The sequence below is a fragment of the Streptomyces wuyuanensis genome, assembly GCF_900103455.1.
Classification (GTDB): domain Bacteria; phylum Actinomycetota; class Actinomycetes; order Streptomycetales; family Streptomycetaceae; genus Streptomyces; species Streptomyces wuyuanensis.
In genome coordinates, this window is sequence record NZ_FNHI01000020.1 from 1 (window position 1) to 163,478 (window position 163,478).

Genomic DNA, 163,478 nt, shown 5'->3' on the forward strand with positions numbered 1-163,478 from the left:
TCCCATGGCCGCCGCGGCGTTGATGCCGTGGCCGACCACATCCCCGACGACCAGGGCCACCCGGGCACCGGACAACGGGATCACATCGAACCAGTCGCCCCCGACGCCGTTGTCGATGTCCGCGGGCAGATAGCGCGAAGCCGTCTCGACCGCCGCACCACCCCTCAACCGCCGCGGAAGCAGACTGCGTTGCAGAGCCAGCGCCGTGGTCTGCTCACGCGCGAACCGGCGCGCATTGTCCAACGACTGCGCAGCACGACCCACAAGCTCCTCAGCCAACAACAAATCGATCTCCTGGAACGGGACCGGATTCTCACCACGGGTGAACACCACCACGCCCAGCAGGGCACGCCGCCCGGGCACCAGAACGCGCCGCGCGAGGATGGGGACGACGATGAGCGAGTGCACGCCGTGCATGCGGAGGCTCTGTGCCAGGGCGGGGTTCTTGTCGAGCCAGGTGGCGGCGGTGTCGAGGACCGGCTCCAGTCGCGACTTCCCTGTGCCCAGTACCTCGGCGGTGGGTCCGTCGACCGGCTGGGGGACCGGTTCGCCGCGCCCCCACGGGGATTCCGCCCCGTGGCGGATCGAGGCCAGGCCCGCTCGCCGGAGCACAGGGAGGCGCCGGCCCGCCACGTCGCTCTGGATCGAGGACCCCTCGCCGAACAGTACGGACTGCTCCAGATCCACGGCGGCGAAGTCGGCGAACAGGGGCACGGCGAGGTCGGCCAGTTCCTGTCCGGTCTGCGTCACGTCAAGGGTCCTGCCGAGGCGGGTGCCGGCCTGGCCGAGGAGGCCGAGGCGCTCGCGTTCCTGCCGGCGGTCGGCCACGTTGACACTGATCATGCACGTCCCCAGCGGCAGGCCGTCGGCGCCCTGGAGACAGTGGAACGACACCTCGAACGTCTGCTCCCGGAGCAGACCCGCGGCCAGCCGCATGCGGTATTCGTGGACCTTGGCGGTGCCGCTCTGCAGCACCTGCCGCATCACGGCCTCGACCGCCTCGGCCTCGGCGCCGGGCAGCACATCGGAGATCCGGCGTCCCAGTCGCGCGTCGTGGTGAATGCCGTCATGCGTCTCCAACGCGTCGTTCACCGCGACGGACCGCAGCTGCAGGTCGCGCACGGAGATTCCGACCGGCGCGCTGGTGAGGAGTGCACCCCGCACGGCACCGTTCACCGCGCCCCCGGGAGGCGCCCCCATGTCGCTGACGGACGCGAGCCACTGCACCGTTCCACCCCGCCCGCGAAGCATCGAGATCCGCATGCTCACGTCGACCATATGGCCGTCCCGGTGCCGCACCGCCGTCACACCCGACCAGCCGTTCCGCGCCCGGCACTCCTCGACGAACGCCGACATCGCCCCGGCCTCGGCGAACGGAGGCAGCACGAGAGCCGCGGACCGTCCCACCACCTCCCCGGCGGAATACCCCACGAGCCGCTCGGCAGCCTGCGTCCACGCCACCGTCGCCCCCCGCTCGTCGAACAGAGCGAACGCCGCGTCCGACAACTCGGATGTGCTCGTGCGGCTACCGAATGTGATGCTGCTGCTGACTGTCGTCATCGATGTGCTGTCCTCGGATGACTGGGGGCGGACGGTAAGTAGCGAAGGGTGTTTTTACTCCTTCTTGGTGAAAGACCGGACCGGGCTCTGTTCTGTGACAGCGCTGCCGCGCCCTCACGCTCGCCGCCGGCGCGGTGACCAGGTGATGTCGCGTCGCTACTCTCCGGCGGGCCGCGGTCGGAGGCGGCCGGCGTCCTCGGCCCACGCCGCGGCTCACCGGCACCCCTCGGGCGCGAGCGGCATCGCGCAACGGTGGAACCGGGCGTCGCCGGTCCTGTGCCCGACGGCGAAGCTATCCGGCCGTTTGCCGACCGTGCCCATTCGGCCCCGGCGGGCGGTGCCGTCGGACGGGGCGTCGCTTCGCCTGGGCACTTTCCCAATTCCTCCGCGGGGTACCGGCCAGTGGTTGAAGAGGGGAAGTTTCCGAAACGGACGGGGTGGTTGTGCCGTTGATGCGGGGGACAGGCAAACTCGAAATCGCCAATCCGGTGCTGCAGCACTCATCCGCTTCACTCAGGAAAGGAAGAGAACCATGCGACGGAAGACCGCTCGATGGACAGCAGGCGGCGCCACCCTCGCCTTTGCGTTGCTCGGGTCGACGGCCGGCATCGCGCACGGCGAGCCCGCCTCGCTGTACGCCCCCTCAGCCCTGGTCCTGACCACGGCACATGGGGAGAGCTCGGCAACGAGTCCGGAGCGCGCGGTCACCCTCACCTGCGCACCCGGCACCACGGGCACCCATCCGTCCTCGGACGGCGCCTGCGCCGCCCTTTCCCAGGTGAAGGGCGAGTTCGGCGGCCTATCCGAGATCAGCCGCGGTCAGCCGCGCTTCTGCACCCGTGAGTACAACCCCGTCACCGTCACCGCGCAGGGCGTGTGGCAGGGCAAGAGGGTGAATTATGAGCACACCTTCGCCAACGAATGCATCAAGAACGCCGAGGGTGCAGCCGTGTTCGAATTCTGAGGGGATTCCCGGAGAAGGGTCACGGAATACCCGCATCGGGGGTGGCAGCCGCCGCCCCCGATGCCCGCCCCTGGAATTCTCCCCACTGTCGGAAATACTCTCCGCCACGACATGTCCTGGCAACTTCCGGCGGGAAAGCCGGGGTTCGGCTCCGGCCGGACCCGCCGGCGCCGCCCGGAACGCTCACGCGGGCCGGGTCTTCGACCGGCTGCACCGGCTGCCGCTCGCCGCACGCAACGCGGCCGGCGGTGGCCAGCGATGGGGCAGGCGGCCTCCGGCCCACTCGTGGCGGATGCCCGCGGAGGATCCACCAGGTACGGCAGCCGACAGATCCCGGTTCAGATACGCGGAGGGCCGGTCCTTCCCGTACCAGTCCGGCAACTCCAGGCGTCCGGTGGCACCGTCGAGGGCGACCACGAGGTCGTGCGGCCACCATCCGACGGCAAGAAGGTCGTGCTGGTGGCCCCGGCCCGTGAGCGTGCCGGAGCCGGTGCTCGCGAAGGTGTCGGGGTGGGCCTGCCCCATGGTGCGCAGCGGCTCGTGACCGACGCCGAACAGCGTGCCACCGAGGGGCAGTCCGGCCTCGGTGAGCAGCCGCCGGGTCGGCTCGTGGGTGAGCTGCTCCGTCAACTCCTCCGGCTGGTAGCGGCGCACCCGGCCGTCGCCGTCGAGCCGCGAGAGGTCCCGTACGAGGTCCGGGCCGAAGACGTAGGCCGCACCGTCCGCCGAGGCGGTACGCGAGGGCCGGGGTGCGCCGGGGGAGCGCACGGTGTGCCGTGGGCGATCAGGGTGTCGGCCGACACCCCCATGAGGCGACGGCCCGTCTGACGTCTGACGCCTGACGGCGAAAGGGCGTTGGGGTACGGGAGCGAGCAGCGTCGCGGAGTCGGGCACTGTCCCGGGGCCGGCCTATCCGCCCGCGCCGCTCCGCTCGGAACTGGGACCGGGCCAAGGGGAGTCGTGGCCGTCCTCGTCGTCCCGGTCGATGCCATCCTCCCGGTCGTCCTCGTCCTCCGCGCCCACCCCGTCGTCCTCGTGGTCCTCCGGGAGTCCGTCCCATGCCTCGCGGTGTTCGTGGCTCACACCCACCCGGCGCTCGCTCTCGGGGTCCAGCGCGGCGAGCGCCGGATGCGGAGCCTCCGTGGCACAGCACCGGCGCACGGCCCCCACCGGCCGGGCCGCGTTCTCGCCCATTCCTGCTCACGCTCGCGGAGCGCCGAGACCCGGCACATCCACCCCAACTGGGCGATGAGAGCGAGGAAGACCGCCGTCGCGGCCACGACCTGTCCGGCGCCGGTCGGGGCCGTCGTCGTCAGTGCGATGCCGCAGAACGCCCACTGTGCCACCATCACCGCGACACCGGTGCAGCCGAGCACGGCAGCTCCCGCACCGTCGCCCCAGTGCTTCGGCGCCTCCGGCGGGTGCGGCAACCGGGCGTGGCAGTCGCCCCAGAGCGCCTGCCTGGCCTCTTCGTAGACCATGTCCTGTCTCAGGATCCAGCCGAGCGTCACGGGAGCGCCTTCCCTGCGCACGGCGTCCAGCAGGGCATCGGGTGCGGGGTGTCCCGCCCGGCGGTGCGGATCGAGTCCCGCGTCGTTCAGCCGGACGAAGCCGCGCCGGTCGATGCGTACCAGTCCGTCGAGCAGGAGCCGGGCAGCTGCCGCCCCGGTCTCGTCCGCCCGGAACACGGCGGCGTCGTACGGGTCGAGGACCAGCGCGTCGCAGTGCGCCCGGTCCGCCCGGTGGCGCTCGGTGTCCGCCTGCCGGCGCCGACGTGATCGCCATGCGAGCAGCGCGAGATGCCCGCACAAGAGCACGGTGACGGGCAGCGCCACGGCGGCGAGGGCGATCGGGTTCACGCCGCGAGCGTACGACCGGGGCGTTCGCCGCGGCACCGGCTTCTCGCCGCCCGGCCCGCCGGAGTGCGGTGACCGCCATCCGCCCACGGCATGTGCGTGCGGTGGTGTGTCAGCGGCGCTGGCTACGGTGGGGCACATGATCGAGGCCGAGGACATCCGCCGTATCGCTCTGTCGCTTCCCGGGACGGTGGAGAAGGAAGCATGGAGCATGCCCACGTTCCGTGTGGCCGGGAAGATGTACATCACGATGCCCGACGATCAGACGTCGTTCGCCGTGCGCTGCCCGAAGCACGAGCGGGCCGAACTGATCGCCGCCGAGCCGGAGAAGTTCTGGGTGCCACCGCACGAGGCGAGTTCGGCCTGGGTCCGGGTACGGCTCGGTGCGCTGGAGGACCTGGTCGAACTGCGCGACATCCTCGTCGACTCCTGGAGACAGGCGGCGCCGGACCGGCTGGCGGAGGAGCACCCCGAATTGCGGCCGGGCGTGGGCACCACCGAGTGACGTGAGCGACCGAGCGGGGCGGGACACGGCCGCGGCGCCCGACCCCGACTTCGTCGGCGAGGGCATCGCCCGGGACCACCTGGACATCGCCGGTCCCGCCTCGGACCGGACGAGCAGAACCGTAGGGCTCGGGACCGGACGACCCGAACCGGAGCGCTCAGGACCGGAGCGCTCCGGTCCTGAGCGGCTCCGGCCGGAACCGCCCCGGAACCGCCCCCGGAAGCCGCCTCCGGCCGGGGCGCGCTCCCGGATCCGGAAGCCGCCGTGGAGGCCGAGGACCCCGGCCCCGGAAGAGCGCCTCCGGGTCAGGACGAGTCGCGCACGACCAGTTCGGTGGGCAGCATCACGTGCTGCCGCGCCGCGCCCGGATCGGCGATCTCTCCGAGCAGGAGCCGGGCGATGGTGGAGCCGATCTCCTCCACCGGCTGGCGCACACTCGTCATCGAGGGATGGGCGTAGCGGGCGATGTACGAGTCGTCGAAACCGACGACCGCGACGTCCTCCGGCACGCGCCTGCCCTGCCGCCGCAGCTCCAGCATGGCTCCGGCCGCCATGACGTCCGATGCCGCGAACACGGCGTCGAGGTCGGGGGCGCGTTCGAGAAGCGAACGCATTGCGAGCATCCCGCCCTCCTCCGTGAAGTCGGCCGTCGCGATCAGACGCCCGTCCGGCGCGATGTCCGCCTCGCCGAGGGCGTCCCGCCATCCCTGCAGCCGGCTGCGGGACACGTCCATGTCGAGCGGCCCCGTGATGGTGGCGATCCGCCTCCGGCCGCGGGAGATGAGATGGCGCCCCGCTTCCTTCCCGCCCCCCAGATTGTCCGAGCACGCATGGCTCAGTGACTCCGAGGGGGAGCGGCGGCCCGCCAGGACCGTCGGCAGGCCCAGGTTCTCCAGGATGCCGGGCAGGGGGTCGTCCTCGTGGACCGAGACCAGGAGCACGCCGTCCACCCTGCGCTCCGCGACGGAGTCGGTGAGCTGGTCGCGCTCGCCCCTGTCGCGGACGAGCACCAGCTGGAGCTGCGTCCTCGTCGCCGTGAGCACGGTGCTCACGCCCCGGATCACGGCCGAGAAGTACGGCTCCGAGCCGAGCCGGCTCTCGGACTCCGGGATCACCAGCGCGACGGAATTGGTACGCCGCGTGACCAGCCCCCGGGCGACGGAGTTCGGCACGTAGTTCAGCTCGGCTATGGCCGCGAGCACGGCGGCCCTCGCCTCGTCGCTGACGAGCGTCGAACCGTTGATGACCCTTGAAACCGTCGTCCGGCCCACGCCGGCCCGTGCGGCCACGGTCTTGATGGTCGGCCGCTGCTGTGCCCCCATGTCCCTCTCCTCGTCCGACCGGCGGCTGCGCGCCGTTCGCCAGCGCATTGTGCCAGACCCCCGGACCCGTGGACCGGTGTGCGCGAGTGGCCCCGCGACATCTTCCGGCAACGAATTGGATTCAAGTTCTTGACACAAGCCTCGTTCAACGGTCAATCTTCCGGCATCTGGTGGGAACGTTCCCACCTCGCTTGGGAACGTTCCCATTCTCTGCTCGGGTCAGTCGGCAGGACGGCTGGCCCGTACTCGGTGCGTCGGCGCCGCCGCCTGGGAGGACACAACACATGAAGAGCACCCGGAAGCTGTTCCGTACGAGAGGCACCGCCGTCATATCGGCAGTGGCGGCTCTCGGTCTCCTCTCCGCATGCGGCGGCGGTGACACCGGCGGGACGGGCGGAGGTGTCAAGGACGGCAAGACCACGATCACCATGGGGCTGTTCGGTGTCATGGGATTCAAGGAGACGGGTCTCCTTGATGAGTACATGAAGCAGAACCCGAACGTGCGGATCGAAGCCGAGATCGCGGGCGACGAGCAGACCTACTACACGGCCCTGCAGAATCACCTGGCGGCCGGAAGCGGCCTGAAGGACATCCAGGGCATCGAGATCGGACGCGCCAAGGAACTCGTCGACAAGCAGGCCGACAAGTTCGTCGACCTGTCCAAGGTGTCCGGCACCGACCACTTCCTGCCGTGGAAGCTGAGCCAGGTCACCGGCAAGGACGGCAAGGTCATCGGCCTCGGCACGGACATCGGCCCCATGGCCGTCTGCTACCGCAAGGACCTCTTCGAGCAGGCCGGTCTGCCGACCGACCGCGAGCAGGTCGCCAAGCTGTGGGACGGCGACTGGGCGAAGTTCGTCGCCGCCGGCAAGGACTTCAAGGCCGGGTCCAAGGACGGCAAGGTCGCCTTCATGGACAGCGCCAGCGGTCTGTTCAACGCCATGATCTACGGGAACTCCGAGCAGTTCTACGACAAGGGCGGGAAGCTGATCTACAAGGACAGCCCCGTCGTCAAGGAGGCCTGGAACCTGGCCTCCCAGGCCGCCACCACGGGCCTGACCGCGAAGCTGCGGCAGTTCCAGCCCGGCTGGGACCCGGGCCTCGCGAACAGCACCTTCGCCACCACGGTGTGCCCGGCGTGGATGCTCGCGCACATCAGTGAGAAGGCGGGCCCGCAGAACAAGGGCAAGTGGGACGTCGCCAAGGCCCCCAAGGGCGCCAACTGGGGCGGTTCGTTCCTCGGCGTCATGGAGAAGAGCCCCGTCAAGGAAGAGGCCAAGAAGCTCGTCGCCTGGCTGACGGCCCCCGAGCAGCAGGCCCGCCTCTTCGAGAAGCTCGGCAACTTCCCGTCCTCGCAGAAGGCGCTCGAGGCGCCCCAGGTGGCGAACGCGAAGTCCGACTACTTCAGCGGTGCCCCCATCGGCCAGATCTTCGGCGCCGCCGCGCAGGAGATCCCCGACGAGCAGGTGCTGGGCCGCAAGGACGGAACGATCAAGGACATCTTCTCGCAGGGTCTGAGCCTCATCGAGTCCCAGAACCAGAGCCCCGAGAAGGCCTGGAAGACCACCGACGAGCGCATCGAGAAGGCCGTCGGCTGACGTCCCCCGACGCCCCGGCGGCCACACCGCGCACGACCGCGTGCGCCACGGCCGCCGGGGCACGCCCAGCCCGCCCACGTTCCACGTAAGGATCCCTGGTGGCCACTCAGACCTCGACTGCGGCGGCCGGTGGACAGCCCGCCGAAGAGCCGGCCGGCCCTGTCCGACCCGCCCGCGGGCGCCGGCAGCGACGACCGGACGGCCGGCGGAGCACACTGCTCCACCGCCTGGACGTGCGCGGGGCGCCCTACGCCTTCATCGTCCCCTTCTTCGCCGTCTTCGCCGCCTTCAGCTTCTACCCGCTCATCTACACGGCCTGGATCTCGCTGCACCGCGTCGAGCTTTCCTCCTTGGACCTCATGGAGTGGGTGGCCTTCGACAACTACGCCGCCCTGTTGCAGGACGAGCGCTTCTGGAACGCCCTGTCCAACACCATCACGATCGGTGTGCTCTCCACCGTGCCGCAGCTGCTCATGGCGCTCGGACTGGCGCACCTCCTGAACTACCGGCTTCGCGGATCGACGTTCTTCCGGGTGGCCGCACTGACGCCGTACGCGACGTCGGTAGGTGCCGCGGCGCTGGTCTTCACGATGCTCTTCGAGCGCGACTTCGGCATGATCAACTGGACGCTGAGCCTGGTCGGCGTCGACAACGTCGACTGGGAGGGCAACAAGTGGGCGGCCCAGATCGCGATCTCCACGATCGTCATCTGGCGCTGGACCGGCTACAACGCCCTGCTGTACCTCGCCGCGATGCAGGCGATCCCGCGCGACCGCTACGAAGCGGCCGCGATCGACGGGGCCTCGCGCTGGCAGCAGTTCCTGAAGGTCACCATCCCGGGCATCCGGCCCACGATCATCTTCACGATCGTGCTCTCGACGATCGGCTCCACGCAGCTCTTCGGCGAGCCCCTGATCTTCGGCCAGGGACCGAACGGCATCACCGGCGGAGCGGACAACCAGTACCAGACCCTCGGACTGCTGCTGTACGAGGAGGGCTGGAAGAACTACCAGATGGGCCGGGCGGCCACGGTGGCCTGGGCGATGTTCCTGCTGCTCATCCTCGTCTTCGCCCTCCAGCGTCTGCTCAAGCGGCGCTCGTCGCGCTCGTCCTGACCAGGAGATGGACACCATGACCACCGACACTCTCCAGGCCCGCCCGGACGTGCCGCAGGACTCGCCCAAGGGACGCCGCCGTCTCCGGCTGCCCGCGGCGGTCCGCGCCGGCCGCCAGCACCACGCAGGCCCCGCCACGTACGTGCTGCTCACCGTCGCGGCGGTGCTCTCGCTCTTCCCGCTGTACTGGACGATGGTGGCGGCCTCGACCGACAACACGCGCGTCACCCAGACCCCGCCGCCGTTCCTGCCCGGTCCGCATCTCTTCGAGAACCTCGGAAAGGCCTGGCAGGACGCGGCGCTGGGCAAGGCCATGGTGAACAGCCTGATCGTGGCCGGCACCATCGCCGTGTCCACCGTCCTGTTCGCCACGCTCGCCGGCTTCGCCTTCGCCAAGCTGCGCTTCAAGGGCCGCAACATCCTGCTCACGCTGGTCATCGGGACGATGATGGTGCCGCCGCAGCTCGCGGTCGTGCCCCTGTTCATGATGATGACCGAACTGGGCTGGGGCCAGAAGCTCCCCGCCGTCATCTTCCCGACACTGGTGAGCGCGGTCGGCGTCTTCTTCATGCGCCAGTACCTGGCCGACGCGCTGCCCGACGAACTCGTCGAGGCCGGCCGTGTGGACGGCGCGCACTCGCTCCGCATCTTCTGGAGCATCGTCCTGCCGGTCGCCCGGCCCGCGATGGCGGTCCTGTTCATGATCACGTTCGTGCACGCCTGGAACGACTTCTTCTGGCCGTTCATCGTGCTCGACATGAGCAACCCGACGGTCCCCGTCGCCCTCACCCAACTCAGCGCAGGCTATGTCCGCGACCAGTCGCTGATCATGGCCGGCGCCCTGCTCGGCACCCTCCCCCTGCTGGCGATGTTCGTCGTCTTCGGCCGTCAGATCGTCGGCGGCATCATGCAGGGAGCGGTCAAGGGATAGCGCACCGCAGCACCCTGTGCCACTCCTCTCCCCAACTACGCGTCACCCGTCGACCGCACTTCCGGAAGGACCCTCGTGGTAATCGCAGCAGGGCACGTCGTGCCCCAAGCCGAGGCCCCCGCCGCACTCACGTTCCCCTCGTCGTTCACCTGGGGCACCGCCACCGCCGCCTACCAGATCGAGGGCGCCGCCACCCTGGACGGGCGCACCCCCTCCATCTGGGACACCTACTCCCGCACTCCGGGCAGGGTCCGCAACGGCGACACCGGCGACGTCGCGACCGACCACTACCACCGCTGGCGCGAGGACGTCGCGATCATGGCGGACCTCGGCGTGGGCGCGTACCGCTTCTCCCTCGCCTGGCCCCGCATCCAGCCGACCGGCCGCGGCCCGAGCGTGCAGAAGGGACTGGACTTCTACCGCAGGCTCACGGACGAACTGCTGGAGAAGAACATCCAGCCCGTGGCGACCCTCTACCACTGGGACCTGCCGCAGGAGCTCGAGGACGCGGGCGGCTGGCCCGAGCGCGCGACCGCGGAGCGCTTCGCCGAGTACGCGGGTCTGGCGGCCGAGGCGCTCGGCGACCGGGTGCGGACCTGGATCACGCTCAACGAGCCCTGGTGCAGCGCCTTCCTGGGCTACGCCTCCGGGGTGCACGCGCCCGGGCGCACCGACCCCGTGGCCGCTCTGCGCGCGGCGCACCACCTCAACCTCGGCCACGGCAAGGCGGTCCAGGCGCTCCGCGCGAACCTCCCGGCCGACGCGCAGGTCTCCGTCACCCTCAACATCCACCATGTGAGGCCGCGTTCCGGTGCGGAGGAGGACGTCGACGCCGCGCGCCGGATCGACGCCCTCGCCAATCGCGTCTTCACCGGACCGATGCTCCAGGGCGCGTACCCGGAGGACCTGCTGCGGGACACCGCGTCCCTGACGGACTGGTCCTTCGTCAAGGACGGCGACCTCGAGGAGATCGCGCAGCCGCTCGACTTCCTGGGCGTCAACTACTACACCCCGACCCTCGTTTCGGGGGGTGCCGCCGAGACGAGCCACGGGTCGGACGGCCACGGCAACAGCGCACACAGCCCCTGGCCGGGCGCGGACGGCGTGTCCTTCCACCTGCCTCCGGGCTCGACCACGGCGATGGGCTGGGCCGTCGACCCCACCGGCCTGTACGACCTGCTCGTGCGGCTCAAGGACGACTTCCCCAGGCTGCCCCTCATGATCACCGAGAACGGCGCCGCCTTCGACGACTACGTGAACCCGGAGGGCGAGGTGAACGATCCCGACCGGATCGCCTACCTCCAGGGCCACCTCGCGGCCGTGCACCGTGCGATCGAGGCGGGCGCCGACGTCCGCGGCTACTTCCTGTGGTCCCTGCTCGACAACTTCGAATGGGGCTACGGGTACAGCAAGCGCTTCGGCGCGGTCTACGTCGACTACCCCACCGGCAAGCGCATCCCCAAGGCCAGCGCCCGCTGGTACGGCGGCGTCGCACGCACGGGCCTGCTGCCCGCGCCGGACTCCGACCAGGGCTGAACGACGGCCGATGGGCCGGCGAGCGGTGTGGCACCGCGCTCGCCGGCCCATCGGCCGTTCCCTCCGTGCCGGCCGCACCGTCCCCGGGTCCGGGGACGCCAGAGCACGGCCGGCCCAACGCCGGCCGTGCTCCCGTGCGTTCACTCGCCGGGGTAGCGGACTCCGACGAGTGCGCGGACCTTGTCGAGCGTGCTCATGATGTCCAGGCTGCCCCGGAGCGGAACCAGCGCGGACTCGGTCCGCTTCTCCCGCAGGCACCTCATGACTTCCAGGGCCTGGTGGGCGTAGCCGTTGCCCTGCTGCGGCTCCGCCTCGACGACCTGCGGCTCGCGCCCGTCGCGGTGGAGCACGAACCTCCGGGGGTTGTAGAAGTCCGCCGGGAACTCGACGCGGCCCGCGGTGCCGTACACGACGGCCCCGGTCGCGCTGCCGAACGCGAGAGAGCAGGACAGTACGGCGACGGCCCCGCTGTCGTACCCCAGCACCATCGCGGTGGTCTCGTCCACACCGCTGTCGTTCAGGTGCGCCCAGGCCGAGACGTGGTCCGGAGCGCCGAGGAAGTGATGGGCGAACGAGACCGGATACGTGCCGAGGTCGAGCAGTGCGCCGCCGCCGGCGGCGGGGTCGCGCAGCCTGCTTCCGGGGACTTCCGGGACCCGCGCGGAGAAGTCGGCGTGCACGGAGGTGACGTCGCCGATCAGTCCGTCGCCGATCAGCTCCCGGGCGCGCCGGACCAGCGGGTTGACGAAGGTCCACATGCCCTCCATCAGGAAGAGCGAGCGGTCCTCCGCGGTGGCGATCATCGACGCGGTCTGGGAGCGGTTGAGCGCGAACGGCTTCTCGCACAGCACGGCCTTGCCGCCTTCGAGGCAGACGGTGGCGGCGGCGAGATGGTGGGCGTGCGGTGTGGCGACGTAGACGACGTCGACGTCCGGATCGTCCGCGAGGTCCTGCCAGTCGCCGTACGCGCGGGGGATCGAGAACCGGTCGGTGAAGACCTGCGCGGCCTGCCGGGAACGGGAGCCGACGGCGACGACGTCCGCTCCGGGAATCGTGCGGAGGTCCTCGGTGAAGGCCGCGGCCATCGGGCCGGTCGCGAGGATTCCCCAGCGTATGGAGCGGTCGTGCACGTGCGTTCCTCCTGTGGCGGCGGGTGGGAACGTTCCCACCCGCCGGCAAGGCTCACGCGCGGCGCCGCCCGTTGTCAAGGGACCTTCGGCCGGTACGGCTTCGGGGCGGGCGGTGCCGCGGGCCCGGTGACCGCCCGCCGCGGCACGAGGTCGCCCGGACCCGCTACGCGGCTCCTCCGGGCGCGGCCGCCGTGGTGGGGGCCGGGGCGCCGAGCCGGTCACGGGGCGGGGCGGACGCTGCCGCCCCGCCGACCCGACCGGGTGCGATGCCTCGGCCCCACCCGCGATCTCGGCCCGTCAGCTGGCGCGGGAGCGGCGCCGGAGCAGATACGCCGCCGCGGCGACCACGACCAGGGCGGTCGCGCCGAGAGCGGTCCAGCCCCCGGCGGAGAGGCCGCCGCTCTCCACCGCCGCACCCGTCGCGGTCGAGTTCGACGGGGACGGCGCGGGTGCGGGGCGCGCCGGCGCGCTCGGCGTCGGCGAGGCGGTGGGGGTGGGGCTCTTCACGGTGGCGCCGGGCGCGGCCTTCTCGAGCTTCAGCACGGGGGCGGAGTTGCCGTGACCGTGTCCGTCCGAGGCGCCGAGTTCGATCCAGCGGTCGACGCGCCCGTCGCCGTAGCCCTGCAGCGTCTTGAACACGAGTTCCTTGGCGTCGGGCAACTGCCTGACGCGCACGGAGTACTCGGCGTCCTCCCCGACGGCGACGGCGGGCCCCTTGACGGTGTAACCGTCGGCCGTGGCGCCGAAGGTCCAGCCCTTGGGGCCGTCCGCGTACGTCACGTCGGCCGGGACGATTCCCTCGGGGAGGACGACGCGCAGGGAGGTGATCCCGGCCTTGTCGGACTCCGACTCGGCGTTGAAGGTGAGCGTGACGTTCTCGGCGAGTGCCTGTGCCTTGTCGGCTTCGACTTCGACGTGCGCGGCCGCGGGGCCGGCGCTCAGCAGCACGGCTCCGGCCGCGGCGGCGAGGCAGAGGCACGTGCGGCGGATGCTCGCGGGGGTACGGGTCATGGCGTCTCCGGATCGTGGTGGGTGGGCCCGGCCGGCTCGAGGGCCGGCTCTCGGGCGGGGAGCGGGGTCCGCACCCCCGCCGGCGGACCCCGCCGCACCACCACTTCGGTGAGCAGACTTCCGGCCTGAGCCCGTCGTTCCGTCCGCCTCGGCGGGTACGGCGCGGCACGCGGGCGCACGGGCGCGGGAGGGGCCGACAGCAGTGACCACACCGCGTGGATCGGCTTCCGCACCCGGGCGAGCACCGCAGCCATGGCATGCGGAGGCGACCAGCAGGCCGCGTCCGCCCCGTGGAGGAGGACGGCGACGAGCACCGCCGCGAGGGCGTGCGCCACCGTCGTCGCCGAGGGGCCGAGGAGGACTTCCTGCCCTGGGCCGTGGGCGCCGGCGGTTCCGCCCGGATGGCCGTGGAGCGATGGCCCGGTCGTGCCGGAGCCGGTGCGCATGAACCACTCGTGCAGGGCGGCCTGGGCCGCGGCGTTGACCGCTATGGCGTGCGACAGGCGTCGTGGCCGCCGTGCCTGCGCCAGCCCCACGGCGAAGAGCACGGCCGCCGCCGGACCGCTCGCCGCCCAGTCGGCCGGCTCCCGGGCCGCGAGATGGTGGGCGGTGAGCCCGAGCACGCCGCCCACGAGGGCGAACACGGCCGCCCGCACGACGGGCAGTGGTGGACGCGCGTCCCTGTGCGGCGAGTGCATGGCCCGCTCATCATGAACCATCGTGCGGCCGGCCGCACGAACCATCCGGTTGCCGGTTGCCGGTTGCCGGTGGGTGGACCGGTGCCGCGCCCGGTCTCGGGACCGGCGTGAACCGCCTGGTGGTGGCGGCCTGTTCGACGTCCTCTTCCGCAACCGCCGGCCGTCGCCGGGTCACCGCACGCGGGGCCCCGTGACGAAGCGGCCGTTCTCGTCGTGGGGCCAGGCGTTGGCGACACATCCGTGCAGCCCCTTGATCTGCTGCATCATCACGGGGGCCGGTCGGCCGGGGCCCGCGCAGGTCGTGTGCGTGTAGCCCAGGAAGTGCCCCATCTCATGGTTGATGATCAGCGCCCGGTAGTCGTGGATCGGGCCGTCGAAGGTGGGCGAGCCCTCGACCCATCGCCTGAGGTTCACCACCACCCCACCCGGGACCTCGCAGTTGTATTCGCCCTGGGTGTCCTGGCGGATGCCCGCCCAGCAGAGGTCGTCCGCCGTCCCCGGTGTCGCGATCGTCACCGTGAGGTCGTGGGGCTGTCCCGCACCCACCAACCGGAACGAGTAGGCCGGGTTGCGGATCCAGCCCCTCGGGGCGGCCAGTATGTCGGCGATCTCGTCCGCCGCTCGGGCCGGCGAGATGTCGAGGCCGGTCTCGACCCTCACCACGTACCGGAGCGGACGTGGACCGTCGCCGACCTTCGCGCCGCCGGCCTGCGCCGTGACGAATGTGCCGGCGCCCTTCGAGGGGACGTCGATGCCGGTGGGTGTCGGCGTCGGTGTCGGGGTCGGCCTGGGCACGGGGGTGACGGGCGCCGCGCCTCGGGCTTCCGGCTCACCGCTCGACGCGTCGCCCCGCCCGCCGTCCAGGAGGAACGCAACGGAGCCCAGCAGACCCGCCCCGACCAGCATGCCGACGAGATGTCCCCGGCCCCGGCGGCGAGGACGGCGCCGGCGGTGCGAGGACCGGTGACCGCCGCCGCCGCGGCGGGACGTCCGGGGCGGACGGCCACCGCGATGGGAGGCCACGGCTCTGCCGGTGGTCGATGCGTGTTCCCGCTGTCGTGCCGAGTGCATGGCAGCCCAAACTGGTCATCCCAGATGATCGCCATGAGTTCGAACAATCACGAACCGATAACGAGCGGTCCGCTCTTCGCTCGCGGGGGATACCGCCTCCGGCGGCGCGCCGATGTGACCCTTCTGTAACGGCTCCCGGTGGGGCACTTCCGCAGGTCGGCGGCCGAAGGCGATCTGCTTACACTGTCGAAATGCCACGAGTCCTTATTGTCGAAGACGACCCGGATGTCCGTAAGGCCGTCCAGTTGGGGCTGCGACACCAGGGACATGAAGTCCTCGCCGTCGGTACGGGTGAAGAGGGCCTGGAGCAGCTCCACCCCTTCCACCCGGACGTCGTCGTACTCGACCTCATGCTGCCCGGTGTCTCCGGCCTCGACGTGTGCCGGCGGATCCGGGACCGCGACCAGGTGCCGATCATCATGGTCACCGCCAAGGGCGACGACATCGACGTGGTCGTGGGGCTGGAGGCCGGCGCGGACGACTACGTGGTCAAGCCCGTGCGGGCCCGGGTGCTCGACGCGCGAATACGGGCCGTGCTGCGCAGGCAGGACGCGTCGGTCTCCGACGCCGTCCGGCCCAGGGCGGAGTCGCACGGCGACCTGGTCATCGACCGGGCCGGGCTCGCGGTGACGAACCGCGGGGAACCCGTCGCGCTCGCCCCCTCGGAGCTTCGGCTGCTGCTGACCCTCTCCGCCTCGCCCGGCCAGGTCTTCAGCCGCCAGCAACTGCTGGAAGCGGTCTGGGAACACAGCTACTACGGCGACATACGGCTCGTGGACGCCTGCGTGAAGCGTCTGCGCGGCAAGCTGGACGAGCTGGGCGGGTCGCCCCGGCACATCCAGACCGTGCGCGGCTTCGGTTACCGCTTCGGTTCCGCGTGAGGGGCGGGAGATCCGTACGGGCACGCAAGCCCGTGCGTGAACGCGAGGCCGAAGCGGCCGGGCGGGGTTCCCGGCCGGCGGGGTTCCGGCAGGCGGTCCTGGCGAGGATCCCGCTTCCGCTGCGGGGCCTTCGCGCCCGCCTGGTGGTGGCCTTCGTCCTGGTGGCGATGGCCAGTGCCCTGAGCACCGGAGCCGTCGCCTTCCGGGAGGCGCGCACCGGGGTGCTGCAACAGAGCCAGGACTCCGTCATCCGGCAGTTCCGGACCAGCGTCGACGCCGCGGCCGCGTACATTCCCCCGGCGCCGAGCCATGCGTACCTGCAAAAGGCGGCCGTCCAGGTGTTCCAGGCCAACCAGGCGCCGGGACGGCGGGTGATGGCCACGTACGGCGGCGTTCGCGCCGCCGCGCCGAGCGCCGACTTCGACAAGATCAGCCCGGGACTGCGACGGTCGGTGGAGACCAGACGCGCCGCGGTGTTCCAGCGGGTGAACGCGGACGGGCACCCCTACCTCGTCGTCGGGATGCCGATCACGTACAACAGCGGCGAGGGCACCGAGTCCAGGCTTTCGGGCGTCGTGATGTACCTGGTCGTACCGCAGAACACCGAACAGGCCTATGTCGACGCGATGGTCGGCGCAATCGAGCACGCCACGCTGTGGGCGCTGGGCCTCGCCGTCGTCCTGGCGCTGCTCGCCGCGAGCGGCGTGCTCCGTCCCGTACGGGCGTTGCGGCGGGCGACACGCCGGATGGCCGAAGGGCACCTCGACGTCCGGCTGGTCGTCGACGGCTCCGACGAACTGGCCGACCTCTCACGGTCCTTCAACCACACGGCGGCAGCGCTGGAGGCCTCGGTCGCGGAGCTGCGCCGCCTGGAGGCCCAGGCGCGCCGCTTCGTCGCGGACGTCTCCCACGAACTGCGGACGCCGCTGGCGGCGATGGCGGCGGTCACCGACGTGCTCGATGCGAACGCGCCGCACGTGAACCGGGACACCGGCGAGGCGTTGCGGCTGATCAGTGAGGGAACCGGCCGGTTGAGCGGGTTGGTGGACGATCTGATGGAGATCTCCCGCTTCGACGCCGGCGCGGCCGAACTCGGCCTGGACGAGATCGATCTGGCCGAGTTCGTGGAGCACACCCTCGCCGGCCGGGGGTGGCGGGGCCGAGTGGAGACCCGTCTGCCCCGACCGGGCGCGCTCCGGGCGAGGGTGGACCCGCGGCGGCTCGATGTGGTGATCGCCAATCTGGTCGGCAACGCACTGCGGCACGGGGAGCCGCCGGTGCGGCTGGCCGTGGGCGTGCGAGAGGAGCGGGCGGACCTGACGTGGGCCGTCATCGAAGTGACCGACAACGGACCGGGCCTCGCGGAGGAAGCCATGCCGCACATCTTCGAACGCTTCTACAAGGCGAGCACCGCGCGGGCCAGAAGTGAGAGCAGCGGACTGGGCCTGGCCATCACGGCGGAGAACGTGCATCTGCACGGGGGACGCATCAGGGCCGCCAACCTCGCGGGCGGCGGAGCGTCGTTCACGGTCGAACTCCCCCTGCACGGCCCCGCAGCCCCCCACCGCGAATCCGGCGCGGGTGCCGGGTGAAGCGCTCGCGCGTGACGGCGCCGCTGGTCGGGCTCGCGGCCGCGCTCACGCTGACGGCGTGCGGAGTCCCCCCGTCCGGCGTCATCGAGGCCGGCGAACCGGCGAGCGGCATGTTCTCCCCCGACCCGAAGCCCTCGGCACCGGTCGTCGTCTCCCTCTACTTCCTGCGGGACGGTGATCTGACCGCGTACCCGCGCGAGTTGGGCGAGCCAGCGGACCTCGGCGCCGTCGTGGGCCGGCTCTTCGGCGGACCGACGGCGAGCGAGGCCCAGACGGCCACCACGGCGCTGCCCCGTCTGAAGCGCGCCCCGGACGTGACGGCCGGCGGCGACGCGGTCTCCGTCCAGCTCCCTAACGGCGTCGGTCCCCTGAGCCATCCGGCGATGCTGCAGCTGGCGTGCACGGTCGCTCGTGTGAACTCGTCGTTCGCCGCGCTCCCCGCGGACCCGGGCCCGGGCGGTGCCTCCACGGCTCCCCCCGTCGCGGCCCAACGCCCTCCCGCACACACGAGCGTCCATGTGCTCGGGGACGGATGGACGATGACGCAGTCGGCCGACGCATGTCCCGGCCTTCCGCGGCCGTAGGGTCCCGGCTCTCCGCGGCCGCAGGGGGCCGGGCGCGCGACAATCCCGCCGACCCGGGGGGCGACACTCCGCGCGATGAATTCGACAACGACTGTCAATTCATTGAGGAATGCCTGTTTCTGAATGTGAAACCCCAGGTCAAGGGCGTGTTATCGGTAGCGATTACCAACATCGTTGCAGCCTTTGCATGAATTCGTCCGGTGCGTTTCACTGCACGGCGGAAAGCATTCGATTCGTATGCCAGGGGGAAACGATGGGCGCGGGACACGGCCATGGCGGCTCGCACGGCCACGATCACACCCACGGGGTGACGGGGGACTCGGACAAGCGGTGGCTCTCGATCGCCCTCGCCCTGATCGTCGGCTTCATGTCGGTCGAGGTCGTCGTCGGTGTGATGGCCGGGTCCCTGGCCCTGATCTCCGATGCCGCGCACATGCTCACCGACGCGGTCGCCATCGTTCTCGCGCTCGTGGCGATGCGGATGGCCAAGCGGCCGGCCGGGGGCAGCTACACGTACGGCCTCAAGCGGGTGGAGATCCTCTCCGCCCAGGTGAACGGCCTGTCCCTGATCCTGCTGGGCGCCTGGCTGACGGTCGAGGCGATCGAGCGGCTCGTCGAACCTCACGAGGTCGAGGGCGGGTTGATGCTCGCCACCGCCCTCGCCGGAATCGCGGTCAACGTGGCCGCCACCTGGTGCATCTCCCGCGCCAACCGCTCCTCGCTCAATGTCGAGGGCGCCTACCAGCACATCCTCAACGACCTGTTCGCCTTCATCGGCACCGCGGTCGCGGCCTTCGTCGTCCTCACCACCGGCTTCGCGCGGGCCGACGGCATCGCGACGCTCGTCGTCGTCGCCCTGATGTTCAAGGCCGGTTACGGCCTGCTCCGCGATTCGGGGAGGATCTTCCTCGAGGCGGCGCCCGCCCATGTGGATCCGGACCTGCTCGGCGGGCGGCTGGCGGCCGAGCCGGGGGTCCGGGAGATCCACGATCTGCACGTCTGGCAGATCACGTCGGAAGAGGTCGCCCTGTCCGCGCACGTGCTCGTCGGCACCGGTGGCGACTGCCATGCCGTACGCCGTGGCCTGGAGGACCTGGTACGCCGTGACTTCGGCATCACCCACACCACCCTCCAGGTGGACCACCGGCCGGACATCCTGCTCCACGTGGGCGCCCGGGACGTCGTGCCCGGCGCGGCGGCACACTGCGCGGACCCGCACGGCCCCGTACACCACGCCGGCCCGCGCACCCACGAGGACGGCCCGCACGGCCACGGGACGGTACGCACCACCGGACCGTGACGACCTGCGGCCGCCGCGCTGCACCGGTGCGGTGAACGACCCCGGCCCCGCCCGGGTGCGGAGGGCTCCCGGCGGGCGTTCCTCGCTCTTGGGCCGTCAGTGGGAGAGGAGTTGCTGTCCGCCGTCGATGTCGTACGTGGCTCCGGTGAGCGCCTCGTTGCACATGATGTGCACGGCGAGAGCGGCGACGTCCTCCGGACCGACGACCCGCCCGATGGGGAGCGTCGTGCGCAGTTCCTCGCGCCTGGCCTCGAGGCGGTCGCCCAGCAGCGAGGCGGACAGGGGCGTGTCGACGAATCCGGCGGCGATGAGGTTCACCCGGACCGGGGCGAGTTCGAGCGCGAGATTGGCCGTTACGGCGGGGAGGGCGGCGGTGAGGGCGGACGTGACGGTCATGCCGACGGCGGGGCGCCGGCCGCCGGTGCCGCCGATGAACAGCAGCGTGCCTCGGGCGCGGACCTTGTCGCGGCTGTACAGCGCGATGGCGAGGGTCATGGCGAGGCGCCTGCCGAAGTGGTTGCGGGCCTCGGTCAGGTCCATGTCGGCCAGAGGCATGTACGAGGGGCCGCCGGCGGTGGAGATGACGTGGTCGACCGTGCCGGGCAGATCCCGGAAGAACCGCTCGACGCGGTCGGTGTCGGTCGCGTCGAAGGCGGCGGTGCTCAGCGGCCGGAGTTCGGCCGCGGCCTGCCGGAGGCGTTCGGGGTTGCGCCCGACCATGACGACCTGGCCGCCGGCGGCGCGTACGCCGCGTGCCGTCTCCAGTCCGATGCCCGCACTCGCGCCGATCACCACGACCGTCTGGTCGGCGAGTCGGCCGTGATCCGGATTGCTCTGCGTCATCCGCGCCTCCGTTGTCGTGGGCGGCGACACGGCGAAGGCTCCGGCCCGCCGGGCCGTCCCGCTCGTGCCGTCAGACCAAGGGCCGGCCTCCGCTCAGTTGCGGATACAGGGTCTCGGGCCCGTCCGCCAGCGCCGTCCGGACCTGCCTGCTGACGTCGTCGGCCAGCACCTCGTGCAGTCCGGCCTCGACTCCGGCGAGGGCCGCGCGGGCCACCTCGGCGGGATCGGACTTCGGGCCAGGGATGCTCGCGGCCAGCTCCGTGGCGAGATAGCTGACGTGCAGGGCGGTGACCTGGGTGCCCTGGTCCGCGAGGGCCACCCGCAGGGCGTTGGTCACCGACCATTCGGCGGCCTTGGCGGCGGAGTACCCGGCACTGGCCGTGATCGACACCCAGGACAGCACGGAGAGCACGTTGACGATCGCGCCTCCGGCGTTGCGCCCGAGGACGGGGGCGAAGGCCCTGCTCATGGCGAGGGTGCCGACCGCGTGCGTCTCGAACTCCATACGGAACGAGTCCAGGTCGGAGGTGAGGATGTCCGCCCGGGTCGTGGAGCCGGCGTTGTTGACGAGGAGCGTCACGTCCGGCGCCAGGTCGGCAGCGGCCCGCACGGAGTCGTGGTCGGTGATGTCCACCGCGACCGGGACGGTTCCGGGCACCGTGACCTTCGCGGGGTCGCGGGCGCCCGCGTAGACCTTGGCCGCCCCGGCGTCGAGGAGCGCCCGCACGAACTGCTCCCCGAGCCCGCGGTTGGCCCCGGTGACGAAAGCGACGGACCCGTGGAGCTTCATGGGGGAGTCCTTCCCGGCGTGGGCTTGCCGGCGTGGGGTGGAGGGGCCGGGGACCGGCGGTCGACCACCTCGCGACGTCCGTGGCCGCACCTCTCCGAACGTATAGCCGTCGGGTGTACGTCACCACCCGGCGCCATGCCGCGCGCCGGAAGCCGGGTCACGAGCCGGGGCCCGGCACCGAGCGGATCATCGGGAAAGGTGGAAAACATGGGATTTCCACGATTTTGAGGTGAGTAGATACGAAAAGTAAGGGCTGGGTGGGAGCCGGTTCGCCACCGGCTCTGCCGCCCCCCGAGCCCTCACAGGAGGGAGGGCGGGACATCGCCCGGCATTTCCGTGCACCTGCGTCAGTCAGGAGGGGCGCGATGGACCGCTGGGCGATCTGGTTGATCGCCGCTGCGGTGCTGATCGCGGCGGAGACCGTCACCCTGACCGTCGCCCTGGGCATGCTGGGCGGAGCCGCACTGGTCACGGCGGCCGTCGCCGCGGCGGGTGTACCGCTGCCCTTCCAGCTCCTGGTCTTCACCGTCGTCGCCGTGGTCAGTGTGGTGTTCGTGCGCCCCCGGGTGCGGCGCGCGCTCAGGCCGCAGGGGGAGCGGTTCGGCGTGGACGCCCTGGTCGGCCGCACCGCCCACGTCGTCGCGGAGGTGACGGGGACGGGCGGCAGGGTCCGTATCGGCGGTGAGGAGTGGACGGCCCGCGCGTACGACGAGACGCTGGTGATCCCTCCGGGAACGGCGGTGGACGTCATGGAGATCAGCGGCGCCACAGCAGTCGTCTACCCCCGGGAGTGAATCATGGAAGCTACGGCGCTCCTCCTCGTCGGTGTGGTCGTCGCACTCCTGGCGGTCTTCACCGTGGTCCAGGCGGTGCGTGTGGTTCCCCAGGCGCGTGCCCGCAACGTGGAGCGGCTCGGCCGGTACCACCGCACGCTGCAGCCCGGGCTCAATGTGGTCATCCCCTACGTCGACCGGGTCTATCCGGTCATCGACCTCCGCGAGCAGGTCGTCTCCTTCCAGCCGCAGCCCGTCATCACGGAGGACAACCTGGTCGTCGAGATCGACACCGTCGTGTACTTCCAGGTGACCGACCCGCGGGCCGCCTCCTACGAGATCGCGAACTATCTGCAGGCCGTCGAGCAACTCACCGTCACCACCCTGCGCAACGTCGTCGGCTCGATGGATCTGGAGAAGACCCTCACGTCCCGGGACATGATCAACGACCAGCTGCGCGGCGTTCTGGACGAGGCCACCGGAAAGTGGGGGCTGAGGGTCAACCACGTGGAGATCAAGGCCATCGACCCCCCGCAGTCCATCAAGGACGCGATGGAGAAGCAGATGCGGGCCGAGAGGGACAAGCGGGCCGCGATCCTCGGGGCCGAGGGCCAGCGCCAGGCCCAGATCCTCACCGCTGAGGGCGAGAAGCAGTCCGCCGTCCTCCGGGCGGAGGGAAACCGGACCGCCGAGATCCTGAAGGCCGAGGGCCAGTCCCGGGCCATCGACGAGGTGTTCCAGGCAGTGCACCGCAACGACCCGGACCCCAAGCTGCTCGCGTACCAGTACCTCCAGGTGCTGCCCCAGCTGGCGCAGGGGCCGGGCAACACGTTCTGGGTCATCCCCGGCGAGGTCACCTCGGCTCTCCAAGGCGTGTCGCGCGCCTTCAGCGAGGCGCTGCCCCAATCGCCCGCGACCCGGGAGGAATCCTCCGGAGCAAGGGCCGACCGGAAGGCCGCCGACGACGCGGCGAAGGCGGCGGAGGCCGCGGCGGCAGCCGTCGCCGACGCGGTCCAGACCGATGGCGGCACCTCCGGTCCGCGACCGTGAGGGGGCGGACGGCCGAGCCGCGCCGGCGGTGACGGCGGGGCACGCCGAGAACGGCAGAACCGTCGGCGCCGAAGGCGTACGCTTCCAACGTCGACCGATCCGCGCCGTGTTCGCCACCGCCGGCCGGAAGGGAAGGCACGACCGCGTCCACGGAGAAGCGGCCACCGGGGTACACCCACCGCTCACCGGCGCGCCGTTCGGCCGGCCCGCAGGCCCTCTTCACGGCGGCGGGGCGGGCCCTCCCACCACCTCTCGCCCAGAAGGCATCCCGCATGAGCACGGACCACCGCCACCTCCTCGTCATCGGCATCGGTGCCGGTGACCCGGACCATCTGACGCTCGCGGCGGTGAAGGCGATGCGCCGCGCCGACGTCTTCTTCGTCCTGGGCAAGGGGCCGGAGAAGTCCTCGCTCACCGATCTGCGGCGGCGCATGCTCGATGAGCACGCCCGCGCGCCGTACCGCGTCGTCGAAGCGGACGACCCCTGGCGCGACCGGACGACGGAGGGCCGGAGCGAGTACACCGCCGCGGTCCACGACTGGCGCAGCAGACGCGCCGACGTCTACGAGCGCCTGATCCGGGACGAGTTGGCCCCGGGGCTGACCGGGGCCTTCCTGGTCTGGGGCGACCCCGCCCTGTACGACAGCACGCTGGGCATCCTGGCCGAGGTCGCGGCACGGGGCACCGTTGCCTTCGACACCGAGGTCGTGCCGGGTATCAGCAGCGTGTCCGCACTGGCGGCACGGCACCGCATCACGCTCAACCAGGTGGGCCGGCCCGTCCACATCACCCCCGCGCGCAGGCTCCCGGAGGTGGGTCGCGACGACGACGGCGACATCGTCGTGATGCTCGACGCCCAGGAGTCGTTCACCGGGGTGGAGGGCGACGACGTGTGGATCTACTGGGGCGCCTACCTCGGAACACCCGACGAACTCCTCGTCTCCGGCCTGCTGTCGGACGTCGCGGGGCGCATCAGGCAGGTCCGCGCCGAAGCGCGCGCCCGCCACGGCTGGATCATGGACACATACCTCCTGCGCGTCGCCGGCGGACCGGCGGACGACGGTACGCAGGTGCCCTGCCCCGCATCCTCGGCCCGGCCCTCGGCGGGGCAGCGGTCCGCGCCCGAACCGGCCCGGCGGGCGGGGGAGACGGACGAAGCGGCGATCCCCGTCCTGCGGGTGGCCGACGCCGCGACGGCGGTCTCCTGGTACCGGCGGCTCGGGTTCGTGAAGCAGTGGGGGCACCGGTTCGAACCGGGATCGCCCGCCTTCGTCGAGATCGCGAGGGGTCCCGTGAAGCTGTTCCTGTCCGAGCACGCCGGCGATGCCCGCCCCGACACGCTGCTCTATCTGCGGGTGCGTGACGTCGACGCCGTCGCGGGCGAGTTCGGCGTGCCGGTGGCCACCGCTCCATGGGCGCGTGAGGTGGAACTCCGCGACCCCGACGGCAACCGGCTGCGGGTGGGCACGCCGGTGGGCTGACCGTCGCCCCGCCCGGCCGGACGCGTGATGTGCGTCATGTGGCAGGTCCGGGAACCCCACCCGCCACGGGTACGACATCTGGACCGTACGGCCGCCGAACGGAACCGACTCCCGAGCAGGGCGGAACCGGCGGGCGCCGTACGCAGTCCGCCAGGACGTACGCACGTGGAACAGGGAGACCTCGGTCATGGACGATTCCCGACGAGCGGCGCCGGGCCCCCCGGCGCTCCCCGCGCTCCGCGGAGCGCTGCCGCCACCCGCGCTGTGCGGCTTCCTCCTGCTGCTCGCCGTGGTCTTCGCGGGCTCCTACGCCGTCGGGTCCCTCGTCGGGCCCGTGGCGCCGGGCATGCACTCCGCGCCGTCCGACGGTGCGGCGGAGGACGACGGCTCCGGTGGCACGGGCCACGGCCACGGCGGGCGCGACTGATGGGCGCCGGGGCGGAGACGCTCGTCACCACGGACCTGACCGTGGGGGGAATGACCTGCGCGGCGTGCGTGCGGCGCGTCGAGAAGCGGCTCGGCGGACTCGACGGCGTGACGGCCACCGTGAACCTGGCGACGGGGACGGCACGGGTGAGCCACCCGCCGGGGACCGAACCCTCCGCTCTCGTCGCAGCGGTGGAGGCCGCCGGCTACACCGCCGCGCTCCCCGAGCCGCCCGAGCGGCGGGCGCACGGACACGAACCGGCGGACGACCGGCAGGACCGCGACCGGCTCGTGATCACCGCTCTCCTCGCGACACCGGTGCTCGTGCTGTCGATGGTCCCGGCCTGGCAGTTCCGCAACTGGCAGTGGCTCTCCTTCGCTCTCGCCACGCCCGTCGCCCTGTGGGGCGCATGGCCGTTCCACGCACGGGCGGCGCGCGGACTGCGGCACTCGGCCGCCACCATGGACACCCTGGTGTCGCTGGGAGTGGCGGCGTCCTTCTCGTGGTCGGTGTACGCGCTCTTCCTGGGGGGCGCGGGGGAGACCGGCATGACCATGCCGTTCAGTCTGCTCCCCGCGGATTCGGAGGGTGCTGCACACCTGTATCTCGAGGCGGCCGTCGGTGTGCCGCTCTTCGTCATGGCGGGGCGGTTCCTCGAGGCACGTGCCAGGCGCGGAACGGGCGAAGCGCTGCGGTCGCTGGCCCGGCTCGCCGTGAAGGAGGTGTCGGTACGCGAGGAAGGGCACGAACGTCTGGTCCCCGTGGAGCAGTTGAGAGTGGGTCAGGTCTTCGTGGTGCGACCCGGGGAGCGTGTCGCCACCGACGGCGAGGTGGCCGAGGGCAGCTCCGCGGTGGACCTGTCCCTCGTCACGGGGGAGAGCGAGCCGATCGAGGTCGGACCGGGATCGCCCGTGGTCGGCGGCGCGGTCAACGCGGGCGGCCTGCTGCTGGTCCGTGCGACCGCGGTCGGCGCCGACACCCGGCTCGCCAGGATCACCCGTATGGTCACCGACGCCCAGGCCGGCAAGGCCGGGGCGCAGCGACTGGCCGACTCGGTGTCGGGCGTGTTCGTGCCGGTGGTGCTCTCCCTCGCCGTCACAGCCCTCGGCTTCTGGCTCGGCGCGGGCGCCGATCCGCAGGCCGCCGTCACCGCGAGCGTGGCGGTCCTCGTCGTGGCCTGCCCCTGCGCGCTGGGCCTCGCGACCCCGACGGCCATGATGGCGGCGACCGGACGCGGTGCCCGGCTGGGCGTTCTCGTCGGCGGGCCGCGGGCGCTCGAGGGCCTGCGGCACGTCGACACGGTCGTGCTGGACAAGACCGGCACGCTCACCACCGGACACATGACCGTCGCCCGCTTCACGGCCGTCCCGGACGGGCTGGGGCGGGAGGCGGTACTCCGGCTGGCCGGCGCGGTCGAGCAGGGCTCGGAGCATCCGCTGGGCCGGGCGGTCGTCTCGTATGCCCGCAGGACGGCCCCCGACCTGCCGCTGCCGGAGGCGGGCGACTTCACCGCCGCGGCAGGCCGGGGCGTGCGGGGCAGGGCCGACGGCCACCTGGTCGACGTGGTCGCGCCGGACGGCGAACTGCCCGAGCCGCTGGCCGAAGCGCTGCGTACGGCGGAGAACGCCGCGCACACCCCGGTCCTGGTCCGGGTGGACGGAGTGGCAGAGGCCCTGATCGAAGTGGGTGACGCCGTACGGCCCGGAAGCTACCGGACCGTGGAGACGCTGCGGCGTCTCGGGGTGGAGCCGGTACTGGCCACCGGCGACCGGGAGGCAGCCGCGCGCAGCGTCGCGTCGAACCTGGGCATCAGGCACGTGCACGCCCGGTGCACCCCCGAGGGCAAGGCCGCACTCGTACGGCGGCTGAGGGAGGACGGCAGACGGGTCGCGATGGTCGGCGACGGGATCAACGACGCCGCTGCGCTGGCCGGGGCGGACCTGGGGATCGCGATGGGGAGCGGCACGGACGTGGCGATCGGGGCGGCTGACGTGACCCTCGTGCGCGGTGACATCGAGGCCCTGGCGGACGCGGTCCGGCTGGCCCGCCGCACTCTGGGCACGATCCGGGTCAATCTCGTATGGGCGTTCGGGTACAACGTCGTGACCGTGCCGCTCGCCCTGGTGGGGCTGCTCAACCCGATGCTCGCCGCGGCGGCGATGTCGGCGAGCTCGCTCCTCGTGGTCGGCAACAGCCTGCGGCTGCGCGCCTGGCAGCCGTCTCCCGGGCGGAGCCGCCGGCGATGACGAAGGTGAGCCGTCGTCTCGCCGGCACGCTGCCGGCCGTGCTGGTGCCCCTCGCCGCGTGCAGCATCGCCCTGGGCGGCCTGACCACCTGGGTCGGCACGGGCAACGCGGGCTCCCCTGCCCGGATCGACGTCGTCCCCGGCCGGGTGTACCTGCCGCTCGGCGACGACAGGGACACCGCGGCGTACTTCGAGGTCGCCAACTCGGGCGGTTCCGCGGACCGTTTGACGGGCGCCACCTCGCCGTCCGCGCGCGGGGAGATCACACTGACCCGCCACCGCGGCACCGACGCCGGTGCGGCGTACCGCGAGGAGATCCCCTCGGCAGCCGTTCCCGCCGGGGACGCGATGACCATGTCGCCCCATGGCGTGAGCCTCACCCTCAGACCGAGGACACGGTGGCGGGCCGGGGACATCGTGCCGATGACGCTGCACTTCGAGCGCGCAGGGGGGATCAGGACGGTCGCCGTGGTGGTCGGTCCGGGCTCGGCCGCCGGGTGACGGCCCCACGTCTCCGGCCGCGGCTGGGCCGCACGGACCCCGGTCCACACCACGGGCGGTGACGCGACACCTCTCCTACGGCGACCGGGGACGCGTCCCTACGCGTGCCCGGCCGCCCTCACCCCGGCAGCACGCGCCCTCCACCCGTGACGGGGCGTGTCGTTCACCGGGCAGCATGCGCCCTGCGTGCGACGCGTGCGCGTCCATCCGACGACGGGGCGCGCGCGGGGTGTGCGGGGCGCCGAGCCGGTTCGGGGCGGTGCCCGCCTGCTCGTGCCCGGAGGCGGTCGACGGCTGTTGCGGCAGGCGTCCTCGGCGCCCCGCGCTCGGGCCAGGTTCCCCGCCGGGGCGGTCCCCGGAGTCTGGCCCTCGGTGCGAGGCCACGGCCCGGCGCGCGCCGGGGGTTGCGGCGTTCGTCGGGAGTCCGCGGCCGCCGTGGGGCCCATGTGCGATGCCCCTCCGCCGGAACACTCCGCCTGGGAACCGGTCGCTTCGGCGTGCGGCCACGGCATCGTGTGCGCGGGGCGTAGGGACTGCGGGCGTCATGGCGCCGGGTCCGGGTGGGGGCGCCATCGGGGCCGACGCGGGCGGCTGTCCGCCCGGGCGAGAGCCGCGTTCCGCCCATGCGTCGTGCCCGCGGGCCCGCGAGCCCGGCGGTGCGCCGGACGGTGGGCGCGGCGTCGCGGCTCGCACGGCGGTCTGCTCCGGCAGGGACCTCCCGTGGTATTTGTCGCGGTGGACGCTGCGTCAGTTCCCGTCGCGGACCGTGGTCTTGTTCACACGCGCGGTCTTGAGTGAGTGACCGGGCCCGCTCACGTACCCATGCACGACGACGGCCCGTCAGGATGCGAGGATGAGGCGCCATGACTGCCGGGTGGTGTTCTCGTACGGTACGGGCCGCGGTGTTCGCGGCCGTATGCGTGCTACTCGCCGCCCTCGGTCACGTGATGATGTCCGGGCAGCCCGTGCCGTGGTGGACGCTCTCCGGCGGGTTCGGAGCGACCGGTGTGCTGGGCTGGTGCCTCGCGGGGCGTGAGCGAGGACGGCTCGCCGTCCTGAACCTGGTGGTCGCCGCCCAGACGGCACTCCACTCGGCGTTCTCGCTCGCGCAGTCCGCGGCGCCGACCGCCGGCCGCGTCCCGCACACGACGGGGCCCGCCGACCACGTACACCACCACATGACCTCCGCCGCCATGGGGCCCGCACACACGGACGCCGTGGACGGCATGTCGATGGGGCATACGTACGTCGGGCACATGGGCGCAGGCCATGTGGACCCGGCACAGGCCGGTGCCGTTGACCCGGCGTCACTGGGCATGCTCGCCGCCCACCTGGCGGCGGCACTGCTCACCGGCCTCTGGCTCGCCTACGGCGAGCGAGCCGCATTCCGGATTCTCCGGGCGGTCGCGGGGTGGCTGACCGCGCCGATGAGGCTTCTGCTCGCCCTGCCGGCACCGCCCCACCGTCCGCGTCTGCGCGGCCGCCGCCGCCCGTCCCGTGCGTCACGGCTGCTTCCCCTGGTCTACGCGATCGTCTCCCGAGGGCCGCCCGTGGGGTCCGCTGTCGCCTGACGACAGCCGGAATCCCGAGGCGGCCCAAGTGCCCCTCGGGCCACGGCCGTACGCCGGCACGGGTGGAAACGGAACCACCACTGCGGGCGCCGTGCGGCCGGACCCCCACACCGGATGACGGACCGCCCGGCCTCGGGCCCGGTCCCGGTTCCGGACGACCCGAGAAGGACACCACGTGATCTCTTCCGCCCTGCCCGCTTCAGGCGACACGACGGAGACGGCGATGTCGGCCGACGAGTCGATCACCTCCTGGGCGCTCGCCGCCCGGGGTGGTGACGCCGACGCGGTGGAGCGCTTCGTGAGCGCCCTGCACCGCGACGTCCTGCGCTACGTCGCCCATCTGTGCGGCGACCCCCAGTCGGCCGACGACCTGGCCCAGGACACGTTCCTGCGCGCGCTCAGCAGCCTGCACCGCTTCGAAGGACGGTCCTCGGCCCGTGCCTGGCTCCTGTCCATCGCCCGCCGCGCGGTGATCGACAGCTATCGGTACGCGGCCGCGCGGCCCAGGCTGCACGACGTGCCGGACTGGCAGCTGACGGTCGAACTCGCGCAGCCGTGCGACCTGCCGGGCTTCGACGAGGGCGTCGCGCTGCTCGAACTGCTTGCGGCCCTGCCCGAGGAACGCCGGGAGGCGTTCGTCCTCACCCAGATGCTGGGACTGCCCTACGCCGAGGCGGCGAAGCTGAGCGACTGCCCGGTCGGCACGGTGCGCTCCCGGGTCGCCCGCGCCCGCGCGACGCTGATGGACCTGCTCGCCGAAGCGGAGGCGCCGGTGGCGCGGGCGGTGGCCGCCTGACGCGGCAGGTGCCGGCTCGACGCCCAGGGCGCCGAGCCGGCACCCGTCCGCGGCACCCGTCCGCGGCACGACTCCCGCCGGCCCCGCCGGCGCGGGGACCGTCGACCGCACCGGACCACGGGCGCCGGGAACTCAGCCCGCACCCGCCCCGACTAGTGGACCGGGTGACGGAGTTTCACCCCCTGTGCCAAGTGGATTCTGGAGACTTTCATGCGTTCTCGTGTGTGGTGCGGTACGGCGGTCGCGGTGCTCGGCCTCCTCGCGACGGGTTGCGGTGGCGGGAAGGGCACCGGGGACAAGGGGTCGGAGAAGTCCGCGACCCGGGGCGGCCACCCCGTGACCGTCACCGACTGCACGGGCGCCGAGACGACCTTCGCCGCCGCTCCGGAGAAGATAGTCACCAGCAACGCCTCCGGCCTGGAGCTGCTGCTGCGCCTGGGAGCGGGCGACAAGGTGATCGGCACCGGGTTCCCGCCCGGAAGGGGCACGCTCCCCGGCGAACTGGACGCCCAGGCGCAGAAGGTCGAGGTCCTCGCCCGGACGGTCATCCCGAAGGAGAAGCTCCTCGGCTCCGGGGCGGACCTGTACGTCGACACCTTCGGCTCCATGGCCGGCATGGGCGGCGGCATGGGTGACGCTCCCACCGAGGAGGAGTTCAAGGCCGCCGGGATCGATCACGTCCACCTCAAGTCCACCGCGTGTGCGGCGATGGCCGAGAGCCCGGCGACGGACCTGACCGCGGTCGAGAACGACATCACCTCCCTCGGAGCCGTCACGGGCACGAGCGCGAAGGCGAAGGAACTCGTCGCGGGTATGAAGGCGAAGGTGGACGGAGTCCGGAAGGCGATCGGAGGGACCGCCGAGAACGCGCGGCCCACCTACTTCTTCTTCGACTACGACGCGGGCACCAGGCAGCCGGTCGCCGTGTGCAACCGCCAGGTCGCCAACGCGGTGATCACCCTCGCGGGCGCCCGCAACGTGTTCGCGGACTGCGACGGCGACTTCAAGCAGGTGAGCTGGGAGGAGGTGGTGTCCGAGAACCCGGACTGGATCCAGCTCGGGGTGCGCAACCGGGGCAGCGAGGCGGCGAACGACAAGGCGTTCGACGAGGCGCGGAAGTGGCTCGAGGGGAACGCCGCCACCAAGGGCCTGAAGGCCGTGAAGGAGGGCAGGTTCCTGCGCATCGGCTCCGAGCGCACCACGATCGCGGGGGTGGAGAACGCCACCGTGGTCGCGGAGATCGCCAGGACGATCCACCCGGACAAGGTCAAGTGACCGTGCCGGTCACGCCGACCGCGACCCGCCGCGGAGTGAAGGAGTCCGCGGGCGAGACGCGGACCGTGCCCGCCGGGTTGCTCGCGGTGGTCCTCGGCGCGGCCCTGCTCGCCGCCCTGACCGCTGCGGTCTCCTGGGGCTCCACGTCCATCCCGCCCGGCGAGGTGTGGGGTGTCGTGGGCCGACGGCTGGCCGGTGAGGCGCCGCGGCCCGGCACGGACGACCTGATCGTCTGGCAGCTGCGGGTACCCCGGGCCCTGCTCGCCGCGCTCGTCGGCGCCGGACTCGGCCTGGTCGGCACGGCGGTGCAGGCGCTGGTACGCAACCCGCTGGCCGACCCGTACCTGCTGGGGATCTCCAACGGGGCCTCGCTGGGCGCCGTCGCCGCGATCGTGCTCGGCCTCGGAGCGGGCGGTGCGCTGGGACTGGGGCTGTCCGCAGCCGCCTTCGTCGGTGCCCTGGCCACCTTCGCCCTGGTGTGGACGGTCGCCCGGCGCGGCGGCGGGTTCGCCCCGCTGCGGCTGGTCCTGGCCGGTGTGGCCATCGGGCAGTTCCTCTCCGGATTCACCAGCTACCTGGTGCTGCAGACCGGGGACGAACAGCAGACGCACAGCGTGCTGTTCTGGCTCATGGGGAGTCTGAGCGGGGCGAGCTGGCCGATGCTGGCCGTGCCCGCCGCCGCCGTGCCCGCGGCGCTGCTGTGGCTGCATGCGCGCGCCCGCGGGCTCAACGCCCTGCTGATGGGCGACGAGACCGCGGCCGGACTCGGCGTCGACGTCACCCGGCTCCGGCGCGAACTGTTCACGGTGACCAGTGTGCTGACCGGAGTGCTCGTCGCCGTCTCCGGCGCGATCGCGTTCGTGGCCCTGATGGTTCCGCACGCCTGCCGGCTGGTCGTCGGCGGGGACCACCGCCGGCTGCTCCCGGTCTCGGCGCTGTTCGGCGCGCTGCTGATGGTGGTCGTGGACATCGTGTGCCGGACGGCGATGGACACGCAGGAGCTGCCCGTGGGCGTGGTCACCTCGCTGATCGGGGCTCCGGCCCTGCTGTACCTGCTGGACCGACGCCTGGGGAGCGGCAGTTGAGGATCGACATCGAGGATCTGCATGTCGCGTACGCGGGCCGTACGGTCGTGTCGGGGGCCCGTCTGATCGCGGCCGAGGGGGAGATCACCGGACTCGTCGGCCCCAACGGCAGCGGCAAGTCCACCCTCCTGCGCACCGTCTACCGGCATCTGCGCCCCGTCGCGGGCCGTGTCCTGCTGGCCGGCGGCGACATCCGCGAGCTGTCTCCGGCCCGCTCGGCCCGCCACGTGGCGGCGCTGCCGCAGGAGCGGGGCGGCGACTTCGAGCTGACGGTACGGGAGGTGGTGGCCATGGGGCGGACCCCGTACAAGCGGGCGTTCGCCGGGGACAACGCCACCGACCGGGACGTCGTCGCCCGCGCACTGACGGACGTCGGCATGGCGGAGGCGGCCGGAAGGCACTTCACGGCACTGTCCGGCGGCGAACGCCAACGGGTCCTGTTGGCAAGGGCGTTCGCCCAGGAGCCCGACGTGCTCGTGCTGGACGAGCCGACCAACCACCTGGACGTCCGGCACCAGGTGGAACTGCTCGCCCTCCTCCGGGCACAGCGCCGCACCACCCTGGTGTCACTGCACGACCTCAATGCCGCCACTTCCGTGTGCGACCGGCTGCACGTCCTGCACTCCGGGACCGTCGTCGCCTCGGGACCGCCTCGTGAGGTGATCACCCCGGAGCTGATGGCGGACGTGTTCGGAGTCCGGGCGGCCGTGGTCGACCACCCACTCACCGGTGACCCCCTCATCGCCTTCGACCACAGGGCTCCCGCCGGCCGCCCCGCGGCACCCGCGCTGGAGGCAGGCACCGCCGGATGAAGGCGGAGGAGGGGCAGGACGTCCGCCGTCCTGCCCCTCCCGTGCCGCCAGGTCAGGGGGTCACGCCGGCACCGGGTCGCCGACCCCGTAGCCGGCCTCGACGATCGCGGCGCGGAGCCGCTGGTCGTCGAGGTCCGTGCCGCGCACGGTGACGGTGTTCGCCGCGAGGTCGACCACGACCTCGCTCACACCGGCCACTTCCCGGATCTCGTCCGTGATGCTCGCCACGCAGTGCCCGCAGCTCATGCCGGTGACGTTGTAGTGCTTCTGGGTCATGGGGCCACTCCTCGGTGCCGGGGTGAACGCTCTCACCGGCGTACGGATGCACGGGGGAGGACGTTCGGCGCCGCGACGAGAGAGGCCCTCGTGCGGCTCAAGCCCACCACCCGTGTTCAGGGGTCACACCAGTCGTCGGCCCAGGGTGCCCGTGAGTTCCCGCTGCCGGGTGGGACATGGGCCGTTCGGGTGCCTCGGCGCGACACCGCGCGTCCGCGCACGGTTCCCGCGATCGGCCGGGAACTCATCCCGCGGTGGCGCCGACATGTGGGACGAGGCCGCCGTCCGGCGGCCGTTGCACAGCGGAAGGGCGGAAAGGTGACGCACCACGGCGGGGGCTCGGCCGAGCCCGGACACATAGCCGACGGCGGCGACCACTGGCTCCTGGTGGGGGTGGCGGGGCTGCTGTCCTTCGTGGCCATGCTCGACATGAACATCGTCAACGTGGCGCTGGCGGAGATCTCCCGGGAGCTGGACGTGTCGGCCGCCACGGCCCAGTGGGTCGTGCTGGGCTACCAGCTGCCGGTCGTGGCGCTGCTGCTCCCCGCCGGCAGGTGGCTCGACGGCGCGGGGCCGCGCTCCGCGGTGCTGGCCGCGACCACCGGCTTCGCCCTGTGCAGCGCCCTGGCCGCGGCGGCGCCGTGGGCCGGTCTGCTCGTCACGGCCCGGCTGGCCCAGGGCGCCTTCGGGGCGGTGCTGTTCGTGCTGATGCCCGTCCTCGTCCTGGGTGCGGTACGGCCGCAGATGCGCGGCCGGGCGATGAGCGTGCCGGCGACCCTCGGTCCGCTCGGCGCGGTGACCGGCCCCGCGGTCGGCGGACTGCTGCTGGACGGCCCGGGCTGGCGTGCCGTCTTCCTCGTCAAGATCCCCTTCTGCCTCCTGGCGCTGGCCGTCGCACGGCGGGCGATGCCCCGCGACCGCGGACTGCGCCTGCCCCGTGCGAGAGCGCTCCTGGACGCGTCGCTCGTCGCCACGGGCGTATCGGTGCTGCTCGTGGCGCTGACCCTGGCTGCGGGCCACTCCGCGTGGCTGGCCCTCGCCCTCGCCGCCGTACCCCCGCTGTGGCTGTGGCTGCGCGGAGCGGGCGGCCGGCCCGTGACCGGGGTGCTGCGGGTGCCCGGACTGCCGGGTGCGCACGGGGCGGTGCTGGCGCTGGCGACCGGCTTCGCCGCCATGCACTACGTCATCGCCCTCCACCTGCAGAGCGACAACGGGTTCAGCGCCACCGCCACCGGCCTGACCGTGCTCGCCTTTCCCCTCGGCATGGGGCTGGCCGGGCCGCTCGGCGGACGCCTCGCCGACCGGTACGGCGCAAGACCGGTCGCGGTCGCCGGAGCCGTCGTCACCTCCTGCGGCCTGCTCCTCGCGGTCCCGGTCGACGGAGGGTGGTCACCGGGCGACGTGGCCTGGCGACTGGCGCTCGCCGGGCTCGGCATGGGACTGGGCGGCGGCCCCACACAGGCCCTGGTGATGGGGGCGGTGCCACCGGACCGCGCCGCCACCGTCGGCTCGACGGTGCAGCTCGCCCGAAGCCTCGGCTTCACCCTCGGGCCCGCCCTCGCCACCGCCGCCTGGGGCCTCGCCGGATCGGTCCAGGGCGCCCGGGCCGGCCTGGGACTGGCCGCCGCGGCCGCCTGCCTCTCCGTACCACTGCTCCTTCTGCCCGCACGCAGCAGCGCCGACGCGACGGCGACGACGAACGCGGCCACCGCCGCCCCGAACTGACCGAGGAGACCGCCCGTGTGCGGAATCACCGGCTGGGTGTCCTTCCACAGAGACGCCCGCGGCCAAGCACCCGTGATCGAGGCCATGACGGCCACCCTCATCCCGCGCGGGCCCGACGCGGGTGGCGTCTGGCTGGGCGAGCACGCGGCCGTCGGACACCGCCGCCTCGCCGTCGTCGACCCGGCCGGCGGAGTCCAGCCGATGACGGACCGTCCCGACGAGCCGGCCGTCGTCCTCACGTACAGCGGGGAGGTCTACAACCACCACGCGCTGCGCGCCGAACTGAGGAACCTCGGCCACGCCTTCCGCACCCGCAGCGACACCGAGGTGGTGCTGCGGGCCTACCGGCAGTGGGGCGAGGACGTCGCGGAGCACCTGGAGGGGATGTTCGCCTTCGCGGTCTGGGACGAGCGGGCGCAGCGCCTGCTCCTCGTCCGCGACCGCCTCGGTGTGAAGCCGCTGTTCTGGGCCGCCGTCGAGGGCGGGCTGGCCTTCGCCTCGGAGCCCAAGGCCCTGTTCGCCCACCCCGAGATCCACCCCCGCGTCGACGCTGACGGACTGCGGGAGGCGTACGGCCTGCTCTTCAACACCGGGCCCACGGTGTGGTCCGGTGTGCGTGAGGTCGAGCCCGGCGGCGTCCTCGTCCTGGACCGCGGCGGCATCCGCGAACGCCGCTACTGGCAGCTGGAGGCCCGGCCCCACGACGACGACCGGGACACCACCGTCGACCGTGTCCGCGAGCTCGTCGCCACCGCGGCGCACAGTCAGCTGGAGGCGGACGTCCCGGTGTGCAGCCTGCTGTCCGGCGGCCTCGACTCCACCGTGCTGACCGCGCTGCTCGCCGGTGAACTGCGCCTGCGGGAAGGCCCGGACGCCCGCATCCGCTCCTACGCGGTGGACTACAGCGACCAGGCCGAGGAGTTCACCGGCGACGTCCTGCGAACGGGACACGACACCCCGTTCGCCGCCGAGGCCGGGGCGTACATCGGCACGGACCACAGCACCGTCGTCCTCGACCCGCGCTCCCTGCTCGACCCCGGGCACCGCAGGGCCGTCGTCGTGGCACGGGACTCGCCGATCGGCGTCGGCGACATGGACACCTCGCTCCACCTGCTGTTCGGGCGGATCCGGCAGCACTCGACCGTCGCGCTGTCCGGCGAGGCGGCGGACGAGGTGTTCGGCGGCTATCCCTGGTTCCACAACCCCGAAGCCCTGGCCGCCTCGACCTTCCCCTGGCTGCTCGTCACCGGAGACGAGGCCGCGATGCCGCTCAACCCCGAACTCGACCTGCGCATCGGCGAGTTCCGTGACGACACGTACGCCGACGCCCTGGCCGCCGTGCCGCACGCCGACGGCGAGACCGCGACCGAGCACCGGCAGCGCGAGATGCAGCACGTGTCCCTGACCCGCTGGCTGCGCCAGCTCCTCCACCGCAAGGACCGCCTCAGCATGGCGCAGGGCCTCGAGGTCCGCGTCCCCTACTGCGACCACCGCCTCGTCGAGTACGCCTTCAACACGACGTGGGGACTGAAGAGTTTCGACGGCCGGGAGAAGAGCCTGCTGCGCGCCACGGGAGCCGGCCTCGCCCCGGACTCGGTGCTGTACCGGCCCAAGAACCACTACCCGGCCACCCACCACCCCGACTACAACCGCGGGTTGCAGGAGATGGCCCGGGACGCGCTTTCCGTCCCGCAGGTCCGCTCTCTGGCGGACGAATCCGTCATCAAGGCCTCCCTCGGCACCCCGCCCGAACGGCTGGAGTGGGGCCACCGCCTCCGCCTCGAACGCGTCGTCGACCTCGCCCTGTGGCTGGACCACCACCGGCCCGAACTCGCCCTCTGAGGAGCGCATCATGACCCTGCACGACACGCCTCCCGCCGTGGACGACGCCGGAGTCCTCCCCGACCCGGTGCCGCTGACGGGCTGCCCGTACAAGAGCGATCCGTACCCGCTCTACGAGCGGATGCGCGAGGCCGGACCGGTCCACCGGGTGGTCTTCCCCAGCGGGGTGAACGCCTGGCTCGTCACCGGTTACGAGGCCGCCCACGGCGCCCTGAACGACGACCGCCTCGGCAAGGACCACGACCGGGGCAACGACCGCTGGCGGGCCCGCGCTTCGATCATGCCCGAGCCCCAGCACTCCCAGCTCCAGGTGCACCTGCTCCACCAGGACCCGCCCAAGCACACCCGCATGCGCCGCTTCGTGACCGACGCCTTCACCCCGCGCCGCATCGACGGCCTGCTGCCGCGCTTCCGGGAACTCGCCGACGCCCTCGTCGACGCACTGCCCGAAACCGGCCCCGCCGACCTGGTGTCCGGCTTCGCCGCCCGCTTCCCCTTCCAGGTGCTCGCTGAGGTCGTCGGCCTGCCCGCCGAACTCGCCGCCCGCTTCGACCGCGACTGGGGCAAGGTCGTCCAGCCCGTCGGCCCCACCGACCCGGGCCGGCCCGCCTACGAGGCCCGCCTGCACGGCCTCCAGAGCTATATCGCCGAGGTGGTCGCCCACAAGCGCGAGCACTCGGACGACGACCTGCTCAGCCGGCTCGTCGTCGCCCGTGACCGAGGAGAGCTGTCCCGGGAAGAACTGGACTCCATGATCTTCCAGCTCCTCGTCGCCGGCCAGGAGCCCGTGACCAACCAGATCACCACCGCGCTCATCGCCCTCCTCCGCCACCCGGACGAGCTCGAGCGGCTGCGTGACGACCCCGGTCTGCTGCCCCGAGCGGTGGAGGAACTCCTGCGCTACGACAGCGCCTTCGAACTGACCACCTGGCGCTTCTTCGCCGAGGACAGCGATCTGCACGGCACCGAGATCCCGGCCGGGGACTCCGTGATCGTCTCCCTGTGCGCCGCCAACCGCGACCCCCGTCGCTTCGAGAGGCCCGACGAACTCGACCTGGAACGCAGCCCGAACCCGCACCTCGCCTTCGGGCACGGCATCCACTTCTGCCCCGGCGCCGCACTCGCCCGCGCCGAACTGCGCATCGCGCTCGGCACCCTCCTGGCCCGGCTGCCCGGCCTGCACCTCGCCGTCCCCGACCATGACATCCAGTGGATCCCGGCCGTTCTCGGCCGCGGTACCAACCATCTGCCCGCCGGCTACGACCGGCGCGTCTGACTCCCGACGACACCGGCAGGGCCCGGCCGGGCATGCGGGCCGGCCGGCCCGGTTCGCCACGGAACCGATCCGTTCCGGCCGAACGGCCGCGCCGCCCGCCTGCCACGGCTGCCCGCCGAGGTCCGAGGCGCGCACCGAGGCGCCGCCCAGCCCGCCGAGGTGCCGAGGCGCCATGCCGTCATGCCCGCACACACCCCCACGGAGGCCCCCCATGCCGCTGACGACAGCAACCGACGCCCGTACCACCGAAGCCGTCAGCACCGCGGTCCTGAACCTGCTCCTGCCCCACCACCGCACCACCGGCGACCGGTCCGCGCCGGCCGGGGCCTTCCCCCACCAGCTCCGCCAGATCGGGGGGTACGTGCGCCGGAACCAACCCGTCGTCTTCACCCTGCCCGGCTTCCCCTGCAAGTCCCCGAACCCGGCCAAGGTCCTCGGCCATCTCCCCGACCAGGGCGAACGTCTCTCCCTCGCCTTCCTCGACTCGCTGTGCGCCGGCATCGGGGAGATCCACGCCCCTGGAGCCCGTGTCGTCATCTGCTCCGACGGACATGTCTTCGGCGACCTCGTCCGGGTTCCCGACGAGCACGTGGACGCCTACTCGGACGCACTGAGCCGGCTGATCTCCGAACTCCGCCTGGACCACCTGTCCGTCTTCGACCTCAGGGACGTCCTCGGCGACCTGCCGCACCCGGCGAAACGCGCCTGGGTCCAGGACCGTTACGCCCCCGGCCTCGACACACTGCACAGCGAGGTCCGTACCGACGAGCGCACCCTCGCGCTCTACCGCGGCATCACCCGCTTCCTCCTCGACGACACCGCCGACTTCACCGGCACCCGCTCCGCCCTCCAGCGCGAGTGCCGGCGCCGCGCCTACGACGTCATCCAGCGCAGCCGCGCCTGGGGCGCTCTCGTCGCCGAGCACCACCCGCGGTCGGTGCGCCTCTCCATCCACCCCCAGCCCGCCGGCGCGCCGAAGTTCGGCATCCGCCTCCTCGACGCCCCCGACGCGTGGACCACCCCGTGGCATTCGACGGCCCTGCGAAGAGCGGACGGCACCTGGAGACTCCTGCCACGGGCGGAGGCCGCCGGGCTCGGACGGCTGGTCACCCGCGACGGCAGACCGAGCCACTTCGAGCAGGGGCCCGGAGGACCGGTCTGACCGGCCGAACGGGCCTCTCGGTGGTCGGCCGCCGGGTTCGACGCGGCGAGTGCGGCCGGGGACGCCGACGCGAGTGCCGTCCTTTGGGCGGTCACTCGTCGGCGAGCATCCGGGTGCGCAGCTTGGCGAGGGTGCCGGCCAGCAGCCGGGAGACGTGCATCTGGGAGATCCCGAGCTCGGCACCTATCCGGGCCTGTGTCATCTCGCCGCCGAACCGGAGTTCCAGGATGGTCCGTTCGCGGTCGTCGAGCTCGGCCATGTGGGGCACCAGGGCACGGATGTCCTCGACGAGCTGCATCCCGGGGTCGTCGACGCCGATCCGGTCCGGGTGGGAGCGGCCGCCGGCAAGGGCCGCGGGCTCGTCGTCGCCCTCGGTGCCCGGGGTGTCCAGCGAGCCCGCCGTGTACCCGGCCGCTGCCACCATGCCTTCGACGACCTCGTCCTTCGTGCGCCCGAGGTGTTCGGCGAGGTCCTCGACGCTGGGGTCGCGGTCGAGTACCGAGACGAGGTGCTCCCGTGCCCTGGCGAGTTCGACGCGCAGCTCCTGGAGGCGGCGCGGCACGTGCACGGCCCAGGAGGTGTCGCGGAAGTGCCTCATGATCTCGCCCTGGACGTACGGGATGGCGAAGGAGGTGAAGGCGACCTCGCGGCTGAGGTCGAACCGGTCGATGGCCTTGATCAGCCCGACGGTCCCGACCTGGACGATGTCCTCCATCTCCCCGCCGCCGCGGTTGCGGAACCGGTTGGCCACGAACCTGACCAGGGAGAGGTTCATCTCGATGAGGGTGTTGCGGACGTACTGGTGCTCCCGCGTGCCCTCTTCCAGTTCGACCAGCCGGTCGAAGAAGACGGCGGTGAGCTCCCGGGCGTCGCCGGGGGACACCTGCGTGGCGCGGCCAACGGCAGGAAGGCCGGCGATACCGGCGCTCCGGTCAGCGGGAACGCGGCCGGTTCGGACAGGTCCTCGGTGACGGTGGGTGGTGTGCTCGGGCATGAGAAAGTGCTCCTCCCCTGACTGACCGGGCCGATACGCGTCATCGGCCACGCGAACCTCCTGGCCCCGATCATCGTGTCCCGCGGGGCACGGAGGCGTCAGCCTGCACAGCGAACCCTTTGTGGGCCGGTCAAGCCAGGTTGCGAACGAACGTCGCTTTCTCCTGCGGTGCGCGCGTGTCCTCGGCCGTCGGGGGTAGACGAGCGGATTCCGCGCGAACGGCCGCTGCACCGCCGGCTCTTCGGCAGGCGCTGTCTCCCGTGCCCGCCTCCCCGTGACCGGCGTTCGTCGCGGCGGTGCCGATCACAGCAGGGCTCGGTGACGCCTGACGTAGAACCAGGTGGTCGGCGTCCCCGGGGCGGACTCCAGCAGCCGCACCGGGCGGGCCGGCGCCACCGACATGCACACGGGGGGCTCACGCTCCGCCGTCCTCGGTCCCCGTGGCGCCGGCGGGAGTCGCCGTGGGCTCGGGAATGCGCACGGCGAGGAGCGCCACGTCGTCCGTGGGGGTGGGGGCGAGGCCGGTGAGGAGTTCGTCGCAGAAGCTGTCCGGGGTGTGACGTGCCAGGGCCGCGGCGTGCTGCCGCAGGCGGGTGAGGCCGTGGTCGATGGACTCTCTTCGTCGCTCGACGAGTCCATCGGTGTACAGCAGGAGGGTGGAATGCGCGGGAAGGGGTTCGGAGGCACTCGTGCGAGGCTGTTCCGGGTCCACTCCGAGCAGCATGCCCCGTGCGTCCTGGAGATAGCGGGTGTCGCCGTCACGGGTCACGAGCAGGGGCGGGAGATGACCGGCCGAGGAGTGGTTCAGCTGCCACGGGCCGCCTTCGGGCCCCTGGATGAGTGCGTAGAGGCAGGTGGCGGTGAACTCCGGGTACAGGGTGTGCAAGGCGAGGTCGAGTCGCCGCAGGATCGCGCCCGGCGGTTCCTGGCGGTCGCAGGCGATGCCCCGCAGCATGTTGCGCAGTTGACTCATCTCGACCGTGGACTGCAGGTCGTGCCCGGCCACGTCGCCGATGATCACCGCGGTGTCGCCGTCGGGCAGCACGAAGCTGTCGTACCAGTCCCCGCCGACCTGTGCGGTCGCCTGCGAGGGGGCGTAGCGCGCGGCCATCCGCAGGGGCCCCGCGCCGGGGAGCGCCGGCAGGAGGGAACGCTGGAGCCGCTCGGCGATGTGCTCGGTCTGGCGGTGCAGCCGGGCGTTGTCGATGGCGAGTCCCACCCGGTGCGAGAGGTCCTCCACGAGCATCAGGTCGTCGTCGCTCAGCGCGGGCCGGGAACCCCAGCGGGCGATCGTGAGCGCCCCGAGAACCTCTCGGCGGGCCCGCAGCGGAGCGATGACCGCGCTGCGGACGTCCAGCTGCTCGAAGATCCGCGCCTGACCGAGGTCCCAGCCGTGCATCCGCTCGCGGGGACGGATCTCCGCCGCGGCGAGGACGAACGGCCCCGCGCCCTGCAGCACCCTGGCCAGCGGACCGGTGGCGTCCGGTGGCGGCTTGGGAAGCGGAGCCTCCGTCTCCTCGCCCTGCAGGAGGACCGGCCCCCTGTGCGTCGCGCACACCCTGCCGATCTCGTCCCGCTCGGTCAGCACGTCGATCGCGCACCAGTCACCCATGCGCTGCGCCAGCATCCGGCATACGCGCCGCAGCCCCTCCCGGGCGTCGACGGTGGCGGCCAGCGCCGAGTTGACGTCGGCCAGCAGGGTGAGCCGGTCCAGCGCCTGCTGGAGCGCCGCGTCCACGTCGTACTCGTCCATCTGCTGTACCTTCCACCAACGCCGGGTGTTGTCACGGACCCGCTGAAGCACATCCGGCGGGGGCGGGACACGGCTTCGAGGGGGACTCCCGCTGTCCGGCAGGGCGGCGGGGACTCCCGCTGTCCGGCAGGGCGGTCCGGTACGCGTGGCGGCGCAGTCCTCTGGTGGGTGCGGACGTTCGAGTGGGCCCGGGCCGTCCTTCGGTGCGCTCGCGGACCACCTCGGCCCGGCGCGCTCGTCGTCCCGCGGCCCGGGGAACCGGGAAGGCCACGGCCACGGTGTCACGGACCGCCGTCGGTCACCGGGCTCTGGCCGGCGACCTCCCTCCAGAACGCGTCGACCCTGGCGTTGAACTTCTCGGGCGCCTCCTGGAACGGCTGGTGGGCCTCCCCGAACAGCATCTCGAAGTCCGCACCCGGGATGGCGTCGGCCACGGCCCGCCCGAACCGCGGCGGCGCGGCGATGTCGCACTCCCCCGACAGCACGAGCGCCGGCGCGGTGATCCCCGGCAGACGGTCGAGGGTCTCGTGCGCGGCGAAGGCTTCGAGCTGGCGCTGGAACGCCCCGGCGGACTGCGGGTGCGGAAAGGCCAGCGTCTCGTCGATGATCCGGTCAACCGTGCCGTCCGCGTGGGCGCGCGGGGTATAGACCCACAGCAGGAACGCCTCGAGCATGGCGCGTTCTCCGGGCGCATCCTCGGCGAGCCAGTGCCAGAACCGGGTCATCGTCCGGAAATAGGCGTCCGGCCTCGCCCAGGCTGACACGAGGACGAGGCTCCGTACCCGGTCCGGGTGGCGAAGTGCCAGTTCCTGGGCGATGAGGCTGCCGCCCGAGAAGCCCGCGACGTGGGCGCGCTCCACACCGAGGGCCGACATCAGCGCCGCGGCGTCGTCGGCCATGAGCGGAACCGTCAGCGGACCGTCGGGCAGCGGTGTCCGTCCGGCGCCCCGGTTGTCGAAGGCGGTGATCCGGTAGCGGTCGGAGAGTCCGTCGAGCTGTGCCTGCCAGGCCTCGGCGGGATCGCTCAGGCCCGCGACCAGCAGGACGTCGGGGCCCTCGCCCCGGCGCTCCACCCAGAACCGCGTCCCGTTGGCCTCGACGTGTTCGCCCATCAGCGGCACCTCCTCCTCCATGGTCGGGGCGAGGCGTGCCCCGTGCCAGGTCGCCGGACGCTCGCGGGCCGCGTCGAGTACCCGTACGGGTGCGTCCGGATGCGTCCCGACGGGTCCGGATGGACCCTGGGATCATGGGGACGAACCCGCCTGTGATCGTTCATCCGATCGAGCCGAGCGGTGGCAGACCGGTGACGATCCGAGGAGAGCCGGTCGGCACCGCGCATGACCTGTTCGACGTGCTGGAGTTCCTCCGCCGCGCGAACCTCCCGGAAACCGACACGGCGGTCGACGATCCGGAGCTGATCGAGTGGAGGGGCGGGGGTCCGCAGTCGTGGGCCGAGTCGCCTCCGTGAGCGCGCCGGGTCGCCCGGCCGGCGCGCCGCCCGCGTGGCGGGCGATGCCTTGGGAGTGACCTCGATGACGTACAGAACCCGGATGCGGCCGCGTCCGACGTCCGCCCGTTCCGGGCCGGCGGCCGTACCGGGGCCGGGCCTGCCGGGCGCGGCCGTCGTGTCGGTGTCCCTCTCGGCCGCGATCGTGCTGCTGCCGGTCCCGGCCGCTTCGGCGGTGCCCCGCCCGGCCGCGGTGCCCGTCGTGGTGCCGCAGGTCGCCGGCACCGGGGAGGAGTGGACGCCCACCACCGACGCCCCCAGCGGGGTCACCGCCGAACTGCCGGGGAGGGCCGAGGGGGAGAGGACGTCCGTGCCCGTCGGCGGGGAACCCGTCAGCGGGCGGGTGTACGGGGTGGAGACCGGCGAGGCGTTCGTGGGGTTCGCCGTCTTCGACACGCCGGGAACCGCGCGGGACCTCCGGGCCAGTCTCAAGGGCTTCCTCGACGCCTACGAACGGGAGTCCGGCGAGACCCTGCGGAGCACCGACGTCCGCAGCACGACGGTCGACGGCAGACCGGCCCTGGACGCCCGTCTGTCGTCCAGCGACGACATGGCGGGGGGCCACCCGCTTCATCGGCGAGGGCGGACACGTCGTCCAGGCGGTGACGTTCGGGCCGGAGGACAACCGGAAGGACCTCGAAGCGCTGCACCGGCAGCTCCTCGCCGGCATCCGCCTCCCCTGACGGCCCGCCTGCCGGATCCGCTGGGCCGTCCCTGCCGTGACGGCATCCGCCCTATTCGCGCACGGACGCACCGCGCACGATCGGCGGGCGGGCCGGCGACCATCGCGCCGCCCCCGTTTGCGGCATGGGCGCAATGCCCGACGAAAGCTCAAATGTTCCTCTGAAGAGGAGAGATGGGGATTGTCCGCCCGCTCCCCCGGCGACAACTCCCTCAGGAGGTGCCGGAAGGGGGATCGGCGTGTGGAGGTTCAGGGAGGCCGCGCGGGCGGCCACGGGGACGTCCGGGTCACTGGGCCTGTACGAGGCCGCGTTCCTCGCGGGCGGGCCCGGCAGGGTCGCCGACACGGTGGTGATCGCGCTGTGCGAGCGGCGGACGCTGCTGTTGCGCGCCTCCCGCGTGCGCGCCGCCGACGCCGCCCGGCGGCAGGACGTGACAGGGCATCCGCTGGAGCGGACCGTCCTCGGCCTGTGCGATCGCAGCAGGAGCACGGCGTACGTGCGCATCGCCGTGGTGCGTTCGCCGGAGGTCGAGGCGATCGGGCAGCGGCTCGCGGCACTGGGGCTGGTGACGAGCGTCCGGCACCGGCCGACCCGGGCGGGCCGGCGGCGGCTGAGGGCCGCCCGGCAGGACGGGAGCCTGCCGAGGTACGTCTTCGAGGGGCCCGCCGCTCTGCCCGCCGGACCGGTCCGGCGCGGCGTCGTGGACGCGCGCCCCGTACCCACCGGGTTCGCGGACTCCCATCTGCACTGGGGCAGAGGCTACGAGCAGGGCCGCGACGGCGACTCCGGTTCGGGCGGCGGGTTCGGCTGCGGAGGAGGAGGCGGCGACTGACGCACGCCGGCACCCTGCGGCCGGGGCGCCCAGGCCCGCACCGCTATCCGCCGGGCGGGGCGAACACCGGGCGGGCCCACGCGGGAGGGTCCGGTGGCGGTCCCTGGTCCTCCGGGACGCCGGCGAGGCCGGGGACCACCTGCGTCGGCGTGGGGGCGGCCCGGGCCACGGCGGGCGCGGAAGCCGGGGCCGTCGCCGCGTCGCGCAGGGCCGCGACGAACTCGAGGCACGAGTCGTAGCGGTCGTCCGGCACCTTGGCCAGGGCCTTCGCCAGAACCTCGTCCGCGCCCGGGGGGATGTCCGGCCGGCGCTCGGTGAGCGGAGGAGGCTGGTCGTACTGGTGCGCCCAGAGCAGTGCCACGTCCTCGTCCCGCTGGAAGGGCGGACCGCCGGCGAGGGTCTCGTAGACGACGCAGGCGAGGCTGTAGAGATCGCACCTGCCGTCGACCGGCCGCCCGGAGATCTGCTCCGGCGCCACGTAGTCGAGGGTGCCGACGAACTCGCCCACGGTGGTGAACCCGGTGAGCGAGAGGGACTTCTTCGTCAGCCCGAAGTCCGTGAGGTAGACGTGCTCGGGATGGTCGATGTCGGTGCCCTTGGCGACGAGGACGTTGCCCGGCTTGACGTCCCGGTGGACCAGATCGTGCTCGTGGGCCGCGTCGAGCGCCGAGGCCACCTGGGCGGCGATCCGGACGGCGGTCGCGACGGGCAGCGGCCCGTCGCGGTCCAGCAGGGCCCGCAGGTCCAGTCCCGCGACGAAGCGCATGGCGATGTACAGGACGCCGTCGGTCTCGCCGGCCTCGAAGATCGGCACGATATGCGGGTGGTCGATGGCCGCCGCAACCCGTGACTCGTGGGTGAAACGGCGGCGGAAGGTGTCGTTGCGGGCGAGTTCCGGCGCGAGCAGCTTGAGCGCCACCGTGCGGTCCAGCCGCAGGTCCTTGGCGCAGTAGACGACGGCCATACCGCCCCGGCCGATCTCCCGTTCCACCCGGTAGCCCGCGATCTGGGCGCCGATCAGTCCGGACGGCCGGCCCGAGTACAGGCTCATGTCGTCGGAGGGCGGGGTCATGGGGAACCACCGCCGTACGTCCTGCCGCCCCGGGGCTGCCGGTCGGCGGGCCAGAGCACCATGCCCGAATTGTATCGATCGGCCCACCGTCTCGCCGCGGCCCGGCGGGGCGCGGGGGTCGCGGGCCCGGGGCGGAAACCCTCCACTGGTCCCCGGTACGGACTCTTGCGACTGATGATCACCTCCCTGGTTTCGGGGCACTGCCGCCCGGGTGCGCCGCCCGGCCGGCGACCCGCCGACCGGTTCCGGGCGTTCGTGGATCCACCCCGTCGTGAAGGACGGGGCTTCTCGCTATGCCGGGTTGGCGTCGCGACGGACCAGCCCGGCCCGTAGAACGTTGAGAGCGCCTACCGTATGGATCCACCCCCGCCCAGGAGGTTCCATGCCCCCACCCGCTCCCGGTCCTCCCGACGGCTCCTCGTCGTTGCCGTCGCCGCCGTCGTCGGGCTGACGTCCGCAGGCGTGCCCTCGCCCGTCCGTGCCGGTCCGGCCGGCTACGGCGGCGACGACCACCTCGGGGGCGCGGGATATCCGGCGCCACGGGCGAGGCGGCCAAGACCGGCATGTCGCGTCGGTGAGGGTCCCCGTCCCGAGGGAGGTGCTGCCCGGCCAGCGTGAACCGTTCGCGTACCGCCTTCGACCGCAAACCGGCGCCCGACCGCGCGGCCTTCCCCGGCGGGATCGACCCGTCGACAACGGTGCGACCAACAGCTTCACCGGCACGTCGAAGGCCACGGTCACCCGGGACATCGACGCGGGCACCCCGCCGGGGACGTACCGCGTGGTGCACGTCGGTGACGCCAGGAGCCTCCTGGGCCGGGGCACCCCGTTCACCGGGACCTCGCGGTCGTTCACGGTGCGCTGACCGGCGGGGCGGCCGACGGCCCCCGCGCGCGCAGGGCCGGGGGGCGCCGTCCGGGCCGGTCCCCGCTGCGGGACCGGCCCGGGAGTGGTACGAAGGAGACCGCCGGCCCGGGAGAAATGCGCAGCGGACCGCCGGCGCCGCCGGACCGGCCCCGGCGGGCGGAGGTGGGAGGTGCCGTTCCGTGGAACCCGCCGACTGGCTGCTGACCGCCGGTGAACGCGGCAATCCCGCCACCCGGCTGGACCGCCGGCGGCCCGAAGGCAAGGGCTGGTCGGAGGGCAACGAGGTACGCCCCCTGATCCACGGCGCGACGTACTTCGGCGAACTGCTCGACGCCGTTCGCGCCCTGGAAGCGGGAGACCTGCTGCTGTTCACCGACTGGCGCGGCGACCGCGACGAACGGCTCGCCGGCCCCGGGACCGAGGTCGGCACGGTGCTGCGCGAGGCGGCCGAGCGCGGCGTGGTCGTCAAGGGGTTGGTGTGGCACTCCCATCTGGACAGCCTCCAGTTCAGCGAGGAGGAGAACCGCCACCTCGGCCGGGAAGTGCGGGCGGGCGGCGGCGAGTACCTGCTGGACATGCGGGTGCGTCCCGGCGGCTCGCACCACCAGAAGCTGGTGGTGCTGCGCCACCGCGGGCGGCCGGGGCTGGACGTGGCCTTCATCGGTGGCATCGACCTCTCCCACAACCGCAACGACGACATCGGCCACGGCGGCGACGCACGCTCCCAGCCCATCGCAGCCGCGTACGGTCCCCACCCGCCCTGGCACGACGTCCAGCTCGCGATCCGGGGTCCGGCGGTGGGTGACCTGGAGACCGTCTTCCGCGAGCGCTGGCAGGATCCGGCGCCGCTGACCAGGAGTCCGCTGAGCCGCCTGCGGGAGTGGGTGCACAAGGAGGACACGCACGCGGACCCGCTGCCGCGTCAGCTGCCCGACCCGCAGCCCTGCGGCCGGCACACGGTGCAGGTGCTGCGCACGTACCCCAACAGGCTGCTGCGGGGCTACGACTTCGCGCCCGACGGCGAGCGGAGCATCGCGCGTGCCTACCTCAAGGCCCTGCGGCGGGCACGGGCCTTGATCTACCTGGAGGACCAGTACCTGTGGTCCCCACACGTCGTGGAGCACTTCGCCCGGGCGCTGCGCGCCAACCCCGGGCTGCGGCTGATCGCGGTCATCCCCTCGGTCCCAGAGCAGGACGGCCGGCTCACACTGCCGATGAACCTGATCGGGCGCATCACCGCCCTCGAGACCCTGCGGAAGGCGGCGGGCGACCGGGTGGCTGTGTACGGGGTGGAGAACCGTGCCGGGACACCGGTGTACGTGCACGCCAAGGTGTGCGTGATCGACGACGTCTGGGCAGCGGCCGGTTCGGACAACGTCAACCTGCGGTCCTGGACGCACGACTCGGAGCTGAGCTGTGCCGTCCTGGACGCGACGGCGGACCCCAGGGAGCCCCGCGACCCGGGCGGTCTCGGTGACGGCGCCCGCCGCTTCGCCAGGGAACTCCGGCTGGTTCTGGCGCGGGAGCACCTGGACCGGGAGGCTCCGGGCGATCCGCAGGCGCCCGACGAACTGTGCGATCCCGGGGCCGCGTTCGAGGCGTTCGCCTCGGCGGCCGCCGCACTGGATCTGTGGCATGAGGACGGCCGGACGGGCCCCAGACCGCCCGGGCGGCTGCGCGCCTACCGGCCGCCGCGGCTGTCGCGATGGGAGCGGGTGCTCGCGATGCCGCTGTACCGGGTGGTCGTCGACCCGGACGGGCGTCCGATGCGGCTGCGGCGGCGCAACGCGTTCTGACCGCGTGCGCGCTGACCGCGTGCGCGCGAGTCGGACCGCGCCGCCGGGCCGGGTGCGTTCCGAAGATCGGGCGGAAGGGCCGGGACAACGGAAGGGGTCGCGGGCCGGGACAGCGGCACGGGTCCGGTGGAAGGGACAGCGGCACGGGTCCGGTGGAAGGGACGGGACGACACGAGGGCCGGCGGCCCGCCACGAGGCGGACCGCCGGCCCGGTGTGACCCGGAGCGGCTCCGGGACGGGTGGTGCCTGGCGCCGGACCTAGAAGACGCTCACGCCGTACGCGCTCAGCGCCTCGGTGACCGGCTGGAAGAACGTGGTGCCACCGGAGGAGCAGTTGCCGCTGCCGCCGGACGTCAGCCCGAGGGCCGTCGTGCCGGAGAACAGCGGGCCGCCGCTGTCGCCGGGCTCGGCGCAGACGTTGGTCTGGATCAGACCGTAGACGATGTCGCCGCCGCCGTAGTTCACGGTGGCGTTGAGTCCGGTGACGGAGCCGCCGTGCAGGCCGGTGGTGCTGCCGCTGCGCTGGACGGACTGGCCGACCGACGCGTTGCCGGCGCCCGTGATGTCACGGTAGGAGCCGTTGTACAGGTACACACGGCCGTCCGCCGCCGAGGCGTTGGAGTGGCGGATGATGCCGTAGTCGTTGCCCGGGAAGCTCGATCCGGCGCGGGTGCCGAGCAGGGCGGTCTGGGCGGAGTTGGTGTACCAGGTGCTGCCGATGTCGGTGCAGTGGCCTGCCGTCAGGGCGTAGTAGGTGCTGCCGCTGCGGACGTTGAATCCGAGGGAGCAGCGGCCGCCGCCGGCGTAGATGGCCTGTCCGCCCGCGATCAGCTTGTTGAAGGTGCCAGGGGTGCGCTTGATCTCGAGGGCCGAGGCGCGGCTGCCGGCGGCCTCCTTGATCTCGGCCAGTTCGGCGGCGGAGACCGTGGAGTCGGCGGTCACGACGAGCTTGCCGGACTTGGCGTCGGTGTACCAGGCGGTGCCGGGGACGTCGGCGTGCAGCACGGCGTCGCCGACCTGGGCGAGGGTGGCGGCGGTGGCCCGCGGGGCGGGGGTGTCTGCTGCCGCGCTCGGGGTCGCAAGCGCGACTGCCGCCAGCAGGGCGGAGGCAACGGCGGTCAGCCGCGCACCTCTTGCGAAGCGGCCGTGGGGGGTGAAGCGCTTGATGTTCACTACATCCTCCAGTGGGGGTTACCGAGGGCCCGTTGGGTGGACGGGCCCCGGCACTGCGCAGGAGGGACGGACCGGGATCTCCGCCATGCCCCTGTCAATGCCGTGGCTACGGATCCTGGCTTCCGGTTTCACCCTGGACAAGATCGCCTTTCGGCCGCTCTACGCGCGTCCATCGGGCCGGTCACAGACAAAGATGTTTGCCGGACTTGACCTCGACGGGGTTCCGCTCGCGGAAACGGCCGGTTCTCGCGCACCGCCCCGCCCCGAGCGGAATCACCCGTTCATTTGCTCTCCGGCAACAGAGAGCACCACGACGCCGCCGCACGCACGGACCGGCGCGCGCCCGCTCACCGGCAACGGCCGGGACCCCGGGTGCCATTGAGGCAGTTCAGGGTTCAACAGGGCGGCCGGCGGAAGGCGCCGCCGGGCACCGGCGAAGGTTCCGGAATCCACACCGGGGCCGTCACGTCACGCGCCGGACACCGTGGCTTACGCAACGCGGGGCACCGCACCCCTGGGGTCCCTGGACAGCAGACAAGTGGATCATGGCCTGAATTCAGCCATGCACAAAGGGCCTGCACTTCAGCCCGGCACTTGAGCTCACCGTCCCTTTGTGCATGACTCGCCCCCGTTCGCCCGGCGGCAGCCCCTGGCCGGATTCCATCGCACCTGCGGCTCCACGGACAATTTCGGGGCGAGCCTCGACCGCATTGCGGCGGCCCCGGCGGGCCGTACCGGATGATCGGGACACCACGGCTCGCGAACCGCGCCGTTCCCCCGCACAGGAGGAGACGATGCACGCACCCTTCAGGTTGCTCTTCCCCCGGCAACTTCCCGCGCTGACCGCCGGGTTGTCCCATCAGACCTACGTCCACTGGCCCTACCCGCCCGACGCGCTACGGCCCCTGCTGCCGCCCGGACTCCGGCCGGACGAGTTCGGCGGTCGCGCATGGGTGAGCCTCGTCGCCCTCGTGATGAGGTCGGTGCACCCGCTGGGCCTGGTACCGCTGCCCCGCGGGACCTTCGCGCAGACGAACCTGCGGACGTACGTCAGGACAAGGGACGGGCGGAGCGGGGTGTGGTTCCTCTCGCTGGACGCCGGCCACCCCCTCATGCGGGTGGGGCGGGCTTTCGGGGTGCCGTATCACTGGGCGGAGCTGTCCGTCCGGCGGAGCGCCGACGGGCGCACGCTCGCCTACGACGGCCAGCGCCGGGGCGGACACCGGCGGAACCCCGCGTACGGACCCCCCGGCTACCGGCTGACGGTCCGTGAAGGGGCACCGGTCGACGCCCCGTCGGAACTGGACCGCTGGCTCACCTCCCGGTGGTCGTCCTTCTCACGGTGGGCCGGGATGCTGTGGGAGGCGCGCATCGAGCACCCCCCGTGGCGGCTGCGCACGGCGGAGGTCCTCGAGCTGCGGGAGACACTGACCGCGCATGCCGGGCTCCCCGCACCGGGGGCGCCCGCGCTGGTGCACACGGTGGAACCGATGGACGGCCTACGCCTGGGGGCGGCCCGCCCGGCCGGCCGCGCCTGAGTGGGGCGGGGTCTCAGACGGCGGCGGCGGTCAGCAGTACCAGGTGCGCCGCGTCGGCCGCGGCGATGCCCATGGTGGCGAGGAACGGGAGGCGGACGTCGGCGTCGCGGACCGGCCGCAGCAGCGCCAGGGCGCAGAGCAGCACCGTCACCGTGAGAACGGCCCAGCCCTGCCGGGTGACCGGACCGTCGGGCCCGATGAGCAGGACCAGCGACGAGGCGAGGACCAGGAGGGCCGCGACGCACACCGACCGCCGCCGGCCGAGGCGTTGCGGCAGCCCGTGGACGCCGGTTCGCAGGTCGTGGTCGATGTCCGGCAGGACGTTGGCGAAGTGCGCGCCCGTGCCGAGCAGTCCGGCGGCGGCCATGAGCCACAGTGGTGGCCAGGGCCCGCCGGGCAGTGCGAGCGTGACGAACGCCGGGAGCAGCGCGAACGCCAGCCCGTACGGCAGCCAGGAGAGTGCGGTGCGCTTGAGGTGGAGGTTGTACCACCAGGCGGCGGCCACTGCCGCGACATGGACGCAGCCCGCCACGGGCCCGCACGCCGCCGAGAGGACGACGCAGACGGCCAGGGCCACGATCGCCGCGGCCGCCACGGCAGCCGGCAGGGCCTCTCCCGTCACGAGCGGCTTGTCCCGTCGGCCGGCCGCACGGTCCCGACCCATGTCCGCCCGGTCGTTGCACCACCCGATCGACAACTGGCCGGCGGCGACCGCGCCCACCACGAGCGCTCCGCCCGTCAGGCCGCGACCGCCCACCGCCGCGGCGAGTGCCGCCGTGAGCCCGGTGACGACCGCCGCGGGCAGCGGGTGGCACGCCCTCAGCAGGCCGGCGGCCGTGGGGCGGGAGGAGTCGAACGGCGCGGCGTGGGCCCCGTCGGAGGCGGTGGTGGCGCTGAGCTTCACGTGCCCACGCTAAGGGCTGTCCCGTCATCACCGGCGGATCAGCGCGCGGCGTCGCATGCGGTGCACCGCAAGGCGGAGCGTCGTCCGCATACCGTTCGCATTCAGCCGATCCGACAACGCGGCGAGGTGCCACAGCCGTCGTCGTGCGCCCGCAGGGGCCCACGGGAAGCCCTTGGGCCACGACGCGCCCGGTGCGGGCGTTTCATGACGTTGTGTCAGCGGACTTCTATGTTGGGGCGATGACCCGCGTCCTGGCCGTGAGCGCCGTGTTCCCGCCCCATCGACACACGCAGGCGGAGATCGCGGAGGAGCTGGCCCGCAGGCTGCCGCCGGGGACCGATCCCGGACTGCTGCGGCGTGTGCACTCCTCCGTCGGGGTCGAGGCCAGGCATCTCGCGCTGCCGCTGGACCGCTACGGCCGCCTCGGCGGCTTCGGCCAGTGCAACGACACCTATCTGGAGGTGGCCCGCGACCTCGGGGCTCAGGCCGTGCGGGCGGCCCTCGACGAGGCAGGGGTGGCGCCCGAGGAGGTCGACGTGGTCGTGTCGACCTCCGTCACGGGCATCGCGACGCCATCTCTGGACGCCCGCCTGGCCTCGGCGACCGGGCTGCGCCCCGACGTACGGCGCGTACCGCTCTTCGGTCTCGGCTGCGCGGGGGGCGCGGCGGGCACGGCGCGCCTCCACGACCAGCTCGCCGGCCGGCCGGGGGACGTGGGGCTGCTGCTGTCCGTGGAACTGTGCTCGCTCACCCTGCAGTCCGCGGACACCTCCATGGCCAACCTGGTCTCCGGGGCGCTGTTCGGCGACGGGGCCGCGGCGCTGGTGGCGGTCGGCGCCGGGCATCCACGGCACGGCGAGGGCCCCGGCCGGCGGCCGCACGGCGGCGGCGCGGGCCCGGTCGTCGTCGACTGCCGCAGCCGCCTCTACCCGGGCACGGAGCACCTCCTCGGCTGGGACGTCGGCGAGTGGGGTCTGCGGCCGGTCCTCGGCAGTGAACTGCCCGAGGTGGTCAGGCTGCACGTGGGCGAGGAGATCGCCTCGTTCCTCGCCGGGCACGACCTCAAGCCGCAGGACCTGACGGCCTGGGTCTGCCACCCGGGCGGGCCGAAGGTCCTGGACGTCCTCGGGGACGCGCTCGGGCTGCCCGACGAGGCGCTGTCGCAGAGCCGCCGCTCCCTCGCCCGCGCCGGGAACCTGTCCTCCGCGTCCGTCCTGCACGTGCTGCGGGACACCCTCGGCGACGGGCCGCCCGAGCCGGGCTCCCCCGGGCTGATGCTGGCCTTCGGTCCCGGATTCTCCTCCGAACTCGTCCTGCTGCGCTGGTGATGCCCCGATGAACACCCACACCTCCACCGCGTTCCTCGCCCTCGTCCTGCTCGTCGCGGTGGAACGGCTCGCCGAACTCGCGGTGGCCCGTCGCAACACGGCCTGGAGCCGGGCGCACGGCGGCGTGGAGCACGGCCGCGGCCACTACCCCGTCATGGTCGTCCTGCACACCGCGCTGCTGGCCGGCTGCGCCCTCGAGCCCTGGGCCGCGGACCGTCCCTTCGTCCCCGCGCTCGGCTGGACCATGCTGGCGCTGACCGCCGCCGCCCAGGCGCTGCGCTGGTGGTGCATCGTCACCCTCGGCCCGCGCTGGAACACGCGCGTCGTCGTGGTACCCGGCCTGCCGCTGGTAGCCGCCGGCCCGTACCGGTGGCTCCGTCACCCCAACTACGCCGCGGTCGTGGTGGAGGGGTTCGCCCTGCCGCTGGTGCACTCGGCGTGGGTGACGGCGCTGGCCTTCACCGCGCTCAATCTGGCGTTGCTTGGGGTACGCATCCGCTGCGAGGAGGCGGCCCTGACCATCGGGGCGCGGACCGCCGGCCGGCCCGCGAACGCGGTCCGGTGATCGATCTGCTGATCGCCGGCGGCGGCCCGGCGGGGCTGGCCACGGCGATCCACGGTGCACTGGCCGGCTTCGAGGTCGTCGTCGCCGAGCCGCGTCCCGCCCCGGTCGACAAGGCGTGCGGTGAGGGGCTGATGCCGGGTGCCGTACGGGCGCTCGCGGGGCTCGGTGTCGCCGTCGCCGGGGCGCGTTTCACCGGCATCCGGTACACCGACGGGTCCGGCGCCCTGGCGGCGGAAGCCCGCTTCCGGGCCGGGCACGGCCTCGGGGTGCGCCGCACGGAGCTGCAGCCGGCGATGGCGGCGCGCGCCGCCGAACTGGGTGTGCGGTTCGTGGCGCGGCGTCTGGAAGAGGTGCGCCAGGACGAGCGGCAGGTGACCGCGGGCGGGCTGACGGCCCGGTACCTCGTCGCCGCCGACGGGCTGCACTCACCGGTCCGCCGCTCCCTCGGACTGGGCGGGCCGCCGGCTCCGCGCCGCGCGGCGCGCTACGGGCTGCGCCGCCACTACGCCCTCGCCCCGTGGAGCGACCTGGTCGAGGTCCACTGGGCGGAACGCTCCGAGGCCTACGTGACTCCGCTCGCCTCCGGCCTCGTGGGCGTCGCCGTGCTCACCTCGGACCGGGCTCCGTACGACGTCCAGCTGGCGCGCTTCCCGGCACTGAGCGCGCGGCTGCACCGCGCCGCGGCGACCCCGGTGCGCGGTGCCGGGCCGCTGCGCCAGGACGTGCGCACACGGGTCGACGGCCGGGTGCTGCTCGTGGGGGACGCCGCGGGATACGTCGACGCGCTCACCGGCGAGGGGCTGACCCTCGCGCTGACCGCGGCCGGCGAACTGGTCCGCTGCGTACGGGCCGGGCGGCCCGCGGAGTACGAGCGCGCGTGGCGGCGGCTGTCCCGCTCGTACCGGCTGCTCACCGGGTGTCTGCTGCGGGCCCGCGAGAATCCCTTCCTCGGTCCTCGGGTCGTGCCGATCGCGGCAGGGCTGCCGGGCGTGTTCCGGCGGGGCGTCAACCTCCTCGCCTGACACGGGTGCGGTCCGCCGGCCGGGCCGGGGGCCGGGAAGTGCGCGTGGCGCTCAGCCGGGGTGCGTGGTGTGCACGACGGCCACCGGGCAGGCGGCGGTGTGGAGGACTTCGGAACTCACCGAGCCCAGCAGCAGCCTGCGCAGTCCGGAGCGGCCGTGCGAGCCGACGACCAGGAGGACCGCCCCGCGCGAGGCCTCCGCCAGCAGGGTCGCCGCGCGGAGCCGCTCCGCGTGCAGCCTCACCGGTACACCGGGGTAGCGGTCGCGGCGCTTGTCCGCCTCCTCCCGCAGGGCAGCCCGGACCGCCTCGTCGAGCACGTCGAAGTCGGGCGCGGCCATCCCCGGTCCGGTCGGCGTCTCGCCGAGGTGGAAGCTGCCGTGGACGAGTTCGAGGCTCGCCCCGCGCAGCGCGGCCTCGGCGAAGGCGACGTCGAGGGCGTGCGACGAGATGCCGGAGGAGTCGGCGACGTCCACCCCGGCCACGACCCGCTTCTCCGGGTCCGGCGGGGTGTCGCCGGGCCGGACCACGATGACGGGGCCCGCGGCGTGGGTGGCCACCTGCCAGCTCACCGAGCCGAGCGGAAGACGGGAGAAGCCTCCGCTGCCCCGGTGGCCGACGACCGTCCAGGACGCCAGCGCGGACCGCTCCACCAGCACGGCGGAGGCGCGCCCGGAGACCGCCTCCGTCGTCACGGACACACCGGGGAACTCGGTGCGGACGATTCCCTCCAGAGGCGCCACCACCTCGGCGCCCTGGGCCGGGGTGCCGTGATGCTCGGCGACATGGAGCAGGTGGAGCGGCACGTCGTGCAGTGCGGCCTGCTCGGCCGCGCAGCGCACCACGTACTCCTGACCGCCCTGGTCGACGCCGGCCAGCACCGGCCCGGTCGGCGTCGTGGCGTCGTTGACCATCCGTGCTCCCTGCTCCGAACTCCGCGGTCCTCGCTCCAGGGTGCGTCGGCGCGGGCGACGCCGCAGCACGGGTGTGGACCACCCGGCCGAGTCGCCGCCGAGGCCCGGTGGGGCCGCGCTGTCAGGTGTAGACGAGCGGACAGCCGTGCCGCAGGGAGAACCGGGCGGCGCGGAGGTACAGCGCGACGTGGAAGACCGTGTCCGGATCGGCGCCCCAGGACCCCGGCCGGGCTGCCGCGGACGCCGCGGCACCGGCGTCGAGGTACCAGGAGGTCAGTTCGAGGTTGCGGCCCGCGGAGGGCATCCCGTCCGGCATGCCGACGACCGCCTCGAGTCGCTCCAGGGCCGCGAGGACCTGCGGCGCGCCGGCCACCAGGGTCTCGTCCGCGAAGCCGCTCACCACGGGCAGCCGTATCGGCTCGTCGAGGGAGAACGGGACCAGCACGGTCCAGCCGTGGACGGTCTCCTCCTCTTCAGGGGACAGCAGCGCACGGCACAGTGCCGCGTAGCCGTCCATGGAGGCCACGAACTTCTCCTCGAAGGCCGGTGCGCGTCCAGCGGGTTCGCCCGGTGCGGGCGTGAACGGCGGCAGCCGCCGCCGTACGAGCTCCTCGTCCAGCGCCGCGGCGACGCGGCCCGGCCCCGCCGCCTCGTCGTCCTCCGCACCACGGGCGAACCATTCCCGCGCCCCGACGCTCACCAGATACATGCCCATGAAGGGAAGCTAACCGGCACCACCGACAGTGCCCTGCCGCGCGGAGCCGGCGGCCCCGCCCTCACTGGGGCGGGGCCGCCGGCGGTCGTCGCCTACCGCGGCAGGATCCCCGCGGCCACCGCGGCCGGGACGGGCGCATGGCCCGCGGCCCGGGTGGTGAAGGTGCCGCGGCCCTGGGTACGGCTGCGCAACCGCGAGGCGTAGCCGAACAGTTCGGCCAGCGGCACGGTCGCGGTGACCACCGCGCCGCCGGCCCGCGTCGTCGAACCCGTCACCCGGCCACGCCGTGCCGCGAGGTCGCCGAGCACGCCTCCGACGGCCTCGCCGGGCACGGTGACCGTGACCTCGACGACCGGTTCCAGGAGCACCATCTCCGCCGCGCGCAGGGCCTCGCGGAGGGCGAACCTGCCCGCCGCACGGAACGCCATCTCCGACGAGTCCTTCGCGTGGGTGGCACCGTCGGTCAGCGTGACGCGCAGCCCCGTCACCGGATGGCCGCCGAGCGGACCCTCGGCGAGGGCATCCCGGCAGCCGGCCTCCACCGCGCGGATGTACTCCTGCGGCACCCGCCCGCCGGTGACGGTCGAGCCGAACGCGAAGCCGTCGTTGCCGCCGGTGCCGCCCGTGCGGGCGTCGTCGGCGGACTCCAGTGCCTCGACGTCGAGGACGACGTGGGCGAACTGCCCGGCACCGCCGTCCTGTTTGACGTGCCGGTACAGCAGTCCGGTCACCCCTCGCACGACCGTCTCCCGGTACGCCACGCGCGGCCGGCCGACACCGACGTCGATCGCGTGGGCGCGCCGGACCTTCTCCACCGCCACCTCCAGGTGCAGTTCCCCCATGCCGGACAGCACCGTCTGGCCCGTCTCCGGATCGGTTCCGACCGCCAGCGAGGGGTCCTCCTCGACCAGCCTCGCGAGCGCCGATGCCAGCCGGTCGGTGTCCGTGCTCCTGCGTGCCCCGACCGCCACCGAGACGACCGGCGCGGCCACGGTGGGCGGTTCGAGGACGAGCGGAGCAGCGGGTTCGCACAGCGTGGCGCCGGTGCGGGAGGACTTGACGCCGACGAGGGCGACGATGTCCCCGGCGACCGCGCTGTCCACCTCGGCGTGCCGGTCCGCCTGCACGCGCAGGATGCGCGCGACGCGCTCGGTGCGGTGCGCGCCCGCGTCCAGAACCGTGTCCCCCTTCCGGATCGTGCCCGAGTACACGCGTACGAACGTCAGCCGCCCCGTGGGCGTCGAATGCACCTTGAAGACCAGCGCGGCGAGGGGTGCTGCGGGGTCGGCGGGCCGCTCCTGCGGTGTGCCGTCCAGAGTGCCCCGCACGGCGGGCACGTCCGGCGGCGCGGGCAGCAGGTCCACCACGGCCTGGAGCAGTGGCTCGATGCCGCGGTTCCGGTAGGCGGAGCCGCACAGGACCACCAGGCCCTCACCGTTGCGGGTCACCTCGCGCAGTGCGCCGGCCAGGGTCCGGTCGGAGACCCGCGAGTGCTCGCAGAACTCCTCCAGGGCGGCCGGGTGGAGTTCCGCGGCCGATTCCTCGAGCAGTCTGCGCCGCCGCCGTGCCTCGTCGGCCAGGGGTTCGGGCACCGGGCCCTCCTCGAACGCGTCCCGTCCGGTGTGCCAGACCAGCGCGCGCATCCGCACCAGGTCCACCACTCCGGTGAACTCGTCCTCCCGGCCGATCGGCAGGTGTACGACGAGCGGCACCGTGTGCAGTCGCTCGCGGATCGACGCGACCGCGGTGTCGAGATCGGCGCCCGCGCGGTCCATCTTGTTGACGAAGGCGATCCGCGGAACGCCGTGCCGGTCCGCCTGCCGCCACACCGACTCGCTCTGCGGCTCCACTCCCGCGACGGCGTCGAACACCGCGACGGCACCGTCGAGGACCCGCAGCGAGCGCTCCACCTCGTCGGAGAAGTCCACGTGGCCGGGGGTGTCGATCAGGTTGATCCGGTGCCCGTCCCAGTCGCAGCTGACCGCCGCGGCGAAGATGGTGATGCCGCGGTCGCGCTCCTGGGAGTCGAAGTCGGTGACGGTCGTGCCCTCGTGGACCTCGCCGCGCTTGTGGGTGGCGCCGGTGAGGTACAGGATCCGCTCGGTGACGGTCGTCTTGCCGGCGTCGACGTGGGCGAGGATGCCCAGGTTGCGGACGGTGGTCAGAGGGTCGACGGCGGGGCGTCGAAGGTTGTTGCGCACGGCCCGGGGCCTTTCGGTGTTCGAGAGGTGGGTGGATCGGGGCAGCGCGATTCCCGGACGAGGCGGCCTGTCGAAGGCCGAGGAGACATCCCTGACGCAGTCCCCGGCACCATGGCCGACGCATTCGCCGACACGGCGTCAGCGGGCGGGGCGTCTTCGGGGGCTCGACCGCGCCCCGGTTCACCGCGGCGAGCGGGGCTCGGCGGGGCGGGCCGCGGTCGGTGAGGGGTCGTCGCGGGCTCCGGTGGCGGCCGCGCAGCCGTCACCGGCGGGCCGGAGACACCAGGATCACGTCGTACCGCGACCGGGGAACGAGAATGGCGATGCGGCAGCGCACGTCCCGTCCCCCCTCACTCGGTCCAACTCCCGGCGATGCGCGCCGCATCACGTCGGCGGCGCGTGAGCCGAGTGTAGGGAGCGGGCGGCGCGCGGCGCGCGGGATTTTCCCGCGCCGCACTCCGGGGGGATGTCCCGGCGACGGAGACGGTGTGGGGCGTGCCCGGCTCCGGCCGGACTCCGAGGCGCGGACACCGGCCCGCGCGGACTGCTGCGCGGACACCGGCCCGCGCGGACTGCGAGGCGCGGAGACCGGGCCGCGGATGCGGGCACCCGGCCGTGCCCGGCCCGCCCGGACTGCGGGAAGCAGCCGGCGGCCCGGGATGCGGGCGACGGCGGGCCCGGCACCGCCGAGTCGCCCGGGGCCCGCAGGGCGGCTTCCGGACACCACGCGCACCGCGCCCTGCCCACCGCTCGGGCCCGGTCGCCCCCGCGGACCCGGCGCGCCCGGCCCGCCCGCGGCGCCCCCGGTAGCGTGGAGGAGTGGAGCGATCGCACGGCCGCGGAGCCGTCTCCGGCACCGACGACCCGTCGTTCCCGGCCCGTCAGGCGCCTCGCTGCACCCGCCTGGACGAGCTGGACGACATCGTCACGCGGTGCCGGGCGTGCCCCCGGCTCGTCGCCTGGCGCGAGGAGGTGGCCCGGGTCAGACGCGCCGCGTTCCGCGACTGGGACTACTGGGGGCGCCCGGTCCCCGGCTTCGGCGACGCGGACGCGTCCCTCGCCGTCGTCGGTCTCGCCCCGGCGGCGCACGGCGCGAACCGGACCGGCCGGATGTTCACCGGCGACGCGACCGGCGACTTCCTCTTCGCCGCACTGCACGAGATCGGCCTCGCCTCGCAGCCCACGTCCCTGCACGCCGGGGACGGGCTGACGCTGCGCGGCGTCCGGCTGACCGCGCCCGTACGCTGCGCCCCTCCCGAGAACCGGCCGACGGCGAACGAGCGCGACGCCTGCCGTTCCTGGCTGTCGGCGGAGCTGCGACTGCTGGCTCCCCGCCTCCGCGCCGTGGTCGCGCTGGGCGGCTTCGGCTGGCAGGCCCTCCTCCCGGCGATCCGGGACACCGGGCGGCCGCTGCCCCGGCCGCGTCCCGTCTTCGGCCACGGCGTGCACGTCGTCCTGCCGGCCGGCGAGGGCCTTCCGCATCCCCTGCACCTGCTCGGCAGCTACCACCCGAGCCAGCGCAACACCTTCACCGGCCGGCTCACCTTCCCGATGCTCGTCGGCGTGCTGCGCCGGGCCGCCGAACTCGCGGAGCTTCCGACCGGCCGCTGACGCCGGTCGCTCGTCACGCCCGGCCGCGCGTCACGCCCGGCGACGGACTGATGACCGCCGGCGATCACCGCCGGTCGGAGGGCGTACCGCCGTCCGGCGAGGTCCGCCGGGAGGGACGGGCGGGTGCGTGACGTGGGCAGTGCCGCTCCCGCGTCCGCACAATGGGTGCCAGGAGGCACCCGGTACCGTCCACTCTTCGCGGTGGGCCGGTCTCCGGCGGCCCCAGGCGGAAAGGAACGTGCGGTGCCAGCTGGTCGGCCGCGGGCCGACACCGATCCCGGTCCGCTCCGGTCGGAACCCGGAGCGCTGCTGGAGCACGTGTCCGTCGCGGTCTTCGGTGTCGACGCGGACGAGCGGATCTGCTTCTGGGGTCCGGGGGCGGAGGACCTCTTCGGGCACGACCCGGAGGGTGCGCTGTCCGAACCGGCCGGCCTCCTGTTCCCCGAGCCCCCGCCGGGCACGCCCGGCGCCGCCGAGGGCCTCACACGGCGGGCCCGGACGCTCGGGTACTGGCGCGGCAGGCTGTCCGCCCGGCACCGCGACGGCACCGTCTTCGGGTGCGGCTTCCGGGTCTTCCCCGTCACCGGGCCGACTGGCTCCTCGGTCGTCCTGGGGCTGGCCGCCCGAGGCGACGAACTCGACCGGGTGAAGACCAATCTGGCCTTCCTGGACGCCCTCTTCGAGACCTGCCCCATCGGGCTGCTGATGCTCGACGAGGACCTGCGCTACGTCCATCTCAACCAGGCCCTCGCCGACATGGACGGCATGCCCGTCGAGGCCCACCTCGGACGCCCCATGGAGGAGATCATGATCACCTCCGACGGCGGGGAGTACGAGCGGATGGTCCGCGCCGTCGCGGCGGAGGGGCGGCCTGTGGTCGGCACGCTCGTGGGCCTGCGCACACCGGGCCGGCCCGACCGCGACCAGGTGCGGTCGGTGAGTCTGTTCGCGCTCAGCCAGGCCGGCGACACCCGGCCCGGCCTGGGCGGCCTGATGGTGGACGTGACGGAGCGGGAGCAGGCCATCCTCGCGGCGACGGCGGCCCGGCAGCGCCTGGCCCTGCTCGACCGGGCGACGGCCCGGATCGGCACGTCGCTGGACGTCGACGTCACCGCGCAGGAGCTGGTCGACGCGGCGGTACCGGACTTCGCCGACGCCGCCGTGGTGGAACTCGTGGACTGGATGGACGAGCCCGAGGTGTTCGACCCCCAGCTGCCCCTGGTCACCCACCGGATCGCGTCCGGCACCGTGCTGCCGCCGCCGGCACCCGAGCTGGTGGGCGGCCTCGAGACGGTCAGCTATCCCCCGGGGTCCAGGATCCACCAGGTGCTGCGGACGGGCCGGCCGGTCTGCTTTCCCGTCGACGAGCAGTTCGCGACGACGACCGTCCTCGAGCCGGCCCGCGCACGCATCCTCCTCGAGAGCGGCCTGGCCTGCATCGTCATCACCCCGCTCATCGCCCGGGGAACCGTCCAGGGACTGACCGTGTTCGGCCGCTCCCCCGCCCGTCCGGCCTTCGACGATCAGGATCTGAGCCTGGCCTCGGAGCTGTCCTCCCGCGCCGCGCTGTGCCTGGACAACGCCCGCCTCTACAGCCGGGTGCAGGCCATCGCCCTCACACTGCAGCGTGCGCTGCTCCCCACCAGCCTGGCGGCCAGTCCCCATGTACGCGTGGCCCACCGCTACGTGCCGGGCAGCCATGCCGCCGAGGTGGGCGGCGACTGGTACGACGTGATCAATCTGTCCGGCGACCGTGTCGCCCTCGTCGTCGGCGATGTGATGGGGCACGGGGTGCGCGCCGCCGCGGACATGGGACGGCTGCGGATCACCGCGAAGACGCTGGCCCGGCACATCGAGGAGCCGGACGTGCTCCTCGCCGAACTGGACGCCTGCGCCCAGGAGGCGGGCATCGAACTGGCCACCTGTCTGTACCTGCTGTACGACCCGGGGAGCGGCCGGGCCCGTATCGGCAACGCGGGCCATCCGCCGCCGCTGGTGCGCCGGCCGGACGGCACGGTGGAAGCGGTGGACGAGGTGCTGGGCGTGCCGCTCGGCGTCGGTGGCCATCCGTTCGCGACGACCGAGATCGACCTGTCGGCGGGCGCCACCGTGGCCCTGTACACCGACGGTCTCATCGAGGCACGGGGCAGGGACATCGACGAGGGCACGGCGCGGCTGCGCGCCGAACTGGGCCGCGCCTCGGGCCCGCTGGAGGAGGCGGCGGACCGGATACTCGCCCGTCTCCTGCCGGGGCCGCCGCACGACGACACGGTGCTGGTCCTCGCGCGCGTGAGACGGCCGGACCGATCCGGCGGTCCACCGGCGTCCTGACCACGCCGACTTACCCGCGGAAACACCTTTCCCCGCCGGTCCCGCTGATCCACCATGGGCCTTTGTTACGGGCAAGTGAACCGGAGCGCCCCGGGCGGGGCGGGCCGGCCATGCCTCGGGGGACGAGGAGACGCAAGGGTGCCAGAGCTCCACAACGCCGGTCCGCTGCACACGCACGGGCAACCGGACGACTCCGCGCTGTCGGACGCGGAGCTGGGGGAACGGATACGCTCCGGTGCCCCGCGCGCCGATCCGGCGATCCAGGAGCTCAAGCGCCGCCATCTGCCGGCGGTCCTCGCCTACGCCAGGCTCTGCGGCCGCAACCAGACCGCCGGCAACCAACTGGCCGTCCAGGCGCTCCGGCTGGCGTCGGACGAGGCCGGCCGGGGCATCGAGCCCCGCGGGCAGTGGCGCCACCATCTGCTGATACTCGTGCGGCGCGTCGGCACCGAGTGGGCACGCGGCGGCCGCCGGGCCAGGCTCTCCGCCGACTTCGCCGCATGGACCGACGCGACCGCCGACGCCGGGACCGGTACGGTCCCCGACGGGGGTGAGGTGCCGGCCGGCGCGCCCGGCCCGGCGCCGGATGTCTCCGCGGCCGTGCTCGCCGCCTTCCACCGGCTGCCGGCCCTGACCCGGGGTGTCCTCTGGTACGCCGTGGTGGACCAGGAACCCGACTCCACGGTGGCCGGCTATCTGGGCGTCCGCGCCGACCTCGTCCCCGATCTGCGGCTCCGGGCGCCGGAGTCGATGCGCCAGGCCTTCCTCCAGGCGTACCTCGAACGGGGCGACAAGCGGTGCCTGGGCTACCGCAGGATCATCGAGGCGGCGGCGCGGCCCGTGGACAGGCGGCGCAGCGGCGATCTGACGCTGCATCTGGCCGAGTGTCCGCGCTGCACCCGGGTGGTCGCGGAGCTGAGCCGGATGACGGACAACCCCCGGATGGTCTTCGCCGAGCACCTGCTGGGCTGGGGCGGCGCGGAGTACACGGCTCGGCTGCCGGTGTCCCGGATGCCCGCGGCCGTACCCGCCCGGGGCCCGGCCCCCGGGAACGCGCCCGTGGCCGGGCCGGTGAGCGGGCCGGTGGTCTCGGCCGGCGAGATGGCGGCCGAGACGACCGCGGCCCCCGAGCGGCCCGGGCAGCCGACTGCCGGGGCAGCGCTGTGGTGGGGCCTGCGCCTGCCCTCCCGGTCCGTCCTGCTGATCGCCGCCGCCGTGGTGGTCGCGGCCTCCGCCGCGACGGGGACCGCGCTGGTGGCGGCTTCCGGGGACTCCGGCGCGTCGCGCGAGCCCGTGGCGTCGGCGCCCACGCCGGACGGGGCCATCCCCACCTTCGAGGCTCCGCCGCCGGTCCCGACGCTGTCGACGAGCCCCGGCGGCACGCACTCGGCGCGGCCCACGCCCTCGCCGACGCGCACCCCGCCCCCGGCCGCGTCCCGGCCGCCGGAGGCCGCGCCGACGAGGAGCGTCGTGCCGATTCCGGCGCCCATCGTCCCCGGGGCGGGCTACCACCCCGTGGTCAACGCCGGGACGGGATTGTGCCTCGACGTGGAGGACGGGGTGATGGCCAACCGCACCGACGTCATCACGACCGCCTGCAACGGCGCCACCACCCAGCGGTGGCGGCTCGAACCGAACGGTCTGCTGCGCAACAGCGCGGACCCCGAGTTCTGCCTCGACTCGCGCGGGGACACCGACCGCGGCGCGGGGATCTGGTCGTGCTCCTCCGTCGACGGCCGCAACGGCCTCAATCTGCAGTTCTCCGTCGACGGCGCGGGAGTGGTCAGTCCGCGGATCGACCCGGACTTCGCCCTCGAACCGCTGGGCGGTTCCCTGGGGTTCGACCGGCTCGACGGCGACGCCGACCAGCGGTGGAACGCCGGCACCTCGGGGTAGTCCGTTCGGGCCGTGCGGACCTTCAGCGTGTGGGTGGCGCCGTAGCCGCCGCCGAGGTCGCCGAACGTCGCGGTGAAGACGGCACCCGTCTGCGCCGGGATCACCGAGGGCGCCTTGGAGAGCACGGCGGTGACCCGGTGCCGCCAGATGAGGGTGAGGCCGCGGAGACGACCGCCGTGCCGTCGCCGCGCTGCCGGATCTGCACGTTCACCGGTGCGCTCGCGGTGAGCGTGCCCACCGTTCCGGCGCTCCAGAAGTTGACGCCGGTGAAGGCCCGCGAGGGGACGCGGACGCCTTGGCGAGGATCCTCAGCCAGTCGCGGTCCAGGGCCCGGGCGCCGGTGCGCGACGCGCTCGCGCCGGGCATCAGGACGTACGCGTACGAGGCGTCCCGCGGGTCGGTGCCGTGGTCGTGCCAGAGCGTCAGATGGCGGCGGGTGAAGGGCTGCGGCGAGTTGCCGGCATTGATGTCCTTCCAGGCGCCGGTGCGTTCCTCCCGGAGGGCGCTGAGGGTCGCGCCGCCGGGGAGGACGTAGCCCGCGTGGCCGTCGATGTGTGACCAGCGGGTGCGGACCCGGGTGCCCGTCCAGCCGTGGTGGCCGGGGTGGCTGGTGGCGGTCCTTCAGGGCGGCCGCTCGGCCCGACGGGTGACGGCCATTCGGCCCCGCGCGGGTTGCCGGACCGGTGGGGGCGAAGTGGTATCGGGACGAACGCTTCCGACGCAGACGACGCCGGGTGTCGCGGCGGCAAAGGATGAGCATGCACATACCCCGATCCCCAGCCGCCCGCGGGCGCTTCGCCGCGATCGCCGTCGCCGCCACGATCTGCGCCTCCGTCATCAGCGCCCCCGCTCCCGCCCCGGTCCGGGCCCCGGCGCCCGCCCGCTCCCCCGCCTCCGGACCGGCCGACGGCCCGGCCCCGCCGGGCGCCGTTCCGGCCCTCGACTGGAGCTCCTGCGCACAGGCCCCCGGCTTCGAGTGCGCGACCGCGAAGGCCCCGCTGGACCACAGCCGGCCCGCCGGGCGCGCGGTGGACCTCGCCGTCATCAGACACCGGGCCACGGGGCCGGCGCCTCGCCTCGGCACCCTCTTCTTCAACCCCGGCGGACCCGGAGGGGCCGGAACGCAGGCACTGCCCCAGTGGTACGAACTCTTCCCCGAGGAACTCCGGCAGCGGTTCGACATCGCCAGCTGGGACCCGCGCGGGGTCGGCGAGAGCACCGCCGTCCGCTGCTTCGCCACCACCGACGAGGCGTACGAGTGGCTGGAGCGAATACCCTTCGGCTTCCCCGTCGGCGAGAGCGAGGCCGAGGCCTGGGTCGACGCCTATTCCGACCTCGGCCGGCTCTGCGAGCAGCGCGACGCGCAGTTGCTGCGGCACGTCTCCACCACGGACACGGCACGCGACCTGGACCGGCTCCGGCAGGCCGTGGGCGACGAGAAGCTCAGCTTCCTCGGCGTGTCGTACGGGACGTTCCTGGGCGCCACGTACGCCAACCTCTTCCCCGACAAGGTCCGGGCGATGGTCCTGGACAGCAACATCGACCCGCAAGTCTGGGTGGACCGCGGCCCCACCGCGGAACCACGGCTGACGACGTTCCTGCGGGAGGACGTCGACCTGGGGTCGGCCGCGACCCTGCGGCAGTTCCTCGACCACTGCGGGCGCGCTCCCGCGGACCGCTGCGCCTTCTCCGCCGGAAGCCCGGAGGCGACCCGAAAGAAGTTCGAACGGCTGATGCTGCGCCTCCAGGAGCGGGCGCAGGGATCGTGGACGTACGCCAGGACCGTCACCACGGCGCTCAGCAGCCTGTACGCCGTGGATCCGGGCTGGTACGACCTGGCCTGGGCGCTGGAGGATCTGTGGGAGTGGCGGCCTCCGCAGGAAACCCCCGCACCAAAGGGACCGTTGCCATACCCGGCGTTCGAGCAGATCGAGGCGATCCGCTGCTCGGAGAGCCCCAATCCGCGCGATCCCCGGCGCTACCCGGAGCTGGCGGAGTTCAGCTACGGGCGGGCCGGCGACCTCGGGCGGGCCGTCGCCTGGGCCAGCGAGCCCTGCGCCACCTGGCCGGCGACGGCCTCCTCCCCGTACACGGGCCCGTGGAACCGGCCCACGGCGAACCCCGTGCTCGTGGTCAACACCACGTACGACCCGGCGACTCCGTACCAGGGCGCGCTCGCGATGACCCGGCAGCTCGCGAACGCCCGTCTGCTGACCGTCGAGGGATACGGGCACTCGTCCGTCGTCAACCCGAGTCTCTGCGTGGACGACCACGAACGCCGCTATCTGGTCGACGGCGTCCTGCCACCGGAGGGAACCACCTGCCGGCAGGACGTGCGACCGTTCAGCGAGTCGCGGCCCCGGGGCGGCGTCGGCACCGGCGGCGGCGGAACGGCGGGCGGTGCGGAGGCGGATGAGGCCGGGCACGGCGGGAGGTGAGCGCGGGGAATCGAGTCGACGGGAGGTGAGTGGGAGAGCTTCCATCTGCGTGCTCCGGCCCGGTCGTCGGCGCCCGCCCATGTTCCGTCTCAGCCGGGACATGGTCGTACGGCCGCCGTGCACCCCGGGCTCGGCCGAGGACGTGGACAAGGAGCACCGGTGGCTTCCGCAGCTCGCCCCGAGTCTCCCCGCGGCCGTGGCCGCACCCCTCGGCAAGGGCCTGCGGGCCGGCGGATTCCCGTGGCCGTGGTCGGTCTACGGCCGACTGGACGGCGAGAACCCGGTCCCGGGCCGGTTCGCCGAATCCCGGGCGCTCGCCCGGGACCTGGCGCGGTTCGTCGCCGCGCTGCACCGGATCGGCCCCTCGGGCGGCCCCGCCTCCTACCGCGCCGAACCTCTCTCCGCACGGGACGCCGACACCCGCGCCGCGATCGGGGCACTGGGCGGAATCGTCGACGCGGGTGCGGCGGTCGCAGCGTGGGAGGCGGCGCTGCGAACCCCCGGGTGGGACGGGCCGCGCGTCTGGGTCCACGCGGATCTCCAGCCGGGGAATCTGCTGCTCGCGGAGGGACGGCTCGGCGCCGTCGTCGACTTCGGCGTCTGGGCCTGGGAGAGCCCGCGGTCGACCTGATCGTGGCCTGGTCGTCCTGACCGCCGAAGCGCGGCCCCTGTTCCGAGCGGCCCTGGGCGCCGACGAGGCTACCTGGGCGAGGGGGCGGGGGTGGGCGCTGTCGACCGCCCTGATGGAGCTTCAGCACGACCGGGGACGAACCCGAGGATGGCGGCCGTCGCCCGCCACGTCGTCCATGAGGTCCTCGGGGACCACCGGCCCCTCGGCCGGCCGTGGGCGTGCCGTCCGGACGGGGCCGTCTCGGGCGGGAGCGTATCGGGCGGGGGCGGGGGGCCTCCCGGTCCGTCAGTTCGGATCCGGACGGACCGGGAGGGCCGGCCTCGGGACGCGAATGCGGCGGGCCGGGCCCCGGCCCGGCCCGCCGCGGGTGGACTGCGGTGCGGCCGCGTCACCGTGTCGCGGTGCGGCCGCACCGGTGGGCTACCGGCGCGGGAAGCCGCCGCGGCCCCAGGAATCGAAGTCGACGACACGGCCGCGGCTGTCGCGCAGCGTGGCCGAGTCGCGGCTGTCCCAGACGTAGTTCCGGCGTCCCTGGTAGACGTCGTGCCGGGTGTCGAAGCCCCGGCCGGTGTGGACGCGGACGCTGGAGCGGGCGGGCAGGCGCAGGTCGTCGAAGCGGTAGCGGTTGCCGTCGCTGTCCGAGAGGGTCCATCCGTCGAGGTCGACGGCGCGGCGACCGTTGTTCGTCACCTCGACCCACTCCGCGTTCAGGCTGCGGTTGGACCGGAAGTCACGACGCGGGTTCTGGTGCTGGACCTGGCCGATGACGACCGAGGAACGCCGGTCACGGCCGAATCGGTCACCGTCGAATCTGTCGCGGTCGAACCGGTTCCGGTCGTCGTGGTGGCGGCTGTGGCCGGCGTGACGGTCGCGCCCGTCACGGCGGTCGTGCCCGTTGTCCGCGGAAGCCGGCACGGCCATCGCGCCGACGATCGCGCCGGACGCCAGGACCGCCGCCACGAGACGACGGACGTTACGGGAAGCAGACATGAGGATGCCCTTCACTTCAGTGCCCGCCCGGCCTGTGGGGCCGGCGGGCGGACCATGCACTCGGCCCTGTGCCGAGGCCGCACACATTGGCCGGGCAACACCCCCCATAAGCCCTCAAACCACCCCGTGTTACGAAATGCGGATATTTCCGTAACGCTCACCTGTATACAGCACGGACAATAGCGACATGACCTGACAAAACTTCTGCACCGTACAGCGACCCGTACAAGCATCAACAACAAGCGGTTGCGGTGCGCACCCGCCACCCCGTGCGCCACCCCACCCGCCGAACGGCTCGGACGCGGCGGTGTGTAACAGCCGCGCCGGTGGCGCGGCGCTCCGGCCGGCCCCGCTCCGCCGCCGTCTCGTCTCGCTGGTCGAGTCCGGCGGGCAGTGGCACCCTGAGAGGGGGTCGGGCCCGAGGAGATACGGGAGGGCCGATGGGACGAGACGTCCCGGCGCTGGTGTTCACCCGTGACGACCGCCGTCGGTACCGGAACAAGATGCAGGACTGTCTCGACACCTTCGCGCTGATGCTGCGCGAGTCACGGTTCGAGTCGGAGAGGCCGCAGGTCGGCCTGGAGATCGAACTGAACCTCGTCGACAGCGCGGCCGAACCGGCGATGCGGAGCACCGACGTGCTCGAGGCGATCGCCGACCCCGCCTGGTCGAGCGAGCTGGGCCGGTTCAATCTGGAGATCAACATTCCACCTCGCCGGCTGACGGCCGGCGGCCCCGACGCCTGGGAGCAGGAGATCAGGGACGCGCTCAACCACGCCGAGGACCGGGCCGCGCAGGTGGGCGCGCACCTGGCGATGGTGGGGATCCTGCCGACCCTGCAGCAGAAGGACGTGGGCGAGGCGGCGCTGTCGGAGAACCCGCGCTACCGGCTGCTCAACGAGCAGGTGTTCGCCGCCCGCGGCGAGGACCTGCGGATCTCCGTGGACGGCGTGGACCGGCTGCGGACGTACGCGGACACGATCACGCCCGAGGCCGCCTGCACGAGCACCCAGTTCCATCTGCAGGTCTCGCCCGACGAGTTCGCCGGGTACTGGAACGCGGCACAGGCCATCGCGGGCGTGCAGATCGCCTTGGCCGCGAACTCACCTTTCCTCTTCGGCAAGGAGCTGTGGCGGGAGACCCGGATCCCCCTGTTCGAGCAGGCGACCGACACCCGGCCCGAGGAGATCAAGGTGCAGGGCGTGCGGCCGCGGGTGTGGTTCGGCGAGCGGTGGATCAACAGCGTCTTCGACCTCTTCGAGGAGAACCTGCGCTACTTCCCCGCCCTGCTGCCGCTGTGCGACGACCAGGATCCGAAGGAGACGCTGGAGGGCGGCGACATCCCGGAACTGTCCGAACTCACTTTGCACAACGGGACCATCTACCGCTGGAACCGCCCGGTGTACGCGGTGACGAACGACCGGCCCCATCTCCGCGTGGAGAACCGGGTGCTGCCCGCCGGGCCGACGGTCGCCGACGTCCTGGCCAACGGCGCGTTCTACTACGGCCTCACCCGTGCCCTGGTCGAGGAGGAGCGCCCGGTGTGGTCGCGGATGTCGTTCTCGGCCGCCGAGGAGAATCTGCACACGGCCGCGCGGCACGGGATCGACGCCCGTCTGTACTGGCCCGGCATGGGCGAGGTGCCGGTCGCCGAACTGGTGCTGCGGCGTCTGCTGCCGCTGGCGCACCGGGGTCTGGAGCTGTCCGGGATGGACGCGCAGTGGCGGGAGCCGCTGCTGGGGATCATCGAGCAGCGTTGCGTCACGGGCCGTAACGGGGCCGTGTGGCAGGCGGAGATGTTCCACCACATCAACAGCACCGCCCATGTGTCCCACCACGAAGCGCTGCGGCGGATGACCCAGCAGTACATCGACTACATGCACCTCAACGCGCCCGCGCACACCTGGCCCGTCGACTGAGCGGCCCGGCTCGAGCCCGCAGCGGGCCCCGGCACGGCGGGGCGGCCGCGGCCGAGAGGCGCATCACGAGCGGCGGCACAGGAACAAACGATCGGTTACCGTCGTGGGGATGGCCACGGCCCGCAGGACCGTGGCCCGATGCGTCCCCGCAATGGATCGATCCGAGTGCCGCCCATGCACGCTTCTTCCCGCACCGTTCCCACCGCTCTCGCCGCAGCCCTCGTCGTCGTGCTGGCCGCCGGCTGCACCACCGCGTCCGGCGGCGCCCGGGCGTCCGACAAGCCCGCGGCAACCGCCGGCACCTCGTCGGCGGCCGCCCCGGCACCGGAGTCCCGCCCCTCCACCCCGCCGCCGCCGTCGACCGCCCTCGACCCGGCTTCCGTCCCGTCCGCCGGCGCCACCCCGAGGCCGCCCGGCGGCGCACGCACGCAGCCGGCCGAGCTGGGCATCCCGTCGATCGGCGTCGCGGACCTGCGCGTCGTCCCGTACGAGGGGACCACCGACGACTGGCCCGGGACGCGCATCCAGGACCGCGGCGTGGCCGCCAGCCCCTACGGCGAGCGGGGCGGGGTCGGACCGGGCGAGGTCGGCAACTACCTCGTCACCGCGCACCGGCTGTCCGCCGGCGGGCCGCTGCGCGACCTGACGTCGCTGGGCGTCGGCGATCCGGTCCTCCTGACCTCGGGCGGCAAGATCTACGAGTACCGGATCACCGAGCACCGGACGACGTCCTTCCGGTCCGCCCGGTCACTGGCCGAGCAGCGGGCCGCGGTGCCGGGCTTCCCGGGCAGGACCGCCACACAGGCGATGATCACGATCTCCACCTGCGCCACACCGGAGGACAACGCCGCGGGGAACTTCTGGCGCGACGACCGGAACAACCCGGAGCACCGGATCGACCGGGTGGGCGTGCTCACGGACGTGCGCGACGCCGCGGGCTGACCGGCCGGAGCGGGCTCCGTGCCGCGGCCAAGCGGCACGGTCGCGGGGCGTGTTGCGCCGATCTAGAGTTGGTCATATCAGACAAAACCGGCTGGTATTCCCTGCCCGGGCCCCCTGGGAGGGCCGATGAACCGTATCTCGGTGACCGTGGACGGCGTTGCCTACCAGGACGATGTGGAGCCGCGGCTGCTGCTGGTCCACTATCTGCGGGACCGCCTGGGACTGACCGGCACCCCCATCGGCTGCGACACCGGCAGCTGCGGCGCGTGCACCGTCGAACTGGACGGCCGCAGCGTCAAGAGCTGCTCGGTGCTCGCCGTCCAGGCCGACGGCGGCGAGGTCACCACCGTGCAGGGGCTCGGCGCCCCCACCGGTGGGCTCGACTCCCTCCAGAGGGCCTTCCACGAGAAGCACGCACTCCAGTGCGGCTACTGCACACCCGGAATGATCATGGCTGCCCGGGACCTCCTCAGGGAGAATCCGGACCCCACTCCCGACGAGGTGCGCCACGGCCTCGAGGGCAACCTCTGCCGGTGCACGGGCTACCAGAACATCGTCCAGGCGGTGCTGGCGGCAGCCCGCGAGGGGCAGGAGGCCAGGACATGACCGCCGGGCCGGCGGACCGGACGCACGAGCGGGAAGTGGGACGCGCCCGGGCCCGCAAGGAGGACGCGCACCTGGTCACGGGGCAGACCACCTGGACCGACAACATCAGCGTGCCCGGCATGCTGCACATGGCGGTGCTGCGCAGCCCCATGGCGCACGCCCGGATCGACCGGGTCGACGTCCCCCCCGCGCTGGAGCGGCCCGGTGTCGTCGCCGCGTTCAGCGGACGCGACCTCGCCGACGGGCTGGCCTCGATGCCGTGCGTGTGGCCGGTGACCGAGGACATCGTGATGCCCGACCATCCGCCGGTCGCCGTCGACGAGGTGCGCTACGCCGGGGATCCGGTCGCCGTGGTGATCGCCCGTGACCGGTACGCGGCGGCCGACGCCCTGGAGGCGGTCGACGTCGACTACACGCCGCTCGAGCCCGTGCTCGACCTGGAGGCGGCGCTCGCGGAGGGCGCACCGCTCGTGCACGCGGACAAGGGCACGAACCGCTGCTACGTCTGGCCGCTGACGACCGGTGAGGACTGGGACGCCGTGCGGGCCCGGGCCGACGTGGTCGTCTCCCGGCGGTTCCTCCAGCAGCGCCTCATCCCCAACGCGATGGAACCGCGTGCCGTCGTCGTGATGCCCATCGCCGCTTCCGGCGAGTACACGATGTACTCCGCGACCCAGATCCCCCACATCGTGCGGGTGCTGATGGCGATGGTCACCGGCATCCCCGAGCAGAAACTGCGGGTGATCGCCCCGGACGTGGGCGGCGGCTTCGGCTCCAAGCTCCAGGTGTACGGGGAGGAGGCCGTCGCGCTCGCCGTGGCGCGCACGCTCGGCCGGCCGGTGAAGTGGACCGAGTCCCGCTCCGAGGGCTACCTCGCCACCCACCACGGCCGCGGCCAGATCCAGGACGTCCAGGTCGCGGCGACCCGCGACGGAAAGCTGCTCGGACTGAAGGTCGACCTGCTCGCCGACATGGGCGCGTACCTGATGCTGATCACGCCCGGGACCCCGCTGCTCGGCGCGTTCATGTACCCGGCGATCTACAAGATGGACGCCTACGCCTTCACCTGCACCGGGGTCTTCACGACCCGGACGCCCACGGACGCCTACCGGGGCGCCGGCCGTCCGGAGGCGACGTTCGCGATCGAGCGCATGATGGACGAACTCGCCGCCGAGCTGGGCATGGACCCGCTGGAGCTGCGCCGGCGCAACTGGATCCGCCACGACGAGTTCCCGTACACCTCGATCGCCGGACTCACCTACGACAGCGGCGACTACGAGGCCGCGACGGAGAAGGCGCTGGCCCTGTTCGGCTACGAGGGGATGCGGGCCGAGCAGCAGGAGAGGGTGCGGCGCGGCGATCCGGTGCGCCTCGGCATCGGCATCTCGACGTACACGGAGATGTGCGGGGTCGCGCCGAGCCGGGTGCTGAGGGACCTGCGCTACGCGGCCGGCGGCTGGGAGACCGCGAACGTCCGCATGCTGCCGACGGGCAAGGTCGAGGTGGTCACGGGAACGAGTCCGCACGGCCAGGGCCATGTGACGTGCTGGAGCCAGATCGCGGCCGACGTGCTGGGCGTGCCGTTCGAGGACGTCGAGGTCGTGCACGGCGACACCCGGGCGGCGCCGCAGGGGATGGACACCTACGGTTCTCGCTCCCTGGTGGTCGGCGGTACGGCGGTCCACGAGGCGGCGCAGAAGGTCGTGGAGAAGGCCAGGAGGATCGCGGCCCATCTGCTGGAGGCCGGCGAGGACGACCTCGACTTCGCGGAGGGCGTGTTCTCGGTCAAGGGCTCTCCCGACGCGCGGCGGACGATCCAGGAGATCGCGTTCGAGGCGTTCTCCTCGCACGACCTGCCCGACGGCATGGAACCGACGATCCACGCCGACCACGTCGTGGATCCGGACAACTTCTCGTACCCGCACGGAACGCATCTGTGCGCCGTGGACGTCGACACGGAGACGGGCCACACCCGCATCCGCTCCTATGTGTGCGTCGACGACGTGGGCCGGGTGGTCAACCCGGTGATCGTCGAGGGCCAGGTGCACGGCGGGCTCGCCCAGGGCATCGGCCAGGCGCTCTACGAGGAGGCCGTCTACGACGCCGACGGGAATCTGACGTCCGGGACGATGGCCGACTACCTGGTGCCGTCGGCGGTGGACCTGCCGGAGTTCACCACCGAGCGCACCGAGACGCCCGCCACCACCAACCCGCTGGGCGTGAAGGGCGTCGGTGAGGCGGGGACGATCGCCTCGACCCCGGCGGTCGTCAACGCCATCGTGGACGCGCTGCGCCCCCTCGGGGTGACGGACGTACCCATGCCGTGCACCCCGGAACGGGTGTGGCGGGCCATCCGGCAGGCCCGTGGCGAGGAAGACGCAGCCCCGACAGACCGGCGTCCGGAGGGCACGGTGCCGACGACGGGCCAGGCACCCGCCCCGAGCGAGGAGGGACTGGCATGATCCCCGCGGCTTTCGACTACAGGCGCCCGGAGTCGGTGGACGAGGCCGTGGCCGCGCTGGCCGAGGCCGGTGAGGACGCCAAGGTCCTCGCCGGCGGCCAGAGCCTGCTCCCGATGCTGCGGCTCCGGCTCGCCTTCCCCGAACTGCTGGTGGACGTGGGCAGGATCGACGAAATGCGCGGCGTACGCGAGGAGGAGGACGCACTCGTCATCGGCGCCATGACCACGCATCACGACGTGATGGCAGACCCACTGGTGCGGACGCACGCGGGGCTGCTCGCGGCGGCGACGGAGACGGTCGCCGACCCGGCCGTACGCAACCGGGGAACGCTCGGCGGGTCGCTCGCCCACGCGGATCCCGCCGCGGACCTGCCCGCGGTCGTCCTCGCGCTCGACGGCGAACTCGTCGCCACCGGACCGCGGGGCCGCCGGACGATCCCGGCGCGGGACTTCTTCACCGACTACCTGCAGTCCGCGCTGAACCCCGACGAAGTGCTGGTCGAGGTGCGGATCCCGAAGGCCGGGAACTGGGGGTTCCGCTACGAGAAGTTCCACCGCGCCGCACAGGCGTGGGCGGCGGTCGGCGTGGCGGTCCTCGTCCGCACGGACGGCGGGCGGATCGCCGAGGCGAGGATCGGACTCACCAACATGGGGCCGACCCCGGTACGGGCCGCCGCGGCCGAGGCGGCGCTCGCGGGCGCGGAAGGTCCCGAGGACGTGGCGCGCGCCGCCCAGGCAGCGGCCGAGGGCACCCGACCCTCCTCGGACCTGTGGGGCTCGGCGGAGTACCGCGAGCACATGGCCCGGGTGCTCACCCGGCGGGCGGTGCTCGCCGCGGCCGGGCCGGCCTGACGGGTGCCGCGCCGATGAGCGGGACGGCGACCGGGCCCACGGGGGAAGCCGGCGACGGCGCGCGACGGGCCGCCGGCCCTCCGGACAGCCCGGACGAGGTGCGGCGGCGGCTGGAGAACGTCGGCTATCTCGTGGACGAGGGCCTGGCCACGGCCTGCTTCCTGGCGCTCCGGCTGCACCGCCCGGTGTTCTGCGAGGGCGACGCCGGCGTGGGGAAGACCTCGCTCGCGGGCGCGCTCGCCGGGATGCTGGGCGCACCGCTGATCCGGTTGCAGTGCTACGAGGGGATCGACGCCTCGCAGGCCCTGTACGACTGGGACTTCCCCCGGCAGCTGCTGCACCTGCGCGCGGCCGAGGCGGCCGGGGTCACCGACGTGGAGGGGCTGGAGGCGGAGCTGTACGACCGGCGCTTCCTCGTCGAACGGCCGCTGTTGCAGGCGCTGCGGATCCAGCCCTCGGTGCTGCTCGTCGACGAGGTGGACCGGGCGGACGACGAGTTCGAGGCGTTCCTCCTGGAGCTGCTGTCGGAGTACTCGGTCACCGTGCCCGAACTCGGCACCCTGCGGGCCACCACGCCTCCCGTGGTGGTGCTGACGTCGAACCGGACGCGCGAGGTGCACGACGCGCTCAAGCGGCGCTGTCTGTACCACTGGTTCGACCATCCCGGCTTCGCCCGGGAGCTGGCGATCGTCCGCAGCCGGCTGCCCGCGGTGTCGGCCCGGCTCGCCGAGCAGGTCACCGCCCTCGTCCAGGCGCTGCGGTCGGAGGAGCTGGTGAAGCCGCCGGGAGTGGCCGAGACGATCGACTGGGCCGAGGCGCTGGACGCGCTGGGCGCCACGGAGCTGGACGCGGAGCTGGCCGTTTCGACGCTCGGGTCCGTGCTGAAGTACCGGGAGGACACGGAGCGGGCCCGGTCCATGGACCTCTCCGCGGTCCTCGCCCTGCGGGCGGCGGGGGCGTGAGGCCGATGACGGCGGTCGACGGCGGCGCCGCGGTGCTGGTCGGGTTCGCGCGTGCGCTGCGCGCGGCGGGACTGGACGCCGGGCCGGACCGGGTGCAGACGTTCCTGCGGGCGCTCGACGTGCTGGGGCCGCGGCGGCGGACCGACGTGTACTGGGCCGGGCGGCTCACGTTGTGCGGCGGCCAGGACGACCTGGACCGCTACGACCGCGTGTTCGCCGGCTACTTCGGGCCGCGCGCATGGCCCGAGGGACCGCGCGCCCGGCCGCTGCCGCCCGCTCCCCCGCCGCCGCGGCTCGTCGTACGCCCGACGGACCGCGTCCCCGGCGGCGCCCGCGAGGAGGACCGGCGGCCGGGCGCGGCGGCCGCCCTCGCCAGTCCGGCGGAGGTGCTGCGGCATCGTGACGTCGCCGCGCTGACGGCGGCCGAGCGCGACCAGGTGCGGCGACTGCTGGCCGCGTTCTCGCTGCGGGGCGAGCCGCGGCGCTCCGCGCGGCTGCGGCCGGCCCGCCGGGGCGTCGTGGATCCCCGGCGGACGGTCCGGGACTGGCTGCGCCGCGGCGGTGAACCGGCGCGACTGCGGCGGCGGGCGCGTGCCGAACGTCCGCGCCGCGTGGTGCTGCTGGTGGACGTCAGCGGGTCGATGGCCGCGTACGCGGACGCGTTGCTGCGGTTCGCGCACGCGGCGGCGCACCGCGGACCTGCCGGGTCGAGGTCGGCCACGGAGGTGTTCACCGTCGGCACCCGGCTGACGCGGGTGACGGCCGCGCTGGAGCACCGCGACCCGGACGCCGCGCTGGCGGCGGTCGCCGCCGCCGTTCCCGACTGGCGCGGAGGCACCCGGCTCGGCGAGATGCTGCGGGCCTTCCTGGACCGGTGGGGGCAGCGCGGGATGGCACGGGGCGCCGTCGTCGTGGTGCTGTCCGACGGCTGGGAGCGCGGCGACCCGGCCCTCCTCGCGGCCCAGATGCGACGGCTGCACCGGCTGGCCCACCGGGTCGTGTGGGCCAATCCGCGCAAGGCGCGGCCCGGTTATGCGCCGCTGGCGGCCGGAATGGCGGCAGCCTTGCCCAGTGTCGACGCGTTCGTCGAGGGACACAGTCTGGCGGCGCTGGAGCACCTCGCCGCAGTGGTGAGAGGAGCCGAGGATGCGTGAGATTCTGCCTGCCCTGGGCCGCTGGTACGCCGAGGGCGAGCCGTTCGGGCTGGCCACGGTCGTGTCGGTGAGCCGCAGCGCGCCGCGCGGGCCCGGCGCTGCGATGGCCGTCGGCCCGGACGACGAGGTCGTGGGCAGCGTGTCCGGCGGTTGTGTGGAGGGCGCGGTCTTCGAGATGGCGCAGGAGGTCCTGGCCGATGGCGCGGCGCGGCTGCACACCTTCGGGTACAGCGACGAGGACGCGTTCGCGGTCGGTCTGACCTGCGGCGGTGAGATCACGCTGCTGGTCCGGGCCGTCTCGCCCGGCACCGACGCGGTGTTCGGGGCGGTGGCCGAATCGGTCGCCGCGCACCGTCCGGTGACGGTGGCGACCGTGACCGACGGCCCGGCGCCGCGCGGCGCCACGCTGGCGGTGTGGGCGGACGAGGTGGCCGGGACGCTCGGCTCCGAGGGGCTGGACGCGGCCGTCGTGGCCGACGCCCGCGGCGGGCTGGCACAGGGCTCGACCGGCATGCGGCACTACGGGCCGCGGGGGCAGCGGCGCGAGGACGACGTCTCGGTCTTCCTGCACTCGTTCGCGCCGCCGCCGAGGATGCTGGTGTTTGGGGCCATCGACTACGCGGCGGCCGTCGCCCGGATCGGCGACTTCCTCGGCTACCGGGTGACGGTGTGCGACGCGCGCCCGGTGTTCGCCACGCCCAAGCGGTTCCCGGAGGGCGTCGAGGTGGTCGTGGACTGGCCGCACCGCTACCTGGACCGCACCGAGACCGACGCGCGCACGGTCGTCTGCGTACTGACGCACGATCCGAAGTTCGACGTGCCGCTGCTGGAGCAGGCGCTGCGCCGGCCGGCGGCGTACATCGGCGCCATGGGCAGCCGCCGCACCCACGACGATCGGACGAAGCGGCTGCGCGAGGCCGGGCTGGGCGAGGAGCAACTGGCCCGGCTGCGCTCGCCGGTGGGTCTGGACCTGGGGGCCCGTACTCCCGAGGAGGTCGCCGTGTCCGTGGCGGCGGAGATCGTCGCGCTGCGCTGGGGCGGGAGCGGCGCGCCGCTGGCGGAGACGGCGGGGGCGATCCATCCGCCCGGTTCGGCTCCCGGTGACTCCGGGACGCGGGCGGGATCTGCCGGCGTGTGACGAGGAACGGAGCGGAGCATGGAACTGCGGCACGAGTTCACCGTCCCCGTACCGGTCGAGGAGGCCTGGCGGGCGCTCCTCGACATCGAGCGGGTGGCGCCCTGTCTGCCGGGTACGACCGTCCAGGAGTTCGACGGCGAGAAGGTCAACGGCACCGTGAAGGTCAAGGTGGGCCCGGTCACGCTGACGTACCGGGGCACCGCCGTCTTCGAGGAGAGGGATGAGGCGGCGCACCGGATGGTGCTGAGGGCGAGCGGCAAGGAGGTGCGGGGGCAGGGCACGGCGCGGGCGACCGTCACGGCCGGGCTCACGGCCTCCGGCGAGGGGACGGCCGTGTCCGTGCACACCGACTTCGCCGTGACGGGGCGGCCGGCTCAGATCGGGCGGGGCGTGATGGCCGAGGTGGGTGACAAGCTCGTGGGCAGGTTCGCCGACTGTCTGGCCGGGGAACTCGTCCGGACGCCCGGCGCGGAGGCCGGGACGGGTACGGCGGCCGGCGAGGGCAGGGCCGCGGGGGCCACTGCGGCGGCGGAGCCCGGCGGCCCGTCCGCGCCGCCCGGGGGTACCAGTGCCGAGGTGGAGCCCGGCGGCCCCGCGCCTGCGGCGCGGGCGGAGGCCGGACCGGCCGGGGCCGCCGCGCCCATCGATCTCGTACGGACCGCGGGCCTGCCGGTCGCCAGGCGGATCGTCCCGGCGGCACTGGCTGCCGGGGCGGCCGCCGCCGCGGTGGCCGTGATCGTCCGGCGCCGGCGACACTGACCGTCAGTCCGCGCGGGTCGCGAGAAGGGCGAGGAGCAGCGGGATCCGGGGCGAGCCGTCGGGCAGCCGCCACCAGCCGCCCGCGGTACGGACCATCTCCGGCCAGCGGGGCCAGGGGAGTTCGTCGCTCTCGCGCATCACTGTGATCCCGAGGCCCGCCCCGGTGAGCGCGTTGACCACCTCGTCGATCCCGTGCATCCACTCGTAGCTCTCGGTCGTCCCGCGCACGGCCGGGCCGTCGGTGTACGTGTACGTCGAGTCCCGGCGGATCGCGCCGCGTCCGCCCAGGTAGTCGTGGCGCAGCAGCAGTTCGGAGCCCTCGCCGGGCGCGGGCTTGGGCCCGAGGGCGTTGAGCAGCGGGTGGAACTCGACGAGGTAGAGGCGGCCGCCGGGGCGCAGCAGCCCGGCGACCGTGGCGGCCCAGCGGTCGAGGTCCGGCAGGTAGCACAGTGCGCCCTTGCCGGTGTAGACGACGTCGAACCGCCGTTCGGTGCCGAGTGCTTCGGCCGCGTCGTAGACGTTGGCCCGGACGTAGTCGACCGCAAGGCCCGCCCCGGCGGCGAGCCCGCGGGCGGCTTCGATGGACGCCCCGGAGATGTCGAGCCCCGTCGTGCGGGCGCCGCGCCGGGCGAAGGCGAGCGTCTCGGTGCCGAGATGGCACTGCAGGTGGAGCACGTCGCGGCCGGTCAGGTCGCCGAGGTCCTGCCATTCGAAGTCGCCGAACCAGCGGTCGGGGTCGGCCCGGCCGTCCTCGCCGAGCCCGTAGAACGCGCTGGCCAGGTGCACGGGGGTGCGTGCGTCCCAGTTGGCCTCATTGGTCCGCATCATCTGCCGAAGGGAGGGGGCGAGTGGCGCTTCGTGCTCGGCTGCTTCGGTCATGGGGACCATCCAACCGTGCGCGGGCACGTGGGCGGGCCGGGCCGGGCGGCCTTTTCCGGACAGTCTCCACTTGACAAAGCCATTTGCCGTGCCGGCAAATGGATCCATGGCGGAGAACGATTTCGACGGGGTGCTCACGGCCGTGGGGCCGAGGCTGCGGGCCCTTCGGCAGTCGCGCGGCAGCACGCTGGCCCAGATCGCCGAGACGACGGGGATCTCCCTGAGCACGCTGTCCCGGCTGGAGTCCGGCGGGCGCAAGCCCACGCTCGAACTGCTCCTGCCGCTGGCCCGGGCGTACGGAGTGCCGCTGGACGAGCTGGTCGGCGCGCCCGCCGTGGGTGACGCCCGGATCCGGCAGCGCCCCTTCACCCGGAACGGGCAGACGTACGTGCCGCTCACCCGCTACCTCGGGGGCCTGCACGCCTACAAGCACATCGTGCCTCCCCGCACGAAGGACAAGGGCGTGCGTCCCGAGCAGAAGGTGCACGAGGGCTACGAATGGCTCTACGTCCTCACCGGGCGGCTGTGGGTGGCGCTCGGCGAGCACGATCTGGTCCTCGGCGCGGGCGAGGCCGCGGAGTTCGACACCCGCACCCCCCACGGCTTCGCCAACGCCGGGGACCGGCCCGTGGAGTTCCTGTCCCTGTTCGGGCCGCAGGGCGAGCGGATGCACGTACGGGCGCGCCCGGTCTCGGACTGACCGCCCGGGGCCGGGAGCCGCCACGCGGATCGGGCGTCAGGGCAGGATCGAGTCCACGTATCCGCCGTCGACCCTGACCGCCCCTCCGGTCGTCGCCGAGGCGTAATCCGAGCCGAGGTAGACGACCAGGTTGGCGATCTCCGACGGTTCGATCAGCCGGCCCAGCAACGACTGGGGGCGGTGCAGGCGCATGAACTCGCGCTGCGCCTCCTCCCAGGGGAGGTCCCGGCCGACCAGGTCGTACACGAACTCCTCGACGCCCGGGGTGTGGGTGGGGCCGGCGATGACCGAGTTGACGGTCACACCGCTGCCGGCCGCCTCCTTGGCGAAACCGCGGGAGACCGCCAGCAGCGCGGTCTTCGACGTCCCGTAGTGGATCATCTCGGCGGGGATGACGATGGCGGAGTCGCTGGCGATGTTCTGGATCCGGCCCCAGCCCCGGTCCTTCATGCCCGGCAGATAGGCGCGGATGAGCCGCACGGCGCTGAGCACATTGACGTCGAAGTACGTGCGCCACTGCTCGTCGGTGATCTCCAGCGGGTCGGCGGGGCCGAAGATCCCGAGATTGTTGACGAGGACGTCCGCGTCGGGCACCTCGGCCCGCAGCCGTGCGGCGCCCTCCTCGGTGGTGAGGTCGCAGGCCACGGACGTCACCCGCGCGTCCGGTACCCGGTCCAGCAGTTGCTCCCGCGCCTCGCGCAGCCGCTCCTCGCCGCGGCCCGTGAGGACGGTCGCGGCGCCGGCTCCGGCGAGGCCGACGGCGATGGCGAGTCCGATGCCCTGTGAGGAACCCGTGACGATGGCGGTCCTGCCGCTCAGATCCACATGCACCCGCCCCACGCTGCCACGGAACTCCGCGCGAACCGGCGGCGCCACGCAGAACCGGCACCCCGGGCGCGGAACGTCCACGCGGTGACCTGGGGGTGGCTTCCGGTCCGGGGGACGCACCGGAAGCCACCCGGGGCGGATCGTCAGGTCTCCGCCCGTGCTCCCACCGCGGTGAGCAGCGCGAGGGGGGTCGCGGCCGCCCACGCCTGGGGGGAGCAGGAATGGGGGTAGGGGACGGGCCCTTCGCCGGGGACGCGGGAGTAGCCGGCGATGACCTCGGGAAGCCGGTGGTCGTGGTGCGCGGCGGCACCGGCGAGCGCCCGGGCGAGTACGGCTGCCTCGCCGTGCAGCCCGTAGCGGGCGAGGCCCAGGGCGATGACCGCGTTGTCGTGGGGCCAGATGCTGCCCCGGTGGTAGGACAGCGGGTGGTACGGGGCCTGTCCCGCCGCGAGGGTCCGGATGCCCCAGCCGGAGAAGAAGTCGTCCTCCATCAGGCGCCGTCCTGTGGCGCGGCCCCGCTCGGTGTCGAGGATCCCCGACCAGAGCAGATGGCCCGCGTCGGAGGCCAGCGCGTCCACCCGGCGACCCGCCCCGTCCAGGGCGAGGGCCGGGAACGCCCGGTCGGCCATCCAGAAGTCGGCGCCGAAGCGGGCGCGCAGGTCCCCGGCCGCCGACTCCAGTTCGGCCGCCCAGTCGGGGTCGTGCCAGGCGTCGCGGGCCAGGGCGGCGGTGCGCAGCAGTGCGTCGTAGGCGTAGCCCTGGGCCTCGGCGACGGCGATGTCGCCGGTGGCCTGCGTCCCGTCGGTGAAGCAGACGGCGCCTTCGGAGTCCTTCCAGTTCTGGTTGAGGAGTCCGTGGCCGTCGGCGCGGTAGGTGAGGTATCCGCGCTCCTTCAGCCCGCCGTGGTCGAACATCCAGGTGACGGCGGCGCGGGCCTGGCGTTCCAGTCGCCGGGCGAGCGCGAGGTCACCGGTCCGCTCGGCGTGGGCGTGCAGCAGGACCAGGAAGAGGGGCGTGCTGTCGACGGAGCCGTAGTAGCGGCCGTAGGGGACCTGGCGGAAGTGGGCCAGTTCGCCGTGCCGGATCTCGTGGACGATCTTGCCGGGTTCGGCGATGCGGGCCGGGTCGTGCTCCGCGGCCTGGGTGGCCGCGAGCGCCGGCAGCGTCGCCTCGGCCAGGCCGGGGCGGTACGGCAGCGCGAAGTACGAGGTGAGCAGCGAGTCCCTGCCGAACAGGGTGAGGAACCAGGGCACACCGGCCGCCGGGACGTGGACGGTCCCGCCGTCAGGGCCGGCGGCGGGGACGCGCAGTCCGGCGAGGTCGTCCAGCCCCTGCCGGCAGGCGCGGCCCAGTTCCTCGTGCCCCGACGGGACCGCCGGCGCCCCTTCGGTGAACGCCTCGTGCTCCCGCCGCGCCTGCTCCTCGGCCTCCGCGACGGTGGCCGGCGGCGCGGGTGCGGCGGGGGCGCCGTGCGGGACGGCCGTGGCGTGGACGGTGATCTCGGCGCTGCCGTGGGCGGGCAGCTCTACGGTCCACTCCAGGGCGACGCGCTCCCCGGCGGCTTCCGCGCGAGGCGCCGGGGAGGCGGTCACGGTGGTGCTCGCGTGCCAGTCGCCGCGCCTGTAGTGGAATGCGGCTCCGCCGGGGAGCAGATCGAGGGTGCGTATGGCGCCGGCCTTGTCGTACTGCCGGTCGTCGCCGCGGAGTTCGAACTGGTCGGCGAAGTCGGCGGCGGCTTCCAGCCGGACGGTGACGGAGGTGTCCCGGCCGGTGTTAGCGGTGATGCGCAGATGCTCGACGAGCCGGCCGTGGCGCAGGGCCTGCCGGCGGAAGAGCGTCCAGTCGGAGGGCTCGTCACGGCTGCCGACCGCGGTGAGCACGGCGGCGCCGCCGCCCGGTCCGCGGGCCGGCACCAGGACCGTCGGGGTCCGCCCGTCGACGGTGAGGATCCAGGTGCTCAGATGGCGGGTGTCCCTGGTGAACAGCCCGTCGGGGGACGCGCCGCGGGTGCCGGCGATGTCGCCGCCGGGCCCGGTCGCCGCGAAGGCACCGGCGTGCAGGAGGAGTCGGCGCGGGCTCATCGGCCGTCCTCCTCGGCGGTGCCGGCGAGCAGGTCGAGGGCGACCGCCGCGGTCCAGCTGAAGCGGTTCGCGCCGTGGCCCTCGCCGGTGTACGGGTCGACGTACTCGGCGAAGCGGGAGCCGCCGGCGGCGTCCAGGACGGCCCGCCGGAGCGCGTCGGCCTCGGACGCGGCACCGTGCAGGCGCAGTCCGCGCTCCAGAAGCCAGTTGATGTTGAACCAGGCCGGGCCGCGCCAGTAGCGGGCCGGGTCGAATGCGGGGCCCCGCAGGTCGTAGCTCGCGACGAGCCGGGTTCCCGTCCCGAGGCCGAAGTGCTCACCGGTGACCGTGCCCAGCAGGGCGTCCACCACGTGGCCGGGCAGCGACGGCACGACGAGGGGCAGCAGCCCGGTGACGCTCCTGTCCTCGATCACGGAGTCGCCCCGTACGTCCCGGCAGAGGAACATGCCGGCCTTCGGCTGCCACAGGTGGCGTACGAGCGCGTCGGTGAGCGCCTCGGCGCGCTCCCGGTGCGGGCGCGGATCGCGGCCCACCTGCTCGGCGATCCCGGCGAGTGCGTGCTCGGAGGCGATGAGCAGGGCGTTGAAGCCGGGGTCCTCGACGGCGAACGGGTGCGGGGTGCCCGCGTCGCGGTAGCCGTGGTCGCGGTAGTCGGCGGCCAGCCGTACGTACCGTCCGTAGTCCAGGTCGGTGGGCCGGGCGGCCGCGTCGCCGTGGGTCAGGTCCACCCGCCGGAACGACTCGGGCGGCGCCGGGGTGATCCGGCGCAGCGGACCGTCCCAGCACGGGCTGTTGTCCATGCCCGGCTCCCAGGGGTGCACGACGGAGGCGAGCCCGTGGCCGGTGAAGTCGCGGTCGCGAAGCAGGTAGTCGTGCCAGGCCGCCAGGCGCGGGTACAACCGCTCGAGGAAGCCGCGGCGGCGCGAGGTGGCCGGATCGCGTTCGTGCACGAGCGCGGCGGCGAGCGCGTGGACCGGGGGCTGGACGATTCCGGAGGTCTCGGTACCCGCCGGGGCGCCCGCTGCGCGGCCGGCCGTGCTGGACCGCCAGAAGTCGGGGCTGGGGAAGTACGCGTCGAGCGGCACCCGGGGGCTGAACACGATGTGGGGGATGCGCCCGTCGGCCCACTGGGCGCCGACGAGGGATTCCAGCTCGCGCTGCGCGCGCCGGGGCGAGAGGTGCCGGAGCCCGATGGCGATGAACGCCGAGTCCCAGCTCCACTGGTGCGGATAGAGCGTGTGCGAGGGCACGGTCGAGGTGCCCGTCCAGTTGGTGAGCAGGACGCGGGCGGCGTCGCGCCGCAGTCGTTCCCGGGCGCGGGCCGGGCGGTCGGTGAGGGTCGTCGTCATGCGCCGGACCTGCGCAGGAAGCCGGGGATGGAGCGGACGGCACCGACCGGGTCGCCGGTGAGGCGGCACTCGGCGGCGAGGTAGCCGTCGTAGCCGATGGTGTGGAGCGCGGCCAGCCAGGCGGGCCAGTCGAGGTGACCGGCGCCGGGCTGGAACCGGTTGGAGTCGCTGACCTGGGCGTGCCCGATGTAGGGGGCCGCTTCGAGGATGGCGGCCGCGGGGTCGGCCTCCTCGATGTTCATGTGGTAGCTGTCGATGCCGATGCGCACCGAGTCCAGGCCGACCGCGCGGATGAGGTCGACGGCCTGCTCGAGCCGGTTGACCATGTGGTCCTCGTACCGGTTGAGGGGTTCGAGGTAGAGGTGGACGCCTTCCTTGCGGGCGTGCTCGCCGAGTTCGGTGAGCCCTTCGAGGAGGACGGCGCGCTCCTCCTCCTCACCGCGCGGCGGCTCGAAGGGGGGCAGCCGGCGGGAGAACATCCCGTAGGAGGCGGGGGTCTGGGCGCCGCGGCCGCCGATCTCGGCGATCACGGACAGCTGGGACTTCATCTGCTCGACGGCGTCCCGGCGCAGGTCGGCGTCGAACGCGCCGAAGAAGTGGAGCATGTCGACGCAGACGGTCGGCATGACCACGCCGTCCTTGAGGGCGGCGCGCAGTTCGGGGAGCCGTCCCCGGAAGTGGTGGTCTCCCTTGGCGCGCAGTTCGATGGCGTCGAAGCCGGCGTTCTGCGCGAACTCCCACTTCTCCTGGAGGGTGTCCCCGGGCAGCAGTTGCTCCTGGCAGGCGGTCTTGAGCATCAGGGGCCTTTCAGAATTCCAGGACGACCTGGAGGGCGTCGGCGGGGCGTTCGTCCAGCAGCGTGTAGGCGTCGGCGGCGTCCTCGGCGCGCACGACGTGGCTGACGAGGGACTGCACGTCGACGAGCCCTTCGGCGACGAGCGAGAGGAAGGTCTGCTGGAGTCGCTCGACGGTCCAGCGGCCGGAGAGCTGCGGCGGCACCCCGCCGATCTGGGAGCAGATCAGCTGGACGCGGTTGTGGTGGAACTCGTCGCCGAGCCGCAGGCCCGCCCCGTCGCCCTGGTAGAAGCCGGAGGCGACGACGCGGCCGCCGACGGCGACGGAGCGCAGGGCCTCGTGGAGGGCGGGGTAGGCACCGCTGATCTCGATGGCGACGTCGGCGCCGCGGCCGTCGGTGGCTTCGCGGATGCGCTCGGCCACGGCGTCGGTGCGGGCGTTGAGCGTGGTCGTGGCCCCGTACGCCGTTGCGGTGGCCAGCCTGCCGTCGAGGGCGTCGACGGCGGTCACGCGCGCGCCGTTGAGCCGGGCGAGCCGGGTGGCGAGCAGTCCGATGACGCCCTGGCCGAAGACGGCGACGTCCTCCCCGACGTGGATGTCGGAGGCGAGGACGGCGTTGTGGGCGATCGCCCCGACACGGGCGAAGGCGCCGGCGAGGGGTTCGAGCCCGGCCGGCAGGACGTGGCCGATCAGGCGCTCGGCGGGGACGATTCCTTCGCTGCGGTGGCCCCAGATGCCCCAGACCGTGTCGCCGGGGGCGGGGAGGCCGGGCGTGCCGGCGAGCTCGGGCGACACCTCGGTGACCTCGCCGACCTCGGAGTAGCCCCAGCCGGCCACCGGGTACTCGATGCCGGCGGCGCCGTCGCGGAAGAGCCGGGCCTCGGGGTCCCAGGTGCGGGTCAGATACGGGTTGGTGCCGCGGTAGGCGGTGAGTTCCGTGCCGGCCGAGATGCCGGAGTAGCGGGTCCGCACGCGCAGATGACCGGGCGGCAGTGGCGCTCTCTCGTGCTCGGCGACTTCGACCTGCCGGGGGCCGGTGAACTGGACGACGCGTTCCACGTGGGGCTCCGAAGGGTTGTTCCCAGTACTGATCTCACTACTTAGGTCGAAGATATCTCAGGGTTATGTCTTGTCAAGACGCAAAAGTGATGCTGAGATGCCTCAGAACCCAACGTAAGTAGTGTGAGGACAAGCCATGCGCAAGTGGATCCGGCGGTCGAGGGCGACCGCCGCGGGCCTGGTGGCGATGGCGAGCATCGGATTGCTCGCCGGCTGCTCCACCAGTCAGGGCCCTGCCGCACCGGACAACAAGATCACGGTCTGGTCACAGGAGAACCTTCCGCCCCGCATGGCGGCCACGAACAGGATCATCGACCGTTTCGAGAAGGAGACTGGGATCGAGGTCGAGCTCGTCGGCGTCGACGAGGGCCAGCTCCCGCAGCTGATCATGTCCGCGGCCGCCGCGGGCAAGCTCCCCGACGTCATCGGCGCGGTCCCCATGGGCCAGGTCTGGCAGATGTACGGCAACGGCCTGCTCGACACCGACGTGAGCAAGCAGATCGTCCGGAGTCTCGGCAGCTCGACGTTCGACGCCAACGCGCTGCGGCTGACCGCCGACGAGGGCACCCAGCTGGCCGTCCCCTCCGACGCCTGGCTGCAGCTCCTCGTCTACCGCCAGGACCAGCTGCGGCAGGCGGGCCTGCCGGTCCCCGACACCTACGACAAGCTCCTGAAGGCCGCGGCCGCCCTCGACGGCAAGGGCCGCGACGGCATCTCCGTGGCCACCGACCCGGGCGACGTCTTCACCCAGCAGAGCTTCGAGAACCTCGCCCTCGCCAACGGCTGCCGGCTCGTCGACGCCGGGGGCGACGTGCGACTCGACTCACCCGAGTGCCGCCGCGCCTTCACCACCTACGACCGGCTCGGCCGCACCTACGGCGCCCCGGGCACCCAGTCCGTCGACTCGACCCGCGCCACCTACTTCGCCGGCAAGTCGTCGATGATCGTGTGGTCCTCGTTCCTCCTCGACGAGCTGGCCGGGCTGCGCGACGACGCCCTCCCCAGCTGCGACGAGTGCAAGAAGGACAAGGAGTTCCTCTCCCGCAGCAGCGGCATCGTCACGGCACTCTCGGGCCCCGACGGTTCGGAGCCCGCCCAGTTCGGCGAGATCACCTCCTGGGCGGTGACCAGGACGGCGGAGACCGACGCCTCCCGGAAGTTCATCGAGTACATGATGGACAAGGGCTACGAGGACTGGTTCGGCATGGCGCCCGAGGGCAAGATCCCCGTCCGGTCCGGGACCGCCGACGACCCGGAGCGCTACCAGCGCGCCTGGCGGGCCAGCGAGGCCGGCGTGGACACGCGCAAGCCCATGAACCAGGTGTACTCCGACGCGCTGCTCGACCAACTGGCCCACGGCGTCAGCAACATGAAGCGCTGGGGCATCACCGAGGGCCACGGCGCCCTCGTCGGCGCCACCAACGGCGAACTGCCCGTACCGAAGGCCATCGGCGCCATGACCAGCGGCCAGATCTCGCCCGCCCAGGCCGCCCGCGAGGCCGACGAAGAAGTCACCGCCCTCCAGAAGTCGCTCCAGTAGCGCCGCCCCGCGAGGAAGTCTCATGAGCACAGAAACCGGCGGCGCGAGGAAGCGCCGCACACTCACCACCGGACAGCGGGAGAACCGCGCCGGCCTGGCCTTCGTCTCCCCCACCTTCCTGGTGGTGCTGGTCGTCGTCATCGTCCCGATCCTGTGGACCGTCCTGCTCGCGTTCCAGAACGCCCGGCTGGTGGACATCCAGGGCATGGGCCTGTTCGGCAACTGGTCCCTGGACAACTTCGGCAAGGTCTTCGGATCCGCAGGATTCTGGTCCAGCCTCGGCACCACCCTCGTCTACACGGTGGGTTCCACCGCCGGCTCGGTCCTCCTCGGCCTGGTCGCCGCCCTCGCCCTGCGCAGGCCCTTCCGCGGCCGCGGTCTGCTGCGCGGCTCGATGCTGCTGCCGTACGTCGCGCCCGTGGTCGCGGTCGCGTTCGCCTGGGAGGTGGCCCTCAGCCCCCAGTACGGGATCGTCAACGAGTGGGGCGCGAAGCTGCTCGGCTGGGACGACCCGATCGCCTTCCTCTCCACCCGCTCCTACGAAGTGGACCTGCTGGGCCTGCACTTCGACATACCGCTCGCCCTGCTGACCGTCATCGTCTTCGAGATATGGCGGTACTTCCCCTTCGCCTTCCTCTTCCTGCTCGCCCGTCTGCAGGCGGTGCCCGACGGTCTCGAGGAAGCGGCCCGGGTCGACGGCGCCACCCCCACCCAGCGGTTCCGCCACATCCTGCTCCCCCAGCTGATGCCCGTCGTGGCGCTGCTGTGCGTGCTGCGCTTCATCATGACGTTCAACAAGTTCGACGACGTCTATCTGCTCACCGGCGGCGGCTCCGGCACCGACGTCGTGGCGGTGCGGGTCTACGACTTCCTCACCGCCCGCTACGACGTCGGCGCGGCCGCGGCCCAGGCACTGGTGCTGGCCGCCGTGCTGACCCTGCTGCTCGGCATCTACTTCAAGTTCTTCGCCAAGAAGGTTCAGGAGGAGGCGTGATGACCCGCACCCAGTTCGAGGAACGCCTCTTCGGAATCCTGCGGTGGGTGACGATCGCCTTCCTGGCCGTCATCACCATCGCGCCCTTCTACTACATGCTCCTGCTGTCGGTGAAGCCGATCGACGCCCTGCTGCTGGATCCCGGCTCGCTGTGGGTGTCGGCGAAGGACTTCACCCTCGACACCTACCGCAGCGTGCTCCGGCCCACCTCCGAGGGCGGCCAGGGCTTCCTGCGGATGCTCGTCAACTCGGCCCTCGTCGCGCTCGGAACGGTCGTCCTGACGCTGGCCGCCGCGGTGCCGGGCGCGTACGCCGTCAGCCGGCTGAGGTTCTTCGGCGGACGGCACGTCAGCGCCCTCTTCCTCGCGGTCTACCTCTTCCCGGCGACGCTGCTCGCCGTCCCGCTGTTCGTGATGTTCGCCAGGATCGGCCTGTCCGGCAGCCTGGTGGGCCTCGCCGTGGTCTACATCGCCCAGACCGTGCCCGTGTCGATCTACATGATGAAGAACTACTTCGTCACCATCCCGTACAGCATCGAGGAGGCGGCCGCGCTCGACGGCTGCACCCGCCTCCAGGCGATGCGCAGGGTCATCCTGCCGCTCGCACTGCCCTCGCTGATGGCCACGGGCCTGTACGTGTTCATGATCGCGTGGAACGAGTTCCTCTTCGCGCTCCTCTTCCTCGCCGCCGACCCCGACGCATGGACGGTGTCGCTCGGTCTGCAGCAGCTCGCCAACGGGATCGAGGTGCCCAAGACTGTCCTCATGGCAGGCTCGGTGGTCCTGACCATCCCCGTGGTACTCCTGTTCTTCGCCGCGGAACGCCTGTTGACCGAGGGCCTCACCAGCGGCGCCGACAAGAGCTAGGAGCACGAACGACCCATGCCGACGAACCAGGCGAGCGCAGGCCATCTGCTGAAGCTGATCCGCAGCGGGCAGGCCACCACCCGCGGCGAGCTCCAGGCCGCCACCGGGCTGTCGCGCTCCACGGTCGGCCACCGTCTCGACCAGCTGTTCCACGCCGGCTGGCTGCGCAACACGGCCGGTACCTCCACCGGCGGACGGCCGTCCGTACGCCTGGAGTTCGACGCCCGGCACGCGGTGGTGCTGGCGGTCGACCTGGACACCACGCACGGGCGGGCCGCGGTGACCGACCTCGCGGGGACGGTCCTGGCCGAGCACACCCGGCCGCTGCTGATCTCGGACGGCCCCGACAAGGTGCTGGACGCGGTCGGCTCGTGGCTCCCCGCTCTGCTCGGGGCCGCGGAGGTGGAGGCCGGGGCGGTGTGCGGAATCGGGCTGTCCGTTCCGGGACCGGTGGACTGGGAGACCGGCACGGTCGTCCAGCCGCCGGTCATGCCCGGCTGGGACGGCCACCCCGTCCAGTCCGCCATGCAGGCGGCGTTCGCCCGGCACGTCGGCGCGGCCGTCGCTCCGCCCCCGGTCCTGGTCGACAACGACGCCAACCTCATGGCGTACGGCGAGCAGCGCCACCACTACCCGGACTGCTCCGCGTTCGCGCTGATCAAGGTGTCGGCGGGCATCGGCGCCGGCGTGGTCGTGGGCGGCGAGCCGTACCGGGGCATCGACGGCGGCGCGGGCGACATCGGCCACATCCGGCTGCACGACCGGCAGGACGCCCTGTGCATGTGCGGCTCGTACGGCTGCCTCGGCGCGGTCGCCAGCGGCCGTGCGATCGCCGAGCAGCTCACGGCACTGGGGATCCCCGCCCCCTCGGCGACCGAGGTGCGCGAGCATCTGGCGGCCGGGCAGCCGGACGCGGTGCGGCTCGCCCGGGAGGCGGGGCAGCGCGTCGGAGAGGTGCTGGTCACGGTGGTGACGCTGCTCAACCCCGGGGTGCTGGTGATCGCGGGCGACCTGGCGTGCACCCCGTTCCTCACGGGGGTCCGTGAGCTCCTCTACCAGCGGGCCATGCCCCGCACCACGGCCCATCTGACGGTGGCGACCAGCGAACTCGGCGACCGGGCCGCGCTCGCGGGCGCGGCGGCGATGGTCGTGGAGCACCTGTACTCGCCCGAGATCGCCGACGCCAGGCTGGCCGCCGCGGGCGGGACCTGACGGTTCCGGCCGACCCGGTCCTCGCCCCCGCCATCCCCCAGCCCATGACGTCCGAGCACGTCCCCGACACTGCCATGGAGCACCCGTGACACAACCTCAGTCCCCCTCGGCCCTCCCCGGTCCCGCCCTACGGCCGGTCCGCGTCGGGCTCGTGGGCGCGGGCCCCTGGGCACGCGCCATGCACGCCCGTATGCTCGCCGCCGGCCCGGAGACGGAACTGGCCGCCGTCTGGGCACGTCGGCCCGAGGCGGCCGAGGAGGTGGCACAGCAGTACGGCGCCCGGGCGGCGGCGTCCTTCGAGGAACTGCTCGACCTGTGCGACGCCGTCGCCTTCGCCGTGCCGCCCGCGGTGCAGGCGGAGCTGGCCGTGCACGCGGCCAAGGCCGGCAGGCCGATGCTCCTGGAGAAACCGCTCGGCGCGGACCTGGCGTCCGCGCGCCGGGTGGCCGAGGCGGTGGCCGAGCACGGAGTCATGACCCAGCTCGTACTGTCGAAGCGCTACCACCCGGTGACCCGGGAGTTCCTGCGCCGCGCACAGGACGCCACGGTGGTGGGCGCCCGCTCCTGCTATCTCCACGGCGCCTTCCTCGGCGGGGACTTCGCCACGCCCTGGCGCCTCGAGCAGGGTGCCCTCCTCGACCTCGGCCCGCACCTCATCGATCTGCTCGACGCGGCGGTCGGGCCGATCGCGACGATCCGCAGCTCGGGCGACTCCCGCCGCTGGATCGAGCTGACCTGCGAGCACGCCAACGGAGCGATCAGCCAGGCCTCGCTGTCGGGGGCGGTGCACCTGAGCCGTGCCCGCACCCGTGTCGAGCTGTTCGGGCCGGGCGAGGAACTCGTCTACGACACGGCGGAGCTGGACCACGAGGAGTGCTGGCCCGTGCTCCGCCGCGAGTTCGCCCAGGCGGTGCGCACGGGCCGGGGCAACGGCATCGACGCGGGGCGCGGCCTCAGGCTGCAGGAACTGATCGCGATGGCGGCGGGGTAGCGCCCGCGGCGGGGCGGCACCGCTCCAACGGAATCCGCAGCTCACCGTGGACGGCCCGGCGCGGTCGCAGCACGTCCCCCGGCGGCGCGTCGGTGCGTGGGGCGTACCCGGCGCCTCCGACGACCTTGGGCGGGCGCGGTCAGGCCGGAGTGGCCGGGTTCGCGACGGGCTCGGCCCGAACGGGCGACAGCGGGGAGGTGCCGGCGGGCCCGTGGCCGACGGCGATCCCGGAGGGCACGGCGGCGGGACGGCGCCCTGCGAGCCGGCAGCCCAGACAGTCCGGGTGCCCCTGCCGCGCGGCGTGGTCGCGCACTCTCCAGGACCATTCCTCTTCCGGGCGGGGGCCGCTGGGCTTCCCCCAGCCGGCGAGGTGCAGCCCCCACGTGGTCAGCCCGGCGAGCGCGAGGATCCCGCCGCCGACGACCGCCAGGGTGACCGAGACCGCGGGGACGGCGACGCCCAGGACACCGAGTCCGGTCAGCGCGATCGCCGTACCGGTCCACCCCGCGACGGTGTGGCCCAGATCGACATGACCGTGTGCACTCATCTTCACCCCAGGAAGGCAGGCAGTAGGGTTGGAACGCGAGACGTTTTATCTCACGAGCTAATCTACTTAGAAGCTAAGGTAATTTTCGGTGAACGGCAAGTCGCTACCCGGTGCCACCCCGGAACAGGTGCACTCACAGATGGATCGCCTGATCGCGCTGGGCATCGTGGCCCAGCACGACGTCGCCCAACGGCTCGGCCTCAACGTCACCGATCTGACCTGCCTGGGCTTCATCCTGGAGGCCGCGGGAGATCCCCTCACGGCCGGCGATCTCGCTCAGCGGGCGAACCTCACCACCGGCGCGATCACGGGCGTCGTCACCCGGCTCGAACGGGCAGGCTACGCCCACCGCCAGAGCGATCCGGCCGACCGCAGAAGGGTTCGCGTGGTCGCCGACGAGGCCGCCGCCGCGCGCGTCTTCGAGGTCTACGGGCCCAACCACCGGCGGCTGGCCGCACTGTTCGCCGAGTACGGGCCCGAGGAGATCGCCGTACTCTCGGACTGGTTCACCCGGGCGGCCGACATCATGCGCGACTCTCTGGACGAGGTACGCCGAGGCGGTGCCGCGACGTAGACGTCGCAGCGCCGTAGAGTCAACGGCCATGACCGATCATGGAGTTGCGGACCGCGGCGTCCACCTCGTCACCGGCGGGGGCACGGGCATCGGAGCCGCCACCGCGCGCAGACTGCGGGCGGCCGGCCACGATGTCGTCGTCTCCGGGCGGCGCCCCGGCCCACTGGAGGACATCGCGCGGGAGACCGGGGCGCTGGCGCACGCCGCCGACACGGCCGACCGCGACGCGGTGGAGGGCCTGGTGGAGGCGGCGGTCAGCGCCTACGGCCGCCTGGACGGGCTGGTGCTCAACGCGGGCATCGCCCGCAGCGGTGGCGTCGGCGACCTGTCGGACGAGGACTGGGAAGCGGTCATGCGCACGAACGTGACCGGGCCGTTCCTGCTGCTCCGCGCGGCCCTCCCCCATCTGCTCCGTTCGCGGGGGTCTGTCGTGGCCGTCGCCTCGGTGTCCGCACTGCGCAACGGCCAGGCGAACGCGGCCTACGCGACGTCCAAGGCCGCACTGCTGCAGCTGTGCCGTTCCGTCGCCGTCGACTACGGGCCGCAGGGGGTGCGGGCCAACACCGTCTGCCCGAGCTGGGTGCGGACCGACATGGCCGACCGTCGCATGGCACGGTTCGCCGAGGAGGCCGGACTGCCGGGCGCGGGCTCCGCGGACGGCACCGAGGAGGCGTACGAGGAGGCCACCCGGCTCGTCCCCGCAGGCCGCCCCGGCGATCCGGCCGAGGTCGCCGAGGCGGTCGCCTGGCTTCTGTCACCCGCCGCTTCGTTCGTCAACGGCGCCACGCTGACCGTTGACGGAGGGGTGACGGCCGTCGATCCCGGCGTCGTCGCGTTCCGTTACCGCATCCAGCCCCGGTCCGGTCTGGACGGCTGAGGGACGGCCGGCGGCGACCGACGGGGCCGCGGCCTCGCGGTCGCCCTCGCCGGGGCGGGCGGCCGAGGGCCGGCCCGTGTGGGGCTCGCCGACGGCAGGGCGGCCGGCGGCAGGGCGATCGGGGGAGGGCTTGCCGAAGGTCAGGCCGGTCCCCGTCAGATCGGCGCGGATGCCGTCGCGCTCCACGACGATGTCCTCGAGGCGGATGTCGCCCGCCGTGGTCTTCGGCAGTTCGAAGGAGAGCGACAGCCGGTCGGAGAGCTGCGGCGGCCGCAGTTTCAGCAGGGCACCGATCAGAGCGGGATCGATGCCGACCTTCTCCAGGAGCCACGGGTTGTCGACGACGACATCGACGAGATTGACCTTCATCAGCCGCTGGAGGAAGCGCGGCGTCCCGGTCAGCCTGCTCAGTTCCTTCTCGCTGCGCAGCGCGCGTTCGATCTGCGACTCGGGCAGCCCGAGCCGCTTCACCACGGCCGGCAGGGCCAGCAGGGCCTTGATCCGGGCGGCCTCACGGCTGATGCGCGTCGCCGCCTCGCGGTGCAGGCGCAGGCCCGAGCTCTCGGGGTCCTCGCCCGGCCGGTAGGTGAACAGGCCGGGGACGTCGAGCCGCATGCCCTGGACGGTGGTCGACACGGCCCGCTGCCCGTCCCGTTCGATGCGCGCCTCCGCCCGCACGGTGATCTCCCGGCCGGCCATGGGCAGCGAGCCGGCTATGTGCACACCGCCGGGCCCCGCGCTGGTGAACTTCACCCGGGAGGCGCCCAGTTCGCGGTTCAGGTCGTCGAAGGAGAGGAGTACGTCGCCCTCAATGCGGTCGACGACGGCGCCCTGCAGGGAGCTGGGCAGATCGCCGACGATCCGGATGTCGCGGGCGCTGGCGTGCACTTCGGCCAGCGAGACCTTGTCGGCGGCCACGTCGGGAAGGGTGACGTCGGCGCGGTCGATCCGCCCTTTGAGCACCTGCGTCAGGAAGGGGAAGCCGGCGATGTCGACGTCCGGGCGGGCGCCGAGGCGGAGCGAATCGCGGATCTTCTCCTCGGCCTTGTCCTCGGCGTAGGCCAGCGCGAGCCGGTCTCCGGCGCCGAGGAGGGTGACGCTCACGACGATGCCGACGGTGAGCTTGAGCGCGAGCGGCAGGGCTCCGAACCGGCTTCTGCCCCGGTGGTTGGGCGGCGTCCATTCGTCGGGTTCCTCGTCCGACGGTACGCCGAGCGCGGGCGTACGGGGCGCGGAAACGCCGTGGTCGTCGAACTCCGGTTCCGGGTCGGCCAGTTGAGCGAGCTCCTCGTACGGATTGCGGGTATGCGCGGTCATGCGTGTGGGGGGTCGCATCGACTCATCCCATCACGATCACCACCCTCGAACGCAAGTCCGGCCGCCGTGGACCGCGCCACATCGACGGCGACCGGCGACCCGCGATGCACCCCGGCGGCAACCCGCCGGAACGACCGGCGCGAAACGCGCACGACGGCGGAAGTGGCGTGTGGACCTGGGCCGTTGGCCGGCTTACGACGCAGGAAGCGGTCCCGGGGAACCGGGACGACAGATCTCGCCCCCTCTCGGCAGAATGCGGACATGTCGACCGACTTCGATGGAATGATCGAATGCAGAACCTGGGCGCGGAACTGGGCGGATGACGACGAGGGCCTTCGGAGGCACGCCTCGATCGGGCTCTGGCGCCTCAACCTCGGCAACGCCCAGGACGCCCTGGCCTGCCCGTCCGGCGTCCGCAACCGCTTCGGCTTCCGGCCCCTGGCCGAGGGCCGCGGTCTGCCCGCGTACGCCTCGGACGGAGCGAGGAAGAGCTTCGGCGAATCCGGCGGCCGGAGTACGCGTTCGGAACCACCTCCACCTGGATCAGCCGGCCCGAGTCGACCGCGGCCGACTGGGACGGGACGGACGGCTCCGGCACCCTCACGCGGCGGACGGTCGCGGGGCCGGGGACCCACTGGGCGCCGGTCTGGGACGTGATGCGGACGCCGGCCGGGCTCCACGGCGCGGAGCACGTGCGCCTGGCCGTCCGGTTCCACTGAGACCGCGGGGTCGCTTCCGGTCCGGCGACGCGACTGCCCCGAGCCGCCCGGGCGTCAGCCCGCGAGGCCGGCGAGCCGCTCCGCCCGAGGTGCCGGCGGTCAGTCCCCGGCGATCCGCCGCTCGCCGGCCGCGATGGCAAGGTCGTTGATGCTGGCGTAGCGCTTGCGCATCAGGCCGTGCTCGTCGAACTCCCAGTTCTCGTTCCCGTAGGCGCGGAACCACTGGCCGTCCGCGTCGTGGTACTCGTACTCGAAACGCACGGCGATGCGGTTGCCCTGGTATGCCCAGAGCTCCTTGCGCAGCCGGTATCCCAGCTCCTTGCGCCACTTGTCGGCGAGGAAGTCGACGATCTCCTTCCGACCGTTGAGGAACACGTCACGGTTTCGCCACTCGGAGTCTTCCGTGTACGCGAGGGAGACCTTCTCCGGATCCCGTGAGTTCCAGGCGTCCTCGGCGAGCTGGACCTTCCGGCGGGCGGTCTCCTCGGTGAAGGGAGGCAGGGGCGGGCGCGGCGAGTCGGACATGGCTACGGTCTCCTTCCGGGCGGCGAACGGAGCGAGAACGCTCGTTCTCACTCGGCCGGTACGCTACGAGAACGATGGTTCTCACGCAAGGGAGTGGCGGGATGACGGAGACCGAGGCGACCCGGGAGCGGATCCTCGACGCCGCGGAGGAGCTGTTCTACGGGCAGGGCATCCAGACCGTGGGCATGGACGCCGTGCGGTCCGCTTCCGGTGTGACCCTGCGGCGCCTCTACCAGGTCTTCCCGTCGAAAGGCGCACTGGTGGAGGCGTATCTGCTGCGGCGTGACGAACGCTGGCGGAAGAGTCTCGCCTCCTGTGTCGAGAAGTCGGACGCCCCACCGGCCGAGCGCGTTCTCGTGGTCTTCGACTGGCTGCGCGACTGGTTCACGGAACCGGACTTCCGCGGCTGTGCCTTCGTCAACGCGTTCGGGGAACTCGGCGCGACGGCTCCGGAGGTGGCGGAGGCGGCACGACGGCACAAGGAGGCGTTCCGCCGGTACCTCGCCGGGCTCGTCGACGACGCGGGTGCGCCCGGCGGGCTCGCGACTCCCCTGGCGCTGCTCGCCGAGGGGGCCATCACGACGGCGGCCCTCACCGGCTCCCCACTGCCCGCGCACGCGGCCCGCGAGGCCGCGAGGCTGCTGCTGGCCGCCGCGATCGACGAGGACGGCCGGGCGGTCGCCCAGGCCGGGCCGCCACGGTGATCGCGGGCGCGTGAGCCGGGGGGCTCGCAGTGCGGGAAGTCGGCCCAGGGCGGTCGGGTCCGACCGGACACCGCATCGAGAGTCGCAGCCACCGCGGGCCGCGGTCCGGCAGCTCACTCGTGCCGCCGGATCCCGCCCCCTCGGCGCACGCGTTCACCGGGGCGGGCCCGACGCCGAAACCACGAGGCCAGAAGTGTGCGGCAGCGGCTCCGGCACGGGCCGGCGCCCATCGCGCCGGCGAGCGCGCTGCGGCGACGGGGGCGCGTTCGAGGAACGCTCGAAGATGGTTTATCGTTCATCTAGACGTGGGTCGCAGACCGCACCACCGGTGCCGGTGCGCCCACCCCGTGAACGGCCCCGGCCGGCCTCCCCCGACCGGCCGGGGCCATCTCTCCTCCCCGCCGCGTCGCACTTCCCCGATTCGTACCGCTCCCCGCTACTCCCGTCGGCCCGTCGTTGCCGGCCGGCGGCCCCTCCCCGGGCCTCATTCCCCCGGCGGAGCCACCACGGGCGTGGCGGCCAGGACGTCGTCGATCGTGTCGGCCTCCGCCGCCGGCTTGTCGGGACGGTGCCGCAGGACACGTGCGAACCGCAACGCGACACCGGCGGGATAGCGCGTGGAGCGCTGCAGACCGTCGTAGGCGATCTCGACGACGAGTTCGGGACGCACCCGCACCTGGAAGCCGTTGTCGTCGACCGCCAGCTCCCGCAGCCGTTCCGTCTGCCAGCGGAGCATCTCGTCCGTGAGGCCCTTGAAGGTCTTGCCGAGCATGACGAACCCCCCGTCGGCGGCCCGCGCTCCCAGATGGAGGTTGGACAGCAGTCCCGTACGGCGGCCGTGCCCCCACTCCGCGGCCAGTACCACCAGGTCGAGGGTGTGGACGGGCTTCACCTTGAGCCAGGAGCGGCCGCGGCGCCCGGCGACGTAGGGCGCGTCCAGACCCTTGACCATCACACCCTCGTGGCCGCGGTCGAGCGTGGCGGCGAGGAAGTCCTCCGCTGCTTCGCGCTGGGCGGTGGAGGCGGGGTCCTCGACGACGAACCTCCGGACCCGCATGGGCTCGGGAACCAGCGCGGCCAGCTCGGAGTGCCGCTCGCGGCCCGGCAGTTCGAGCACGTCCCTGCCCTCGATCGCGAGGATGTCGAAGAAGACGGGTGACAGCGGGACCGCGGCGGTGGCGGCCGCCACGTCCGTCCTGGAACCCACCCGGGAGGCGATGTCCTGGAAGGGGAGGGGCCGGCCCGCCGGATCGAGCGCGATCACCTCGCCGTCGAGGATGAAGCGGTCCCCCGGCAGCCCCCGCACCGTCTCGACCACGTCGGGAAGCCGGGCGGTGATGTCGTCGAGGGACCGCGTGTGGATACGGACGTCCTCGGCCGAGCGATGGACCTGGATGCGGACGCCGTCCAGCTTCTCCTCCACGGAGCAGGCGCCCACGGCCCGGACCGCGTCCGCCACCGACGCCGAGGTGTGGGCCAGCATCGGCTGTACGGGCCGGCCCACCTGCAGCCGGAAGGACGAGAGCGCCGCCGGCCCTTCCGCCAGAACCGCCTCGGCCACGCGGGGAAGGGAACCGTCGAGCATCACCGCCCGCCGGACCTCCCCGGCCGGAGCACCCGCCGCCTTGGCCACGCCCTCGAGCGCCACGGCGTCGAGCGCGCCCTGGCGCACTTCGCCGGTCAGCAGCCGCACCAGGAACTCCTGCTCGGCCCCGGTCGCGGCGGCCATGAGCGCGCCGACGAGCCTTCTGCGCTCCGCCTGGGCGCCCGGGCCCGCGACCCGGGCGAGCGCCGTGAACGCCGCGTCCGTCTCCTCCACGGTCAGTACGGGTGCCCCGGCGGGCTCGGGCCGTTGGCCGAGGAGGCTCCAGCCGACGCCGAGCCGTCCCTGAGGAAGCCGTCCGGCCAGATACGAGATGACGAGCGCGGCCTCCTGCGGCCGGGCGTCACGGAACAAGGAGGCCAGGGCTTCGACCTTCCGGGTGCGGGACGGCTCGGCAGCGATCTGCCGGGACACGTCGGCGAGGCGGGCCAGCAGCATGCGGCCATCGTGCCCGCAGAAGCCCCGCTCTGCACGCCGGTGCGCTCGGGCGGGTCCGGAGAAGAGCGGCCGGCTCGGTGCTTCGGGCGGGCCGGTGTCGGCGGGGCCGCTATACGGGGCGGGCAGCGCGGGCAGCGGGCCGGGTCGGCAGGCCCGGCACCTCGGGCGGGCAGGCCGGTGCGTCGGGCGGGCAGTCCGGCGATGCGGCGACAGGGAGCCGACGCACCGGGGCTTGGGGGGGTGGGGGTACGGGACTTCCGCCGCCGTACCGGACGCGCCCTCACCGCCACGGCATCCGCCGGAGTTTCCGGAAGATCTCCTCTTGGCCGTCTGAACACCTCCCATCCTTTGCTCAACTCCCCTAATCTGCCGAGGATTTGCTCCACTCCCGACACAGGCAGGGGACCATGAGGAAGCTCTCGCGTACGGCAGCGGCGTCAGTCGCCGCGGCCGCACTGGGTGTCGCGCTCGTACCGGCACAGGCGCCCGCAGCGGCGGCAACAGGCTCCGAGTCGGCGGCACCGGCGTACTCGTCGACGACCTCGGTCGGCGTCCACAACGCGTACGAGAAGTCGAAGTACCCCTACTTCGCGGACGCCCTGGACTCAGGTGCGGGAATGCTCGAAATCGACGTGTGGACGAATGTGTTCGGCAAGTCCTTCCGGGTGGCCCACGACAATCCGGTGGGCAACGACAACAACTGTGTGAACGCCTCGACCGCTGCCGAGCTGCGCAGCAAGTCCCGCAACCGGGATCTCGGCGGCTGCCTCTCCGACATCCGTGCCTGGCACGACGCGAACCCCGGACACCGGCCCATCCTCCTCAAGGTGGAGATGAAAGACGGCTTCCAGAACAAGTACGGCCGGGGCCCCGCCGCGCTGGACGCACTTCTCACCGCGCGGCTCGGCGACGCGCTGTACCGGCCCGCCGAACTGGCGGCGGGTCACCCCGACCTCGACGCCGCCGTCCGGGCGCGCGGCTGGCCCTCCCGCTCCGAACTGGCGGGGAAGTTCATCGTCGAACTCATCCCCGGCACGGTCGAGCAGGAGAACCCGTTCGACACACTGTGGACGGACCGTGAGTACGCCACCCATCTGCGGAGTCTCGCCTCTGCCGGCAGGCTGCCGGACGCTTCGGCCTTTCCCGCCGTACTCGGTGCGCAGAGCGGCGATCCGCGCGGCCGCTACGCGGACGCCTCCCTCCGCCCGTGGTTCGTCGTCTTCGACGGGGACGCGTCCCTCTATGCGGGCGGCTCGATCGACACCGCCTGGTACGACCGGAACCACTACCTCGTCCTCATGACGAGCGCCCACGGCGTGCCGCCCGCGATCGACAGCACGCGCCCGACGGAGGCGCAGGCGCGCGACCGCCTGGCTCTGCTCGCCGGGCGGCACGCGAGCGTGGTCTCGTCGGACTGGTACACGCTGCCCTCGGTCCTGTCGACCGTGGTCGCCCGTGGCACCGCCGACGGCACGGCAGCCCGCGCCCGGCGGTAGACCCGAACGCCGGGGGTTCCGAACGCGTCGCAGCGGTTCGTGGCGCCCGCGTCAGCCGGTGCGCGACGGGGAGGCCCTGCACGCCGGCGCCACCGGGCCGGCTGCCCTTGACCCGGGCCCGGACGGCGCTCGGTGCCGGGCCTCCCCGTCCCCACGGCAGGCGGCCGGGAGGCTCGCGTCGGGCCGGGGCCCGATCCGCCACCCAGGACGGGCTTCGTTTGCCGGAGCAGTCACCCGTCCGGTCCTCGCTCCCGCCTCCGCTCCGGCGCCGAGCCGGATCCGTATCCCGGACTCGGTCCCGGAGGGAGACGGTCGTGAAGCACCGGCCTCGGGCCCGATTCGGGGCTCGGGCACGGAACCTCCGTGGGGCAGCGTGCCGGCGTCCGGCAGGGAGCGGGGCCTGGGCAGCGCACCGCCGGCCGTCCCTGGGCCGGGCTCACCGGAAGCCGCTCCGGGGCCCGGGCCGACATCGGCGGCCCGGGGGACCGCACGGCCGGGGGCGGAGCGGCGGGCGCCCGGGAGCTTCCGCCGGTCGGGATCCGGGAGCCTTCGCCGGTCGGTGGCCGGACGGGGTGGCGGACCCGAGGCACGGGCCTCGTCCAGCGACAGCGCCAGACTGATCCGATGCCAGCGGACCTCGTCGGCATCCTCCGCCAGCAGGAGGCGGTCCGAGATCGCGCGCACGATCGGTGACGCCGTGCGGCCGTAGGGCGGTTCCGGGCGCAGCCGCTCCAGGCATGCCCGCTCATGGGGGTCGCCCACGATCTCCGCCAGTAGGACGGTATCGAGGAGCGACGCGATGGCGGCGGCGCGGCACCAGGGGTCGTCCGCCAGCCGGAGCAGGACGCCGAGGCGGCGCCCGCGCCAGTTGCGGGCTCGCCAGTCGTCCCCCTCGTCGACTCTGGCGCGAAGTCCCGGCGGGAGCTTTCCCGCCAGCAGATCGGGATTCCTCTCGGCGAACTCCCGCAGTTCGGAGGCCAGATAGAGCCACACCACCGCCCGGTAGCGGTTCAGACGGAACCGGATGGGAGTGAGGTGCCCGGTACGGGCGAGTTTGGTGAAGCGGGCGGAGGTGGTCGACATGAGCCCGGCCGCCTCCGCCGTGCCGACCGTGTGGACGCGATCACGCAGGAGCCGGGGGAAGCCGTCGGCCCTCCGAAGCCTCGCGATCTCCGCCTCGGTCACGCTCCTCCGCCCGGACGTCCTGCCCGCCGGGGTCGTGCGGACGTGACCGAGCTGCACCGCGAGCTCGAACTCCCCCCGCTTCAGCTCCAGCGCCGCCGCCGCTCGGCGCCAGGGCACGGTGCTCGCGGAACCGGGCTCCGGGCCGGCGCAGGCAACGTCACCCGCGCCGATGCGGGCGCCGTGGTCCGGGCCGGGCGCCGTGGCGCGGTCGGCCGTCCGCCGGCCCCTGAGCATGCCCGTGGTCGTGTCGTCGCTCATCGCGGTCTCCCCCGTACAGATCGAATACTCTCTGTGACGACCGTAACCCCGAGCGACGACTTCCCGCTCTGCCCTGTGGACAACTCCCGACCGAGGGCCGACGACATGCGGTCATGGTCCCGCAAGGCCGTCCCGCAGTGCGCCCCGGAACAAGCAGGCCCGGAGCACGCGGCCCCTGAACCCGCGAGCCCGGCGAGCGCCCGGGCCGTGTCCCGGGGGCAGGGACGAGCGGCGGACGGTCTCAGAAGTCGGACACCGTCACCGCGCCAGGCTGCCGCGCGGCCACCGCCAGATGCTCCCCCACCCGGTTCACCAGCAGCGTCATCTCGTAGGCGACCTGGCCGACATCGGCCTCCGCCGCACTGAGCACGCACAGACAGCTGCCGTCGCCCGCGGCGGTGACGAAGAGCATCGCGTCGTCGAACTCCACCATGGTCTGCCGCGCCCTGCCCGCCTTGAAGTGCCTGCCCGAGCCCCGGGCCAGACTGTGCAGTCCGGACGAGACGGCGGCGAGGTGCTCCGCGTCCTCCCGGGCGAGTCCCGTGCTCGCCCCGGTCACCAGGCCGTCGTTGGACAGCACGAGTGCGTGCCGTATGTACGAGACCCTCTTGGTCAGGTCGTCCAGGAGCCAGTCGAGCCCCTTGTCCGCTGCCATGTACATTCCTCCCCGTTCATGTGTTCGTGTTCCCCCGTGTCGCGGGTAAGCCTTGCGCACTGTCCGCGTCCCGGCAAGGAGTCATCACGGGCGCACGGCAGCGGAGAGTTGACTTTCCCTCACCACGGGTCGCGTCCGAGGATGTGTCCCATGGCGAGAAAGATGTCTCATGACGAATGGCGGGCGTTCCTGGGCCAGGGCACGCGCACCGCGAAACTGTCGACGGTCCGGGCGGACGGCAGCCCGCACATCGCCCCCGTCTGGTTCCTCCTCGACGGCGACGACGTGGTCTTCAACACGGGGAAGGAGACGGTGAAGGGGCGGAACCTGGCCCGCGACGGCAGGGTCGCCCTCTGCGTCGAGGACGACCGTCCCCCGTTCTCGTTCGTGGTCGTCCAGGGCCGCGCGGAGCTGAGCGAGGAGCCGGAGCAGTTGCGGCAGTGGGCCACCCGGATCGCCGCACGCTACATGGGTGAGGACCGCGCCGAGGAGTTCGGTGCGCGCAACGGAGTGCCCGGTGAGCTGCTGGTACGGGTGCGCGCCGAGAAGGTCCAGGCCATGGCGGACGTGGCCGGCTGACGGCCTCTCACCCGGCCGCCGGCAGCGGCCGCCTCCTTCGACTCCTCACCCCACCGAGTCGAGCAGCCGGGCGGTGTGCATCCGCCCGGCGTACTCGACCAGCCGGATCAGCACCTCCTTCCCCGAATCGCGGTCGCGCGCGTCGCAGAGCACGACCGGGGTGCCCCGGTCCAGGTCCAGCGCACGGGAGACCTCGTGCGCCCCGTAGGTCCTCGCCCCCGGGAAGCAGTTGACGGCGACGACGAACGGGATGCGCCGGTGCTCGAAGTAGTCGACGGCGGGAAAACTGTCCTCCAGACGCCTGGTGTCGGCGAGGACCACCGCTCCGAGTGCCCCCTGCGAAAGCTCGTCCCACAGGAACCAGAAGCGGTCCTGTCCGGGCGTCCCGAACAGATAGAGGGACAGCCCGGAGCGGATCGTGATGCGCCCGAAGTCCATGGCGACGGTGGTCGTCGTCTTCTGGTCGACTCCCCCCGTGTCGTCGACGCTCTCGCCCGCCTCGCTGAGCTGTTCCTCCGTGCGCAGCGGCCGGATTTCGCTGACCGCTCCGACGAGGGTCGTCTTGCCGACGCCGAACCCGCCGGCGACCAGTATTTTCAGCGCGAGAGCGGCGGTGTCTCCGCCGATGCCGCCAGAGAGCTCGGGGGCCATCGATCACTTCTCCCAGTGGGTGTGCGCCGACAAGTGGCAGGAGTAGCCCCAGGTCACGGCCGTCCCGGCCGCCTCGGGGAAGGCCGGCCGGGAGGGCCGGCGCCAGCACATCTGTTCTGTGAACGTGAGCAGTATGGCAACCGGAGCCACAGGCGGGGCGCCTGGATCGCTTTTTGCGCCATGTGACTGTTCCAGGCTGAAAAGCTGTCCGGATCCCTTCGAATTTCGTGTGGCCGCGACAGTTCGACGGAGGGAGGCTGGATACACGGACGCTATTACGACGGCTGTCCCGACGAGCCGGTGCCGGCGTTTACCACTGCGCCGGCAGGGCACTCGGAACGTCCCGTCCCTCGCATGCCCCTATTCCATGGGAGGCGATTCGCCGTGCAGGCCGACGACACCCAGGCACCCCACGTGCGAGCCCCGCACACCACGTCCCGGGAGGACCGATCACTGCCGCGCCGGGACGGCGTGACCAGAATCGTCATCGTGGGTGCGGGGTTCGCCGGCCACCGCACGGCAAGGGCCCTGTCCCGCACCCTGGCCAAGGAGCGGGTCGAGATCGTCCTGCTGAACCCCACCGACTACTTTCTGTATCTCCCGCTGCTGCCGCAGGTGGCGGCCGGAATCCTGGAGCCGCGCAGGGTGACCGTCTCCCTCGTCCGCACCCTGCCGCGGGTGCGGCTCGTGCTGGGCGAGGCCACGCGGGTCGATCTGGCAGGGCACCGTGTGCACTACACGGACCCCGAGGGGACGCGGGGAGAGCTCGCGTACGACCGGCTCGTGCTCGCCGTCGGAAGCGTCAACAAGCTGCTTCCCATCCCCGGTGTGAGCGAGTACGCGCACGGCTTCAGGGGACTGCCCGAAGCGCTGTACCTGCGCGACCACATCGTCCGGCAGGTCGAGATGGCGGGCGCCGCGCCGCACGCCGACGAGTGCGGGGCCCGCTGCACCTTCGTCGTGGTCGGCGCCGGTTACACCGGCACGGAGGTGGCGGCCCAGGGCAAGATCTTCACGGACGAACTGCACGCACAGATGTCCCGTCCGAAGGAGCCGTTCGGCCCGGCCTGGCGCTCCCCCGACACCAGGCCGCGCTGGCTGCTGCTCGACATCGCGCCCCGGGTACTGCCCGAACTCGACCGGCGGCTGTCGGAGACCGCGGACCGGGTGCTGCGCGCCCGGGGCGTGGAGGTCCGCACCGGCACCTCCATCAAGGAGGCGACGCCGGACGGGGTGCTGCTGGACGACGGCGAGTTCGTCCCGACCCGGACCCTGGTGTGGTGCGTCGGGGTACGGCCCGATCCGCTCGTGGCCGACGTCGGGCTGCCGGTCGACCGCGGCAGGCTGCGGGTGACGGCCGAACTGAACGTGCCCGGTCATCCGGACGTGTTCGCCTGCGGTGACGCCGCCGCCGTACCGGATCTGACCCGGCCGCTGCCGGGCGACGACGGCGACGGGAACGGAAGCGGCTACGAACTGACCCCGATGACCGCGCAGCACGCCACCCGTCAGGGGGACGTGGCCGCCAACAACGTCGCGGCGTCGCTCGGATACGGCACGGCACGCGCCTACCGGCACCACGATCTGGGCTTCGCGGTCGACCTCGGCGGTGTCAGGGCGGCGGCCAATCCGCTCGGCGTTCCGCTGTCCGGACTGCTCGCCGGAGCCGTGACCCGCGGCTACCACCTGGCGGCGATGCCGGGCAACCGGGTGCGGGTGGCCGCCGACTGGCTGTTGGAGGCCGCGCTGCCGCGCCAGGCGGTGCAGCTCGGTCTCGTCAGCTCCTGGTCGGTGCCGCTCGACACCTCGTCGCCCGAGGTGGCCCGGCTGCCGGGCCGGTCCCGGCAATGACGGCACGACGAGGCCACGCGAACCGGTCACAGGACCACCCCGCGAACGGAGTGACATGCGCTACGAAGAACTGACGGAACTGGCCCAGCAGTTGCGGGTGGATTCCGTCCGAGCGGCCGACGCCGCGGGTTCCGGGCACCCGACGTCCTCGATGTCGGCGGCCGACCTCGCCGCGGTGCTCCTCGCACACCATCTGCGCTACGACTTCTCCGACCCGGAGAACCCGGCCAACGACCGGCTCGTCTTCTCCAAGGGCCACGCCTCGCCCCTGCTGTACTCCCTCTACAAGGCGGCGGGCGCGATCGACGACGAGGAACTGCTGACGTTCCGCAAGCGGGACGGCCGTCTCGAGGGCCATCCGACGCCGAGGCTGCCCTGGGTGGACGTCGCCACGGGCTCGCTCGGACAGGGCCTCCCGGTCGGGGTGGGGATGGCACTCGCCGGCACGTACCTCGACCGCCTCCCCTACCGGGTGTGGGTGCTGTCCGGGGACAGCGAGATGGCGGAGGGCTCCGTCTGGGAGGCCGCCGAGCACGCCGCGTTCGAGAAACTGGGCAACCTGAAGCTGATCGTCGACGTCAACCGGCTCGGGCAGCGAGGACCGACCCGCCACCAGCACGACCTCGGCGCCTACGCCCGGCGCCTACGGGCGTTCGGCTGGCACACCATCGAGGTCGACGGCCATGACGTCGAGGCCGTCGACAAGGCCCTCACCGAGGCGGTCGAGGTGGACGAGCGGCCGACGGCCGTCATCGCGGCCACCCGCAAGGGACGCGGCGTCGCCGCCGTCGAGGACCAGGAGGGCAAGCACGGCAAACCGCTGCCCGACGCGGAGGCGGCGATCGAGGAACTGGGCGGGCCGCGGTTCGTCCGGGTGGAGGTCGAGCCTCCCCCGGCGGCGAGCGCCCGACGCGTCCGGGACCGGGAGCCGCTGGAGCTACCCCGGTTCGAGCTCGGCGCGGAGGAGGCCACCCGCACGGCGTACGGACGGGCCCTGGCCGCGCTCGGTTCGGCGCGGGGCGACGTGGTCGCGCTCGACGCCGAGGTCGGCGACTCCACGCGCACGGAGTACTTCGAGAAGGAGCACCCGGACCGGTACCTCGAGTTCTACATCGCCGAACAGCAGCTCGTGGCGGGAGCGGTCGGCCTGCAGGCGTGCGGCTGGGTGCCGTTCGCGTCGACGTTCGCCGCGTTCCTCACCCGCGCCCACGACTTCGTCCGCATGGCAGCGGTGAGCCGGGCCGGCATCAATCTCGTCGGATCGCACGCGGGCGTGTCGATCGGCGAGGACGGGCCCTCGCAGATGGGCCTCGAGGATCTGGCCATGCTCCGGTCCGTCCAAGGGTCGACGGTGCTCTACCCGTGCGACGCCAACCAGACCGCCCGGCTGGTGGCGGCCATGGCGGATCTCGACGGTGTCCGCTATCTGCGGACCACCCGCGGGGAGACGCCCGTCGTCTACGGTCCCGACGAGGAGTTCCCGGTCGGCGGCAGCAAGGTGCTGCGCAGCGGTGACGGCGACAAGGCGACGATCGTCGCCGCGGGGGTGACGGTCCACGAGGCGCTCCGTGCCGCGGACGCGCTCGCCGCGGACGGCATCCCGGTCCGGGTCGTCGACCTGTACTCGGTGAAGCCGGTGGACGTGGAAACGCTCAACGACGCCGCCGGGGCGACGGGATGCGTACTCACGGTGGAGGACCACCGCCCGGAGGGCGGGATCGGCGATGCCGTTGCGGAGGCGTTCTCGGACGGGCGTCCCGTGCCCAGGCTCGCGCGGCTCGCCGTGCGCGGCATGCCCGGCTCCGCGACGCCCAAGGAGCAGCTGCACGCCGCCGGGATCGACGCGGAGTCCATCGCTGCGGCCGTGAAACTGCTCGTGGAGAGGATCGTCGCCCACTGAGGAGCCCCACGCCCGGCCGGCCGATCCGCGAGTGCCCCGTCCGGCCGTGCCGGGGTCTACCGGCCGGCGGAGCGGGGTACCCGCGAGCCATGAGCACCACAACCGTGCGTGCCGGTCGCCGTACCGTGGAGGTCCACCGACCGGAGAAGGTCCTGTTTCCCGCCGACGGTTTCACCAAGGCGGACCTCGTCGGGTACCACCGCGAGATCGCACCCCGCATGCTGCCGCATCTGCGCGGCCGGCCCCTGATGCTCGAACGGCTCCCCGACGGGCTCGACGGGCCCCGGTTCATGCAGAAGGAGACGCCGGAGAGCCATCCGGACTGGGTGCGCCGCGCCGAGGTCGACAAGGTGGGCGGCACGGTCACCCACACGGTCTGCGACGACACCGCGACCCTCGTGTACCTGGCCGACCAGGCGTGCGTCACGCTCCACCGCTGGCAGTCGAAGGCGGACCGCCCGGAGCACCCCGACCGGATGGTCTTCGACCTGGATCCACCGCAGGACGACTTCGAGCCCGTCCGGCGGGCCGCGCGGCTCCTTGGCGACCTGCTCGGCGAGCTCCGCCTGCCGTCGGTGCTGATGACGACGGGTTCACGGGGTCTGCACGTCGTCGTGCCGCTCAGCCGGCGTCATGGGTTCGACGAGGTCCGGGAGTTCGCGAAGGACGCGGCGGGCCTGCTCGCGGCCGCCCACCCGGAGGAACTGACCACCGAGGCGCGCAAGGCGGCGCGGGGCGACCGGCTGTACCTGGACGTCCAGCGCAACGGGTACGCGCAGACGGCGGTGGCGCCGTACTCGGTGCGGGCCCGCGAGGGCGCGCCGGTCGCCACGCCGATCGGCTGGGACCAGCTGGACGACCCCGGGCTCACGGCGCGCCGGTGGAACATCACGAACGCGGCCGAGCAGGCGGCCGCGGGCCCGTGGGAGGGTGCGCTGCGGCGCGGCAGGGCGCTGGGGCCGGCGCGACGGCGGCTGGACGGGCTGCGTCGCGACGGGACCGGCGGTTGAGCGCCCGGGTGCCCGCGCTACCGGCTGGGTCGCGAGGCGCGGGACCTCCTCATCGGCGTCGCCGTCGATCCCGGCATGCGCCGGGCGATCCGCGCCATGCCGGACGAGCGGCCGGAGATCGACGGTGTGGCCGACCTGCTGACCATGCGTCCGGGGGTGGACTCGGTACCGGTCGCCGCGAGGGTCGACCTGGTCCCGGGGCTGGACAGCGAGGGGATCGCGCTGGTGAGCGAGCGGATCAAGGAGGCGGTCGGCGACCGGTGGCGGGAGGCGGACCAGGTCTTCCTCGACATCACCGAGGCGCTGCCGCACCCCGGGCGCTGACGCGGGCGGACCACCGCCGCCGAGCCCGTCCCGCCGTGCCGGTCTCGTGGGACGGTCGAGGACGTCCCGAGGCCGGCGAGCCGGACCGCGCCCCTCCGGGCGGTCCGTGGGCGAGGGCGACGGGCAGGCGAGCCGCCTGCCCAATGCGCACCGGACGCGATTGTCACACCCCTTCGCTACGGTGCGGTGCATGGCGAACTTCGTATTGGTGGCGGGCGCTTGGCTCGGCGCATGGGCATGGGACGACGTCGTACCGGAGCTGCGTGCGGCCGGGCACGGTGTGCGTCCGCTGACCCTGTCCGGGCTGGCGGAGAAGAGCGGCGCACCCGCCGGGCAGCAGACCCACGTCCGGGACATCGTCCACGAGATCGAGGGGCACGACCTCCGGGATGTCGTGCTCGTGGGACACAGCTACGCCGGCATCCCGGTCGGTCAGGCCGCCGAGCGCATCGGCGACCGGCTCCGGCGCGTGGTCTTCGTCGACTCGAACGTCCCGTCGCACGGCGAGTCGTTCGTGACCGCGTGGCCCGACGGCCGGGCGATGATCGAGGCGTCGATGGCGGCGACCGGAGGCTTCTGGGCACCGCTGACCGAGGCCGACTTCGCGGGTCAGGGGCTCAGCGACGGGCAGATAGGCCGGCTCGTCGGCGGTGCGACCCCGCATCCCGGCGCGACGCTGACCGAGCCGGCGGTGCTGGGGCGGGGAGTAGGCGAACTCCCGGCGACGTACGTCAAGTGCCTGCTGGACGGGGCGGAACCCGGCCCCGACGTGGCCGAACTGCTGCGCGGCGAGCACTGGAGGCTGGTCGAGCTGGACACCGGACACTGGCCGATGTTCTCCCGTCCGCGCGAGCTGGCTCGGGTGCTCCTCGACGCGGTGGGCCCTGGCAGGTGACCACCGCGCCGGCGCATCCGGCCGACGGCGGCACGGAGACTCGTGGAGGGAGGCAGCCCGGCACCGGGCACTGCCCGGCCGGGGCCAGGGGCGGGCCGGCGGCTCTTCGTGCTCGTCGCCCGGGCCGTCAGCTCCCGGTGCCCGCCCCGGCGGTCCGGCGGGCGAACTCCGTGAGGAAGGCCGAGCAGAAGGCCTTCAGGTCGTCCGGCTTCCGGCTGGTGATCAGGATGTTCGGGCCCTCGCGGCAGATCCGCACCTGCTCGTCGACCCATGTGCCGCCCGCATTGCGGATGTCGGTGCGCAGGCTCGGCCACGACGTCAGCGTCCTGCCGCGCACCACATCGGCCTCCACGAGCGTCCACGGTGCGTGGCAGATGGCCGCCACGGGCTTGCCCGCCTCGAAGAACCCTCGGACGAAGGCGACGGCCTGCTCGTCCATGCGCAGGAAGTCGGGGTTGGCGACTCCGCCGGGGAGTACGAGGCCCGCGTAGTCCGACACGGAGGCGTCGGCCACGACCTCGTCGACGGGAAAGGTGTCCGCCTTGTCGAGGTGGTCGAAGGCCTGGATCCGGCCGGGCTCGACGGAGACCAGCCGCGGGGTGTGCCCGGCGCCGGTCACGGCCTGCCAGGGTTCGGTCAGCTCGACCTGTTCGACGCCTTCGTGCGCCGTGAGGAAAGCGATGTTCATGGAGCTCTGCTCTTCTCTCCCCCGCTCGCGTCGCCGGTCCGGCCCGCTCGCCGGATCGCGGCCCTGTCCGGCGGTGCGCGTACCCACGTGTGTGACCGGTATGCGGGGACCTGCGTCGTGGCGGTGGGCGACCCGCGTCGACGTCCCTCGCCCCGGCCCCGCGCTCCGGCGTCCGTCGCCATCGCGCGCCGGCCCGTACCGGTCCCCTCGCGTGGCCTTCCCGCACTCCGACGTCCTCGGCGTCGGACGCATCCCCGCCGTGCGCCACCTCGTCGGCATCCGCCGGCGTCCACCCTCGGCGGACGGCGCGGGCGGGCGCGGCGAATCACGGCCCGTGGGGTCAGGCCGTCCAGTGAGCGGGGCGGCGGAGTCCGGACGGCAGTTTCGTCGCTGCGTCTCCCCTCGCCTGCTGGAGCTGCGGCTGGGTCAGGAAGATGCTGCCGGTGAGGTCGGCCCCCGAGAGGTCGGTGTCCCTGAGGTCGGCGCCGAGGAGGTCGGCCAGGCGGAGATCGGCGCCGTGGAGGTCGGCGGCGATGAGACATGCCCCGCGCAGATCGGCGCCGTGAAGATCGGCGCCCCCGAGCCTGGCCCCCAGCAGATCCGCGCCCCTCCGGTCCTTGCCGCGACCCGGTTTGGCCTCGGCCCTGGCCAGCGCGCCGGCCCTGAGCAGCAGTTCACCCGTACGCCCGCGCAACGCGGCGATGTCGGTCGCGAGCAGCACCTCCGCGTCCCGCAGTGTCACGGCTTCGACCTCGTCGCGGAGGGCGCGCGCCGCCGCGTGCACCGGACTGGCGGCCTCCAGCCTCAGCGCGGCCGTCAAGTACCACAGCAGTTCGTGCAGTTGCCGCATCACCGGAAAGACGTCGAACATCTGCCGGGCGCTGTCCGGGGCCTGCTGCCAGCTCCGTCCGCCGAACGTCACCCGCGAGACCTTCTGTCCCGCGCCGAAGCAGTCGTAGACGGTGCAGCCGGAGAATCCGCTGCCCCGGAGCCGGGAGTGGATGCCGCAGCGGAAATCGTCACGGAGGTGGCCGCAGGGCCGGCCGGCGGGCTTGTCGGCGGCGAAGTCGGCCGAGGCCGAGAAGGGCAGCGCCACGCAGCACAGTGCGAAGCATTCCCCGCAGTCGGCACGCAGCCCCGTGGGGTCGTGGGCGGGTGCTGCGTCCTTGTTCACGTCGGTCACTGAGCCGCTGCCTCTTCCGTGATGGGTACCGGAGCTTCCCTGGTGGCTACGGCGTCCAGTCTTCCTCATCCGAACGGCCGTTCGCCTGCCCCTTCCGTGCGCCCGTGCCGCGGCACCGTCTGCGTGCGTTTGCCGGGAGGACCGCCGGGCAGGCGCCCACACGTGCTTCGGAGCCCGGGCGTGCCCCGTGCGATGCTCAGGAGTGCATGAGGCTCCGGGCGATCGGCACCGTCAGCACCGTACGAGGAGCTGAGAGTGAGCAAGCAGACGCATGAGCGCGGCAGGCATCCCCACGACGACGCCCCGGACACGGCCGACGCCTTCGCACGACTGGCCCGGCTCGCCGACGGGCGGGAGAAGACGGCTCTGCGGCAGCAGGTGGTGAGGGCCTGGCTGCCCATGGCCGACCGGCTCGCGGGGCGCTACCGCAATCGGGGCGAGGCGCTGGAGGATCTGCGCCAGGTCGCCGCGCTGGGGCTGGTGAAGGCCGTGGAGCGGTACGACCCGGACTGCGGCGGGGCCTTCGAGTCGTTCGCCGTGCCGACGATCGACGGTGAGATCAAACGCCACTTCCGCGACCACACGTGGACCGTCCACGTGCCGCGCCGGGTGCAGGACCTGCGCAACCGGGTCCGCACCGCCCGCCAGGAGCTCGCCCAGTCCGTCGGCGGCCGGGAGCCGAGCGCCGCCGAGATCGCGCGGCACGCGGGCCTGACGGAGGAGGAGGCCACAGCGGGCCTGGAGGCCCTCGACAGCTACAGCGCCCTCTCCCTCGACGCGCAGGTGCAGGGCAGCGAGGACGGCTACTCGCTCGCCGACGCGATGGGCGGCCCCGACCCGGCGCTCGACGTCGTCATCGACCGCGAGGCGGTCAGGCCCAGGCTGGACGGGCTGCCGGACCGCGAGCGGCGCATCCTCTATCTGCGCTTCTTCCGGGACATGACGCAGCGGCGCATCGCGGAGGACCTCGGCATCTCGCAGATGCACGTCTCCCGCCTGATCAGCCGCTGCTGCCGCCGGCTGCGGGACGAGATCATGCACGACGCGGTACCGGCCGCCCCCCGCGAGCCGGACTCGGCGCAGCGGCGTCCCGCGCCGCGCCGGTCTCGGCGCAGGACCTGCTCCCCCGTGCGGTAGTGACCCCTGCCGCCGGGCGCGTGACGGCGGGCGCCGCTCGTCACCCCTGGCGGTCCTCCCCGTTCCGGACGTCCGGGCCGGTACCCGCAGCACCGCCCGCCCTCCGTCCGAGGGTGTCGACGGCACCGACGACCCGGTCCCAGAACCTCTCCTGGTCGAGACGCACGGCGACGCGTGCGTTGACCGGACGGCCGAGGTAGCGGTGCAGGTCCACGACGGTCGCCCCGCGCGTGTACTCCCCGCGCAGTTCGACGGCGACGCTCGCGTCGACACAGTCCACGATCGCCGGGTCGACGACCCTGGCCACCGCCACCGGGTCGTGCAGGGGCGGCGCCGGAAATCCCCACAGCCGCCGGTAGGTGGCTGCGAAGAACGTCATCAGCTCCGCGCAGATGCGCCCCAGGTCCGTCTCCAGCCCCTCCAGCCGGGCGAGCACATCGGGGGTGACGAGTGCCTGATGGGAGACGTTGAGCCCGCACATGGTCACGGGCAGCCCGCTGCGGAAGACGATGTCGGCGGCCTCCGGATCGACGTACATGTTGAACTCGGCGGCGGGAGTGCGGTTCCCGCGTTCCGTCGAGCCGCCCATGAGCACGATCTCCCGGATGTGCGCCGCCGCGTCGGGATAACGGGTGAGCAGCAGGGCGATGTTGGTCAGCGGGGCGGTCGGGACGAGGGTCACGGGCTCCGGATGCCGGGTCAGGAGCCGGTACATGAGGTCGACGGCGTGCTCGGGGACGGTCCCGACGGTCGGTTCGCCGAAGCTCGGCCCGTCCATGCCCGATTGGCCGTGGACGTCGTCCGCGACGCGGAGTTCCCGGACGAGCGGCCGGGCACAGCCGGCGGCGATGGGCACCGAGGTGATGCCCGCGGCGGTGCAGATGCGACGGGCGTTGAGCGTCGTCTTCTCCAGTACCTGGTTGCCGGCGACCGTCGTGATGGCGAGCAGGTCGATCGCGGGGTCGCCTGCGGCGAGCAGGATGGCGACGGCGTCGTCGTGCCCGGGATCGCAGTCGAGGATGATCGGTACGGACACGGTGCTCCTCGGCGTCGGCGGCGGCGCGGGGCGCGCCGGGGTACGGGTGGCGCCGGCACCGTGTCGACCGGTACCGGCGAGGACGCGGACGGGCGGACGTCGTGGGGAACGGCCTCACCAGTGTGCCCCGGAGGACGCCGCTCGGTCGGCATCACCCGGCGCCCGGTCGGTCGCACGGAGCCGTCCGGCCGCACAGCGCAGGCTTCGCCCCACTCGGCGTTGCGGGTCCCGTGCAGGCCCCCGGCCGGTCCGCACGGCCCTTCTCCCGGTGCGCACCCTGACCGCACACGGAGTCAACCGGTCCTGTCACAGGGCCCTGAGTCCGTCGATCACCTCCCGCAGAATCCTTTCGTCGGGCAGTTGCGCGGGCGGTACGGGCATGGAGACCCTGACGTGCCCGCCCTCCAGCAGATCGCCGACGAGCACCCGGACGACCCCGACGGGCAGGTCGGCGTCCGCGGCGAGCTCCGCGACGGACTGGGTCTCGGTGCGGCACAGATCCAGGAGTGCCCGGTGCTCGGGACCCAGGAGGGATTCCGCGGCCCGGTCCGCCGCGTCGTCGGCGGCGTCGACGAGCGCGATGAGGTCGAGGCGCACGGAGCTGGGCCCGGGCTTCGTGCGCCCTCCGGTCATGGCGTAGGGGCGGACGAGCGGGCCCGCCTCCGCGTCGTACCAGCGGCTGCCCTGGAGATCCGGGTCGCCGTCGGCGGCATCGTTCATGTCGGTGGAGCCTCCCTCCGGGTCAGCCGGCGGCGGGCGGGGTCGTGGACACGCGGGGCGGGGTGCCCAGGTGCTCGCCGACGCGCTTGACGAGCCGCGCCATCTCGTAGGCGATCAGCCCCACATCGGCGGTGACGGCGCTGAGGACGGCGAGGCAGGAGCCGTCCCCGGCGGCGGCGACGAAGAGGAACCCGTCGTCCATCTCGACCATCGTCTGCCGGACCCCGCCGGTCCGGAAGTGGCGTCCCGCGCCCTTGGCGAGGCTGTGGAAACCGGAGGACACGGCCGCGAGGTGTTCGGCGTCCTCCCGGGTGAGGCCGCCCGAAGCGCCGACGGCGAGGCCGTCGTTGGAGAGCACGACCGCGTGGCGGACCTCGCCCACCCGCAGCACCAGGTCGTCGAGCAGCCAGTCGAGCTCTCCGGAGCGGGGGTGGAGGGTCCTCTCGTGGTCGATCATGCGTCGTCTCCTTCGCGGCTGTGAGCGCTGGTGTGGGTGGGACGGCCCGGGGCGGCACCGCCGCCGCGGGTCCAGCCGGCGCGGTAGGCGGTCATCCGGTCCCTGACCTGTTCCGGGGTGCGTTCCGGTGCGTCGTGTCCGGCGGGCCCGGCCGGATCCGCCGGGTCGGGCGGCGTGGCCTCTCGCAACTGGGGGACGAGGCTGGCCTGTCTGACGCGGCGCGGCAGGCCGGCCGTGTCCTCCGGGCAGGGCAGGTCCCTCCGGGCGGAGTCCTCCTGCGCCGGCGGCAGGGCGGGGGGACGCTCGGGATGCTGCGGGCGGGGGCCATCGGCGGCCGGCGACGGAGCACGGTCGCGCAGCCGCAGGGCGATGACCCCGGGCGGCGGCGGGGCGACTCCTCGGGACTGGGCCTCGATGCCGTGCCGGCCGGGCCGTGCGGCCAGGGGCCGCTCGCCGTCGGGGATCTGACGCGGCGCCGTGTCCGGCACCGCGTAGGGGGCGGAACGCGCGGGGGACGGATCGGCCGGCGCCCCGGCCGCGGGGGCCGCCGGCCCCGCGGGCAGGGCGCTCTGCAGCAGGGCCGTGGGGATCAGGACGACGGCCGTGGTCCCCCCGTAGGGCGAGGTCCGCAGTTTCACCTTGACGTCGTGGCGTGCGGACAGCCGGCTCACGACGAAGAGGCCCAGCCGGTCGCTGTCGAACAGGTCGAGCGCCTCCGACTGCTCGATGCGGCGGTTGGCGTCCGCGAGGGCCTCCTTGCCCATGCCGAGCCCCCGGTCCTCGATCTCCAGGGCGTAACCGTTGCCGACGGGTTCGCCGCTGACCCTGACCTTGGTGTGCGGAGGCGAGAACTGTGCGGCGTTCTCCACGAGTTCGGCGAGCAGGTGGGTGAGGTCGGCGACCGCGGTCCCGACCACGCCGGCCTCCGGCAGCTGCCGCACCTCCACCCGTGCGTAGTCCTCGACCTCGGACACGGCGGCGCGGACGACGTTGGTGAGCGGCACGGGCATCCGCCAGGCCCGGCCCGGTGCCGCGCCGGACAGGATGATCAGGCTCTCCGCGTGGCGGCGCATCCGGGTCGTCAGATGGTCGAGGCGGAACAGGTCGCCGAGTTCGCCAGGATCCTCGGCGCGCCGTTCCATGCTGTCGAGCAGGGTGAGCTGACGGTGGACCAGGACCTGGCTGCGGCGGGCGAGGTTGACGAACACCCCGGAGATGCCGCGGCTGAGCTCGGCGCGTTCGACGGCGGCGCCGAGGGCGGCACGGTGCACGGTGGACAGCGCCTCGCCGACCTCGGCGATCTCGTCCTGGGGCGGCGGACCGGGCGGCGCCTCGGCCCGGACGTCGATGTCCTCGCCGGAGCGCAGACGGCGCATGGCCTGGGGCAGTTTGTGGCGCGCGATCTCCAGGGCCGTGTTGCGGAGGCTGACGAGTTCGACGACGAGGGCACGACCGATGCGCACGGAGATGACGAGGGAGGCGGCCACCGCGGCCAGTCCGAGGAGGACCGCGGCACCGGCGGCGGTGAACATGCCCTGGCCGACCGGGTCGGCACGGTCCGCGGCGCCGCGCCGGGCGCTCGTCTCGATGTCCCGCATGCCGGCGCTGACGGCACCGTGGGCGCTGTCCCAGGTGGTGACGGGCACGGCCGCGGCCGCCCCCCGTCCCGCCGGCGCGGCGGTGGTGGCGTCCTCGGCGGCCCCGAGGGCCCGGTAGGCGGTCTGAGCGGTGAGTTCGCGCCAGGCGGCTCGCTCACGCGGCCGCAGGTCGGCCACCGCGGACTCGGTGAGCGCACGCCGGGTCTCCACGGCGCCGGTGAACCGCCGCAGCCGGTCGGCGGAGAAGGACTTGCCGGCCCTGGCGGCGGCGAGCAGCGCGTCCTCGCGGGCGAGCATCTCGCCGGCCCGGGTGAATTCGAGCAGGACACGGGCGTCCGAGCTCGTGCCGGAGTCCTGGACACCGGTGAGGGCGCCGGCGACGCCGAAGCCAGAGCCGATGGCGGCCGTGTACTGCTCGTAGGCGCTGTCCCAGTCCGTCCTGCCGTCGAGCACGGAGTCTCGCAGGCGGGCGAGTCCGCGGCCCTGTTCGACGAACGCGGACAGCCTCGCGGCGACGTCCCGGGGCAGATCCCCTCCGTCGGCGACGGTGTGGGACGGGTCGAGGGAAAGCCCGGCGAGAGCGGCGTCGGTGGCCCTCGCCTGCTGCTGCATCTCGGCTGCGCGCCGGCCGTCGGGCGCGGCGATCTGCCGCAGGGCGGCGCGCCGTTCGGCCTGGAGTGCGCCCACGGCATCGGCGACGGGGCCCCTGACGCGGTCCTCGACGTCCTGGAGCTGACGGAGCCCGGCGATGTCCTGGGCGGTGGTGACGGTGGCGAACCCCCACAGTGCGAGCAGGGAGACGACGGGCACCATCAGCAGCGAGATGATCTTGGCGCGTACGGTCCGGGGACGCAGCCGCAGTCGCTCCCCCGGACCCTGCGGTGCCTGCCGGCGGTGTGCGTCGGCCGGTCCCTGCGCGGCGCCGGCCTCGGCCCGTTCGTCGGCGGGCGGCCCGGCGTGGGCGCGGCGTCCGCGGAGGGCCGGCACACCGGCTGCCGCCGGTGGGCGCTCGTGCGGGGGCGGCGTCTGGGCGCCGGGCTTGCTGCGAGGTGTGCGCATGGCCTCCTCGTTCCGGGTACGGGGTGTTGGGTGCGGCGGGACGGCCGTGCGGTGGCCGGCCCGGGCCTGCGGGCGCGGTCCGGGACGTGCCGGGGGACTGCGGGACTCACGACGTGGTCGGTGCGGGCGCCGACGCCGCGGGCTCCGGTTCGGTGGCCCGCTCGGCCGACGCGTAGGCGGCTCGTTCGCGTGCCGTCGGGGTGAGCGCGACGAAGGCCGAGGTGAGGAAGAGGTACGAACCGAGGCCGACGGCGAGCGGGAAGATGAACTGCATCGTGGTGGCCCCGGGCAGCGCCGCGTCCGAGGGCGCGACGCTCACACGCACGGCGAGCATGCCCGTGTAGTGCATGCTGCTGACGGCAGCGCCCATGACGAGGGAGGCGACGGCGACGGCTCGGGGCGACTTGATGTTGAGCGCGGCCCACAGGGCGGCGGTCGCGGCGACCACGGCGATGACGACCGAGAGCGCGACGAGCAGCGGGTCGTAGGTGACGTCGCCGTGCAGCCGCAGGGCCGCCATGCCGAGGTAGTGCATGCTCGCGACACCGAGTCCGGTGGTCAGCCCGCCCAGCAGCAGCGCGCGGACCCGGTCCCGGCTGTGGCCGACGGCGAAGACCCCCACGCCCACCACCGCCATGGCGACGATCAGGCTGAGGATGGTGAGCGGGACGTCGTACCGGATGTCGGTCCCGGTGACGCCGAAGCCGAGCATCGCGACGAAGTGCATCGTCCAGATGCCGGTGCCGATGGCGGAGGCCGCCGTCAGGAGCCAGTTGCGGCGGGAGCGGCCGGTCGCGTCGAGCGCGCGCACGGTGCAGCGCAGCCCGAGGGCGGCGCCGATGCAGGCCATCGCGTACGACAGCACGGGGGTCAGCCAGCCGAATGTGGCGTGGTCCAGGTGTCCCATGGCTCAGGGACGGTAGTGCCGATGGGGGCGCAGGGCGGGGGCGCATTTCGAAAGCCGATGGAATATGACAGCCGATGTTTCAGAACGATCGTGCCGAGGTCGAACGTGTGCACCGCACGTCTGTTCCGGCAGCGATCGAAGGATCGGCCCGGGGTGCGGGATCATGAGGCCATGACCGACGACCACACGCATGTGCAGGAGTTCTTCGGCGCCCGCGCCGCCGACTGGGACGTGAAGTTCCCGGATGACGGACCCGCCTTCGCCACGGGGGTCGACGCGCTGGATCTGAGGCCCGGCGACGCGGTCCTGGACGCCGGCTGCGGCACGGGGCGTGCGCTGCCCCTCCTGCGCCGGGCCGTGGGCCCTGCGGGTACGGTCGTCGGCGCCGATCTGACCCTGGAGATGCTGCAGGCGGCGGCGCGCGCCGGGCGCGACCGGGACGCCGCGCTTCTGCAGGCCGACGCGTCACGGCTGCCGTTGCGGACGGCGTCGATGGACGCCGTGTTCGCCTCCGGCCTGATCGCGCATCTGCCGAACCCGGCCGACGATCTGCGTGAACTGGCCCGGGTGGTGCGACCGGGCGGACGTCTCGCGCTCTTCCACCCCATCGGCCGGGCCGCCCTGGCGGTCCGGCAGAAGCGCCGGCTCACGCCCGACGACCTGCGCGCCGAGCCCAACCTCGGCCCGCTGCTGGCCGCTTCGGGATGGCGGCTGGTCTCGTACGCCGACGAGGAGGCGCGATTCCTCGCGCTGGCGGCGCGGGAGGGCTGATCCTCCACGGCGCGTGCTTCGCCTCGACCGGCGGGCCCCGGCAGGCGTCCGAACACGGCGGCGCGCGGCGGCGCGGCGGCGTCGTCGTACCGGGACGGGCGGGTGCAGGCGCGGCCGTCCCGCCACGGGAAGCCCGCCGAGGGCTGAGGGCCGAACGCGGAAGGGACTCACGGACGGCACCCGCGAGGAAGAATTGTCATACCGGCGGGGTACACCGGAAGAGTGACGTTCGGTGGAAGGGGGCCCTGGGTGTTCGACAAGCTGATGAGCGGAATCCGCAGGTTCGCGGGGCAGAGGGCCGACGCCGGGGAGGGCCCGCCGCCTGCGCGGGTCGTCCGGCAGCGCCAGCCGAACCTCTTCGAGGCCGCGGCGGCGTACGTGTCCGCGTGTGCCGAGGACGATCAGCAGGGAATCGAGGAGGCGTCGGGCTGGGTGTCGCCCGAGGCCCTGTCGTTCGGCGTGAACGAGCTGGCCTGCCGCGCCGTGATCGCCCTGGCGCGCGAGCGCGACGAGTCGCCCCGGTCCGTGGCGCGCAGTCTGCTCGGGCTGCCCGTGGCCTGAGGGCACCGGGCCCGGAGGCGCGGGGCGCGGCCGCGGCCCCACGGCGGCGGGGTCCGCGGCCCCGGGGCCAGGCGGGGAAAGAGCGGGCCCAGTTTCCTGTCGCGGACTCTCGACGCCGGGGTTACCCACTGGTTAAGGTGCGCCGACGAACGATCCGATGGGGAGGATGCCGTGGCCGGGACGGACGAAGCGGCCGACGACGACGCGCTCTTTGTGCTGACTGCGCAGCTGCTCACACCCGCGCAGTTCCCCAGCGTGCTCGGCGACGACTACCCCGCGGCATGCGAGGCGCTGGGGCTTCGGCCCTACGGCGGCGGCTACGGGCTGGTGCTCGGGCAGGACGGCGACGGCGCCCGCTGGACGGTCGTGATCGACGACGTCTCCCTGGTGGCCGTGGCGATCGCGTCGTGGGACTGCGGGATGGAGTACGACCTGTCTCCCAGTGACCGTTCGGTGGTCGCCGCGCTCCCCGGCTGGCCGCTGGCCGTGGCGACGGTCGCGCCGGGTGTGCCCGCGCCCCACGACCCGGACGAGGGGGAGGCGGGCGGGCCGCCGCTGACGCCGCCCGACACGAGTGCGTGGGGTCCCGCGCAGCGGCGGCTCGGCGCGGACGAGGTCGCGCTCCAGTGGGCCGTGTGGCGCGAGCAGGTGGCCGAGCAGATCACGTTCGCGCAGCCCGACGCGCCGGAGGAGGAGCGCGCGACACCGCATGAGGGGGTGCGCCGGGTCCTCAGGGAGCTCCACGCCTATGTGGACGACGCGCCGCCGCTCGGGCGGGTGCGGTCGAGCTTCGCGCCGGACGGGGCGCGGATGCTGAGGGCGGACGGGCCGGGCTGGTCGCTGGTGGCCAGGACCGACGACATCGCCTTCGTGCTGCTGGACGAGGAGCCGGGAGAGGTGCTGCCGGTGGGGCGCGGTCCCGAGCTCCCGGGACTGCTGGAGGCGCTGGACAAGATGGCGGTACGGCCTTCCTGATCCCGGCGGGCGTGGGACGGTCCCGGAAGCACGTCCGGGGACTGCTCCCCTGCGTGTCCGGCGCCGATCCCGGGCACGTCCGAGGCCCGCTCGCTCCCCGTGGCACAGCCCTGGCGCCGGTCCGGCGCTGATGGCGATCCGGCGGGCACGCCGGTCCCCGCTCGCACGGCGATCCGGTTCTCCACGCCGAGGCCGGTCACCCGCGCCGCCGTGGCGGGGGCGGTCGTGTGCGAGGGCCCAGCCGGCGGCCCACATGACCGAGGCGTCCGAGGTGTGGGGCGCGCCCATTTCCGGGCCCCGATGCCCACAGCACGCTGGGGCGGCGCACCCACCCTTTCGCCGTTCACTCGGAGGCCGCCGCCATGGGTCTGTCCCGTTCATCCCGGAGAGCACCGGTGCTCGCCGCTCTGCTCCTGGCCCTCACCACGACGTCGTTCGCCGGCGCCGGACAGGCACAGGCAGGGGCGCCGTCCGGCCACTGCGCCCGTCACGATCGGCTCGACGTGCCCGGCGCCGCGCACCAGCGGCCGGCCTGTCTCGAAGATCTGACGACGGCGGGACTGGCCGGAACCCCGTACACCGACATGGCCGACCAGGCCGGACTCGCGGCCGCCGGTACACGCAATCCCTCCGGGGTGCCGGGCATCCAGATCGACGGTTACTTCCCCGACGGCTCGCGCCTCAACGCGACCCACGGCTGGAACCACGACTCCCAGTTCGTGATCAGGCTGCCCGACCGGTGGAACGGAGGGCTGGTGGTCACCGGCGCCCCGGGCACGCGCCGTCAGTACGCCACGGACGCGCTGATCTCCGACCACGTGCTGGCCCGGGGATACGCCTACGCTGCCACCGACAAGGGCAACACCGGGCCCGACTTCTTCACCGACGGCCGCTCCCCCGGTGACGCCGTCGCCGAATGGAACCGTCGGGTGACCGAGCTGACCCTCGCCGCGAAGAGCGCCGCCCGGCAGCGCTACGGGCACGCACCGGCCCGTACGTACATGACGGGCATCTCCAACGGCGGTTACCTCACGCGCTGGCAACTGGAGAACCGCCCCGGTCTCTACGACGGGGGCGTGGACTGGGAGGGCGCCCTGTGGACCACACGCGGTCCGAACCTGCTGACGGACCTGCCGGTGACGGTGGCCCGCAGCCTCGGTCGTGCCGGTGACGAGGATCTGCTCGCGGCCGGTTTCGCACCGGGCTCCGAGTTCCTCTGGCCGTACCACGAAAAGGTGTACTGGGGCCTGACGCAGAAGATCTTCCGGGCCGAGTTCGACCCGTCGTACGACCGGAACTGCCCCGGCGCCTCGGCCGGGTCCACCCCGGAGCAGATCTTCTCGGCCTGTCCGTCCGACGCCGGGTACGACCTGGCATCCCGTCCCGCTTCGGTACATAAGGCCCTGGCGAAGGTGGCGCTCACGGGCAGGATCGGCAAGCCGATGATCACGCTGCACGGCGACCTGGACACGCTGCTGCCTATCCGTCAGGACTCCGACGTGTACACGCGGATGATCGACGACCGGGGCCGCTCGATGCTCCACCGCTACTACACGGTCGAGGCCGGCACGCACACGGACGCCCTGTACGACACCCATCCGGACCGGCTGCGCCCGATCCTGCCGTGCTACCGGGCGGCGTTCGCCGCGTTGACCGCCTGGGTGGAGAAGGGCGCGGCACCGCCCGCGGACCGGAGGATCCCGAGGCCCGCAGGCGGCGATGTGGTGAACTCCTGCGCGCTGAGCTGACGGCCGGGCTCCCTCGCCGCGGGCCCCGGTTCGGCCCGCACCCCCCGACCGCCGCGCCGGCGGCCCGCTCGATGTCGGGGAGCGGGCCCCGAAGGCGGTCACCCTGCGCGGGGCCGGCAGGACCCCGTCAGCGCCCGATCTGCTTGCGGTTGTTGATCCGGCGGAGCCGGCGGCGCTGCGAGGGGTCGAGCGCGAAGTAGGCCACGGCGGGCACTCCGACGATCACCAGCAGCGACATCCAGAATCCGATCAGCGGGATCAGGAGAAGGCCGACGGCCACTCCCCCGATGGCGATCTTCGCACCTGTCGACATTTCACAGCCTCCTCCGCGGCCCCGCGGGCCGCCGCTCCCTGCTGTGACAACGCGTCCGCGCGCCCGCCGGTTCCCTCAGGCGGCCGCCGCGTCCTCCCTGCCGCCGGGCACCGCCTCCTCGCCGCCGTCGCGCACACGGCCCTGGTCGGCGTCCCGCGCCCGCAGCCCGCTTCCGACCTCGTGGAGATGGGCGAGAGCCTGCCGGTACGAGTCGACCAGCCCGGTCTCTGCGTACGGCACACCGAGGGACCGGCAGTGCGCACGGACCAGCGTCTTGGCCGGCCTGAGGTGCGGGCGGGGCATGCTCGGGAACAGATGGTGTTCGATCTGGTGGTTCAGCCCTCCCAGGAACCAGTCGGTGAGCGGGCCTCCGCGGACGTTCCGCGAGGTCAGGACCTGCCGCTGCAGATGCCCCCAGCGCTCGCCGGGGTCCGCCCCCGGCATGTCCATGCCCTTGTGGTTCGGCGCAAAGGCCATGCCGAGGTGAAGGCCGAGCAGCATCTGGTGCAGCAGGGCGAAAGCGGACGCCTGGAGCGGGGTGAGGACGGTGAGCAGCAGCGTGAGGTAGCCGCCGGCGTGGGCCAGGAGCAGTCCGCCCTCCACCGCGCGAGCGGCACCGGCCCGCGGGCTCCGCACCGGGACGCCCCCGTCCGCTCCGCCCGCCCGGGGCGAGAACACGTGCCGGAAGCCCGAGACCTTGAGGGACAGGGCCTCGAGGGTGGTCAGCGGGAAGAAGAGCGCGGCCTGGTGGCGGGTGAGCCAGGCCCGGAAGCCGGTGCGGCCGCCGGTGTGGTCCTTGCCGAAGACCAGCACGTCGGGGGCGACGTCGGGGTCCTTGTCCGGATGGTTCGGGTTCGCGTGGTGACGGTTGTGCTTGTCGTTCCACCAGTCCTGGCTCATCCCCAGCAGCAGGTTCCCGTGCAGGAGCTGGAGTGCCCGGCCGATCCGCCGGTCCGGTGTGATCTGCGCGTGGCCGGCGTCGTGGGCGATGAAGGCGGACCGTGCGGACAGCAGCGCGAGCGGCAGGGCCAGGGGCAGGGCCCACCAGGACGGGCCGACCGACACGAGGGCCGTGACGACGGCGGTGAGGCCCAGCAGGTTGAGGGTGATGACGCGTGCGTACCAGCCCGTGCGGCGTTCCAGCAGCCCCCGCTCCCTGACGGTTCGCAGAAGGGGCGCGAAATCGCTGCCGGGGGCCCTTCCGGCGGGACCCTCCGGCGCGGGGACCGGCCGCACGGGCGGCGGGGGCTCTGCGGCGGGGGCGGTCGCGGCGGCGGTTGCCTGTGGCATGGCGGTCTCCGGTCTCGGGGCCGTCGCGCCGTCCGGCGCGCTCGACTGCTGAACTGCTCCGACCTGAAGAAACCTAGGAATCGGGGCCCCTTGACGACCATGGCGGCATCCCCCGGACCCGGCGGGGGGCCAGCCGGGGCGACGGGGTGGTGCAGGCACCAGGCCCGCCCGGGGGCGCACCTGAGGTATCCTCGGCCGCTCCGGCCCGACTAGTCAAATTTGAGGAATGCGCCATCGCTGTGCACGGACTCTCCACGGCAACGCCCTCCGACGACTCCGGACTCGTCCACTGCTCCGCCGTGTTCCTGCCGGGGTCCCCGCCCCGCACGGGCCGGTTGGCGTTCTGGCATCCGGACGGCACCGAGCCCCCGGCACGCCCCGGTACCCACACGGAGCTGACCGTCGCCGGCCAGGGCGGCCGGACCTACGCCGTACCCGCACGCACGCTGCCGGTACGGGACGCCCTGCCCGTCCTCCTCCGAGCGGGGTCGGCGGCCTGCGCCTCCCCCGCCGTCGTGTTCTGGGGTGCCGCCACCGTGCTGGCGCTCCACCTGGCGGCCCGCGGACCGCTGCTGCCCGGACTCGGCGCGGACGGCCACGACGCCTGGCGGGTCGGACCGCTCACCGCCCGGGACGCGGACCGGGTGCGCGCCCTCGCCGCCTCGATGCCGCCGACCGCTCACGCCGTCCCCCTCGACGCCGGCGCCTCTCCGGTGCTGCTGCCCGAACCCGAGCGGCAGCTGCGGGCCTTCCTCGACGCCGTGGCCGACGTACTGCCGCGGACCCCGGCCGCCCCGCTCGCCGCGGGCTCCGGGGCGTTCGCCGCGGAAGAGCCGCAGCATCTGCCCGCGGCGCGTGCGTGGGCGCAGGACGTGGCGGCCCGTCATGATGCGGGCGTACGGCTGTCGTTGCGCATCGACGTGACGGGGCCGGCCGAGGAGGACGCGCCGGCCGGGCACCGGGCCGGACCGTCGTTCCGGGCCGTGCCGCAGTTGCACGGCGTCGGCGATACCGCGCTGGTCGCGGACGTGTCGAGCGTGTGGGCGGGCGGGCCGGACGCCGCGTTCGGACCGCGCGCCCGCACGGACGCCCTGCTCGCCCTGCGGCGGGCCGCGCGGGCCTGGGCGCCCCTGGAGCCGTTGCTGTCCGCGGCCGTTCCCGACTCCGTCGACCTCGCCGACGAGGAGGTCGCCGAGTTGCTCGGCGCCGCCGGGCGAGCCCTCGCCGCGACCGGCGTGCCGATCCACTGGCCCCGGGAACTCGTCCGCACCTTCACCGCCAGGGCCGTGATCGGCCCGCCCCAGGGCGCTGAGGCGGCAGACCCCGCTCTGTCCGCGATGCCGTCCTTCCTCTCCGCGGACGCCCTGCTCGCCTTCGACTGGCGTTTCACGCTCGGCGACCGGGAGCTGAGCCGTGCCGAACTGGACCGGCTCGCCGAGGCGAGCCGGCCCGTGGTGCGGCTGCGCGACCGGTGGGTGCTCGTCGATCCCGAGGAGGTACGCCTGGCCCGGGCACGCCGCGACCACAAGGTGACGCCCGTCGAGGCGCTGGCCGCGGTGCTCACCGGGTCCGTGGAGACCGGCGGGCGGTCGGTCGGCGTGGAGGCGTCCGGATGGCTGGAACGGCTGCGGGAGCGACTGGCCGATCCCGAGGGCGGGCAGGAGATCGCCCAGCCCGCCGCGCTCGCCGCGACGCTGCGCGACTACCAGCTGCGCGGACTGAACTGGCTGCACCGGATGACCTCGCTCGGCCTCGGCGGCTGCCTCGCCGACGACATGGGTCTGGGCAAGACCATCACGCTCATCGCCCTGCATCTGCACCGGCAGACCGACGCGTCCGCCGCGGGACCGACGCTCGTGGTCTGCCCGGCCTCGCTGATGGGCAACTGGCAGCGGGAGATCGAGAAGTTCGCCCCCGGTACACCGGTGCGGCGGTTCCACGGGCCGTCCCGGAGCCTGGACGGTCTCGCGGACGGGGAGTTCGTGCTCACCACGTACGGCACGATGCGGCTCGACGCGGCCGCTCTCGCGGAGGCCGGCTGGGGCATGGTCGTCGCCGACGAAGCCCAGCACGTCAAGAACCCCTACGCGGCCACTGCCCGGCAGTTGCGCACCATCGGCGCGAAGGCCCGCGTCGCGCTCACCGGCACGCCCGTCGAGAACAACCTCTCCGAGCTGTGGGCGATCCTCGACTGGACGACACCGGGGCTGCTCGGCCGGCTCGGCACCTTCCGGTCCCGGTACGCACAGGCCGTGGAGGGCGGCGACACCGCCGCCGCAGACCGGCTGGCCGCCCTGATCAGGCCGTTCCTGCTGCGCCGCCGCAAGTCCGACCCGGGCATCGCCCCCGAGCTTCCCCCGAAGACCGAGACCGACCGCGCGGTCTCGCTGACCGCGGAGCAGACGGGGCTGTACGAGGCGGTCGTCCGGGAGACCCTCGCGGCGATCTCGGCGGCGGGCGGCATGGAACGGCGCGGCCTCGTGGTGGGGCTGATGACCGCGCTGAAGCAGATCTGCAACCACCCCGCCCAGTACCTGAGGGAGGAGGAGCCGCGGATCGCCGGCCGGTCCGGGAAGCTCGAACTGCTCGACGAACTCCTCGACACGATCCTCTCCGAGGGGGCGAGCGTCCTGGTCTTCACCCAGTACGTGCGGACGGCCCGGCTGCTGGAACGGCACCTCGCGGCCCGCGGCGTACGGACGCAACTGCTGCACGGCGGTACGCCGGTGCCGGAGCGCGAGGCCATGGTCAGGCGCTTCCAGGACGGTGAGGTACCGGTGTTCCTGCTGTCGTTGAAGGCCGCCGGCACGGGGCTCAACCTCACCCGGGCGGGTCACGTCGTGCACTACGACCGCTGGTGGAACCCGGCCGTCGAGGCGCAGGCCACCGACCGGGCCCACCGCATCGGCCAGACCCAGCCGGTGCAGGTCCACCGGCTGATCGCCGAGGGCACCGTCGAGGACCGGATCGCCGCGATGCTCGAACGCAAGAAGGAACTCGCCGAGGCTGTGCTGGGCTCCGGCGAGGCCGCACTGACCGAACTGACGGACGCCGAACTGGCGGAGCTGGTCGAACTGCGAGGGGGCGCACGATGACGCACGACGCGTACGAGGACGAGGAGGAGCGGACGTTCGTCGCGCTGCCGCCCGCGCGGGGCCGGGGCTTCGCGGGCACCTGGTGGGGCCGGGCTTGGGTGAAGGCGCTGGAGGACGGCGCCCTGGACGCGGAGCAGCTGAAGAAAGGGCGGAAGCAGGCGCGGGACGGTGCGGTGGGGGCCGTGTCCATCCGGCCCGGCAGGGTCACTGCGGTGGTCAGGGACCGCGACGGCACAGGTCACCGCAGCGATGTGCTGCTGCAGGAGCTGTCGGAGGACGCATGGGACCGGTTCCTGGACATGGCCGTGGACCGGGCGGGGCACATCGCGGCCCTGCTGGACCGGGACATGCCCCCGCATCTCGTGGAGGACGCGGCGGAGGCGGGTGTCGAACTGCTGCCGGGCATCGGGGACCTGGAGCCCGAGTGCACCTGCGACGCCTGGGACCTGTGCCCGCACACCGCGGCCCTCTGCTACCAGGTGGCGCGGCTGCTGGACCGGGATCCGTTCGTGCTGCTGCTGTTGCGCGGGCGAGGAGAGCGCCGGCTGCTCGACGCACTGCAGGTGCGGAGCGCGGCCCGGGCGGAGCCGGCCGGTCCGGACTGCGAACTCGCGGCCGACGCCGGGGCCGAAGGGGTGCCGGCGGTCGGGGCCGCGGGCGTGCCGGCGGTCGAGGCCTTCGCGGCGGAGGCCTCGAAGACGGCCGCCACGCAGGGCATCGCCTCGGCACTCCTCGCCGCGCCGCCGCTGCCGGAAGAGCCGGGCCGGCCGCCGTCGCTGGAGACCGAGACGGGGGCGCCGGAAGGGATCGACCCGGACGCGCTGGAGTTCCTGGCCGCCGACGCGGCGGTACGGGCGCGGCGGATCCTGGCCGAGGTGTCCACGGGACGTACGGAGCAGGGCCTCGGACAGAGCGCCGCTGGTCTCCCGGAGGGACTCGCGGCCGGACTCACCGTGGGTCAGGACGCCGTGCGCCTTGCCGCGACGGCACGCGACCCTCTTCCGCCGGCCGTTGCCGACCGGCTCGTCGCGAGCTGCGGCCGGGGCCGTCCGGGCTTCCGACTCGCCGTTCGCGCCTGGCGGTTGGGGGGCGGAGCGGGTCTGGCCGTACTGGACGGCGAGCCCGTCCCGGACGACGTCCTCGCGCGTGCGACGTCCCGCCTGCGGCTCGCCGCGGACTGGGACGAGGACGAACGCCCCTCGCTGCGCGCGACGGGGAACGGGCGGTGGACCGCGGGGCCGGGGACGGAACTTCGTGTCGGGGCGGACGGGCGCTGGTGGGTCTTCACCCGTACCGCCGGAGCGCCCTGGTCCCCCGCGGGCCCGCCGGCCCCGGACCCGGCCTCGGCGCTGGCCTCCTTCCACGCGGCGGACGTCCAGGATCCGTGCGGCGGCTCCGTCGACGGGTTCGAACCGGGGTCGTCGCGCCCGCCGGGGGACGGTGGGGCCTGACGACGGCGGGCGGGCCCGCCGAAGCCCCATGGCCGAAGTCGGGCCGCCGGGGCGGGCGTTGGCAGCGCCACCGCAGCGGGCCCGACCGCGCGCCTCCCGGCAGTGAGGCGCGCGAAAACCGGTGGAGCGGCGCCGCTGTGCGCCGTTACGGTGCTGCCGACCCCAGTCGTCTGGACAAGGACGTGCCGTTGTACACCCTGTGAGACCTCCCGAGCGCTGATTCGTCGCGCGTCGCACCTGTGCGCCGCGCTGCTCTTTGCTGCGGACTTCTCACTGAAACCGGTGTACTTCTGTGCTCAACACCTGGGTGGTCGTGCCCACCTGCCTGCCGATCGTCCTCCGCCGCTGCCGCGCGTGCCCGTCCGGGCGTTTCCGGGCGAACGGCAAATTCCGCGTCAACGCCAACCACAAGCTGATCGACGCCTGGCTCCTCGCGCTCTGCACCGCCTGCGGGGAGACCACGAAGCTCACGGTCCTGGAGCGGAGGAACGTGCGCTCCGTACGACCGGAACTGCTCGACCGGCTGCATGACAACGACCTCGGCCTGGCAGCCGAGTTGCTCCGGGATCCGGTCGTGCGGCGCCGCAATCGCATCGCCCTCGACTGGGACGGCGCCTGGCGCCTCGACACCGGCGGATCGACTCACCTGGACCGCGAGGTGATCGACGTCTCGGTCCGCTTCGCGGCGCGGATCCCCATCCGGCCGGTGCGGCTGATCGCCGAAGGCTTCGGCCTTTCGCGCGCCGAGGTCGAAAGACTGATCGCGGAGGGGAACCTCGTCTCCGCGGTCCGGCTGAGCGGCAGGCTCACCGGCGACTTCGGCTTCACGCTCAAGCGCTGAATTCGCCCCGGTAGCCTGGGCCTGTCCGGCAGGGTCCGCCGGACAGGCCCCAGGCGCACGGCACTTGCGAGGTCGGGTCCGCGCAGGTCCGCGGCGGAGTCACCCCGACACCCGCCACAGCTGCGCCACACGCCAACGCCCCCGTCCGGGCGGCGAAACGTCACCGTCGGCACCTATTCGGCCATGTGCCGGTGCGCCCCGAGGGCCCCCCGGTGCGCCTGCGGAGGGCGCGGCTGTCTGGAGCAGTACGCCGGAGAGGAGGCCGTGCTCAGGGCGGTGGGACTCACCACCACGGGCCGGCCGGTCCGGTTGCTGGCGGACCGGGCCGCCGCAGGGGATCCGGACGTGCTGCGGGCGCTGCGCGGCGCGGGTGCGGCTCCGGGGATCGCGCTGGCCGGTGCGGTGAATCCGCCCGAACCGCGTGCGGTCGTGCTCGGCGGCGCGCTGTCGCGGCCGGCGCCGTGGCTCCTGCCGCCTCTGGAGCAGGAGTTGTCGCGCCGTACGGCTGAGGCCGCCCGGCCGACGGTGACGGTGTCGGGGCTGGGCTCGGGCGGGCCGCTGCTCGGGGCCGCGCATTCGGTGATCCGCGCGGTGCTCGACGATCGGCCTCGTACACGGGGGCTGCCGGGGATGTGTGACGGAGCGTCGTCGGTGCCTGGCCCTTGTCGGGGGCGTCGGGCCGCACGACGATGGGCACGGACGCGGACCGGGGACCGGGAGGCCGAGTTGACGGACCCATGGGTGGCGCTGGAGCCCGGGGGCGACGCCGGGCGGCGTGTCGGTGTGCTGCGCCGGGCGTACGAGCAGTTCACGACGGCGGGCCGGGTGGAGGCGGGCGTGCGGCCCGTGGTGGCCGAGTCGTGGCGGCGGTCCGCGCGGGCGAAGGTCGCCCCGGAGGGCCGGGCGAGCGTGGAACTCGGCGACGACGAACTGGCGGTGTACCGGGACGGGCATCCGCTGTCGCGCGTGATGCCGGTGATCCGGGAGCTCATGGGTGCCTACGCCGTCGACGGCGAGCACCTGGTCGCGGTGTGCGACGCCCAGGCGCGGCTGCTGTGGGTCGAGGGCCATCGCGGGGCTCGGGAGCGGGCGGGGCGGATGAACTTCGTGGAAGGCGCGCGCTGGGCCGAGGCGGTGGCGGGGACGAACGCACCGGGCACGGCGCTCACGGTCGACCGCCCGGTGCAGGTGTTCGCGGCGGAGCACTTCCAGCGTCCGGTGCAGGACTGGACGTGCGCCGCGGCACCGGTCCACGACCCGCACAGCGGCCGGCTGCTGGGCGCGGTGGACATCACCGGCGGGAACCGGCTGGCGCATCCCCACAGTCTGGCGTTCGTCGGGGCGGTGGCGCGGGCGGCCGAGTCGCAGCTGGCGCTCCTGTCGCCGCGGCCCCGTGGCGACGCGGCGCAGCTGACCGCGCTGGGCCGGGACGAGGCGCTGCTGGTCGTGGACGGGCGCAAGGTACGGCTGAGCCGGCGGCACAGCGAGATCGTCGTGGTGCTCGCGCACCGCCCGGAGGGGCTGAGCGGCGACGAGCTGCTGCTGGAGCTGTACGAGGACGAGCACATCACCCCGGTCACGCTGCGGGCCGAACTGTCCCGGTTGCGCGCGCTGCTGGGGCCGCGGCTGCTCAGGTCCCGTCCGTACCGGCTGGCCGTCGCGGTGGACGCCGACTTCGACACGGTGGGGCGCCGGCTGGCAGCCGGTGCGGTCGCGGCGGCGCTCGGCGCGTACACCGGGCCGCTGCTGCCGGCCTCCCGGGCGCCCGGGGTGGCACGCCTGCGCGAGCTGCTGCGCGACCAGCTGCGTGCCTCCCTGATCGCCCGTGGCGACCCGGGTCTGCTCGCGGACTGGGCGTACAGCCCGTGGGGCGAGGACGACCTCGCCGTCTGGCGTGCCCTGGCCGCCGCCCTCCCCGAGGACCGGCGCCCCGCGGCCCGGGCACGGGCCCGCGCGCTGGACCTGGAGCACGGAGACGGGGCGCGGACGGCCTTCGGGGACCCGTGGTGACGGCGCCGGGGTCCGACGTGCCGGGGCGACGGCGCCTTGACCGGGTGCGGCCGGTACGACGGTCCCCTTCCGCCGGCGACGGCGATCAGCGGCGCGCCGCCCCGGACGGGTCCGGGTCCCGGCCGGGCCGCCGCTGCCCCTGTCCCGCCGGGTCGGCGAGGGCCGCGTCGACGAGCAGAGCCGCGATCTCGCGCGCCGAGGCTCCGGTGCCGTCGCTGTTGAGCGCCGTGGCACGGGCGACGGTGCCGTCGTAGAGGAGGGCCAGCTGCTCGCCCAGGTGCTCGGGGTCGCGGGCTCCCGCCCGGCGGGCGATCTCCGCGAGCCGCCGGGAGAATTCCTTCTTGTAGGCGGCCGCCGGCCGGTGGACGGGGTGCTCGGGGTCGGGGACCTCGACGGCGGCGTTGAGGAAGGGGCAGCCCCTGATGGGCCCGTCGGTGTCCCGCGGCTTCCGGTCGAACACGGCGAGCAACTGCTCCCGCGGGTCCCTGCTGTCCTCCAGGGACGGCAGCAGCCCGTCCGCACGCCCCGGCGGCGGAAGCACCACCGCCCCGACCGGGCACGCCGCCCCTCCCCCGCACCCCAGTTCCGGCCGGCTTGCACCGGGTTCCACCCGGCCCAGAGCAATGGGAGCTCTCCATGCGATACACGACATTCGGACGCCGCACAGGGCTGCGCGTCTCCCAGTACGCCCTCGGCACCGGCAACTTCGGCACCGGCTGGGGCGCCGGCGCCGAGCCCGACGAGGCGCGCAAGATGTTCGACCGGTTCGCCGAGGCCGGCGGGAACTTCCTCGACACCGCCGACAACTACCAGTTCGGCGAGTCCGAGAAGCTCCTGGGACGGTTCCTGGCCGCCGACCGGGACCACTTCGTCCTGGCGACGAAGTTCACCAACGGGGCCACACCGCGGCCCGACCTCTCCAGGAGCGGCAACAGCCGCAAGAACATGCGGTTCTCGGTGGAGGCGAGCCTGAAGCGGCTCGGCACGGACCACATCGACCTGCTGTGGGTCCACTTCCCCGACGGGCTGACGCCGATGGAGGAGATCCTGCGCGGCATCGACGACCTGGTCGGCCAGGGCAAGATCCTGCACGCGGCCCTGTCGAACTTTCCCGCCTGGCGCGTGTCCCGCGCCGCGACACTCGCGGATCTGAAGAACTGGGCACCGGTCGCCGGCATCCAGGTCGAGTACAGCCTGGTCGAGCGCACCGCCGACCGCGAGCTGCTGCCGATGGCCGAGGCGCTGGGCCTGGGCGCGGCCCTGTGGTCACCTCTGGGAGGAGGACTGCTCACCGGGAAGTACCGGCGCGGCTCCGAAGGCCGTCTCAGCGATCTGAAGACGCTCGTCCACACCGAGTCCAGCGACCGGAAGACGGCCGTCGTCGACACCGTCCTGGCGGTCGCGGAGGAGACGGGCGCCTCCCCCGCGCAGGTCTCGGTGGCCTGGCTCAGGGAACGGGCCGCCCGCGCGACGACCTCGTACGTCCCGATCATCGGCCCCCGGAACGCGGCGCAGCTGGAGGACTACCTCGGCGCCCTGGAGGTGGACCTCACAGAGGACCAGCACGACCGCCTCACCGAGGTGAGCGCCGTTCCGCTCGGCGTGCCGCACGAGGCGAGTGCCGGGGTCCTGGACACCGTCCAGGGCGGCGACGCCTCGCTCGTCACGGGGCCAGTCACACCCGTGGCCTGACCTGCGGTTTCCGGCCCTCGCTCCAGGGCCGGAGCCGCCTGCGGGCGGTTCGTGAAAACAGTCACATATGGATCACTTTTAGCCCGTTTTAGTGGATGGTGGTAAGTCCGAAAACGTTCACCGGGCTGTACCGGCGGCCCGCCGGGCGTCGCCGCGGCCGGCCGACGCCGAGGGAGTCACATGGCACGCGCAATCCGCTCAGCGGGCAACCGGCGGTTCGCCCTGCCCGTGGCGGCGGGGGCGGTCGTCCTCGCCGCGGGTGGCCTGTACGCGGCGGGCCTGGCGGCCGGGGACGTCCCCGACGGCACCCGGGTGCGAGGCGTCGACATCGGCGGGATGAGCCGGTCGGAGGCCCAGCGGACGCTGGACCGGGAGCTCGCGGCCACCTTCGGAGCGCCGCTGACGCTCAGGATCGGGGACCGGACGGAGAAGGCCGAGCCCGCAGCGCTCGGCCTGTCCGTCGACACGGCGGCGACCGCCGGCAGCGCCGTCAACGACTCCCTCGACCCCGTCAGCGTCATCGGGAGGCTCTTCAGCGCGGAGAACCGCGACATCGAGCCCGTCATAGGCGTCGACGAGCAGAAGACCCGGGCTGCGATGGCGCGCATGGGTGCGGCCGCCGAGCGGAAGGTGCGCGACGGCGCCATATCGTTCGAGGACGGCCAGGCAGCGGCCGTCGCACCGGTCACCGGCACGTCGCTGGTGCAGGACCGCGCACTGGACGCCCTCCGGGACGGCTACCTCCGCACGAACCGCTCGCCCGTGGTGATGCCGGTGAAGCAGACCCCGCCGCGCATAGGCCGCGCCGAGATCGACCGGGCCATGAACAGCTTCGCCCAGCCGGCGATGTCCGGCCCCGTCACGCTCACCCTCGACGGCGAGGCCGTGACCATCGCTCCGTCGACCCTCGGCCGGCATCTGACCATGAAGCCCGGCGCAGGCGACCGGCTCACCCCTGCCCTCGACTCCAAAGGGCTGCTCGACGACCCCGAGGTCTCCTCCCAGGTGCGCCGGGCCGCGCAGGGGCCGCGGAACGCGGTCCTCGGACTCGACGGCGAGCGGGTGGTCGTGACCCGGGAAGCCCGTGCCGGCCACCAGGTGGAGGAGCAGGCGCTCGGCCAGGCCGTCCTCCCGCTGCTGACCCGCGAGGGTGCGGCCCGCACCGCCGAGATCCCGGCGAAGGCGGTCCAGCCGGAGTTCACCGGCGAGTCGGCCCGGCGCCTCGGCATCAAGGAGAAGGTCTCCTCGTTCACCGTCAACTTCCCCACCGCGCCGTACCGGGTCACCAACATCGCCCGCGCCGTGGAACGCATCGACGGCTCGCTCGTCCTGCCGGGCAAGGAGTGGAGCTTCAACCGCACGGTCGGCGAACGCACCAAGGAGAACGGCTTCGTCGACGGCATCATGATCAACGACGGCCAGTACGTGAAGTCCCCCGGCGGGGGCGTCTCCGCCGTCGCGACGACGATGTTCAACGCCGTGTTCTTCGCGGGCGTCAAGCCGGTGGAGTACGGCGCCCACTCGTTCTACATCGAACGCTATCCGGAGGGCCGCGAGGCCACGGTGGCGTGGGGCACGCTCGACATGCGCTGGCTCAACGACTCCGGCAACGCCCTCTACGTGAAGGCCGAGTCCACGGACACATCGGTCACCATCTCGTTCCTCGGCACGAAGAAGTACGACGAGGTGCGCGCGACCAAGGGGCCGCGCACCAACGTCAAGGAGCCGGGAACCCGCAAGGGCAGCGGCCCGGAGTGCGAGGTCCAGACGCCGCTCGAGGGCTTCGACGTCGCCGTCGGCCGCCACTTCGTCAAGGACGGCCGCGAGGTCGGCCGCGAGAACTTCAAGACCCACTACACACCGCGGGACGAGGTCGTCTGCGCTCCGCAGGAGTCGGCCCCGGGTACGGCCCCCCAGGACGCCGAGCCCGCCGCCGAGGCTGTCGGCGCCACCGAGGCCCAGTGACGCCGAGCCGATGACCGGCCGGGGGCCCGGCCGGTCTCCCGCTGCCCCCGGAACCCGCGTCCGTCAGCCAGGAGCCCGCGCCCGTGCCGTCCGGCCGGTCGCAACGGGGTTGCAACGTCCGCCGCTCTAGGTTCGGCGTCGAAACGCCGTCCAACGGCGGACGGCGGCGAACCCGGGAGGCCTCCGAGATGACCCGTTACGCCGCACCCGGCACCGAGGGTGCGATCGTCACGTACGCGTCCCGCTACGACCACTGGATCGGCGGCGAGTCCGTACCTCCCGCCCGTGGCCAGTACTTCGAGAACCCGAGCCCCGTCAACGGGAAGGCGTTCACCGAGATCGCCCGCGGCACCGCCGAGGACGTCGAGCGCGCCCTGGACGCGGCACACGCGGCGGCACCCGGCTGGGGGCGTACCGCGCCGGACGCCCGGGCCAACGTCCTGCTGAGGATCGCCGACCGGATGGAAGCCCATCTGGAGGAGCTCGCGGTCGCGGAGACGTGGGAGAACGGCAAGCCGGTCCGGGAGACGCTGGCGGCCGACATCCCGCTGGCCATCGACCACTTCCGCTATTTCGCCGGGGTGCTGCGCGCCCAGGAAGGTTCGCTCAGCGAGCTCGACGACAACACCGTCGCCTACCACTTCCACGAGCCCCTCGGGGTCGTCGCGCAGATCATCCCGTGGAACTTCCCCATCCTGATGGCCGTCTGGAAGCTGGCGCCGGCCCTGGCCGCCGGCAACGCGGTGGTACTCAAGCCCGCCGAGCAGACACCCGCGTCCATCCACTACTGGATGAGCCTCGTCGCCGATCTGCTGCCGCCGGGAGTGGTGAACATCGTCAACGGCTTCGGCGTGGAGGCGGGCAAGCCCCTCGCGTCGAGCCCCCGGGTGGCGAAGGTCGCGTTCACGGGCGAGACCACGACGGGGCGGCTGATCATGCAGTACGCCGCGGAGAACATCAAGCCCGTCACCCTGGAGCTGGGCGGCAAGTCGCCGAACATCTTCTTCGACGACATCTGGTCGGCCGACGACGAACTGCGGGACAAGGCCCTGGAGGGCTTCACCATGTTCGCCCTCAACCAGGGCGAGGTGTGCACGTGTCCGTCGCGGGCGCTGATCCAGCGCGGCCACTACGGCGAGTTCCTGGACGCCGGGATCGCCCGTACCGAGGCGATCGTCCCCGGTCACCCCCTCGACACGGACACGATGATCGGGGCGCAGGCCTCCAACGACCAGCTCCAGAAGATCCTTTCGTATCTGGACATCGGTCAGCAGGAAGGAGCCAAGATCCTGACGGGCGGTCAGCGCATCGAGTACGAAGGCGAGTTGGCGGGCGGCTACTACGTACAACCGACGATCTTCGAGGGTGACAACCGGATGCGGGTCTTCCAGGAGGAGATCTTCGGACCGGTCCTCGCGGTGACCTCGTTCGACGACTTCGACGACGCCATCAAGATTGCGAACGACACCCTCTACGGCCTCGGTGCCGGTGTCTGGACACGCGACGTCAACCAGGCCTACCGCGCCGGCCGCGCGATCCAGGCGGGCCGGGTCTGGACGAACTGCTACCACGCCTATCCCGCGCACGCGGCCTTCGGCGGCTACAAGCAGTCCGGTATCGGCCGGGAGACGCACAAGATGATGCTGGACCACTACCAGCAGACGAAGAATCTTCTGGTGTCGTACTCGCCGAAGAGGCTGGGCTTCTTCTAGAGCCTGGAGTCGGTTGCCTGGAGGCATCGTTGCGCTCCAGGCAACCCGAAATAACGACTACAATCCGTGATTGGCTGGAGCCTTCGCGCTACTGTCTGACACCCAAGGGAGTCCCTCCCGGACCAGTCGTGGACCAAACGGCGCCGAACGACATCACCCCACGAGTCGCTCATGAGTGCCGCGAGTCCATGAGAACGCCTCCTGGCACCGCATCAGATCGGATGCGGGGCAGAGGCGACGACACACACAAAGCGCGCGGCGTCCAGCGGCTCCTGCATGCGGTCACCATGCAGGCGAAGCCGGTGCCCTGCGGACCGGCACACCGCGTCATTCCGAAGGAATGCGAAACTCGAATTCGGGACGGTCCCACGGCACGGCGGGTGGGTTCGCGAACGCGGTCCCGGTCCGCACCGCACCAACACGGTGGTAGAAGTCCTCGGCGGGAAGATGCGACACGACCTTGAGACGGTCGAGCCCGGCGGCACGGGCCTCGGACTGCATGTGCGCCACGAGCAGCCGTCCAATACCCCGTCCTTGCGCTTCGTCGGCGACGAAAAGCAGGTCGAGCTCCGGTGGAGCGAGGACGAGCGAGTAGAACCCGAGGACCCGGCCTCCATGCTCGTCGGCCGCGACGGCCACAAAGGTGCGGTGGGCCTCGATGTAATCAGGACCGACCCGGTAGCCCGCCACTGCGGCTGCGTACTTGCCCTCGTAGGCGCCTGAGCCGCGCACAAGCCGCGTGAGCCGTTTGGCATCCCGCGCGACGGCCCTCCGTATCGTGATCGGCTGGCTGATCGGGGATGTGCGTGAACTCATCGGGAGAGTATTTCGCACCGGGGAGTGTCTTCGTGCGGCGGGTCGACTGCTCGGGCAGGCGTTCCTGCACCGCTCCCGGTAACGGCTTGCCCGGGCCCGATCGGCCACGTCACTGCCGCCGGATCGGCCGCCCCCAAGCAGCCGCTGGACGCACGAATCGGCGCGGAGGAGCTGGAGAACGGTACGGTCGAGGGCTGTTCTCCCCGGGCCTGCCGTGGCGAAGCCGAGCCGGCACAGGAAAGTTTCGAGCCAGCCTCATGAGGCGGATCATCCTCGACCTGTTCGCCGGCCCCGGCGGCTTGAGCCACGCCCTCGCCGTCCCCGGGGCCCGGAACATCGGTGTAGACAGCGATCCCCCGTGGCAGGTCCGCGCCGTTCTCCATCGCTGCACGTCTCCCCCTGCACGCCTCCCCCTGCGCGCGGTCACCCGTACGTGACGCCGTCCGGTGCACCCCGGCCGATCTCCGGTCTCGCGTATCCGTCCAGAAACGTAGACGAAGACACCGCCAGGCAGTCCCGGGAAGCCGGTCTCAGCCGCCGCGCCGCACCCGGGCCGCTTTGCGGGCCTCCGCGAGCTTGCGGGCCTCGCTGCTCTTGCGGGACGACGACCTGCCACCGGAACCGCTCTTCGCGTCCTTGGTACTGCCCAGGCCGCCGAACGGCACGTTGTGGTTCTTGGGGCGCGGTACGGCCGACCCGCCGTCGAGAGGCTTTCCGGAGGGGGCCTTGGCGCCGGTGATCCGACTCAGCTCCGCCTCGCCGGACCGCACTTTGGTGACCTTGGGGGCGACGCCGGCGTCCGCCACGACCTGGCTCGTCTCGCGACGCTGTCCCGAGACGACGAGTGTCACGACGGTGCCGGAGCGGCCGGCCCGGGCCGTGCGGCCCGCGCGGTGCAGATAGTCCTTCGGGTCGGTGGCCGGGTCGACGTTGACCACGAGGTCGAGGTCGTCGACGTGCAGGCCGCGTGCGGCGACGTTCGTCGCTACCAGCGCGGTGATCTGCCCGTTCTTGAACTGGGCCAGGGTCCGGGTGCGCTGCGGCTGGGACTTCCCGCTGTGCAGGGCGGCGGCGGCCACGCCGCTGGCCCGCAGATGCCGGGTGAGCTGGTCGACACCGTGCTTGGTGTCCAGGAACAGCAGGACGCGGCCGTCCCGGGCGGCGATCTCCGTGGTCAGGGCGTACCGGTCCGGGCCGTGCACGACGAAGACGTGGTGCTCGATCGAGGAGACCGCGCTGGACGAGGGGTCGACGGAGTGGACGGCGGGCTCGCGCAGGTAGCACTGCACCAGCTGGTCGACGTCGCGGTCGAGGGTGGCGGAGAACAGCATGCGCTGCCCGTCGGGACGCACCTGGTCCAGGATCTCTGTGACCTGCGGCAGGAACCCCATGTCACACATCTGGTCGGCCTCGTCCAGGACCGTGATGCGCACCCGTCCCAGCCGGCAGCCCTTGCGCTCGATGAGGTCGTGCAGCCGACCGGGCGTGGCGACGACGATCTCGGCGCCATCCCTCAGCACGGCGGCCTGCCGTCCGATGGACACGCCGCCCACCACGGTCGCAAGCCGCAGCCGCAGTGCCTCGGCGTACGGGGTGAGCGCCTCACCCACCTGCTGCGCCAGCTCCCTGGTGGGCACCAGAACGAGCGCCAGCGGCTCCTTGGGCTGCGCGCGCCGCCCGGCCGTCCGGGCGAGCATCCCCAGGCCGAAGGCGAGCGTCTTGCCGGATCCCGTGCGGCCCCGGCCCAGGACGTCCCGTCCCGCGAGCGCATTCGGCAGCGCCGCCGCCTGGACGGGGAAGGGCACAGTGACACCGTGCTCGTCGAGCACCTGCAGAACCTCGGTCGGCAGTCCCAGCGGTGCGAAGGAGGCCACGGCGGGCATCGCCGAAGTTGCGCCCGACGCCTCGGACACACAGTCCTGCTGCCAAGCACCGGCACGTGCTGATTCGCTCACAGAAAGCCTTCCTCCGAAGGGACCGTACCGAGGAAGGCGCGGCAGGGAAGCGGCCGCCGATCAGAGATACCCAACGGAGCACCGAGCAGCGACACAGCAAAAGCGCAACGTTAGCACGGGGCACACCCTCCGGGGCCTCCCGCGCCGCACCGCTCAGCCGAGGGACGACAGCCGGACCTGCCTGTGCGGAGCCAGGTGGTGATCCCAGAACACCCCCGAAAGCGCTGGGGTTCTCCCAGCACGCCAAGTCTGTCCGCCTGTCTGGAAATTGCTCGCCCGTATCCAGGGGTCTGATGCAGGTTCGGGTGACAGGTGTGGCCCGGAGGGCCGGTGTGGCATGACCGGACTCCCGGCGGACCGACAGGAGAGCAGTCACTTACGGGCGGGACACGGCCGCGACACGCGGCGGAAACGGGTCGCCCCTAATTTCTGTCAACCGACAGGAATTCGCAGGGACGACCCTCACCTCCGCGACAGGGGCCCGCCATGACCATGACCACCGATCCCACACCACCGGCATCTCCCCCGCCCGGGGGCGCCGGCGCGCTCGCCTCGTTCGGCTATCCCCAGGAACTGCGGCGGCGGATGGGGCGGTACGCCTCCTTCGCCGCCGGGTTCTCCTTCATCTCCGTGCTGACCACGGTCTTCCAGTTCTTCGCCCTCGGATACTCCTTCGGCGGGCCGCTCTTCTTCTGGACCTGGCCCGCCGTCCTCGTCGGGCAGCTCCTCGTCGCCGCCTGCTTCGCCGAACTCGCCGCCCGCATGCCCATCGCCGGGGCGATCTACCAGTGGGCGAGCCGACTCGGCTCCCCCGCCTTCGGCTGGTACGCGGGCTGGATCATGGTGACCGGACGGATCGTGGTGGTCGCGGCCGCCGCACTCGCCCTCCAGGTCGTGCTGCCCGCCGTCTGGCCCGGCTTCCAGGTCGTCGGCGGCGACCCGTCGCCCACGACGACCAGCGGCGCCGCCAACGCCGCCCTCCTCGGCCTCGTCCTGCTGGCGCTCACCACCCTGCTCAACGTCCTGGACAACCGCGCGCTGTCGGCCGTCAACACCATCGGGGTCACCGCCGAGATCGGCGGCGTCGTGCTGATCGTCACTCTGCTGGCCACGCACGCGGAGCGGGATCCCGGCATCACCCTGCACACCGGCGGGCAGGGCGGTCTGATCACGGCGCTTCTGGTGGGATCGTTCACCGCCGCATACGTGCTGATCGGTTTCGAGAGCGCGAGCGAGATGAGCGAGGAGACCGTCAATCCCCGGCGCACCGCGCCCCGAACGACCCTCACCGCCCTCACGACCTCCGGCGTCTGCGGCGGACTGCTCCTCCTCGGCGGCCTGCTCGCCGCGCCCAGCCTCACCGACGGCCGGCTCGCGACCGAGGGCCTCGGTTACGTCCTCACCAGCACGCTCGGGGACGGGCTCGGCAGGATCCTGCTCGCCAACGTGGCGGTCGCCATCTGCGCGGCGACCCTCGCCATCCAGACCTCGGCGACCCGCATGCTCTTCTCCATGGCCCGCGACGGCGCCCTCCCCCGGTCGGCGGCGCTGGCGCGGGTTCCGCGACGGACCGGGATGCCCGGCACGGCCGCCGTGATGGTCGGCGTCGGCGCGGCACTGCTGCTCCTGCTCAACCTCGCCTCCCCGCAGGCGTTCCTCGCCATCGGCACGACGTGCATCGCGATGGTGTACCTGGCGTACGCCATGGTCACCGGACCGATGCTGGTCCGGCGGCTGCGGGGCGAGTGGCGGCCTCCGACCGACGACGAGCGGGACGAGCTCGGCCGCACGCTGTTCTCCCTCGGCCGCTGGGGACTTCCCGTCAACGCGCTCGCGGTCGCCTACGGACTCTTCATGACGGTCAACCTCGCCTGGCCGCGCGCCGAGGTGTACGACCCCGAGGGCGGCCACTGGTACTTCCGGTGGTTCACCGTCCTGGTCCTCGCGGCCACGTTCACGGCAGGGGCGGCGTACCGCGGGTACCGCCGGCGTCGGGACGTCCCGGGGCAAGGAGCCACCGCGCGGCCCGAGCCGGAGCCCGTACGCGGCTGAGACCGGGCCGCACGGGGCATCCGCGGATCAGGACCGCGCCGCGAGGAGCCCCTGCCCCTCGCGGCGCAGCCGCGCCAGGGAGCGCGGCGCCACGCCGGCGACCCGCAGCGCGGCGTCGGCCGTCGCCCGGGCGAGGGCCCCGGGGTCGCGGTCGGGGTCGGCGCGCCGGATGAGGATCACGCTCTCGGTGAGCCCGAAGAGGAGGTCCGCACGGAGCGCCAGCTCCTCGGGGGCGAGTTCCGTACCGGGCGCGGCGGTGGCGAGCAACCCCGTGTAGCAGGACTTGAGTTCGCTCCGGAGCCGGTGGAAGGCGGCGAAGCGCTCCGTCCCGACCTCGGGCAGCAGGTAGAGGGCGCCGAGGTTGTGCGGCCCTTCGCACAGCAGGGTGGCGTCGGACTGGCACAGTGCCCACAGGCGTGCCTCCGGAGACGCCTCCGTGCGCGACACGAGCCCGGCCGCAACCTCCAGGGAGGGGCGGACGGTCCCTTCCAGCAGCTCCGCGAGGATCGCCTCCTTGCCGTCGAAGTAGTGGTACAGGGACGCCTGTCGCAGCCCCGCGCGTTCGGCGATGGACCGGGTGGAGGTCGCGGTGTAGCCGCGGGTGGTGAACAACTCGGCCGCCGCGGCGAGGACTTCGTCGCGCGGCTCCGAGCCGCCTGCCGGGCGCTCCTGGGCCCGTGGGCGGCCGACTCTCCTGCTGGCGGGCGTCTTCGGCGTGCTCACCCCGCGATCCTCGCACACGGGCGGCGCCTCATCCGGGCCGAGCCGTGGGGGTGAGTTCCAGGTAACCGAGCGGAAACGCAAGGGCAATGACTGCGAAGCTCCCGCTGCCTAATTTCTGTCAAGCGACAGAAATTGATCCCGGACCGGAGGCCGAGCCATGGGGACACCCTCAGCTCCATCGCCCACGACCGCGTCGACGTACGGCGCGCGCGAACACGCCCGCGCCCAGGAGGGCACGACGGCCGAAGCCATGCCGGTCCTCCCGGCGAGCGACTGGCCGGAACCTCCGCCGGGCGTCGGAGCGGACGACGTCGTCTGGGCCGAGACCGTGGCGGGCGGCAACTACACCCACAAGGTCCTCGCCCGGGGCACCGAGCTGCGGCTGACCGACCTCACCGGCGACGCCTGCGCGCACCTCCTCCTCCACAGCGCCGACCGCCCGTGGGAGCGGCTGAACACGGCCGACACCGTCAAGGTGCTCTGGAACGCCTACCTCGGCGAGGGGCACCTGCTCCTCTCCGACCAGGGCCGAGTGCTCGCCTCCGTCGTCGCGGACACCTCCGGCCGGCACGACGCCCTCACCGGCACCTCCAGCCTCGCACGCAACACCGCCCGGTACGGCGACGGCACCCCGCAGTCCGCCTCGCCGGCGGGGCGCGAGCTGTTCACGCTCGCCGCGCTCAAGAACGGCCTCGCTCCGCGCGACCTCCCGCCGTCCGTCTCCTTCTTCCAGGGGGTACGGATCGCCGAGGACGGCACCACCGGGTTCACCGGATCGGCCGGCCCCGGCGCGTCCGTCACGCTCCGCGCCGAACAGGACCTCACCGTTCTCCTCGCCAACGTGCCGCACCCGTTGGACCCTCGCCCCGAGTACACCTGCGGGCACCTCCAGGTCGTGGCGTACCGGTCCCGCCCGACCGCCCCGGGCGACGCCCTGTGGGACGCCACCCCCGAAGGGCGCCGGGCCTTCCTCAACACCGTCGACCACCTCACCGCCCGGGGGCTCGCATGACCGCCACCTCCCTGCCCGGCCGCGTCGTCTCCGACGACACCGTCCCCGCCCGCGCCGCCTGGTCCGCCGTCGTCCGCAAGGGGCAGCTGCTGACCCTCACCGACCTGTACGGCAACCAGGCCGCCGACTTCCTGCTCTACGACGCGCACGACACCACCCTCCGCTACAGCGCCCCCGACACGATCCAGGCCCAGGGCAACGTCTTCCTGACCACCGGGTCGGTCCTGCTCTCCAACGATCACACCCCGCTGATGACCGTCGTCGAGGACACCTGCGGACGGCACGACACCCTCGGCGGAGCCTGCTCCAAGGAGTCCAACACCCTCCGGTACGGCCACCACACCTGGTCGCAGCACGCCTGCGTGGAGAACTTCCTCGCCGAGGGCGCCCGACACGGGCTCGGCAAGCGCGACCTCGTCTCCAACATCAACTGGTTCATGAACGTGCCGGTCGAGAAGGACGGCACCCTCGGCATCGTCGACGGGATCTCGGCCCCCGGCCTGAAGGTCGTACTCCGCGCCGAGACCGACGTCCTCGCCCTGCTCTCCAACTGCCCCCAGATCAACAACCCCTGCAACGGATTCGACCCGACGGCCGTGCGCATGACGATCACCGAGCCCGCCGCGAGCGACGAGGACGGCACCCGATGACCTTCGACACCCTGCTGGTCTCCAACCGCGGCGAGATCGCCGCCCGGATCATCCGCACCGCCCGGACGCTCGGGCTGCGGACCATCGCGGTGTACTCCGACCCCGACCGGGGCACCGAGCACGTCCGCCTGGCCGACGAGGCCGTCCGGCTCGGCCCCGCCCCGGCCAAGGAGTCGTACCTCGACGCCGATCAGGTGCTGAAGGCAGCCAAGGACACCGGCGCCGGCGCGATCCACCCCGGCTACGGCTTCCTGTCCGAGGACGCCGCCTTCGCGCGCCGCTGCGCCGACGCCGGCATCGTCTTCGTCGGCCCCACCCCCGAACAGCTGGAGCTCTTCGGCGCCAAGCACACCGCCAGGGCCGCCGCCGAGGCCGCGGGCGTCCCGCTCGCCCCCGGCACCGGACTCCTCCCCGACGTGACCGCGGCGCTCGCCGCCGCCGACGAGATCGGCTATCCGGTGATGCTCAAGGCGACCGGTGGCGGCGGCGGCATCGGCATGCAGGCGTGCCACGGACCCGCCGGCCTCGCCGACGCCTGGGAACGGGTGCAGCGGGTCGCCGCAGCTTCCTTCTCCTCCGCCGGGGTCTTCCTGGAGCGCCTCGTGGAGCGGGCCCGCCACGTCGAGGTGCAGGTCTTCGGCGACGGGATGGGCAAGGTCGTCGCCTTCGGCGACCGCGACTGCTCACTCCAGCGCCGCAACCAGAAGGTCCTGGAGGAGGCCCCCGCCCCCGGCCTCCCGGACCACGTCCGGCACCGGCTCGCCGAGGCAGCCCGGAACCTGTGCGCGTCGGTGGACTACCGCTCCGCCGGCACGGTCGAGTTCGTGTACGACGCCGCCCACGAGGAGGCGTACTTCCTGGAGGCCAACACCCGCCTCCAGGTCGAGCACCCGGTCACCGAGGCGATCTACGGCGTCGACCTCGTCGCCTGGATGCTGCGCCTCGCCCAGGGCGACACCGCCGTCGTCACCGAGCCCCCGCCGCCCCGGGGACACGCCGTCGAGGCCCGGCTGTACGCGGAGGACCCCTCGCGCGACCACCGCCCCAGCGCCGGCCTGCTGACCCGCGTCGCCTTCCCGGAGGACGTCCGCGTGGACGCCTGGGTGGAGACCGGCACCGAAGTCACCACCTCCTACGACCCCATGCTCGCCAAGGTGATCGCGCACGGCTCCGACCGGGCCGAGGCTCTCGACCGGCTCGACGCGGCGCTCGCCTCGACCCGCGTCGACGGCATCGAGACCAATCTGGGGCTGGTGCGCGCGGCCCTCAGGGACTCCGGCGTCCGCACGGCGACGCACTCCACCGCCACGCTGGCCACGGTCACCGACCCGACCCCGCGCGTCGAGGTCGTCGCGGCCGGCACCCTGACGACCGTCCAGGACTGGCCGGGCCGCACCGGCTACTGGCAGGTCGGCGTCCCTCCGGGCGGGCCGATGGACGACCTGTCCTTCCGGCTCGGCAACACCGCCCTCGGCAACGACGAGGGCGCCCCCGGTCTGGAGTGCACCCTCCAGGGCCCCTCCCTGCGGTTCACCCACCCCACCACCGTCTGCGTCACCGGCGCCCCGGCCCGGGTGACGGTCGACGGCGCCGCCGTGCCGCAGTGGGAGCCGGTCACCGTCGCCGCCGGACAGACCCTCGCCGTCGACGCGCCCACCGGACACGGCCTGCGCACCTACGTCCTGTTCGCGGGCGGTCTGGACGTGCCGGAGTTCCTGGGCAGCGCCGCCACCTTCACCCTCGGCCGATTCGGCGGGCACGGCGGCCGCGCCCTGCGCCCCGGCGACGTCCTGCACGGCGGCGAAGCCCGTACGGACACCTCCGTCGTCCCCCTCGACGACCGGCCGGCCTTCGGTGCGGACTGGCACATCGGCGCGGTCGAGGGACCGCACGCCGCCCCCGAGTTCTTCACCGACGACGACGTACGCGACTTCTACGCGGCGGACTGGAAGGTCCACTTCAACTCGGCCCGCACCGGCGTCCGCCTCGTCGGCCCCAAGCCGCGCTGGGCCCGCGCGGACGGCGGCGAGGCGGGCCTGCACCCCTCCAACATCCACGACACCCCGTACTCCGTCGGCGCAGTCGACTACACCGGCGACATGCCGGTCCTCCTCGGCCCTGACGGCCCCTCCCTCGGCGGGTTCGTCTGCCCGGCGACGGTGGTCACCGGGCAGCGCTGGAAGCTCGGCCAGCTCCGCCCCGGCGACACGGTCCACTTCGTGCCGGTGACCCCGGAGACGGCCGCCGTACTGCGCCGCACCCCGGCGGTCGCGCCCCGTGCCGACCGCCCGCCGAACGTCGACGGAGGCGTCCTCGCACGCCTGGAGGAGACCGGGGCCCGGCCGACGGTCACGTACCGGCGCAGCGGCGACGACAACCTCCTGGTCGAGTACGGGCCGATGCAGCTCGACCTGGCGCTGCGGATGCGCGTCCACGCGCTCGCGGAGGCGCTGGCCGCACGCCGGCTCCCCGGCGTCCTCGACCTCACCCCGGGCATCCGCTCGCTCCAGATCCAGACCGACCCGGACGTGCTGCCGCAGCGCGACCTGCTCGACGTCGTACTGCGCGTGGAGGAGGAACTGCCCGCCACCGACGACCTGGTGGTGCCCAGCCGGATCGTGCACCTGCCGCTGTCTTGGGACGACCCGGCGACCCGCGAGGCCATCGACCGGTACGTCGCGGGCGTGCGCGACGACGCCCCCTGGTGCCCGTCGAACATCGAGTTCATCCGCCGCGTCAACGGCCTGGACACGGTCGACGACGTCTTCCGGACCGTTTTCGACGCCGAGTACCTGGTCCTCGGCCTGGGCGACGTCTACCTCGGCGCGCCCGTCGCCACCCCGCTGGACCCCCGGCACCGGCTGGTGACGACCAAGTACAACCCGGCCCGCACCTGGACGGCGGCGAACTCGGTCGGCATCGGCGGCGCGTACCTGTGCATCTACGGCATGGAGGGTCCTGGCGGCTACCAATTCGTCGGCCGTACGACGCAGGTGTGGTCGCCCTGGCGCCAGCGCGGCGCCTTCGAGGCGGGCAGGCCCTGGCTGATGCGCTTCTTCGACCGCATCAAGTGGTACCCGGTCGGCGCCGACGAACTCCTGGAGCTGCGCGCCGACATCGTCTCCGGCCGGTTCGTCCCGAGGACCGAGGAGGGCACCTTCTCGCTCTCCGCGTACCGGGACTTCCTCGACGCGAACGCCGTGTCGATCGCCGCCTTCCGGGCCCGGCAGAGCGCGGCCTTCCAGGCCGAGCGCGACGCCTGGGAGACGGCCGGCGAGTTCGCCCGAGCCGAGGCGGCGGCCGAGACCGTCCCGTCGACAGGGGAGGTCGAGGTGCCCGAGGGCGGCCGGCTGGTCGAGGCCGACTTCACCGCCTGCGTCTGGCAGGTCAACGTCGAGGTCGGAGACCGGGTGTCGACGGGTCAGCAGCTCGTCGCCCTGGAGGCGATGAAGATGGAGTCCCCCGTGACGGCCCCCGCCGAAGGCGTCGTCGCGGAGATCCTGATCAGGCCGGGAAGCCAGGTCGAGGCCGGTACCGCCCTCGTCGTCCTGGCCCCCGTTGTGCCGGTGGAGGTGACCGCATGAGCGGCGCGCTGGAACGGGTGCGGGCCGCGTACGCCCGCATCGCCCGAGCGGACCGGCCCGAGGTGTGGATAGACCTCCGTCCCCAGGAGGACGCGGAGGCGGAGGCCGCCTCGATCGACGCGCGGACCTCCGCCGGGGAGCGTCTGCCCCTGGCCGGAACGGTCCTCGCCGTGAAGGGCAACATCGACGTCGCGGGACTCCCGACCACCGCGGGCTGCCCCTCGTACGCGTACCGGCCCGAGGCCGACGCGCCGGCGGTGGCACGCCTGCGGGCGGCCGGCTCCGTGGTCCTCGGCAGCACCAACCTGGACCAGTTCGCGACGGGTCTGGTCGGCACGCGCAGCCCGTACGGAGCGGTCCGCAACGCCGTCGACCCGGCGTACGTGTCCGGCGGGTCCTCCTCCGGTTCGGCGGTCGCGGTCGCCCTCGGCCTCGTGGACCTCGCCCTCGGCACGGACACGGCGGGTTCCGGCCGGGTCCCGGCCGCCTTCAACGGCGTCGTCGGCCTCAAGCCGACCCACGGCCTCGTCCCCACCGAGGGCGTCGTCCCCGCCTGCGCGTCGCTCGACTGCGTCACGGTCTTCGCCCGTACCCTCCCCGAGGCCGAGAGGGCCCTGTCCTTCATGGCGGCGCCGGTGGAACCCGCCACCGCGCCGCCGCGGCGCCCGGGGCCGTGGCGGATCGCGGTCCCCGACGCCCCGCAGCTCGGCGAGACGGACGGGGGCTGGGCGGAGGCGTTCGAGGCGGCCGCCGCCCGGCTGGCAGACGCGGGCGCGGAGCTCCTGTCCGTGGACCTGGAGCCCTTCACCGAAGCGGCGGCCATGCTGTACGACGGGGCGTTCGTCGCCGAGCGCTACTCGGCCGTCGGCGCCTTCGTCGACGAACACGCGGGCGACCCGGGCCTCGATCCGACGGTGGCCGGGATCGTCTCCGGGGCACGCGACGTCCCGGCCCATCGCCTGTACGCGGACCGGGAGAGGCTCGCCGCCCTCCGGGCCCGCGCGCTGGCCTCCCTCGGCGAAGCGGACGCGCTGCTCCTGCCGACCACACCCGGACACCCGACCGTCGCGGAGGTCGCGGCCGACCCTCTGGGCGCGAACGCCCGGCTGGGACGCTTCACCAACTCCACGAACCTGTTCGGCCTCGCGGCGGCCGCCGTCCCGGCAGGCGAGGTGGCGGGTCGGCCGTTCGGCGTCATGTTGGTCGGGCCGGCCCACACCGACGAACGGCTCGCCCGGATCACCGGGCTGCTCACGGCTCCGCCCCTGCACCTGGCGGTGGTGGGCGCGCACCTCTCCGGGCAGCCCCTCAACGGACAGCTGCTCGCCCTCGGCGGCCGGTTCGTCCGCACGACGGCGACGGCGCCCGCGTACCAGCTGTACGTGCTGGACACGACGCCCCCGAAGCCCGGTCTGGTCCGGGTCCGCGAAGGCGGCGCGGCGATCGAGGCCGAGGTGTGGCGGCTCCCCGCCGAGGGGCTGGGCGCGCTGGTCGCCGCCCTCCCCCGCCCGATGGCCCTCGGCTGCGTGGAACTCGCGGACGGCACCTCCGTACCCGGCTTCCTCTGCGAGCCCGAGGCCCTCGACGGCGCCCGTGAGATCACCGCGCACGGCGGCTGGCGCCCGGCGCTCGCCGCCCAGCTCCTCGGCGTACGCGGGCACGACCACCCGACAGATTGCCGCGCGGCCGGATGATGCTCCTGACGACGTCCACCACCCCGTTGGTGACGAAGGGGCCGGCGGCGTCCGAGGCGGCGTTGTGGTCGATCAGGCTCGCGCCGACCGTGGCGGACCCTCCATCGACGGTGAGGGCGCCGCCCGAGCCCGCGGTGTTCTCGTTCAGCCTGGACGCGATGAGGCATGACGGGGACCACGGCGGCGGTGTCAGTCCGCTGAAGTATCCTTCCGGCCACCGCACACCGACTTGAGGACCAAGAGAATTGACTGGCCTGTCTGCTTTCCCGCTGCCCTTTCACACTTCCCGTTCCATATCGTTCGCGACACCCCGAACGCTGCGGGAACTTCAGATGATGCAGTGCAGCTCCCACATTCGGTCCAAGCCGGGCTGGTTCGACAAGATGAACGATGCCGACGTCGTCGCCCGGTGGACACAGGAAGCGGTCGCCCAGGGTCTCACCGAAGCGCAGGTTCGCTACGTGCTCGCCGAACTCGTCCATTACGCCGCACTGCGGGACGGACGATCCGGTGTCGAGGTTTCCGTCGTCGACGGGGTGTGGCAGTCGGACACACTGGTCGACGACGAGCTCGGATCCCGGCTGCGCGAGACGGTTCAGATTCTGGAACAGATCCCCGAAACAGAAAAGGACTGGCACCCGGGATCCGACGGCCAGGTACTGGATCTGGTTCATCCCTCACTGTTCTGCCTGGTGAGAGAGGTGAGTGGCGCCCCCGATCGGGCTTGGCAGAACCCGACGGACCCCTACTCCACGTACGAGTTCTCGGAGAAATTCCAGTGGCTGCCCACGGACGTCGACATCAGTGACGACGGAGATGTCGCCTTCCGCTCGTACGTGAACAACGTCCACCCCGAGGTTCACGGCGAACTGGTCTCCGTGCTGGAGGACTTGTTCGCACGCCTGCGCCCGCTGCTGGAGAACGTGCTCACCGATCTGCGCCACCCCCGGCCCCTGCGGATCGAGGCCGATCCCTACGGGTGGTACGACTCGGAGCCGGAGTATCCGGTCAAATCCTCCTACAGTGACGACGAGGCCCACGCAGAAGCCCTTCGTGCGTGGGAACAGGCCCATGACGACTGGTGGGAGAACCGCCGCCCGGTCATCCCGGACGCCCCCGCCTTCACCCCGCCCGAGTTGCCCGACGCATCCGCCCGAGTCGACCTGCGCGGCCGCCGCCTCCAGGTCATCGTCAAGCTCGCCACCATCCACCTCACCCCGGACAAGCCGGAGTACAGCGGCGGTTCCTGGCACGTCGAGGGAATGATGAACGAGCGGATCGTCTCGACCGGCATCTACTACTGGGACAGCGAGAACATCACCGAAAGCCGGCTGAGTTTCCGGGCTGCCATCGATGACCCGAACTACGAACAGAACGATGACAACGGTCTGCGCGAGGTGTACGGACTGGAGGACGAAGACGCACTGAACCAGGTCCTGGGATCGGCCTCGACCCCAGCGGGCCGCTGCCTGGCGTTCCCGAACATCCTGCAACACCGCGTCGGACCGTTCCGCCTCACGGACACCACCCGTCCGGGACACCGCAAAATTCTCGCGTTCTTCCTGGTCGACCCGTCGGAAAGGATCGTCTCGACCTCCGATGTGCCACCGCAGCAGCCATGGTCCGACACCTCGACCATGACGCTCGAACAGGCGAAGACCTACCGTGAACAACTCATGCAGGAACGCAAGTTCTTCGTGGCCGAACACAACGACCAGCTCTACGAACGAGAGTTCTCCCTCTGCGAGCACTGAACCTCGTTCATCTCCATACGTCCAGGCCCGGAGGGTGAGACGGCCTGGATGACGCCACCCACTCCCGGATGGGCGGCGGTGTGACTACCCACGGCGCAACAGGGCTCACCCAGAGCTCTCGTGCCCGCCGGCCACAGGACAGGTTTCGGGTCGGGTTCCGGTTCCTTCCTCACCCTGTGATGATCACGGTGCGGGGCGTGGCGTGATCCGTCGCCGGAGTGCCACGCCTGGCAGAGCGTGTACGGCCACGGCACCTGCCGAGGGGGACGTGGGGCGACATGGCCGCGCTGCCGCGCCCGGATCCCGGACCGGGGCACCACATCCTTCGGGGTCGGCAGGTGTTCCTCCGGGCACGGAGAGAGATCGGCGCCCCGCGGGCAGGATGCCCGCCGGGCGCCTTCGCATGCGGTGCGAGGGCTGAGGCCCGGCCCGCCCGGGATCAGAGTAACGACGCTTTCACAGTGTCGGCGGCGGGTGACTGTGACGACGGCCACCACCGAGCGATGTCACAACACCGGAACCGGCACGGTCGTAGATGGTGAGTGGCCGGCTTCGCCGTCACGGAGAAGCCGACCAGTCGACCGGCGCCGGAAACGAGTACGTGCGCGCGGTCGTCGTTCCCGCCACCCCGCATTCACTGGAAGGCTGCCATGACTGATCCGGCACGTCCCACGCCGTCATCCATGACGAGTGAGCTCGACCAGCTTCCCGACCGCGACGCCGAGGAGACCGCGGAGTGGCAGGCCTCGCTGGACGCCGTCATGAAGCACGCGGGGCAGGACCGGGCGGCGTACCTGCTGCGACGAGTGCACGAGCACGCGACCCGCTCCGGGATAGTCCTGCCGGGACTTCTTTCCTCGCACTACATCAACACGATTCCGGCGTCCGCCCAGCCCGCCTTTCCCGGCGACATCGCGATGGAGTCCCGGATCACCGCGCTCAACCGGTGGAACGCGGCGGCGATGGTGACCCGCGGCTCCCACCTGGGCCTCGGTGGCCACATCTCCACCTACGCGTCGGCGGCATGGCTGTACGAGATCGGGTTCAACCACTTCTTCAAGGGCAAGGACCAGGACGGTTCGGGCGATCAGCTGTTCCTCCAGGGGCACGCGTCGCCGGGCATCTACGCCCGCCTCTTCCTGGAAGGCCGCCTGGGAGAGGACCGGCTCGACGGATTCCGGCGCGAGGCGGACGGCAACGGGCTGCCGTCCTACCCCCACCCCAGGCGTCTGCCGTGGCTGTGGGAGTTCCCCACGGTTTCCATGGGCCTCGGCCCCCTCGCCGCCGTCTACCAGGCCCGTTTCAACCGCTACCTGCACGACCGCGGTATCAAGGACACGTCCGGATCGCATGTGTGGGCCTTCCTCGGCGATGGGGAGACCGACGAGCCCGAGGCGACGGCCGCGCTGACGCTCGCCGCCCGTGAGGGGCTCGACAACCTCACCTTCGTCGTCAACTGCAACCTGCAGCGCCTGGACGGTCCGGTACGGTCCAATTCCAAGATCGTTCAGGAGCTCGAGGCCCGCTTCCGCGGAGCGGGATGGCACGTCGTGAAGTCGCTCTGGGGCGAGGCCTGGGACCCCGTCCTCCGGCAGGACGCCGACGGCGCCCTCGTCCGCCGCCTCGGTGAGGTGCCCGACGCCCAGATGCAGACGTACGCGGCCCGGGACGCCGCCTACCTGCGCAAGCACTTCTTCACCGGCGACGCCCTGTCCGGCATCGCCGCCGGGCTGAGCGACACGCAGCTCACCGAACTGTTCGGGAACTCACGCGGCGGGCACGAGCCGCTCAAGGTCTACGCCGCGTACCGGGCGGCGACGGAGCACCGCGGCGCGCCGACCGTCGTCCTCGCCCAGACCGTGAAGGGGCACACGCTGGGGCCGGAGTTCGAGTCGCGCAACGCCAACCACCAGATGAAGAAGCTGACCATGGCGCAGTTCCGCCACATGCGCGACGTGCTGGAGCTCCCCATCCCCGACAGCGCGCTGAGCGGGGACGTGGTGCCGTACTGGCACCCCGGCGAAGACTCGCCCGAGGTGCGCTACCTGCGCGAGCGGCGGGCCGCTCTGGGCGGCCCGGCCCCGGTCCGGAGGGTGGTCGCCAAGCCCCTGGCCCAGCCGCCGTCGCGTCCCTTCGAGGCCCTGCAGAAGGGGTTCGGCAAGCAGGAGGTGGCCACCACCATGGCGCTCGTCCGCCTGGTGAAGGACCTCATGCGCGACGGGGAGACGGGCAGACGCTGGGTGCCGATCATCCCCGACGAAGCCCGTACGTTCGGCATGGAGTCGCTCTTCCCGACGGCCGGGATCTACTCACCGGACGGCCAGAACTACGAACCGGTCGACGCGGACCAGCTGCTGCACTACCGGGAAGCCAAGAACGGCCAGCTGATCGACGAGGGCATCACCGAGGCCGGCTCCGTGGCCGAGTTCACCGCCGCGGCGACCTCGTACGCCACGCACGGCGAGCCCATGATCCCCTTCTACATCTTCTACGCCATGTTCGGGTTCCAGCGCACCGGTGACCAGTTCTGGGCCCTCGCCGACCAGCTGGGGCGCGGGTTCGTCATCGGGGCCACGGCCGGGCGTACGACGATGACCGGAGAGGGCCTTCAGCACGCCGACGGCCATTCCCACCTCCTGGCCTCGACCAATCCGGCGGCGGTGAGCTACGACCCTGCCTTCGCCTACGAGATCGCGGTGATCGTCAGGGAGGGGCTGAGGCGGATGTACGGCGAGCAGCCCGAGGACGTCTTCTACTACCTGACGGTGTACAACGAGTCGAAGCAGCAGCCGCCCATGCCCTCCGGGCCCTCGGTAGAAGAGGGAATCCTGCGCGGGATGTACCAGTACCGGCAGGCGAGGCCCGGCGGCACCGGTCCGCGGATCCAGCTGCTGGCCTCCGGCACGGCCATCCACTGGGCGCTGGAGGCGCAGGACCTCCTCCAGGAGCGCTGGGGCGTTCAGGCCGACGTGTGGTCGGTGACCTCCTGGACCGAACTGCGCCGTGACGCGCTCGACGCCGACGAGGCGCGGCTGCGCGGCGAGCCGCGCGTCCCGTACGTCACCCGCGCGCTGGCGGACGCACCGGGGCCGGTGCTGGCCGTGAGCGACTGGATGCGGCAGGTGCCCGACCAGATCAGCCAGTGGGTCGAGCAGGACTACTCGTCCCTGGGCACGGACGGGTTCGGCCTTTCGGACACCCGGGAGGCGGTACGCCGCTACTTCCGCGTGGACGCCGAGTCGATCGCCCTGGCGGCCCTGGACCAGCTCGCCCGGGCCGGAGCGGTCGACCCGGAAACGGTCGCGCAGGCGCGCGACCACCACGGTCGCCAGGGTTGACCCCGGGCCCACGGCGTACCGGAACCGAACCTGCGAACCGCAGGCCCCGGGAAGGAAGAAGGGTGCCGCGGCGCCCTGCGGATTCGCGAGGAGCGATCGAACCCATGGCTGTTTCCGTAACCCTGCCGTCCCTCGGCGAGAGCGTCACCGAGGGCACCGTCACCCGCTGGCTGAAACAGGTCGGCGACACGGTCCAGGTGGACGAACCACTGCTCGAGGTCTCCACCGACAAGGTGGACACCGAGATCCCGTCCCCCGCGACCGGCGTACTGGCCTCCATCACGGTGGCCGAGGAGGAGAACGCGGGGATCGGCGATGAGCTGGCGGTCATCGACGACGGTGCCGGAGCCCCGGCCGTGGAACCCACGCCGTCAGTACGTGAGGTCGCCACCGAGCCGCCGGCACCGGCCGCAGAGCCCACGCCCACGCCGGTTGCGGCCCTCACCGGTCCCGTCCCCGATGGCAACCCGGCCGGAGACGCACGCACGACCCCGCCCGTACCCACGTTCGCCGTGCCGGAGCCCCAGCCGCCGACACCTGCGGACGCGTCGTCGCTGCGCGGCCGGACGGTCGGGATGACCCGCATCCGCAAGGTCATCGGCGACAGCATGATGAAGGCCCTGCACGAGCAGGCTCAGCTGACGACCTTCATCGAGGTCGATGTCACCAGGCTGATGCGGCTGCGCGCTCGGGCGAAGGATGCCTTCGCGGCCCGCGAAGGCATCAAGTTGTCCCCGATGCCGTTCTTCGTCAGCGCGGCAGTCCAGGCCCTGAAGGCGCACCCCGTCCTCAACGCCCGGATCAACGAGGGCGAGGGCACCATCACCTACTTCGACGTGGAGAACGTCGGCATCGCGGTGGACACCGCGAAGGGGCTCATGACCCCGGTCATCAAGGGCGCGGGCGACCTGGGCATCGCAGGCATCGCGCGGAGGACCGTCGAGCTGGCCGACAAGGCCCGCCGCGGCGGCCTCACCCCGGACGACGTGGCGGGCGCGACCTTCACGATCTCCAACACCGGTTCCCGCGGGGCCCTGTTCGACACGGTCGTCGTTCCGCCGAACCAGGTCGCGATCCTGGGCATCGGTGCCACGGTCAAGAAGCCGGCTGTCGTCGAAGTGGCGGGAGAGGCGGTCATCGGCATCCGCGACATGGTGCACCTGTCGTTGTCCTACGATCACCGACTGGTGGACGGAGCGGACGCTGCCCGCTATCTCACCGCCGTCAGGACGATCCTGGAATCCGCCGCCTTCGCCGGTGATCTGCCCCTCGACGCGGACTCCTGAGGGCGTCGTCGAGCTCATCCTGCGCCGCGACCGCGCTCGGCAGGGGCGAAAGCCCCGTGTACCGGCCGCGGTCCCGTCTCCGGTGCCGCGCTCGCGAGGCGGGCGCGGCACACGGTGGGACAGCGGGCGCACGGTGGGACGCACCGGTGCGTGTGGCTCGGCACCGCACTCGAACGCCCGGGCGGCGGCCCGGACCTACCCGTGAGGGGCGAAGCCGGCGCGCCACAGATCGCGGAGCAGCGCGATCTCGGCCATGTGGTGGATGAATTCGAGATTGGCCCCGGCCACCACGCTGATGTACGGGTCGTCGGGATCGGAGCCGTAGGGGTACTGCGAGAAGCCGACCGTGTCGAGCTGCTCGTCGGTGAGGGCGGCGACGCTGTCGCGCCAGCGGTCGATCGTCTCCCAGAGCCGCTCGACCGCCAGTGCGGCGCGGGGGGTGAAGTCGACCAGCAGATTCGGCTCCTGCCGCCGTTCGCCGAACGTCCACTCCCACTGGCCCGCGAAGCAGGAATGCAGATGCCCCAGCCGCCATGCGATGGTGGTGACGGGTGTGTTGTCGGGCTCCGGCGCACCGGTGTGCGCGAGGACCTGCTCGACCCGCTCGACCGTCACGTGCCAGTCCTCGGCGATCTTGGCGATCGTCATGCCGTCGGCGGCCTGTCGGGCGACCTCGGCGTACTCACTCGCCGGGATGTCCGGGGCGCCCTTGTCGAGCAGCCACTCTCCCGGTCCGTACGCCCTGGGCGTCACTGCCTCGCCCCGGCGGCGGAGCGACCATGAACCGGGTACGGGCTCCCACAGGTACTCCTCGTCACCGAGGCCCTCCAGCCGCACCCGGGCCATCTCCCTGGCCTGATCGAACTGTTCCAGCAGCAGGCCCAAACGGTCGGTCCGCGTACCGTCAGCAGTCTCCACACCCGGCTCCCTTGTGGGTCGCACCCCGCAACTCATCGTGTCAGGCCGAAGTTAACGGCCCGCCTCACGGACCGCGACCGAATTACTCGCCAGCGGCGGCATGAGCGTAGGCACGGACGGCTGTCACACGCGCGTGGGCACCGCTGTCTTACTGGTGACCGACGGGGTACTGCATCCCGCCCGAGCTCGCCGGCCCCTCCGGCGTCACCGGACGGGGTCGATGCAACCCCACCTTCCGCAGAGAGGCGGACCTGTGTCCGGACGCACCGTGTCAGTCCGCGAGGGCCGACGTCTCGCCCGCACCATCGCGATCGGGCCGCACGGCATGACCGCGGACGAGCCAGAACCCATCAGCGCGGATACGGGACCCACTCCCGGTGAACTGCTGCTGGCCGCGCTCGGGTCGTGCACGTCCATGGCGGTCCGCGCCTTCGCGGACCGGCACGGGTGGCAACTCCACCACGTCGATGTGGACGTGCACTTCGAGCCGCAGGGTCAGATCGTCAAGAACATCAGGCTCGTCGGCGACCTCGAACCCGCCCAGGTGGAAAGACTGCTGACGGTCGCCGGACGCTGTCCGGTGCATCGCCTGCTCACCGGGGACGTCTCGGTGACCACCGTACCCACCGTGGTGGCGGCGGCCCGCCGGTGACCGGGGGACGCCTCCGGGCCGATCTCGGGGGCTCCTGCCGGTAGACGGGGCTCCGGGCCGATCTCGGGGGCTCCTGCCGGTAGACGGGGCTCCGGGCCGATCTCGGGGCTCCGGGAGCGGCAGCCGCACACACCTTCGCCCACCGGGCGCGCTGTCACAAATACGGGAAGCGTCCGGTCATCCCTGAAAAGGCTCCACTGACCCGCGCGGGCGAGCAGCGCGTCTCGTCGTGCCCGCCCGCCTAGTACCACTGGGAGGATCCCCATCATGAAGGTCGTCGTCATCGGCGGAACCGGCCTGATCGGCTCGAAGCTGGTCGGCAAGCTCAAGGAACACGGCCACGAGGCGGTGCCGGCCGCGCCCAACACCGGCGTCAACACCCTGACCGGTGAGGGCCTGGCCGAGGTTCTGCAGGGTGCTGCGGTCGTCGTCGACGTCTCCAACTCGCCCTCGTTCGAGGAGAAGGCCGTCATGGACTTCTTCCGCACCTCGACCACCAATCTCCTGAAGGCGGAGGCGGACGCCGGTGTGGCCCACCACGTCGCGCTCTCCATCGTCGGCACGGAACGGCTCGAGGAGAACGCCTACTTCCGCGCCAAGCTGGCGCAGGAGGAGCTGATCAAGACGTCGGGGATCCCGTACTCCATCGTCCACGCCACGCAGTTCTTCGAGTTCGCGAAGGGCATCGCCGACGCGTCGACCGAGGGCGACGTCGTACGTGTGCCCGACGCGAAGATCCAGCCCATGTACTCCGACGACGTGGCCGCCCAGCTGGGACGCACCGCGGTCGGCACGCCCGTCAACGGCGTGGTCGAGGTCTGCGGTCCCGAGGCGTTCCCGTTCGACGAGTTCATCCGCCGGGGCCTCGCCGCCGACGACGACCCCCGCACGGTCGTCGCCGACCCGCACGCCCGGTACTTCGGTTCCGAGCTGGAGGAGAGCAGCCTCCTGCCCGGCCCCGACGCGAACGTCGCCGAGACCCGCTTCGCCGACTGGCTCGCGCGGAGGCAGTAGGCCCCGGGGTGGCCGGCCCCGTGGGCAGGCCACCGCCGTGCCCACACCCGGAACCCGCTGTGCACCCTTTCGCACGGCGGGTCCCGGTGCGTCCGGCGGGCGGCGCCCAGGACGGCCCGGCTTCAGAGCGAGCGGGAACCCGGGCCACCGGTGGGTCCCTTGCCCGGAAGGGCACCGTCCAGCTCACATCCACAGCACGAAAAGATCGTCTCGCCATGCCCAAGAACCGACGGGAACCCACTCTGCCCCGGCCCCGGCCCCGGCCCCGGCCGCACAAGGCGCTGACCGGTATCTACACCGTCGACCCAGCCCACAGCACGATCGGCCTGTCCGTCCGCCACGCCATGATCACGAACGTGCGCGGGAGGTTCACCGACTTCGAGGGGCTCCTCAGGCTCGACGGATCCCATCCCACGCGGTCACAGGCCTATGTGAGCGTCCGGACCGACAGCCTGGACACGAGTGTGCTGGACCGGGACGCACATGTCGTCGGACCTGACTTCCTGGACTGTGCGCTGTACCCGCTGATGACCTTCCGCTCCAGCGGGATCGTCCACACCGGTGACGACCGTTTCCGTGTCTCCGGCGAGTTGATGATCAAGGGTGTGGAACTGCCCGTCGGCATCGACCTCCGGTTCGGCGGGGCCGGCCGGGACCTCAATGGGAAGCACCGTGTCGGTTTCGAGGGCTCGGCCACCCTTCGGCGCTCGGACTGGGGCCTCACCTGGAACACCGCCCTCGAGACGGGGGGTGTCCTGCTGAGCGACACGGTGAGGCTGACCCTCGGGATATCGGCGGTTCGACTCGACCGGGCGCAGACCGGCTGACGGCGCTCGCCGGCATGTCCCGCTGCCCCTCACTGGCGCCCCGACGTGCCGGCCGTCCTTCCTCCCCGTTCCCCTCGTCCCTGCACGGCATCGGGGCATGGCGGCGGAGCAGCGCGGGTCCGCGGCCCGAAATCGACGTTCTTGCGCCACCACACCAGTACGACCGCCCCAGGTCGACGCCCGCGGTGCCACAACCCGTGCCGCCCGTGAGGGATCGGTGGCGAACGCGGATCAGGGCCTCCGGCTGCGCACGACGAGACGGCGGGGTGGCACGGAGCCACCCCGCCGTCGAGTTGCGCGGATCAGCGTGCGGACCGCGCCGCCTCCCGGATGATCCGGGAGACCTCGTCGGGGTGCGAGACACTGACGGCGTGCGATGCCCGGACCTCCACGGTGCGGGCGTTGGCGCGCTCGGCCATGTAGTTCTGGGTCTTGCGAGGGATGTTGCGGTCCCCGGTGGCCACCAGCGCCCAGGACGGGATGGTCTTCCACGCGGGCGCGGAGGAAGGCTCCCCCAGAGCCGCGCCGGTCACGGGCCGCTGGGTGACCGCCATGAGCTCGGCGGTGTTCTCCTCGACATCATCGGCGAACTGGTGGTGGAACTTGGCGTGTTCGATGTAGAAGTCCTGCCCCTGGGAACCGTCGGGCAGTGTGACCGGGACGGAGTACAGGGCCTCGCCGAGCGAGCTGCCGGGGAACTTCTGCGCGAGGTCGAGCGCGCTCTCCCCCTGGTCCGGCATGAAGGCCGCGATGTACACCAGCGCCTTGACGTTGTCGGCGCCCCGGGCGGCGTTGGTGATCACGGCTCCGCCGTAGGAGTGGCCGGCGAGCACGACGGGCCCGTCGATGCCGGCAAGGAGCTCCTTGAGGTAGGCGGCGTCGCTGCTGAGCCCGCGCAGGGGGTTGGCGGCCGCCACGACCGGGTAGCCGTCCCGCTTCAACTTCTTCACGACGCCGTTCCAGCTGGTGGAATCGGCGAAGGCTCCGTGGACGAGGACCACGGTCGGCTTACGGCCTTGCGACGAGGTCGCGTTGCCCGCGTTCGCGGGGGCGACCGTCGTGGCGAGAAGAGCCGCGGCGACGGTTGCCGTGGCCATGAGGGTCAGCGGAGTACGGGCACGTCGGGGGAGGGAATTCCTCATGTCGGAGACCTTTCTGGTCGGTTGTCGGTTCGGCGATCACTGACCCACGAGGAATCGGAACACGAATGAAACGGGCTGCGCACGGCACTGGAATGCCTTTCGTGCGAGAGCCGTTGCCGGCCTCAGTAAGCCTTTGCGGCCTTGCGAGCGTGTTCGGGACACCACTCGTACGGGAACGGCGGACTGGCCGTGGCCTCCGCGAACTTCTGGGCCGCAGGCTCGAGAACCGGCTTGTTCACGTCTGTGCTCCTGGGGTCAACAGGCCTGTTTGCTGCTTTCACCCCTATGACAGGAAACCCGCGGAGGATGTGACACGGCCCATGCAAGAATCTTCGTGACCCGGCATTTCCGTGAAGGGATGACTCGGGCAGTCTGTGGACCTTCCCGAGGTAGTGCGCGTCCCGAACTGGCGGCCGCTGCCACTGAGCCCTTTCCAACTTGTGGCAGCAGCGAGCCAGTTGGGATGACAACGTGGTGAAGCCCCTGGTAGATGGGTTTTCGACCAAGAGAACCGTCTCCACCAGAGGCTTCGCATGCTTGTCTACCCTTCGGGCGTCGACGTGTCCAGCTCTGCCCTGCGCTTTCTGTCCGCCCGTCTGCGGCAGCACCGTCGCGCGATCGGCTCCCGCTGGAGGCGTCTGAACCCCGGCCGCCAGGCCCTGCTCGCACTCGCCCACCTGCGGATGGGAAACACGTATGCCCAGCTCGCGGCCGGATTCGGTATCGGAACCACGACCGCCTACCGGTATGCCACCGAGGCTGTCGAACTCCTGGCAGGCCTCGCGCCCACCCTGGCCGACGCGATCCGGGTCGCGTCGACGAAGGCGTTCGTGATCCTCGACGGCACACTCCTGCCGACCGACCGCATCGCCGCGGACCGGCCCTTCTACTCCGGGAAACACAAGAAACACGGGATGAACCTGCAGGTCCTCACGGATCCCTTCGGCCGGCTGCTGTGGGCCTCGCCGGCCCTGCCCGGCGCCGTCCACGATGTCCGCGCGGCCCGCGAGCACGGCATCGTCGACGCCCTTGCCGCAGCCGACATCAAGTGCTGGGCGGACAAGGCATATCGGGGTGCCAGCGGGACCGTTCGCACCCCCTACTGGGGCCGCTGGGAAACCCTTTCCACCGGTCAGCAGGCCGTCAACCGGTCCCACGCGAAGATTCGCGCACTCGTCGAGCAGGCCATGGCCACCCTCAAATCCTGGCGGCTCCTCCGCAAGCTCCGGTGCTCGACCGCCCGCGTCACCAGCCTCGTCCGGGCCGTCCTCGCCCTGCATCTGGCCAGCTCAGAGTGAGGATGGAAAAGGCTCA

The 163,478-nt window shown here is 72.9% G+C and carries 136 protein-coding genes and 6 pseudogenes; 90 read left to right on the forward strand and 52 right to left on the reverse strand.

Translation table 11 applies throughout. The annotated features are described in order from the left end of the window. On the reverse strand, positions 1 to 1,560 hold a 1,560-nt coding region (locus BLT82_RS25860; protein WP_143041537.1), incomplete at its 3' end, for a SpoIIE family protein phosphatase. 532 nt (positions 1,561 to 2,092) lie between these two features. Here BLT82_RS25860 and BLT82_RS25865 point away from each other — a divergent pair. Then, positions 2,093 to 2,524 (forward strand): subtilase-type protease inhibitor, encoded by a 432-nt coding sequence (locus tag BLT82_RS25865; RefSeq protein WP_093658973.1) that lies wholly within the window; start codon positions 2,093 to 2,095, stop codon positions 2,522 to 2,524. A 183-nt stretch (positions 2,525 to 2,707) separates the two neighbouring features. On the opposite strand, the gene BLT82_RS25870 is transcribed toward BLT82_RS25865, so the two are convergent. From BLT82_RS25870 to BLT82_RS25880, 3 genes are all read right to left on the reverse strand, one after another. After that, the gene (locus tag BLT82_RS25870) at positions 2,708 to 3,292 is read right to left on the reverse strand and encodes an SUKH-4 family immunity protein (protein WP_167746086.1); all 585 of its coding nucleotides are present in this window, start codon (positions 3,290 to 3,292) and stop codon (positions 2,708 to 2,710) included. 141 nt (positions 3,293 to 3,433) lie between these two features. Continuing rightward, a complete protein-coding gene (locus BLT82_RS37280; protein WP_167746087.1) occupies positions 3,434 to 3,607 on the reverse strand; it encodes a hypothetical protein in 174 nt (57 codons plus the stop codon). Then, complete coding sequence (locus tag BLT82_RS25880) at positions 3,604 to 4,383, reverse strand: hypothetical protein (RefSeq protein WP_093658979.1); 780 nt, start codon at positions 4,381 to 4,383, stop codon at positions 3,604 to 3,606. Before BLT82_RS25880 ends, BLT82_RS37280 begins: the two co-directional genes overlap by 4 nt. A gap of 136 nt (positions 4,384 to 4,519) precedes the next feature. Here BLT82_RS25880 and BLT82_RS25885 point away from each other — a divergent pair, with 136 nt between their 5' ends. Further along, a complete protein-coding gene (locus BLT82_RS25885; protein WP_093658981.1) occupies positions 4,520 to 4,885 on the forward strand; it encodes an MmcQ/YjbR family DNA-binding protein in 366 nt (121 codons plus the stop codon). Positions 4,886 to 5,190: 305 nt separating this feature from the next. Here BLT82_RS25885 and BLT82_RS25890 read toward each other — a convergent pair whose 3' ends face one another. Then, positions 5,191 to 6,207, reverse strand: a complete 1,017-nt coding sequence (locus BLT82_RS25890; protein WP_093658983.1) for a LacI family DNA-binding transcriptional regulator — start codon at positions 6,205 to 6,207, stop codon at positions 5,191 to 5,193. A gap of 284 nt (positions 6,208 to 6,491) precedes the next feature. Between BLT82_RS25890 and BLT82_RS25895 the strand changes: the two genes are divergently transcribed. The 4 genes from BLT82_RS25895 (at position 6,492) to BLT82_RS25910 (ending at position 11,387) form a co-directional block, all read left to right on the forward strand. Further along, positions 6,492 to 7,805 carry an ABC transporter substrate-binding protein gene (locus tag BLT82_RS25895; RefSeq protein ID WP_093658985.1) on the forward strand — a complete coding sequence of 438 codons (1,314 nt, stop codon included), beginning with the start codon at positions 6,492 to 6,494 and terminating at the stop codon, positions 7,803 to 7,805. Between the two features lie 98 nt (positions 7,806 to 7,903). Further along, entirely contained in the window at positions 7,904 to 8,920 is a 1,017-nt protein-coding gene (locus BLT82_RS25900; protein ID WP_093658988.1) for a carbohydrate ABC transporter permease, read from the forward strand. Between the two features lie 16 nt (positions 8,921 to 8,936). Continuing rightward, the gene (locus BLT82_RS25905) at positions 8,937 to 9,851 is read left to right on the forward strand and encodes a carbohydrate ABC transporter permease (protein WP_093659208.1); all 915 of its coding nucleotides are present in this window, start codon (positions 8,937 to 8,939) and stop codon (positions 9,849 to 9,851) included. Positions 9,852 to 9,926: 75 nt separating this feature from the next. Then, complete coding sequence (locus BLT82_RS25910; protein ID WP_404205281.1) at positions 9,927 to 11,387, forward strand: GH1 family beta-glucosidase; 1,461 nt, start codon at positions 9,927 to 9,929, stop codon at positions 11,385 to 11,387. Between the two features lie 140 nt (positions 11,388 to 11,527). Here BLT82_RS25910 and BLT82_RS25915 read toward each other — a convergent pair whose 3' ends face one another. From BLT82_RS25915 to BLT82_RS25930, 4 genes are all read right to left on the reverse strand, one after another. After that, positions 11,528 to 12,517 (reverse strand): Gfo/Idh/MocA family protein, encoded by a 990-nt coding sequence (locus BLT82_RS25915; protein ID WP_093658992.1) that lies wholly within the window; start codon positions 12,515 to 12,517, stop codon positions 11,528 to 11,530. 297 nt (positions 12,518 to 12,814) lie between these two features. Further along, positions 12,815 to 13,528, reverse strand: coding sequence for a DUF1775 domain-containing protein (locus BLT82_RS25920; RefSeq protein ID WP_093658994.1), 714 nt, complete (start codon positions 13,526 to 13,528; stop codon positions 12,815 to 12,817). Beyond that, entirely contained in the window at positions 13,525 to 14,226 is a 702-nt protein-coding gene (locus BLT82_RS25925) for a hypothetical protein (RefSeq protein WP_093658996.1), read from the reverse strand. The genes BLT82_RS25920 and BLT82_RS25925 overlap by 4 nt, the downstream gene beginning before the upstream one ends. Positions 14,227 to 14,397: 171 nt before the next feature. Beyond that, positions 14,398 to 15,132 (reverse strand): DUF3152 domain-containing protein, encoded by a 735-nt coding sequence (locus BLT82_RS25930; RefSeq protein ID WP_244529612.1) that lies wholly within the window; start codon positions 15,130 to 15,132, stop codon positions 14,398 to 14,400. Between the two features lie 356 nt (positions 15,133 to 15,488). On the opposite strand from BLT82_RS25930, the gene BLT82_RS25935 reads away from it, so the two are divergent. From BLT82_RS25935 to BLT82_RS25950, 4 genes are all read left to right on the forward strand, one after another. After that, the gene (locus BLT82_RS25935; protein ID WP_093659000.1) at positions 15,489 to 16,178 is read left to right on the forward strand and encodes a response regulator transcription factor; all 690 of its coding nucleotides are present in this window, start codon (positions 15,489 to 15,491) and stop codon (positions 16,176 to 16,178) included. A gap of 167 nt (positions 16,179 to 16,345) precedes the next feature. Then, positions 16,346 to 17,770 carry a sensor histidine kinase gene (locus BLT82_RS25940; RefSeq protein WP_093659210.1) on the forward strand — a complete coding sequence of 475 codons (1,425 nt, stop codon included), beginning with the start codon at positions 16,346 to 16,348 and terminating at the stop codon, positions 17,768 to 17,770. Next, positions 17,767 to 18,354: a hypothetical protein gene (locus BLT82_RS25945; RefSeq protein WP_093659002.1), complete on the forward strand. Its 588-nt coding sequence runs from the start codon at positions 17,767 to 17,769 to the stop codon at positions 18,352 to 18,354. The genes BLT82_RS25940 and BLT82_RS25945 overlap by 4 nt, the downstream gene beginning before the upstream one ends. 253 nt (positions 18,355 to 18,607) lie before the next feature. Further along, positions 18,608 to 19,654 (forward strand): cation diffusion facilitator family transporter, encoded by a 1,047-nt coding sequence (locus BLT82_RS25950; protein WP_093659004.1) that lies wholly within the window; start codon positions 18,608 to 18,610, stop codon positions 19,652 to 19,654. 96 nt (positions 19,655 to 19,750) lie between these two features. On the opposite strand, the gene BLT82_RS25955 is transcribed toward BLT82_RS25950, so the two are convergent. Then, positions 19,751 to 20,497 carry an SDR family oxidoreductase gene (locus tag BLT82_RS25955; protein ID WP_093659006.1) on the reverse strand — a complete coding sequence of 249 codons (747 nt, stop codon included), beginning with the start codon at positions 20,495 to 20,497 and terminating at the stop codon, positions 19,751 to 19,753. Between the two features lie 70 nt (positions 20,498 to 20,567). Continuing rightward, complete coding sequence (locus tag BLT82_RS25960) at positions 20,568 to 21,287, reverse strand: SDR family oxidoreductase (protein WP_093659008.1); 720 nt, start codon at positions 21,285 to 21,287, stop codon at positions 20,568 to 20,570. A gap of 365 nt (positions 21,288 to 21,652) precedes the next feature. Between BLT82_RS25960 and BLT82_RS25965 the strand changes: the two genes are divergently transcribed. The 12 genes and pseudogenes from BLT82_RS25965 (at position 21,653) to BLT82_RS26015 (ending at position 33,303) form a co-directional block, all read left to right on the forward strand. Further along, positions 21,653 to 22,081 carry an NfeD family protein gene (locus BLT82_RS25965; protein WP_093659010.1) on the forward strand — a complete coding sequence of 143 codons (429 nt, stop codon included), beginning with the start codon at positions 21,653 to 21,655 and terminating at the stop codon, positions 22,079 to 22,081. A gap of 3 nt (positions 22,082 to 22,084) precedes the next feature. Then, a complete protein-coding gene (locus BLT82_RS25970) occupies positions 22,085 to 23,110 on the forward strand; it encodes an SPFH domain-containing protein (RefSeq protein ID WP_093659012.1) in 1,026 nt (341 codons plus the stop codon). A gap of 272 nt (positions 23,111 to 23,382) precedes the next feature. Beyond that, a pseudogene (gene cobF / locus BLT82_RS25975) lies at positions 23,383 to 24,159 on the forward strand (precorrin-6A synthase (deacetylating)); the annotation flags it as partial. A 21-nt stretch (positions 24,160 to 24,180) separates the two neighbouring features. After that, positions 24,181 to 24,591: a glyoxalase superfamily protein gene (locus BLT82_RS38160; RefSeq protein ID WP_404205327.1), complete on the forward strand. Its 411-nt coding sequence runs from the start codon at positions 24,181 to 24,183 to the stop codon at positions 24,589 to 24,591. Between the two features lie 187 nt (positions 24,592 to 24,778). Beyond that, complete coding sequence (locus BLT82_RS25980; protein WP_093659014.1) at positions 24,779 to 25,018, forward strand: hypothetical protein; 240 nt, start codon at positions 24,779 to 24,781, stop codon at positions 25,016 to 25,018. Next, positions 25,018 to 27,264: a heavy metal translocating P-type ATPase gene (locus tag BLT82_RS25985; protein WP_093659016.1), complete on the forward strand. Its 2,247-nt coding sequence runs from the start codon at positions 25,018 to 25,020 to the stop codon at positions 27,262 to 27,264. The genes BLT82_RS25980 and BLT82_RS25985 overlap by 1 nt, the downstream gene beginning before the upstream one ends. Then, positions 27,261 to 27,764 (forward strand): copper chaperone PCu(A)C, encoded by a 504-nt coding sequence (locus BLT82_RS25990; protein WP_093659018.1) that lies wholly within the window; start codon positions 27,261 to 27,263, stop codon positions 27,762 to 27,764. Before BLT82_RS25985 ends, BLT82_RS25990 begins: the two co-directional genes overlap by 4 nt. Positions 27,765 to 28,627: 863 nt before the next feature. After that, positions 28,628 to 29,335 carry a hypothetical protein gene (locus tag BLT82_RS25995; protein WP_208868037.1) on the forward strand — a complete coding sequence of 236 codons (708 nt, stop codon included), beginning with the start codon at positions 28,628 to 28,630 and terminating at the stop codon, positions 29,333 to 29,335. 175 nt (positions 29,336 to 29,510) lie between these two features. Beyond that, positions 29,511 to 30,131, forward strand: coding sequence for a sigma-70 family RNA polymerase sigma factor (locus BLT82_RS26000; protein WP_093659022.1), 621 nt, complete (start codon positions 29,511 to 29,513; stop codon positions 30,129 to 30,131). Positions 30,132 to 30,341: 210 nt separating this feature from the next. Beyond that, a complete protein-coding gene (locus tag BLT82_RS26005) occupies positions 30,342 to 31,406 on the forward strand; it encodes an ABC transporter substrate-binding protein (protein WP_208868038.1) in 1,065 nt (354 codons plus the stop codon). Positions 31,407 to 31,441: 35 nt separating this feature from the next. Next, a complete protein-coding gene (locus BLT82_RS26010) occupies positions 31,442 to 32,491 on the forward strand; it encodes a FecCD family ABC transporter permease (protein ID WP_208868041.1) in 1,050 nt (349 codons plus the stop codon). After that, positions 32,488 to 33,303, forward strand: coding sequence for an ABC transporter ATP-binding protein (locus BLT82_RS26015; RefSeq protein WP_093659024.1), 816 nt, complete (start codon positions 32,488 to 32,490; stop codon positions 33,301 to 33,303). The genes BLT82_RS26010 and BLT82_RS26015 overlap by 4 nt, the downstream gene beginning before the upstream one ends. Positions 33,304 to 33,363: 60 nt before the next feature. Here BLT82_RS26015 and BLT82_RS26020 read toward each other — a convergent pair whose 3' ends face one another. Further along, on the reverse strand, positions 33,364 to 33,579 hold the full coding sequence (locus BLT82_RS26020; protein ID WP_093659026.1) for a heavy-metal-associated domain-containing protein: 216 nt from the start codon (positions 33,577 to 33,579) through the stop codon (positions 33,364 to 33,366). A 318-nt stretch (positions 33,580 to 33,897) separates the two neighbouring features. Between BLT82_RS26020 and BLT82_RS26025 the strand changes: the two genes are divergently transcribed. From BLT82_RS26025 to BLT82_RS26040, 4 genes are all read left to right on the forward strand, one after another. Continuing rightward, complete coding sequence (locus tag BLT82_RS26025; protein ID WP_244529613.1) at positions 33,898 to 35,304, forward strand: MFS transporter; 1,407 nt, start codon at positions 33,898 to 33,900, stop codon at positions 35,302 to 35,304. 15 nt (positions 35,305 to 35,319) lie between these two features. Beyond that, positions 35,320 to 37,146, forward strand: coding sequence for an asparagine synthase (glutamine-hydrolyzing) (gene asnB / locus BLT82_RS26030; RefSeq protein ID WP_093659028.1), 1,827 nt, complete (start codon positions 35,320 to 35,322; stop codon positions 37,144 to 37,146). A 10-nt stretch (positions 37,147 to 37,156) separates the two neighbouring features. Next, entirely contained in the window at positions 37,157 to 38,422 is a 1,266-nt protein-coding gene (locus BLT82_RS26035) for a cytochrome P450 family protein (protein WP_093659030.1), read from the forward strand. Positions 38,423 to 38,633: 211 nt separating this feature from the next. After that, complete coding sequence (locus tag BLT82_RS26040; protein WP_093659032.1) at positions 38,634 to 39,584, forward strand: L-tyrosine/L-tryptophan isonitrile synthase family protein; 951 nt, start codon at positions 38,634 to 38,636, stop codon at positions 39,582 to 39,584. Positions 39,585 to 39,675: 91 nt separating this feature from the next. On the opposite strand, the gene BLT82_RS26045 is transcribed toward BLT82_RS26040, so the two are convergent. The 3 genes from BLT82_RS26045 to BLT82_RS26055 all read right to left on the reverse strand — a co-directional run bounded on the left by BLT82_RS26045 (position 39,676) and on the right by BLT82_RS26055 (position 43,443). Further along, positions 39,676 to 40,578: a SigB/SigF/SigG family RNA polymerase sigma factor gene (locus BLT82_RS26045; RefSeq protein WP_093659034.1), complete on the reverse strand. Its 903-nt coding sequence runs from the start codon at positions 40,576 to 40,578 to the stop codon at positions 39,676 to 39,678. Between the two features lie 415 nt (positions 40,579 to 40,993). Further along, entirely contained in the window at positions 40,994 to 42,331 is a 1,338-nt protein-coding gene (locus tag BLT82_RS26050; protein ID WP_093659036.1) for a PP2C family protein-serine/threonine phosphatase, read from the reverse strand. Positions 42,332 to 42,612: 281 nt separating this feature from the next. After that, complete coding sequence (locus BLT82_RS26055; protein WP_093659216.1) at positions 42,613 to 43,443, reverse strand: alpha/beta fold hydrolase; 831 nt, start codon at positions 43,441 to 43,443, stop codon at positions 42,613 to 42,615. 134 nt (positions 43,444 to 43,577) lie between these two features. On the opposite strand from BLT82_RS26055, the gene BLT82_RS26060 reads away from it, so the two are divergent. The 3 genes from BLT82_RS26060 (at position 43,578) to BLT82_RS26065 (ending at position 45,353) form a co-directional block, all read left to right on the forward strand. Then, the gene (locus BLT82_RS26060; protein WP_093659038.1) at positions 43,578 to 43,799 is read left to right on the forward strand and encodes a hypothetical protein; all 222 of its coding nucleotides are present in this window, start codon (positions 43,578 to 43,580) and stop codon (positions 43,797 to 43,799) included. A 64-nt stretch (positions 43,800 to 43,863) separates the two neighbouring features. Next, positions 43,864 to 44,685, forward strand: a complete 822-nt coding sequence (locus tag BLT82_RS36895; RefSeq protein ID WP_143041538.1) for a hypothetical protein — start codon at positions 43,864 to 43,866, stop codon at positions 44,683 to 44,685. Between the two features lie 74 nt (positions 44,686 to 44,759). After that, positions 44,760 to 45,353 (forward strand): TIGR04222 domain-containing membrane protein, encoded by a 594-nt coding sequence (locus tag BLT82_RS26065; RefSeq protein WP_244529615.1) that lies wholly within the window; start codon positions 44,760 to 44,762, stop codon positions 45,351 to 45,353. A gap of 43 nt (positions 45,354 to 45,396) precedes the next feature. Here the strand turns inward: BLT82_RS26065 and BLT82_RS26070 are convergent, their stop codons facing one another. Next, positions 45,397 to 46,425 (reverse strand): serine/threonine-protein kinase, encoded by a 1,029-nt coding sequence (locus BLT82_RS26070; RefSeq protein ID WP_093659041.1) that lies wholly within the window; start codon positions 46,423 to 46,425, stop codon positions 45,397 to 45,399. A gap of 706 nt (positions 46,426 to 47,131) precedes the next feature. Between BLT82_RS26070 and BLT82_RS38860 the strand changes: the two are divergent. After that, positions 47,132 to 47,290 (forward strand): annotated as a pseudogene (locus tag BLT82_RS38860) (neutral/alkaline non-lysosomal ceramidase C-terminal domain-containing protein); the annotation flags it as partial. Between the two features lie 181 nt (positions 47,291 to 47,471). After that, on the forward strand, positions 47,472 to 49,088 hold the full coding sequence (locus BLT82_RS26080) for a phospholipase D family protein (RefSeq protein ID WP_093659045.1): 1,617 nt from the start codon (positions 47,472 to 47,474) through the stop codon (positions 49,086 to 49,088). A 258-nt stretch (positions 49,089 to 49,346) separates the two neighbouring features. On the opposite strand, the gene BLT82_RS26085 is transcribed toward BLT82_RS26080, so the two are convergent. Then, positions 49,347 to 50,261: a S1 family peptidase gene (locus tag BLT82_RS26085; RefSeq protein ID WP_093659047.1), complete on the reverse strand. Its 915-nt coding sequence runs from the start codon at positions 50,259 to 50,261 to the stop codon at positions 49,347 to 49,349. Positions 50,262 to 51,055: 794 nt separating this feature from the next. Here BLT82_RS26085 and BLT82_RS26090 point away from each other — a divergent pair. Further along, complete coding sequence (locus BLT82_RS26090; RefSeq protein WP_093659049.1) at positions 51,056 to 51,799, forward strand: YqjF family protein; 744 nt, start codon at positions 51,056 to 51,058, stop codon at positions 51,797 to 51,799. 13 nt (positions 51,800 to 51,812) lie between these two features. Here BLT82_RS26090 and BLT82_RS26095 read toward each other — a convergent pair whose 3' ends face one another. Further along, entirely contained in the window at positions 51,813 to 52,703 is an 891-nt protein-coding gene (locus tag BLT82_RS26095; RefSeq protein WP_167746088.1) for a UbiA family prenyltransferase, read from the reverse strand. A 239-nt stretch (positions 52,704 to 52,942) separates the two neighbouring features. Here BLT82_RS26095 and BLT82_RS26100 point away from each other — a divergent pair, with 239 nt between their 5' ends. From BLT82_RS26100 to BLT82_RS26110, 3 genes are read left to right on the forward strand one after another with little or no spacing between them, the layout of a single operon-like run. Beyond that, positions 52,943 to 54,031, forward strand: coding sequence for a type III polyketide synthase (locus BLT82_RS26100; RefSeq protein WP_093659051.1), 1,089 nt, complete (start codon positions 52,943 to 52,945; stop codon positions 54,029 to 54,031). A gap of 7 nt (positions 54,032 to 54,038) precedes the next feature. Next, positions 54,039 to 54,596, forward strand: a complete 558-nt coding sequence (locus BLT82_RS26105; protein WP_093659053.1) for an isoprenylcysteine carboxyl methyltransferase family protein — start codon at positions 54,039 to 54,041, stop codon at positions 54,594 to 54,596. Then, positions 54,593 to 55,618 carry an NAD(P)/FAD-dependent oxidoreductase gene (locus tag BLT82_RS26110; RefSeq protein WP_093659055.1) on the forward strand — a complete coding sequence of 342 codons (1,026 nt, stop codon included), beginning with the start codon at positions 54,593 to 54,595 and terminating at the stop codon, positions 55,616 to 55,618. The genes BLT82_RS26105 and BLT82_RS26110 overlap by 4 nt, the downstream gene beginning before the upstream one ends. A 51-nt stretch (positions 55,619 to 55,669) precedes the next feature. Here BLT82_RS26110 and BLT82_RS26115 read toward each other — a convergent pair whose 3' ends face one another. The 3 genes from BLT82_RS26115 to fusA form a co-directional block, all read right to left on the reverse strand. Continuing rightward, positions 55,670 to 56,530 (reverse strand): universal stress protein, encoded by an 861-nt coding sequence (locus BLT82_RS26115; RefSeq protein ID WP_093659057.1) that lies wholly within the window; start codon positions 56,528 to 56,530, stop codon positions 55,670 to 55,672. A 121-nt stretch (positions 56,531 to 56,651) separates the two neighbouring features. Then, positions 56,652 to 57,245 carry a hypothetical protein gene (locus tag BLT82_RS26120; RefSeq protein ID WP_093659059.1) on the reverse strand — a complete coding sequence of 198 codons (594 nt, stop codon included), beginning with the start codon at positions 57,243 to 57,245 and terminating at the stop codon, positions 56,652 to 56,654. Between the two features lie 92 nt (positions 57,246 to 57,337). Further along, entirely contained in the window at positions 57,338 to 59,446 is a 2,109-nt protein-coding gene (gene fusA / locus BLT82_RS26125) for an elongation factor G (RefSeq protein ID WP_093659061.1), read from the reverse strand. 819 nt (positions 59,447 to 60,265) lie between these two features. On the opposite strand from fusA, the gene BLT82_RS26130 reads away from it, so the two are divergent. The 3 genes from BLT82_RS26130 to BLT82_RS26140 all read left to right on the forward strand — a co-directional run bounded on the left by BLT82_RS26130 (position 60,266) and on the right by BLT82_RS26140 (position 65,284). After that, positions 60,266 to 61,057, forward strand: a complete 792-nt coding sequence (locus BLT82_RS26130; RefSeq protein WP_093659063.1) for a uracil-DNA glycosylase — start codon at positions 60,266 to 60,268, stop codon at positions 61,055 to 61,057. 243 nt (positions 61,058 to 61,300) lie between these two features. Then, complete coding sequence (locus BLT82_RS26135) at positions 61,301 to 63,388, forward strand: SpoIIE family protein phosphatase (protein ID WP_093659065.1); 2,088 nt, start codon at positions 61,301 to 61,303, stop codon at positions 63,386 to 63,388. Positions 63,389 to 63,526: 138 nt separating this feature from the next. After that, entirely contained in the window at positions 63,527 to 65,284 is a 1,758-nt protein-coding gene (locus tag BLT82_RS26140; RefSeq protein ID WP_093659067.1) for an RICIN domain-containing protein, read from the forward strand. Between the two features lie 100 nt (positions 65,285 to 65,384). Here the strand turns inward: BLT82_RS26140 and BLT82_RS38165 are convergent, their stop codons facing one another. After that, entirely contained in the window at positions 65,385 to 65,762 is a 378-nt protein-coding gene (locus BLT82_RS38165; RefSeq protein WP_244529631.1) for a polysaccharide lyase beta-sandwich domain-containing protein, read from the reverse strand. After that, positions 65,696 to 65,836, reverse strand: a pseudogene (locus BLT82_RS38170) (polysaccharide lyase family 8 super-sandwich domain-containing protein); the annotation flags it as partial. The pseudogene BLT82_RS38170 and the gene BLT82_RS38165, both read right to left, overlap by 67 nt. 206 nt (positions 65,837 to 66,042) lie before the next feature. On the opposite strand from BLT82_RS38170, the gene BLT82_RS26150 reads away from it, so the two are divergent. After that, on the forward strand, positions 66,043 to 67,722 hold the full coding sequence (locus BLT82_RS26150) for an alpha/beta hydrolase (RefSeq protein WP_093659069.1): 1,680 nt from the start codon (positions 66,043 to 66,045) through the stop codon (positions 67,720 to 67,722). A 79-nt stretch (positions 67,723 to 67,801) separates the two neighbouring features. Beyond that, on the forward strand, positions 67,802 to 68,353 hold the full coding sequence (locus BLT82_RS26155; protein WP_244529616.1) for a phosphotransferase: 552 nt from the start codon (positions 67,802 to 67,804) through the stop codon (positions 68,351 to 68,353). Between the two features lie 420 nt (positions 68,354 to 68,773). Here the strand turns inward: BLT82_RS26155 and BLT82_RS26160 are convergent, their stop codons facing one another. Further along, positions 68,774 to 69,343 (reverse strand): lamin tail domain-containing protein, encoded by a 570-nt coding sequence (locus BLT82_RS26160; protein WP_093659222.1) that lies wholly within the window; start codon positions 69,341 to 69,343, stop codon positions 68,774 to 68,776. 440 nt (positions 69,344 to 69,783) lie between these two features. Here BLT82_RS26160 and BLT82_RS26165 point away from each other — a divergent pair, with 440 nt between their 5' ends. The 9 genes from BLT82_RS26165 (at position 69,784) to BLT82_RS26205 (ending at position 80,136) form a co-directional block, all read left to right on the forward strand. After that, the gene (locus BLT82_RS26165) at positions 69,784 to 71,262 is read left to right on the forward strand and encodes a glutamate-cysteine ligase family protein (protein WP_093659071.1); all 1,479 of its coding nucleotides are present in this window, start codon (positions 69,784 to 69,786) and stop codon (positions 71,260 to 71,262) included. 174 nt (positions 71,263 to 71,436) lie between these two features. Next, on the forward strand, positions 71,437 to 72,204 hold the full coding sequence (locus tag BLT82_RS26170) for a class E sortase (protein ID WP_093659073.1): 768 nt from the start codon (positions 71,437 to 71,439) through the stop codon (positions 72,202 to 72,204). Between the two features lie 126 nt (positions 72,205 to 72,330). Then, positions 72,331 to 72,810 (forward strand): (2Fe-2S)-binding protein, encoded by a 480-nt coding sequence (locus BLT82_RS26175; protein ID WP_093659075.1) that lies wholly within the window; start codon positions 72,331 to 72,333, stop codon positions 72,808 to 72,810. Then, positions 72,807 to 75,272 carry a xanthine dehydrogenase family protein molybdopterin-binding subunit gene (locus tag BLT82_RS26180; protein ID WP_093659077.1) on the forward strand — a complete coding sequence of 822 codons (2,466 nt, stop codon included), beginning with the start codon at positions 72,807 to 72,809 and terminating at the stop codon, positions 75,270 to 75,272. The genes BLT82_RS26175 and BLT82_RS26180 overlap by 4 nt, the downstream gene beginning before the upstream one ends. Beyond that, positions 75,269 to 76,123 (forward strand): FAD binding domain-containing protein, encoded by an 855-nt coding sequence (locus BLT82_RS26185; RefSeq protein WP_093659079.1) that lies wholly within the window; start codon positions 75,269 to 75,271, stop codon positions 76,121 to 76,123. Before BLT82_RS26180 ends, BLT82_RS26185 begins: the two co-directional genes overlap by 4 nt. A gap of 14 nt (positions 76,124 to 76,137) precedes the next feature. Next, positions 76,138 to 77,085, forward strand: a complete 948-nt coding sequence (locus BLT82_RS26190) for an AAA family ATPase (RefSeq protein ID WP_093659081.1) — start codon at positions 76,138 to 76,140, stop codon at positions 77,083 to 77,085. A gap of 5 nt (positions 77,086 to 77,090) precedes the next feature. Then, positions 77,091 to 78,239 carry a vWA domain-containing protein gene (locus BLT82_RS26195; protein WP_093659083.1) on the forward strand — a complete coding sequence of 383 codons (1,149 nt, stop codon included), beginning with the start codon at positions 77,091 to 77,093 and terminating at the stop codon, positions 78,237 to 78,239. Beyond that, positions 78,232 to 79,377, forward strand: coding sequence for an XdhC family protein (locus BLT82_RS26200; protein WP_093659085.1), 1,146 nt, complete (start codon positions 78,232 to 78,234; stop codon positions 79,375 to 79,377). The genes BLT82_RS26195 and BLT82_RS26200 overlap by 8 nt, the downstream gene beginning before the upstream one ends. A gap of 18 nt (positions 79,378 to 79,395) precedes the next feature. Further along, positions 79,396 to 80,136, forward strand: a complete 741-nt coding sequence (locus BLT82_RS26205; RefSeq protein WP_093659087.1) for an SRPBCC family protein — start codon at positions 79,396 to 79,398, stop codon at positions 80,134 to 80,136. A 3-nt stretch (positions 80,137 to 80,139) separates the two neighbouring features. Here the strand turns inward: BLT82_RS26205 and BLT82_RS26210 are convergent, their stop codons facing one another. After that, positions 80,140 to 81,015: a class I SAM-dependent methyltransferase gene (locus BLT82_RS26210; protein WP_093659090.1), complete on the reverse strand. Its 876-nt coding sequence runs from the start codon at positions 81,013 to 81,015 to the stop codon at positions 80,140 to 80,142. Positions 81,016 to 81,121: 106 nt separating this feature from the next. Between BLT82_RS26210 and BLT82_RS26215 the strand changes: the two genes are divergently transcribed. Then, on the forward strand, positions 81,122 to 81,715 hold the full coding sequence (locus tag BLT82_RS26215; RefSeq protein ID WP_093659092.1) for a helix-turn-helix domain-containing protein: 594 nt from the start codon (positions 81,122 to 81,124) through the stop codon (positions 81,713 to 81,715). A gap of 36 nt (positions 81,716 to 81,751) precedes the next feature. Here BLT82_RS26215 and BLT82_RS26220 read toward each other — a convergent pair whose 3' ends face one another. The 5 genes from BLT82_RS26220 to BLT82_RS26240 all read right to left on the reverse strand — a co-directional run bounded on the left by BLT82_RS26220 (position 81,752) and on the right by BLT82_RS26240 (position 87,827). After that, positions 81,752 to 82,546 carry an SDR family NAD(P)-dependent oxidoreductase gene (locus BLT82_RS26220; protein ID WP_093659224.1) on the reverse strand — a complete coding sequence of 265 codons (795 nt, stop codon included), beginning with the start codon at positions 82,544 to 82,546 and terminating at the stop codon, positions 81,752 to 81,754. A 140-nt stretch (positions 82,547 to 82,686) separates the two neighbouring features. After that, a complete protein-coding gene (locus BLT82_RS26225) occupies positions 82,687 to 84,624 on the reverse strand; it encodes an amylo-alpha-1,6-glucosidase (protein ID WP_093659094.1) in 1,938 nt (645 codons plus the stop codon). Continuing rightward, positions 84,621 to 85,973 (reverse strand): amylo-alpha-1,6-glucosidase, encoded by a 1,353-nt coding sequence (locus tag BLT82_RS26230; RefSeq protein WP_244529618.1) that lies wholly within the window; start codon positions 85,971 to 85,973, stop codon positions 84,621 to 84,623. Before BLT82_RS26230 ends, BLT82_RS26225 begins: the two co-directional genes overlap by 4 nt. Continuing rightward, positions 85,970 to 86,770 carry a sugar phosphate isomerase/epimerase family protein gene (locus tag BLT82_RS26235; RefSeq protein WP_093659096.1) on the reverse strand — a complete coding sequence of 267 codons (801 nt, stop codon included), beginning with the start codon at positions 86,768 to 86,770 and terminating at the stop codon, positions 85,970 to 85,972. Before BLT82_RS26235 ends, BLT82_RS26230 begins: the two co-directional genes overlap by 4 nt. A gap of 10 nt (positions 86,771 to 86,780) precedes the next feature. Continuing rightward, positions 86,781 to 87,827, reverse strand: a complete 1,047-nt coding sequence (locus BLT82_RS26240; RefSeq protein ID WP_093659098.1) for a zinc-dependent alcohol dehydrogenase — start codon at positions 87,825 to 87,827, stop codon at positions 86,781 to 86,783. Positions 87,828 to 87,963: 136 nt separating this feature from the next. Between BLT82_RS26240 and BLT82_RS26245 the strand changes: the two genes are divergently transcribed. From BLT82_RS26245 to BLT82_RS26265, 5 genes are all read left to right on the forward strand, one after another. After that, complete coding sequence (locus BLT82_RS26245; protein WP_093659100.1) at positions 87,964 to 89,367, forward strand: ABC transporter substrate-binding protein; 1,404 nt, start codon at positions 87,964 to 87,966, stop codon at positions 89,365 to 89,367. Positions 89,368 to 89,389: 22 nt separating this feature from the next. Next, positions 89,390 to 90,361 (forward strand): carbohydrate ABC transporter permease, encoded by a 972-nt coding sequence (locus BLT82_RS26250; protein WP_093659102.1) that lies wholly within the window; start codon positions 89,390 to 89,392, stop codon positions 90,359 to 90,361. Further along, the gene (locus BLT82_RS26255) at positions 90,361 to 91,227 is read left to right on the forward strand and encodes a carbohydrate ABC transporter permease (RefSeq protein ID WP_093659104.1); all 867 of its coding nucleotides are present in this window, start codon (positions 90,361 to 90,363) and stop codon (positions 91,225 to 91,227) included. Before BLT82_RS26250 ends, BLT82_RS26255 begins: the two co-directional genes overlap by 1 nt. A 15-nt stretch (positions 91,228 to 91,242) precedes the next feature. Beyond that, positions 91,243 to 92,439, forward strand: a complete 1,197-nt coding sequence (locus BLT82_RS26260) for an ROK family transcriptional regulator (protein WP_093659106.1) — start codon at positions 91,243 to 91,245, stop codon at positions 92,437 to 92,439. 85 nt (positions 92,440 to 92,524) lie between these two features. Beyond that, positions 92,525 to 93,430: a Gfo/Idh/MocA family protein gene (locus tag BLT82_RS26265; RefSeq protein WP_093659108.1), complete on the forward strand. Its 906-nt coding sequence runs from the start codon at positions 92,525 to 92,527 to the stop codon at positions 93,428 to 93,430. A gap of 139 nt (positions 93,431 to 93,569) precedes the next feature. On the opposite strand, the gene BLT82_RS26270 is transcribed toward BLT82_RS26265, so the two are convergent. Beyond that, positions 93,570 to 93,977 carry a hypothetical protein gene (locus BLT82_RS26270; protein ID WP_093659228.1) on the reverse strand — a complete coding sequence of 136 codons (408 nt, stop codon included), beginning with the start codon at positions 93,975 to 93,977 and terminating at the stop codon, positions 93,570 to 93,572. 139 nt (positions 93,978 to 94,116) lie between these two features. On the opposite strand from BLT82_RS26270, the gene BLT82_RS26275 reads away from it, so the two are divergent. Together BLT82_RS26275 and BLT82_RS38175 are read left to right on the forward strand one after the other, a co-directional pair. Then, positions 94,117 to 94,551, forward strand: coding sequence for a MarR family transcriptional regulator (locus BLT82_RS26275; RefSeq protein WP_093659230.1), 435 nt, complete (start codon positions 94,117 to 94,119; stop codon positions 94,549 to 94,551). 28 nt (positions 94,552 to 94,579) lie between these two features. Then, on the forward strand, positions 94,580 to 95,428 hold the full coding sequence (locus tag BLT82_RS38175; RefSeq protein WP_093659110.1) for an SDR family NAD(P)-dependent oxidoreductase: 849 nt from the start codon (positions 94,580 to 94,582) through the stop codon (positions 95,426 to 95,428). Positions 95,429 to 96,118: 690 nt separating this feature from the next. Here BLT82_RS38175 and BLT82_RS38180 read toward each other — a convergent pair. Both BLT82_RS38180 and BLT82_RS26295 read right to left on the reverse strand, forming a co-directional pair. Continuing rightward, a pseudogene (locus BLT82_RS38180) lies at positions 96,119 to 96,763 on the reverse strand (LmeA family phospholipid-binding protein); the annotation flags it as partial. Positions 96,764 to 97,563: 800 nt separating this feature from the next. Then, positions 97,564 to 97,989, reverse strand: a complete 426-nt coding sequence (locus BLT82_RS26295; protein WP_093659112.1) for a nuclear transport factor 2 family protein — start codon at positions 97,987 to 97,989, stop codon at positions 97,564 to 97,566. 101 nt (positions 97,990 to 98,090) lie between these two features. Here BLT82_RS26295 and BLT82_RS26300 point away from each other — a divergent pair, with 101 nt between their 5' ends. Beyond that, positions 98,091 to 98,693, forward strand: coding sequence for a TetR/AcrR family transcriptional regulator (locus tag BLT82_RS26300; protein WP_093659114.1), 603 nt, complete (start codon positions 98,091 to 98,093; stop codon positions 98,691 to 98,693). Between the two features lie 484 nt (positions 98,694 to 99,177). Here the strand turns inward: BLT82_RS26300 and BLT82_RS26305 are convergent, their stop codons facing one another. Continuing rightward, the gene (locus tag BLT82_RS26305; RefSeq protein ID WP_093659116.1) at positions 99,178 to 100,734 is read right to left on the reverse strand and encodes an ATP-dependent DNA ligase; all 1,557 of its coding nucleotides are present in this window, start codon (positions 100,732 to 100,734) and stop codon (positions 99,178 to 99,180) included. Between the two features lie 407 nt (positions 100,735 to 101,141). Between BLT82_RS26305 and BLT82_RS26310 the strand changes: the two genes are divergently transcribed. Next, complete coding sequence (locus BLT82_RS26310) at positions 101,142 to 102,230, forward strand: phosphatidylinositol-specific phospholipase C domain-containing protein (RefSeq protein WP_093659118.1); 1,089 nt, start codon at positions 101,142 to 101,144, stop codon at positions 102,228 to 102,230. Between the two features lie 51 nt (positions 102,231 to 102,281). On the opposite strand, the gene BLT82_RS26315 is transcribed toward BLT82_RS26310, so the two are convergent. Both BLT82_RS26315 and BLT82_RS26320 read right to left on the reverse strand, forming a co-directional pair. Continuing rightward, complete coding sequence (locus BLT82_RS26315) at positions 102,282 to 103,673, reverse strand: DUF6397 family protein (RefSeq protein ID WP_093659120.1); 1,392 nt, start codon at positions 103,671 to 103,673, stop codon at positions 102,282 to 102,284. A 241-nt stretch (positions 103,674 to 103,914) separates the two neighbouring features. After that, the gene (locus BLT82_RS26320) at positions 103,915 to 104,328 is read right to left on the reverse strand and encodes a roadblock/LC7 domain-containing protein (RefSeq protein WP_093659232.1); all 414 of its coding nucleotides are present in this window, start codon (positions 104,326 to 104,328) and stop codon (positions 103,915 to 103,917) included. A 150-nt stretch (positions 104,329 to 104,478) separates the two neighbouring features. On the opposite strand from BLT82_RS26320, the gene BLT82_RS26325 reads away from it, so the two are divergent. Continuing rightward, on the forward strand, positions 104,479 to 104,907 hold the full coding sequence (locus BLT82_RS26325; RefSeq protein WP_093659122.1) for a PPOX class F420-dependent oxidoreductase: 429 nt from the start codon (positions 104,479 to 104,481) through the stop codon (positions 104,905 to 104,907). Positions 104,908 to 104,952: 45 nt separating this feature from the next. Here BLT82_RS26325 and BLT82_RS26330 read toward each other — a convergent pair whose 3' ends face one another. Then, complete coding sequence (locus BLT82_RS26330; RefSeq protein WP_093659124.1) at positions 104,953 to 105,558, reverse strand: GTP-binding protein; 606 nt, start codon at positions 105,556 to 105,558, stop codon at positions 104,953 to 104,955. A 471-nt stretch (positions 105,559 to 106,029) separates the two neighbouring features. Between BLT82_RS26330 and BLT82_RS26335 the strand changes: the two genes are divergently transcribed. The 5 genes from BLT82_RS26335 to BLT82_RS26355 all read left to right on the forward strand — a co-directional run bounded on the left by BLT82_RS26335 (position 106,030) and on the right by BLT82_RS26355 (position 111,538). Next, positions 106,030 to 107,409, forward strand: coding sequence for an NAD(P)/FAD-dependent oxidoreductase (locus BLT82_RS26335; RefSeq protein ID WP_093659234.1), 1,380 nt, complete (start codon positions 106,030 to 106,032; stop codon positions 107,407 to 107,409). Between the two features lie 55 nt (positions 107,410 to 107,464). Beyond that, entirely contained in the window at positions 107,465 to 109,309 is a 1,845-nt protein-coding gene (locus BLT82_RS26340) for a transketolase (RefSeq protein WP_093659126.1), read from the forward strand. A gap of 89 nt (positions 109,310 to 109,398) precedes the next feature. After that, positions 109,399 to 110,319 carry a non-homologous end-joining DNA ligase gene (ligD, locus tag BLT82_RS26345; protein WP_093659128.1) on the forward strand — a complete coding sequence of 307 codons (921 nt, stop codon included), beginning with the start codon at positions 109,399 to 109,401 and terminating at the stop codon, positions 110,317 to 110,319. 75 nt (positions 110,320 to 110,394) lie between these two features. After that, positions 110,395 to 110,643, forward strand: a complete 249-nt coding sequence (locus tag BLT82_RS26350; RefSeq protein WP_208868039.1) for a cation diffusion facilitator family transporter — start codon at positions 110,395 to 110,397, stop codon at positions 110,641 to 110,643. Between the two features lie 190 nt (positions 110,644 to 110,833). Next, the gene (locus BLT82_RS26355; protein ID WP_093659130.1) at positions 110,834 to 111,538 is read left to right on the forward strand and encodes an alpha/beta fold hydrolase; all 705 of its coding nucleotides are present in this window, start codon (positions 110,834 to 110,836) and stop codon (positions 111,536 to 111,538) included. Positions 111,539 to 111,665: 127 nt separating this feature from the next. Here the strand turns inward: BLT82_RS26355 and BLT82_RS26360 are convergent, their stop codons facing one another. Beyond that, positions 111,666 to 112,226: a type 1 glutamine amidotransferase domain-containing protein gene (locus BLT82_RS26360; protein ID WP_093659132.1), complete on the reverse strand. Its 561-nt coding sequence runs from the start codon at positions 112,224 to 112,226 to the stop codon at positions 111,666 to 111,668. 340 nt (positions 112,227 to 112,566) lie between these two features. Next, positions 112,567 to 113,409, reverse strand: coding sequence for a pentapeptide repeat-containing protein (locus tag BLT82_RS26365; RefSeq protein ID WP_093659134.1), 843 nt, complete (start codon positions 113,407 to 113,409; stop codon positions 112,567 to 112,569). A 255-nt stretch (positions 113,410 to 113,664) separates the two neighbouring features. Between BLT82_RS26365 and BLT82_RS26370 the strand changes: the two genes are divergently transcribed. Then, positions 113,665 to 114,546: a SigB/SigF/SigG family RNA polymerase sigma factor gene (locus BLT82_RS26370; RefSeq protein WP_093659136.1), complete on the forward strand. Its 882-nt coding sequence runs from the start codon at positions 113,665 to 113,667 to the stop codon at positions 114,544 to 114,546. A 40-nt stretch (positions 114,547 to 114,586) separates the two neighbouring features. On the opposite strand, the gene BLT82_RS26375 is transcribed toward BLT82_RS26370, so the two are convergent. The 5 genes from BLT82_RS26375 to BLT82_RS26395 form a co-directional block, all read right to left on the reverse strand. Next, entirely contained in the window at positions 114,587 to 115,582 is a 996-nt protein-coding gene (locus tag BLT82_RS26375) for a nucleoside hydrolase (RefSeq protein WP_093659138.1), read from the reverse strand. 306 nt (positions 115,583 to 115,888) lie between these two features. Next, positions 115,889 to 116,302: a DUF742 domain-containing protein gene (locus BLT82_RS26380; protein ID WP_093659140.1), complete on the reverse strand. Its 414-nt coding sequence runs from the start codon at positions 116,300 to 116,302 to the stop codon at positions 115,889 to 115,891. 22 nt (positions 116,303 to 116,324) lie between these two features. Beyond that, positions 116,325 to 116,759 carry a roadblock/LC7 domain-containing protein gene (locus BLT82_RS26385; RefSeq protein WP_093659142.1) on the reverse strand — a complete coding sequence of 145 codons (435 nt, stop codon included), beginning with the start codon at positions 116,757 to 116,759 and terminating at the stop codon, positions 116,325 to 116,327. After that, positions 116,756 to 119,416: a sensor histidine kinase gene (locus BLT82_RS26390; RefSeq protein WP_093659144.1), complete on the reverse strand. Its 2,661-nt coding sequence runs from the start codon at positions 119,414 to 119,416 to the stop codon at positions 116,756 to 116,758. The genes BLT82_RS26385 and BLT82_RS26390 overlap by 4 nt, the downstream gene beginning before the upstream one ends. A gap of 106 nt (positions 119,417 to 119,522) precedes the next feature. Continuing rightward, positions 119,523 to 120,323: an MHYT domain-containing protein gene (locus BLT82_RS26395; protein WP_093659146.1), complete on the reverse strand. Its 801-nt coding sequence runs from the start codon at positions 120,321 to 120,323 to the stop codon at positions 119,523 to 119,525. Positions 120,324 to 120,494: 171 nt separating this feature from the next. On the opposite strand from BLT82_RS26395, the gene BLT82_RS26400 reads away from it, so the two are divergent. From BLT82_RS26400 to BLT82_RS26415, 4 genes are all read left to right on the forward strand, one after another. After that, positions 120,495 to 121,094, forward strand: a complete 600-nt coding sequence (locus BLT82_RS26400) for a class I SAM-dependent methyltransferase (RefSeq protein ID WP_093659148.1) — start codon at positions 120,495 to 120,497, stop codon at positions 121,092 to 121,094. A gap of 249 nt (positions 121,095 to 121,343) precedes the next feature. Then, on the forward strand, positions 121,344 to 121,655 hold the full coding sequence (locus tag BLT82_RS26405; protein WP_093659150.1) for a hypothetical protein: 312 nt from the start codon (positions 121,344 to 121,346) through the stop codon (positions 121,653 to 121,655). A gap of 171 nt (positions 121,656 to 121,826) precedes the next feature. After that, positions 121,827 to 122,630 carry a hypothetical protein gene (locus BLT82_RS26410; RefSeq protein WP_093659152.1) on the forward strand — a complete coding sequence of 268 codons (804 nt, stop codon included), beginning with the start codon at positions 121,827 to 121,829 and terminating at the stop codon, positions 122,628 to 122,630. A gap of 362 nt (positions 122,631 to 122,992) precedes the next feature. After that, positions 122,993 to 124,378, forward strand: a complete 1,386-nt coding sequence (locus BLT82_RS26415) for a tannase/feruloyl esterase family alpha/beta hydrolase (protein WP_093659154.1) — start codon at positions 122,993 to 122,995, stop codon at positions 124,376 to 124,378. Between the two features lie 127 nt (positions 124,379 to 124,505). On the opposite strand, the gene BLT82_RS26420 is transcribed toward BLT82_RS26415, so the two are convergent. Together BLT82_RS26420 and BLT82_RS26425 are read right to left on the reverse strand one after the other, a co-directional pair. Further along, positions 124,506 to 124,691 carry a hypothetical protein gene (locus BLT82_RS26420; RefSeq protein WP_017950017.1) on the reverse strand — a complete coding sequence of 62 codons (186 nt, stop codon included), beginning with the start codon at positions 124,689 to 124,691 and terminating at the stop codon, positions 124,506 to 124,508. 75 nt (positions 124,692 to 124,766) lie between these two features. Next, positions 124,767 to 125,981: an acyl-CoA desaturase gene (locus BLT82_RS26425; protein WP_093659156.1), complete on the reverse strand. Its 1,215-nt coding sequence runs from the start codon at positions 125,979 to 125,981 to the stop codon at positions 124,767 to 124,769. Positions 125,982 to 126,220: 239 nt separating this feature from the next. Here BLT82_RS26425 and BLT82_RS26430 point away from each other — a divergent pair, with 239 nt between their 5' ends. From BLT82_RS26430 to BLT82_RS26445, 5 genes and pseudogenes are all read left to right on the forward strand, one after another. Continuing rightward, positions 126,221 to 129,076 (forward strand): DEAD/DEAH box helicase, encoded by a 2,856-nt coding sequence (locus BLT82_RS26430; RefSeq protein WP_093659158.1) that lies wholly within the window; start codon positions 126,221 to 126,223, stop codon positions 129,074 to 129,076. Next, on the forward strand, positions 129,073 to 130,527 hold the full coding sequence (locus tag BLT82_RS26435) for an SWIM zinc finger family protein (RefSeq protein WP_244529621.1): 1,455 nt from the start codon (positions 129,073 to 129,075) through the stop codon (positions 130,525 to 130,527). Before BLT82_RS26430 ends, BLT82_RS26435 begins: the two co-directional genes overlap by 4 nt. Before the next feature lie 292 nt (positions 130,528 to 130,819). Further along, entirely contained in the window at positions 130,820 to 131,368 is a 549-nt protein-coding gene (locus BLT82_RS26440; RefSeq protein ID WP_093659160.1) for a DUF1062 domain-containing protein, read from the forward strand. Positions 131,369 to 131,551: 183 nt separating this feature from the next. Further along, a pseudogene (locus tag BLT82_RS37290) lies at positions 131,552 to 131,887 on the forward strand (ROK family protein); the annotation flags it as partial. Positions 131,888 to 132,094: 207 nt separating this feature from the next. After that, positions 132,095 to 133,378 (forward strand): GAF domain-containing protein, encoded by a 1,284-nt coding sequence (locus tag BLT82_RS26445; protein WP_167746094.1) that lies wholly within the window; start codon positions 132,095 to 132,097, stop codon positions 133,376 to 133,378. 85 nt (positions 133,379 to 133,463) lie between these two features. On the opposite strand, the gene BLT82_RS26450 is transcribed toward BLT82_RS26445, so the two are convergent. Further along, positions 133,464 to 133,922, reverse strand: a complete 459-nt coding sequence (locus BLT82_RS26450) for a TetR family transcriptional regulator C-terminal domain-containing protein (RefSeq protein WP_093659164.1) — start codon at positions 133,920 to 133,922, stop codon at positions 133,464 to 133,466. Between the two features lie 92 nt (positions 133,923 to 134,014). On the opposite strand from BLT82_RS26450, the gene BLT82_RS26455 reads away from it, so the two are divergent. The 3 genes from BLT82_RS26455 (at position 134,015) to exaC (ending at position 138,747) form a co-directional block, all read left to right on the forward strand. Further along, positions 134,015 to 135,070, forward strand: coding sequence for an aldo/keto reductase (locus BLT82_RS26455; RefSeq protein WP_093659166.1), 1,056 nt, complete (start codon positions 134,015 to 134,017; stop codon positions 135,068 to 135,070). Positions 135,071 to 135,250: 180 nt separating this feature from the next. Continuing rightward, on the forward strand, positions 135,251 to 137,035 hold the full coding sequence (locus tag BLT82_RS26460; RefSeq protein WP_093659168.1) for a VanW family protein: 1,785 nt from the start codon (positions 135,251 to 135,253) through the stop codon (positions 137,033 to 137,035). Between the two features lie 188 nt (positions 137,036 to 137,223). Next, positions 137,224 to 138,747, forward strand: coding sequence for an acetaldehyde dehydrogenase ExaC (gene exaC, locus BLT82_RS26465; RefSeq protein ID WP_093659170.1), 1,524 nt, complete (start codon positions 137,224 to 137,226; stop codon positions 138,745 to 138,747). 327 nt (positions 138,748 to 139,074) lie between these two features. Here exaC and BLT82_RS26470 read toward each other — a convergent pair whose 3' ends face one another. Beyond that, a complete protein-coding gene (locus BLT82_RS26470; RefSeq protein ID WP_167746090.1) occupies positions 139,075 to 139,563 on the reverse strand; it encodes a GNAT family N-acetyltransferase in 489 nt (162 codons plus the stop codon). Between the two features lie 530 nt (positions 139,564 to 140,093). Continuing rightward, entirely contained in the window at positions 140,094 to 141,518 is a 1,425-nt protein-coding gene (locus BLT82_RS26480) for a DEAD/DEAH box helicase (protein WP_093659176.1), read from the reverse strand. A gap of 492 nt (positions 141,519 to 142,010) precedes the next feature. Here BLT82_RS26480 and BLT82_RS26485 point away from each other — a divergent pair, with 492 nt between their 5' ends. Then, complete coding sequence (locus tag BLT82_RS26485) at positions 142,011 to 143,570, forward strand: amino acid permease (protein WP_404205330.1); 1,560 nt, start codon at positions 142,011 to 142,013, stop codon at positions 143,568 to 143,570. Between the two features lie 27 nt (positions 143,571 to 143,597). Here BLT82_RS26485 and BLT82_RS26490 read toward each other — a convergent pair whose 3' ends face one another. Beyond that, positions 143,598 to 144,293 carry a TetR/AcrR family transcriptional regulator gene (locus BLT82_RS26490; protein ID WP_093659180.1) on the reverse strand — a complete coding sequence of 232 codons (696 nt, stop codon included), beginning with the start codon at positions 144,291 to 144,293 and terminating at the stop codon, positions 143,598 to 143,600. 157 nt (positions 144,294 to 144,450) lie between these two features. Here BLT82_RS26490 and BLT82_RS26495 point away from each other — a divergent pair, with 157 nt between their 5' ends. From BLT82_RS26495 to BLT82_RS26530, 7 genes and pseudogenes are all read left to right on the forward strand, one after another. Continuing rightward, on the forward strand, positions 144,451 to 145,305 hold the full coding sequence (locus BLT82_RS26495) for an urea amidolyase associated protein UAAP1 (RefSeq protein WP_244529623.1): 855 nt from the start codon (positions 144,451 to 144,453) through the stop codon (positions 145,303 to 145,305). Further along, the gene (locus BLT82_RS26500) at positions 145,302 to 145,955 is read left to right on the forward strand and encodes an urea amidolyase associated protein UAAP2 (protein WP_093659184.1); all 654 of its coding nucleotides are present in this window, start codon (positions 145,302 to 145,304) and stop codon (positions 145,953 to 145,955) included. The genes BLT82_RS26495 and BLT82_RS26500 overlap by 4 nt, the downstream gene beginning before the upstream one ends. Then, on the forward strand, positions 145,952 to 149,539 hold the full coding sequence (gene uca / locus BLT82_RS26505) for an urea carboxylase (RefSeq protein ID WP_093659186.1): 3,588 nt from the start codon (positions 145,952 to 145,954) through the stop codon (positions 149,537 to 149,539). The genes BLT82_RS26500 and uca overlap by 4 nt, the downstream gene beginning before the upstream one ends. Further along, positions 149,536 to 151,233: an allophanate hydrolase gene (locus tag BLT82_RS26510; RefSeq protein WP_093659188.1), complete on the forward strand. Its 1,698-nt coding sequence runs from the start codon at positions 149,536 to 149,538 to the stop codon at positions 151,231 to 151,233. The genes uca and BLT82_RS26510 overlap by 4 nt, the downstream gene beginning before the upstream one ends. 245 nt (positions 151,234 to 151,478) lie before the next feature. Continuing rightward, positions 151,479 to 152,987: a DUF4246 domain-containing protein gene (locus BLT82_RS26520; RefSeq protein WP_093659192.1), complete on the forward strand. Its 1,509-nt coding sequence runs from the start codon at positions 151,479 to 151,481 to the stop codon at positions 152,985 to 152,987. 650 nt (positions 152,988 to 153,637) lie between these two features. After that, complete coding sequence (aceE, locus tag BLT82_RS26525) at positions 153,638 to 156,325, forward strand: pyruvate dehydrogenase (acetyl-transferring), homodimeric type (RefSeq protein WP_093659194.1); 2,688 nt, start codon at positions 153,638 to 153,640, stop codon at positions 156,323 to 156,325. Between the two features lie 116 nt (positions 156,326 to 156,441). Beyond that, positions 156,442 to 157,611 (forward strand): annotated as a pseudogene (locus BLT82_RS26530) (2-oxo acid dehydrogenase subunit E2); the annotation flags it as partial. 195 nt (positions 157,612 to 157,806) lie between these two features. On the opposite strand, the gene BLT82_RS26535 reads toward BLT82_RS26530, so the two are convergent. Further along, positions 157,807 to 158,529, reverse strand: coding sequence for a DinB family protein (locus BLT82_RS26535; protein ID WP_244529625.1), 723 nt, complete (start codon positions 158,527 to 158,529; stop codon positions 157,807 to 157,809). Positions 158,530 to 158,782: 253 nt separating this feature from the next. On the opposite strand from BLT82_RS26535, the gene BLT82_RS26540 reads away from it, so the two are divergent. From BLT82_RS26540 to BLT82_RS26550, 3 genes are all read left to right on the forward strand, one after another. Beyond that, positions 158,783 to 159,181, forward strand: coding sequence for an OsmC family protein (locus tag BLT82_RS26540; protein WP_093659200.1), 399 nt, complete (start codon positions 158,783 to 158,785; stop codon positions 159,179 to 159,181). A gap of 267 nt (positions 159,182 to 159,448) precedes the next feature. Continuing rightward, on the forward strand, positions 159,449 to 160,195 hold the full coding sequence (locus BLT82_RS26545) for an SDR family oxidoreductase (RefSeq protein WP_093659202.1): 747 nt from the start codon (positions 159,449 to 159,451) through the stop codon (positions 160,193 to 160,195). Between the two features lie 215 nt (positions 160,196 to 160,410). Beyond that, positions 160,411 to 161,022, forward strand: a complete 612-nt coding sequence (locus BLT82_RS26550; RefSeq protein WP_093659204.1) for a YceI family protein — start codon at positions 160,411 to 160,413, stop codon at positions 161,020 to 161,022. Positions 161,023 to 161,324: 302 nt separating this feature from the next. Here BLT82_RS26550 and BLT82_RS26555 read toward each other — a convergent pair whose 3' ends face one another. Then, complete coding sequence (locus BLT82_RS26555) at positions 161,325 to 162,119, reverse strand: alpha/beta fold hydrolase (RefSeq protein WP_244529627.1); 795 nt, start codon at positions 162,117 to 162,119, stop codon at positions 161,325 to 161,327. Positions 162,120 to 162,697: 578 nt separating this feature from the next. On the opposite strand from BLT82_RS26555, the gene BLT82_RS26560 reads away from it, so the two are divergent. Further along, on the forward strand, positions 162,698 to 163,462 hold the full coding sequence (locus BLT82_RS26560; RefSeq protein ID WP_093654803.1) for a transposase family protein: 765 nt from the start codon (positions 162,698 to 162,700) through the stop codon (positions 163,460 to 163,462). The last annotated feature ends 16 nt before the right edge of the window (positions 163,463 to 163,478 follow it).

Excerpts from the sequence above, each read along its gene's own strand:
- BLT82_RS25865 (WP_093658973.1), top strand. The coding sequence starts at position 2,093 with ATGCGACGGAAGACCGCTCGATGGACAGCAGGCGGCGCCACCCTCGCC.
- BLT82_RS25885 (WP_093658981.1), top strand. The coding sequence starts at position 4,520 with ATGATCGAGGCCGAGGACATCCGCCGTATCGCTCTGTCGCTTCCCGGG.
- BLT82_RS25890 (WP_093658983.1), bottom strand. The coding sequence starts at position 6,207 with ATGGGGGCACAGCAGCGGCCGACCATCAAGACCGTGGCCGCACGGGCC.
- BLT82_RS25895 (WP_093658985.1), top strand. The coding sequence starts at position 6,492 with ATGAAGAGCACCCGGAAGCTGTTCCGTACGAGAGGCACCGCCGTCATA.
- BLT82_RS25905 (WP_093659208.1), top strand. The coding sequence starts at position 8,937 with ATGACCACCGACACTCTCCAGGCCCGCCCGGACGTGCCGCAGGACTCG.
- BLT82_RS25920 (WP_093658994.1), bottom strand. The coding sequence starts at position 13,528 with ATGACCCGTACCCCCGCGAGCATCCGCCGCACGTGCCTCTGCCTCGCC.
- BLT82_RS25925 (WP_093658996.1), bottom strand. The coding sequence starts at position 14,226 with ATGCACTCGCCGCACAGGGACGCGCGTCCACCACTGCCCGTCGTGCGG.
- BLT82_RS25930 (WP_244529612.1), bottom strand. The coding sequence starts at position 15,132 with ATGCTGGTCGGGGCGGGTCTGCTGGGCTCCGTTGCGTTCCTCCTGGAC.
- BLT82_RS25935 (WP_093659000.1), top strand. The coding sequence starts at position 15,489 with ATGCCACGAGTCCTTATTGTCGAAGACGACCCGGATGTCCGTAAGGCC.
- BLT82_RS25940 (WP_093659210.1), top strand. The coding sequence starts at position 16,346 with ATGGCCAGTGCCCTGAGCACCGGAGCCGTCGCCTTCCGGGAGGCGCGC.
- BLT82_RS25950 (WP_093659004.1), top strand. The coding sequence starts at position 18,608 with ATGGGCGCGGGACACGGCCATGGCGGCTCGCACGGCCACGATCACACC.
- BLT82_RS25955 (WP_093659006.1), bottom strand. The coding sequence starts at position 20,497 with ATGACGCAGAGCAATCCGGATCACGGCCGACTCGCCGACCAGACGGTC.
- BLT82_RS25960 (WP_093659008.1), bottom strand. The coding sequence starts at position 21,287 with ATGAAGCTCCACGGGTCCGTCGCTTTCGTCACCGGGGCCAACCGCGGG.
- BLT82_RS25965 (WP_093659010.1), top strand. The coding sequence starts at position 21,653 with ATGGACCGCTGGGCGATCTGGTTGATCGCCGCTGCGGTGCTGATCGCG.
- BLT82_RS25970 (WP_093659012.1), top strand. The coding sequence starts at position 22,085 with ATGGAAGCTACGGCGCTCCTCCTCGTCGGTGTGGTCGTCGCACTCCTG.
- BLT82_RS25980 (WP_093659014.1), top strand. The coding sequence starts at position 24,779 with ATGGACGATTCCCGACGAGCGGCGCCGGGCCCCCCGGCGCTCCCCGCG.
- BLT82_RS25985 (WP_093659016.1), top strand. The coding sequence starts at position 25,018 with ATGGGCGCCGGGGCGGAGACGCTCGTCACCACGGACCTGACCGTGGGG.
- BLT82_RS25990 (WP_093659018.1), top strand. The coding sequence starts at position 27,261 with ATGACGAAGGTGAGCCGTCGTCTCGCCGGCACGCTGCCGGCCGTGCTG.
- BLT82_RS25995 (WP_208868037.1), top strand. The coding sequence starts at position 28,628 with ATGACTGCCGGGTGGTGTTCTCGTACGGTACGGGCCGCGGTGTTCGCG.
- BLT82_RS26005 (WP_208868038.1), top strand. The coding sequence starts at position 30,342 with ATGCGTTCTCGTGTGTGGTGCGGTACGGCGGTCGCGGTGCTCGGCCTC.
- BLT82_RS26020 (WP_093659026.1), bottom strand. The coding sequence starts at position 33,579 with ATGACCCAGAAGCACTACAACGTCACCGGCATGAGCTGCGGGCACTGC.
- BLT82_RS26035 (WP_093659030.1), top strand. The coding sequence starts at position 37,157 with ATGACCCTGCACGACACGCCTCCCGCCGTGGACGACGCCGGAGTCCTC.
- BLT82_RS26040 (WP_093659032.1), top strand. The coding sequence starts at position 38,634 with ATGCCGCTGACGACAGCAACCGACGCCCGTACCACCGAAGCCGTCAGC.
- BLT82_RS26045 (WP_093659034.1), bottom strand. The coding sequence starts at position 40,578 with ATGCCCGAGCACACCACCCACCGTCACCGAGGACCTGTCCGAACCGGC.
- BLT82_RS26050 (WP_093659036.1), bottom strand. The coding sequence starts at position 42,331 with ATGGACGAGTACGACGTGGACGCGGCGCTCCAGCAGGCGCTGGACCGG.
- BLT82_RS26055 (WP_093659216.1), bottom strand. The coding sequence starts at position 43,443 with ATGGGCGAACACGTCGAGGCCAACGGGACGCGGTTCTGGGTGGAGCGC.
- BLT82_RS26060 (WP_093659038.1), top strand. The coding sequence starts at position 43,578 with ATGGGGACGAACCCGCCTGTGATCGTTCATCCGATCGAGCCGAGCGGT.
- BLT82_RS36895 (WP_143041538.1), top strand. The coding sequence starts at position 43,864 with ATGACGTACAGAACCCGGATGCGGCCGCGTCCGACGTCCGCCCGTTCC.
- BLT82_RS26070 (WP_093659041.1), bottom strand. The coding sequence starts at position 46,425 with ATGACCCCGCCCTCCGACGACATGAGCCTGTACTCGGGCCGGCCGTCC.
- BLT82_RS26090 (WP_093659049.1), top strand. The coding sequence starts at position 51,056 with ATGCACGCACCCTTCAGGTTGCTCTTCCCCCGGCAACTTCCCGCGCTG.
- BLT82_RS26100 (WP_093659051.1), top strand. The coding sequence starts at position 52,943 with ATGACCCGCGTCCTGGCCGTGAGCGCCGTGTTCCCGCCCCATCGACAC.
- BLT82_RS26105 (WP_093659053.1), top strand. The coding sequence starts at position 54,039 with ATGAACACCCACACCTCCACCGCGTTCCTCGCCCTCGTCCTGCTCGTC.
- BLT82_RS26115 (WP_093659057.1), bottom strand. The coding sequence starts at position 56,530 with ATGGTCAACGACGCCACGACGCCGACCGGGCCGGTGCTGGCCGGCGTC.
- BLT82_RS26120 (WP_093659059.1), bottom strand. The coding sequence starts at position 57,245 with ATGGGCATGTATCTGGTGAGCGTCGGGGCGCGGGAATGGTTCGCCCGT.
- BLT82_RS26150 (WP_093659069.1), top strand. The coding sequence starts at position 66,043 with ATGCACATACCCCGATCCCCAGCCGCCCGCGGGCGCTTCGCCGCGATC.
- BLT82_RS26155 (WP_244529616.1), top strand. The coding sequence starts at position 67,802 with ATGTTCCGTCTCAGCCGGGACATGGTCGTACGGCCGCCGTGCACCCCG.
- BLT82_RS26160 (WP_093659222.1), bottom strand. The coding sequence starts at position 69,343 with ATGTCTGCTTCCCGTAACGTCCGTCGTCTCGTGGCGGCGGTCCTGGCG.
- BLT82_RS26165 (WP_093659071.1), top strand. The coding sequence starts at position 69,784 with ATGGGACGAGACGTCCCGGCGCTGGTGTTCACCCGTGACGACCGCCGT.
- BLT82_RS26170 (WP_093659073.1), top strand. The coding sequence starts at position 71,437 with ATGCACGCTTCTTCCCGCACCGTTCCCACCGCTCTCGCCGCAGCCCTC.
- BLT82_RS26175 (WP_093659075.1), top strand. The coding sequence starts at position 72,331 with ATGAACCGTATCTCGGTGACCGTGGACGGCGTTGCCTACCAGGACGAT.
- BLT82_RS26180 (WP_093659077.1), top strand. The coding sequence starts at position 72,807 with ATGACCGCCGGGCCGGCGGACCGGACGCACGAGCGGGAAGTGGGACGC.
- BLT82_RS26185 (WP_093659079.1), top strand. The coding sequence starts at position 75,269 with ATGATCCCCGCGGCTTTCGACTACAGGCGCCCGGAGTCGGTGGACGAG.
- BLT82_RS26190 (WP_093659081.1), top strand. The coding sequence starts at position 76,138 with ATGAGCGGGACGGCGACCGGGCCCACGGGGGAAGCCGGCGACGGCGCG.
- BLT82_RS26195 (WP_093659083.1), top strand. The coding sequence starts at position 77,091 with ATGACGGCGGTCGACGGCGGCGCCGCGGTGCTGGTCGGGTTCGCGCGT.
- BLT82_RS26200 (WP_093659085.1), top strand. The coding sequence starts at position 78,232 with ATGCGTGAGATTCTGCCTGCCCTGGGCCGCTGGTACGCCGAGGGCGAG.
- BLT82_RS26205 (WP_093659087.1), top strand. The coding sequence starts at position 79,396 with ATGGAACTGCGGCACGAGTTCACCGTCCCCGTACCGGTCGAGGAGGCC.
- BLT82_RS26210 (WP_093659090.1), bottom strand. The coding sequence starts at position 81,015 with ATGACCGAAGCAGCCGAGCACGAAGCGCCACTCGCCCCCTCCCTTCGG.
- BLT82_RS26215 (WP_093659092.1), top strand. The coding sequence starts at position 81,122 with ATGGCGGAGAACGATTTCGACGGGGTGCTCACGGCCGTGGGGCCGAGG.
- BLT82_RS26225 (WP_093659094.1), bottom strand. The coding sequence starts at position 84,624 with ATGAGCCCGCGCCGACTCCTCCTGCACGCCGGTGCCTTCGCGGCGACC.
- BLT82_RS26230 (WP_244529618.1), bottom strand. The coding sequence starts at position 85,973 with ATGACGACGACCCTCACCGACCGCCCGGCCCGCGCCCGGGAACGACTG.
- BLT82_RS26235 (WP_093659096.1), bottom strand. The coding sequence starts at position 86,770 with ATGCTCAAGACCGCCTGCCAGGAGCAACTGCTGCCCGGGGACACCCTC.
- BLT82_RS26245 (WP_093659100.1), top strand. The coding sequence starts at position 87,964 with ATGCGCAAGTGGATCCGGCGGTCGAGGGCGACCGCCGCGGGCCTGGTG.
- BLT82_RS26250 (WP_093659102.1), top strand. The coding sequence starts at position 89,390 with ATGAGCACAGAAACCGGCGGCGCGAGGAAGCGCCGCACACTCACCACC.
- BLT82_RS26255 (WP_093659104.1), top strand. The coding sequence starts at position 90,361 with ATGACCCGCACCCAGTTCGAGGAACGCCTCTTCGGAATCCTGCGGTGG.
- BLT82_RS26260 (WP_093659106.1), top strand. The coding sequence starts at position 91,243 with ATGCCGACGAACCAGGCGAGCGCAGGCCATCTGCTGAAGCTGATCCGC.
- BLT82_RS26270 (WP_093659228.1), bottom strand. The coding sequence starts at position 93,977 with ATGAGTGCACACGGTCATGTCGATCTGGGCCACACCGTCGCGGGGTGG.
- BLT82_RS26275 (WP_093659230.1), top strand. The coding sequence starts at position 94,117 with ATGGATCGCCTGATCGCGCTGGGCATCGTGGCCCAGCACGACGTCGCC.
- BLT82_RS38175 (WP_093659110.1), top strand. The coding sequence starts at position 94,580 with ATGACCGATCATGGAGTTGCGGACCGCGGCGTCCACCTCGTCACCGGC.
- BLT82_RS26295 (WP_093659112.1), bottom strand. The coding sequence starts at position 97,989 with ATGTCCGACTCGCCGCGCCCGCCCCTGCCTCCCTTCACCGAGGAGACC.
- BLT82_RS26300 (WP_093659114.1), top strand. The coding sequence starts at position 98,091 with ATGACGGAGACCGAGGCGACCCGGGAGCGGATCCTCGACGCCGCGGAG.
- BLT82_RS26305 (WP_093659116.1), bottom strand. The coding sequence starts at position 100,734 with ATGCTGCTGGCCCGCCTCGCCGACGTGTCCCGGCAGATCGCTGCCGAG.
- BLT82_RS26310 (WP_093659118.1), top strand. The coding sequence starts at position 101,142 with ATGAGGAAGCTCTCGCGTACGGCAGCGGCGTCAGTCGCCGCGGCCGCA.
- BLT82_RS26315 (WP_093659120.1), bottom strand. The coding sequence starts at position 103,673 with ATGAGCGACGACACGACCACGGGCATGCTCAGGGGCCGGCGGACGGCC.
- BLT82_RS26320 (WP_093659232.1), bottom strand. The coding sequence starts at position 104,328 with ATGGCAGCGGACAAGGGGCTCGACTGGCTCCTGGACGACCTGACCAAG.
- BLT82_RS26325 (WP_093659122.1), top strand. The coding sequence starts at position 104,479 with ATGGCGAGAAAGATGTCTCATGACGAATGGCGGGCGTTCCTGGGCCAG.
- BLT82_RS26330 (WP_093659124.1), bottom strand. The coding sequence starts at position 105,558 with ATGGCCCCCGAGCTCTCTGGCGGCATCGGCGGAGACACCGCCGCTCTC.
- BLT82_RS26340 (WP_093659126.1), top strand. The coding sequence starts at position 107,465 with ATGCGCTACGAAGAACTGACGGAACTGGCCCAGCAGTTGCGGGTGGAT.
- ligD (WP_093659128.1), top strand. The coding sequence starts at position 109,399 with ATGAGCACCACAACCGTGCGTGCCGGTCGCCGTACCGTGGAGGTCCAC.
- BLT82_RS26350 (WP_208868039.1), top strand. The coding sequence starts at position 110,395 with ATGCGCCGGGCGATCCGCGCCATGCCGGACGAGCGGCCGGAGATCGAC.
- BLT82_RS26355 (WP_093659130.1), top strand. The coding sequence starts at position 110,834 with ATGGCGAACTTCGTATTGGTGGCGGGCGCTTGGCTCGGCGCATGGGCA.
- BLT82_RS26360 (WP_093659132.1), bottom strand. The coding sequence starts at position 112,226 with ATGAACATCGCTTTCCTCACGGCGCACGAAGGCGTCGAACAGGTCGAG.
- BLT82_RS26380 (WP_093659140.1), bottom strand. The coding sequence starts at position 116,302 with ATGAACGATGCCGCCGACGGCGACCCGGATCTCCAGGGCAGCCGCTGG.
- BLT82_RS26385 (WP_093659142.1), bottom strand. The coding sequence starts at position 116,759 with ATGATCGACCACGAGAGGACCCTCCACCCCCGCTCCGGAGAGCTCGAC.
- BLT82_RS26390 (WP_093659144.1), bottom strand. The coding sequence starts at position 119,416 with ATGCGCACACCTCGCAGCAAGCCCGGCGCCCAGACGCCGCCCCCGCAC.
- BLT82_RS26395 (WP_093659146.1), bottom strand. The coding sequence starts at position 120,323 with ATGGGACACCTGGACCACGCCACATTCGGCTGGCTGACCCCCGTGCTG.
- BLT82_RS26400 (WP_093659148.1), top strand. The coding sequence starts at position 120,495 with ATGACCGACGACCACACGCATGTGCAGGAGTTCTTCGGCGCCCGCGCC.
- BLT82_RS26415 (WP_093659154.1), top strand. The coding sequence starts at position 122,993 with ATGGGTCTGTCCCGTTCATCCCGGAGAGCACCGGTGCTCGCCGCTCTG.
- BLT82_RS26420 (WP_017950017.1), bottom strand. The coding sequence starts at position 124,691 with ATGTCGACAGGTGCGAAGATCGCCATCGGGGGAGTGGCCGTCGGCCTT.
- BLT82_RS26425 (WP_093659156.1), bottom strand. The coding sequence starts at position 125,981 with ATGCCACAGGCAACCGCCGCCGCGACCGCCCCCGCCGCAGAGCCCCCG.
- BLT82_RS26435 (WP_244529621.1), top strand. The coding sequence starts at position 129,073 with ATGACGCACGACGCGTACGAGGACGAGGAGGAGCGGACGTTCGTCGCG.
- BLT82_RS26455 (WP_093659166.1), top strand. The coding sequence starts at position 134,015 with ATGCGATACACGACATTCGGACGCCGCACAGGGCTGCGCGTCTCCCAG.
- BLT82_RS26460 (WP_093659168.1), top strand. The coding sequence starts at position 135,251 with ATGGCACGCGCAATCCGCTCAGCGGGCAACCGGCGGTTCGCCCTGCCC.
- exaC (WP_093659170.1), top strand. The coding sequence starts at position 137,224 with ATGACCCGTTACGCCGCACCCGGCACCGAGGGTGCGATCGTCACGTAC.
- BLT82_RS26470 (WP_167746090.1), bottom strand. The coding sequence starts at position 139,563 with ATGAGTTCACGCACATCCCCGATCAGCCAGCCGATCACGATACGGAGG.
- BLT82_RS26485 (WP_404205330.1), top strand. The coding sequence starts at position 142,011 with ATGACCACCGATCCCACACCACCGGCATCTCCCCCGCCCGGGGGCGCC.
- BLT82_RS26495 (WP_244529623.1), top strand. The coding sequence starts at position 144,451 with ATGGGGACACCCTCAGCTCCATCGCCCACGACCGCGTCGACGTACGGC.
- BLT82_RS26500 (WP_093659184.1), top strand. The coding sequence starts at position 145,302 with ATGACCGCCACCTCCCTGCCCGGCCGCGTCGTCTCCGACGACACCGTC.
- uca (WP_093659186.1), top strand. The coding sequence starts at position 145,952 with ATGACCTTCGACACCCTGCTGGTCTCCAACCGCGGCGAGATCGCCGCC.
- BLT82_RS26510 (WP_093659188.1), top strand. The coding sequence starts at position 149,536 with ATGAGCGGCGCGCTGGAACGGGTGCGGGCCGCGTACGCCCGCATCGCC.
- aceE (WP_093659194.1), top strand. The coding sequence starts at position 153,638 with ATGACTGATCCGGCACGTCCCACGCCGTCATCCATGACGAGTGAGCTC.
- BLT82_RS26545 (WP_093659202.1), top strand. The coding sequence starts at position 159,449 with ATGAAGGTCGTCGTCATCGGCGGAACCGGCCTGATCGGCTCGAAGCTG.
- BLT82_RS26550 (WP_093659204.1), top strand. The coding sequence starts at position 160,411 with ATGCCCAAGAACCGACGGGAACCCACTCTGCCCCGGCCCCGGCCCCGG.
- BLT82_RS26555 (WP_244529627.1), bottom strand. The coding sequence starts at position 162,119 with ATGGCCACGGCAACCGTCGCCGCGGCTCTTCTCGCCACGACGGTCGCC.
- BLT82_RS26560 (WP_093654803.1), top strand. The coding sequence starts at position 162,698 with ATGCTTGTCTACCCTTCGGGCGTCGACGTGTCCAGCTCTGCCCTGCGC.